Source organism: Agrobacterium sp. CG160-95, assembly GCF_053521725.1.
Window position 1 is genome coordinate 1106923 of record NZ_JBNWDU010000001.1, and the last position, 225506, is coordinate 1332428.

224 protein-coding genes, 2 tRNA genes, 1 other RNA gene and 1 pseudogene (2 of these 228 only partly in view) are annotated in these 225506 nt (G+C 58.6%); 129 read left to right on the forward strand and 99 right to left on the reverse strand.

Translation table 11 applies throughout. From position 1 onward, the window contains the following. On the forward strand, positions 1 to 249 hold the 3' portion of the coding sequence (ubiB, locus tag ACQZ63_RS05480) for a 2-polyprenylphenol 6-hydroxylase (protein WP_113555581.1). It extends 1326 nt beyond the left edge of the window; only the last 249 of its 1575 coding nucleotides appear in the window; its start codon lies beyond the left edge, outside the window; its stop codon occupies positions 247 to 249. Positions 250 to 412: 163 nt separating this feature from the next. Further along, positions 413 to 1327 (forward strand): ornithine lipid hydroxylase OlsE, encoded by a 915-nt coding sequence (gene olsE, locus ACQZ63_RS05485; RefSeq protein ID WP_112675293.1) that lies wholly within the window; start codon positions 413 to 415, stop codon positions 1325 to 1327. A gap of 23 nt (positions 1328 to 1350) precedes the next feature. Here the strand turns inward: olsE and ACQZ63_RS05490 are convergent, their stop codons facing one another. The 3 genes from ACQZ63_RS05490 to ACQZ63_RS05500 all read right to left on the reverse strand — a co-directional run bounded on the left by ACQZ63_RS05490 (position 1351) and on the right by ACQZ63_RS05500 (position 4566). Further along, the gene (locus ACQZ63_RS05490; protein WP_113555582.1) at positions 1351 to 1710 is read right to left on the reverse strand and encodes an MmcQ/YjbR family DNA-binding protein; all 360 of its coding nucleotides are present in this window, start codon (positions 1708 to 1710) and stop codon (positions 1351 to 1353) included. Continuing rightward, positions 1707 to 2912, reverse strand: a complete 1206-nt coding sequence (coaBC, locus tag ACQZ63_RS05495) for a bifunctional phosphopantothenoylcysteine decarboxylase/phosphopantothenate--cysteine ligase CoaBC (RefSeq protein WP_113555583.1) — start codon at positions 2910 to 2912, stop codon at positions 1707 to 1709. Before coaBC ends, ACQZ63_RS05490 begins: the two co-directional genes overlap by 4 nt. Positions 2913 to 2982: 70 nt before the next feature. Further along, positions 2983 to 4566: a peptide chain release factor 3 gene (locus tag ACQZ63_RS05500; protein ID WP_003514729.1), complete on the reverse strand. Its 1584-nt coding sequence runs from the start codon at positions 4564 to 4566 to the stop codon at positions 2983 to 2985. A 90-nt stretch (positions 4567 to 4656) separates the two neighbouring features. Here ACQZ63_RS05500 and dut point away from each other — a divergent pair, with 90 nt between their 5' ends. The 3 genes from dut (at position 4657) to cysK (ending at position 6946) form a co-directional block, all read left to right on the forward strand. Beyond that, positions 4657 to 5127 (forward strand): dUTP diphosphatase, encoded by a 471-nt coding sequence (dut, locus tag ACQZ63_RS05505; protein WP_025592237.1) that lies wholly within the window; start codon positions 4657 to 4659, stop codon positions 5125 to 5127. A gap of 76 nt (positions 5128 to 5203) precedes the next feature. Then, positions 5204 to 5821, forward strand: a complete 618-nt coding sequence (locus ACQZ63_RS05510) for a LysE family translocator (protein ID WP_019564444.1) — start codon at positions 5204 to 5206, stop codon at positions 5819 to 5821. A 156-nt stretch (positions 5822 to 5977) separates the two neighbouring features. After that, complete coding sequence (cysK, locus tag ACQZ63_RS05515) at positions 5978 to 6946, forward strand: cysteine synthase A (protein WP_003514725.1); 969 nt, start codon at positions 5978 to 5980, stop codon at positions 6944 to 6946. Between the two features lie 116 nt (positions 6947 to 7062). Here the strand turns inward: cysK and ACQZ63_RS05520 are convergent, their stop codons facing one another. The 10 genes from ACQZ63_RS05520 to rsmI form a co-directional block, all read right to left on the reverse strand. Continuing rightward, positions 7063 to 8595 (reverse strand): YifB family Mg chelatase-like AAA ATPase, encoded by a 1533-nt coding sequence (locus ACQZ63_RS05520; RefSeq protein ID WP_113555654.1) that lies wholly within the window; start codon positions 8593 to 8595, stop codon positions 7063 to 7065. A 185-nt stretch (positions 8596 to 8780) separates the two neighbouring features. Beyond that, the gene (gshB, locus tag ACQZ63_RS05525) at positions 8781 to 9740 is read right to left on the reverse strand and encodes a glutathione synthase (RefSeq protein WP_038489624.1); all 960 of its coding nucleotides are present in this window, start codon (positions 9738 to 9740) and stop codon (positions 8781 to 8783) included. A gap of 244 nt (positions 9741 to 9984) precedes the next feature. Beyond that, positions 9985 to 10497 (reverse strand): cupin domain-containing protein, encoded by a 513-nt coding sequence (locus tag ACQZ63_RS05530; protein WP_113555584.1) that lies wholly within the window; start codon positions 10495 to 10497, stop codon positions 9985 to 9987. A gap of 110 nt (positions 10498 to 10607) precedes the next feature. After that, positions 10608 to 11708, reverse strand: coding sequence for a sn-glycerol-3-phosphate import ATP-binding protein UgpC (locus tag ACQZ63_RS05535; RefSeq protein ID WP_112682598.1), 1101 nt, complete (start codon positions 11706 to 11708; stop codon positions 10608 to 10610). A gap of 11 nt (positions 11709 to 11719) precedes the next feature. After that, the gene (gene ugpE, locus ACQZ63_RS05540; protein ID WP_003514715.1) at positions 11720 to 12562 is read right to left on the reverse strand and encodes a sn-glycerol-3-phosphate ABC transporter permease UgpE; all 843 of its coding nucleotides are present in this window, start codon (positions 12560 to 12562) and stop codon (positions 11720 to 11722) included. An 11-nt stretch (positions 12563 to 12573) separates the two neighbouring features. Next, entirely contained in the window at positions 12574 to 13548 is a 975-nt protein-coding gene (locus tag ACQZ63_RS05545; RefSeq protein WP_013635351.1) for an ABC transporter permease subunit, read from the reverse strand. Positions 13549 to 13632: 84 nt separating this feature from the next. Next, on the reverse strand, positions 13633 to 14931 hold the full coding sequence (locus ACQZ63_RS05550; protein WP_003514712.1) for an extracellular solute-binding protein: 1299 nt from the start codon (positions 14929 to 14931) through the stop codon (positions 13633 to 13635). Positions 14932 to 15064: 133 nt separating this feature from the next. Continuing rightward, positions 15065 to 15625 carry a sugar O-acetyltransferase gene (locus ACQZ63_RS05555; protein ID WP_111782865.1) on the reverse strand — a complete coding sequence of 187 codons (561 nt, stop codon included), beginning with the start codon at positions 15623 to 15625 and terminating at the stop codon, positions 15065 to 15067. An 11-nt stretch (positions 15626 to 15636) separates the two neighbouring features. Further along, positions 15637 to 16005 carry a YraN family protein gene (locus ACQZ63_RS05560; RefSeq protein ID WP_003514708.1) on the reverse strand — a complete coding sequence of 123 codons (369 nt, stop codon included), beginning with the start codon at positions 16003 to 16005 and terminating at the stop codon, positions 15637 to 15639. Then, the gene (gene rsmI, locus ACQZ63_RS05565; RefSeq protein WP_003514706.1) at positions 15995 to 16936 is read right to left on the reverse strand and encodes a 16S rRNA (cytidine(1402)-2'-O)-methyltransferase; all 942 of its coding nucleotides are present in this window, start codon (positions 16934 to 16936) and stop codon (positions 15995 to 15997) included. The genes ACQZ63_RS05560 and rsmI overlap by 11 nt, the downstream gene beginning before the upstream one ends. A gap of 267 nt (positions 16937 to 17203) precedes the next feature. On the opposite strand from rsmI, the gene dnaN reads away from it, so the two are divergent. From dnaN to ACQZ63_RS05595, 6 genes are all read left to right on the forward strand, one after another. Further along, the gene (gene dnaN, locus ACQZ63_RS05570) at positions 17204 to 18322 is read left to right on the forward strand and encodes a DNA polymerase III subunit beta (protein WP_003514704.1); all 1119 of its coding nucleotides are present in this window, start codon (positions 17204 to 17206) and stop codon (positions 18320 to 18322) included. A 197-nt stretch (positions 18323 to 18519) separates the two neighbouring features. Continuing rightward, positions 18520 to 19113 carry a phospholipid N-methyltransferase PmtA gene (gene pmtA, locus ACQZ63_RS05575; RefSeq protein WP_003514702.1) on the forward strand — a complete coding sequence of 198 codons (594 nt, stop codon included), beginning with the start codon at positions 18520 to 18522 and terminating at the stop codon, positions 19111 to 19113. Positions 19114 to 19208: 95 nt separating this feature from the next. Continuing rightward, on the forward strand, positions 19209 to 19805 hold the full coding sequence (locus tag ACQZ63_RS05580; RefSeq protein WP_065688390.1) for a histidine phosphatase family protein: 597 nt from the start codon (positions 19209 to 19211) through the stop codon (positions 19803 to 19805). Between the two features lie 4 nt (positions 19806 to 19809). Then, the gene (pyrF, locus tag ACQZ63_RS05585; protein ID WP_113555586.1) at positions 19810 to 20517 is read left to right on the forward strand and encodes an orotidine-5'-phosphate decarboxylase; all 708 of its coding nucleotides are present in this window, start codon (positions 19810 to 19812) and stop codon (positions 20515 to 20517) included. A 20-nt stretch (positions 20518 to 20537) separates the two neighbouring features. Next, on the forward strand, positions 20538 to 20825 hold the full coding sequence (locus tag ACQZ63_RS05590; protein ID WP_003514697.1) for a DUF1330 domain-containing protein: 288 nt from the start codon (positions 20538 to 20540) through the stop codon (positions 20823 to 20825). 121 nt (positions 20826 to 20946) lie between these two features. Next, complete coding sequence (locus ACQZ63_RS05595; RefSeq protein ID WP_003514695.1) at positions 20947 to 21927, forward strand: complex I NDUFA9 subunit family protein; 981 nt, start codon at positions 20947 to 20949, stop codon at positions 21925 to 21927. 606 nt (positions 21928 to 22533) lie between these two features. On the opposite strand, the gene ACQZ63_RS05600 is transcribed toward ACQZ63_RS05595, so the two are convergent. After that, positions 22534 to 23340: an undecaprenyl-diphosphate phosphatase gene (locus ACQZ63_RS05600; RefSeq protein ID WP_019564454.1), complete on the reverse strand. Its 807-nt coding sequence runs from the start codon at positions 23338 to 23340 to the stop codon at positions 22534 to 22536. A gap of 157 nt (positions 23341 to 23497) precedes the next feature. On the opposite strand from ACQZ63_RS05600, the gene ACQZ63_RS05605 reads away from it, so the two are divergent. The 14 genes from ACQZ63_RS05605 to ACQZ63_RS05670 all read left to right on the forward strand — a co-directional run bounded on the left by ACQZ63_RS05605 (position 23498) and on the right by ACQZ63_RS05670 (position 37821). Further along, complete coding sequence (locus ACQZ63_RS05605) at positions 23498 to 24190, forward strand: glutathione S-transferase family protein (RefSeq protein ID WP_003514689.1); 693 nt, start codon at positions 23498 to 23500, stop codon at positions 24188 to 24190. Between the two features lie 79 nt (positions 24191 to 24269). Further along, positions 24270 to 25421 carry a tRNA epoxyqueuosine(34) reductase QueG gene (gene queG / locus ACQZ63_RS05610; RefSeq protein ID WP_113555587.1) on the forward strand — a complete coding sequence of 384 codons (1152 nt, stop codon included), beginning with the start codon at positions 24270 to 24272 and terminating at the stop codon, positions 25419 to 25421. Positions 25422 to 25424: 3 nt separating this feature from the next. Then, positions 25425 to 26297: an SDR family oxidoreductase gene (locus ACQZ63_RS05615; protein ID WP_111795051.1), complete on the forward strand. Its 873-nt coding sequence runs from the start codon at positions 25425 to 25427 to the stop codon at positions 26295 to 26297. A gap of 427 nt (positions 26298 to 26724) precedes the next feature. Continuing rightward, positions 26725 to 27093, forward strand: coding sequence for a septal ring lytic transglycosylase RlpA family protein (locus ACQZ63_RS05620; protein WP_013635343.1), 369 nt, complete (start codon positions 26725 to 26727; stop codon positions 27091 to 27093). Positions 27094 to 27154: 61 nt separating this feature from the next. Then, positions 27155 to 28444 carry an RsmB/NOP family class I SAM-dependent RNA methyltransferase gene (locus tag ACQZ63_RS05625; protein WP_065703710.1) on the forward strand — a complete coding sequence of 430 codons (1290 nt, stop codon included), beginning with the start codon at positions 27155 to 27157 and terminating at the stop codon, positions 28442 to 28444. 155 nt (positions 28445 to 28599) lie between these two features. Continuing rightward, positions 28600 to 29877, forward strand: coding sequence for an imelysin family protein (locus ACQZ63_RS05630; RefSeq protein WP_003514680.1), 1278 nt, complete (start codon positions 28600 to 28602; stop codon positions 29875 to 29877). A 41-nt stretch (positions 29878 to 29918) separates the two neighbouring features. Beyond that, positions 29919 to 31451 carry a di-heme oxidoreductase family protein gene (locus tag ACQZ63_RS05635; protein WP_113555588.1) on the forward strand — a complete coding sequence of 511 codons (1533 nt, stop codon included), beginning with the start codon at positions 29919 to 29921 and terminating at the stop codon, positions 31449 to 31451. Further along, entirely contained in the window at positions 31451 to 32572 is a 1122-nt protein-coding gene (locus tag ACQZ63_RS05640; RefSeq protein WP_113555589.1) for an imelysin family protein, read from the forward strand. Before ACQZ63_RS05635 ends, ACQZ63_RS05640 begins: the two co-directional genes overlap by 1 nt. 4 nt (positions 32573 to 32576) lie before the next feature. Further along, positions 32577 to 33671 (forward strand): DUF1513 domain-containing protein, encoded by a 1095-nt coding sequence (locus ACQZ63_RS05645; RefSeq protein ID WP_113555655.1) that lies wholly within the window; start codon positions 32577 to 32579, stop codon positions 33669 to 33671. Between the two features lie 51 nt (positions 33672 to 33722). Then, positions 33723 to 34175, forward strand: a complete 453-nt coding sequence (locus tag ACQZ63_RS05650; protein WP_003514671.1) for a TspO/MBR family protein — start codon at positions 33723 to 33725, stop codon at positions 34173 to 34175. 80 nt (positions 34176 to 34255) lie between these two features. Further along, positions 34256 to 34705, forward strand: a complete 450-nt coding sequence (locus ACQZ63_RS05655; RefSeq protein WP_003514669.1) for a PaaI family thioesterase — start codon at positions 34256 to 34258, stop codon at positions 34703 to 34705. Then, a complete protein-coding gene (locus ACQZ63_RS05660) occupies positions 34702 to 35340 on the forward strand; it encodes a 5'-methylthioadenosine/S-adenosylhomocysteine nucleosidase (protein WP_013635336.1) in 639 nt (212 codons plus the stop codon). The genes ACQZ63_RS05655 and ACQZ63_RS05660 overlap by 4 nt, the downstream gene beginning before the upstream one ends. Positions 35341 to 35422: 82 nt before the next feature. Then, complete coding sequence (gene guaA / locus ACQZ63_RS05665) at positions 35423 to 37000, forward strand: glutamine-hydrolyzing GMP synthase (RefSeq protein ID WP_003514664.1); 1578 nt, start codon at positions 35423 to 35425, stop codon at positions 36998 to 37000. A gap of 104 nt (positions 37001 to 37104) precedes the next feature. After that, a complete protein-coding gene (locus tag ACQZ63_RS05670) occupies positions 37105 to 37821 on the forward strand; it encodes a 2'-5' RNA ligase family protein (protein ID WP_013635335.1) in 717 nt (238 codons plus the stop codon). A 60-nt stretch (positions 37822 to 37881) separates the two neighbouring features. Here ACQZ63_RS05670 and ACQZ63_RS05675 read toward each other — a convergent pair whose 3' ends face one another. After that, positions 37882 to 38049 carry a hypothetical protein gene (locus ACQZ63_RS05675; RefSeq protein WP_003503889.1) on the reverse strand — a complete coding sequence of 56 codons (168 nt, stop codon included), beginning with the start codon at positions 38047 to 38049 and terminating at the stop codon, positions 37882 to 37884. A gap of 211 nt (positions 38050 to 38260) precedes the next feature. Between ACQZ63_RS05675 and ACQZ63_RS05680 the strand changes: the two genes are divergently transcribed. From ACQZ63_RS05680 to ACQZ63_RS05690, 3 genes are all read left to right on the forward strand, one after another. Next, positions 38261 to 38608 carry an ArsC family reductase gene (locus ACQZ63_RS05680; protein WP_025592205.1) on the forward strand — a complete coding sequence of 116 codons (348 nt, stop codon included), beginning with the start codon at positions 38261 to 38263 and terminating at the stop codon, positions 38606 to 38608. A 12-nt stretch (positions 38609 to 38620) separates the two neighbouring features. Further along, positions 38621 to 39097, forward strand: coding sequence for a Cys-tRNA(Pro) deacylase (ybaK, locus tag ACQZ63_RS05685; protein ID WP_113555590.1), 477 nt, complete (start codon positions 38621 to 38623; stop codon positions 39095 to 39097). Between the two features lie 87 nt (positions 39098 to 39184). Then, positions 39185 to 40423, forward strand: a complete 1239-nt coding sequence (locus ACQZ63_RS05690; RefSeq protein WP_113555591.1) for an aminopeptidase — start codon at positions 39185 to 39187, stop codon at positions 40421 to 40423. A gap of 1 nt (position 40424) precedes the next feature. On the opposite strand, the gene pecM is transcribed toward ACQZ63_RS05690, so the two are convergent. Continuing rightward, a complete protein-coding gene (gene pecM / locus ACQZ63_RS05695) occupies positions 40425 to 41291 on the reverse strand; it encodes a 4-hydroxybenzaldehyde efflux transporter PecM (protein WP_038489565.1) in 867 nt (288 codons plus the stop codon). An 81-nt stretch (positions 41292 to 41372) separates the two neighbouring features. On the opposite strand from pecM, the gene ACQZ63_RS05700 reads away from it, so the two are divergent. The 3 genes from ACQZ63_RS05700 to ACQZ63_RS05710 all read left to right on the forward strand — a co-directional run bounded on the left by ACQZ63_RS05700 (position 41373) and on the right by ACQZ63_RS05710 (position 43952). Beyond that, positions 41373 to 41873, forward strand: coding sequence for a MarR family winged helix-turn-helix transcriptional regulator (locus ACQZ63_RS05700; protein WP_019564468.1), 501 nt, complete (start codon positions 41373 to 41375; stop codon positions 41871 to 41873). A 114-nt stretch (positions 41874 to 41987) separates the two neighbouring features. Next, positions 41988 to 42695, forward strand: coding sequence for a FadR/GntR family transcriptional regulator (locus ACQZ63_RS05705; protein WP_019564469.1), 708 nt, complete (start codon positions 41988 to 41990; stop codon positions 42693 to 42695). Positions 42696 to 42749: 54 nt separating this feature from the next. Continuing rightward, positions 42750 to 43952, forward strand: coding sequence for a mandelate racemase/muconate lactonizing enzyme family protein (locus tag ACQZ63_RS05710; protein ID WP_448799102.1), 1203 nt, complete (start codon positions 42750 to 42752; stop codon positions 43950 to 43952). Here ACQZ63_RS05710 and xseA read toward each other — a convergent pair whose 3' ends face one another. Next, a complete protein-coding gene (gene xseA / locus ACQZ63_RS05715) occupies positions 43953 to 45557 on the reverse strand; it encodes an exodeoxyribonuclease VII large subunit (RefSeq protein WP_025592194.1) in 1605 nt (534 codons plus the stop codon). Between the two features lie 190 nt (positions 45558 to 45747). On the opposite strand from xseA, the gene ACQZ63_RS05720 reads away from it, so the two are divergent. Next, the gene (locus ACQZ63_RS05720; RefSeq protein WP_003514644.1) at positions 45748 to 45990 is read left to right on the forward strand and encodes a hypothetical protein; all 243 of its coding nucleotides are present in this window, start codon (positions 45748 to 45750) and stop codon (positions 45988 to 45990) included. 11 nt (positions 45991 to 46001) lie between these two features. Next, positions 46002 to 46373: a hypothetical protein gene (locus ACQZ63_RS05725; RefSeq protein ID WP_113555593.1), complete on the forward strand. Its 372-nt coding sequence runs from the start codon at positions 46002 to 46004 to the stop codon at positions 46371 to 46373. On the opposite strand, the gene ACQZ63_RS05730 is transcribed toward ACQZ63_RS05725, so the two are convergent. Beyond that, positions 46370 to 47353, reverse strand: coding sequence for a Gfo/Idh/MocA family protein (locus ACQZ63_RS05730; protein ID WP_003514640.1), 984 nt, complete (start codon positions 47351 to 47353; stop codon positions 46370 to 46372). The two genes, ACQZ63_RS05725 and ACQZ63_RS05730, sit on opposite strands and share 4 nt — an antisense overlap. A 180-nt stretch (positions 47354 to 47533) precedes the next feature. On the opposite strand from ACQZ63_RS05730, the gene ACQZ63_RS05735 reads away from it, so the two are divergent. From ACQZ63_RS05735 to ACQZ63_RS05750, 4 genes are all read left to right on the forward strand, one after another. Further along, a complete protein-coding gene (locus tag ACQZ63_RS05735) occupies positions 47534 to 48094 on the forward strand; it encodes an isochorismatase family protein (RefSeq protein ID WP_113555594.1) in 561 nt (186 codons plus the stop codon). Beyond that, complete coding sequence (locus tag ACQZ63_RS05740) at positions 48094 to 49077, forward strand: GlxA family transcriptional regulator (protein WP_113555595.1); 984 nt, start codon at positions 48094 to 48096, stop codon at positions 49075 to 49077. The genes ACQZ63_RS05735 and ACQZ63_RS05740 overlap by 1 nt, the downstream gene beginning before the upstream one ends. Positions 49078 to 49188: 111 nt before the next feature. Then, entirely contained in the window at positions 49189 to 50139 is a 951-nt protein-coding gene (locus ACQZ63_RS05745; RefSeq protein ID WP_038492642.1) for an aldo/keto reductase, read from the forward strand. Position 50140: 1 nt separating this feature from the next. Then, a complete protein-coding gene (locus tag ACQZ63_RS05750) occupies positions 50141 to 50584 on the forward strand; it encodes a GNAT family N-acetyltransferase (protein ID WP_003514632.1) in 444 nt (147 codons plus the stop codon). Here the strand turns inward: ACQZ63_RS05750 and ACQZ63_RS05755 are convergent, their stop codons facing one another. Then, entirely contained in the window at positions 50585 to 51475 is an 891-nt protein-coding gene (locus tag ACQZ63_RS05755; RefSeq protein WP_113555596.1) for a LysR family transcriptional regulator, read from the reverse strand. It lies immediately after the preceding gene. Between the two features lie 117 nt (positions 51476 to 51592). On the opposite strand from ACQZ63_RS05755, the gene ACQZ63_RS05760 reads away from it, so the two are divergent. Beyond that, complete coding sequence (locus tag ACQZ63_RS05760; protein WP_113555597.1) at positions 51593 to 52594, forward strand: aldo/keto reductase; 1002 nt, start codon at positions 51593 to 51595, stop codon at positions 52592 to 52594. A 55-nt stretch (positions 52595 to 52649) separates the two neighbouring features. On the opposite strand, the gene pheT is transcribed toward ACQZ63_RS05760, so the two are convergent. The 6 genes from pheT to infC form a co-directional block, all read right to left on the reverse strand. Further along, positions 52650 to 55073, reverse strand: a complete 2424-nt coding sequence (pheT, locus tag ACQZ63_RS05765; protein WP_113555598.1) for a phenylalanine--tRNA ligase subunit beta — start codon at positions 55071 to 55073, stop codon at positions 52650 to 52652. A gap of 24 nt (positions 55074 to 55097) precedes the next feature. Next, a complete protein-coding gene (gene pheS / locus ACQZ63_RS05770; protein ID WP_003514626.1) occupies positions 55098 to 56180 on the reverse strand; it encodes a phenylalanine--tRNA ligase subunit alpha in 1083 nt (360 codons plus the stop codon). After that, positions 56173 to 57051, reverse strand: a complete 879-nt coding sequence (locus ACQZ63_RS05775; protein ID WP_113555599.1) for a lipopolysaccharide kinase InaA family protein — start codon at positions 57049 to 57051, stop codon at positions 56173 to 56175. Before ACQZ63_RS05775 ends, pheS begins: the two co-directional genes overlap by 8 nt. A 165-nt stretch (positions 57052 to 57216) precedes the next feature. Further along, on the reverse strand, positions 57217 to 57621 hold the full coding sequence (rplT, locus tag ACQZ63_RS05780; protein ID WP_003514622.1) for a 50S ribosomal protein L20: 405 nt from the start codon (positions 57619 to 57621) through the stop codon (positions 57217 to 57219). Between the two features lie 40 nt (positions 57622 to 57661). After that, positions 57662 to 57865, reverse strand: coding sequence for a 50S ribosomal protein L35 (rpmI, locus tag ACQZ63_RS05785; RefSeq protein ID WP_003493355.1), 204 nt, complete (start codon positions 57863 to 57865; stop codon positions 57662 to 57664). A 194-nt stretch (positions 57866 to 58059) separates the two neighbouring features. Continuing rightward, the gene (gene infC / locus ACQZ63_RS05790; RefSeq protein WP_060641871.1) at positions 58060 to 58596 is read right to left on the reverse strand and encodes a translation initiation factor IF-3; all 537 of its coding nucleotides are present in this window, start codon (positions 58594 to 58596) and stop codon (positions 58060 to 58062) included. Between the two features lie 187 nt (positions 58597 to 58783). Between infC and ACQZ63_RS05795 the strand changes: the two genes are divergently transcribed. Together ACQZ63_RS05795 and ACQZ63_RS05800 are read left to right on the forward strand one after the other, a co-directional pair. Beyond that, positions 58784 to 59572, forward strand: coding sequence for an alpha/beta hydrolase (locus ACQZ63_RS05795; protein ID WP_111782884.1), 789 nt, complete (start codon positions 58784 to 58786; stop codon positions 59570 to 59572). 118 nt (positions 59573 to 59690) lie between these two features. Beyond that, complete coding sequence (locus tag ACQZ63_RS05800; RefSeq protein WP_003514617.1) at positions 59691 to 60305, forward strand: transglutaminase-like cysteine peptidase; 615 nt, start codon at positions 59691 to 59693, stop codon at positions 60303 to 60305. A 63-nt stretch (positions 60306 to 60368) separates the two neighbouring features. On the opposite strand, the gene mbfA is transcribed toward ACQZ63_RS05800, so the two are convergent. Next, on the reverse strand, positions 60369 to 61352 hold the full coding sequence (gene mbfA, locus ACQZ63_RS05805; RefSeq protein ID WP_003514615.1) for an iron exporter MbfA: 984 nt from the start codon (positions 61350 to 61352) through the stop codon (positions 60369 to 60371). 140 nt (positions 61353 to 61492) lie between these two features. Between mbfA and ACQZ63_RS05810 the strand changes: the two genes are divergently transcribed. Both ACQZ63_RS05810 and ACQZ63_RS05815 read left to right on the forward strand, forming a co-directional pair. Continuing rightward, on the forward strand, positions 61493 to 61966 hold the full coding sequence (locus ACQZ63_RS05810; RefSeq protein WP_111782885.1) for a group III truncated hemoglobin: 474 nt from the start codon (positions 61493 to 61495) through the stop codon (positions 61964 to 61966). A 138-nt stretch (positions 61967 to 62104) separates the two neighbouring features. Then, positions 62105 to 63208, forward strand: a complete 1104-nt coding sequence (locus tag ACQZ63_RS05815; RefSeq protein WP_003514611.1) for a TRAP transporter substrate-binding protein — start codon at positions 62105 to 62107, stop codon at positions 63206 to 63208. Positions 63209 to 63211: 3 nt separating this feature from the next. Here ACQZ63_RS05815 and ACQZ63_RS05820 read toward each other — a convergent pair whose 3' ends face one another. After that, positions 63212 to 64300, reverse strand: a complete 1089-nt coding sequence (locus ACQZ63_RS05820; RefSeq protein WP_162763596.1) for a helix-turn-helix transcriptional regulator — start codon at positions 64298 to 64300, stop codon at positions 63212 to 63214. A 143-nt stretch (positions 64301 to 64443) separates the two neighbouring features. On the opposite strand from ACQZ63_RS05820, the gene ACQZ63_RS05825 reads away from it, so the two are divergent. Next, on the forward strand, positions 64444 to 65520 hold the full coding sequence (locus tag ACQZ63_RS05825) for an alpha/beta hydrolase family protein (RefSeq protein WP_113555600.1): 1077 nt from the start codon (positions 64444 to 64446) through the stop codon (positions 65518 to 65520). A 10-nt stretch (positions 65521 to 65530) separates the two neighbouring features. On the opposite strand, the gene ACQZ63_RS05830 is transcribed toward ACQZ63_RS05825, so the two are convergent. The 3 genes from ACQZ63_RS05830 to ACQZ63_RS05840 form a co-directional block, all read right to left on the reverse strand. Then, a complete protein-coding gene (locus tag ACQZ63_RS05830) occupies positions 65531 to 66049 on the reverse strand; it encodes a GNAT family N-acetyltransferase (protein ID WP_038489521.1) in 519 nt (172 codons plus the stop codon). A 22-nt stretch (positions 66050 to 66071) separates the two neighbouring features. Continuing rightward, positions 66072 to 66653, reverse strand: coding sequence for a helix-turn-helix domain-containing protein (locus ACQZ63_RS05835; RefSeq protein ID WP_113555601.1), 582 nt, complete (start codon positions 66651 to 66653; stop codon positions 66072 to 66074). Positions 66654 to 66748: 95 nt separating this feature from the next. Then, positions 66749 to 67150 carry a ketosteroid isomerase-related protein gene (locus ACQZ63_RS05840; protein WP_035197705.1) on the reverse strand — a complete coding sequence of 134 codons (402 nt, stop codon included), beginning with the start codon at positions 67148 to 67150 and terminating at the stop codon, positions 66749 to 66751. 73 nt (positions 67151 to 67223) lie between these two features. On the opposite strand from ACQZ63_RS05840, the gene ACQZ63_RS05845 reads away from it, so the two are divergent. The 3 genes from ACQZ63_RS05845 to lepA all read left to right on the forward strand — a co-directional run bounded on the left by ACQZ63_RS05845 (position 67224) and on the right by lepA (position 70598). Further along, positions 67224 to 67832 carry a hypothetical protein gene (locus ACQZ63_RS05845; RefSeq protein WP_003514600.1) on the forward strand — a complete coding sequence of 203 codons (609 nt, stop codon included), beginning with the start codon at positions 67224 to 67226 and terminating at the stop codon, positions 67830 to 67832. Then, positions 67829 to 68698 (forward strand): carbon-nitrogen hydrolase family protein, encoded by an 870-nt coding sequence (locus ACQZ63_RS05850; RefSeq protein ID WP_003514598.1) that lies wholly within the window; start codon positions 67829 to 67831, stop codon positions 68696 to 68698. The genes ACQZ63_RS05845 and ACQZ63_RS05850 overlap by 4 nt, the downstream gene beginning before the upstream one ends. 61 nt (positions 68699 to 68759) lie before the next feature. Next, a complete protein-coding gene (gene lepA / locus ACQZ63_RS05855) occupies positions 68760 to 70598 on the forward strand; it encodes a translation elongation factor 4 (protein ID WP_025592156.1) in 1839 nt (612 codons plus the stop codon). Between the two features lie 71 nt (positions 70599 to 70669). Here the strand turns inward: lepA and ACQZ63_RS05860 are convergent, their stop codons facing one another. Next, a complete protein-coding gene (locus tag ACQZ63_RS05860; RefSeq protein WP_003514594.1) occupies positions 70670 to 71077 on the reverse strand; it encodes a DUF2000 family protein in 408 nt (135 codons plus the stop codon). A gap of 94 nt (positions 71078 to 71171) precedes the next feature. Here ACQZ63_RS05860 and ACQZ63_RS05865 point away from each other — a divergent pair, with 94 nt between their 5' ends. Further along, positions 71172 to 71954 carry an AraC family transcriptional regulator gene (locus ACQZ63_RS05865; protein WP_162686726.1) on the forward strand — a complete coding sequence of 261 codons (783 nt, stop codon included), beginning with the start codon at positions 71172 to 71174 and terminating at the stop codon, positions 71952 to 71954. Here the strand turns inward: ACQZ63_RS05865 and ACQZ63_RS05870 are convergent, their stop codons facing one another. After that, positions 71955 to 72842 carry an NAD(P)/FAD-dependent oxidoreductase gene (locus ACQZ63_RS05870; protein WP_111782888.1) on the reverse strand — a complete coding sequence of 296 codons (888 nt, stop codon included), beginning with the start codon at positions 72840 to 72842 and terminating at the stop codon, positions 71955 to 71957. Positions 72843 to 72992: 150 nt separating this feature from the next. Here ACQZ63_RS05870 and ACQZ63_RS05875 point away from each other — a divergent pair, with 150 nt between their 5' ends. Continuing rightward, a complete protein-coding gene (locus tag ACQZ63_RS05875) occupies positions 72993 to 73451 on the forward strand; it encodes an Rrf2 family transcriptional regulator (RefSeq protein WP_019564490.1) in 459 nt (152 codons plus the stop codon). A gap of 70 nt (positions 73452 to 73521) precedes the next feature. Here ACQZ63_RS05875 and ACQZ63_RS05880 read toward each other — a convergent pair whose 3' ends face one another. Both ACQZ63_RS05880 and ACQZ63_RS05885 read right to left on the reverse strand, forming a co-directional pair. After that, on the reverse strand, positions 73522 to 73839 hold the full coding sequence (locus tag ACQZ63_RS05880) for a hypothetical protein (RefSeq protein WP_003514590.1): 318 nt from the start codon (positions 73837 to 73839) through the stop codon (positions 73522 to 73524). 88 nt (positions 73840 to 73927) lie between these two features. Next, positions 73928 to 75325: an aminotransferase-like domain-containing protein gene (locus tag ACQZ63_RS05885; RefSeq protein WP_162686708.1), complete on the reverse strand. Its 1398-nt coding sequence runs from the start codon at positions 75323 to 75325 to the stop codon at positions 73928 to 73930. A gap of 116 nt (positions 75326 to 75441) precedes the next feature. Here ACQZ63_RS05885 and ACQZ63_RS05890 point away from each other — a divergent pair, with 116 nt between their 5' ends. Next, a complete protein-coding gene (locus ACQZ63_RS05890) occupies positions 75442 to 76317 on the forward strand; it encodes a DMT family transporter (RefSeq protein WP_003514586.1) in 876 nt (291 codons plus the stop codon). An 11-nt stretch (positions 76318 to 76328) separates the two neighbouring features. Here the strand turns inward: ACQZ63_RS05890 and ACQZ63_RS05895 are convergent, their stop codons facing one another. The 4 genes from ACQZ63_RS05895 to ACQZ63_RS05910 all read right to left on the reverse strand — a co-directional run bounded on the left by ACQZ63_RS05895 (position 76329) and on the right by ACQZ63_RS05910 (position 79165). Next, the gene (locus tag ACQZ63_RS05895; protein WP_013635302.1) at positions 76329 to 77426 is read right to left on the reverse strand and encodes a glycoside hydrolase family 25 protein; all 1098 of its coding nucleotides are present in this window, start codon (positions 77424 to 77426) and stop codon (positions 76329 to 76331) included. 177 nt (positions 77427 to 77603) lie between these two features. Continuing rightward, a complete protein-coding gene (locus ACQZ63_RS05900; RefSeq protein WP_003514584.1) occupies positions 77604 to 77792 on the reverse strand; it encodes a YegP family protein in 189 nt (62 codons plus the stop codon). A gap of 86 nt (positions 77793 to 77878) precedes the next feature. Beyond that, entirely contained in the window at positions 77879 to 78577 is a 699-nt protein-coding gene (locus ACQZ63_RS05905) for a type 1 glutamine amidotransferase (RefSeq protein WP_162686707.1), read from the reverse strand. Positions 78578 to 78715: 138 nt separating this feature from the next. Continuing rightward, positions 78716 to 79165: a DoxX family protein gene (locus ACQZ63_RS05910; protein ID WP_003514571.1), complete on the reverse strand. Its 450-nt coding sequence runs from the start codon at positions 79163 to 79165 to the stop codon at positions 78716 to 78718. A 145-nt stretch (positions 79166 to 79310) separates the two neighbouring features. Between ACQZ63_RS05910 and ACQZ63_RS05915 the strand changes: the two genes are divergently transcribed. Together ACQZ63_RS05915 and ACQZ63_RS05920 are read left to right on the forward strand one after the other, a co-directional pair. Then, on the forward strand, positions 79311 to 79616 hold the full coding sequence (locus ACQZ63_RS05915) for an Rdx family protein (protein WP_003514570.1): 306 nt from the start codon (positions 79311 to 79313) through the stop codon (positions 79614 to 79616). Between the two features lie 120 nt (positions 79617 to 79736). Continuing rightward, positions 79737 to 79823, forward strand: a tRNA-Leu gene (locus ACQZ63_RS05920). 240 nt (positions 79824 to 80063) lie between these two features. Here the strand turns inward: ACQZ63_RS05920 and ACQZ63_RS05925 are convergent. After that, positions 80064 to 80447 (reverse strand): pilus assembly protein N-terminal domain-containing protein, encoded by a 384-nt coding sequence (locus ACQZ63_RS05925; RefSeq protein ID WP_113157288.1) that lies wholly within the window; start codon positions 80445 to 80447, stop codon positions 80064 to 80066. A 443-nt stretch (positions 80448 to 80890) separates the two neighbouring features. Here ACQZ63_RS05925 and ACQZ63_RS05930 point away from each other — a divergent pair, with 443 nt between their 5' ends. The 9 genes from ACQZ63_RS05930 (at position 80891) to ACQZ63_RS05970 (ending at position 89940) form a co-directional block, all read left to right on the forward strand. Continuing rightward, positions 80891 to 81079 carry a Flp family type IVb pilin gene (locus ACQZ63_RS05930; protein WP_013635300.1) on the forward strand — a complete coding sequence of 63 codons (189 nt, stop codon included), beginning with the start codon at positions 80891 to 80893 and terminating at the stop codon, positions 81077 to 81079. Positions 81080 to 81211: 132 nt separating this feature from the next. After that, the gene (locus ACQZ63_RS05935; RefSeq protein ID WP_113157190.1) at positions 81212 to 81724 is read left to right on the forward strand and encodes an A24 family peptidase; all 513 of its coding nucleotides are present in this window, start codon (positions 81212 to 81214) and stop codon (positions 81722 to 81724) included. A gap of 127 nt (positions 81725 to 81851) precedes the next feature. Beyond that, complete coding sequence (gene cpaB, locus ACQZ63_RS05940; protein ID WP_003514566.1) at positions 81852 to 82658, forward strand: Flp pilus assembly protein CpaB; 807 nt, start codon at positions 81852 to 81854, stop codon at positions 82656 to 82658. Further along, on the forward strand, positions 82655 to 84238 hold the full coding sequence (locus tag ACQZ63_RS05945) for a type II and III secretion system protein family protein (RefSeq protein WP_013635298.1): 1584 nt from the start codon (positions 82655 to 82657) through the stop codon (positions 84236 to 84238). The genes cpaB and ACQZ63_RS05945 overlap by 4 nt, the downstream gene beginning before the upstream one ends. A 56-nt stretch (positions 84239 to 84294) precedes the next feature. Continuing rightward, positions 84295 to 84993: a CpaD family pilus assembly protein gene (locus ACQZ63_RS05950; RefSeq protein WP_041694292.1), complete on the forward strand. Its 699-nt coding sequence runs from the start codon at positions 84295 to 84297 to the stop codon at positions 84991 to 84993. Between the two features lie 34 nt (positions 84994 to 85027). Then, positions 85028 to 86314 carry an AAA family ATPase gene (locus tag ACQZ63_RS05955; RefSeq protein ID WP_113555602.1) on the forward strand — a complete coding sequence of 429 codons (1287 nt, stop codon included), beginning with the start codon at positions 85028 to 85030 and terminating at the stop codon, positions 86312 to 86314. Positions 86315 to 86347: 33 nt separating this feature from the next. Continuing rightward, a complete protein-coding gene (locus tag ACQZ63_RS05960; protein WP_003514561.1) occupies positions 86348 to 87820 on the forward strand; it encodes a CpaF family protein in 1473 nt (490 codons plus the stop codon). A gap of 118 nt (positions 87821 to 87938) precedes the next feature. Further along, complete coding sequence (locus ACQZ63_RS05965; RefSeq protein WP_019564500.1) at positions 87939 to 88943, forward strand: type II secretion system F family protein; 1005 nt, start codon at positions 87939 to 87941, stop codon at positions 88941 to 88943. A 10-nt stretch (positions 88944 to 88953) separates the two neighbouring features. After that, the gene (locus ACQZ63_RS05970; protein WP_013635294.1) at positions 88954 to 89940 is read left to right on the forward strand and encodes a type II secretion system F family protein; all 987 of its coding nucleotides are present in this window, start codon (positions 88954 to 88956) and stop codon (positions 89938 to 89940) included. Positions 89941 to 90038: 98 nt separating this feature from the next. Here the strand turns inward: ACQZ63_RS05970 and ACQZ63_RS05975 are convergent, their stop codons facing one another. Continuing rightward, positions 90039 to 90863: a tetratricopeptide repeat protein gene (locus ACQZ63_RS05975; protein ID WP_065659772.1), complete on the reverse strand. Its 825-nt coding sequence runs from the start codon at positions 90861 to 90863 to the stop codon at positions 90039 to 90041. Between the two features lie 142 nt (positions 90864 to 91005). On the opposite strand from ACQZ63_RS05975, the gene ACQZ63_RS05980 reads away from it, so the two are divergent. After that, entirely contained in the window at positions 91006 to 92400 is a 1395-nt protein-coding gene (locus ACQZ63_RS05980; protein WP_013635292.1) for a leucyl aminopeptidase, read from the forward strand. Between the two features lie 64 nt (positions 92401 to 92464). Here ACQZ63_RS05980 and pncB read toward each other — a convergent pair whose 3' ends face one another. The 8 genes from pncB to ACQZ63_RS06020 all read right to left on the reverse strand — a co-directional run bounded on the left by pncB (position 92465) and on the right by ACQZ63_RS06020 (position 99607). After that, positions 92465 to 93769, reverse strand: coding sequence for a nicotinate phosphoribosyltransferase (pncB, locus tag ACQZ63_RS05985; protein WP_003514549.1), 1305 nt, complete (start codon positions 93767 to 93769; stop codon positions 92465 to 92467). Positions 93770 to 93927: 158 nt separating this feature from the next. Further along, positions 93928 to 94287, reverse strand: coding sequence for a hypothetical protein (locus ACQZ63_RS05990; protein WP_035251992.1), 360 nt, complete (start codon positions 94285 to 94287; stop codon positions 93928 to 93930). A 94-nt stretch (positions 94288 to 94381) separates the two neighbouring features. Next, positions 94382 to 95233, reverse strand: coding sequence for a C40 family peptidase (locus tag ACQZ63_RS05995; protein WP_112496513.1), 852 nt, complete (start codon positions 95231 to 95233; stop codon positions 94382 to 94384). A gap of 17 nt (positions 95234 to 95250) precedes the next feature. Beyond that, positions 95251 to 95595, reverse strand: coding sequence for a MarR family winged helix-turn-helix transcriptional regulator (locus ACQZ63_RS06000; RefSeq protein WP_003514544.1), 345 nt, complete (start codon positions 95593 to 95595; stop codon positions 95251 to 95253). 368 nt (positions 95596 to 95963) lie between these two features. After that, complete coding sequence (locus ACQZ63_RS06005; protein WP_003514542.1) at positions 95964 to 97070, reverse strand: DUF475 domain-containing protein; 1107 nt, start codon at positions 97068 to 97070, stop codon at positions 95964 to 95966. 307 nt (positions 97071 to 97377) lie between these two features. After that, positions 97378 to 98298 carry a DMT family transporter gene (locus ACQZ63_RS06010; RefSeq protein WP_019564504.1) on the reverse strand — a complete coding sequence of 307 codons (921 nt, stop codon included), beginning with the start codon at positions 98296 to 98298 and terminating at the stop codon, positions 97378 to 97380. 116 nt (positions 98299 to 98414) lie between these two features. After that, positions 98415 to 99296 carry a LysR family transcriptional regulator gene (locus ACQZ63_RS06015; RefSeq protein WP_113555603.1) on the reverse strand — a complete coding sequence of 294 codons (882 nt, stop codon included), beginning with the start codon at positions 99294 to 99296 and terminating at the stop codon, positions 98415 to 98417. After that, positions 99293 to 99607: a putative quinol monooxygenase gene (locus ACQZ63_RS06020; protein WP_013635289.1), complete on the reverse strand. Its 315-nt coding sequence runs from the start codon at positions 99605 to 99607 to the stop codon at positions 99293 to 99295. Before ACQZ63_RS06020 ends, ACQZ63_RS06015 begins: the two co-directional genes overlap by 4 nt. A 175-nt stretch (positions 99608 to 99782) precedes the next feature. Between ACQZ63_RS06020 and ACQZ63_RS06025 the strand changes: the two genes are divergently transcribed. Continuing rightward, positions 99783 to 101279 carry a CoA-acylating methylmalonate-semialdehyde dehydrogenase gene (locus ACQZ63_RS06025; protein WP_003514535.1) on the forward strand — a complete coding sequence of 499 codons (1497 nt, stop codon included), beginning with the start codon at positions 99783 to 99785 and terminating at the stop codon, positions 101277 to 101279. 78 nt (positions 101280 to 101357) lie between these two features. On the opposite strand, the gene ACQZ63_RS06030 is transcribed toward ACQZ63_RS06025, so the two are convergent. Further along, positions 101358 to 102407 carry a Fe(3+) ABC transporter substrate-binding protein gene (locus ACQZ63_RS06030; protein ID WP_333717854.1) on the reverse strand — a complete coding sequence of 350 codons (1050 nt, stop codon included), beginning with the start codon at positions 102405 to 102407 and terminating at the stop codon, positions 101358 to 101360. A gap of 173 nt (positions 102408 to 102580) precedes the next feature. Here ACQZ63_RS06030 and rirA point away from each other — a divergent pair, with 173 nt between their 5' ends. From rirA to ACQZ63_RS06065, 7 genes are all read left to right on the forward strand, one after another. Next, a complete protein-coding gene (rirA, locus tag ACQZ63_RS06035) occupies positions 102581 to 103051 on the forward strand; it encodes an iron-responsive transcriptional regulator RirA (RefSeq protein ID WP_003514531.1) in 471 nt (156 codons plus the stop codon). A gap of 170 nt (positions 103052 to 103221) precedes the next feature. Next, complete coding sequence (locus tag ACQZ63_RS06040) at positions 103222 to 104268, forward strand: AbrB family transcriptional regulator (protein WP_003514529.1); 1047 nt, start codon at positions 103222 to 103224, stop codon at positions 104266 to 104268. A gap of 141 nt (positions 104269 to 104409) precedes the next feature. Next, positions 104410 to 105321: a glycine betaine ABC transporter substrate-binding protein OsmF gene (gene osmF / locus ACQZ63_RS06045; protein WP_013635286.1), complete on the forward strand. Its 912-nt coding sequence runs from the start codon at positions 104410 to 104412 to the stop codon at positions 105319 to 105321. Between the two features lie 87 nt (positions 105322 to 105408). Beyond that, on the forward strand, positions 105409 to 106575 hold the full coding sequence (locus tag ACQZ63_RS06050) for an ABC transporter permease (protein WP_162763597.1): 1167 nt from the start codon (positions 105409 to 105411) through the stop codon (positions 106573 to 106575). Next, positions 106572 to 107510, forward strand: coding sequence for an ABC transporter ATP-binding protein (locus tag ACQZ63_RS06055; RefSeq protein WP_113555604.1), 939 nt, complete (start codon positions 106572 to 106574; stop codon positions 107508 to 107510). Before ACQZ63_RS06050 ends, ACQZ63_RS06055 begins: the two co-directional genes overlap by 4 nt. Continuing rightward, positions 107507 to 108247: an ABC transporter permease gene (locus tag ACQZ63_RS06060; protein WP_019564507.1), complete on the forward strand. Its 741-nt coding sequence runs from the start codon at positions 107507 to 107509 to the stop codon at positions 108245 to 108247. Before ACQZ63_RS06055 ends, ACQZ63_RS06060 begins: the two co-directional genes overlap by 4 nt. 108 nt (positions 108248 to 108355) lie before the next feature. After that, a complete protein-coding gene (locus ACQZ63_RS06065) occupies positions 108356 to 108844 on the forward strand; it encodes a gluconokinase (protein WP_003514519.1) in 489 nt (162 codons plus the stop codon). On the opposite strand, the gene ACQZ63_RS06070 is transcribed toward ACQZ63_RS06065, so the two are convergent. From ACQZ63_RS06070 to ACQZ63_RS06100, 7 genes are all read right to left on the reverse strand, one after another. Then, positions 108841 to 110142: an NAD(P)/FAD-dependent oxidoreductase gene (locus tag ACQZ63_RS06070; RefSeq protein WP_162731080.1), complete on the reverse strand. Its 1302-nt coding sequence runs from the start codon at positions 110140 to 110142 to the stop codon at positions 108841 to 108843. The genes ACQZ63_RS06065 and ACQZ63_RS06070 overlap by 4 nt on opposite strands. Position 110143: 1 nt before the next feature. Continuing rightward, positions 110144 to 111505: a glutamine synthetase family protein gene (locus ACQZ63_RS06075; protein ID WP_003514517.1), complete on the reverse strand. Its 1362-nt coding sequence runs from the start codon at positions 111503 to 111505 to the stop codon at positions 110144 to 110146. A 235-nt stretch (positions 111506 to 111740) separates the two neighbouring features. Further along, the gene (locus tag ACQZ63_RS06080; RefSeq protein ID WP_025592115.1) at positions 111741 to 112988 is read right to left on the reverse strand and encodes an NAD(P)/FAD-dependent oxidoreductase; all 1248 of its coding nucleotides are present in this window, start codon (positions 112986 to 112988) and stop codon (positions 111741 to 111743) included. A gap of 102 nt (positions 112989 to 113090) precedes the next feature. After that, positions 113091 to 114731: an ABC transporter ATP-binding protein gene (locus ACQZ63_RS06085; protein WP_113157286.1), complete on the reverse strand. Its 1641-nt coding sequence runs from the start codon at positions 114729 to 114731 to the stop codon at positions 113091 to 113093. A gap of 5 nt (positions 114732 to 114736) precedes the next feature. Continuing rightward, positions 114737 to 115882 carry an ABC transporter permease gene (locus tag ACQZ63_RS06090; protein WP_003514514.1) on the reverse strand — a complete coding sequence of 382 codons (1146 nt, stop codon included), beginning with the start codon at positions 115880 to 115882 and terminating at the stop codon, positions 114737 to 114739. Then, complete coding sequence (locus tag ACQZ63_RS06095) at positions 115882 to 116976, reverse strand: microcin C ABC transporter permease YejB (protein ID WP_003514512.1); 1095 nt, start codon at positions 116974 to 116976, stop codon at positions 115882 to 115884. Before ACQZ63_RS06095 ends, ACQZ63_RS06090 begins: the two co-directional genes overlap by 1 nt. A 142-nt stretch (positions 116977 to 117118) precedes the next feature. Next, entirely contained in the window at positions 117119 to 118963 is a 1845-nt protein-coding gene (locus ACQZ63_RS06100) for an extracellular solute-binding protein (RefSeq protein WP_065688428.1), read from the reverse strand. Between the two features lie 206 nt (positions 118964 to 119169). Between ACQZ63_RS06100 and mepA the strand changes: the two genes are divergently transcribed. The 4 genes from mepA to dapB all read left to right on the forward strand — a co-directional run bounded on the left by mepA (position 119170) and on the right by dapB (position 122691). Continuing rightward, positions 119170 to 120219, forward strand: a complete 1050-nt coding sequence (mepA, locus tag ACQZ63_RS06105) for a penicillin-insensitive murein endopeptidase (RefSeq protein ID WP_013635279.1) — start codon at positions 119170 to 119172, stop codon at positions 120217 to 120219. 101 nt (positions 120220 to 120320) lie between these two features. Continuing rightward, positions 120321 to 120704, forward strand: a complete 384-nt coding sequence (locus tag ACQZ63_RS06110) for a methylglyoxal synthase (protein ID WP_003514504.1) — start codon at positions 120321 to 120323, stop codon at positions 120702 to 120704. A gap of 21 nt (positions 120705 to 120725) precedes the next feature. Next, positions 120726 to 121748 carry a glucokinase gene (locus ACQZ63_RS06115; protein WP_003514502.1) on the forward strand — a complete coding sequence of 341 codons (1023 nt, stop codon included), beginning with the start codon at positions 120726 to 120728 and terminating at the stop codon, positions 121746 to 121748. A 115-nt stretch (positions 121749 to 121863) separates the two neighbouring features. Further along, the gene (gene dapB / locus ACQZ63_RS06120; protein WP_003514501.1) at positions 121864 to 122691 is read left to right on the forward strand and encodes a 4-hydroxy-tetrahydrodipicolinate reductase; all 828 of its coding nucleotides are present in this window, start codon (positions 121864 to 121866) and stop codon (positions 122689 to 122691) included. Between the two features lie 22 nt (positions 122692 to 122713). On the opposite strand, the gene phnF is transcribed toward dapB, so the two are convergent. After that, on the reverse strand, positions 122714 to 123451 hold the full coding sequence (phnF, locus tag ACQZ63_RS06125) for a phosphonate metabolism transcriptional regulator PhnF (RefSeq protein ID WP_003514498.1): 738 nt from the start codon (positions 123449 to 123451) through the stop codon (positions 122714 to 122716). 82 nt (positions 123452 to 123533) lie between these two features. On the opposite strand from phnF, the gene phnG reads away from it, so the two are divergent. The 16 genes from phnG to ACQZ63_RS06205 all read left to right on the forward strand — a co-directional run bounded on the left by phnG (position 123534) and on the right by ACQZ63_RS06205 (position 137809). Next, complete coding sequence (phnG, locus tag ACQZ63_RS06130; RefSeq protein WP_003514497.1) at positions 123534 to 123995, forward strand: phosphonate C-P lyase system protein PhnG; 462 nt, start codon at positions 123534 to 123536, stop codon at positions 123993 to 123995. Next, positions 123995 to 124603 carry a phosphonate C-P lyase system protein PhnH gene (gene phnH / locus ACQZ63_RS06135; RefSeq protein ID WP_019564519.1) on the forward strand — a complete coding sequence of 203 codons (609 nt, stop codon included), beginning with the start codon at positions 123995 to 123997 and terminating at the stop codon, positions 124601 to 124603. Before phnG ends, phnH begins: the two co-directional genes overlap by 1 nt. A gap of 1 nt (position 124604) precedes the next feature. Further along, the gene (locus ACQZ63_RS06140) at positions 124605 to 125714 is read left to right on the forward strand and encodes a carbon-phosphorus lyase complex subunit PhnI (protein WP_113555605.1); all 1110 of its coding nucleotides are present in this window, start codon (positions 124605 to 124607) and stop codon (positions 125712 to 125714) included. 133 nt (positions 125715 to 125847) lie between these two features. Beyond that, complete coding sequence (locus tag ACQZ63_RS06145) at positions 125848 to 126750, forward strand: alpha-D-ribose 1-methylphosphonate 5-phosphate C-P-lyase PhnJ (protein WP_003514490.1); 903 nt, start codon at positions 125848 to 125850, stop codon at positions 126748 to 126750. Next, a complete protein-coding gene (gene phnK, locus ACQZ63_RS06150; protein ID WP_113555606.1) occupies positions 126747 to 127523 on the forward strand; it encodes a phosphonate C-P lyase system protein PhnK in 777 nt (258 codons plus the stop codon). The genes ACQZ63_RS06145 and phnK overlap by 4 nt, the downstream gene beginning before the upstream one ends. A gap of 4 nt (positions 127524 to 127527) precedes the next feature. Further along, on the forward strand, positions 127528 to 128235 hold the full coding sequence (phnL, locus tag ACQZ63_RS06155) for a phosphonate C-P lyase system protein PhnL (protein ID WP_003514486.1): 708 nt from the start codon (positions 127528 to 127530) through the stop codon (positions 128233 to 128235). Next, on the forward strand, positions 128232 to 128849 hold the full coding sequence (locus ACQZ63_RS06160) for a transferase hexapeptide repeat family protein (protein ID WP_113555607.1): 618 nt from the start codon (positions 128232 to 128234) through the stop codon (positions 128847 to 128849). The genes phnL and ACQZ63_RS06160 overlap by 4 nt, the downstream gene beginning before the upstream one ends. 237 nt (positions 128850 to 129086) lie before the next feature. Continuing rightward, positions 129087 to 129947 (forward strand): phosphonate ABC transporter ATP-binding protein, encoded by an 861-nt coding sequence (gene phnC, locus ACQZ63_RS06165; protein ID WP_003514481.1) that lies wholly within the window; start codon positions 129087 to 129089, stop codon positions 129945 to 129947. Positions 129948 to 130032: 85 nt separating this feature from the next. After that, entirely contained in the window at positions 130033 to 130938 is a 906-nt protein-coding gene (phnD, locus tag ACQZ63_RS06170; RefSeq protein WP_113555608.1) for a phosphonate ABC transporter substrate-binding protein, read from the forward strand. Between the two features lie 69 nt (positions 130939 to 131007). Then, a complete protein-coding gene (phnE, locus tag ACQZ63_RS06175) occupies positions 131008 to 131994 on the forward strand; it encodes a phosphonate ABC transporter, permease protein PhnE (RefSeq protein WP_113555609.1) in 987 nt (328 codons plus the stop codon). Further along, on the forward strand, positions 131994 to 133343 hold the full coding sequence (gene phnE / locus ACQZ63_RS06180; protein ID WP_113555610.1) for a phosphonate ABC transporter, permease protein PhnE: 1350 nt from the start codon (positions 131994 to 131996) through the stop codon (positions 133341 to 133343). Before phnE (ACQZ63_RS06175) ends, phnE (ACQZ63_RS06180) begins: the two co-directional genes overlap by 1 nt. A gap of 266 nt (positions 133344 to 133609) precedes the next feature. After that, positions 133610 to 134308 carry a DUF1045 domain-containing protein gene (locus ACQZ63_RS06185; protein WP_019564525.1) on the forward strand — a complete coding sequence of 233 codons (699 nt, stop codon included), beginning with the start codon at positions 133610 to 133612 and terminating at the stop codon, positions 134306 to 134308. Beyond that, positions 134305 to 135441: an alpha-D-ribose 1-methylphosphonate 5-triphosphate diphosphatase gene (locus ACQZ63_RS06190; protein WP_113555611.1), complete on the forward strand. Its 1137-nt coding sequence runs from the start codon at positions 134305 to 134307 to the stop codon at positions 135439 to 135441. The genes ACQZ63_RS06185 and ACQZ63_RS06190 overlap by 4 nt, the downstream gene beginning before the upstream one ends. Continuing rightward, positions 135438 to 136052, forward strand: coding sequence for a phosphonate metabolism protein/1,5-bisphosphokinase (PRPP-forming) PhnN (gene phnN / locus ACQZ63_RS06195; protein ID WP_003514473.1), 615 nt, complete (start codon positions 135438 to 135440; stop codon positions 136050 to 136052). The genes ACQZ63_RS06190 and phnN overlap by 4 nt, the downstream gene beginning before the upstream one ends. Before the next feature lie 87 nt (positions 136053 to 136139). Next, positions 136140 to 137180, forward strand: coding sequence for an AraC family transcriptional regulator (locus ACQZ63_RS06200; RefSeq protein ID WP_112291037.1), 1041 nt, complete (start codon positions 136140 to 136142; stop codon positions 137178 to 137180). Between the two features lie 383 nt (positions 137181 to 137563). Continuing rightward, entirely contained in the window at positions 137564 to 137809 is a 246-nt protein-coding gene (locus ACQZ63_RS06205; protein WP_003514469.1) for a helix-turn-helix domain-containing protein, read from the forward strand. A 223-nt stretch (positions 137810 to 138032) separates the two neighbouring features. On the opposite strand, the gene ACQZ63_RS06210 is transcribed toward ACQZ63_RS06205, so the two are convergent. From ACQZ63_RS06210 to ACQZ63_RS06245, 8 genes are all read right to left on the reverse strand, one after another. After that, complete coding sequence (locus tag ACQZ63_RS06210; protein WP_112291039.1) at positions 138033 to 139022, reverse strand: Ldh family oxidoreductase; 990 nt, start codon at positions 139020 to 139022, stop codon at positions 138033 to 138035. Between the two features lie 186 nt (positions 139023 to 139208). Beyond that, the gene (locus tag ACQZ63_RS06215; protein ID WP_038489418.1) at positions 139209 to 140135 is read right to left on the reverse strand and encodes a TonB family protein; all 927 of its coding nucleotides are present in this window, start codon (positions 140133 to 140135) and stop codon (positions 139209 to 139211) included. Then, positions 140132 to 140617, reverse strand: a complete 486-nt coding sequence (exbD, locus tag ACQZ63_RS06220) for a TonB system transport protein ExbD (RefSeq protein WP_038489415.1) — start codon at positions 140615 to 140617, stop codon at positions 140132 to 140134. Before exbD ends, ACQZ63_RS06215 begins: the two co-directional genes overlap by 4 nt. A 6-nt stretch (positions 140618 to 140623) precedes the next feature. Then, positions 140624 to 141784, reverse strand: coding sequence for a tonB-system energizer ExbB (gene exbB, locus ACQZ63_RS06225; protein ID WP_162763598.1), 1161 nt, complete (start codon positions 141782 to 141784; stop codon positions 140624 to 140626). Positions 141785 to 141977: 193 nt separating this feature from the next. After that, a complete protein-coding gene (hutC, locus tag ACQZ63_RS06230) occupies positions 141978 to 142715 on the reverse strand; it encodes a histidine utilization repressor (protein WP_019564534.1) in 738 nt (245 codons plus the stop codon). 35 nt (positions 142716 to 142750) lie between these two features. Further along, positions 142751 to 143536: an ABC transporter ATP-binding protein gene (locus ACQZ63_RS06235; protein WP_013635262.1), complete on the reverse strand. Its 786-nt coding sequence runs from the start codon at positions 143534 to 143536 to the stop codon at positions 142751 to 142753. Then, on the reverse strand, positions 143536 to 144309 hold the full coding sequence (locus ACQZ63_RS06240) for an ABC transporter permease (RefSeq protein WP_003514452.1): 774 nt from the start codon (positions 144307 to 144309) through the stop codon (positions 143536 to 143538). The genes ACQZ63_RS06235 and ACQZ63_RS06240 overlap by 1 nt, the downstream gene beginning before the upstream one ends. A 141-nt stretch (positions 144310 to 144450) precedes the next feature. Then, positions 144451 to 145392: an ABC transporter substrate-binding protein gene (locus ACQZ63_RS06245; RefSeq protein WP_003514451.1), complete on the reverse strand. Its 942-nt coding sequence runs from the start codon at positions 145390 to 145392 to the stop codon at positions 144451 to 144453. 205 nt (positions 145393 to 145597) lie between these two features. On the opposite strand from ACQZ63_RS06245, the gene ACQZ63_RS06250 reads away from it, so the two are divergent. After that, positions 145598 to 146308, forward strand: a complete 711-nt coding sequence (locus ACQZ63_RS06250; protein ID WP_113555613.1) for a YoaK family protein — start codon at positions 145598 to 145600, stop codon at positions 146306 to 146308. A gap of 12 nt (positions 146309 to 146320) precedes the next feature. On the opposite strand, the gene ACQZ63_RS06255 is transcribed toward ACQZ63_RS06250, so the two are convergent. After that, entirely contained in the window at positions 146321 to 146839 is a 519-nt protein-coding gene (locus ACQZ63_RS06255; RefSeq protein WP_025592081.1) for a hypothetical protein, read from the reverse strand. A 77-nt stretch (positions 146840 to 146916) separates the two neighbouring features. Between ACQZ63_RS06255 and ACQZ63_RS06260 the strand changes: the two genes are divergently transcribed. Then, the gene (locus ACQZ63_RS06260) at positions 146917 to 147555 is read left to right on the forward strand and encodes a trimeric intracellular cation channel family protein (protein ID WP_003514444.1); all 639 of its coding nucleotides are present in this window, start codon (positions 146917 to 146919) and stop codon (positions 147553 to 147555) included. 72 nt (positions 147556 to 147627) lie between these two features. Here ACQZ63_RS06260 and irrA read toward each other — a convergent pair whose 3' ends face one another. Then, positions 147628 to 148047 (reverse strand): iron response transcriptional regulator IrrA, encoded by a 420-nt coding sequence (gene irrA, locus ACQZ63_RS06265; RefSeq protein ID WP_003507276.1) that lies wholly within the window; start codon positions 148045 to 148047, stop codon positions 147628 to 147630. Then, positions 148037 to 148168: a hypothetical protein gene (locus ACQZ63_RS06270; protein WP_333717852.1), complete on the reverse strand. Its 132-nt coding sequence runs from the start codon at positions 148166 to 148168 to the stop codon at positions 148037 to 148039. Before ACQZ63_RS06270 ends, irrA begins: the two co-directional genes overlap by 11 nt. A gap of 195 nt (positions 148169 to 148363) precedes the next feature. On the opposite strand from ACQZ63_RS06270, the gene fabA reads away from it, so the two are divergent. The 5 genes from fabA to ACQZ63_RS06295 all read left to right on the forward strand — a co-directional run bounded on the left by fabA (position 148364) and on the right by ACQZ63_RS06295 (position 152363). Then, positions 148364 to 148879 (forward strand): 3-hydroxyacyl-[acyl-carrier-protein] dehydratase FabA, encoded by a 516-nt coding sequence (fabA, locus tag ACQZ63_RS06275; protein ID WP_003514441.1) that lies wholly within the window; start codon positions 148364 to 148366, stop codon positions 148877 to 148879. A 75-nt stretch (positions 148880 to 148954) separates the two neighbouring features. Beyond that, on the forward strand, positions 148955 to 150178 hold the full coding sequence (fabB, locus tag ACQZ63_RS06280) for a beta-ketoacyl-ACP synthase I (protein WP_113555614.1): 1224 nt from the start codon (positions 148955 to 148957) through the stop codon (positions 150176 to 150178). Positions 150179 to 150183: 5 nt separating this feature from the next. Then, entirely contained in the window at positions 150184 to 150990 is an 807-nt protein-coding gene (gene fabI / locus ACQZ63_RS06285; protein ID WP_003514436.1) for an enoyl-ACP reductase FabI, read from the forward strand. A gap of 189 nt (positions 150991 to 151179) precedes the next feature. After that, positions 151180 to 151773 (forward strand): TadE/TadG family type IV pilus assembly protein, encoded by a 594-nt coding sequence (locus ACQZ63_RS06290; protein WP_025592078.1) that lies wholly within the window; start codon positions 151180 to 151182, stop codon positions 151771 to 151773. Further along, positions 151770 to 152363 carry a TadE/TadG family type IV pilus assembly protein gene (locus ACQZ63_RS06295; RefSeq protein WP_003514432.1) on the forward strand — a complete coding sequence of 198 codons (594 nt, stop codon included), beginning with the start codon at positions 151770 to 151772 and terminating at the stop codon, positions 152361 to 152363. The genes ACQZ63_RS06290 and ACQZ63_RS06295 overlap by 4 nt, the downstream gene beginning before the upstream one ends. A 19-nt stretch (positions 152364 to 152382) precedes the next feature. On the opposite strand, the gene ACQZ63_RS06300 is transcribed toward ACQZ63_RS06295, so the two are convergent. The 3 genes from ACQZ63_RS06300 to ACQZ63_RS06310 form a co-directional block, all read right to left on the reverse strand. After that, on the reverse strand, positions 152383 to 154149 hold the full coding sequence (locus ACQZ63_RS06300; protein WP_113555615.1) for a sulfite reductase subunit alpha: 1767 nt from the start codon (positions 154147 to 154149) through the stop codon (positions 152383 to 152385). After that, positions 154146 to 159650, reverse strand: a complete 5505-nt coding sequence (locus ACQZ63_RS06305; RefSeq protein ID WP_448799103.1) for a glutamate synthase-related protein — start codon at positions 159648 to 159650, stop codon at positions 154146 to 154148. Before ACQZ63_RS06305 ends, ACQZ63_RS06300 begins: the two co-directional genes overlap by 4 nt. 407 nt (positions 159651 to 160057) lie before the next feature. Then, a complete protein-coding gene (locus tag ACQZ63_RS06310; RefSeq protein ID WP_003514422.1) occupies positions 160058 to 161386 on the reverse strand; it encodes an MFS transporter in 1329 nt (442 codons plus the stop codon). A 306-nt stretch (positions 161387 to 161692) separates the two neighbouring features. Between ACQZ63_RS06310 and cyoA the strand changes: the two genes are divergently transcribed. The 4 genes from cyoA (at position 161693) to cyoD (ending at position 165873) form a co-directional block, all read left to right on the forward strand. Further along, on the forward strand, positions 161693 to 162766 hold the full coding sequence (cyoA, locus tag ACQZ63_RS06315) for a ubiquinol oxidase subunit II (RefSeq protein WP_003514421.1): 1074 nt from the start codon (positions 161693 to 161695) through the stop codon (positions 162764 to 162766). 76 nt (positions 162767 to 162842) lie between these two features. Further along, complete coding sequence (gene cyoB / locus ACQZ63_RS06320; RefSeq protein WP_003514419.1) at positions 162843 to 164846, forward strand: cytochrome o ubiquinol oxidase subunit I; 2004 nt, start codon at positions 162843 to 162845, stop codon at positions 164844 to 164846. Positions 164847 to 164851: 5 nt separating this feature from the next. Beyond that, the gene (gene cyoC, locus ACQZ63_RS06325) at positions 164852 to 165478 is read left to right on the forward strand and encodes a cytochrome o ubiquinol oxidase subunit III (RefSeq protein WP_003514417.1); all 627 of its coding nucleotides are present in this window, start codon (positions 164852 to 164854) and stop codon (positions 165476 to 165478) included. Next, a complete protein-coding gene (gene cyoD / locus ACQZ63_RS06330; protein ID WP_003514416.1) occupies positions 165478 to 165873 on the forward strand; it encodes a cytochrome o ubiquinol oxidase subunit IV in 396 nt (131 codons plus the stop codon). The genes cyoC and cyoD overlap by 1 nt, the downstream gene beginning before the upstream one ends. On the opposite strand, the pseudogene ACQZ63_RS06335 reads toward cyoD, so the two are convergent. Then, a pseudogene (locus ACQZ63_RS06335) lies at positions 165809 to 165970 on the reverse strand (twin-arginine translocation signal domain-containing protein); the annotation flags it as partial. The gene cyoD and the pseudogene ACQZ63_RS06335 sit on opposite strands and share 65 nt — an antisense overlap. A 90-nt stretch (positions 165971 to 166060) precedes the next feature. On the opposite strand from ACQZ63_RS06335, the gene ACQZ63_RS06340 reads away from it, so the two are divergent. From ACQZ63_RS06340 to ACQZ63_RS06360, 5 genes are all read left to right on the forward strand, one after another. Further along, a complete protein-coding gene (locus tag ACQZ63_RS06340) occupies positions 166061 to 166831 on the forward strand; it encodes an SURF1 family protein (protein WP_113555617.1) in 771 nt (256 codons plus the stop codon). Positions 166832 to 166945: 114 nt separating this feature from the next. Continuing rightward, complete coding sequence (locus ACQZ63_RS06345) at positions 166946 to 168166, forward strand: phosphopentomutase (protein ID WP_113555618.1); 1221 nt, start codon at positions 166946 to 166948, stop codon at positions 168164 to 168166. Next, complete coding sequence (locus tag ACQZ63_RS06350) at positions 168163 to 169140, forward strand: adenosine deaminase (protein ID WP_111782909.1); 978 nt, start codon at positions 168163 to 168165, stop codon at positions 169138 to 169140. The genes ACQZ63_RS06345 and ACQZ63_RS06350 overlap by 4 nt, the downstream gene beginning before the upstream one ends. Positions 169141 to 169236: 96 nt before the next feature. Continuing rightward, the gene (upp, locus tag ACQZ63_RS06355; RefSeq protein WP_003493096.1) at positions 169237 to 169866 is read left to right on the forward strand and encodes a uracil phosphoribosyltransferase; all 630 of its coding nucleotides are present in this window, start codon (positions 169237 to 169239) and stop codon (positions 169864 to 169866) included. Positions 169867 to 170001: 135 nt separating this feature from the next. Continuing rightward, a complete protein-coding gene (locus tag ACQZ63_RS06360) occupies positions 170002 to 170523 on the forward strand; it encodes a TIGR02281 family clan AA aspartic protease (RefSeq protein ID WP_111804238.1) in 522 nt (173 codons plus the stop codon). Here the strand turns inward: ACQZ63_RS06360 and deoA are convergent. The 10 genes from deoA to ACQZ63_RS06410 form a co-directional block, all read right to left on the reverse strand. Next, the gene (gene deoA, locus ACQZ63_RS06365) at positions 170516 to 171832 is read right to left on the reverse strand and encodes a thymidine phosphorylase (RefSeq protein WP_448799104.1); all 1317 of its coding nucleotides are present in this window, start codon (positions 171830 to 171832) and stop codon (positions 170516 to 170518) included. The two genes, ACQZ63_RS06360 and deoA, sit on opposite strands and share 8 nt — an antisense overlap. Next, positions 171829 to 172602 (reverse strand): deoxyribose-phosphate aldolase, encoded by a 774-nt coding sequence (deoC, locus tag ACQZ63_RS06370; protein WP_113555620.1) that lies wholly within the window; start codon positions 172600 to 172602, stop codon positions 171829 to 171831. The genes deoA and deoC overlap by 4 nt, the downstream gene beginning before the upstream one ends. A 2-nt stretch (positions 172603 to 172604) precedes the next feature. Continuing rightward, positions 172605 to 173405 (reverse strand): purine-nucleoside phosphorylase, encoded by an 801-nt coding sequence (locus ACQZ63_RS06375; protein WP_003514406.1) that lies wholly within the window; start codon positions 173403 to 173405, stop codon positions 172605 to 172607. Continuing rightward, positions 173405 to 173794, reverse strand: coding sequence for a cytidine deaminase (locus ACQZ63_RS06380; protein WP_019564546.1), 390 nt, complete (start codon positions 173792 to 173794; stop codon positions 173405 to 173407). Before ACQZ63_RS06380 ends, ACQZ63_RS06375 begins: the two co-directional genes overlap by 1 nt. A 19-nt stretch (positions 173795 to 173813) precedes the next feature. Beyond that, positions 173814 to 174785 carry an ABC transporter permease gene (locus ACQZ63_RS06385; RefSeq protein WP_003514401.1) on the reverse strand — a complete coding sequence of 324 codons (972 nt, stop codon included), beginning with the start codon at positions 174783 to 174785 and terminating at the stop codon, positions 173814 to 173816. A gap of 6 nt (positions 174786 to 174791) precedes the next feature. After that, the gene (locus tag ACQZ63_RS06390) at positions 174792 to 175895 is read right to left on the reverse strand and encodes an ABC transporter permease (protein WP_003514397.1); all 1104 of its coding nucleotides are present in this window, start codon (positions 175893 to 175895) and stop codon (positions 174792 to 174794) included. 7 nt (positions 175896 to 175902) lie between these two features. Continuing rightward, positions 175903 to 177408 carry an ABC transporter ATP-binding protein gene (locus ACQZ63_RS06395; RefSeq protein ID WP_003514394.1) on the reverse strand — a complete coding sequence of 502 codons (1506 nt, stop codon included), beginning with the start codon at positions 177406 to 177408 and terminating at the stop codon, positions 175903 to 175905. Positions 177409 to 177491: 83 nt separating this feature from the next. Next, positions 177492 to 178484, reverse strand: a complete 993-nt coding sequence (locus ACQZ63_RS06400; protein WP_003514392.1) for a BMP family lipoprotein — start codon at positions 178482 to 178484, stop codon at positions 177492 to 177494. Positions 178485 to 178698: 214 nt separating this feature from the next. Then, a complete protein-coding gene (gene msrA / locus ACQZ63_RS06405; RefSeq protein ID WP_448799105.1) occupies positions 178699 to 179349 on the reverse strand; it encodes a peptide-methionine (S)-S-oxide reductase MsrA in 651 nt (216 codons plus the stop codon). Positions 179350 to 179424: 75 nt separating this feature from the next. Further along, a complete protein-coding gene (locus ACQZ63_RS06410) occupies positions 179425 to 179742 on the reverse strand; it encodes a hypothetical protein (protein ID WP_013635245.1) in 318 nt (105 codons plus the stop codon). Between the two features lie 220 nt (positions 179743 to 179962). Between ACQZ63_RS06410 and ACQZ63_RS06415 the strand changes: the two genes are divergently transcribed. The 3 genes from ACQZ63_RS06415 to dnaJ all read left to right on the forward strand — a co-directional run bounded on the left by ACQZ63_RS06415 (position 179963) and on the right by dnaJ (position 183465). Then, a tRNA-Ser gene (locus ACQZ63_RS06415) sits at positions 179963 to 180052 on the forward strand. Between the two features lie 287 nt (positions 180053 to 180339). Further along, entirely contained in the window at positions 180340 to 182241 is a 1902-nt protein-coding gene (gene dnaK / locus ACQZ63_RS06420; protein ID WP_003514373.1) for a molecular chaperone DnaK, read from the forward strand. 90 nt (positions 182242 to 182331) lie between these two features. Beyond that, complete coding sequence (gene dnaJ / locus ACQZ63_RS06425) at positions 182332 to 183465, forward strand: molecular chaperone DnaJ (protein ID WP_003514371.1); 1134 nt, start codon at positions 182332 to 182334, stop codon at positions 183463 to 183465. A gap of 67 nt (positions 183466 to 183532) precedes the next feature. On the opposite strand, the gene ACQZ63_RS06430 is transcribed toward dnaJ, so the two are convergent. The 10 genes from ACQZ63_RS06430 to polA form a co-directional block, all read right to left on the reverse strand. Further along, a complete protein-coding gene (locus tag ACQZ63_RS06430; protein WP_113555622.1) occupies positions 183533 to 184084 on the reverse strand; it encodes a DUF924 family protein in 552 nt (183 codons plus the stop codon). Between the two features lie 13 nt (positions 184085 to 184097). Then, positions 184098 to 184310: a SlyX family protein gene (locus ACQZ63_RS06435; protein ID WP_113555658.1), complete on the reverse strand. Its 213-nt coding sequence runs from the start codon at positions 184308 to 184310 to the stop codon at positions 184098 to 184100. Positions 184311 to 184463: 153 nt separating this feature from the next. Continuing rightward, complete coding sequence (locus ACQZ63_RS06440) at positions 184464 to 185969, reverse strand: tripartite tricarboxylate transporter permease (protein WP_013635241.1); 1506 nt, start codon at positions 185967 to 185969, stop codon at positions 184464 to 184466. 9 nt (positions 185970 to 185978) lie between these two features. Continuing rightward, on the reverse strand, positions 185979 to 186440 hold the full coding sequence (locus tag ACQZ63_RS06445; RefSeq protein ID WP_003514354.1) for a tripartite tricarboxylate transporter TctB family protein: 462 nt from the start codon (positions 186438 to 186440) through the stop codon (positions 185979 to 185981). Between the two features lie 100 nt (positions 186441 to 186540). After that, on the reverse strand, positions 186541 to 187524 hold the full coding sequence (locus ACQZ63_RS06450) for a tripartite tricarboxylate transporter substrate-binding protein (protein ID WP_113555623.1): 984 nt from the start codon (positions 187522 to 187524) through the stop codon (positions 186541 to 186543). Positions 187525 to 187721: 197 nt separating this feature from the next. After that, positions 187722 to 189068, reverse strand: coding sequence for a sigma-54-dependent transcriptional regulator (locus ACQZ63_RS06455; protein ID WP_003514350.1), 1347 nt, complete (start codon positions 189066 to 189068; stop codon positions 187722 to 187724). Beyond that, positions 189065 to 190918: a sensor histidine kinase gene (locus tag ACQZ63_RS06460; RefSeq protein ID WP_083211587.1), complete on the reverse strand. Its 1854-nt coding sequence runs from the start codon at positions 190916 to 190918 to the stop codon at positions 189065 to 189067. Before ACQZ63_RS06460 ends, ACQZ63_RS06455 begins: the two co-directional genes overlap by 4 nt. 134 nt (positions 190919 to 191052) lie before the next feature. Next, positions 191053 to 191238 carry a 50S ribosomal protein L32 gene (gene rpmF / locus ACQZ63_RS06465; protein WP_003514347.1) on the reverse strand — a complete coding sequence of 62 codons (186 nt, stop codon included), beginning with the start codon at positions 191236 to 191238 and terminating at the stop codon, positions 191053 to 191055. 193 nt (positions 191239 to 191431) lie between these two features. Beyond that, positions 191432 to 192151 (reverse strand): DUF1868 domain-containing protein, encoded by a 720-nt coding sequence (locus ACQZ63_RS06470; protein WP_113555624.1) that lies wholly within the window; start codon positions 192149 to 192151, stop codon positions 191432 to 191434. 85 nt (positions 192152 to 192236) lie between these two features. After that, a complete protein-coding gene (gene polA / locus ACQZ63_RS06475; RefSeq protein ID WP_065688448.1) occupies positions 192237 to 195224 on the reverse strand; it encodes a DNA polymerase I in 2988 nt (995 codons plus the stop codon). 414 nt (positions 195225 to 195638) lie between these two features. Between polA and ACQZ63_RS06480 the strand changes: the two genes are divergently transcribed. Together ACQZ63_RS06480 and ACQZ63_RS06485 are read left to right on the forward strand one after the other, a co-directional pair. Next, positions 195639 to 196073 (forward strand): MarR family winged helix-turn-helix transcriptional regulator, encoded by a 435-nt coding sequence (locus ACQZ63_RS06480; RefSeq protein WP_003514340.1) that lies wholly within the window; start codon positions 195639 to 195641, stop codon positions 196071 to 196073. Positions 196074 to 196312: 239 nt separating this feature from the next. Further along, positions 196313 to 197704 (forward strand): dipeptidase, encoded by a 1392-nt coding sequence (locus tag ACQZ63_RS06485; RefSeq protein ID WP_113555625.1) that lies wholly within the window; start codon positions 196313 to 196315, stop codon positions 197702 to 197704. 415 nt (positions 197705 to 198119) lie between these two features. Here ACQZ63_RS06485 and ACQZ63_RS06490 read toward each other — a convergent pair whose 3' ends face one another. Then, positions 198120 to 198329: a cold-shock protein gene (locus tag ACQZ63_RS06490; RefSeq protein WP_003514335.1), complete on the reverse strand. Its 210-nt coding sequence runs from the start codon at positions 198327 to 198329 to the stop codon at positions 198120 to 198122. A gap of 480 nt (positions 198330 to 198809) precedes the next feature. Between ACQZ63_RS06490 and ACQZ63_RS06495 the strand changes: the two genes are divergently transcribed. The 3 genes from ACQZ63_RS06495 to ACQZ63_RS06505 all read left to right on the forward strand — a co-directional run bounded on the left by ACQZ63_RS06495 (position 198810) and on the right by ACQZ63_RS06505 (position 202741). After that, complete coding sequence (locus ACQZ63_RS06495; RefSeq protein ID WP_113555626.1) at positions 198810 to 199268, forward strand: YbaK/EbsC family protein; 459 nt, start codon at positions 198810 to 198812, stop codon at positions 199266 to 199268. Positions 199269 to 199406: 138 nt separating this feature from the next. Next, the gene (locus ACQZ63_RS06500) at positions 199407 to 201710 is read left to right on the forward strand and encodes a transglycosylase domain-containing protein (RefSeq protein WP_113157582.1); all 2304 of its coding nucleotides are present in this window, start codon (positions 199407 to 199409) and stop codon (positions 201708 to 201710) included. Between the two features lie 302 nt (positions 201711 to 202012). Next, positions 202013 to 202741 (forward strand): sugar transferase, encoded by a 729-nt coding sequence (locus ACQZ63_RS06505; RefSeq protein WP_003514330.1) that lies wholly within the window; start codon positions 202013 to 202015, stop codon positions 202739 to 202741. 79 nt (positions 202742 to 202820) lie between these two features. Here the strand turns inward: ACQZ63_RS06505 and ACQZ63_RS06510 are convergent, their stop codons facing one another. Beyond that, complete coding sequence (locus tag ACQZ63_RS06510) at positions 202821 to 203393, reverse strand: c-type cytochrome (RefSeq protein ID WP_003514328.1); 573 nt, start codon at positions 203391 to 203393, stop codon at positions 202821 to 202823. Between the two features lie 150 nt (positions 203394 to 203543). Between ACQZ63_RS06510 and ACQZ63_RS06515 the strand changes: the two genes are divergently transcribed. Then, entirely contained in the window at positions 203544 to 204299 is a 756-nt protein-coding gene (locus ACQZ63_RS06515; protein WP_038489351.1) for a 3-deoxy-manno-octulosonate cytidylyltransferase, read from the forward strand. An 11-nt stretch (positions 204300 to 204310) separates the two neighbouring features. Next, positions 204311 to 205186, forward strand: coding sequence for a prephenate dehydratase (locus tag ACQZ63_RS06520; protein WP_113555659.1), 876 nt, complete (start codon positions 204311 to 204313; stop codon positions 205184 to 205186). A gap of 15 nt (positions 205187 to 205201) precedes the next feature. On the opposite strand, the gene nudC is transcribed toward ACQZ63_RS06520, so the two are convergent. Together nudC and ACQZ63_RS06530 are read right to left on the reverse strand one after the other, a co-directional pair. Beyond that, positions 205202 to 206164: an NAD(+) diphosphatase gene (gene nudC / locus ACQZ63_RS06525; protein WP_003514323.1), complete on the reverse strand. Its 963-nt coding sequence runs from the start codon at positions 206162 to 206164 to the stop codon at positions 205202 to 205204. Next, positions 206164 to 206592: an HIT domain-containing protein gene (locus ACQZ63_RS06530; RefSeq protein WP_161986907.1), complete on the reverse strand. Its 429-nt coding sequence runs from the start codon at positions 206590 to 206592 to the stop codon at positions 206164 to 206166. Before ACQZ63_RS06530 ends, nudC begins: the two co-directional genes overlap by 1 nt. 65 nt (positions 206593 to 206657) lie before the next feature. On the opposite strand from ACQZ63_RS06530, the gene ffs reads away from it, so the two are divergent. From ffs to ACQZ63_RS06545, 3 genes are all read left to right on the forward strand, one after another. Next, an RNA gene (ffs, locus tag ACQZ63_RS06535) (signal recognition particle sRNA small type) lies at positions 206658 to 206754 on the forward strand. 162 nt (positions 206755 to 206916) lie between these two features. Then, a complete protein-coding gene (locus ACQZ63_RS06540) occupies positions 206917 to 208794 on the forward strand; it encodes a DNA polymerase III subunit gamma/tau (protein ID WP_065661520.1) in 1878 nt (625 codons plus the stop codon). 27 nt (positions 208795 to 208821) lie between these two features. Further along, positions 208822 to 209145 carry a YbaB/EbfC family nucleoid-associated protein gene (locus ACQZ63_RS06545; protein WP_003514318.1) on the forward strand — a complete coding sequence of 108 codons (324 nt, stop codon included), beginning with the start codon at positions 208822 to 208824 and terminating at the stop codon, positions 209143 to 209145. Positions 209146 to 209158: 13 nt separating this feature from the next. On the opposite strand, the gene ACQZ63_RS06550 is transcribed toward ACQZ63_RS06545, so the two are convergent. Then, the gene (locus ACQZ63_RS06550; RefSeq protein ID WP_162763600.1) at positions 209159 to 209794 is read right to left on the reverse strand and encodes an MOSC domain-containing protein; all 636 of its coding nucleotides are present in this window, start codon (positions 209792 to 209794) and stop codon (positions 209159 to 209161) included. Positions 209795 to 209831: 37 nt separating this feature from the next. Here ACQZ63_RS06550 and recR point away from each other — a divergent pair, with 37 nt between their 5' ends. Then, positions 209832 to 210437 (forward strand): recombination mediator RecR, encoded by a 606-nt coding sequence (gene recR, locus ACQZ63_RS06555; protein ID WP_003514308.1) that lies wholly within the window; start codon positions 209832 to 209834, stop codon positions 210435 to 210437. Positions 210438 to 210560: 123 nt separating this feature from the next. After that, positions 210561 to 211799, forward strand: a complete 1239-nt coding sequence (locus ACQZ63_RS06560; RefSeq protein ID WP_419459967.1) for a lytic murein transglycosylase — start codon at positions 210561 to 210563, stop codon at positions 211797 to 211799. Positions 211800 to 211889: 90 nt separating this feature from the next. Here ACQZ63_RS06560 and ACQZ63_RS06565 read toward each other — a convergent pair whose 3' ends face one another. Further along, the gene (locus ACQZ63_RS06565) at positions 211890 to 213518 is read right to left on the reverse strand and encodes an MFS transporter (protein ID WP_076843882.1); all 1629 of its coding nucleotides are present in this window, start codon (positions 213516 to 213518) and stop codon (positions 211890 to 211892) included. Positions 213519 to 213805: 287 nt separating this feature from the next. Between ACQZ63_RS06565 and rimP the strand changes: the two genes are divergently transcribed. The 9 genes from rimP (at position 213806) to ACQZ63_RS06610 (ending at position 225017) form a co-directional block, all read left to right on the forward strand. After that, positions 213806 to 214402 (forward strand): ribosome maturation factor RimP, encoded by a 597-nt coding sequence (gene rimP, locus ACQZ63_RS06570; RefSeq protein WP_003514299.1) that lies wholly within the window; start codon positions 213806 to 213808, stop codon positions 214400 to 214402. 64 nt (positions 214403 to 214466) lie between these two features. Then, the gene (nusA, locus tag ACQZ63_RS06575) at positions 214467 to 216083 is read left to right on the forward strand and encodes a transcription termination factor NusA (protein ID WP_025592018.1); all 1617 of its coding nucleotides are present in this window, start codon (positions 214467 to 214469) and stop codon (positions 216081 to 216083) included. Continuing rightward, positions 216080 to 216781: an RNA-binding protein gene (locus ACQZ63_RS06580; RefSeq protein WP_003514297.1), complete on the forward strand. Its 702-nt coding sequence runs from the start codon at positions 216080 to 216082 to the stop codon at positions 216779 to 216781. The genes nusA and ACQZ63_RS06580 overlap by 4 nt, the downstream gene beginning before the upstream one ends. Positions 216782 to 216883: 102 nt before the next feature. Beyond that, positions 216884 to 219631 carry a translation initiation factor IF-2 gene (gene infB, locus ACQZ63_RS06585; protein ID WP_003514296.1) on the forward strand — a complete coding sequence of 916 codons (2748 nt, stop codon included), beginning with the start codon at positions 216884 to 216886 and terminating at the stop codon, positions 219629 to 219631. Between the two features lie 75 nt (positions 219632 to 219706). Next, positions 219707 to 220123: a 30S ribosome-binding factor RbfA gene (rbfA, locus tag ACQZ63_RS06590; RefSeq protein ID WP_003507167.1), complete on the forward strand. Its 417-nt coding sequence runs from the start codon at positions 219707 to 219709 to the stop codon at positions 220121 to 220123. Between the two features lie 3 nt (positions 220124 to 220126). Beyond that, on the forward strand, positions 220127 to 221074 hold the full coding sequence (gene truB, locus ACQZ63_RS06595; RefSeq protein ID WP_113555627.1) for a tRNA pseudouridine(55) synthase TruB: 948 nt from the start codon (positions 220127 to 220129) through the stop codon (positions 221072 to 221074). A gap of 163 nt (positions 221075 to 221237) precedes the next feature. Beyond that, positions 221238 to 221507, forward strand: a complete 270-nt coding sequence (gene rpsO, locus ACQZ63_RS06600; protein ID WP_003514294.1) for a 30S ribosomal protein S15 — start codon at positions 221238 to 221240, stop codon at positions 221505 to 221507. A 270-nt stretch (positions 221508 to 221777) separates the two neighbouring features. Continuing rightward, entirely contained in the window at positions 221778 to 223925 is a 2148-nt protein-coding gene (gene pnp / locus ACQZ63_RS06605) for a polyribonucleotide nucleotidyltransferase (RefSeq protein ID WP_003514278.1), read from the forward strand. A 75-nt stretch (positions 223926 to 224000) separates the two neighbouring features. Then, the gene (locus tag ACQZ63_RS06610; RefSeq protein WP_113555628.1) at positions 224001 to 225017 is read left to right on the forward strand and encodes a class I SAM-dependent methyltransferase; all 1017 of its coding nucleotides are present in this window, start codon (positions 224001 to 224003) and stop codon (positions 225015 to 225017) included. A gap of 15 nt (positions 225018 to 225032) precedes the next feature. On the opposite strand, the gene ACQZ63_RS06615 is transcribed toward ACQZ63_RS06610, so the two are convergent. Then, on the reverse strand, positions 225033 to 225506 hold the 3' portion of the coding sequence (locus ACQZ63_RS06615) for an AEC family transporter (RefSeq protein ID WP_013635221.1). It continues 471 nt past the right edge of the window; only the last 474 of its 945 coding nucleotides appear in the window; the start codon falls outside the window, past its right edge; it ends in the stop codon at positions 225033 to 225035.

Consider the following 225506-nt stretch of genomic DNA (forward strand, 5'->3'; position numbering starts at 1 on the left):
CGCATTGTCACCGATCTGAAGGACGGCGTGAAGGCGGCTCTCAAGCTTGCGGAAGCGGCTCCCGAGATCGCTGCCAAGACGGAGAAGCTGCATTCCGACCTGGTGTATATGAGCGAGAACGGCCTGCGTTTCGACGCCCAGACCGCGGAAGCGATCGGCAAGGCGGAAGCGCGCCACACCAGATGGGGCCGGGCGGCGCTCTGGGTGATTGCGCTCACGCTTCTCTATATCGCGATCAGGATCAGCTAAACGATACTCAAACTCGGCGCTCACGCCGGTGCGGCACACTTTCGAACCGAAATTCGCCGGTCTTCCAGTTCGATAGATGCGTACCATGCTGCTGCAACATATCGAGGATAATGACCTGATCTTGATTGAAAGTTAAATGATTGCCGGACGGGAATTGAGATTGATGGCAAAAAATGAAGCCGTAAAACGGGTCCTTACCTATTGCTCGTGGCCCATGGTGTTTTTTCTCGGTCTTACCGGGGCTTATTTCGCTTTTTCGAGTGAGCATCCAATCACCACATTCCTCGCCGTCTACGCGGGCGCGGTGGCCAGCCTTTTTCTTCTTGAGCGTTACATTCCCTATGAGACGGAATGGCTTCAGTCTGATGGTGAAACCGTCAACAATATCGCCCACACGCTCTTGACCAAGGGGCTTGTTCAGCTTGCTGCCACGGCAGCGGTGCTCTTTCCAATGCTGACCGCCATTTTTCTGCAACCTTTGGCGGCCATGAAATTCGATCTGTGGCCTTCTCAATTGCCGATGGTTGCTCAGGTCACGCTCGCCCTGATGATCGCTGAATTCGGTCTCTACTGGGCGCACCGTATCGCCCATGAAACGGTGTTCTTCTGGCGTTTTCACGCGCTTCATCACAGCGTTGTCCGCCTTTGGGTCGTGAATACGGGCCGTTTTCATGTGGCCGACTCGCTGTTCAAGATCGCGCTTAGCCAGATTCCGCTTTATCTCATGGGCGCGCCGTTGCAGGTGTTTTGGTGGCTCGCGGCTGTGACCGCCTTCATCGGCATTCTGACCCATTGCAATGTGGATATGAAAACCGGGCCTCTGGACTACGTGTTCAGCACGCCCCGGCTGCACCGTTGGCACCACTCCAAAGAGCTGCCTGAGGGAAATACCAATTATGGCGAGAACCTTGTCATTTTCGACCAGTTGTTCGGCAGCTATTTCAATCCCGATCGCCCTTCCTCGACCAACATCGGCATCAAGGGAGAAATTGCAAAGGGCTTTCTGCCACAGCTTTTTCAGCCTTTCACCAAGGAAGGGGTTCGCCAGATCATCGGGCGAAACACGAAAGAAAATTGAAGGGATTGGCGGTAATGCCGCCTTCAGGCCGGGAGAATTCCCAGTTCGATCCGCAGCTTCTTCGTCAGCCCTGCGGCAACGAGTTCATAGGAGCGGCGGACATAGTGTTCCAGCTCCTCTTGCTCCAGCGGTGAATGATCGGAGATCGATATCCATTTGCGCTTGGCGAAATAAGGTGCCTGATGGATGCCCTCCAGTGAGGTGAGGATTTCGAAGCTTTCCTCCGAACATTTCACCACAAGCCGCCAGTCGTCACGTTCACCCAAAACGGAAAAGACCTTGTCTCCGACCTTGGCAACGTGGGAATCCCACTGATCGACGAAACGGACGCCCGGCCATTCCCCGAGCAACCTGCCGAATGTCTTGCGATCGAAAAGGCTCATGCGAGTTTCTCCGCGATAAGGGCCGCCAGACGTTTGGCGACTTCGGCCTTGTCCATATCAGGCCAGGCCTCGATACCCTCATTCGAAATGATCTTCACGCTGTTGCGGTCTCCGCCCATGATGCCGGTTTCCGTCGAAACATCATTGGCAACGATATAATCCGCGCCCTTGCGCTCCAGTTTGGCTCGGCCGTTTTTCTCCACATCCTGCGTCTCGGCGGCGAAACCCACCACCAGCTTCGGGCGCTTTTCGTGGTGGCCGACGGTTTTGAGAATATCGGGGTTTTCCATAAGTTGCAGCGCAGGTGGGGCATTGCCCGGCTGCTTTTTGATCTTCTGCTCCGAAGAACCCGCCACCCGCCAGTCGGCGACAGCGGCAACCATGACGGCGATATCCACCGGCAGCCTTGAAATCACCGCATCGCGCATCTCCTCGGCACGCTCGACATGGACCGTTGCAACGCCCGCCGGATCGGCAATCGTGACGGGACCCGAGACCAGCGTTACCTCCGCACCCAATTCCGCAAGCGCAGCTGCGATGGCATGGCCCTGCTTGCCGGAGGAGCGGTTGGCGATGTAACGCACCGGATCGATCGGCTCATGGGTGGGGCCGGAGGTAACGATCGCCGTTCTGCCTTTTAAAGGCTTCGGCCCGCCATCCAGCAAAGCCTCAACGCCTTGGACGATCTGCAAAGGCTCCGCCATACGACCAAGACCAGCCTCGCCCTTTTCCGCCATTTCGCCTGCCATAGGGCCGATGAAAAACACGCCGTCTTTTTTCAGCGTTTCGACATTGCGCACCGTTGGCTTTGCCGACCACATTTTTGGGTTCATGGCAGGTGCGACCAGCACCTTCCGATCGGTCGCCAGAAAGATTGTGGAGGCAAGATCATCAGCCAGACCATTCGCCATCTTCGCCATCAGATCAGCGGTGGCGGGCGCGACCAGCACGAGGTCGCATTCGCGTGCGAGCCGGATATGCCCGACATCCTGCTCGTCCTGCCTCGAAAAAAGCTCGGTGAAGACGTGGGTGGCGGACAGTGCGCCAACAGCAAGCGGAGTGACGAATTCCTGTGCGCCCTTCGTCATGACTGGCGTCACCTTGGCGCCGCGCTCTTTCAGACGGCGGATGAGGTCGAGGCTCTTATAGGCCGCGATGCCGCCGGAGATGATGAGGAGAATATGTTTGCCTGAAAGCGTCATGATGCCGGACCAGTTTCCCGTTTAACCGGGAAACTAAGCCCTTGGCATTCAAAGTGCAATCCGGCTGATATCACGCCGCCTTGGCGACGTGATATTCCTTGATCGCGACCATCTTGATCGCCGGAAACCGCTCGGATTCATACCGCAGCGAGAAGGCATCCTGCGCCAGAAACACCGGATCGCCATCCAGATCGCGAGCGATATCGCCGCGCTTGACGTTGAGGAACTTGTCCATTTCCGCCGGCTGATCGGACGAGATCCAGCGGCAGACGGAAAAGCGAGACATTTCAAACGAGACCGGCAGGCCATATTCGCCCATCAGCCGTTCCTTCAACACATCGAGCTGCAGCGCGCCGACAACGCCGACGATGGCGGGCGAGCCGTCTTCTGGTGAAAAGAGCTGCACGACACCTTCTTCCGCCATCTGCTGCAAAGCTTCCTTCAGCTTCTTCGCCTTCATCGCGTCTTCCAAGCGCACGCGGCGCAGGATTTCCGGCGAGAAGTTCGGCACGCCCTGGAATACGAGGTTTTCACCCTCGGTCAGCGTATCACCGATGCGCAGCGTGCCGTGGTTGGGAATGCCGACCACATCGCCCGCAAAGGCGGTATCGGCCAGCTGGCGCTGTGACGCGAAGAAGAATTGCGGTGCGGTCAGCCCCATGAGCTTGCCGGTGCGCGACAGCCGCGCCTTCATGCCGCGCTCCAGCTTGCCGGAGCAGATGCGGGCAAAGGCGATGCGGTCGCGATGGTTGGGATCCATATTGGCCTGAATCTTGAACACGAAGGCCGTCATCTTGTCTTCCGCCGCATGCACGGTGCGGGTATCCGCCACCTGATCGCGCGGCGGCGGGGCGAAATCACCCAGCGCATTGATGAGGTCGCGCACACCGAAATTGCGCAGCGCCGAACCGAAGAATACCGGCGTCATGTGACCTTCCAGGAACGCCTGACGGTCGAAGGGGCGGCAGGCTTCCAGAGCCAGTTCCGTTTCCTCGATAAAGACCTTTCGCTCATTTTCCGGCAGACGATCGGCCACAGCCTGAGGGCCGTTGACCGAAAGGCCATCCACCTGCGTGTCGTTGCCACGAAAGGTGTTTTCAGCAAGATTGTAAGCGCCACAGAAGCTCTTCGCCCGGCCGACCGGCCAGGTGATCGGCGCGGTATCGAGCGCCAGCTTTTCCTCGACCTCATCCAGAATCTCGAAGGGATCGCGGCTTTCGCGGTCCATCTTGTTGATGAAGGTGATGATCGGAATATCGCGCATGCGGCAAACTTCGAAAAGCTTCAGCGTGCGCGGCTCGATACCCTTGGCGGCATCGATAACCATGATCGCCGCATCCACCGCCGTCAGCGTGCGGTAGGTGTCATCGGCAAAGTCTTCGTGGCCGGGCGTATCGAGGATGTTGAAGACGCGGTCGTTATATTCGAAGGTCATGACCGAAGTGACGACCGAAATGCCGCGCTCGCGCTCGATCTTCATCCAGTCCGAACGGGTCTGGATGCGATCCTTCTTCGCCTTCACCTCGCCGGCAAGCTGGATCGCTCCGCCGAACAGCAGCAGTTTTTCCGTAAGCGTGGTCTTACCCGCGTCCGGGTGCGCAATAATAGCAAAGGTGCGGCGGCGGGAGACCGCCTCGGCAAGTGTTTCGGCCATCTGACAAATCCTGTGGAATTGCGGGGTATCTAGCGTTTCAGGCCCGCATTTGCAATTGACCTTGCCGCGATCTCGGCAAACTAATGCCGCATGACCGTTCAAAATGATAATCGCCCCCTCCTCCGGCTTGTGCGTCTCGCCAATGGCGCAGACCTCGAATTGCCTTCCTATGAAACCCGTGGCGCCGCCGGAATGGACCTGCGCGCCGCAGTGCCGGCCGATGAACCGCTGACTTTGCAGCCGGGCGAACGGGCGCTGGTGCCGACCGGTTTCGTCTTCGAGGTTCCACAAGGCTATGAGGCGCAAATCCGTCCGCGCTCCGGCCTCGCCATCAAGAACGGCATCACCTGCCTCAATTCCCCCGGCACGGTGGACAGCGACTATCGCGGCGAAGTGAAGGTCATTCTCGCCAATCTGGGGCAGGCCGATTTTGTCATCGAGCGCGGCATGCGCATCGCACAGATGGTGATTGCACCAGTTACGCAGGTGGCAGTCAGCGAAGTGGCCGAAACATCCGAGACGGCACGCGGTGCCGGTGGTTTCGGCTCCACGGGGCTTTGACCAGCCCCCTTTATGGGCGATTGTTTTCACCCCTGATTTTCGCTATTGATCTGGCGGATTTTCGGGGAAAATGACCATGACGCTGACGACCCTTCTTGCCTATGCCACCGCACTCTTCATCGCCGCTGCCATCCCTGGCCCCGGCATGACGGCGATCGTGGCGCGGGCGCTTGGATCGGGGTTTCGGGAAACCTTCTTCATGGGCCTCGGGCTGGTGCTGGGCGACATGATCTACCTGACGGGCGTGATCCTCGGCCTCGCCTTCGTGGCGCAGACTTTTCAGGAGGCCTTCATGGTCCTGAAGTTTGCCGGCGCAGCCTATCTTCTCTATATCGCATGGAAGCTCTGGACCGCCGGCCTCTTGCCGCAGGACCTGAAGGCGAAAAAAAGCACCAGCATTCCCATGTCGTTTCTGTCCGGCCTGCTGATCACGCTGGGTAATCCAAAAACCATGCTGTTTTATGTGGCGCTGGTGCCGACGCTGATCGACATCCGCATGATCGGCCCATCGGAATATGCGACACTTCTGGCGCTGACCTTCGTCGTGTTGATGGCCGTTCTCCTGCCTTACATCCTGCTTGCTGCCAAGGCGCGCAACCTCCTGAAACGGCCAAGTGCGTTGACGATCCTCAACCGCACCGCGGCGGGAATTCTGGCGGGAACGGCGACCATGATCGCGATCCGCAGCACCTGAAACGATTTCGTGCATTTGCCTGATTTATCGTGAATTTTTTCCGGTAATCAGATGATATTAGGACGAACGTTCGCTGGCCTGACAAGACTATTGCTCCTATTCTGCCGCTGAAATCTTGCGGCCACACAACGTGTGGCCTTCATACAGGAGAGCATCATGCCCGAAGCCAGAAAGCCCGGACGCGGACGCGTCTATTCCTCCATCACCGAAACAATCGGCGATACGCCGATCGTGCGGCTGGACAAGCTGGCGAGGGAAAAGGGCGTGAAGGCCAATCTTCTCGCCAAGCTGGAGTTCTTCAACCCCATCGCCTCCGTGAAAGACCGCATTGGCGTTGCCATGATCGAAGCGCTGGAAGCCCAGGGCAAGATCACCCCCGGCAAAACGACGCTGGTTGAGCCGACCTCCGGCAACACGGGCATTGCGCTAGCCTTTGCCGCCGCCGCCAAGGGTTACAAGCTGATCTTGACCATGCCGGAAACGATGTCGGTCGAACGCCGGAAAATGCTCGCCTTGCTGGGCGCGGAACTGGTGTTGACTGAAGGCCCGAAGGGCATGAAGGGCGCCATCGCCAAGGCACAGGAACTGGCCGAAACCCTTCCAGACGCGATTATTCCCCAGCAGTTCGAAAACCCCGCAAACCCGGATATTCATCGCAAGACGACGGCGGAAGAAATCTGGAACGATACCGAGGGTGCTGTTGATATTTTTGTTTCGGGCATCGGCACGGGTGGCACTATCACCGGTACGGGCCAGGTGCTGAAATCCCGCAAGCCGGAGGTGAAGGTCATTGCCGTCGAGCCAGCCGACAGCCCGGTTCTTTCCGGTGGCAACCCCGGTCCGCACAAGATCCAGGGCATCGGCGCCGGTTTTGCACCCGCGATCCTCGACACTGGAATCTATGACGAAATCGTCACCGTGACCAATGACGACGCTTTTGAAATCGCCCGTCTGGTGGCGAAGCTGGAAGGCGTACCCGTCGGCATCTCCTCGGGCGCGGCACTCGCAGCGGCGATCAAGGTCGGCGCACGTGAGGAAAATGCCGGCAAGAATATCGTCGTCATCATTCCCTCCTTCGCGGAACGTTACCTTTCGACCGCCCTTTTCGAAGGGCTTGGGCTTTAAGCCGTTCCTCTTCGGTCAGGCCGCAAACGCGCGCCTGACCGCAATGACCGATTGTGCCGCCGGCCATCCGCCAGCGGCACAATTGTTTTAGCCGATAAAGGGCGAAGGAAGGCCGCTTATGCCGCCGCCGTCAGTCTTTCACCGGCAATGCGGTATGAAATGGCTTCCGCCACATGGATACGTCCGACAGTTTGTTTGCCGTCCAAATCAGCCAATGTGCGGGCGACCTTGAGAATGCGATGATAACCGCGTGCGGAGAACTTCAACCGTTCGGCAGCATCGCGCAGCAATTGCAGCCCGGACGCATCGGGCTCCGCATATTTTTCGATCAGCGTTGTCGTGCAGCGAGCGTTGGTGCGAATGCCTGAAGAGCCCGCCGCCGCATAACGCTCCTGCTGCGCAAGGCGGGCGCAAGCGACACGGGCGGCCACCACCGAACTCGGTTCGGCAGTCATGGGACGGATGAGGTCAGTGGCGGAGACGGCGGGAACGTCGATGCGGATATCGATGCGATCCATCAGCGGGCCGGAAATGCGGGCCTGATAATCTGTCATGCAACGTGGCCCTCTGGCGCAAGTGAAACCCGGCTCCCCCGCTCTGCCGCACCGGCAGGGGTTCATCGCAGCGACAAGCTGGATTTCCGCCGGATAGGTGACGCGGTGATTGGCACGGGCAACGATGCATTCGCCCGTTTCCAGCGGCTGGCGCAGCGCATCCAGCACCTGTGGCGCAAACTCCGGGAACTCATCGAGGAAAAGAACGCCGTGGTGGGCAAGTGAAGCCTCACCCGGCTTGGCACGCAGCCCTCCGCCGATCAGCGCGGCCATGGTGGCGGAATGGTGTGGCGTGCGAAACGGTCTGCGGTCCGACAGCTTGCCGCCGGACAATTGGCCGGCGATGGAATGGACCATGGACACTTCCAGCAATTCCGCAGCCTCGAGAGGCGGCAGAATTGAGGGCAAGCGCGCAGCGAGCATGGATTTACCGGAGCCGGGCGGGCCAACCATCAGCAGATTATGGCCACCGGCAGCTGCCACCTCCAACGCGCGCCGGGCCGTCTCCTGCCCCTTGATATCGGCCAGATCCGGCAAATTGACCGGATTAGCACGGATGGCGGGCATCGGGCGGGAGAGAAGCTGGGTGCCGCGAAAATGGTTGGCAAGCGCAATAAGGCTGCGTGGGGCGAGAATATCGATGCCAGCCCCGGCCCAGGCTGCTTCCGGCCCGCTATCAGCCGGGCAAATCAAACCCTTCCCGAGCGCATTGGCACCGATGGCCGCGGGCAGAGCGCCCGAAACCGTGCCGATGGTGCCATCGAGATTGAGTTCGCCGAGAACCACATATTGCCCGAGCGCTTCCGCCGGTATCGCTCCCAAAGCGGCCATGAGACCCAAAGCGATCGGAAGATCGAAATGCGATCCTTCCTTGGGCAAATCCGCAGGCGCCAGATTGACCGTGACTTTTTTTGCCGGCAGCGCCAGACCGGAGGCGTGGAGCGCGGCCTGCACACGCTCCCGGCTTTCCGCCACCGCCTTGTCCGGCAGGCCGACGATCTGGATGCCGACTTTTCCGGGTGCGACCATCACCTGCACCTCGACCGGCACACCCTCTATTCCCTGAAATGCAACCGTATTGACCCGTGCCACCATGGCCTGCCCCCGCAAACCGGCCACAACATCAAAGCATTATGCCCCGATGGCGGCCACTCTCAAGTAACCTGCCACAGAGAAAAGAATAAAACAAGAACATTAAGCGAACAATTTCGCGCGAACGGTGTATTTCAGTTGTATAGAGTTGTGCACGCGGAACAAACGCAGGTGGCGAGGAAATTGCCTCAGAAATCCTGTGCTTCGCGCTTTTTCTCGATCGCATCCCACAACAGGCTTGCCACATCGGCACCGCCGAATTTCTGCACTTCACGAATGCCTGTCGGTGAGGTGACGTTGATTTCCGTGAGGTAATCGCCGATCACATCGATGCCAACGAACAGGAAACCGCGCTCGCGCAGGGCGGGGCCGATGCGGCGGCAGATTTCCCTCTCACGCGCGGTGAGTTCCGTTGGCTCCGGGCGGCCGCCGGCATGCATGTTGGAGCGGGCATCATTTTCCGCCGGCACGCGGTTGATCGCGCCCACGGGCTCGCCATCCACCAGAAGGATACGCTTGTCGCCCTTGCGAACATCCGGCAAGTATTCCTGGGCGATATAGGGTTCGCGGAACATCTGGCCGAACATTTCCAGCAGCGATGAGAAATTGCGGTCGTCCCGCGCGGAATGGAAGACGCCTGCACCACCATTGCCATAAAGCGGCTTGAGGATGATATCGCCCATTTCATTGCGGAAGCGGGCGATTTCAGAGACATCCTTGGTGATCAGCGTCTTCGGCATCAGATCGGCGAATTCGGTGACGAAAATCTTTTCCGGCGAGTTGCGGACCCAGGCGGGATCGTTGACAACAAGCGTTTTGGGATGAATGCGCTCGAGTAAATGGGTCGATGTGATGTAGGCCATGTCGAATGGCGGATCCTGTCGCAGATGAATGACATCCATGGTCGAGAGATCGACCCGCTCCGGCTCCGAGAGCGAAAAATGGTCGCCCTTGATATCGCGCAGTTCCATCTGTTCGACGGTCGCGTAGATCTTGCCATCCCGCATGGAGAGGCGTTCGGGGGTATAGTGAAACAGCCGGTATCCACGTGCCTGCGCCTCAAGGCTCATGGCGAAGGTGGAGTCGCCGGCGATATTGATGCCGGAGACATGATCCATCTGGATCGCGACGTTCTTGATCTTCGCCATGCGCATCTTCCTCTTGCAGCATGCGGACGCTTCGCGGTTCCGCCGTGCCCATTGCCTCGTCTGTTCGCGATTCCCCGCAGGACCGGAAGAGACCCGGAAATGCTTCAGAAAACCCTGAAGATGTAGGGCAGCGACCATTCAAACGCAACTGCTGCGAGGGGTGCTTTTTGTGAGTTTTATTGAACCTCCAGAATTCCGCAGGTGGCGCTGCGCAGAGCCTCACCTGACGGAGTGTTTTACCAGTTCAGGCCGCCAGCTTGTAGGAACGACCGGCAAACAGCTTGTTCTTGACCCGGTAGGCCAGAGCCAGCGCCGTGGGGAAAGGACGGCGCATGAAGGCAACCTTGCGGACATACTCATCCACGCGCCAGGTGGCCCATGTACCCGCGCGGAAATAAGCGACGTCACCCACCCGCAGGATACTGACTGTGCCGTCTTCCGCCGTCACATGCACCTCACCCTCAAGGATATAGACCGTCTCGTCCCAACCGAAGAACCAGCGGAACTCGCCCGCCGTACAATCCCACATGGCTGTGCTGGAGGCGCGGTCTCCGCTTCTGGAATGATCCGCCGCACGCGCCTGAGGATCGCCGGAGATGATCCAGTCGGGGTTGATGGGGGCCGGCTGCAGCCGCAAATCGGTGCAGGACGCGCTAACCACGCTCTCGTCTTTTGCCCGGCGCAAAGAGGCGGGCAATATCTGCACCGTGCGGATGGCCATGGTGGCAGCCGCCGCGAACATCATCTTTAAAGGCATATTAGAAAACCCCCGTGAAATATTGGAGATCTTCTATCATCGGGATCGTAACGAAGCGGTTTTGACAATCGGCGCAATTTTAGTCATCGCGCCGATTTCTTATCGTCCACTCAGGCCGTTGCCAGGTGCACGGGCTGCGCCACAGCCTGTTCCGCCTTGCCGGCAATGCGCTTGCCGGTCTCGCTGGAGAAGAAGTGCAGCTTGTCCGGAGATATGGCGACCGACAAGGTAGCCGGAATCTCGACCTCCGGCGAAAACGCCACAGTCAGGTTCTGGTCGCCGATCATGCCGTGGATAAGACGCTGCGAGCCGAGTTCCTCGATATACTCGACGCGTAGCGAAAAACCGGGCTCACCTGCCGCCGCCAGGCGGAAATCTTCCGCCCGCATTCCCACAGTAACCGGGCCGGAGGTGGGGGCGAAACCGTTGAGCGCGATCAGCGACGGCCCGACGGCAAGGCTATCCCCATGCAACTCGCCGCTCAGCAGGTTCATGGCGGGAGAACCGATGAAGCTTGCGACAAAGGTGGAAGCGGGGGTGTGATAGACCTCAAGCGGTGCGCCGATCTGTTCGATGCGGCCGCCGTTCAGCACCACCAGACGATCTGCCAGCGTCATGGCTTCCAGCTGATCGTGCGTGACGTAGATCGAAGTGGTGCCGAGGCGCTTTTGCAGGCGCTTGATCTCGCCGCGCATGGAAACGCGCAGTTTGGCATCAAGGTTGGACAGGGGCTCATCAAACAGGAAGGCCGCCGGTTTGCGCACGATGGCGCGGCCCATGGCGACTCGCTGACGCTGGCCGCCGGAAAGGGCGCGCGGCTTGCGCTCCAGATAGGGTTCGAGCTGCAGCATGCGGGCGGCCTCGGCCACGCGCGCATCGATCTCCGCCTTCGGCGTCTTGCGGTTCTTCAACCCGTATTCCAGGTTCTGGCGCACCGACATATGCGGATAGAGCGCATAGTTCTGGAACACCATGGCGATATCCCGGTCAGCCGGATCTACCTGGTTGACCACCCGGTCACCGATCTTCACCGTGCCTTCGGAAATATCCTCAAGTCCGGCCACCATACGCAGGAGCGTGGACTTGCCGCAGCCGGAAGGACCGACGAGAACAATGAACTCGCCGTCCCTGATGTCGATATCGACGTGATGCACGGCACGCACGCCGCCGTGATAATCCTTGCAGACCTGACTGATTTCTATCGCGGCCATTTTCGGTTTCCTTATTTGTCGCTTTCCGTCAGGCCCTTGATGAACCAGCGCTGGAAGATCACGACGATCATCACAGGCGGCAGCATGGCCAGAACGGCAAGCGCGAAAGCTTCGTTGTAATCGGGGATTTGCGAACCGACCCAGACTTGCAGGATCGACTTGATGCCGCGCATCAGGGTGAAGAAACTCTCGTCCGTGGTCATCAGCATGGGCCAGAGGTACTGGTTCCAGCCGTAAACGAACATGATGATGAAGATCGCCGCCATCATGGTACGGGAAAGCGGGATGATCACATCAATGAAGAACTTGACCGGGCCCGCACCGTCTATGCGAGCGGCTTCCAGCAATTCTTCAGGAATGGATTTGAAGAACTGCCGGAAATAGAAGGTGCCCGTCGCAGACGCCAGAAGCGGCACGATCAGACCGGTGTAGGAGTTCAAGAGGCCGAGTTTGCTCATCACCTCATAGGACGGCATGATGCGTACTTCGAGCGGCAGAAGCAGGGTGGTGAAGATGATCCAGAAGGCAAGCGTTGCAAACCGGAACCGGAAATAGACGATCGCATAGGCTGCCATCATCGACAGGACGATCTTGCCGACGGCAAAACCGATGCCGAGGATCAGCGAGTTGAGCACCATGTTGAGACCGGTGATCTGCCCGGTAAAGCCGCCCTTCTGCGTCAGGACCTTTTCATAGGTTCCGACGAAATTGTCGCCCGGAACGAGTGTCAGGCCGCTGCGGTGGATTTCCGCCGCCGTATGGGTGGACGTCATGAATGCCACGACGACAGGCAATATCAGGAAGAGTGCGCCGATGATCAGCACCAGATGGTCGAGGGGTTTTGTCTTGTACATTGTCTTTTCCCTCAATTGTAATGGATGCGTTTTTCGATGAAGCGGAACTGGATGATGGTCAGAACGAAGACGACCAGCATCAGGATGACGGACTGGGCAGAGGAACCGCCGATGTCATTGCCGCGGAAACCGTCGAGAAAGACCTTGTAGACCAGCGTAATCGGATTGTTGGCGGCCTTGTCCTTCACCATCACGTCGATAATGCCGAACGTATCGAACAGCGAATAGGTGATGTTGATGATCAGCAGGAAGAAGGCAGTCGGTGCCAGAAGCGGCATGATGACCGTCCAGAACCGGCGCACGCTCGATCGGCAATCTATGGCGGCAGCCTCACGCACGGCGACGGATACACCCTGCAATCCGGACAGGAAGAAAATGAAATTATAAGGGATCTGCTTCCAGACCGCGACGGCAATCATGGCGAAGGCTGTATCGAAGTAGTTGAGGCCAACCTTCATATCCCAGCCCAAAAACGCAGCCATCTTGACGAAAGGCCCGATATGCTGGTCGAAAAACATCATGCCGATGAGACCCGCAACCGGCGGCGCGATGGCGTAAACGGAGATCAGCAACGTCTTGTAGGCGGAACTGCCGCGAATGACCGCATCGGCCTTGACCGCAAGCAAAAGACCGAGCGCCAGCGAAAAGAAAGTGACCAGCACGGTAAAGACAACCGTGAATTTGGCGATGTTTAGATATTCCGGATTGAAGATGGCATCGGAATAATTGGCGAAGCCCACGAACGTTGCACCGAACCCGAAAGGGTCTTCGATAAAGAACGACGATTGCACGGCCTGGACGGAGGGCCAGTAGAAGAAGATGAAAATCACCGCCAGTTGCGGCGCCAGAAACAGATAGGGCACGTAGGACGAGGAGAACTGCACGCGCTTCATGCTGGCTTCTGCGGCCTTCGCCGTTTTTCCGGTTTTTGCAGACCGGCCGGATAGAAACCGGGCCAGACGCGGTTGAGACGATGTATAGGCCACGCTTGCGCCTCCTTAATCCAAGAGCGAGCCTCCTTTCCGGCGGAAAGGAGGCTCGACAACTATCGTTGGTTTCAAAAAGGGAGATCAGCCGGCCGTTTTAGCGAAACGGGCGAGAAGATCGTTGCCTTCCTTTTCGATGATGTCGAAGGCGTCCTTCGGCGTTACTTCGCCGGAGAAGATGCGGTTGTATTCGCGTTCCATGATGGAGCGGATCTGCGGGTAGAAACCGAGGCGGTAGCCCTTGGACCATTCGCCTGAAGGCAGCGACAGCTGCTGGATACCGACTTCGGCGGCAGGCTTTTCCTTGTAGAAGCCTTCAGCCTTGGCCTTTTCGTAAGCGGCCGTGGTGATAGCGACGTAACCGGTTGCCTTGTGGTAGAAGACCTGGATTTCCGGCGAAGTCAGGAACTGGAAGAAGTCAGCCACGCACTTGTTTTCGGCTTCAGACTTGCCCGACATTGCAAAGAGGGCAGCGCCGCCGATGAAGGAGTTGGTGCCAGCGCCCTTGATGGAGCCCCAGTAGGGAAGGAAGGTTGCCGAGAACGGCATGGACGCCGTCTTCTGCAGGCCACCGAACGAACCCGAGGAACCGATCCAGAGGGCAACCTTGCCTTCTTCGAAGGGCTTCTGGTTGTCGTTCCAGCCGGCGCCGTAGTAGGCGAACAGACCCTTGTCTTTCCAGTCCTTCAGCTTGTCGAACATCATGACGAGGTTCGGGTCGGTGACCTTGAGCTTGGTGTCAGTGACGCTGTCGTAACCATTGTTGTTGGTTGCGAACTGGATGTTGTTGCGGGAGAAGAAGTTCTCCGTGAACTGCCAGGTGAGCTGCGACTGGACGAGCGGGATGTAACCGGCTTCCTTCAGCTTCGGTGCGACCTTTTCAAAATCTTCCCAGGTCTTCGGAGCTTCGACGCCGGCCTTCTTCAGGGCTTCGTCGTTGACATACATGATCGGCGCGGAAGTGTTGAAAGGCATGCCGACGAACTTGCCGTCAGCGGCAGCGTAGAAATAGCGGACGCCGTTGATGAAGGCTTCGCGGTCGAACTTGTAACCGGCCTTGTTGATGAGGTCTTCCGCAGGAATGACAGCGCCCTTGGCGTTGATGATGGTGGCAGCGCCAGCATCGAAAACCTGGAGAATGTTCGGCTGTTCGCCCGAACGGAAAGCAGCGATGCCGCTTGCAAGCGCTTCTTCGTATGAGCCCTTGGAAACCGGCGTCAGAGCGCATTCCTTCTGGGCTTCGTTGAACTTCTGCGAAACTTCGTTGATGACTTCGCCGTTACGGCCGCCCATGCCGTGCCACCAGGTGATGTTGGTCGCAGCCATGGAAGACGTTGCCGAAATGCTGACCGCCACTGCGGCCATGGAAATCTTCTTCAACATTACTAAATCCTCTCCACCATTTATTGGGATGAGGATGCGAATAGAGACGTTCCGTGACGCCTCTTTAACGGTTTTATGTCAGATTTATTACAGTCACTGCGATGGGGACTCCATTCTTCCAGAAACGGATGTCTCAAGCGTCCTTGCGCTTTATCGGGCGAGCCGGATTTCCGACCACCGTCGTCCCGGCCAAGACATCCCGCGTCACCACCGAACCGGCCCCAACAATCGCGCCATCGCCAATGGTGATGCCGGCCAGAAGGATCGCGCCGCCGCCGATCCAGACATCGCGACCGATCGTGACCGGCTTTGCGATTTCAATGCCTTGCGAACGCGCAACCGGGTCCAGGTGATGTTCGGCGCAATAGATCTGCACGGCCGGCCCCAACATCGCGCCATCGCCAATCCGCACGGGCGCAGAATCTAGAATGACGCAGCCGGTATTGAGATAGACGTTCGCACCCAACGTAATGTTGAAGCCGTAAGCGCAATGAAACGGTGCTTCGATAAAGGCTCCTTCCGCAACGGAGGCAAAGAGCGCCCGCAGCAAAGGCGACATGGCCTCACGCTCATCCGGCGGCGCGGTGTTGTGCTGGTGAACGGCACGGCGGGCGCGGGCACGCAGCACGTCCAGTTCGGCATCCATGCAACAATACCATTCGCCCGCAGCCATTTTTTCCCGCTCAGTGGACATTGCCTCCCCCCTCAAAAAGCGTCGATGAAATGCTGCGGCAGGCGTCGTGGCAGGACTGCGACGATATCGAAACGCAACGAAAACCGCGCGGCATCCTTGCGGCGGGAGAGCCAAATATCGGCAGCCGCCCGAATGCGCTGTTGCGAACGGAAGCCGACCGCATCGACAGCCCCGGCACCGGAAGGCCGCGCCTTGACCTCGACGATGGCGACGACATCCTTCTTGCGGGCAATGAGATCGATTTCCCCTAGTCGGGTTCGATAACGAATGGCGAGGATGCGGTATCCCCGAAACAGCAGATAGAGTGCTGCCCAGTATTCCGCAGCGTGGCCGCGTCGCTCGGCCTTTCGTCTCTTGTTCGTTTGCCCGTCAGCGGCCATCCGCATCCTTCATATCCAGCAGCCGTTGATAAAGCTCCTTGCGCGGCAGGCCCGTCAGCTTTGCCGCCTCGGCTGCGGCCCTCGCGGCAGGCATGGTTGTGACGAGATCCTTCAGGAGTCTCTCGACATCCTCGATATCGGGAATTTCGTCATAAGAGGGCGGCTCTATCAGGAGCACGATCTCGCCCTTCACCACACGGTCCTCGTCGTAATATTCCGCAAGCTCGCCCAGCGTGCCACGCCGGAACTCCTCGAAAGTCTTGGTCAGCTCACGGCACACCACAGCGCGGCGATCGCGGCCAAGGACTTCCGATGCCACCTTTACGGAGGTTCCAATGCGGCGTGGCGATTCAAAAAACATGAGGGTGGCCGGAATTTTCGCAAGCTCGGCAAAACGGTCGCGCTTGCCGCGATCCTTTACGGGCAGAAAGCCCGCGAACAGAAAGGCGTCACTCGGCATGCCAGAACCGACAAGGGCAGCAAGCGGCGCCGACGCTCCCGGCACCGGCACGACGCGATGACCGGCCTCCAGCGCGAGCTGACCAAGGCGATAACCGGGATCGGAGACGAGTGGCGTTCCGGCATCCGACACCAGCGCCACGGATTTTCCGGCCTCCAAAGCGGCGATGAGTTTTGGTCCCGCTTCCTGCGCATTATGCTCGTGATAGGAGAGCGGACGTGTGCGGATACCGTAACGCTCAAGCAAAATGCGGGTGACGCGGGTATCCTCGCAGGCTAGGACGTCGGCCGAAGCCAGCGTTTCCAGCGCCCGGATGGTGATGTCGCCGAGATTGCCGATGGGGGTGGCCACGAGATAGAGCGCCGGCTCCAACGGCCGCGCCGGAATAGTGGCCGTGCCGATCCTGAAGCTCTTGGTCGCCTGTCCGGCGTCGCTGTTCGATATTTCTTCCGTCACACGGCTTCCAATCATTCTGGCCGATCATTCCCGGCCGGTCGCTCCAGTTTTACCCCTTTATGGGCAATAGAAAACCGGCGAACAAGGTCCACGGGCGGTCACAGGCTGTGGATCATGCTGTATAGCAGCAAAATGACCGGCGGCAGATGCACTCGGCTCTTGCATTTTCTGCAATAACTCTGCCATTTTGCCCGTCCACATTATCCGGCGTTCCGGCCGGTCAAGACTCTTCTTACCGATCCGGCGGTGGCCGGGTCGCAACGGTTGAAAGCGGTAGCGTCCATGCGTATTACTCTTGAGCGGTCGAACCTTCTTAAATCGCTGAACCACGTCCACAGGGTCGTCGAGCGTCGTAACACGATCCCGATCCTGTCCAACGTTCTGCTGCGCGCATCCGGCGCCAATCTGGATATGAAGGCGACCGACCTCGACCTCGAAATCACCGAAGCGACGCCGGCCATGGTGGAGCAGGCGGGCGCGACCACCGTGCCGGCGCATCTGCTTTATGAAATCGTGCGCAAGCTGCCGGATGGTTCCGAAGTGCTTCTGGCCACCAATCCGGATGGCTCCACAATGACGGTTGCTTCCGGCCGTTCGAAATTCTCGCTGCAATGCCTTCCAGAAACCGATTTCCCGGATCTGACCGCCGGTACCTTCAGCCACACCTTCAAACTGAAGGCGACCGACCTGAAGATGCTGATCGACCGGACGCAATTTGCGATTTCGACCGAAGAGACACGCTATTATCTGAACGGCATCTTCTTCCACACCATCGAAAGCAACGGCGACCTCAAGCTGCGCGCAGTTGCGACGGACGGTCACCGTCTTGCGCGCGCCGATGTGGATGCGCCTTCCGGCTCCGAAGGCATGCCGGGCATCATCATTCCGCGCAAGACCGTCGGCGAATTGCAGAAGCTGATGGACAATCCCGAACTTGATGTCACCGTCGAGGTATCGGACGCGAAAATCCGCCTGACCATCGGCTCGGTCGTTTTGACCTCGAAGCTGATCGACGGCACCTTCCCGGATTACCAGCGCGTCATCCCCACCGGCAACGACAAGGAAATGCGCGTCGATTGCCAGACCTTCGCCCGTGCGGTCGATCGCGTGTCGACCATCTCTTCCGAGCGTGGCCGCGCCGTGAAGCTGGCGTTGACCAACGGCCAGCTGACGCTGACCGTCAACAATCCGGATTCCGGCAGTGCAACGGAAGAAGTGGCTGTCGGTTACGACAATGATTCGATGGAAATCGGCTTCAATGCCAAATATCTCCTCGACATCACCTCGCAGCTTTCCGGTGAAGACGCGATTTTCCTTCTGGCGGATGCGGGCTCGCCAACGCTCGTTCGCGACACCGCCGGCGACGATGCGCTTTATGTTCTGATGCCGATGCGCGTTTAAATTGGACTTTTTGTCTTCGAATCAATCAAAAAACGCCGGTGGATCGCTCCACCGGCGTTTTTTGATTCGGCGCAGATAGATTTCTAACGCTAAACGAATTTTTCCAATTACGACATTTTGCCTTGTTTTAGCGCCAAATGAGATAAACAGTGCGTAACATTTTTTTGACAATGACCAAAATACATCCGAGGGGAATTATGGCACTCAACCTGAAGCAACGCTTTGAAAGAAAATTTGAGGAAGAAATCCGCTTTTTCAAAGGCATGGTCAGCCAGCCGAAAAAGGTCGGAGCCATCGTCCCGACATCCTCCATCACGGCAAGAAAAATGGCGAGTGTCATCGACCCGCATTCCGACTTGCCAGTTCTCGAACTCGGCCCCGGCACCGGTGTCATCACCAAGGCCATTCTGGCACGCGGCATCAAGCCGGAGCGCCTGACGGCCATCGAATATTCGACCGATTTCTACAATCAGCTTCTCAGAAGCTATCCGGGCGTCAACTTCATCAATGGCGATGCCTTCGATCTGAATGCGACACTTGGCGAGCACCAGGGCCAGATGTTCGACAGCGTCATTTCCGCCGTACCGATGCTGAATTTTCCGATGGCCGCCCGCATCAAGCTTCTCGACGAATTGCTGAAACGCGTGCCGCACGGCCGCCCCGTCATTCAGATATCCTACGGTCCGATTTCCCCGATCGTTGCGCAGCCGCATCTCTACCACATCCGCCATTTCGATTTCATCGTGCGCAACATTCCTCCGGCGCAATTGTGGACCTATACCCGGGCCTGATCACGCGGCAGAGTGGGCAAAGGCTGTCATTTCCCGGTCGTGACAGATGGTTAGGGTCCTGATTTGCCCTTCCATCGCCATTGAGGACCGTTCCCATGCATGCCCTCTACATTACCCATCCCCAGGTCCGGATCGATCCGGCGGTTCCGGTTCCGGAATGGGGACTTTCGGACTTGGGTGCACAGCGGGCGTTTGAGGCAAGCCGCCTGCCATGGGCACGCGCATTGCGCCGGATCGTGTCGAGCGCGGAAACCAAAGCCATCGAAACCGCACGAATCCTTGCTGAAACATCCCGCGCGGATATTGAGATCATCGAGGCGATGCATGAGAACGACCGGTCGGCAACAGGCTTCCTGACGCCGCCGGAATTCGAAAAGGCTGCCGACTGGTTTTTTGCTCATCCGCGAGAGAGCTTTCACGGCTGGGAACGGGCAATCGATGCGCAGGCGCGAATTGTTAACGCCGTCACGGCCGTTCTAGGCCGGCACGACCCGCAACAGCCGATTGCCTTTGTCGGCCATGGCGGCGTCGGCACGCTTTTGAAATGCCATATCGAAGGCGTCGGCATCAGTCGCAGCAAGGACCAGCCACCCGGCGGCGGCAATCTTTTCCGGTTCCCAATCGCCGAATTTTCACTTGCAGCTCAGCGCCCCACATGCGACTGGACGGCAATGGAAACATGGCAGGGATAAGACAATGACCGCGCGCGAAAAACTGATCGTCGGGCTCGATGTTCCGACTGTGCAACAAGCTGAAGACATCGTGTCGAAGATCGGCGATGAGGTTCTGTTCTACAAGATCGGCTATCAGCTGGTATTTGCCGGCGGTCTCGAATTCGCCCGCGACCTTGCCCAGAGCGGCAAGAAAGTCTTTCTCGACATGAAACTACTCGACATCGACAACACCGTCGCCTCTGGTGTCGAAAACATCGCCCGCATGGGCATGTCGATGCTGACCCTGCATGCCTACCCGAAAGCCATGCGCGCCGCAATCAAGGCAGCCGAAGGCTCTGGCCTCTGCCTGCTTGGTGTCACCGTGCTAACCTCGATGGATGATGCCGATCTTGCGGAAGCCGGCTATGCATCGGATGCCCGTTCGCTGGTGCTGCGCCGTGCGGAACAGGCGCGCGAGGCGGGCATGGGCGGCATCGTCTGTTCGGCAGAGGAATCGACGGCGGTGCGTGAAATCCTTGGCCCCGACCTTGCCGTCGTCACCCCTGGTATTCGCCCGGCCGGTGCCGAGGCGGGAGACCAGAAGCGCGTCATGACGCCTTTTGACGCCATCAAAGCCGGTTCGAGCCATCTGGTTGTCGGCCGCCCCATCGTCAAAGCAGAGGATCCGAAAGCAGCAGCCCGCGCCATTCTTGACGACATGCTGCGCGCCAGCTTTCCGGCAAATCAATAAGGACCATCGGAGGAGACGAAATGGCAAAGGGTTACTGGATCGCGCGTGTCGATGTACGCGACAACGAACGCTACAAGGACTACGTTTCGACTGCGAAGCCCGCTTTCGAGCGGTTCGGCGCCAACTTTCTCGCCCGCGGCGGTGCGTTGACCGAACTTGAGGGCAAGGCACGCGCACGCAACGTCATCATCGAATTCCCCTCTGTGCAGCACGCGATCGATTGCTACAACTCGCCCGAATACCAGGCGGCGGCCAAAATCCGCCAGGAAGTCGCCGACGCGGAGATGATGATCGTCGAAGGAATTTGACGGTCGTCAACCGCATTTCCAAAACTAGTCCCGGGCCTTGTGACAACGTCTCTTCACGCGCGCACGGCTTTGGGCTAAGAGACTGAAAAACGATTTATCGACAGCTTCTGAGGAGCCTCCCATGACCTTGGCCAACCTTCCACCCCTCGTCACCGTTTTCGGCGGTTCGGGTTTCGTCGGGCGGCATGTCGTGCGGATGCTCGCCAAGCGCGGTTATCGCATCCGCGTTGCCGTGCGCCGTCCCGATCTTGCTGGTTTCCTGCAGCCGCTCGGCAATGTCGGCCAGATCTCGTTTGCCCAGGCGAACCTGCGGTATCGCGACTCCATCGTCAAAGCCATCGAAGACGCCGACCACGTGGTCAATTGCGTTGGCATTCTGGCCGAAAGCGGCCGCAACACCTTTGACGCCGTGCAGGAATTCGGCGCGAAAGCCATTGCCGAGGCAGCCCGCAACGCCGGTGCAACGCTGACGCACATCTCCGCCATCGGTGCCGATGCCAATTCGTCGACCGGCTACGGCCGCACAAAGGGCCGCGCCGAGGCAGCAATCCATTCCGTTCTGCCCGGCGCCGTGATCCTGCGTCCTTCGATCATCTTTGGACCGGAAGACGACTTCTTCAATAAATTCGCCAAGATGGCCCGCAGCCTGCCGTTCCTGCCGCTGATCGGCGGCGGAAAAACCAAGTTTCAGCCGGTCTATGTCGAAGATGTAGCGGAGGCCGTTGCCCGCAGCGTGGATGGCAAGCTGAAGCCCGGCGCCATCTATGAACTGGGTGGCCAGGACGTCATGACGTTCCGCGACTGTCTTGAGGCGGTTCTTGCCGCAACCTACCGTCAGCGTCCTTTCGTCAACCTGCCTTTCGGCGTCGCCTCAATGATCGGAAAAATCGCTTCGCTGGTGCCGCTGATTACGCCGCCGCTGACTGTCGATCAGGTGACCATGCTGAAAAAGGATAATGTCGTTTCCGCTGACGCGGAAAAGAACGGCCTGACCCTGGAAGGCATCGGCATTACGCCCGTTCGCGTTGCTTCCGTCCTGCCGTCCTACATGGTGCACTATCGCCCGCACGGACAGTTCTCGAACGCCGGAAAAGCAGCATAAGCCTACCGTCGCGCATTAACGATCTGAACGAAAGCGGGAACCATTCCCGCTTTTTGTTTTTGCGCAATTCAATCGCAACCAAACCGCTATTGGCGCATTTCCCCCTCAACTGCAGGGGAGGTGCACCATCGACTGAAGCTGTTTTGAACAGCCGGGTAAAAGTTAACGGCAAAGTGGCCTCCACAGCCAAGCGTGGCACAAGCGCAACTGTGGAAAAGACTTCGCATTAACCCGGTATTCAGCAAGCCGCTTTATTGATAATGGCCACATTCCTAACATATCCAGAACCCTCACTTCACACACGGCGGCGTAATCCGCGCGAACGAACGTCTGAAAGGCAATAATAAAATGGGCAGATCTATCGCACTCTTTTTTGCGTGTGCGGCTTTGGTGGTTCTGGCGGGTTCTTTCATGGCGCCGGGCACGGTTGCAGCGGGCAAGAGCGGTTGCGCTCCCGCCTACGGTGTCGACCCTTGCGCAACGGCTTCGATCAGCACGAACTGATCAGCTTTCACAAGTCTCAAATAAAAAGCGCCTCCGGATTCTCCGGGGCGCTTTTTTATTTTGTCCGTGCATTGGAAACGAACGGCTATTTTAAAGCTCGGCTCAACGGTAGAGCAGAAGTGCCGCCAGACCCAGCGAGCCGATGACGATGCGCCACCAGGCAAAAGGTGCAAAACCGCGTCGCGAGACGAAGTCCAGCAGCGAGCGCACGACGAACAGGCCGGAGACGAAAGCGGCGATGAAGCCTACGGCAATCAGCGCACTGTCATCGAAGCTCAGCGCATCGCGGTTCTTGTAGAGATCGAGCACAAACGCGCCGAGCATGGTCGGCATCGCCAGGAAAAACGAGAATTCGGCGGCGGAGCGCTTGTCAGTGCCCATCAACAGCGCGCCGACAATGGTAGCGCCGGACCGGGAGGTGCCCGGAACCATCGCAAGGCACTGGAACAGACCGATCTTGAAGGCAAGCGACGGCGGATAATCCATGATGTCGGTATATCTGGGCTTCAGCGGCATCCGGTCGACGGCCAGCAATATGACGCCGCCGATAACCAGTACGATACAGATGAGGATGGGTGTTTCGAACAGCACCGTCTTGATGAAGTCATGCGCCAGAGCGCCGATCACCGCCGCCGGCAGGAAGGCGACAGCGACAGCCAGCACGAAGCGGCGCGCCTTGGCACTTGTTGGCATCGCCATGGCGATCGACACAAGCTTCTGAAAATAAACAAGAAGGATAGCAATGATCGCGCCGAGCTGAATGAGAACGGCAAAGGTGTTGCCCGGCGATTTGAAGCCGAGAAAATGCCCGGCCAGCAGCACATGCGCCGTTGAGGAAACGGGAATGAACTCCGTAAGACCCTCGATAATGCCCAGCAAAAGCGCGCTGATGATCGATTGGTCACCCATGAGGTATCCTTTTTTCAGGGGGAAGCGGGAATGGAAAGCAATTGCGTTAAACTTGTTTTAAAGTAGCCAAGCTCTTATAGCGTCTTGATGAAGCGAAACTGAAAAAGTTTTCCGGCAATTGTCGATCATGACAACCAATCGTAAAAATTGAGTACCGATGCCAACTCTCTATCACTCTCCCATGTCGACCGCATCGCGGTTCGTTCGTCTGATCCTTTCGGAATACGGGTTCCAGACCGATCTCGTGGAGGAGCAGCCGTGGGAAAGAAGGCGGGAGTTTCTGGCGCTGAATCCGGCGGGCACCCTGCCGGTCTATCTCGATGATAATATGCGCTCTCTCAGCGGTCCCTACGTGCTCGCCGAGTTTCTCGACGAAACGCACGGGGTTTTGAAGCGTGACCGGCGATTGCTGGCGGAAGACCCGTTTCAGCGGGCGGAAATCCGCCGCTTGACCGAGTGGTTCCTGCAGAAGATGGAAAACGATGTGACCCGACCGCTGGTGCGGGAGCGGGTTTATAAATTGCAGATGACGGCGGCGCAGGGTGGTGGCCCCCCGGATTCCAAGCTTCTGCGCACCGCGCGTAACAATGTTCGTCAGCACATCAAATATCTGGAATGGCTGGCGGGTTCGCGCACTTGGCTCGCCGGCGACCGATTGAGTTATGCCGATCTGGCCGCCGCCGCCTCTGTTTCGGTGCTGGATTATCTCGGCGAAATCAACTGGCTTGAAGCGCCCATTGCCAAGGAGTGGTATCAGCGGCTGAAATCGCGCCCGTCCTTCCGGCCTTTCCTCAGCGAGCGCATTCCGCGCCTTGCCCCCTCCTCCCACTACGCCGATCTGGATTTCTAGGTTCCGGCCTCCCGGTTATTTGCTGCGGCGTGTAGCTACGCATATATATGTCGCAGAGTAACCCGCAGGAGAAACGACCATCGACGTTGCCAGCGACAAGCAGCGGATACGCGCTCGCAAACTGACGGACTTCGTTCGTCAGGAGGCGCTTTCGCTCGGCTTCGATCTCTGTCGTATCACCGCGCCGGACAGCATTCCGCTGGCACCGGGACGGTTGAGGCAGTTTCTCGATAAGGGCTATCATGGCACGATGGCGTGGATGGAGGAGACCGAAGCCCGTCGCGCCGAGCCGAAAACGCTGTGGGGCGACGTGCGCTCCATTGTCATGTTCGGGCTGAATTACGGGCCTGAGGAAGATCCTCGCGGCGTTCTTTCGAAATCCGACAAGGCAGCCATTTCGGTCTATGCCCGCAACCGCGACTATCACGACGTCATAAAAGGGCGACTGAAAGAAATCGCCACCCGTTTTGCCGCGCGCGCCGGCGAGGACGTGAAGGTCTTCGTTGACACTGCGCCGGTGATGGAAAAACCGCTTGCCGCAGCCGCGGGTCTCGGCTGGCAGGGCAAACACACCAATCTGGTCAGCCGCACCCACGGTTCCTGGCTGTTTCTCGGCAGCATGTTCACCACCGCCGAGCTTTTTCTTGATGAGGCCGAGAAGGACCATTGCGGCTCCTGTCGCGCCTGTCTCGATGCCTGTCCGACGGCCGCCTTCCCCGCCCCCTACCAGCTGGACGCCCGCCGCTGCATCTCCTACCTCACCATTGAGCACAAAGGCGTCATCCCGCACGAGTTCCGGCCGATGATAGGCAACCGCATCTATGGCTGCGACGATTGCCTTGCCGCCTGTCCCTGGAACAAATTCGCGGCCAGCGCCTCCGAGATGAAGCTGCAAGCGCGCGAGGATTTGAAGGAACCTTCCATCGCCTTCCTGCTGACGCTGGACGACGCTGCATTCCGCAGCTTCTTCAGCGGCTCACCAGTCAAGCGCATCGGGCGTAACCGCTTCATCCGCAACGTGCTGATAGCGGCTGGAAACTCGCGCGACCAGCAATTCGTGCAGCAATGCAAGTCTCTCGCCGAAAAAGACCAGGCACCAGAGGTGCGCGGCATGGCCGCATGGGCTTTGTCGCAGCTTATGGACAGCGAGGAATTCCGTGCATACTCTGCCGGCCGCGCCCCGGAGCCTGATCCGGAGGCGGAAATGGAATGGCAACTGGCAGAGGCGTGACCCATGCATGTGATGATTTTCGGCGCAGGATATTCGGGCAAGGCCATCGCAAACGCGCTGAAAACCGAAACTGCAACGATATCGGGCACCACGCGCAGCACAGACAAGTTCACAAGCCTCGCCGCAACTGGCATGACACCCTTCCTGTTCGACGGTGCCCATCTTAATGACGATCTCATCGCCACAATGGCCAATGTCACCCATCTCGTGCAGTCCATCGCGCCGGGCAAGGATGGAGATCCACTGCTTGCGCTTTTGGGCGACGACCTGAAACGGCTTCTGCCCAAGCTTGAATGGATCGCTTATCTTTCCACCGTTGGCGTCTATGGCGACCATGACGGCGCATGGGTGGATGAGGAAACCCCGTGCCGCCCGGTCTCGGCCCGGTCCGTGGAACGCGTTGCTGCCGAAACCGCCTGGGCTGCGGCTGCTGAAAAAGCGGGGGTGCCGCTTGCCATCTTGCGCCTTTCCGGAATTTACGGCCCCGGACGCAATAGTTTCATGAATTTCGAAAAGGGAACGGCGCGCAGGCTGGTAAAGAAAGACCAGGTGTTCAACCGGATCCGGGTTGAGGATATTGGTGCGGCCCACGCCTTTCTGGCGCGGAGAAATGAACGCGGCGTCTTCAACGTGACGGATGATGAACCCGCCCCGCCGCAGGATGTGGTGAGCTTCGCCGCCACGTTGATGGGCGTCGAGCCGCCTCCCGAACAGGCATTCGAGACCGCCGATCTGACGCCGATGGCACGCTCCTTCTACGGCGAGAACAAGCGTGTTTCCAACGCCAGGATACGTGGCCTCGGTTTCGATTTCAGCTTCCCGGAGTACAAAATCTCCCTGACACAATTGTGGGAAAGCGGCCTCTGGCGGGGCTAAAAATCCCCCATTTAAAAGCGATGAAAAATCCTTCCAAACCCGTTTTTGAGGATGGTTTTGGTGGTTTTTCAGTCAATTAGGCTTTTATTAACCATGCAAAAATCGCTAAAATCGTAGCCATTAGAAAAATATTTCACTCACATTTCGTGAACTGGATTCACGAAGGCGTGACTTGTAACAGCATTTCCATTGAGCATTGATTCTGCGTCATTTTTTCCACTTTTCAACAATAAGGCACAGACGACACCTTTCCGGCTAACGATCACGAATGTTACAGACTGTAACACTTCGTGATTTGAGATCAGCTTTTTTTCGCCATTTTTCCCTCGCCCTACAATCTCGCATTCAAACGCGTTCAGGCCAGACAATGGCCGTTTAGCAAGGGCACAATCAATCGGCGCGGGGCCGATTTTCAGGGAAGCACAGTTTGTTGAATATCCGTCGTATAACTTTCACCGTCGCAACTATAGCCGCCTGTTCCATCATTGCGCCTCTTCAGGCGAATGCGGCAAATGGTTGCGGAGGGGCATCGTGGTATGCGTTGAGCTCCAAGACTGCTTCGGGCGAGCGTATGAACGCCGCCAACATGACCGCCGCTCACCGCTCGCTGCGGTTCGGCACCAAGGTCAAGGTTACCAATGCCCGTAACGGCAAGGCCGTTGTGGTGCGCATCAATGACCGCGGTCCGTTCATCAAGGGTCGCGTTCTCGATCTTTCCAAGGCCGCTGCCAAAAACATCGGCATGATCAGTTCCGGCACCGCCAAAGTCTGCTACGAGGTCGTCAGCGCCGATTGAGCCTTGCCCTTGCCGCCATTCGCGTCTACCAACCGGGCTAATCAGCAAAATGAGGTAGACAATGCGTTTGGGCGGGCGTTTGGCCGGAGCAATCGAAGTATTGGCGGATATTGAGGGACGCAGGCGTCCCGTTGCCGATGCTCTGAAGGACTGGGGACTTGCCCATCGTTTCGCGGGTTCGGGTGACAGGGCCGCGATCGGCAACATCGTCTATGACGCGCTGCGCATGAAACTGTCACACGCCTGGCTGATGGATGACGACAGCGCCGCCTCGCTTGGTTATGCAGTTCTGCTGCGCCAATGGGGCAAGAGCTTTTCGGAACTTGCGGCGGAATTCGACGGCGACAAATTTGCCCCTGCCGCGCCTGATGAAGAAAAGCAGAAAGCCTTTCTCTCCCGTTCTCTCGCCGATGCACCAGCCCATATTCAGGGCGACATTCCCGAATGGGTTCAAGCATCCTTCGAGACGGCGTTCGGAGAGGGCTGGCTTGCCGAGGCGCAGGCGCTGAACCAGCGCCCGACACTTGATCTGCGGGCCAACACGCTGAAGGCCACTCGCGACAAGGTGCTGAAGGCGCTGGAAGAGAGCGGTGCGGAAGCAACGCATATAGCCCGTCAGGGTGTCCGCATCCCCGCCGGCGAAGGCCCTTCCCGCCTGCCGAATGTGACCGCCGAACTGTCCTTCCAGAAAGGCTGGTTCGAAGTTCAGGACGAGGGATCGCAGATCGTTGCCGATCTTGCCGGCGCGCATGAAGGCGAACAGATCCTCGATTATTGCGCCGGTGGCGGCGGCAAGACGCTGGCCATGGCCGCCAGCATGAACAACAAGGGTCAGGTTCACGCCTTCGACGCCGATCGCAAGCGGCTCGCGCCGATTATCGAGCGGCTGAAACGAGCCGGCACGCGCAATGTACAGGTTCATGACCGCGCAGCCGGACTTGTCCCGTTTCATGAAAAATTCGATCGCGTTCTGGTGGACGCCCCCTGCACTGGCACCGGAACATGGCGCCGGCGGCCCGACACCAAATGGCGGCTGACGACACGCAATCTGGAAGAACGGGTACAGCAGCAGGGCGAGGCCCTTTCGCAGGCCAAGGGTTTTGTGCGCCCCGGCGGCGAGCTGCTTTATGTCACCTGCTCGGTTCTGCCCGAGGAAAACGAGCAGCAGGTCAAGCGCTTCTGCGAAGAAAATCCGCAATTCTATATCGGTTCGGCACTGGAACGCTGGCAGACGACTTTTGGCGGCAATGCAAACAAACCGCATTCCTCTGACGGCAAGACAGTGACGCTGACGCCTGCAACTACAGATACGGACGGTTTCTTCTTCTGCGTAATGAAACGCAAAGCCTGAAACAGGTTTTGCACGCGCTGATTTTACTTCGAAAAATACCGAGTAGCTTGTTTCAAAGCATTCTAAACTAGAATATTTGACACAAGTTTGCGATTGGGTCAGAACTCGCTTGCCGCAGCGTGAAGTTATTTCACGCCTGCCCAAGGAGAGGGATCATGATCCGCAAAACCATTCTCAGCGCGTCTTTCGCGCTTCTGGCCGCATCCGCGACCTTCACCGCGCTTCCCGCCCGCGCTGCGACCGACGCCGCCGCTGTCGTCAAGCATTACGCCGACGTCGCGCATGCGAAATACGAGGATTCGCTGACCACGGCGAAGGCGCTGGACAAGGCAATCGACGCGCTGATCGCAACACCGAGCGAAGGAACGCTGAAAGCTGCACGTGAAGCGTGGATCAAGGCGCGCGTTCCATACCAGCAATCGGAAGTCTACCGGTTCGGCAACCCTGTGGTCGACGCCTGGGAAGGCAAGGTAAACGCCTGGCCGCTGGATGAAGGCCTGATCGACTATGTCGACGGTTCCTACGGCACCGAGAGCGACGAGAACGAGCTTTACGTCGCAAACATCATCGCCAATCCGAAAATCAAGATCAGCGGCGAAGATGTCGATACCTCGAAGATCACCCCCGAACTGATCGAAAGCCTGCACGAGGCGGGCGATGTCGAAGCCAATGTGACGACCGGTTACCACGCCATCGAATTCCTGCTCTGGGGACAGGACCTGAACGGCACCGGACCGGGTGCGGGCAACCGCCCCTATACCGACTACGACAAGAAGAATTGCACGAACGGCAATTGCGACCGCCGCGCCGATTACCTGAAGTCCGCCTCCACCCTGCTGATCAAGGATCTTCAGGAAATGGTGGACGCCTGGGCGCCGGAAGGCGAAGCCACCAAGACAGTGGAAGCCGACCCGAAAGCCGGCCTGACCGCCATTCTCACCGGCATGGGCTCTCTTTCCTATGGCGAGCTGGCAGGGGAGCGCATGAAGCTCGGCCTTCTGCTGCACGATCCGGAAGAGGAGCATGATTGCTTCTCCGACAATACCTATAATTCGCATCTTAACGACGCCATCGGCATCGCATCTGCCTATACCGGCGAATATACCCGTGTGGATGGAACGAAGATGACCGGCGCCTCGCTGTCGGAGCTGGTCGGCGCCAAGGACAAGGCGCTGAACGACGAGATGACGGCGAAGCTGAACAAGACGCTCGACGCCATGCATGCCATGGAAAAGCGTGCCCAGACGGTCGAGGCCTACGACCAGATGATCGGCGAAGGCAACAAGGAAGGCAACGCCGTGGTTCAGGCGGCCATCGACGGCCTTCTCGACCAGACGAAAACCGTCGAACGCGTGATTGCGGCACTCGATCTCGGCAAGATCGAACTTGAGGGTTCCGCCAGCCTCGATAATCCGAACGCCGTCTTCAAATAAGAGCCAATGCGGGCCGCAGATCGCTGCGGCCCGCCATTCCCATGCTTTCCATGAAGTCATCGCTGCCGCGGATCCGCAAGCCGTTATTCTTCGCCGGGGCAGCCTGCCTTGTGGCATCGATGGTGCTTGCCGCGCCGCTTCGTGACGATCTGACGGAAAAAGACCAAAGCCGCGTTCAGGCTGTCACCGCGCCGACAATGGATTTTACCATGCCGGAGCCCTTCGAGGCCATGTCCGGCGGGGCAACGACCAGCACCCATAAAGCCGATAGCGGCGCGTTTTCGCATCCATCCGCAACAATGCCGTTTGAGCGAAAACAGGATTTCAAGCTCGGCAATGCGCTGTTCCAGAAGCTCTGGGTGTCTTCCCCCTCCTCCACGCAAGCCTCAGACGGGTTGGGGCCGCTCTATAACGCCCGATCCTGCCAGGCCTGCCATGTGAAGGACGGCAGAGGCCGACCGCCACTTGCCGGCGAAGATGCCGTCTCCCTGTTTCTGCGGCTGGCCCGGCCTGCCCGCAACGAGGCGGAACGGGCAGCGATTGCGCGCCACGAGGTGTTGAATTTTCCCGACGAGACCTATGGCCGGCAGCTTCAGAACGTTGCCATTCCCGGCCTCGCTGCAGAGGGCAAACCTGTCGTCACCTATATCGAGAAACCCGTGCGGCTGGCCGACGGCGAGGTGGTGATGCTGCGCAAGCCAGACTATGCCGTGGCAGGCCTGCACTATGGCCCCCTGGGCGTCGATACGACTTTGTCGGCGCGGATTGCCATGCCAACCCTTGGGCTTGGGCTGATCGAGGCCATTGCCGATGCCGATATTCTGGCCGGCGCCGATCCGGATAACAAAAATGGCGACGGCATTTCCGGGCGCCCTGCTTTTGTACGGGATCACCGGACCGGCGAAGTGAAGCTCGGCCGATTTGGCTGGAAAGCCCAGAACGCCAGCGTCCGCGACCAGAGCGCCAGCGCCTTCTCCCACGATATCGGCATTTCCACGCCGGATGCACAAAACGCCTATGGTGATTGCACCGACGTTCAAAAAGACTGTCTTGCCATGCCGACCGGCGTGCAGCCACGGCTTGGGCCAGTGGAGGCGCCGGACCCCATTCTCGATCTCGTGACCTTTTACACCGAAAACCTTGCAGTGCCGCAGCGCCGCGATGTGGGTGATCCCACCGTGTTGCGGGGAAAGCAGCTTTTTTACGCATCTGGCTGCACATCCTGCCATACACCGAAATTCGTCACCCGCCGTGACGCTGCCGACCCCATGCAGTCTTTCCAGCTGATCTGGCCCTACTCGGATTTTCTGCTGCACGACATGGGAGAGGAGCTTGCCGATGGCCAGCAGGTGGGCGAAGCAAACGGGCAGGAATGGCGAACCCAGCCGCTCTGGGGTATCGGTCTGACGCAAAGCGTGAATGGCAACGGCTTTTACCTGCATGACGGGCGGGCGCGCAGCCTGACAGAAGCGATATTATGGCACGGCGGCGAAGCGCAAAAAGCGCGCGATGCCTTTGCCGCCTTGCAAAAATCCGACCGGCAGGCTTTGCTGGCTTTTCTGGAGTCCCTTTGATGAAAAATGCCATGCGAAAAATACCCGGTCTCATCTCCGTGCTGCTGCTTTTGGGTATGCGGCCCGCAATGGCGCAGGATGTGGAGCTGATGCCGCCGCCACCACTCGACCCCGTACAGGTGCGGGGCGTGATGGAAAAAGCGGTGAACGGTTTCATCCGTCCCGGCTATGACCACTTCCGGCAATCGGCAGAGAAGCTGGAAGGCAGCATGAAGGCTTTCTGCGCCGCCCCTTCCAAGACGACGGATGAAGCGGCCAAAGCGGCCTTTGCCGATACGGTCTCCAGTTGGTCAACCATCGAGATCGTTCGGGTCGGCCCGGTGATCGAGCACAACCGCTTCGAACGTGTGCTCTATTACCCAGACAAGAAGGGTCTTGGCCTGAAACAGGTACAGCGTTACCTTGCGGAAAAGGACGAAAGCGTCACCAGCGCCGAGAGCCTGAAGGGCAAGAGTGTCGCAGCGCAGGGCCTCGGCGCGCTGGAATTCGTGCTCTATGGCGCCGGAGCGGGTGACCTGTTCGACAAGAAGGGCGATTTCCGTTGCCGTTATGGCGCGGCGATTGCCGGCAACGTTGCCAATGTGGCGGCGGAGCTTTCCGACAGCTGGAACGCACCTGATGGAGCGCAGAAAAACTGGACGCAGCCCGGCGCGGATAATCCCGTCTTTCGCGATGAGCGTGAGGCGCTGGTTGCGCTGCTTGGCATTCTCGTACACGGCGCCGAAGCAATCCGCGACCAGCGCATAGAGACGTTCTACAAGGGGCCGGACAAGGCGAAGTTTCCCCGCACGGCGATCTACTGGCGGTCCGGCCTGACGTGGAAAAGCATTGCCGCAAACATCAAGGCCGTTCAGACACTCCTGCACACGGCCGATATGGTCGAACTCGTGCCATCCGACCAGCGCTCCATCGTCAACTCCATCGATTTCATCGCCAAATCGATGATTCGCATTGCCGGAACGATTGATACCAACGTGGAACAGGCGCTAGATGACGACCAGCAACGCGCCAAGGTGGATTACCTGCTGCTGAACGGCAAAGACCTGATCTACCGCCTCAACGACCAGTATGGCGGCGCAATCGGTCTCAGCTCCGGCTTTTCCTTCGCCGACGGAGACTGAGGCGGTGATATCATGCAAAAAGCCGACGCTGATAGACAGGCGCAGCTTCATCAAGGCGGCGGGCATTCCGTTCCTAGCGGCGCTCGCTCCCGGCTCGCTGCATGCGCTTGAACGCGCCGACGCTGTCTTCGCTTCCGCTTTTCGCACCCATGACGGTTTCTACGGCATTGCGACTGTGAGCGAACGCGGCGAGATCATCGACCGTGTTGCGCTCCCAGCCCGCGCCCATGGAATGGCAACGAGCCATGCGACCGGCATGACAGTGGCCTTTGCGCGCCGGCCCGGCACCTTCTTCATGGCCTTTGACCCCGCGCGACGCCGCGAGCCTGTCGTGATGCACACGCCGGAAAACCGCCACTTCTACGGCCACGGACAATTTTCTCCCGACGGTGCGATCCTCTACGCCAGCGAAAACGACTTCGATGGCAATCGCGGTGTTATCGGGCTTTACGATGCCCGCAACGGATTTGCCCGCATCGGTGAATACGACGCCCACGGCATTGGCACCCATGACATGACCGTGAGCGACGATGGCAGGCTGATAGTGATCGCCAATGGCGGCATCGAGACCCACCCGGATTTTGGCCGAACCAAACTCAATGTCGACAGCATGCAGCCGTCGCTTGTGCTTCTGGACGCCGCCAGCGGCCAGTTGATCCAGAAACATTCGATGCCAGACCAATTGCGACAGCTTTCCACCCGCCATGTCGATCTCGGCGATGACGGGCGTGTCTGGTTCGCCTGCCAATATGAGGGACCGCGCAACGATCTTCCGCCGCTTGTTGGCCATTTCTCGAAGGGCGAGGACCTTGCCTTCGTCGATCTACCAGAGCAAACGACGGTGCGCCTTGCCAATTATGTCGGTGCCATCGCGGTCAACCGGCGCGATGGCCTGGTGGGCCTGACCTCACCCAACGGCAACGCGGCCGTGACGCTGGATGCGAAAACCGGGCGTGTTGTATCAGAGACGACCGTGCGGGAGGCTGCGGGCGTTGCCCCCGCCATAAAGGGCATTGCGGTTTCTTCCTATGACGGATTTTTCGAGGCTATTCGCAGCGACGTGGCGTGGGACCAGCATATCGTGCGTATTTCAGGCTAGAATACTGAAAATGCACCGGAACAAAAAAGACCAAAAAGCATTTGAGGCGTCATGAAAAACCTTTCCGTGTATATCATTTTCGTGGTTGTGGTTGTTGCGCTGGGTGCGCTCATCGGCATCAACAACGTGCCGGGCGAATGGTACCAGTCGCTTCAGAAGCCGCCCTTCAACCCGCCCAACTGGATATTCGGCCCGGTTTGGACGACGCTCTACGTGATGATCGGCATTGCAGGCGCGCGAACATGGATCGTGAGACCAGCGGGCACGCGCATGCGTCTCTGGTTCACGCAGCTGGTGCTGAATTTCCTGTGGTCGCCCATCTTTTTCGGCATGCAAAGCCCGACAGGCGCGCTCGTCATCATCGTGCCTATGCTGATCTGCATTCTGGCTTTCATTGCGCTCACCTATAGTCGCGACCGCATCTCCATGTGGCTTTTCGTGCCCTACGCCCTTTGGGTCGCCTTTGCCACGCTGCTGAATGCCAGCATCGCCGTGCTGAACTAATTGCTCCTGCGGCACTTGCCTTGCCCGCCGCCACACGCCATGTCAGTTTGCGGTGAGGACAAAAGCAGGCAGGTAAGCCAATGGAGATCACGGATCCCGGCGATTTTCGTCAGCGGATAGAAAGAAGCTTTGCGCGGCAGGGTGTGGTGCAGGCAATCGGTGCGCAGATAAGCCGCATCGAACACCGTCTGGTGGAAATCGAGCTGCCGTTTCATGAAAAGCTGACACAGCAGCACGGCATATTGCATGCCGGTGTCATTGCCGCCGGCCTGGATACCGCGTGCACCTATGCCGCCTATACGATCATAGAGCCGGAAGCCTCGCTGCTGACAATCGAGTTCAAGGTCAACCTCATGTCGCCCGGGCGCGGCGAGCGGTTCCTGTTTCGTGGCGAAATCATCAAGCCGGGCAACAACCTGATCGTTGCCGATGGCCGCGCTTACGCCCTTTCCGACGGGCCGGCGAAGCTCATCGCCTCCATGACAGGCACGATGATGGTGGTAAAGGGCCGCGAGGATATTACCGGATGAGCTACCGGCTTTTGCATGTTGCAGACAAATCCATACTTTTCGTCATGGCGGCTTCCGCCGAATACGGCCCCCACCTGCAGGCGCGCATCGCGCCCTTGATGACCGGCGTCGGCCCGGTCGAGGCAGCGATTTCGGTCACGGCAATTCTTGCCGGTCTCGATGCGGCGGACCATCTGCCTGACCTTGTCGTTTCGCTCGGCTCCGCCGGCTCGCGGACGCTCGACCAGACTGGCATCTATCAGGCGATTTCTGTTGCCTATCGCGACATGGATGCCTCAGCCTTCGGTTTTGAAAAGGGTCGCACGCCGTTTCTCGATCTGCCGGCCGAGGTGGCCTTGCCCCTGCGCATACCCGATATTGCCGAGGCGCGGCTTTCCACGGGCGCCAACGTCGTCTCTGGTGCCGCCTATGGGTCGATCGATGCCGATATGGTGGAAATGGAAACCTATGCCGTGCTCCGGGCCTGCCAGCGCTTCGGCGTGCCGCTCATCGGCCTGCGCGGTATTTCCGATGGCAGGGAAGATGTGAACCATGTGGACGACTGGACGGAATACCTGCATATCATCGATGAAAAGCTCGCAGACGCCGTCGACAGGCTTTGCCGCGCTATCGAAGACGGTGCGATCACCCTTTGAACCTCGCGATTTTAGTAAATTTCCGCTGTTAGATGCCCGCTTCCGGGTTGCCTAAAGCCGCCATTTTCTTTAAAGGCTCGCCATGACCCAGATAGCCCATCCCGACAGCATTCTCATCATCGATTTCGGCAGCCAAGTGACGCAGCTGATTGCGCGCCGCATCCGCGAAGCCGGGGTCTATTGCGAAATCCACCCGTTTCAGAATGCCGCAGAGGCGTTTGAGAAGCTCCAGCCCAAGGGCGTGATCTTCTCCGGCGGCCCCGCATCTGTAACGGCGGAAGGCAGCCCGCGTGCGCCGCAGGCGGTGTTCGACAGCAAGGTTCCGATCCTCGGCATCTGCTACGGCCAGCAGACGCTCTGCACCCAGCTTGGCGGCGTTGTCGAGGGCGGTCACGCGGCGGAATTCGGGCGCGCCGATATCGACATCAAAAAGGCAAGCCCTCTGTTCGACGGTTTCTGGGAACAGGGCAAGAGCTATCCCGTCTGGATGAGCCACGGCGACCGCGTGACGAAACTGCCGGAAGGTTTCGAGGTTATCGCAACCTCCGAGAACGCACCCTTCGCCATAGCTGCCGACGAGACACGCCACTATTACACCACCATGTTCCACCCGGAAGTGGTGCATACGCCTGATGGCGGCAAGCTGCTCTCCAACTTCGTGCACAAGATCGTCGGTCTCAAATCCGATTGGACGATGGCAGCCTATCGCGCCGAGATGATCCGCAAGATCCGCGATCAGGTCGGCACCGGGCGCGTGCTCTGCGCACTCTCCGGCGGCGTCGATTCCTCGGTTGCGGCGATCCTCATCCATGAGGCGATCGGTGACCAGCTGACCTGCGTTTACGTCGACCATGGTCTGATGCGGCTTGGCGAAAGCGAGCAGGTCGTCGGCATGTTCCGCGACCATTACAATATTCCGCTGGTACATGTGGATGCCGCAGACATGTTCCTGGGCCAGCTTTCTGGCGTCTCCGACCCGGAAGTGAAGCGCAAGACTATCGGCCGTTTGTTCATCGAGGTCTTCGAGGCGGAAGCTGCCAAGATCGCAGCAGACGGCAAGGGTGCTCCGAATTTCCTCGCGCAGGGCACGCTTTACCCTGACGTCATCGAGAGCGTTTCCTTCTCCGGCGGTCCTTCCGTCACCATCAAGAGCCACCACAATGTCGGTGGCCTTCCCGAGCGCATGAACATGCAGCTGGTGGAGCCGCTGCGCGAGCTCTTCAAGGACGAGGTGCGTGCGCTTGGCCGTGAACTCGGCCTGCCGGAAAGCTTCATCGGCCGCCATCCCTTCCCCGGCCCGGGTCTGGCGATCCGTTGCCCCGGTGCGGTCACCCGCGAGAAGCTCGATATTCTGCGCAAGGCAGATGCAATCTATCTCGACGAAATCCGCAAGGCGGGTCTTTACGACACCATATGGCAGGCCTTCGCAGTGCTGCTGCCGGTGCAGACCGTGGGCGTCATGGGTGACTACCGCACCTATGACTTCGTCTGTGCGCTCCGCGCTGTGACGTCCGTGGATGGCATGACGGCGGATTTCTACCCCTACGACATGAATTTCCTCGGCCGCGCCGCGACCCGCATCATCAACGAAGTCCGCGGCATCAACCGTGTCGTCTATGACGTGACGAGCAAGCCGCCCGGCACGATCGAGTGGGAATAAAACGAAGGCGGAGCAATTCCGCCTTTTGTTCCTCTTTTGTTCTTTATTTTATCACCGCGCAATGATAGGTTTCCGGCCTTGGTATAAGGCTGTGGAGCATCGTCATGGAGTGCGAGTTGGCGGACGAAAGAGCCTTAAGGCAGCTTTGTTTTGATGGGCTGGAGCCGCAGAAAATACGGCGCATCAATCCGCGCTTTCGAAACAAGCTCCTGCTACTGCTGAAGCCACCACGGCAATTGGCGGAAAGAATTTTTGTCGATGCGTCGCATCATGCCAAGGGTCGGACAACCCGCGAGGCATATCCCGCCGAGCTTCTGCACATAACCCTGCTGTGTTTGGGATGTTTCGAGACAATCCCTCACGGACTGACAAGCAGGCTGAAGGCGGCAATGGGTGCGGTAAACGCGCGGCCTGTTCCAGTCACCCTGGACGCAAGCGCGCTTTTCGGCAATCGCAATAGTCTGGTGCTGCGAAACGGTGGTGATCTGCCGGAGATCAACGCTCTGGTGAAGCTGCTGCAACGCGCGCTTCGACAGGCAAACCTTCCCTATATCGCGGCACCATCTTACACGCCGCATATCACGATGATTTATGGCTGCGGGAAGATAGAGCCGATGCCGGCAGGAAAACCCTATAGCTGGCTTGCGGGTAATTTCGAGCTTGTTTTCAGCCATAATGGCGAAACGCGACATGAGTCCCTTGGACGCTTCGCACTCTCCGCAAAAGCAGATCGTTATGAGCCGCTCGAAAGCCAGCTGCATTTACCGGATAAACTGATCGGTCCGAGAAAACGGCCGAACCGAAAGCAGGCGGAACGCTAAGGCCCGCCAACATATACGCACGAGCGAGGCGATGTCGCCTCGCTGCAAACGATAATCAGCTTAGAGCTGAACCTTGTCGAAAGCCTTGCCGTCGATGCCAAGCGCTTCGAGGTCGGCGCGGGCCGGCTTGCGATGCGCGCGGACAGCGGCCGAAACCGAAAGTGCGGCACCAAGAACGGCGAAAGTTTCGCCAAAGAAGTTACGCGATGTCTTTGCAACCTGACGCATTTTTCTCTCCATCTTTGATGCCCAGATAATGGGCATTTTTGTCCTCTGCTACAACTCATGATGTAGCAGGGAAGCCATGCAGCTTTGCTCGCGCTCGTTTGGATGTCAGACACTGCATTTTTGCATGGCTCGAATTCCGTGCTTCAGGCTGCGGGTTGAATACGGCGCATTATTTGTTATGCCGGAAGTTCAAGACAAAGAGGCAGGCAACATGACGGTCACCATTTACGGCATCAAGAACTGCGACACGATGAAAAAGGCCAGAAGCTGGCTGGAAGCCAACGGTGTCGACTATTCTTTCCATGACTACAAGACGGCCGGCATCGACCAGGCCCATCTCGAAACATGGTGCGATGCCGCGGGCTGGGAAACGGTTCTGAACCGGGCCGGCACTACCTTCAAAAAACTGGACGATAGCCAGAAAGCCGATCTTACCCGCGAAAAGGCCATTGGCCTGATGCTGGAGCAGCCCTCCATGATCAAGCGACCGGTGCTGGAGGCAAAGGAGACGATAACCGTCGGCTTCAAGCCGGAAACCTATCAGTCCCTCTTTGCGTGAGCGCAGGCCACCATGTCCAAGACAACCCGCGCTACCCAGATGCTGAACAAGGCCGATGTGAACTTCACCACAGTTACCTATGACTACGACCCGAATGCCGACCGGATCGGCCTGCAGGCGGCCGAAGCTATCGGCGAACCGCCACATCTGGTTCTGAAAACACTGATGGCCGAGCTGGATGGCAAGCCGGTCTGCGTCGTCGTCCCGTCCGACCGGGAAGTGAGCATGAAGAAGCTCGCCGCCGCCTTCGGGGGAAAATCTGCCAGCATGATGAAGCCCGCCGATGCGGAGCGGGCAACCGGTTATCATGTGGGCGGCATCAGCCCTTTTGGACAGAAGAAACAGGTTCCGACCGCCATAGAGGCTGGGGCCATGACCCATTCCTATGTCTACATGAATGGTGGCCAGCGCGGTTTGCAGGTAAGGCTTTCCCCCGGCGACGCGCAGGCGGCGCTGAAAGCCATTGTCGCACCTTTGGTGGCCGATTGACATCTCGACACAGCTTTGAAAGCATTTGGCTTTCGAAGCGAATGGGCTATGGTCGGCGCCTCCGATTGAAATATACGAAGGCAGATCATGACTGTTTCCCCTATCGATCCCGTCAAACTCGAGAAACTGGCTGAAGTCGCCGTCAAGGTCGGCCTGCAATTGCAGAAGGATCAGGATCTGGTGATCACCGCTCCGCTGGCGGCGCTGCCGCTGGTGCGGTTTTTGACCAAACACGCCTATCTTGCCGGCGGCGGGCTGGTCACCACATTCTACTCCGACGAAGAAACCACGCTTTCCCGCTACCGCCACGCCAGTGACGCCAATTTCGACCGGGCTTCCGGCTGGCTCTATGACGGCATGGCCAAGGCCTATGCCAATGGCGCGGCACGGCTTGCTATTGCCGGCGACAACCCCATGCTGCTGGCAGAACAGGATCCCGCCAAGGTGGCGCGCGCCAACAAGGCCAATTCCACGGCCTATAAGCCGGCGCTTGAGAAGATTTCCAACTTCGATATCAACTGGAACATCATCTCCTATCCAAACCCGTCCTGGGCAAAACAGGTCTTTCCCGGCGTGACGGAAGACGAAGCGGTTCGCAAGCTCGCGGACGCCATCTTCGCCGCTTCGCGGGTAGATCTCGCCGATCCGGTCGCGGCATGGGCGGAGCATAACGCCAATCTCGCCAAGCGTTCGGCATGGCTGAACGGTGAACGTTTCTCGTCGCTGCATTTCACCGGTCCCGGCACGGACGCGAAAATCGGCCTGGCGGACGGCCACGAATGGCATGGGGGCGCCTCCACCGCCAAGAACGGCGTCACCTGCAACCCGAACATTCCGACGGAAGAAGTGTTCACCACACCGCATGCGCTGCGCGTGGATGGTTACGTGTCCAGCACCAAGCCGCTTTCACATCAGGGAACGCTGATCGACGATATCCAGGTGAAGTTCGAAGACGGCCGCATCGTGGAAGCCAAGGCTTCGAAGGGCGAAGCCGTGCTGAACAAGGTGCTCGATACCGACGAGGGTGCGCGGCGTCTGGGTGAAGTGGCACTGGTGCCGCATTCCTCGCCGATTTCGGCAAGTGGCATCCTGTTCTACAACACGCTGTTCGACGAAAACGCCTCCTGCCACATTGCGCTCGGCCAATGCTATTCGAAATGCTTCGTTGATGGTGCTTCGTTGTCGCAGGATCAGATCAAGGCGCAAGGCGGCAATTCCAGCCTGATCCACATCGACTGGATGATCGGTTCCGACAAGGTGGATATCGATGGCGTGAAGCCGGATGGCTCCACAGTTCCGGTGATGCGCAAGGGCGAATGGGCCTGAGCTATTTCGGCAGCTGGCTCCGCTGACTGAGCCAGATGCTGAAAAGCACTGCAACGAAGCCGACGATTTGCGCTGGCGTGAGGCTTTGGCCGAGCGCCAGCCAGCCGAGCAGGGTCGCAACGACGGGGCTTAGGAAACCGAGCGAGGCTGCAGCCGAGGGTTCGATGCGGGCGAGACCCCGGAACCACAGAAAATAGGTCAAGGCGGCACCAATAATGCCGAGATAGGCCATGCCGAGAATATTGGCCGCGGTAGGTGCAGGCAGGGCCGGTTCCAGGAAATATGCGACCGGCAGAAGCAGAATGCCTCCAGCCGTCAATTGCCAGGCCGTAAAGGTGAGGTTCGACACCGGCGGTCGCCATTTGCGGGTTAGCACGGTTCCAAAGGCCATGGATACGGCGCCTGCAAGACCCGCAGCCACGCCGACGGCATCCAGCGCGGCAGCACCCGGCGCCAAAACCAGAAGTGCGACGCCTAAAATACCCAGAAGACCAGCGACAATGGCCAGCGGCCGGACCGGCGCGGCGAGAAACAGCCGCGAAAGGCCGATGACGATCAGGGGTTGGATCGCACCCACAGTCGCAGCCACTCCACCCGGCAGCCGGTAAGCCGAAACGAAAAGCATCGCCCAGAAAAACGAGAAATTCAGCGCACCTAGAATGAGGCTGCGTGGCCACCAGATGCCCTCCGGTAGTTTTCTGACGAGAAGCAACAGCAATATACCGGCCGGCAAGGCGCGCAGCATCGCAACATGGAATGGATATCCATGCGGCAGGAATTCGGTGGTGACGAAGTAGGTCGTTCCCCAGATGGCGGGGGCAAGTGCAGTCACCAGCACATCGGCGGCATAGGTCGTATTTTTCTTCATTTCAAGAATCTCTATATCAAGATAAATACAACTTAACCAATTTTATCTTGACGTCAAGATATCAGTTGTTATGCCTTGGTGATGAACAAAGAACCGAATGATCACGTCGATCACATTCTGGCGCAATGGCGCAAGGAGAGGCCCGATCTCGATGTCGAGCCAATGGGGCTGCTTGGGCGCTTGAAACGGCTAACCACGCATCTCGGTCGCGAGGTGGAGGCGGTGCTGCTGAAACACGGCCTCTCCTCTTCCGCTTTTGATGTGCTGGCGACATTACGGCGCGCGGGCGCGCCCTACCGGCTTTCGCCCGGTGATCTGCTGGCCATGACAATGGTAAGCTCCGGCACGATGACCAACCGGATCGACCAGCTGGAAAAAGCGGGTCTGGTGGAGCGCATCCACAACCCGCAGGATCGTCGCAGCGTATTGATATCATTGACGGAGCGGGGATTTGCCATTGTCGAGGACGCGGTCAGCGCCCATGTCGAGAACCAGCAACGGCTGGTCGCACAGCTCAGCGAAGAAGAGCGCACGGCGCTGAACAAGCTTGTGAAGCGATTTCTACAGGGGTTTGAAGCTTAGGTTCCCTAAAAAGCGGACAGGAACCAGCAATCGCGCAGGAGATGGCGCTTGTTTCGGCGATAAAAATCCTATAAGCAATTTTCCGTTAACCTGTCCTACAGGTTGGAGGAACGATTGTATAAGCCCATTTCGCAGGAAACCGATCTCGTCAGCAGCGCGATTGGCGCAATCACGCGCCACATTCGCGAAAACGAACTTGCCCCCGGAGCGAAGCTGCCCAGCGAGCTTTCGCTCTCGCAGCAGCTCGGTGTCTCGCGCACCGTGGTTCGCGAGGCTTTCCGGTCCTTGTCGGCCATGCGGCTGATCGATGTCAGCGTCGGCAAGCGCGCCACGGTGGCGACGCTGGATCATGGCGCGATGTCGCTGATGTTCGAACATGGCATTCACACCGAGCAGATCAACATCCAGCAGATTTACGACGTGCGCCGCACCATCGAAGTCAGAACCGTGACATTGGCGGCGCTGCGGCGAACGGATGCGGAGGCACTCACCATTCTCGACCACGCCAACAATATGGAGCGGGACTTCGGGAATAGTGACAGGGTCATGGAACACGACCTTGCCTTTCACCTTGCCGTTGCCAGAGCCTCCAAGAACCCGGTTTTCGAACTCATTCTCGGCGCCTTTCAGAATGTGACGCGCCAGACATGGCCGATCGGCTGGAAGAGCCGCAAATCCGACGCGCAGCGTCATGCCGCGACTGAACTTCATATCGCCATCGGACAGGCCATTGCCGCGGGCGACCCGCAAACGGCCTCAACACTTATGGCGCGGCATTTCGATGAAAGCGTGCATGCGCTTCTGGCCGCCGGCATCGCCTAATTTTTCAAACGCAGTTCCAGACCGAAAACTGCCTGCCTCTGGAGGAGACACTTCATGAAAATTACGAAACTCGAAACCGTCCGCGTGGCGGAACGGGCAAACCTGCTCTGGGTTCTGGTCCACACGGATGAGGGCATTACCGGACTTGGTGAAACCTTCTACGGCGCCGAGACGGTTGAAACCTATGTTCACGAATATATCGCACCCCGCGTGATCGGCCGCGATCCGCTGCAGATCGACCTTCTGGCACAGAATCTCGTCGGTTATCTCGGCTTCCGTTCATCGGGTGCGGAAGTACGCGGCAATTCGGCCTTCGATATCGCGCTTTGGGATATTTTCGGCAAGGCCACCAACCAGCCCATTGCGCAATTGCTTGGCGGCTTCAGCCGCAGGGAAATCCGCACCTACAATACCTGCGCGGGCACGGAATATATCAAGAAGGCGACCGGCCAGCAGACGGCCAATTACGGCCTGTCCGGCGGCAAGGATTATGACGACCTCAACGGCTTCCTGCACCGGGCCGACGAGCTTGCCCATTCGCTGCTGGAAGACGGCATCACGGCCATGAAGATCTGGCCTTTCGATGCGGCGGCGGAAAAGACGCGCGGCCAATATATCTCGATGCCTGACCTGAAAAGCGCGCTCGAGCCGTTCGAGAAAATTCGTAAGGCAGTCGGCGACAAGATGGATATCATGGTGGAGTTTCACTCCATGTGGCAGCTTCTGCCAGCCATGCAGATCGCCAAGGCGCTCACCCCTTACCAGACCTTCTGGCACGAAGATCCGATCAAGATGGACAGCCTTTCCAGCCTGACGCGTTATGCCGCCGTTTCACCCGCGCCGATTTCCGCATCGGAGACGCTCGGCTCGCGCTGGGCTTTCCGAGATCTTCTGGAAACTGGCGCTGCCGGCGTGGTGATGCTTGACATCAGCTGGTGTGGTGGACTTTCCGAAGCGCGCAAGATCGCTCCCATGGCCGAAGCCTGGCATCTGCCCGTTGCGCCGCATGATTGCACCGGCCCGGTGGTACTCTGCGCCTCCACGCATCTGTCGCTCAACGCACCGAATGCGCTGGTTCAGGAAAGCGTGCGCGCCTTCTACAAGACCTGGTACCGCGATCTCGTTACCGCATTGCCGGAAGTTAAAAACGGCATGATCACCGTGCCGCCGGGTGCCGGCCTTGGCATGGAGCTGCATCCCGATATTGAAAAGACCTTCACCGTCAGCCGTCGTTTTTCAGATGCGGCATCGATCTGATCAGAACAGACTGCCCTGATTTCCCGGGTCGGAAGAGGCCGGTTTCACCGGCTTCTTTTTGGGAGCGGCAGGCGTGGGAACGTCAGATGATGGAGTAGCCTCGCCTGTCGTCAGGGCGGCCACGCGACCGTCGGCGAACTCCATCGACACCACAGCGCCGGACGCGATGGCAGCAGCCCGGGTCAGGGGCCGGTTCTCCTCGTCGCGGATGACAGCATAACCGCGGTTCAACACATTCTTGTAGGACAGCGACTGCAGGATGCGGTCATGGGCAGCAAGGCCCGAGCGGTTCTGCGCCATGCGGTGAAGCACGGCGGTATCGGCACGTCGCGTTGCGGTGACGACCCGTTCCTTCTGCCGCTCCAACTGGCCGAGCAAGCGGGCGGGCAGCGAACGCAGCGCGGAATCGGTCGAGGAAATTCTCGACTGCGCCTGCAAAAGGCGGCGCTCCACAAGCGCCTCGGCCCTCTGCATGCGTTCCGTAACACGCTGGCGATGCTGCCGCAGGCCATTCAGCAGGATTTCCGGCCTCAGACCCGAAGCAGAGCGTTCGAACGCGCGGCGCTTGTTCAGCGTCGTCATTTCAAGCCCGCGACCCAAACCGCTTGCGGCCTCGTCGAAACGACGGCGCGGCAGAGCCAGAAGCTGGTCAAGCGATGGCAGCGCACGCACCAGAGCACGCACGCCCTGTCGGCGATTGTCCATTTGGCGTGATACCGAGCCGGAAAGGCGCGCTGCAAGGCCGGAGAGTTGCGCCTCCAGTTCCGCACGCACCGGCACGGCCATTTCGGCGGCACCCGTCGGTGTCGGTGCGCGCACGTCGGCGGCGTAGTCGATCAGGGTCGTATCCGTCTCATGCCCCACAGCGGAAATCAGAGGGATTTCGCTCTCTGCAGCGGCGCGCACGACGATTTCGTCGTTGAAGCTCCAGAGATCTTCCAGACTGCCGCCACCACGGGCGACGATCAGCACGTCGGGGCGTGCAATCTCACCGCCGGGCTGCAGCGCATTGAAACCGCGAATGGCGTTCGCCACTTCCTCACCCGAGCCTTCCCCCTGCACCTTGACCGGCCAGACGACGACATGGACCGGAAAGCGATCCGAAATGCGGTGGAGAATATCGCGAATGACTGCGCCCGTGGGCGATGTGACAACACCGATGACACGCGGCATGAACGGCAGGCGGCGTTTGCGTTCCGCATCGAACAGCCCCTCCGCCGCCAGACGCCGGCGGCGGTCCTCCAGCAAAGCCATCAGCGCGCCCGCGCCGGCCGGTTCCAGGCTTTCTATGACGATCTGATATTTCGAGGAGCCGGGAAAGGTGGTGACCTTGCCGGTGGCGATGACCTCCATGCCCTCTTCCGGGCGGAACTTCAGCCGCGAGAAAGTACCCTTCCAGATAACCGCATCGATGCGGGCGCGATCGTCCTTCAGGGAGAAATAGGCGTGACCCGAAGAATGCGGACCCCGGTAGCCGGAAATCTCGCCGCGCACCCTCACCTGATCGAAAGCCGTCTCCACCGTTCGCTTGATGGAACCCGACAGTTCGGAAACCGAGAACTCGGCAAGATTGCTCAATGCGGCATTGGAGAAAATATCGCTCATGCCCGTTTGTAACCAAAAGCCGTCGATTCGGAAATGCCGGTACTGGCCGGGTCTATTTTAACGGCGGTGAAACCATATCCTCAACTAACGAGTTAGGAAAATGGGTGAGGGAGGAGAAAACAAGGGTTCGTTAGGGAAGAGGACGCTACGTCTTATCCCAGACCCGGCAACCAAAGAGGAGGCGGCATTCATGATTTTTCTTACCGCCACATTGCTCGGCGTAACCGCAGTTGCGTTGCGTTCGGTATTCAGCATCATTTTCATCTGCCTGATGGTTATCGGCGCCTATGGTGTCGCAATGGCGATTTCTGCAACCGCAGTGCCGCTGATGTCGCTGCTCCTGGCGCTTGCGGGTTATAATTTCGGCGTTGTGAGTGTGGTCATCGGCCTTCTCGTGCTGCAACGTCCGCGTTCCACCCAGCCGACGCTTTAAAGCACACGGCCTTGCGGCTTCGCCACTTCGCCCTGACCGAGGTTTACGGACTCGCTGTAGACCTTTCCATCTCTTTTCTGCTGATTTTTTACATCGGCATCGACCCGCTTGCCGCCCGTCTTCCGGGCGCTTTGGCAGGGCTTGCGACGAGTTGGAGGCTAAACCATTCGAATGGCGATGGCCCCAATGAGCTGAACGGCTTTCTGATGAACGCCGTCACGCTTATCTCCCGCATGGTTGGCGTCGGGCTGTTCGCCCTGCTGCAATGGCGCAATCCACTCGTGCAGCCGCTGGTCCCGCTTGCCTTTTCGGCACTCGCGGCACTGGTGCTGGCGCTTTACGGCTATAGGCGGCTTCAAAAGCAGCATGCGGATCGGGATTAAACCGTCTCCCAACCGTCCTTTTCCGCCGCACGGTAGATGGCATCGATGAAAAGCTGGTTCTTCCTCGAGCTTTCCAGGGTGACGACCTCGCCCTCACCTTTCACCGCGCGGGCAAAGGCCTCCGCCTCCAGCTTGTACTGGCGACTATCCTGAAACCGGAAGACTTGCGACTGGTTATGGCCCTGGTTGGTCAACTCGATTTCCTCCGCACCCCAGCGATTTGCATTGAAGGGAGACTTGATCTCGATGTACCCGTCCGTGCCGTGGAAAACCATCAGCTGGCGGGCGGCAAGCTGCGTCGCGAGATAAAAGCTCAGTTCGAAGCCGCCGAAATCGGCCCTGACGCTGGAATAGATATCGGTGCCGAATTCCTTATCACGCTCGACGCTCGCCTGTACGCGCTTCGGCTCGGCACCCGTGGCAAAACGGGTGACGATGGTCGGGTAGACGCCGATATCCGGCAAGGCCCCGCCGCCCAGTTCGGGAATATTGCGCATATTGCCGGGATCGCGGTTGAAGTAGCTGAAAGCGCCCTGCACATGCTTCAGCGTTCCGATTGCACCTGATGCCAGCAATTCCTTCACCTTGGCCCAAACAGGAGAATAGGTGACCATGAAAGCCTCCGACACGACAACGCCATTGTCGTCCCGCGCCGCGATGATGGCGTCGATCTCTTCAGCCTTGAGTGCGATCGGCTTTTCACACAGCACGTGTTTGCCGGCATTGGCAGCTTTTATGGTCCATTCCACATGTTGCGAGGTTGGAAGCGGAATATAGACGGCATCGATCACATCGGACGCAAGCATTTCCTCATAGGAGCCGAAGGCATGCGGGACGGAAAAACGATCTGCAACCGCGCGCGCCTTGGCATGATCGCGGCTGGCGATGGCGCTGACCACACAGTTCCGCGCATCCTGTATCGCCGGAATGACGTGATCCTGAGCGATTTTCGCCGTTGAAATTATTCCGAAGCGCAGCATCTCATTCTCCCACTCTGTAATTCCGGGAAACTTACCATTGTCGCGACGCCTGGCAAGTCGCACGAGACGTGACTGCAATCACTATGGCCGGATTCGTCCTTCCTTTGTCGGTTTCCATGCTTTTATCCAGCCTTTCAAAGGTGAATTATGCTATGCATGAACCCAATGGAGAATCATGAAATGTCCTCTTCTCACACAGCACTCCTTGTCATCGACGTTCAGGAATCCTTTCGGCACACCCCCTATTTCGAGGAAAGCGAACTTCCCGCCTATCTGGAAAAACAGCAGGCACTGATCGACGGCGCCAAGGCGTCGGGCATTCCAGTCGTGCAAATCTTTCATGTCGATGGCGACCGGGCCTTTGCAGAGGAGAGCGGCTATATTCGCGCGCTGGAAGGTGTGCGCATTACCCCTGACGTCACCTTTCGCAAGAACCGCCACTCTGCTTTCGCGGGCACCGGCCTCGATATCTGGCTGACGCAAAAGGGTATCAACCGGCTGATCGTATCCGGCATCCGCACCGAACAGTGCTGCGAAACGACCACACGGCATGCATCGGACCTCGGTTACACAGTCGATTACGTCACCGAGGCGACGCTTACCTTTCCAATGACGCACGCCTCGGGCACCGTGTTCAGCCCTGATGATATTCGCACCCGAACCGAGCTGGTGCTGGCCGGTCGCTTTGCGCGCATCGCAACCGTCCGCGACGTTCTCGAAACGGTACGAAAGGCCGCCTGATGGACAATGGCGGCACGCGGACCATTCCCTTTTATACGCTTGTGCCGCCACACACGCTGTTGCTCGATATTGCCGGCCCGCTGGAGGTGATCCGTTATGCCAACGCGGAACAGCGGGACATCCATTTCGACTGCCGTTACATCGCGGAACATGACCAGCAGCAATCCTCCATCGGCCTTGGGCTTTGCGGGCTGGAGGCCTTGCCCGAGAGCCTGCCGGACAATGCTTTCCTGCTGATTTCCGGCAGCATCTCCCGATTCGACAACGCGCCCGAGATGAGACGGGAGCGGCAGGCGCTGGTGGCATGGTTGCGCCGCGCAGTGCGCGCGGACACCACAGTCATTTCCATTTGCTCCGGCGCACTGCTGGCGGGCGAAGCAGGACTTTTCGACGGGCGGAGCTGTACGACACATGCGGATTGCATCGAAGCGCTGCGCCGCACCGCACCGCTGTCGCAGGTGGCCGAAAACCGTCTTTTCGTGGAGGATGGCAACCGCTTCTCCAGCGCCGGTATTTCCACCGGCACCGACCTCATGCTGCATGTCGTTTCCCGACTGACATCGCCTGCGGTCGCGGCGCGCATTGCCAAAAATATGGTCGTTTATCTCAGGCGCAGCGGCAATGATCCGCAAATCTCCCCCTGGCTTACCGGCCGCAACCACATTCACCCCGCCATTCACCGGGTGCAGGACCGGGTGATGACTGAGCCGGCTCAGGACTGGTCTTTAGAACGGCTGGCCGATATTGCCGCACTCAGCGAGAGGCACCTGTCCCGCCTGTTTCGCGAGCATACCGGCATCAGCGTCATCGACTACGTCAACCTGATGCGGGTCAATCTCGCCCGCGACATCCTTGCAAACAGCCGTCTGGATATGGAGACAATTGCGGAGCGGGCGGGCTTTGCCTCCGCCCGGCATTTGCGGCGCGTGTGGCAACAGCACAATCACCTCCCGCCCAGCCATTATCGCGGCTTTCAGGCCTGATCTCACCCGCTTTTGCCCGTTGCCTGATGAATGCCATCAAAGGAATTGAATGGTTATGCCGGCAAGCAGTTGATAACCTTGTCGCCAAAGACAGCAACAGGAGCATTCCCCGTGGAAAAACGAAGCCTTGGCCGCACCGGCCTCTCCATCGCCCCGATCGTCTTCGGCGGCAACGTGTTCGGCTGGACAGCGGACGAGAAGACTTCCTTTGCCCTGCTCGATGCATTTTTCGACGCCGGGTTCAACGCCATCGACACGGCAGACGTCTATTCCGCCTGGGTGGACGGGCATGAGGGCGGCGAGTCGGAAGCAATCATCGGAAAATGGCTGAAACAGTCGAGCGTCAAGCGTGAGGACGCGGTGATCGTTACCAAGGTCGGTTTCGACAATCGCGGTCAGAAGACAGGCCTCAGCGCCAAATGGATCGCAGAGGCTGTCGACGCCTCGTTGAAGCGGCTGCAAACCGACTATATCGATCTCTACCTCGCCCATAAGCCGGACGCGGATGTGCCGCTGGAGGAAACGCTTGCAGCCTTTGCAAAGCTGAAGGAACAGGGAAAGATACGCGCCATCGGGTGCTCCAACTATTCGGTGAGCCAGCTTCAGGAAGCGCTGGACACGGCCGCGAAGAACGATCTGCCCCGTTACGATGTGCTGCAGCCCGAATATAATCTCTACAACCGTGCGGATTTCGAAGGCCCGCTTGCCGATCTTTGCGTCGCCCAGGAAATTGGTGTCATCAATTATTATAGCCTCGCGGCCGGGTTCCTCACCGGGAAATATCGCGCCAAGGCGGATACCGAGGGCGTCGCCCGCAGCTACCGGGTGGGTGAATATGTCAACGCCCGCGGCCTTGCCGTTCTGGGCGCCATGGATGCGGTTGCCGTGGAAACCGGAGCCAAGCTTGCCGATATCGCGCTGGCGTGGCTATTGCGGAAGAAGGCCGTGACGGCACCGATTGCCAGCGCCACCAGCCTGTCGCAACTCGAAAGCTTCAAACGCGCCGTCAATCTCAAGCTGACGGATGAGATGATGACGCTGCTCGACAAGGCGGGCGCGTGACATGGATCTTGTAATTCGCGACGCGGAGCCGGAAGACCGGGCAGAATGGCTGCGCCTGTGGAACGACTATCTCGCCTTCTATAACGTACACCTTGCCGAGGAAGTTACGGACCATACATGGGCGCGTATCCTCGATCCGGCGTCACGCGTTTCCATGCGCGTGGCTCTTCTGGGCGACAGGATGGCCGGTTTCGCCATCCATCACTTCCATGATTCCACCTGGGTGAAAACGCCCGACTGCTATCTGGAAGACCTGTTCGTTGACGGCGCGATCCGCGGCAAGGGAACAGGCCGGGCGCTGATGGATGACCTCATTGCCATATGCAAGGAAAAGGGCTGGTCCCGGCTTTACTGGAACACGGACGAGCACAATCACCGTGCCCAGAAGCTTTACGACAGCTACGTCAAAAGCGACGGCCATATCCGCTATCGAATCAAGTTCTGATCACCCTCTGAAGCGGAAGAAATCCACGAAAGCCCTTAGCGCCGGGCGCATCTGCCGGCGCGAGGGGTAATAGATATAAAAACCATCAAAGGGCGCGCACCAGTCCTCCAGCACCCGGACCAGCCTGCCTTCCTTGATGTCGTCTTCTACGCGCTGTTCGAAAACGAAAGCCAGACCCGCGCCGTCAATCGCCGCCCGGCGAATAAGGCTCTGGTCCGACAGGATGAGCGGCCCCTGCACATCGACCACCAAAGGTCTGCCGTCCTTTTCCAGCTCCCAGCGGTAGAGCAGACCACTGGAGAAGCGACGGAGAATACAGCGATGCCGCATCAAATCCCTCGGCTCACGGGGCGGGGGATTTTCTGCGAAATAGGTGGACGCGCCGACAATCGCGCCACGCCATGGGCCGCTCGCCTTCACGGCAATCATATCCGCTTCAAGATTCTCGCCGAGCCGCAGGCCGGCATCGAAACCTTTCGCGACAATATCCTCGAAGCGGTCATCGGTCGAAATCTCCAGCGAGATATCTGGATATAGCCGCAGGAACTCGCCAAGCCGGGGCATGATCAGGTCCTCCGCCGCAAGTCTTGGCAGGGTTATCCGCAACGGTCCGGCCGGCCTTCCGCCATGCTCGGCAAGCGTATCGATGACGGCATCGATTTCAGCAAGGGCCGGCCCAAGCGTCTCGAGAAGCCGCCTGCCCTCCTCTGTCGGCGAAACGCTGCGGGTGGTACGATGCAGCAGGCGCAGGCCAAGGCTCGCTTCGAGCGACGATACTGCATGGCTGACGGCGGAAGGCGCAATTGCAAGTTCGGCGGCAGCTTTACGAAAGCTGCGGCCTTCGGCAACGGCAGCGAGGACAGCGAGTTGAGAGAGTTGCACACGGTTCATTGTTCTAAATAATAGAACAACCCGCAACGATTTGCAGCGATTATTTTTGCCGTCTTAGGGCGCTATCTTCTCACCACGCCCCTGACAACGGGCGGTTCCTCATGGAAGGACGAACAGATGAAAAAAAGAACTCTCGGAAACAACCTTTCCGTTTCGGCGCTTGGCCTCGGCTGCATGGGCATGACCCATGCCTATAGCCCGACCGGCGACGAAAATAGTGCAATAGCGACGCTGCACCGCGCCGTCGAACTCGGTGTCACTTTTTTTGACACGGCAGAGGTCTATGGGCCTTACAACAACGAAATCCTCGTCGGCAAAGGTTTGAAGCCCTATCGCGACAATGTGGTCATAGCTACCAAGTTCGGTTTCAAAATCGACGCCAGCAAACCCGCAGGCCAGATGATGGTGGGTACCGACAGCCGCCCGGAAAATGTGCGCGCCGTCGCCGAAGCCTCTCTCAAACGCCTAGGCCTCGACACCATCGACTTGTTCTATCAGCATCGCGTCGATCCGGATGTCCCAATCGAAGATACGGTCGGCGCCATGGCGGAACTGGTCCGGCAGGGCAAGGTGAAACATTTAGGCCTTTCGGAAGCAAGTGCCGAAACACTTCGCAAGGCGCATTCCACTCACCCGATCGCTGCCATACAGAGCGAATATTCGTTGTGGACCCGCGATGTGGAGGAAAACGGCGTGCTGGAAACCTGCCGGGAACTCGGTATCGGTTTCGTCCCCTTCAGCCCGCTCGGGCGTGGTGCCCTGACGGGCGCGCTGAAGTCGCTCGACGGACTTGCATCCGACGATTTCCGCCGCGGCCTGCCGCGCTTCCAAAGTGAAAACTTCGATGCCAATCTGGCGCTCATCAAGCTTCTGGAAGATATGGCTGCCGAAAAGGGTGTTACCGCCGGGCAACTGGCGCTGGCCTGGGTGCTGGCGCAGGGTGACTTTATCGTTCCGATCCCCGGTACGACGAAAATCGCCAATCTTGAGACAAACGTGGCGGCAGCGGATGTATCGCTGACGGCAGAAGAAGTCGCCAGCCTTGGCGCGTTGCTTTCTCCAGCAAAGGTTGCCGGCCAACGATATCCCGAGCGTATGTCCCAGATGGCGAACCGCTAAAAACAAAAAAGCCGAGGCGACTGCCTCGGCTTTTTCAATTCATGGAAACAGAGCTTTACGCTCTCAGCACGCCGCCCGTCGATTTCTCGACATTACCGACGATCTTTGCGGTCAGCGCCTCGAAATCCTCGTCCGTCAGCGTCTTGTCGACCGGCTGGATCTGAACTTCAATGGCGATGGACTTTCGGCTTTCGCCAAGCGATGCACCTTCGAAGACGTCAAAGACATTGACGCCGGTGATCAGCTTGCGATCAGCGCTTGTTGCAGCCTTGATGATGGCACCTGCCTCGACCGACTTATCGACCACGAAGGCGAAGTCGCGCTTGACCGCCTGGAAGGGCGAAAGCTCAAGGGCCGGCTTTGTGCGGGTCGCCTTCTTCTTCGGCTCCGGCATGGCGTCGAGATAGATCTCGAAACCGCTATAGACACCGGAAACATCCAGCTCTGACAGAGTCTTCGGGTGGAATTCACCGAAATAGCCGAGCACGACCTTCGGACCCATCTTGATGGTGCCGGAGCGGCCAGGGTGATACCAGCCGGGAGCGCCGGCCTCGATCTGCACATTGGCCATCGGCAGGCCGCAGGCTTCGAGCACCGAAAGCGCATCGGCCTTGGCGTCATAGACATCCACCGGCTTGCCGCCGCCCTTTGTGGCATTGGACCACATGCGGCCGCTGCCTGCGAGCGAGGCCGTGCCACGGCGTACACCGCCGGCAACACGGCGCTGGGTGTCCGGCGTGTCACCCTCATAGGTGCCGGAGACCTCGAAGATTGCCACATCGCCATGGCCCTTGTCGGCATTGCGCTGTGCTGCGGTCAGAAGGCCCGGCAGAAGCGAAGGACGCATATCCGACATATCGGCCGCGATGGGGTTGGCCAGTTTCAGAGCGGGCGAACCGCCACCGAAAAGCTTCGCGTGAGCTTCCGGGATGAAGGACCACGTGACGGCCTCCAGCATGCCACGGCTGGCAAGCGCACGGCGCGCGGTGCGGGTGCGCACCTGCAGCGTCGTCAAGATGCGGCGGTTGACGGCACCGAAGCTCTCCAGCGGTTCCGGCTTGATGTTGTCGACGCCATGAATGCGCATGACCTCTTCCACCAGATCGGCCTTGCCGTCGACATCCGGGCGCCAGGACGGCACGGTGACGGAAACACGCTCGCCCGTTCCCTCGATGCCGAAACCGAGACCCTTGAGAATGGCCAGGCTTTCTTCCGCCGAAACTTCTAGGCCGGTCAGACGCTTCACTTCCGAGAGCGGAAAATCAACGACCTTGGGCTGATGCCCCTTGTAACCGACGACCTTGGCTTCGCCGGCAACGCCGCCGCAGAGTTCCAGAACCAGTTCGGTGGTGCGTTCCAGACCCGGAACCATATATTCCGGATCGACGCCGCGCTCGAAGCGATAACGCGCATCGGTAATGATGCCGAGCGAGCGACCGGTCTTGGCAATGTTAATCGGATCCCAGAGAGCGGATTCGATCAGCACATCGACCGTGTTTTCGTCGCAGCCGGAATGTTCGCCACCCATGACGCCACCGATCGACTCAAGGCCTTTTTCATCGGCGATGACGACATTGTTCGGGCCGAGCTTGTATTCGCGCTGATCAAGCGCGAGGATCGTCTCACCCTCTTTCGCACGGCGGACCGTCAGGTCGCCCTTGACCTTGGCGGCATCGAAGACGTGCATCGGCCGGCCCTGATCGAAGGTCATGTAGTTGGTGATGTCCACGAGCGCATTGATGGGACGCAGGCCGATCGCCATCAGACGCTGCTGCATCCACTTCGGGCTCGGGCCGTTCTTCACACCGCGCACGATGCGCAGCGAAAAGCCGGGGCAGAGCGCCGCGTCATCCAGCTCCAGCTTCACGTCGACCGGGGTTGAGCCTTCGACCTTGAAGGACGGCGCTGGCTTGGTCTTGAGCTTGCCGAGACCGGAAGCGGCGAGATCGCGGGCGATGCCATAGATCGAGGTGCAATCCGGGCGGTTTGGCGTCAAATTGATCTCGATGACCGGATCGTCAAGTCCGGCATAGGTCGCGAAAGAAGTGCCGACCGGCGCGTCTTCCGGCAGATCGATGATGCCGTCGTGATCGTCGGAAATGTTCAGCTCTTTTTCGGAGCACATCATGCCGTGGCTTTCGACACCGCGTATCTTGCCGACGGCAAGCGTGACATCGATGCCCGGCACGTAAACACCAGGATGCGCCAGCGCACCGACAAGGCCGGCGCGCGCATTCGGTGCGCCGCAGACGATCTGCACCGGCTTGCCGTCACCGGCATCCACCATCAACACCTTGAGGCGGTCGGCCTCGGGATGTTTTTCGGCGGAGATGACCTTGGCAATGACGAAAGGCTTATAGGCCGCCTTGTCGTCGACGTCCTCGACCTCAAGCCCGATCGCCGTCAACCGTTCGCAAATCTCGTCCAGCGTCGCATCCGTTTCGAGATGCTCTTTCAGCCAGGAAAGAGTGAATTTCATGTCTTTGCTCCTTGGCTAACCGGATTAAACGCTCAAACCGCCGAACAGCGTCGGCATGTCGAGCGGGCGGAAGCCGTAGTGGTTCATCCAGCGGACATCGGCGTTGAAGAAATCACGCAGGTCCGGCATGCCGTATTTCAGCATCGCGATGCGGTCGAGGCCCATGCCCCAGGCAAAGCCCTGATATTCATCCGGGTCCAGACCGCCGGCGCGCAGCACATTAGGGTGCACCATGCCGCAGCCAAGGATTTCCATCCAGTCGTTGCCTTCGCCGAACTTGACGATCGGGCCGGAGCGGTCACACTGAATATCCACCTCGAAGCTCGGCTCCGTGAAGGGGAAGAACGACGGGCGGAAGCGCATGACAACGCTATCCACCTCAAAGAAGGTCTTGCAGAACTCTTCAAGTACCCAGCGCAGATTGCCAACATGCGCCTTCTTGTCGATCACCAGACCTTCGACCTGATGGAACATCGGCGAATGGGTGGCATCGGAATCCTGACGATAGGTCTTGCCCGGAATGACGATGCGGATCGGCGGCTTCTGGCTTTCCATGGTGCGGATCTGCACCGGCGAGGTGTGCGTGCGCAGCACCTTGCGCTCGCCGTTTTCATCCGGCTGGAAGAAGAAGGTGTCATGCATTTCGCGGGCCGGATGGCCTTCAGGGAAATTCAGCGCCGTGAAGTTGTAATAGTCCGTTTCGATATCCGGACCTTCGGCGATCGAGAAGCCCATATCCGCAAAGATCGCGGTGATTTCATCGACGATCTGGCTGATCGGATGAATGCGGCCGCGCTCGGTCGGAGACTGGCGGACCGGCAGGCTGACATCAAGCGTTTCCGCCTTCAGGCGGGCGGCAATCGCGGCATCTTTCAGGCCACTCTTGCGTTCACCGATCAGGTCGGTGATTTCAGTCTTGAGCTGGTTGATGGCAGCGCCCCGGGTCTGGCGCTCTTCCGGCGTCATCGACCCCAGCGTCTTCAGAAGCTCCGAAACCGAGCCCTTCTTGCCAAGCGCGGAGACGCGCACGGCTTCGATGGCCGGCTCATCGGCGGCGGCGGCGATCTCCGACATCAGTTGCGATTTCAAGGTATCAAGTTCAGTCATCTTTTCCTGCCTTGCCGGTATTTTTAACAGCGGCTTCGGGGTTCACAGCATTCATCAGATAGTCGGTCGCCATGATAAAGCGTCGCAGATCACTACCCATCCGCACGCGCCCGATCAACCGGGCAAGCGGTAAAAATCGCCCGAGAATGCCGATCAGACGGCACAATTCTTCAAGCGCCCGCAGCGGGGCGTTTTCACGCCAGCGGGCAAAGGCGGCGTCGCAGGTTTTAGGCGCATCGCAGGCGCGGGTCGCGACCTGCAAAAACAGCAGCCAGATATCGCGCGCCTGCGCCGTCTCCAGCGGCATGACCTCCTGAGGGCGCTCCTCGAAATCCATGAAACCGATACGGTCGTCTTTTAAAAAGAAGTCACGCACATGCGGGCGGCCGTGGCAGAGGCCCGCCGCATGCAGCTCGCCAAGCGCTTCTGCGGATTTCACAAGCAAGGCGTCATGTTGCACCGGATCGGACGCCTTTAGCGCATCCATCCGCTCCATGAGCGTCGGACCGACATCTCCCAGCACCATTGCTGTGCGCGACGAGTAGATCAGCGGCGGAACCGGGAAACCGCCTTGCTGGAACTGCTGCAACGTTTCCAGCTCTCGCTGCATGAGGCCAGCGCCGTCCAGCGGTTCAGAAGGGCGAAGAAAAGCATAAGGCAGAAGTTTTGACAGCAGCTTCTGCATTTTCATCCACCAGGTCACACGTTCCGTGCCCTGCCGTTTGATCCACACCGTCAATTGCGAGAGCTCGACCTTTTGAATGCGCCGGTCACTTTTCAGGAGGACGCGCATCAGGGTTGCGATGTCGTCATCGTCGAGATGAACGCGAAAGCCTTCTGCTTCCACAACCTCAATTTTATTGACCAGCATTTCCGTCCACCAAGGATTTCGCTTCAAACGGCGTGAATACTCCAACTCTTCTAAATTTCTAAATTAAAAAACGCCGATAGAGCTGTATCAGAAACTGAAAACGAAAAACCCGCGCCGGAGGACCGGCGCGGGTTTCAAATGAACAACAGATTGTCCGCGCCGTAATTACTTTACAGCGGTTTCAAACTCGTTGGTCGTACCAGCTTCCTTGAGGTACTCAAGAGCCTTCTTCGCGGTCTCGACGAGCACGCCGAATGCTGCCGGCTCATGGATAGCCATGTCGGACAGAACCTTGCGGTCAACTTCGATACCAGCCTTGTTCAGGCCGTCGATGAAGCGGCCGTAGGTCAGGCCGAATTCGCGAACAGCAGCGTTGATACGCTGGATCCACAGAGCGCGGAAGTTGCGCTTGTTGACCTTGCGGTCGCGGTAAGCGTACTGCTTGGAACGATCCACAGCAGCCTTTGCTGCGCGGATGGTGTTCTTGCGGCGGCCGTAGAAGCCCTTGGCTGCCTTGAGTGTCTTGGTGTGCTTGGCGCGGGAAGTAACGCCACGTTTTACGCGTGCCATGTCATGATCTCCTTAAAGTGTCCAAAAGTGCGGAAAAGTCTCAGAGACCGTTCGGCAGGTAGTTCTTGACGACTTTTTTGCCGTCAGCTTCGGCGAGAACCATGGTTCCACGCGCGTCGCGAATGAACTTGTTGGTACGCTTGATCATGCCGTGGCGCTTACCGGCGGCGGCTGCAACAACCTTGCCGGTGGCGGTGATCTTGAACCGCTTTTTTGCAGCGGACTTCGTCTTCATCTTGGGCATTTTGCTACTCCGTGTTTTTGTATCGAAACAGGCAGACGAGGCCTATTTCAAGCTATTCAGGAACGGCCTCGGCATGCCCTGCCGGACCGTTCGGACGCGCGCTTATAACCGCAGTCGGTTAAAAGCGCAACGGGGAATACGAACTTCCCCTTGCGGTGGTGCTTCATGCCGCCCGGGCGGCGTGCGCGAAAGAGTTATTTCGGCGCGAGAACCATCATCATCTGACGGCCTTCCAGCTTCGGCTCGGCTTCAACCTTGGCAATCGCCTGGGTATCTTCCTTCACCTGGAGGAGAAGCTTCATGCCGAGTTCCTGGTGGGCCATTTCGCGGCCGCGGAACTTCAGCGTCACCTTCACCTTGTCACCTTCGTCAAAGAAACGGTTCATCGCCTTCATCTTCACGTCATAGTCATGCGTGTCGATGTTGGGGCGCATCTTGATTTCCTTGACCTCGACGATCTTCTGTTTCTTGCGCGCTTCAGCGGCTTTTTTCTGGGTCGAGTATTTAAGCTTGCCGAGATCGAGGATCTTGCATACCGGCGGTTCAGCGTTCGGCGAAATCTCAACGAGATCGAGACCGGCATCCTCCGCCATTTTCAAAGCCTGGTCCGTCGGCATGCTACCGAGGTTCTGGCCCTCTTCATCAATAAGCTGAACTCTGGGAACCCGGATTTCCCGGTTGGAGCGCGGGCCCTCCTTGACGGGGGCATCGGCTTTGAAAGGTCTGCGAATGGTCGTATTCTCCTGATCTGTTTCTGGATCACATCGGCAAAAAACAGCTTGTTTGGTACAAGCGGCGGAAATGTCGTTATTGCCGTGGCGAAGTCAATAGCATATCTGCCCGAAAAGATCACCTGTTGTCACGGTTTTTGCAAATACGTCGCCTTTGTTGCGCGAAATTCAGGAGAATTGCATATACATGACTGAACAAGCCGCTGAATTCCTGCGTGTAGGCATGGGCGACGACGCCCGCGACATCGCCGTCCTTCACCGCCCGTCAACTTCACGAGAAGATGCACCCACGCTTGTCTGGCTCGGCGGTTACCGTTCCGACATGACGGGAACCAAGGCGGTGGAACTCGACCGCTTTGCGGCGGAAAACGGCATTGCGTGCCTGCGGCTCGATTATTCCGGGCACGGCGCTTCCGGCGGTGACTTCAAAAAGGGCACGATTTCAAGATGGCGGGAAGAGGCACTTGCCGTCGTGCGCGAAAAGGCGCCATCGCGCGTCGTCCTTATTGGTTCGTCGATGGGTGGATGGATTGCGCTGCGCATGGTTGAGGAACTGCGCAAGGCCGGCGGCACGCCGTCCGTCGCTGGTCTGGTCCTCATTGCGCCAGCCCCCGATTTCACGGCGGACCTGATAGAGCCGAGCCTCACGGATGCGGAAAAACGGTCGCTTGAAGAAAAAGGTTATTTCGAGGAACATTCGGAATACAGCCCCGAGCCAAACATCTTTACGCGCGCGCTGATGGAAGACGGGCAGCAGAACCGCGTCCTCACCGGCATCATTACCACGGGCTGCCCGGTTCACATCCTGCAGGGAATGCGCGATCCCGATGTTCCCTATCAGCATGCGCTGAAGCTCCTCGAACATCTTCCTGCCGACGACGTCGTCTTGACGCTGATCCGCGATGGCGACCACCGGCTGTCCCGGCCGCAGGATATCGACAGGATGCTGGCTGCCGTCAAAGCCCTTGCAACATAGGCATTTGCGCAACGATCTTAACCATATTTAACGAGTCTTGCGCGCCGCCGATGGCTAGTGATTGACTCCTGACCCCCAACCCTCTTAACTTTTCGTTAAGAATTAAGGGACGGGTTTCATGATGAACGCACCGCTGGCGCGTGCGCTGCTGTTTGCAGTTGCCGCCGGGCTATTGACTGCTGCCTCCGCCGTGGCGGAAACCAAGGGAAGCCCTTCCATGGTGACGGGTGGGATCACATCCCAGCCGATCGGCCATTATGAGTTCTGTCAGAAATACGCGAGCGAGTGCAACATTCGAAGCAAGCTGACGCCGCCGCCACGCGTCACCGAGTATGGCTGGGGTGTGGTTCGCGAGATCAACACATCCGTCAACACCTCGATCGTCGCCATGACCGACATGGAAATCTACGGCAAGGAAGAAGTCTGGGAATATCCCACGACCGCTGGCGATTGTGAGGACTTCGTGCTGCTGAAGCGCAAGAAGCTGATCGAGCGCGGGTTTTCCGTTGCTGACCTGCTAATTACTGTCGTGCGCAAGCCTGATGGCGAGGGCCACGCCGTGCTGACGCTCCGCACCACCGATGGCGATTATATTCTCGACAATCTCACCGACGACGTGAAGCTCTGGACCGACACCAACTACACTTATCTGAAGCGGCAGGCGTCCTTCAATTCGGGCCGCTGGGTTTCCATCGAGGATGGCCGCGACGTTCTGGTCGGCGCATTGCGCTGATCGGCAGATATTATAGGCTCAATGCAGAAAGCCCGCAGCAAACGCTGCGGGCTTTATTATTCACTAGGCGTTGCCGATGATGATACCGGCGGCCAGCACCAGCGAACCGCCGAGCACTACCTGAAACACTGCCCGCAGGAACGGCGTTTCCATGAAGCGGTTCTGAATAAAGGCGATGGCCCAGAGTTCCACGAAGACGACGACCGCGGCGATGGCCGTTGCTGTCCAGAAATGCGGAATGAGATAGGGCAGCGCATGGCCAAGGCCACCAACGGCCGTCATGATGCCTGAGGCGAGACCGCGCTTTACCGGAGAGCCACGACCGGAAAGCTTGCCATCATCATGGGCCGCCTCGGTGAAGCCCATGGAAATACCCGCGCCAACGGAGGCCGAAAGACCGATCAGGAAGGTTTGCCACGTATCCTGCGTGGCGAAGGCGGCTGCGAAGATCGGCGCCAGCGTCGATACGGAACCATCCATCAGTCCCGCAAGACCCGGCTGCACGAAGGTCAGAAGAAATTGCCGCTTTGCGGTTTCCGCCTCTTCTGTCTTGCCGTTTTCGTCGAGATGTTTCTCTTCCAGCATCTGCGCGATGTCTTCGTGACCACGCTCCGCCTCGGCCAGATCGCCGAGCAGCTTGCGGGTCGAGGCATCGCTGGTGCGCTTGACAGCCTCATCGTAAAAACGGATCGCCTGGGCCTCCATCAATTCCGCCTGCGCACGAATTTTGTCAAGCGACAGGTTCTTCACCAGCCAGTCCGGCGTGCGCTCGTAAAAGCCACGCACATGCTCACGGCGGATCAGGGGGATCGTTTCCCCAAATCGCCTGCGGTGCATGTCGATCAGCACGTTTCGATGCTGCTGCTCCACCTCGGCCATATCATCGAAGATTTTTGCGGATTGCGGATATTGCGCGCGCAGATGATCGGCATAGGAGCGGTAGATGCGGGAATCGTCTTCTTCGGACGAGATGGCAAGTGCGAGGATTTCCTGTTCGCCAAGCGAGGAGAACGGGCGTTTGGACAGGGAAAAAAGACTGCGGAACATGACTGGAACCTCTTTAGAATAATTCTAAATACATCCTGATCACGTCACAATCAAGCCTTTTAGAATTATTCTAATATGCCAAAGGGTCGCATTGCGGAGTGTCGAAGAGCCACGTAGGTTCTGCCGCAAAAGGAAGCACAATGCAGGACCAGATCGCGGCAAAGGCCGCCCACAACGCGGAAATTCAGAACAGGGCGGAAAAGGCCATGGCGGCTATCGGCATCGACGCCGGTTTCGTCGACCTGCTGGTCGAGACATTTTACGCCCGCGTTCTGGAACATCCCACGCTGGGCCCTGTCTTCGATGCGCGGCTTTCCGGGCGCTGGCCGGAGCATATGGCCAGGATGAAACAGTTCTGGGCCGCCGTCGCCTTCAAGAATGGCGGCTACGGCGGCAAGCCGGTGCAGGCGCATCTTGGCGTAAAAGGCATGTCGGCGGAACTGTTCCCGCAATGGCTGGCGCTTTTTTCGGCCACCCTTGACGATATCGCGCCGAGCCCACAAGCCCATAGCTGCTTCATGGAAACTGCGGAACGTATCGCAAAAAGCCTGACGCTTTCGCTGTTTTATAATCCTGCAATGGATGATCCGGCGTTAAAACGCATGCATCCGTAGCCCCATCCGGGCGATGATAGCAGGCCCGGCAAGTTCAAATATTCCCCTTGATGGCCGCGAGGATAAATGTTTAGTAGCCAGTGGGAGGCGTACCGTACGGTTCGCCTGTAATATGCAGACATATCAGGGCTTATCGACATGGATCGCAGATCATTTATTCGCAAGGCGGGCGCTGTTGGTGCCGGTGTTACCGCAACCGTGCTGGCCGCTCCGGCCATTGCGCAGGAAAACCCCAAAATCACCTGGCGCATGACGTCGTCATTCACCAAGGGCCTCGACATTCTATTCGGTGCCGGCCAGATCGTCGCCGATCATGTCAAGGAAGCATCCGGCGGCAACTTCGTCATCCAGCATTTCGCCGGTGGCGAAATCGTGCCGGCGCTGCAGGCAGCGGATGCGGTGACGGCCGGAACCGTCGAAATGGCGCATACCTGCTCATACTACTATGTTGGCAAGGACCCGACCTTCGCGCTCGGGACCTCGGTTCCCTTCGGTCTCAATGCACGCCAGACGAATGCATGGTTCAACCAGGCGGGCGGCAACGAGTTGCTCAATGAGTTTCTTGCCCAGCACAATATCTACTCGATCCTGCTCGGCAATACCGGCGCCCAGATGGGCGGCTGGTTCCGCAAGGAAATCAACACCATCGATGACCTGAAGGGCTTGAAAATGCGCATTGCGGGCCTGACCGGCCAGGTGATGCAGAAGGTTGGCGTGACACCGCAGCAGATCGCCGGCGGCGATGTTTACGCTGCACTGGAAAAGGGCACCATCGATGCAACCGAATTCGTCGGTCCCTATGACGACCAGAAGCTCGGCTTCTACAAGGTTGCGAAATATTACTACTACCCCGCATGGTGGGAAGGTGGCCCAGCCGTTCATGCTTTCGTGAACCTGCAGAAGTTCAACGAGTTGCCGGAGAACTACAAGCGTATTCTGAAAGACGCCTGCGCCGCCGGCAGCGCCAGCATGCTGGAGCGTTATGACGCGCGCAATCCGAAGGCTCTGAAGGAACTCGTGGCGCAGGGCGCCATCCTGCGGCCGTTCAGCCAGGAAATCCTCGACGTCTGCCACAAGGCGGCGCAGGACACCTATGCCGAGATTTCGGCCAAGAACGAGAGCTTCAAGAAGATCTACGAAAGCCAGCAGGCGTTCAAGAAGGACGCCTATCTCTGGGCACAGATCGCCGAATATACCTATGACACCTATATGATGATCCAGCAGCGCAACGGCACGCTCTGATCCTCATTTCAGTATCTTCAAACGGCCATCCGGCATCTGCCGGGTGGCCGTTTTTGTATTCGATACCAGCTTCCACACCTCGCGTTCACGCCAGTCCACCGGGCTCATGCCGGTGACGCGGCGAAATTCCCGGTTGAAGTTGGATTTGGTCTGAAAGCCGGAAGACAGCATGATCGCAGTGACCGACTGATCCGTCTCCTCCAGCAGCCGGCAGGCTTCGCGGATGCGCAGCTGGTTGACATATTGCGAGACGTTAACGCCGAGCGAGCGATTGATGGCGCCCGAGATTTGCCGGCTCGGCAGACCGAGACGTTTTGCGAGCCGTGACAGGTTTAGGTTCTCATCGCGGTAGAGCGTGTGGGTCTCCATCAAGCGATCAAGCCTTTCGACAACGTCCCGGTCCTGTTGTGAAGGCGCCGGTGAAGACAACTCCGCAGAAGGCTGGGCAGCCGTTTGCGGCGCTTTGCTTTTGCCGGCAAGTGCAGCCATGAGACCGATCAGCAGAAGCCCGAGAAGGTTGGCATTGCTGACAAGTGCGGCAACATTTTCTCCATGCGCCCACTCGAAATCGAAAAACACCAGAAGATCGAAGAACGCGGAAACGCAGAGAGCGACCGCGGCGACAATAAGCGCCTTGTGCGCAGATGCGACGCTGGCAAATTGTGCCTCGTCCAGCCCATCCGGCCCTTTTCTTGCCAAGAGAAGCAAGGCAATGGCGTGCCCGACAAAAATCACGATCAGCGCAAAATCGATCGCAACGGGAAGGACGAACTCCAGAAAGACGACGAAGAAAGGTGAAAGCACAAGACTGGCAAACATCGCCCTCCTGCTTTCAACTCCAACGCCCATCAGTCCGCGAAAGGCGATGTAGGCGAGAGGCGGCAGGCAGGCAGCCAGAACAGGCAAAACATAACGCGCTTCGCTCACACCATATCCCCAGCGCAAGCCGACAAGAACGGACTGCACGGCGCAAAGCGCGATGAGCGCCAGAAACGCCCGGTTGGTTCGCATATCCTCTCCGCCTCGAAAGAAGACGATGAACATGACGACCAGCAGAAGTGCGACGACAAAAGGCAATGGAATGAAAAGCACGGATAACGATCCCGAAGCGATGAATTACCACCCATTCATGGACCAGATCGCGTTTCGGCACGACCTTTAACGCGATCAAGGACGCATTTATTCACCCTAGAAGGAAAACGGGAGCATCCACCTTGTCAAACGGAGAGGCTCTCATGACACTGAAAAACACCCTTGTCGCACTTCTGATGTGCGCGGCTTTTTCCCCGCAGGCATTTGCCGCAGAGGATGTCGGGCTTACCAGCATCCCAGTTTCTTCCAAGGCTCGCGACACAAACCTTGACGTTACGATCTGGTATCCGGCCAAAGGCGGAGACGGCATACCGGCGCTTTCCTCCGAGAACCGTATCTTTCAGGGAACGGCGGTTCGGAAGGACGCGACCATCAAGGACGGCCATTTCCCCCTCGTGTTGATTTCGCACGGGTCCGGCTCGCGCGCTGAAGGCATGGCCTGGATCGCCGCGAAACTCGCCAGCGAAGGTTTCATCGTCGCCGGAACCAATCATCCCGGCACGACCAGTGGTGACTCGACGCCTGCCGATACGCCGAAAATCTGGGAACGGACGAACGATCTATCCACAATCGTCACGGCCTTGACGACGGACGGCACGTGGTCAGGTGCAATCGATGCGCAACGCATCGGTGTTCTCGGCTTTTCGCTGGGCGGTAGCGCGGCGATGGAGATTGCAGGTGCACGCGCCGATCTTGACGCCTATGTGCGCTATTGTGAAGAGAATGCAGCAATGATGGATTGCCAGTGGTTTGCCGGCGGCCGGGCCTATGTCAATAACGAGCCTGTCAGCGTGCCGAAGCTCTATCTCAGAACCATCGACAAGGCCCGTTTCGAGCAGCAGAACCGCGATCCACGCATCCGTTCCGCCGTGTTGGTCGATCCGGGTCTGGCACTGGCTTTCCAGCCGGACAGCCTGAGACAAATCGATATTCCGCTGACCTTCATCAATCTTGGCAGCGAAGGTAAAATACCGCCCGCTGTCCTTGCCGACGAGCTTGCAGCACAAGTGCCTGCCTCTACTTACCAACAGGTCGACGAGGCCAACCATTTCAGCTTCCTGCCCCTTTGCAAGCCGGATGCCGACGCGTTTCTCAAATCCGTTGGCGAGCGCGATCCGATCTGCGAACCGGCCGGGCCCCGCGACCGTAAGGATATTCATGCACAGCTGGAAACGATGATCGTCAACGCCTTCAACCGCACGCTGAAGCCGGGTCAATAACCAGAAGAACCTAGCCGATCCTTTTGTAAAACAGGGTCGTGCCGCAATAACGCCCGTCGGGAAAAAGCGCATAGTCGGGGATGACGCCGACGCGTTCCCAACCAAGACGGGGATAAATTGCCTCCGCATCGCTACCCGTGGCCGTATCCAGCACCAAGAGGGTACGGCCACGTTTTACCGCTTCCTGCTCCACCTTTTCCATGAGCTTTCGTGCAAGTCCCAGCCCGCGTGCCGACCGATGCACAAGAAGCTTCATCAGATCACCGCGATGTGGCTGGTTGGGCTTGGAGGCCAGACCGACCTGCACCGTGCCCACCACTTTATCGTTTACTTCCGCCACCACGTGAATGGTGCCGCCTGCTTCCACGGCATCGGCTACATCCTGCCAGAACGGCTCTGCATCTTTTGGGGAGAAAGGCAGCATGAAACCGACAGACGCACCGCCATTAACGCAGTCGGCGATAACGTCACAAAGTTCGGGCAAGGCATTGATCGTCTCTGCCCGGTTCAATACGCGGATGGTGGCCATTAATAACTCCTGTCGGGGAAAATCAGCGCTGTCTTTGATCCAGCACGACGGCATAACGGGCAGGTTTTTCTGAGGGATTGTGGAAGACATGTCCCTCACCCACCGGCATGAAAAGGCAATCGCCGGGTTCCAGCCGGTGCACGTCTCCACCGCTCGTCATCTCCAGCACACCGTCAAAAAGCCAGACATATTGCGTCATTCCGCGGCTTGCCGCATGCGGCGGGAAACCGACCCGTGCGCCCGCCGGGAACTCGACCTCGACAATATCGACATCGGAACCGACGCGTGGCGGGGAGATGGCACGGCGCACATAACCGGTCTCCGGGTCTTTCCAGAGCTGCTGGTCACGCTTTTTCACCAGCGGTGAAACAGCCTCTTCGTCTTCGGCGAAAAAGCCGGAGAGCGACAGGCCTAGCGCTGCGCAGATGCGGGCAAGAAGCGAGGCCGTGGGGCTCGCCTCGCCACGTTCAACGCGGGAAATCATGGCGCGGCTGACGCCGGATTCGGCGGCGAGCCGATCCAGGGTCAAACCATTTTCGGCGCGCAACGTCTTGATGCGGTCGCCGATAGAGCGTTCGAGAATATGATCTTCGTTTTCCATCATGCGAGAATACATTCTCACATGATGGAGTCAATATCTACCATAATGGAAATTGCGATCGCTTTTTTACCGCGGGTTCGGCGTGCGGCAAAGATGCATCAGGCAGCGACCTGGGCGATCCAATCGTTCAGATTATAGTAGTTCGTTACTCGACTAACTTTTCCATCCTTCAGGTCAAAGAATGCACCAGCCGGCAGGACGTATGTCTGGCCATCGGCTTCCGGCAGGCCTTCATCGGTTGCGAGATATTCGCCGTTCACGATGAATTCCGCAGAGGCGCGCTTACCGTCCTCGCTCGCCATGATGACCATGTCGGTGAGGTTTTCCTTATAGCAGCGGTTCATGTGCTGCATGAAGGACGCAAAAGCCGGCTTTCCGGTCTGACGCTCGCCCTGATTGATGTCATGTACCACCTCGTCGTGAAGAAGCGCCAGAAAGGCATCCATGTCCTGACGGTTGAAGGCATCGTAATAGGCGCGGATGGTCTCAGTGGCGGTCATTGTCTTCTCCGTTCAATGCTTGCGCGGGTTTTCCATGACGGTATAACCAGTGCAACCGAAAGTGAAAATGCCCATGACCGTCGAAATCAAGTCTCTTTCCGGCATCGAGGCCGCGCCCTATTTCGATGACCTTGCGCGCCTGCGGATCGAAGTGTTTCGCGCCTTTCCCTATCTCTATGACGGATCGCTGGATTACGAGCGCAAATATCTCGCCACCTATGCCGACACGAAAGGCGCGGTTTTCGTGCTGGCGCTGGATGGCGCACACGTGGTGGGCATGTCCACCGGCATGCCGATGGCGGCCGAGACCGACGAGGTGAAGGCGCCCTTCCTGAAGGCGGGTTACGATCCGGACCGGATATTTTACTTCGGCGAAAGCGTGCTTCTGCCCAGCTATCGCGGGCATGGCATCGGGGTGCGGTTCTTTGTGGAGCGGGAGGCGCATGCGAGCAAGCTCGGCTTCAACTGCTGCACCTTCTGCGCGGTCGAGCGCCCCGCCGACCACCCGCGCCGGCCATTGGATTACGTGCCGCTGAATACCTTCTGGGAAAAACGCGGCTATCGCCATCACCCGGAATTGCACACCAGCTTCACCTGGCGGGATCTAGACGAGAGCACCGAAAGCCCAAAGCCCCTGTCCTTCTGGATGAAGACCATTGCTGCCGGAGAGGAAAACAGATGACGAAACTCGCCGCCAGCCAATATGCCATCGAACTCATCGAGACATGGGAAGGCTATGCCGCCCATCTTTCCGCCATCGTGCGCGAGGCGAAAGAAAAAGGCGCCGAGCTGCTGCTGTTGCCGGAATATTCGGCCATGACGCTGACCGGGCAGTTGCCGCCGGATGCGCGCTCGGACCTGCACCGCTCCATCGAAGAGATACAGCCGCTCATCCCCTCATGGGTCGAGCTTTGCGAAGAGCTGGCGCGGCAACATCAAATCCTGTTTCAGCCGGGCAGCGCGCCAGTGAAAGACAAGGACGGCAAGTTCCGCAACCGCGCATGGCTGTTCGGCCCCAACGGACTGATCGGGTATCAGGACAAGCAGATCATGACGCGCTTCGAGCGGGAGCAATGGAACATCCATGCCGGCATCGAGGGCCTGAAAGCCTTCGAGACGCCGATCGGCAGGCTCGGCATCCTCATCTGTTACGACAACGAGTTCCCGATGCTTGGCCGGAAGCTGGCCGAGCTTGGCGTCGAACTGGTTCTCGCTCCCAGCTGCACCGATACGCTGGCCGGCGCCTACCGGGTGCGCATCGGCGCGCAGGCGCGGGCGCTGGAAAACCAATATGCCGTCCTTTCCTCCCCCACGGCGGGTGAGGCTCCATGGTCTCCCGCCGTCGATGAAAATCGTGGCCGCGCAGCACTTTACGTGCCATCCGACTATGGCATGCCGGCATCGGGTATCGTCGCGGAAAGCGAAAGCGATGCGGTGACACACAGCACGTTGCTGATCGCCGATATCGACCTTGCTGCCGTGGCCAAGCTTAGAACCGAAGGACAAGTGGCCACCCGCCGCGACTGGCCGGAGCAGTTTGCGATCTGAAAAGCCCATTTTAAAGGGCTTTTAACCAAATTCCCGCTTTGCGGCATGAGAAGCCCCTGCTATAGCGCGGGGCATGAGCACAAATTCGACCCGCACGCCCCTGGACCATATCCGCAACTTCTCGATCGTTGCCCACATCGATCACGGCAAATCGACGCTGGCCGACCGGTTGATCCAGTCGACAGGCGGCCTTGCCGAGCGCGATATGTCGGAACAGGTTCTCGATTCGATGGATATCGAACGCGAGCGCGGCATCACCATCAAGGCCCAGACCGTGCGCCTGCACTACAAGGCGAATAACGGCGAAACCTATGTGCTGAACCTCATCGACACGCCCGGTCACGTCGACTTTGCCTACGAAGTGTCCCGCTCGCTTTCGGCCTGCGAAGGTTCGCTGCTGGTGGTGGACGCATCTCAGGGTGTGGAAGCCCAGACGCTGGCCAACGTTTATCAGGCGATCGACAATAATCACGAGCTGGTGACGGTCTTGAACAAGATCGACCTGCCGGCCGCCGAACCCGACCGCATCAAGGAACAGATTGAGGAAGTAATCGGCATCGATGCTTCCGAAGCTGTGTTGATTTCGGCCAAGACCGGGCTTGGCATCCCCGATGTTCTCGAAGCCATCGTCAACCGCCTGCCACCGCCGAAGAGCGAAGTCGGTGAGAACGGGCCGCTCAAGGCACTGCTCGTCGACAGCTGGTACGACACCTATTTGGGCGTCATGGTTCTGGTGCGCGTCATCGACGGCGTGCTGACCAAGGGCCAGCAGATCCGCATGATGGGTTCCGGCGCGAAATACGGCGTCGAGCGCGTTGGCGTACTTACCCCGAAGATGGTCAATGTCGACAGCCTCGGCCCCGGCGAGATCGGTTTCATCACCGCCTCGATCAAGGAAGTCGCCGATACGCGTGTTGGCGATACCATTACCGACGACAAGCGCCCGACGGCGCAGGCCCTGCCCGGCTTCAAGCCGGCGCAGCCCGTGGTTTTCTGCGGCCTCTTTCCTGTTGATGCGGCCGACTTCGAAGATCTGCGCGCGGCGGTGGGCAAGCTTCGCCTCAACGACGCCTCCTTCTCCTTCGAAATGGAATCGTCTGCCGCTCTCGGCTTTGGTTTCCGTTGCGGCTTCCTCGGTCTGCTGCATCTTGAAATCATTCAGGAACGCCTCGAGCGCGAGTTCAATCTCGATCTCGTCGCCACAGCACCTTCGGTCGTCTATGAAATGACGCTGACGGATGGCACCGAGAAGGAACTGCACAACCCGGCGGATATGCCTGATGTCGTGAAGATCAAGGAAATCCGCGAACCGTGGATCAAGGCGACGATCCTGACACCCGACGAATATCTCGGTGGTATCCTGAAACTCTGTCAGGACCGGCGCGGCCTGCAGACGGAGCTGACCTATGTCGGCAACCGCGCGATGATCACCTATGAATTGCCGCTCAACGAAGTGGTGTTCGATTTCTACGACCGCCTGAAATCCATCTCGAAGGGTTACGCCTCGTTCGACTACAACATTATCGACTATCGTGAAGGCGATCTCGTCAAGATGTCGATCCTCGTGAACGGCGACCCGGTAGACGCACTCTCCATGCTGGTCCACCGCTCGGCGGCTGACCGGCGCGGACGCGGCATGTGCGAAAAGCTGAAGGAACTCATTCCGCCACACATGTTCCAGATCCCGATCCAGGCGGCCATTGGCGGCAAGGTCATCGCCCGCGAAACCGTGCGCGCGTTGCGCAAGGACGTGACGGCGAAGTGCTACGGTGGCGATGCGACGCGTAAACGCAAACTTCTGGACAAGCAGAAGGAAGGCAAAAAGCGCATGCGCCAGTTCGGCAAGGTGGAGATTCCGCAGGAAGCTTTCATCGCTGCGCTGAAGATGAACGACGAATAAGCGGCCGCTAAATCGTCGCTGATTTGACAAGGGAGGCTCACGGCCTCCCTTTTTACATTCACGGCAGCTGCTCAGGCATGCAGCTTCGCGCCCTTGGTAATCTTGTCTACGATTTTCTTGTCCGCCCTAAGCGCCATGCCGACGACCTTTGCATTGTCGGGAGAAAATTCCGAAAACACCTGGCGGTTGGCAACATCATGACCGGTTGCGAACATTTCCTCGATATAGAGCGATGTCGTGACCTCGCGTTCCAGGGATCGCTGATGGATTTTGCGCAGTGCCTCCTGATCCGTGGCCATGACGACTATCGGCTGGACGGACAGGGGATTGTAGACGTTACCCGCCCCGTCGCGGTATGGTTCCCCGATGATCTCTCTGGTCTGGGCGACGATGCCGGACATGAGAAATGCGGTGACGTTCAGTTTTTGCCACACGGCAAGGTCATCACGAAGGATGACGGCGATCTTGGTATCAAACATGCGAACTCAATCTGGCTGTGGTTACGAAAGAGAAGCGACCCTAGCCCCTCAGGGTACGAGCGATCTTGAACGTTCGTGCAAATTCGAGGGGATCGTGCAGGCCCCTTCCAGCGAAGGGATCGAGCGCATTGAAGCGCGCTTTCACGGCAACGCCTATGCACCCCATCGCCATGACACCTATGCGCTCGGTGTGACGCTTTCCGGCGTCCAGACCTTTTCCTATCGTGGCACATCGCATTTCAGCACGCCCGGAAAGGTTATCGTGCTGCATCCGGACGAAGTTCACGATGGTGGTGCCGGCACCGACGAAGGTCTGCGCTACCGTATGCTCTACCTTCCGCCGGAAAAAACCATGGAGGTGGCGACCGGATTTCACGCGCTGCCATTTGCAAAAAACCCCGTCATCGAAGACGATGAGTTCCGGCAATGCCTGATAGAGGCTCTCGGCAATCTCGAAGGCGAGCCGGACAATCTGCTCCTGACCGACTGGCAATCGAGACTGTCGGATCTGCTCTGGAAGCATTCGAACGGAAGCAAGAGAACAATCAAGCGGCTTGACCGGATCGCCGTTTTCCGTTGCCGGGATTACCTGCTGGAGAACAGCGCGCTTGCCGTCAGCTCAGAGAAGCTGGAGCAAATAAGCGGGTTAGATCGCTTCACGCTCTTTCGGCACTTCCGCTCCCTGTTTGGCACGAGCCCGCACCGTTATCTCATCATGCGACGTCTGCAAAAATGCAAGGACATGATGCGGGCGGGTGCGGGTCTTGCGGAAACGGCGTTTGCCTGCGGCTTTGCAGATCAGGCGCATTTTACCCGCCACTTCAAGAATGCCTTCGGAATGCCTCCGGGGCGCTGGCTAAGCCTTGTTTCGCACTGATCATTCCGGAAACATGATCGACCTGTGAGCCGCAGTCCCTGCCATGGCGCCATCGCCCACGGAAAGAGCGACCGAGCCAGCGGGCCTTGCCACATCACCGCATGCGAAGATTCCGCGCACTGTCGTCTGTTTCATGGCATCCGTCACGATGCTTGACCCCATCGGCCCTTCTTCCACGGTGCAGCCGAGCTTTTCGATCCAATCCGAGGCAATCCGCAATTTCGGTTGCGTGAAAAGACCGGCCAAAGCAATGCTGCGCCCATCCGCAAGAACGACATCCGCATGCCCTGCGATCTCTCTGATACGCTCTTTTTCCACCCGAACGCCCCGGGCTGACAAAAGCGCATTCTGTTCAGCATCCGGCACGAATATACCGTTGGTAAAAAAGGTCGTTTCACCCCAGTCCGGAAGCATCAGTGCATGGTGGATGGCCAGCGGTGAGGCCGCGATGACGCCGATCCTGCGCTGATCCAGTTCGTATCCGTGGCAATAGGGGCAATGGAAGACGGCGCTGCCCCAGCGTTCCTTCAGCCCGGCTATATCAGGCAGTTCATCCGTAACGCCTGTGGCAAGGATTAGTCTGGCCGCCCTTTCGCGGCGATTGCCATCGATCTCGATGACGAAGTCATCGAATGATCCTTCGGCATTCGTTACCCTGCCCTTTGCCCAGTGTATCGTCGGGTAGCGCTCGATCTGGCGGCGTGCCTCGGCGATGATGTCGCCCGGCGCCTTGCCGTCCTGTCCGAGAAAACCGTGGGAATGGCTGGCGAAGCGATTTCTCCGCTCACCCGCATCCACCACCAAGATGTTTTTTCTCGCGCGCCCGAGCTGCAGGGCGGCGGACAGGCCCGCATAGCTGCCGCCGATGATGATGACGTCGTATTTCATGATGCACCTATCGTTCACCGAGCCGGAAGCGCCCGTTCGTTTCACGATACTTATATTGTTACATGAATTTTAGAGTCAATAGTCACGCAACTTATATTGTTACGTCATATGCTAACTGGTAATGTCGCGAAAAACAGGCGGATTTCACCGATGAGACACGACACGCGCCTTTCACGGGTGCTGCATATTCTGATCCATATGGAGAAACACGAGGGTGCGGCGACCTCGGAAAGCATCGCGGCGATGTTGCAGACGAACCCGGTGGTGGTGCGCAGAACCATGGCGGGCTTGCGGGAGCACGGTTACGTGTCGTCGGAAAAAGGCCATGGCGGTGGCTGGGTTCTGGCGCGACCGCTCAGCGAAATCACGCTGCTCGATATTTACCGGGCGCTTGGCGCGCCGGAATTGTTCTCGATTGGGCTGGCAGGAGATAATCCTAACTGCGTCATAGAGCAGGCCGTCAATGCTGCCCTTTTCGACGCCATGAACGAGGCGGAGACCATTCTCCTGTCCCGCTTCGGAAACATTACGCTTTCGGCGCTGGCGGAGGAATCGATGGGCCGCTGGTCCAGATTGTCCAACCACCCCTCCGCGATGGATCAGCTCTAACGCCGCAGAGTTGGCGCAATAAAAAACCGCCTGCCGGAAGGCAGGCGGTTTTGTCAGATGATCTAACCCATTACGGCTGCGTCTGCGTGCCGCCGGTATTCGGGCTTGCCGGTGCTGCATTGTTGGCAGGCGGTGTTGCCGGGACAGTCGGAGTCACGGGCGCCGGTGCCTGTTGCGTTGCCGCAGGCGGCATGGTCGAGGATGTCGTGGCCGGATCGGTGTTCGGGCCGCTCATCTGCGACCAGGCAAAAACGCCTACCAATGCGACAACGAGAATCGCCAGCCATGGCATCCAGGACGGAGACTTGCGGGCAAGCGGTTCATTGCTGATATTCAGTTCCGGACGAAGATCACGGTCCGGGCGCGGATTGTTTGGATCGAATGTCATGGTATTTCCTCCTCTTCATTCTGAGAAGAAAACGGCGTTCACGGGATTTTGTTCCGATTCTCCTCGGCCAGCACGATATGGGCGACAATTACGCGCTCTGCCTGAGGGCATCTGCCAGCACCGCCATGACCTGAGGAGCGGCCATTTGCGACACATTGAAACGCATGAAAGCGGATGCGTTCTGCGCGGAGCTAAAAACATTGCCGGGTGCCAGCACCACCTGTTGCGCCAGTGCCCGACGTGCAACATCGGCGGCGTCGACCCCCTCCGGCAGGCGGCACCATAAGAACATGCCCGCCTGCGGTTCGATCCACGGCACACATCCAAGCGCTTTCAAACGCGCCGCCGCCTCAGGCACCGCCGCCGCGAGACGCTGTCGAAGAGCCTCGACATGCTTGCGATAACTACCGTCAGTCAAAAGCGACAGGATCAATGCAGCCGAAAAATTTGCTCCACCAAAAGCAGTGGCAATCTTGAGATCGGTCAGGGCTTCCACCCATGCCGGAGGCGCTGCGATGAAACCGCACCGCACGGAAGCAGACAGGGTTTTAGAAAAACTGCCGATCTGGACGACCCGGTTCAGACCATCGAAAGCAGCCAGCCGTGGTGCCGCCTGCGTTTCAAAATCGGCAAAAATATCATCCTCGATGATGGTGAGGCCCGCCTGTTCGGCCAGCATCAGCAGGCGATGGGCGGAAACGGCGGAAAGCCTTGCGCCTGTCGGATTATGGATCGCGGAATTGGTGATATAAAGGCGCGGCTGATGCTCTTTCACTGCCTGCTCGAAAAGCGGCAGGTCCGGTCCAGCCGGCGTATAGGGCACACCAACGATTTTCACCCGATGCGCCCGCAAGAGAGCGCGGAAGTTAAAATAGCAGGGATCATCGACAATCACCGTATCCCCTGGCTGCAACAGGAAACGACACAGGAGATCGATCGCCTGCGTGCCGGAATCGGTGAGCATGATCTGGCTGGCGCCCGCCTGGACGCCATGTTCGGCAAGTCTGCGGGACAAAAGCTGGCGTAGCGGCAAGAGCCCCATCGGGCTCGCATAATCCGTCAGCAAGGAAGCATCCGCGCGGGCAAGCCCCCTCATCGCCCGCCGTAGCGCTTGCTCCGGCATCCATGACGCTGGAAGCCAGCCGCAGCCGGGCTTGGCAAGCGCCGCCCCCTCGTCCAGCGCCTGGCGCGACACCCAGAGCGGATCCACCGCCCTGTCCAGCCGAGGCTCGATATCGGCCAGAGACAGGGGCGCTAGCGGACCCGCCACATAAAATCCCGAACCCGGTCGCGAGCTTATGGTGCCATCGGCAACCAGCCGGTCATAGGCCTCGACGACGGTTGAAGTGGAGACCTGCATGGCTTTTGCAAGCGCTCGAACGGATGGCAATCTGGCGCCGGGAACGAGGCTTCGCGAGGCGATGCGTTGCCGCATGCTGGTCATCACCTGTTCTATGCGCGTTCCAGTCGCGAGTTGTCCGTCCACATTTCTCTCCAACCGTACCGTCCAAATAACCATAACAGTTTCTTGAAATTGTATATGATTGTCGCTGTTTTCACCAGCCGTTCCGGATCAAGAAAGGGAAATTGCAGGAGACGGTCATGGACAAGACGACAAGCGGTTGGCTGAGCGGCCTTATCGGCGTGGTGATATTCAGCGGCTCGCTGCCCGCCACGCGGGTTGCGGTAACGGGTTTCGATCCGGTGTTCCTGACCCTCGCCCGCGCCAGCATAGCCGGCCTTCTGGCGCTCGCTTTGCTTTTTGTGTTCCGGCAAAAACGCCCGGCGCGCGATGATATGGCATCCCTTTTCATCGTGTCCTTCGGCGTGGTGGTTGGCTTCCCGCTGTTGACTGCCCTCGCCTTGCGGCACATCACCTCGGCCCACTCCATCGTCTTTGTTGGGCTTTTGCCGCTCGCAACCGCGGTTTTTGCCGTACTGCGTGGGGGAGAACGCCCTCGGCCCGCCTTCTGGTTCTTTTCCTGCCTGGGCAGCGTTCTCGTTGCCGGCTTTTCATTGTCGAATTCGCTGGCCTCCGGGCTCGGAGCATCACTTGCCGGCGATCTCTTGATGCTGGGCGCGATTATCGTCTGTGGGCTGGGATATGCCGAGGGTGCTGCCCTTTCCCGCAAACTGGGGGGCTGGCAGGTCATCTCATGGGCACTGGTGCTCTCCCTGCCTCTGATGCTGCCGCTTGCCTTTTTCACAGGGCCGCAAACCCTCGCAGGCATCGACCCGCAGGCCTGGGGCGGCCTCGCCTATGTCTCGCTGTTCAGCATGCTGATCGGCTTCATCTTCTGGTATCGCGGGCTGGCGCTTGGCGGCATTGCCGCGGTGGGCCAGCTGCAATTGCTGCAGCCGTTCTTCGGGCTGGTGCTTGCAGCAACCCTGCTTCACGAGGAGGTCAGCCCTGCGATGATCGCCATCACGCTCGTGGTGGTGCTCTGCGTTGCCGGCGCGCGAAAATTTTCGCGCTGACGCCCGCCCCGTCAACTCGAGCGGCGGTCTACCCAGCGATGCCAGGCATCCTCGCTGCCGTTGAAGACATTGAGATCGATGCGTCCATCGACACCATGCGACAGGCCGGAGCCGGAATATTGCCAGAACAACCACTTGCGGCCGGGATAGACCACGGACGGATGCTGGGCAACGGCGCGCAGCCAGAAGGGATAGTCCTGGAACTCGCCGGTCAGATTGTCCTTATAAAAATCGGGCGCCGTATAGATAATCGGACGCTGGCCGTAATGGCGCTCCAGCTTATCCATGAACACGCGCATCTTTTCCAGAATACGCTCACGGGAATGGCGCATCTTGCAGCTCGATTCGCCGTTATATTCCACGTCGATCACCGGCGGCAGCGCATCCGGATCGCGCGGTACGTTGCGAATGAACCAATCCGCCTGCTCGCCGGCCGACCGGCACCAGTAGAAGAAATGGTAGGCGCCACGACGGATGCCCGCTTCCTTTGCACGCTGCCAGTTGGTGCGGAACATCGGGTCAAGATGATCGCCGCCATCCGTCGCCTTGATGAAGGCGAAGTTGGCGCCGCGTGTGCGCAGCTGCGGCCAGTCTATATTGGCCTGCCAGCGCGAGACATCCACCCCGTGGACCTGAAAATGGCGCGGCTGGACCCTGCCGAAATTGATGGGTTTGGCATCGCTGAAGCTGGAGCGGAAAATGCGCGAACGGATCTGCGCACCGGCACTGGCCGCCGGGGCTGCAGCCATGGCCAATTGTACCGGACGCTCCATCGGACGCTCTGCCGGTCGTACCATTCCAGCCTGTGACGGTGACGGCAAACGGGTTTCAAGCGCGTTCTGCGGCACGGGCGCTCGTGGGGTAACGGCTGAAAAGGCCTTTGGCTCTTCGGGCACCGGCCCGCCCCATGCCAGAACTTCCTGTCGCGGCTGGGCCGTGATGGGTTGGCTGCCCACGCTTGCCTGCGGCACCGGCGCGGATGGCGTAACCGAGCTCGTGGTTTCTTTCGACGGCAGGCCGGCCATCAGGCTTTCCGGCCCGGAACTGGACGTACAGCCACCAAGCAGAAGGCAACCGAAGAGAAGTGCTGGCACAGCCGATGAACGCATGAGAACCCGTACGCAAAACAATCCAGGGGCACTCTGACGCCGCCCGGGAACCTCGAAATACAATTGCTAACGGAAGATTATCAAAAAAGACTGAATCTTATCTTTACGCCGACACCTTCCAACGCGCCCGTCATTTCTGGCAGGAGAATGCCTCGAGGTTTCGCGAAACGGAGAGCTTCAGGCGGTCATCGTGCTCAGATCGACCGTATCGGCGCCGGGGGAATTTTTCTTGATCGATTCGATGGCGTGGATGGCCGATGCCTTGGCCTTGTATCCTTCGGAGGAAAACATCGTTTCCCCGTTGGATGCTTTGAAGCGGAAACGATATTCCCCGGCCCTGTCCTGATAGATTTCGAATTTATACATGATCTTGGTGCCTCCTTGGCAAACGTCGGTGAAACACACTCAATTCTGAGCGGCCTTGGCCATATTCGCAACCGATAATTGCCAGATCAGACAAGCCGTACCCAGGCACGGGCAATTTCCAGACCGGTCGCATCGGCCACATCTGCACGCCCGCCACGGTGATCGTGGTAATTGTTCATCCAGCCGGGCGCCATTTTTTCGACGGAAGCCGGGAATGCCTCACACCATCCGTCGACCACGGCCGTGGATGCCTCAAAATGAAATTGCGTGCCATAGGCAGCGCGGCCAACGCGAAAAGCCTGATTTCGCGTTGCACCATTGGTCGCAAGTCTCGTTGCCTCGGGCGGAAGCGTGAATGTGTCGCAATGCCACTGAAAAATGGGAAATGTCTTGTCGAGCCCCGCCAAGAGCGGATCGGACACGCCCTCTTCCGTGAGGGATACGTCTTCCCAGCCGAATTCGGGCGGGCCGGCCAGAATATTCTCTCCGCCATAGGCGCGCGCCAGCAACTGGCTGCCGAGACAGACGCCCATCACGGCCTTGTCCGCATCGCCAAACGCTTTCATCAAAAGTGCGAGGTCTGGAAGATAGGGATAAAGCACGTCGTCAAGAGCGTTCTGCTCCCCGCCCAAAACGACGAGCGCATCGTGTGCAGCTGCATCGAGAGGAAGAGGCTCACCCGCATAGGCGCGGATGACATGCACGTCAGCCCCTGCCTCTTCCAGAGCGACGCCGATCTGTCCATGCGGCGTGCCCGCCATGTTTTCGATAATTGCAACGCGCATGGGGCCTCTTGCTGACAACGGGGAATTCGGTCGGCCGGTATCGCCGATCGAATTCAGCTTCACCACGAGAAAAACGGATTTTCAAGAGGCGCAATATCGTCAGCAAGGCAATAAGAGGACAAGCCGGCCTGTGGCACCTTAAAATTCCCGCGACAGCTTCGCGTCGACGGAATGCCGGTTGCCGCCGCGGACAGCGAAGAACAGGAAAATGGCTGCCCAGAGAACTGATTTTTCCGCGCCACCCAGACCTTCCGCCTTTACGATACCGTGAAAATAGACCGTTACTAAAAGCACGATCATTGCGGCAAAGGATGCCGGCCGCGTGAACAGCCCAATGGCCACGAGAATTCCACCGAAAAATTCCGTGGCGGCCAGAAGAGGTGACCAGAACACACCCGGATAAAAGCCGAGGCTCTCCACCATGCCGACAGCCCCGAACGGATTGGCGATCTTGCCGAAGCCGTGGGTGACAAGAAGAAGCCCGGCCACGACGCGCAGAACGGTCTCCACCAGATCATGTGTCGAATTATAAAGAGGTGCGACCGCCGGAACGAAAAGACGCTGACGATTATTGTCGAACTGGGCCATGGGATCTCCGCGTTTTAGCCTTCGATGGCTTATCTGTTCGCAAAGCAGCATGATAAGAACAAGCATGCCGCAGGTAAAAACATGAGTGTCATAGTTGACATTATCGTGAGCATTATTGTCATCGGGCGCTGAAGGAGACGTGATCATGGCCGAGACCAAGCCCCGCATAACCATCCGCTACTGCACACAATGCAACTGGCTGCTTCGTGCGGGATGGATGGCGCAGGAGATTTTGCAAACCTTCGCTTCTGACATCGGCGAAGTCAGCCTCATTCCCTCAACGGGTGGCCTGTTCGAGATCACCGTTGATGGTGAAACCATATGGGAGCGCAAGCGCGATGGCGGTTTCCCCGGTCCAAAAGAGCTCAAACAGAGAATCCGCGATGTCATCGACCCGGAACGGGACCTAGGTCACGTCGACAGGACGAAGCATGAAGGGCTCGACAATTGACGCGGCAACATGTTTCAACAGCGTCTAACCAAGTTTTTTCCCTTTAAAATCAATGATCGTCATAAAAGTTCAAAAAGTCTGTTGACACCGGGCGGCTGCCCTCGTACATCGCTCTCCGTCGCCCAGATGGCGGAATTGGTAGACGCGCCAGCTTCAGGTGCTGGTACTCGCAAGGGTGTGGAGGTTCGAGTCCTCTTCTGGGCACCATTCCATTTTTGATCTTAGCCAGATCAAACACTTAGACGAAAAAACAGCAACATTCAGTCCTCCTGCAAAACGCAGGGGAACATGTTGCGGTTTTTCGTTTTGCTGGCGATCAACCCCGATCTTTCCCGTAAAAATGCTACCCAGGACGAGCGCTAAGCCTTTGTCACTTTGACAAAATGCCAGCCATTCCCGCGCGCGGAATTCCGATATATTCAGACTTGGTATTGGGTTGCAGTTCGCTTAAGGCTGGGCGTCTTTCTCGCCACTGTTTTGCGAATGCTGTTCGCAATTCGGCGTACAGGAAAGCACGGTCCGTTCCGTTTGTCGAAAAACGCGAACCGTATTGCCCTCATCGATGGAGACGAGAATGCGCTCATCGACGATTGGATTGCCCTCGGCATCGAGAAGAACAAGATTCGTCGTACCGAAACTGCGCCCGGTCAACACGATCGTGGTGGCATCGGCAACCGTCGCATCGGCGACTTTCGAGTTTCCGACAATAACCTTGCTTACCGGGCGGTCGAGGCGAAGGACACGGGCGTGGTTCATCGAAACGCGCAATATATCTTCCTGAGCAAAAACAGGCTGTAACGAACCCGATAGGATGACGGACAAGCCGACCACGATTTTCGCCAGTTTTCCGGATGACACGCGTTTCGCCCCTGCTCACTACCCGCACTTACTGTGCAGCAGAATGCGTGTTTTTAGTGAATGAAGCGTTAAATGGCCGAAATCCATAATGCGAATAGTAACCATTGGCTACATTTCAAAGTTTTTTTCATTTTACTGCCCGCGCCAAAACTGAACATCCTTGTCTTATGGAGAGAACACTTGATCAAAAAAGAGAAATGGCCAACGCCGGAATATATTTGTTTATCAGAAAATATATAAGCTTATAAAATACTTTTTGTGTTTATTTACCAAACGAAACTCAACCTGCCGTTTACTTTGAGTTAATCCTATTTTTTAAGCGCTTGGAAATCGCTCAGCTGTAGTTTGAACGCAACCGAACAACGGAAAACAAGTTGTCGGCGTGCTGAACCAAACATAGAGTTAGGAGAGACCCCATGACCAAGATTTTCACTCGTTTCCTTAAAGACGAATCCGGTGCCACCGCAATCGAATATGGCCTGATCGCAGCGCTTATTTCTGTCGCTATTATCGGCGGCGCGACCGCGGTTGGCACGCGGCTTAACGCTTTCTTCACCGCGCTTTCGCAGCGTATCAATGCCAATGCGCCTGCCGCAACGAACTAAGCGTTGCTGGACCAAAAGAGGACATGCCGCCGTTAGGCGGCGTGTCTTTTTATAAAGACCTTCGGCAAAGCAACCGCAGTAAATGTAAGTAAAGCCTCCACTTTATAAACGAAAATTCCATAGGAGACGGCCGTGGTAATTGCTGCAATTTTTCTGATATTGCCTTTTTGCCTCGCTTTTGCCGCTCTGAACGATCTTTTCAGCATGACGATACCCAACAGGATAACACTTTTCCTACTGCTATCCTTTATTGTCGTTGCCCCTTTTTCCGGTATGGACTTACAGACTTTTGCGATGAGCATTGCTGCCGCTGCTGCTGTATTTTTTGCCTGCTTTATACTCTTCGCCGCCAACGCCATGGGCGGAGGCGATGCCAAGCTGCTGACCTCCGTAACGGTGTGGTACGGCTTCAACATCTCCCTCATAGAATTTCTGCTCGCAGTAACTTTCATCGGCGGAGTGTTGACGCTTGGTATCCTGCTATTGCGATCACGCTCGCAAGAAATATTGGCGATCGGTATTCCGATTCCTGATTCCCTGATGGTGGCAAAAAAAATCCCCTATGGTATTGGCATAGCCATTGCCGGTCTTTTGACTTATGGCGAAACACCTCTTGTGAAAGCTGCCATCGCCAGTCTTACCTAAGCAAACTACTTTGCGGTCAAAAATTAAAGGCTGGTTAACTACAGATTCAAGCATAATATTAACCATAATTATACCAATCACGCGCCATCCTGACGGGAGAAGAATCTGATTCCCTCAAGGATCGAGCATGAAACCGTCGCGTATCGTCATTCTGTCCGTTGCCCTGGTCGCCGCCGGTCTTGCCGGCATCGTTGCCATGCAGATTTCCGGCGCGAAGCAGGTCATCGAAAAAGCGGAAACGATCATAGAGAAGGAACCGACGGTTAACGTTCTCGTTTCCTCGGTCAACCTACCCGTTGGCAGCCGCCTGAACGATAGTTCAGTACACTGGACGCCCTGGCCCACTGGTAACGTCATCGACAGCTTCATAACGGAAGCGAAAAACCCGAACGCCATAACCGAACTATCCGGCGCTGTCGTGCGGCTGCCTTTGTTTCAGGGCGAGCCTGTAAGGCCTGAAAAAGTGGTCGATTCCAGCACCCGCATCATGTCCTCGCTTTTGCCGGCCGGCAAACGCGCCGTCGCCACGGAAATTTCCGTCTCGACAGGTGCTGGCGGTTTCGTGCTGCCGAATGACCGGGTCGATGTCATCATGGTCCGCAAGGGCGATTCAGGTCATTTTTTAACTGAAAATGTTTTGAACAATGTCCGTGTTCTGGCGATCGACCAGCAGATCAAGGAAGGCGAGGACGGCACCTCAGCCGTCGTGGGTGCAACCGCAACGCTCGAACTCACACCCGAACAGGCCAAAATCATCACCGTGGCGCAACAGATGGCGGATCGCCTTACGCTTGCTTTGCGCTCAGTCGCCGATGCGCAGGAAAACGACACGCTTTCAGCAGGTTACCTTCTCAACGGCGGCTCCGGGCAGCCGGAGATTCAGGTGATCAAATCCGGTTCGATCGTCAAAGCCGGACAGGGAGCATCGCAATGACCGGGGGTTCCATGGCAAAGCGCATTAAACAACACCTGCATTCCTCAATGGCGGGCAGCCTTGCATTTTGCCTGGCTTTTTCAGGTATTCCGGGTCAGCACTCACCCGCGTTTTTGCGTATCAGCGAAGCCGAGGCTCAAAGCGCGAGCATCGTGCGGATCACCGAAAGCGGTAGTGGCATTCGCAAGCGCCTGAAGCTCGGTCTCAACAAGGCACTGGTCATCGATCTGCCGGAGGATGCCCATGATATTCTCGTCGCCGATCCGAGCCTTGCCGATGCCGTAACCCGTACGTCCAAGCGCATCTATCTGTTCGGAAAAACGGTGGGCCAGACCAATATCTTCATTTTCGGAGATGGCGGGCGCGAAATCGTCAGTCTTGATCTTGAGGTCGAGCGCGATATCTCCGGGCTTGAGGCCAATATCCGCCGTTTCATTCCCGAATCGGACATCAAGGTAGAGATCGTTTCCGACAACATCGTTCTCACGGGATCAGTGCGCACACCTCAGGATTCGGCACGCGCTGTCCAGCTTGCCGAAGCATTTCTGAAAGGCGGCGAGGCCACCACGCGCAACATATCTCTCACGGGCGGCAACAATGGCGGTGACGCGGCGATTTTTGCCGAAAACCGGCAGACATCGCAGATTGTCAATATGCTGACGATTGAGGGCGAAGATCAGGTGACGCTGAAAGTCACCGTTGCTGAAGTTAGCCGGCAGGTGCTGAAACAGCTTGGCTTCAATGGTTCCATCAGCAGCTCGACAAGCAATAACGGTTTCGAATTTTCAAATCCGTCCAATCTCGGAAATGCAATTAGCGGTGCGTCGCGAATAGCCAGTGGCGCGATTGGCTCCGGCTCGCTCAACTTTGCTTCCTATCTCAACGCCATGGAACAGGCGGGTGTCGTGCGCACTCTGGCCGAACCGAGTCTTACCGCCATCTCCGGCGAACAGGCCAAGTTCTACGTGGGGGGCGATTTCCGTCTGCCTGCAGAGCAGGAAGTTACCATCGACAAGGATACGGGCCAGCCAACCATAACGCGTACCACCAACACGGTCGACTACGGCATCACGTTGAACTTCAGGCCCGTCGTGCTTTCACCGGGACGGATCAGCCTTAAAATCGAGACCAATGTTTCCGAGCCGACATATGAAGGCAACGTTGTAACCGGAAATGCGGGCCGCACCATCCCAGGCTCAACCTACATGTCTATCCGCAAACGTGAAACCTCGACAACAGTCGAACTTCCGTCCGGCGGCTCGATTGTGATCGCAGGTCTTGTCCAGGACAATATTCGCCAGGCCATGTCTGGACTTCCAGGCATTTCCAAAGTCCCGATCTTCGGCACGCTTTTCCGCAGCAAGGATTTCATCCGCAACGAGACGGAGCTTGTCATCATAGCAACGCCCTATCTGGTACGTCCTGTTGCGCGCAACCAGATCGCCCGGCCGGATGACAACTTCAACCCGGAAAACGATGCCGCCATGTATTTCATGAACCGTGTCAACAAGGTCTATGGCCGCAAGGACCAGGTTCAGGCGGCTCCCTATCAGGGATCAGTGGGGTTCATCTACAAATGACGACACGCGCACGAAATCCCCTTTTCACAGCAAGCCCGGTCCGGGCAGGAAACGCCATGCAGGAAAACCCTTCCTCCTTTTCCTCAAGCCTGCCGGGCAGACGGGCAGGTCTCGTCGCCATGGTGACGGTGACGCTTGCCGCCGGCCTGTTGCAGGGTTGCGCACGCGACCCGATGACGACCAACGCCATTCCTGACGACTACCGCACGCGCCATCCGATCACCCTGTCGGAAGCCGAGCATTCGCTGGATATTCCGGTATCAGCAGGCGATAGCCGGCTGACCACGGCAATGGCGGATAATGTCCGTGGTTTCGCCCAGAATTACGCCTCGATGTCGACGGGAATCGTCAATATCCAGATGCCATCGGGATCAGCCAACTCGGCAGCGGCTTCAAAAATGGCGAGACAAATCCGCTCAGCGCTTTCCGGCGCTGGTGTGCCCTCTGGCAAGATCATGGAAACACGTTACGCTGCATCCCCGAATGGCGACGCTGCCCCCATCCGCCTGAGCTATGTGGCCGTTACCGCCATGACCGGGCAATGCGGCCAATGGCCCGAAGACCTTTCCGACAATACCTTTGCCAACAAGAACTGGTACAATTTCGGATGTGCCTCCCAGAGCAATCTCGCGGCACAGGTTGCCAACCCCATGGATCTGGTTGGCCCGCGTGGCATGAGTCCGATCGACGCGGAGCGCCGAGCAGTGGTGATTGACGCCTATCGCAGCGGCAAAAACACGGCGACGCCAAATTGACGCGGTTCCAACAATTGTCAGGGCAGGAAAGATGATGAGCGCTGTAGAATACCATATCAAGTCAAGCGGCGACGCGGAAGCCGAACAGTCGGCGCCGCGTGCCTCGGATATGGATCGCCTGCGGCCCCTGCCCCGCATATCCGTCCATGCCTTCTGCGTCAGCGAAAACATGCAGCGCGTGATGGATGCCTTGTCCAGTGACAGGCGGATGAGCAAGGTCACCCTGCGGGTAACCAAGGGCGACATCAACGCGGCGGCGACGATGTTTTCCGCCTCACCAACGCCCAACCTCATCGTTCTTGAAACAGCAAGCTCACCGTCTTCTCTGCTGGATGATCTCGCTCCTCTGGCGGAGGTCTGCGACCCCACCACCCGTGTCATCATCGTTGGCCGGCACAACGACATAACGCTTTATCGCGATCTCATCCGCAACGGCATTTCCGAATATCTCGTCGCACCGATCAACATGGCCGATCTATTGGCCTCGATCGCGACGATCTTCGTTGATCCGGAAGCGGAGCCGCTCGGTCGCAACATCGCCTTTATCGGTGCCAAAGGCGGGGTGGGCTCGTCGACGATCGCGCATAATTGCGCCTTCGGCATCTCTACCCTCTTCTCCACCGAAACCATTCTGGCGGATATGGATCTTGCCTATGGCACGGCCAACATCGATTTCGATCAGGATCCCGCTCAGGGCATGGCGGAAGCGGTGTTTTCGCCGGAACGGCTGGACGAGGTGTTCCTCGACCGTCTGCTGACGAAATGTTCCGACCACCTCTCACTTTTGGCCGCACCCTCTCTCCTCGACAGGACCTATGATTTCGATCGTCAGGCGTTTCTGCCGATTCTTGAGGTCCTGCAGCGCAGTGCGCCCGTCGCCGTTCTCGACCTTCCCCATCAATGGTGTGACTGGACGCGGGCGGTGCTTGCGGAAGCCGACGAGGTGGTCATTACGGCGGTTCCGGATCTCGCAAACCTGCGCAATACGAAGAACCTGTTCGACGCGCTGATAAAACTGAGACCCAACGACAAGTTACCGCATCTCGTTCTCAATCAGGTCGGCATGCCGAAACGCCCGGAGATCGCCCCTGCGGATTTTCTCGACCCACTGGAAATCGAGCCGGTCGCCATCATTCCGTTCGACACCCAGCTGTTCGGAAATGCAGCCAACAGCGGACGCATGATCAGCGAGATGGACGAAAAATCCCAGATCGCGGAAACGTTCTCGCAAATTGCCCATACCATTACAGGCCGTACCATTCTGCGCAAAAACAAGCGCGGCGGTCTGGACAAGCTCAAGAATATTCTCAAGCGCAAATAGGCTCCCTTTCTGGGCCTTTAGACGGAAACGCCGATGTTCGGAAAACGCGGGCCAGAAGGCCCAGCCAGAACCATAAAGCCGGATTTTGTCGCGCCTGCCATACAGCAGGTGAAGGCAACACCTGAGCCGCGATCTCTGGCGATCGACACTTTGGAGCCCGGCCAATCGCCTGCAACGCGGCAGGCACAATCTCCCATGCAATCGCCGCAGAAAAAGCGTGCCCGCACGGAAGATTATTACAATACCAAGGGCCAGGTCTTTTCCGCGCTCATCGATACGATCGACCTTTCGCAGCTCGCCAAGCTCGACGCGGAGAGCGCACGCGAGGAAATTCGTGATATCGTCAACGACATCATCACGATCAAGAATTTCGCCATGTCCATCGCCGAGCAGGAAGAGCTGCTCGAAGACATTTGCAACGACGTTCTTGGTTATGGGCCACTGGAGCCGCTTCTCGCACGCGATGATATTGCCGATATCATGGTCAACGGTTCCGGCCAGACCTTCATCGAAGTCGGCGGCAAGACCATCGAATCCGACATTCGGTTCCGTGACAATGGTCAATTGCTTTCCATCTGCCAGCGCATCGTCAGCCAGGTGGGCCGACGCGTGGACGAATCTAGCCCGATATGCGACGCGCGCTTACCCGATGGATCGCGTGTCAACGTCATCGCACCACCGCTCGCCATCGATGGTCCGGCGCTTACGATCAGAAAATTCAAGAAGGACAAGCTCACGCTAGACCAGCTGGTGCGTTTCGGCGCGATCACGCCTGAAGGCGCGACCCTGCTCAAGATCATCGGCCGCGTCCGCTGCAATGTCGTCATCTCTGGTGGTACCGGCTCGGGCAAGACCACGCTTCTCAATTGCCTGACGAGCTTCATCGACAAGGATGAACGCGTCATCACCTGTGAGGACACCGCCGAACTGCAACTGCAGCAACCGCATGTGGTGAGGCTGGAAACGCGCCCGCCGAATATCGAAGGTGAAGGCGAGATCACCATGCGTGATCTGATCAAGAACTGCCTTCGTATGCGGCCTGAACGTATCATCGTCGGCGAAGTGCGTGGACCGGAGGTTTTCGACCTTCTTCAGGCGATGAACACCGGCCATGACGGATCGATGGGAACGCTCCACGCCAATACGCCGCGGGAATGCCTCAGCCGTATCGAATCGATGATCGCCATGGGCGGGTTTACCCTGCCGGCAAAGACGGTACGCGAAATCATCTCGGGCTCTATCGATATCGTCATTCAGGCCCAGCGCCTTCGCGACGGCTCACGCCGGATAACGCAGATCACCGAAGTGATCGGCATGGAAGGCGACGTCATCGTGACCCAGGATCTGATGCGATACGAAATAGACGGTGAAGACGCGCATGGCAAGCTGATCGGCAAGCACGTCTCCACGGGCATCAGCAAACCCCATTTCTGGGATCGCGCGCGCTATTATGGCGAGGAAAAACGCCTGGCCACCGCGCTCGACGAGATGGAAAAGACATCCTAGAGCAAGTCTTGTTTAAACGGAATTGTCTGACGTGCTCTAACTCTTTGTTTCTAAGCATTTTCCGGACGGAAAACCACTACGCAATTTTACCGGAAATGCTCTAAGGAAGGCGACTGCCATGGACCCCACAATCCTGTTACTGGCCGCACTTGTCGCTATTTCGGCAGGGGCGCTTGCTTATGCCTTCCTCTTCCAGCAGATCGAGGTCGAGAAAAAGACCACTAGTCGCGTCAAGCGGGTCAAGGCCGCCGAAACGGATCACGCAAACATCAAGGCCGCGCGGGACCGGGTCCAGGAACTTGGCAAACGCCGCAAGTCCATGCAGGACAGCCTGCGGGAAATGGAAAAGAAACAAAGCGAAAAGGCGAAGAAAGCAAAGAATGTCGGTTTGCGCGAAAAGCTGGTTCAGGCGGGACTGCAACTTTCTGTCCGGCAGTTCCACCTTCTGAGCGCAGGCGCGGCTGCTTTCTCCGTCGTCATTGCGCTTCTTTATGGCCTGTCGATGCTTATCGCTCTGCTCATAGGAGCCGTCGTGGCTTTGGGACTGCCGCGATGGGTATTGGGATTTATACTCAAGCGCCGGCAGAAAAAATTCCTCGAGGAATTCCCAAATGCGCTGGATGTCATGTGCCGGTCGATCAAATCCGGATTGCCGCTCAACGACGCCGTGCGACTGATCGCGTCGGACGGACAGGAACCGGTGAAGACGGAGTTCCAGCGCGTCGTCGATGCGCAGCAGGTCGGCATCGGCATTCCGCAGGGGATCGAGCGCATGATGCTGACCGTGCCGCTTTTCGAAGTGAGCTTCTTCAGCACCGTCATCAACATTCAGGCGCAGGCGGGCGGCAATCTCTCGGAGGCTCTTTCCAACCTTTCGAAAGTTCTGCGTGAACGCAGGAAAATGCGTGCCAAAGTCAACGCGTTATCGATGGAGGCGAAGGCCTCTGCAGTTATTATTGGCGCGCTCCCTTTCATCGTCATGCTGCTGGTGCACTTCACCTCGCCCGACTATCTGTCGGTACTCTTCACCGACATGCGTGGGCACATCATTCTGGGGGTGTCGGGATTATGGATGCTGATCGGGATTTTCATCATGCGCCAAATGATCAATTTCGACATATGAGGGCACGACCATGACAGGAAGCCTCTTTTCCAGCCTGACGGACCCGCAAACGATCATTGCCATTCTCGTCACCCTTGCGGTTTTCGCAACCCTCTATACGCTCATCATGCCGCTCTTCGAGCGAAAAGACTTCGCCAAGCGCATGAAAGCCGTGTCATCGGAGCGCGATCTCATTCGCAGCCGCGAGCGTGAGCGCCTGGCCGCCGCCACCAGGGACGGGAAGGCCTCCCTGCGTGGCAATAATAATAAATCGGCGCGCCGCATCGTCGAAAAATTCAACCTTCAGGAAGCGCTTGCCGACAAGAACACGATGAACAAGCTGCGTGCCGCGGGTTTTCGTTCACAGAATGCGCTCAACACATTTCTTGCCGCCCGGTTCGTGCTGCCATTCGTTTTTCTGGCCCTGGCCTTTACCTGGGTTTTCGTTCTCGGAAACCTCGCCGATAAGGCTTTCGTCGTCCGGCTGATGGCAGTGCTCATTTTCGGTTATCTGGGTTTTTACGCACCCAATATCTATGTTTCCAACGCCATGAACAAGCGGCAGGCCTCGATCAGGCGCGCTTGGCCGGATGCGCTGGATCTGATGCTGATCTGCATCGAATCCGGTGTGTCCATGGAGGCCGCCATGCGTCGTGTTGCGGAAGAAATGGGTGAGCAGTCGCCCGAACTGGCGGAGGAAATGATGCTGACGACAGCGGAGCTTTCCTTCCTTCAGGACCGGCGCATCGCACTTGAGAATTTTGGCATGCGCACGCAGCTGGACGGCGTCAAAAGCGTGGTGCAAGCGCTTATCCAGGCGGAACGATACGGCACGCCATTGGCTCAGGCGTTGCGCGTTCTGGCCCAGGAAGGCCGCGACGAGCGGATGAACGAAGCCGAAAAGAAGGCCGCCGCCCTGCCGCCAAAGCTGACCGTGCCGATGATCATATTTTTCCTGCCGGTGCTCATCGCAGTCATTCTCGGACCAGCCGGCATTCGCGTCGCCGATACGTTTTGACACGCTAAACGCGCCCGCACTATAGGCGGTAGCGCGTGATGAGGCGGAGCTGTGAAATTATCTGCGATCTGGCATTGATGGACGTGCCTGAACCCGCATCAGCCTGCTGGCTTGTTGTCCTTCTTCGCCAGTTGCTGCCAGGAATTCTGCTGCGACAGCATTGCACGCAGATAACCGAGATTTGCCTGCGCCTGCTGTGGCGAAAGTTCCTGAACCGCGATGCGCTCAGCCTCGGCAAACCGTCCCTGAAGACCCACCACGAGCGCGAGATTCTGGCGAACGCGGCTGTCGGCGCCCGGCTGGGCAATGGCCGATTGCAGATATGTCTCGGCGGTACGGGGATCGCTCGACAGGACATACGACATGCCAAGGTTCGAGAGCACACTTGGATCGTTCGGTTTGAGATCGAGTGCCTGCCTGTATTTGGTGCGGGCCTCGTTCGACCTGCCAAGCTGGTCGAGCACGGCACCTTCGGCAGAATACAGCCGCCAGTCTGGACGATCAGGCGTCTGTGCTCTCTGGATGGTTGAAAGGGCCTGTTCGAGCTGGCCTGATGCTGCCTGCGCCTTGCCATAGGCGGCAAGCACCTCACGGTCGGCCGGATTGGCGATGGCGATCTGCTGCATGACCGCGAGCGCCTGCGTGTTCTTGCCGGTCATCATCAGCACGTTGGCATAATTCATGCCGACGGACCTGTCCTTGGGGCTGCGTTCATAGGCCTTGCCGGCCGTCTCTTCCGCCTGCCGGAGCTGGTCCATGTTCATGTGGTCATAGGAGCGTGTGGCCGCAGGAATGGAGCCGGTGGACATGCGATCCGGCTTGTTGGTGCTCGCGCATCCGGAAACGGCGAAAACCAGCGCTGCGAGACATGCTCCCCGCAGTAAGCCTGTCCGACCTGTCTCGCTCAAAGAAAAAGCAGTCATGGCAGTGCTCCCGCCCAAGAATTATCGATCTTGCGCCCGACATACGACAGACTCACATGACGCAACTTTCGCTTAAGCAATAATCTGTTAACCCTAACAGAGCGTTAATCGCACCGATTCTCGACAGTTACGAAAGCAGACCATGGCGCCCTATCAGTTCATCGAACGCCCGACACCTTTCAGCTCCAAGGCTGGCAGCACCCTGCCGGTTTTCGCCGTGACGCCAGCCCATATCGAACAGGGTGCCATCGATCCTGTTGCTCTGGACTGGGCGAAAAAAGCGGGTTTCAAGGCCGAAGCAGGCGCCGTATTGCTTGTTCCCTCTTCCGATGGTTCGCTGGGTGGCGTTCTTCTCGGCCTTGGGGGCAATCCCTCAGAAATCCCGTTCATAACCGGAAAACTGGCCCGCGAGCTGCCCGAAGGCGAGTGGCATATTGAAACCGCGCCATTGACGGCCAATCGGCTGGCTCTCGGTTTCGGCCTCGGCAGCTACCGCTTCGACAAATACAAGACAACCAAAACCAGCGGGGCAAAGCTTCTCATTCCGCAGGATGCCGAAGATGGTGAGATCAAGCGCGTTCTGGCCGGCGTCTTCCTCGCTCGCGATCTCATCAATGTTCCGGCCAACGATATGGGACCGGACGAGCTTGAGATCGCCTTCCGCAGCCTTGCCGCACACTACAAGGCAAAGGTGGGCGTCATTACCGGCGACGATCTGCTGAAGGAAAACTTCCCGCTCATCCACGCCGTCGGCCGCGCCAGCGAAAGCGCACCGCGCCTTCTGGAAATGAACTGGGGCAAGAAGGGAAATCCCCGCCTGACCCTCGTTGGCAAGGGTGTCTGCTTCGATACTGGTGGTCTCGATATCAAGCCAGCCGCCTCCATGGCGCTGATGAAGAAGGACATGGGTGGTGCGGCCAATGTTCTCGGTCTCGCGCTGATGATCATGGACGCGAAGCTGCCAGTCAATCTTCGCGTCCTGGTGCCCGCCGTCGAAAACTCCATTTCCGCCAACGCCTTCCGTCCCGGTGATATCTACAGGAGCCGCAAGGGCCTGACGGTACAGATCGACAATACGGATGCGGAAGGCCGTCTCGTTCTGGCCGATGCGCTGGCCTATGCCGACGAGGATGCGCCGGACCTGATGATTGACATGGCAACGCTCACGGGTGCCGCCCGCGTTGCTCTCGGCCCGGATCTGCCGCCCTTCTATACCGATGACGACGATCTGGCCCACGATATCGCGGAAGCAAGCATCGATACCGACGATCCCCTGTGGCGCATGCCGCTCTACATGGGGTACGACAAGGATATCCGCTCACGCGCGGCCGATATCACCAACGCGCCATCAGGCGGCATGGCAGGATCGATCACCGCCGCTTTGTTCCTGAAGCGTTTCGTCACCAATACGAAAAAATGGGCACATTTCGATATTTACGGCTGGTCCTTGAGCGAAAGGCACCATTCATCGATCGGCGGCGAGGCTCAAGGGATCAGAGCACTCTTCCATTACATCACACACCAGTTTGCGAAGTAAATCGGTACCACGGTTGATCTGACTGGCCCACGGGCGCTTCGTTAAGCGGAGCGCCCGGCCTTAATCAAACCAGAACCTTCTGTTCCTTGAGATCTTCCTCACCAAAGAACTTCAGATAACGCTCCACCTCGGATCGTTCGCCTGTCGCTTTTTGCGGATTATCGGAGAGTTTCACGGCTGGCCGACCATTGGCGTCGCTGACCTTGCAGACAATGGAAATCGGCTTCAAGCTGGCGATGGTCTTCGGCGCGCAACCGGCGAAATCATTGGTCAGATTGGTGCCCCAGCCGAAGCTCATGCGCACCCGGCCTTCGAAATGCCTGTATGTATCAACGATGGCATCGACATCGAGCCCATCTGAGAAAATCAGCATCTTCTTGCGGGGGTCACGGCCCATCTTCTGCCACCACTCGATGATCTTTTCCCCGCCTTCGATCGGCGGCGCGCTGTCGGGACGGAAGCCCGTCCAGTCCGCCACCCATTCCGGCGCGTTGCGCAGAAAGGCCGCCGTACCAAAAGCATCGGGCAGCACGATCAGCAGATTGCCGCCGTAAAGCCGGTTCCAGTCCTTCAGAACCTGATAGGGCGCTGCGGCCAATTCCTCGTTGGTCTGCGCCAGCGCCGCAACCACCATCGGCAATTCATGCGCATTGGTGCCGACCGCCTCAAGGTCGGAATCCATGGCGAGAAGGACATTGCTCGTGCCGGTGAAGGCAGGGCCGATGCCTTCCTTCAGCGCCTCGACGCACCAGCGCTGCCACAGAAAACTGTGGCGGCGGCGGGTGCCGAAATCGGAAATGCGCAGGCCCGGCAGTTCCCGCAACCGTTCGACCTTTTCCCACATCTTGGCCTTTGCGCGGGCGTAGAGAACATCCAGCGTGAAATAACCAAGCGAGCGCATTGCGCTGCGCGAGCGTAGCTCATTGATGATCGCCAGCGCCGGGATTTCCCAGAGTGTCGTATCCATCCAGCGGCCGTGGAAATTCAGCTCATATTGCCCGTCTCGCTTGAAAAGCTCGTATTCCGGCAGCTGGTAGCTCGAAAGCCAGGAGAGGAATTCCGGCTCGAAGATTTGCGAGCGGCCGTAGAAGGTGTTACCCGCAAGCCAGATGTTCTCCTTCTTGGAGAGGCGCAGGGTACGCGCGTGATCGAGCTGCTCGCGCAGTTCCATCTCGTCGATCTCTTCCGCCAACCGCACCGTCTTCGTGCGGTTGATGAGCGAAAACGTCGCGTCGACTTCCGGATAGAGTTTCCAGATCATCTGCAACATCAGCAGCTTGTAGAAATCCGTATCGATCAGGCTGCGGACGATCGGATCGAGTTTCCAGGTGTGATTGTGGACACGGGTTGCTATATCGGTCTTCGTCATGCTTGCATTCCCCAGCATCGGCCCAGAACATCGGCAGGGCCGACGTCACCCCGCACCTCGGCAGGTATTATCAACCTGTCATGTCAAAGATTTATCTGAAAAAGCAACAACAAGTCCAGAGTGCGGGCGGCGCAAACGCCGCTTTAAGTCATATTACTTCAGAAGGTCGGGTCGACTGGATTGATGCCGGGATACCAGTCCTTGGAGATGGGATTTCTGCCACCGAAGCTGGAGATGCCGTTCTCATCGGTGCAGCGATAGCCCTGAACCGGCAGACCGCGGCTACCGAAAACATCGCGGTATGGGCCGCGTGCATATCCAGTTACACCAAGTTCGCTATGGCAATTGTAACGCACCTTGGGCTGTAGCGTTCGCGGGTCCTTGACACCCGGCAGGTTCGCATAGGCATCTGGAGCCGGAGCAAAACCATTCTGAAAAACGGTCTGCGCCTGCGCGGAAGCGCTCATTAACACCGCTGCCAGGATCGCTGCCAATCGTGTTGCCATTTTTGTGTTCATCGATGCCGGTCCCGTACCATCATTCAACCGATGTAGGCTTTCGGCTGTGGTCGCACAAAGGGCGAGGCAGGCACAATTTCGTGAAGCCGCCGCCTCAGCCTTCCAGACGCCGGAAAGCCGTCGGCTTTTCGTAAAGCCAGCCGATGCGCTCGATGGCCTCATTGAGATTTTCGCGTGCAACATTCATCGTGTGGCCATTGGCATGCAGCAGCGTCTCTTCGTTTTCCATGAGCCCGACATGGCCCCTCCAGAAAACCAGATCGCCGCGGCGCAATTCATCGCGTTCTATTTCCACGCCGAGCGATTTCACCTGCATGTCGGTATCGCGCAGAACCCGTCGGCCCGTCATCGCCATGGACAATTGCACGAGGCCCGAGCAATCGATGCCGAAGCCGGAGCGGCCGCCCCAGAGATAAGGCGTCTCGATAAAGCGCAAGGCCACCGCAACATAGTCCTCTTCGAGAGCGGCATCGACTGGTCGGCAATGGGCAGCGATTATGCCTTCGCCTTTTTCGGTCAGCAGATAGCGGGTGCCGCGTGTCTCGGCCTCACCAACGATCCGGACCATGCTGCCCATGGAAATGGCTGCGACCGGCGGTTTGCGCAATTCGGCGGAAGGATAGAGGAAGGTGCGTGGCGCAACCACCTGGTGGGTAACGGCAACGACATCGCCGATTGCCGTCTCCGGCACGTAACCGGCATAACCGTCAGCATCCGCCTGCACCCAGGCCCAGCCATTCGCCCGGTCGAAAATGCGCACGGTTTCACCAAACAGCAGCTCCGTATCGATGCCGGCGGCAAGGTCAGGCGTTGGCCGCAGGCCAATAACCGGCACCGCGATCTGGGCGGGCGAACCGCTGACGAAACGCTCGGCCTGAACCACGCCTTGCAGTTTCTCATCGGCCAGATCGGAGCGGAAGACATTCAGGCGGCGGTCGAGCATCATGGTTTCACATCCAGAGGTTAGATCTTGCGTGCCTGATCAATAATCAGATCGCCGAATTTTTCCAGATAGAGCGCACCTGCCACGGTGCGTTTTATCACGACATTGCGCTTGTCCCGTTCGTCCCGCACCCTGTCAACCAGCCCGAGCGCCCCCAGACTGTCGAGTGCGCGGGTGATGACCGGTTTGGTCACGCCCAGCAAGGCGGCGAGGCCCCGGACGGTATGTGGCGGCGGCACGAGGTATATCTGCAGCAGGATTGTAGTCTGGCGCAAGGTCAAATCCGGCGCATCGGCCGTGACCTGGGCAGCAGATACGCGATGCCAAAGCCCCAAGGCCTCCGTAGGCGAAAGTTCTGCAGGCAAACCGGTAACCTTCCAGTCGTTATCTCACCGTTTTCATTCAACGGAGCGGAAAACTCAAGAAGCATACCGCACAAACAGAACCGCCGCGCCTTCGCAGATCATAAAAGATCGCGCGGCGCGGCGGTGTTGTTTAAACCCGTTTGTCGGGCCTTTAATGTCCCCTCTGGACTTGCAAGATGAGATGCAGGAAGCGTGCCAGTTTTACTGCAGTGCACAAATACGAGCAAAAACAGGTGCTTGGGGTATAATTCCGATGTTATGTTCAAATTTTCCGCAAGGCGGAAACAGCAACAAAAACAGGCAATCAGCAATTCAGTGCTTAAAAACTGCCTTCCGCCGTAACAGCGGAAGGCTGGGATCGGGATGGGTCAGATTTCCGCACCGCGAGCGGCATCGGTCGCATCTGCATTGTGCCGCCGGTTATGTCGGATCGACGACCAGAGCGAAATGCCGATCAGGGTCGCGCCACCAAGGCCGGTAATGACCTCCGGAATGTGGAACATCGTCTGCACGTACATGATGACGGACAGGATGAGGATCGCGTAGAAAGCGCCGTGTTCCAGATAGCGGTATTCGGCGAGCGTTCCCTTTTCCACCAGCATGATCGTCATCGAGCGCACGTACATGGCGCCGATACCGAGGCCGATGGCGATGATGAACAGGTTCTGCGTCAGCGCAAAAGCACCGATGACGCCATCGAAGGAGAAGCTTGCATCGAGCACTTCGAGATAGAGAAACGCACCGAAGCCGCCTTTTGCAGCGCCTTCGAGCACTTCCTGGCTACGATCGAGAATACCGCCGACGACTTCCACCAGCAGGAAGGTCAAAAGACCCCAGATTGCCGCATGGAAAAAGGTGTTGGCCGCAACCGGACCAAGCTCCGGATTGTCGCTGGCGCCGATGATACGAGAGAAGGCCAGCATGACGACCAGCACGAAGGCGATCTCGATACCCTTGACGGAGGAATAGACCGCAGCCTTTTCCTCGATCCAGCGCACCCAGTGCACGTCCTTCTCATGGTCGAAGAAGAAGTTGAGACCGACCATCATCAGGAAGGTACCGCCGAAAGCAGCGATCGGCAGATGGGCGTCACGCATGATTTCTGCATAACGTTCCGGCTGCGTGGCCGCCATGACGAGCGCCGTCCAGGGGCCGACATTGGCGGCAACGACCACGATCAGCAGCGGGAAGACGATACGCATGCCGAAAACGGCAATCAGAATACCCCAGGTCAGGAAGCGATGCTGCCAGACTGGCGTCATCTCTTTCAGCTTGTTGGCGTTGACGATGGCGTTGTCGAAGGAAAGCGAAATTTCCAGCACGGCAAGCACCGCACAAATGAAGAAGATCGTCGCTGTTCCACTGACAGTTCCGGTCATTTCCCAGCCGAGATAGCCGCCAAGGATCAGACCGACGATGGTGACGATAAAAGCCCACTTGAAGTAGGAAAGTGTAGTTTTCTGGGCGGCGCTCATGTCCGGTTACCTCCGGTAACGAGAGCGATTGCGGAACGACGCAGGACGTCGGACCGCACGCAGAAAGCACGCGCGCGAAGCACATTCAGGTTTTTCATAGTTTTTAATCCGCCGGCCAATTTTTGCAGGCGGTACCGACATCACGAGAGCGCCGTAAAACTCTCGCCAGAGGGGCCCGGCACCTTTGTTTCCTCTGCCCTTGCGAGACATATGATCGCAGGACCTTCTCTTACTCCTCGAAGATCACCTCTTCGTCAAGTCCCGTGATGATTTCGGCGGCAACATCACGGGTAAACAGAGGAAATACCTAGTCCGCAGCCAGTATATCCACCTTTTCGCGACCGCGTTTGAGCGTATTTTCACGGAAGAAAATATAAAGGCCGGAAAGAACGATCAGGCCCGCACCGACGACGATACTGGTCTGCGGCACATCATCAAAGAACAGCCAGCCAAAGACCACCGCCCAGAGCAGCAATGTGTATTGCAGCGGCGCGACGGTCGCGGCGTCCGCGAGCTTCAGAGCGCGGTTGACCAGCACATGCGCCGCCATGGCGACCACGCCGAGCAGGCCGAGGAAAGCGAGATCGAAACCGGACTGGACCGGCAACCAGCCAGACGGCGTGACGAACACCGCAACGAGGCCCGCAAGCCCCGCACCGATGATCTGCCAGAAAGCGAGCACCGTATCGGGCGTGTTGCGTAGCTGGCGTCCGGACAACATCATGAAGGCGAAGGCGGCGCTGCCGAGAATGGAAAACAGTGCGGCCGAGGTGAGGCTTGCCGAGCTTGGCTGCAAGGCAATGAGAACACCGACGAAACCAATTGCGATGGCCGTCCAGCGACGCCAGCCAACCTTTTCTCCCAGGAGAAACGGCGATAGAGCCGCCACATAAATGGGGGCGGCGAGCCAATAGGTCATCACGTCGGCCAGCGGCAGGGCAGCGACTGCGAAATAGAAACAGAAAAGCTCGGCGGTGGAGAAGAATACGCGCGCCACCTGAAGAGACGGTCGCTCGATTTTCATGAGGCCGGAAAGACCGCCTTTCCACACGATCGGAACCAGGATGACAAGGGCAGCGACGCTGCGGATGAGGATCACCTGCCCCTGGCTGTAGGTCGAAACCAGCCATTTTCCCATAGCGTCGTTCAACGCGAAAAGCAGCATTCCAAGCAGCATGACGGCCACGCCGAGGCCAGTCGGCGAAAGCTTTCGTAATATATTCGGCATGTCAGGTTCCGTTCTCTCCCAATGGCTGCATTGGTCGTTCAGCCAGCCCTCGTTTGTCAAGCCCGAAGCGGGAGGAGTCGCGTATTAATAGTACTAATAAATCGGCAATTTCGATGTCACGCGAACATGCGCTTCTCTTCGGCAACGAGTTCCTGGAGAAAATCGACCACCGTGCGCACGCGGACCAACTGACGGGCGGATTCGTGATAGGCCGTCCAATAGGACCGGCTTATGCTCATATGCGGCATGATCCGCAGAAGTTCGGGATATTGTCCGGCAATGTAATTGTGCAGGATGCCGATACCGGCGCCCGAGCGCACCGCCTCGGTCTGACCGGTGGCGCTGGAGATTTCAAAGGCGGCGTCCCAGTCTCGCATGATCTCGCCGGTATAGTTCAGAGAAGGCGAGAAGATCAGATCCTCGACGTAGCCGATGCGCCGATGGCGCTTGAGTGTTTCCACATCCGCCGGCGTTCCATATTCGGAGAGATAGGACTTCGATGCGTAGAGCCCCAGCGAATAGTCGGTGAGCTTGGAAAACATCAGCCTACCCTGTTCCGGCCGCTCTATGGTGATGGCGATATCGGCCTCGCGCTGCGACAGGGAAAAGGAGCGCGGCACCGGCACGAGCTGGATTTTCAGGTCGGGATAACGCGCGGTCAGCTGGCCAAGCCGTGGTGCAAGAAAAGAAACCCCGAGACCATCGGGCGCGCCGATGCGCACCGTTCCCGCCACTGCCGTATCGACACGACCGAGATTTGCCTGCGCATTCAGCATTTCGGTTTCCATGCGCTCGGCGGCGCCCAAAAACAGCTGACCTTCTTCGGTCAGTTCGCAACCGTTCGTCCGGCGGATAAATAATTGGGTCTTCAGTGCCTGCTCCAGCGACGTCAATCGTCGCGAAAGCGTTGCGTGGTTGAGGCCGAGCCGTTTCGATGCGGCAAGGATCTGCCCGGAGCGGGCAACGGCAAGGAAGATGCGGACGTCATCCCAATTCATGGTTTGCTGCGCAGCATTATGGGTTCGACGTCAAGCAAGGTCAGCGACGTCACCATTCCTGCCACACCCTCTTTGTATTTCAGAAAATGCGGCGTTTGCAGATGCGCTTCATATGCCGCCCGGTCCGCGTAGACTTCGAGGATGCGAATCTTTTCCGGGCTGCCTTTAATTGCCACCGCATTTAACGCAAGCACACCAATTTCCAGGCTGACCGAAGCTTCGATCTCTTCTGCAAGCAGTCTGCGGTAGGCATCCAGCTGGGTTGGATCGATTTCGATTTCAGCCATCCGCACGACCGGTTCATCGCTCATCAAGCTTCTGACCTTCTGTTGACCGGCGAACGTGTGGGTGTCGGAAATCCGCCGCCACCCTCAAAATGCTCGCCTTGCTTCAATTTACGCACAACGGTTTCTTATCTGAGTTCATTGATTTGTACAAATTCAAGTGCAATGCTGCACCCATCAAAAAATCGCGGAGGAAAGCCCCATGAGGGAAATCGGTCATTTCATCAACGGCAAGCATGTGTCCGGCACCAGTGGCCGCACATCTAACGTCTACAACCCGGCAACCGGCGAAGTGCAGGCGACTGTCGCGCTTGCCAGCGACGCCGAGCTGCGCGCTGCCGTGGAAAGCGCAAAAGCGGCACAGCCGAAGTGGGCCGCCACCAACCCGCAGCGCCGCGCCCGCGTTTTCTTCAAGTTCGTCGAACTTCTGAACCGCGACATGAATGAACTGGCGGTGCTGCTCTCCAGCGAGCACGGAAAGACCGTCGAAGATTCCAAGGGCGATATCGTGCGCGGCCTCGAAGTCTGCGAATTCGTCTGCGGCATTCCGCATCTGCAGAAGGGTGAGTTCACCGAGGGCGCTGGTCCCGCCATCGACATGTATTCGATCCGCCAGCCGGTCGGCATCGGTGCGGGCATCACGCCGTTCAACTTTCCGGGGATGATCCCAATGTGGATGTTTGCGCCGGCAATCGCCTGCGGCAACGCCTTTATCCTCAAGCCTTCCGAGCGCGATCCGTCCCTGCCGATCCGCCTTGCCGAACTGATGATTGAGGCAGGTCTTCCGGCCGGCATCCTCAACGTCGTCAATGGTGACAAGGGCGCTGTCGACGCCATCCTGACCGATCCGGATATTGGCGCGGTTTCCTTCGTCGGTTCCACGCCGATTGCCCGCTACGTCTACGGTACTGCCGCCATGAACGGCAAGCGCGCACAGTGCTTCGGCGGCGCGAAGAACCACATGATCATCATGCCTGATGCCGATCTCGATCAGGCCGTGAACGCCCTGATGGGCGCCGGTTACGGTTCGGCCGGCGAACGCTGCATGGCTGTGTCGGTTGCGGTTCCGGTTGGCGAAGAAACGGCCAACCGTCTCGTTGAAAAGCTCATCCCGCAGATCGAAGCACTGAAGATCGGCCCCTACACCGACGACAAGGCCGATATGGGCCCGCTCGTTACCAAGGAAGCCCAGACGCGCGTCAAGGGTCTGATCGACAGCGGTGTCGAGCAGGGCGCGAAACTGCTGGTCGATGGCCGCGACTTCAAGCTCCAGGGTTATGAAGACGGCTATTTCGTCGGTGGCTGCCTGTTCGACCACGTCACCCCTGACATGGACATCTACAAGACGGAAATCTTCGGACCGGTTCTCTCCGTCGTTCGCGCCAAGAACTACGAAGACGCGCTGGAACTGCCGATGAAGCATGAATATGGCAACGGTGTTGCGATCTACACCCGTGACGGCGATGCTGCGCGTGACTTCGCCAGCCGCATCAATATCGGCATGATCGGCATCAACGTTCCGATCCCTGTTCCGCTCGCCTACCACTCCTTCGGCGGCTGGAAGGCCTCAAGCTTCGGCGATCTCAACCAGCATGGAACGGATTCGATCAAGTTCTGGACGAAGACCAAGACGATCACCTCGCGCTGGCCGTCCGGCATCAAATCGGGTGCCGAATTCGTCATGCCGACGATGAAGTAAGCAATGCGTCTCTAAACAATGAACCGGCGGGCGATTGACCCGCCGGTATCCTAACCGGTCACAGGCGTGTTAACGGCGTCAATTGGTCGGGCCGTCGTTGAAACCCACTTCGTCCACCAGCTCGGATGCCTGTTTGCGGTGGGCGGCAATATCCGTCAGTGGCAGCTTGTCCGGATTGATCGGGCCGAAGCCCTTCACGACATCGGAAGGCTCCGCGCCGGGCAGCACCGGGTATTCGAAGACCTGCTTGGCATAGATTTCCTGCGCCTCGCGCGATGCCAAGAATTCCATCAGCTTCAGCGCATTGTCCTTGTTGGGTGCGTATTTGGTCAGCGCCATGCCGGAAATATTCACATGCGTTCCGCGATCTCCCGCATTGGGAAAGATCACCCGCACCGATCCCGCCCAGACCTTTTCCTCCGGCTCGCGGTCGTTGGTCAGCATCAGGCCGACATAATAGGTATTGCCGAGCGCGATATCGCATTCGCCGGAAAAGATCGATTTGGCCTGGCTGCGGTCTGTTCCATCAGGCTTGCGGGCAAGATTGTTCTTAAGGCCGGTCAGCCATGTCCGGGTATAATCGACGCCATGATGGGCGATCATCGAGGCGATCAGCGCGATATTGTAGGAATGCTGGCCGTCGCGAATGCAGATCTTGCCCTTCCATTTCGGATCGGCAAGCTCTTCATAGGTGATGTCTTTCTGGGTGACCCGCTCCTTTGAGGCATATACCACGCGGCCACGCGTCGTCAGGCCGAACCATTCGCCTTGCGGATCGCGCAGATTGGCCGGGATATCCTTTTCAATGACGGGATCGTTCAGCACCGGCTGTGTGACACCGCCTTCTTTTGCCTCGACAAGCCGGGCAATATCGACCGTCAACAGCACGTCGGCCGGCGAATTGACGCCTTCTGCCTGAATGCGCTCCACCAGACCCTTGTCGAGGAAGAGAACGTTGGCCTCTATGCCCGTTTCTTTCGTGAAGGCATCGAGCAGTGGCTGGATCAACTCGGGCTGCCGGTAGGAATAGACGTTCACCTCGCCGTCCGCAAAAGCAGCGGGCGCGGCCCAGAGGGTCGTCAGACCCGAAAAAACGGCAGCGGAAAAACACGATTTCAAGCTTGCCATTAAGAATGCCTCCATTACATTCAGATTCTTGACTTGTTTGTTCATGAATCATCAAAGCGGTCAACAAGGCTGTCCGAGAAATATAGGATGGCTGCCAGTTTTTTCAGTTTCTGGAATTGTTCTAAACTGAAAAAGAGACTATATAACTCCACATTGAGAGTTAGGAGACCAGCATGCGTTTGACCAAACAGACCAACTATGCCGTTCGCATGTTGATGTATTGCGCCGCAAATGAAGGCAAGTTGAGCCGCATTCCGGAGATCGCCAGGGCTTATGGCGTATCTGAGCTGTTCCTTTTCAAAATTCTGCAGCCGCTCAACAAGGCCGGTCTGGTGGAAACCGTGCGCGGCCGTAACGGCGGCGTGCGTCTTGGTAAACCCGCTGAGAAAATCAGCCTGTTTGACGTGGTGAAGGTGACCGAAGACAGTTTTGCCATGGCGGAATGCTTCGAGGACGGTGCTGTCGAATGTCCGCTTGTGGATAGCTGCGGCCTCAACTCGGCGCTTCGCAAGGCGCTCAATGCCTTCTTCGATGTGCTGGCGGAATATTCCATCGACGATCTCGTCAAGGCGCGGCCGCAGATCAACTTCCTGCTCGGCATCGACACGGAAATGCCGAAGATCGCCGCCTTGCCGGCCGCCTGATCATCCCATTGCCCAAGCAACAATTGCGCTAGCCCGTGTCCGCAGGTCACGGGCTTTTCTTTTATAGAATACTTCGGAAATGCAATATTTTTGGTCGAGCGTGTTGACGCCAGGAGACGAAGCGGCGCATTTGGTCGCGAGCTTTTTTGAAGCAATCAGCCAGCGTCGCAATGATCATCAAGCCTGAATTCCATACATTTGCACTTACCGCGCTCGTCGGCAGCATGGGTGCGCTGCTTGCCAGTCTCCTTAACGTTCCAGCGCCGTTTCTGTCCGGTCCGGCGCTCGCCGTGACGATTACGGGACTGGCGGGCGTGAAGCTTGGGATTCCCGCCTTCATCCGCAATGCCTGTTTCGTTGTAGTCGGCATTTCGATGGGAACGAGCGTAACGCCGTCGGTGATCGATGCCGCTAAGACATGGCCACTGAGCTTCGTCATCGTGCTCGTTGCTGTCGTCATCATGCTGTATGTCGCCTATTGGATCCTGCATTACGGCTTCGGATACGACAGGACGACGGCGATGCTGGGCGCTTCGCCCGGGCACCTCAGCTATATCATCAGCCTCGGTGCCGAGACGAAAAGCGACCTTGCGACCGTCAGCATCGTGCAAAGCGTGCGGGTGCTGGCGCTGACGCTTTCCGTGCCGCTGATTGTTGAATATTTCGATCTCGTCAGCACGGAACCGCTCATCGCCAATCCACCGATGGGCCTGTTCACACTGGCCCTGACCATTGGCGCGTCGCTTGCGATGGGATGGCTGTTCCTTCGCTGGAGATTTCCCGCAGCCCTGCTGCTGGGCGGTGTCGCGGTTTCCATCGGCACCCATATTACCGGCCTCACCGAGGGCGGCGTTCCGAGCTGGCTCAGCCTGCCGGTCTATGTGCTGATCGGCTGTCTCATCGGCACGCGCTTTTCGAATGTGTCGCTGATGGATGTGCGAAAAGGCTTTCTGGCAGGTTTCGTCGTCACCATCGCCGTGATGGTGATCGCCGGAAGTATCGCCTGGATGATTTCCAACATTACAGGCGTTCCGCTCAATGCGGTGATGATCGCCTATTCGCCGGGCGGGCTTGAAACCATGGCGGCGATGGCCGTGATGATGCATGCCGATACCGCCTATGTCGGGTCACATCACGTCTTACGGCTCCTGTTCCTGTCGGTTCTCATGCCGCTGGTCATGGGCAAGGATGCACGCAAGCGGGACGGCGAAATCTAAGCCGGGCCAGCGCCCTCGCCATTCAGGTAAAAAACGCCAATGGCGTTGCAACCATTTGTTCCTCTGGCCGTTCATGTTTCTCCGCAATTGCGGCGGCGATTTTTCGCGTGTTCGACAGGCTGACCCACCGGAGGACTATTCATGAACCGCTTGATGATGTTGACAGGCGCCGGATTTGCGCTTGCCCTTTCTGTTTCCTTCGCTCAGGCGCAGGTGGTGGTGTCGTCTAAGATCGACACGGAGGGTGGCGTTCTCGGCAACATCATCCTTGCCGTGCTGAACAAGAACAATATCGAGACGACGGATCGCATCCAGCTCGGCGCTACCCCGGTCGTCAGAAAAGCGATCACTGCTGGCGAGATCGACATTTATCCGGAATACACAGGCAACGCCGCCTTCTTCTTCTCCAAGGCGGACGACCCGCTCTGGAAAGATGCCGCCAAGGCTTACCAGGAAGCCAAGACACTCGACTATGACGCCAACAAGATCGTCTGGCTGACACCATCGCCCGCAAACAACACCTGGGCGATCGCGCTGCGCAAGGATGTTGCCGACAAGAACAATCTGAAGACGCTTTCAGATTTCGGCAAATACATTGCCGGTGGCGGTGAGGTCGTTCTTGCCGCCTCCTCGGAATTCGTCAATTCCGCAGCCGCCCTGCCAGCATTTCAGACCACCTACGGCTTCACCATGAAGCCGGATCAGCTGATCACGCTTTCCGGTGGCGACACGGCTGCCACTATCGCTGCCGCCGCAAACCAGACGAACAATGCCAATGCTGCCATGGTCTATGGCACCGATGGTGGCATAGCGCCGTCCGGCCTTGTCGTGCTTGAGGACGACAAGCATGTGCAGCCCGTCTACCAGCCCGCGCCGATCATTCGCGAGGAAGTTCTGAAAAAGAACCCCAATATCGAGACATTGCTGAAACCTGTTTTCGAAAAGCTGGATCTGGCAACCTTGCAGGAGCTGAACGCCCGCGTGCAGGTGGGGGGCGAACAGGCCAAGGCAGTTGCGACCGACTTCCTGACGAAGAACGGTTTCCTCAAGTAATTGCCAGAGAACCGTTGGGGCGGGATATCGGAAACCATGTGAGGTTTTCACCATCCCGTCCGAACCTATGATCCGGGGGAGCGGAATTTGACGAAATGGCCTGACAAGGTAGGCGTGCTGATTTCGTGCCTGCTTCTCTACGCGCTTGCAGCGTCCCCCTTCATGACATTCCGAGCCAACCGGATCATTCAGGGTGAAACGCGAACGATCTTCGAAGCGCTTCCGGTTGCTGCTGCTACCCTCCTCGTCGCCATCATTGTTGTCGTCGCCTTCATCGCCTTTTTCCGGTTTCCGGCGCACCTGAAACTCGTCGCTGCGCTGGTCGGTCTCGCGGCGCTGGCGATCTTCGTCGGGCAGGCGGCGTCTGCGCTGACACCTGAGGGCAACAGTTTTGCCCGCGTTTCGCCCGCCAGCGGTTTCTGGTTGATGTTTACAGGGCTTGCATTGCTCGCCGCCGATTGCATTGCACGTCTCCAGCCGAAACCAACTCTGCGGATTTTGCTGTTGCTGGTGGCAACCGGGACGCTTGCGGCGGTCCTGACAAGCGGCCTCTGGGACGATCTCTCCATCATCAAGGAATATACCGGCCGGGCAGATATCTTCTGGACCGAAGCACTGCGGCATGTGGAACTTGCCATCGGGTCGCTGGTTGCAGCCACCCTCGCCGGTATCCCGCTCGGCATTCTCTGTTACAAGGTCGAGCGTTTGCGCTCCGGTCTACTGAACGCTCTCAATATCGTCCAGACCATTCCCTCCATCGCGCTTTTCGGCCTTTTGATCGCGCCACTCGGATGGATGGCAGCCAATGTGCCGGGTGCGGCGAAGATCGGCATCGCCGGCATCGGCATGGCGCCGGCCTTCGTGGCGCTATTTCTCTATTCGCTGCTGCCCGTTGTCTCCAATACGGTGGTCGGCCTGTCCGGCGTTTCGCAGGCAGTGCGGGAAGCCGCGCGCGGGCTTGGCATGACGCCACTGCAAAGGCTGCTGCGGGTGGAGTTTCCACTCGCCATGCCCGTCATCCTCACCGGCATCCGTATCGTGCTGGTGCAGAATATCGGTCTTGCGACCATCGCAGCTCTGATCGGCGGCGGTGGATTTGGCGTTTTCGTGTTTCAGGGCATAGGGCAGACCGCGATGGACCTCGTACTGCTCGGCACCGTGCCGACCGTTCTGCTCGGCTTCGCCGCCGCGATTACGCTCGACGCCCTTATCGACAGCAATCTCTTCAGCGCAGGCGGAAGGCAAAAGGCATGATCGAGATCGACACCATCACGAAACGATATGGCGATACGGTCGTGGTCGACCAGGTCTCCCTGACTGTGGCGCCGCGCACCGTCACCGTCATCGTCGGCACTTCCGGGTCGGGAAAAACCACGCTGCTGCGCATGATAAACCGGCTGGTGGAGCCGACCTCCGGCACTATCCGCATCGACGGAGACGATGTGAGCACCATGCCGGGCTACAAGCTGCGCCGTCAGATCGGCTATGCCATTCAGGGCCATGGGTTGTTCCCGCATCGCACCGTGGCGGAGAATATCGCGACGGTTCCGCAGCTCATCGGCTGGGACCGCAAGCGCATCGATGCGAAAATCGACGCGCTGATGCAGCTCTTCCAGCTGGATCCGGCGCTTTATGCCAACCGCTTTCCGCATGAGCTTTCAGGCGGCCAGCAACAGCGTGTCGGCGTGGCGCGTGCGCTTGCGGCCGAGCCGAACATTCTTCTGATGGACGAACCTTTCGGTGCACTGGACCCGGTTATCCGCGCAAAGGCCCAGAACGATCTTCTCGATATCCAGAAGAAGCTCGGTGTTACCATCGTTCTTGTCACGCATGATATGGATGAGGCCTTTCACCTGGCGGATCGTATTGCCGTCATGGACAAGGGCCGTATCGTTCAGGACTGCCCGCCGGCCGAGCTGGTGCTGAAACCGGCAACGAATTTCGTCCGCACCATGATCGGCGAAAACGAGCGCGCCCTGAAACTGCTATCCGTCCTGTCGGTTGCAGACGTCGTGGAGCCGGGAAGCGCTGAAGGCGAACCTTTGAATGAACATACCAGCCAGCGCGACGCCCTGTCTGCAATGTTGTGGGCGGGCTGCGATACCTTGCCGGTGCTGAAAGACGATGGCAAACCCGCAGGTATCATACGGCGCGATGTTCTCCTCCAGCGGGCTGCCGGAACCCCATGAAAAATGCCGCTTCGTTTTTCGCCCCCGGACTTCTGGTGCTGGCGCTAATAGCTTTTCTCGCGGCGCCGCAGGTTTTCGCACCGATATTCCGCCCTCTTGTGCAGACCAATGCGCCGGCGATCTACACGCAGGCCAATCTGCTTTCCCTGACACTGTCGCATCTGACCATTGTCGCAATCGCAACGGGGCTCGCCACGCTGGTGGCGGGAGCCCTTGCGGTTCTCGTCACCCGCCCTTTCGGCGCGGATTTTCTGCCGCTATCGCGCAGCATCGTCAATATCGGCCAGACCTTTCCGCCGGTGGCGGTGCTGGCGCTTGCCGTGCCGATGATCGGTTTTGGCGAGAAACCGACGCTCATTGCGCTATTTCTCTATGCGCTTTTACCGGTTTTCGAAAATACGCTGACAGGGCTGACCACGCTGCCGCCAACCGTCATGGATGCCGCAAAGGGCGCCGGCATGACCGGCTGGCAACGGCTTGTCAAAGTGGAGCTGCCCCTTGCCCTCCCGGCGATCCTCGCAGGCATCAGGCTTTCGGCGGTGATCAGCCTTTCAACAGCAACCATCGGTTCCACGGTCGCGGCCCGCACGCTCGGAGAGGTGATCATCGCCGGCCTGCAATCCAACAATCTCGCCTTCATCCTTCAGGGCGGATTGATCGTCGCTGTGCTGGCAATCCTGATCCACGCCAGCTTTTCTGCACTGGAAAAGGCAGCGGCCCGCAAAACCGGGCACTGACAAATGCAAGCTCCTCATTTTTATGTTCACGACATCCGCCGCGCATGTTAGGGGCTGACCGTCGAAACAGAAACATTCGAGGTTCGGGTGACAAAGGCAATCGTCGTGATGGGAGTGAGCGGCTCTGGCAAGTCCACGGTCGCAGAGGAACTGGCGGAAAAACTGGGCATTGCCTTTATTGAGGGCGACAAGCTTCACCCGAAATCCAATGTCGACAAAATGTCAGAAGGCATTCCGCTGACCGACGAAGATCGCTGGCCCTGGCTCGATCTGATTGGCGCAGAACTGCGCAAGGGAAACGAAAATAACGGTGTCGTCGTTTCCTGCTCGGCGCTGAAGAAAATCTATCGCGACCGCCTTCGCGAGGCTACCGGTGGCCCGCTCGCTTTCGTTTATCTGGACGGCAGCCTGGAACTTCTCAGCAGGCGTATGGGCGAACGCAAGGGGCACTTCATGCCGCTCTCGCTGCTCCAGACCCAGCTTGCCACGCTGGAAGTGCCGACGGGCGAACCCGGCGTCGTAACCGTCAGCATCGACGCCACGCCGGAGGAAATTACCGCAAACGCACTTTCGGGCCTGAAAGCGGTGATTTTTTAAAATTCGAGCCTGTCGCGCAGGCCGTACCACCATGCACCAAGCACGGTCAGCGGCACGCGGAACGTCTTACCGCCTGGGAACGGATAATTCGGCAGGGAACTCCAGACATCGAAACGCTCGGCGTGGCCTGCAACGGCCTCGCCCAATATCTTGCCGAGCAGATGCGTGGTGGTGACACCGTGGCCGCTGTCGCCATGCGAAAAATATACATTGTCCGACAGTTTGCCCATATGCGGGATGCGCGTCAGCGTCAGCGCGAAATTGCCGCTCCAGGCAAAATCGATCTTCGTTTTTTCCAGTTGCGGGAAAGTCTTCAGCATATTCGGACGGATCACCCCGGTCAGATCCGCCGGATCGCTGCCGCCATAACCGATACCACCGCCATAAAGCAGGCGGTTGTCGGAGGTGCGGCGATAATAATCGAGAATATAATTGGCATCCTCGACGCAATAATTGGCTGGCAGGAGTTGCTCGATCAGATCGGCATCAAGCGGCTCTGTCGCCATGACCTGGCTTGAGACCGGCATCATCCGGTCGCCGATTTCCGGCAGCAGCTTGCCGAGATAGGCATTGCCGCAGACGAGAACATATTTCGCCTTCACGCTGCCCGTCGCCGTGCGCACGACAGGGTTTACGCCCTGCTCCAGCGAAATGACCCTCGAATTTTCGAATATGCGCGCACCGAGACTTTCGGCCGCCGCGGCTTCCCCCTGCACCAGATTGAGCGGATGGATGTGGCCGCCGAAACGGTCGATCATGCCGCCGGCATAACGATCGGTCCGCACGTATTTTCCGACATCGGCTTTGGAGACCATCTCAAGCCCGCCATGGCCATGTTTTTCCCAATGGGCCTTGTGGGCCTCCATCTCGCGAATCTGTTTCGTCGTAAAGGCCGCAAAGAAACCGCCATCGACGAGATCGCAATCGATAGCGTATTTCGAAATGCGGCTGCGGATGATCTCCCCGCCTTCCAGCGACATTTCGCCGAGTTTCACCGCCTTGTCGTGGCCGTAACGACTGGCGATTGTTTCGAGGTCGCGGCTATAGCCATTCACGATCTGGCCGCCATTGCGCCCCGAGGCGCCGAAGCCGACCCGCACGCCTTCCAGCACGATAACGGAATAGCCGCGTTCGGAAAGTTCGAGTGCTGCGGAAATACCGGTAAACCCGCCACCGATGACGCAGACATCCGCTTCCATTGCGCCTTCAAGCGTTGGCCGCACGGATTTGACATTGGCGGAGGCCGCATACCAGGAGGATGTGTGGCCGGGATTGGGAATAGTCGTCACCTCAGCCATCTCACACCGTCCTGATATAGGCGTCATATTCGACGTCGGTTACACGCAGGGAAAATTCGGAAAGTTCCTGCTGTTTGCAGGCAGAAAACAGCGTGCGATAGCGCTGGCCAAGCGTCGCATAGGCGAAACTCGAACGCGTGAAACGCTGCAATGCATAATCCCAGTTGGTGGGCAAAGGTTCGTGATTGATGGCGTGGCTGTCGCCGGAAATCGCGCCGCCCGGCTGGCGTTTTTCCTTCATGCCGGCAAGGGCAGCACTCAGGATCATTGCCACAACAAGATAGGGATTGGTATCGGCGCCGGCGACACGATGTTCGATGCGGGTTGCGGCCTTGCTGGCAGTGATAACGCGCACCGCCGCCGAGCGGTTGTCTATGCCCCAGGAGGCATAGGTGGGCGCATGTTCGCTGGGCGTCAGGCGGCGATAGGAATTGGCATGGGGAGCGAAGATCGCCATGCTCTCCCCCATGTTTTCCAGAAGGCCGCCGACCGAATGCATCAGCGCGTCCGATGGGCCGTTTTCCCCGGCGTAGATATTCCTGCCGTCACTATCGAGAACGGAAAAATGCACATGCATGCCATTGCCGGCCTGTAACCCGTACGGCTTCGCCATGAAGGTGGCGTCGAGATCGTGCCGCCGCGCCACACCCTTGACGATACGTTTCAGGAAAACAGCGAAATCGGCGGCCCGCAACGCGTCCGGCACATGATTGAGGTTGATTTCATATTGGCCAGGGCCGTTCTCCCGCAGCGTCGTGTCGGCAAGAACACCCTGCGCCCTGCATGCGGTGGCGATATCATGGAAGACATCCTCGAAATCCTGCAATTCGGAAATCGACAGAACCTGTGTCTGGCCCGTGTGCCACCGGCCTTCGCGGCTGTGCGGCGGACGCACCGGATCGAGCGCAGAGCGAACCGGGTCGATCAGGTAAAATTCAAGTTCGGTCGCCACGACCGGCGTGAGGCCGGCCTTTTTGTAGGCTTCCAGCACCCTTGCCAGAACATTGCGCGGATCGCCATAAAACCCAGTTCCATCAGGATTTTTCATCGCGAGCAGGACTTGCGCGGTCGGCCGGCCGAGCCATGTCACCCGAGACAGCGTGCCGGGAACAGGAAAGCAGAACCCGTCCGGATCGCCCGTCCCTTCGGCGAGGCCTGCGGCATGCACATCGCGGCCCCAGATATCCAGCGCATAGACCGAGCGTGGGATCGCCATTCCCTTTTCAAGGACATCGATCGCCCTTTCGCGCGGAATCCATTTGCCGCGCGGCACGCCATTTGCATCTATGACGAAGGCTTCGAGAATTTCGATATCGGGGTTATCGTCGAAAAATTTCTTTGCTTTTTCAATATCATCCATCATGCACCAGCAGGCTGTTTCTCTTCTGTTTCGCGCGCAGAAGCGCTTCGCTAACGAAAATCGTCCTGCTGTTGATAGATGAGAAACCTCGCCGTCATGATGACGCTTGCCCCTTTTCCCTTTTTATAAGCCCATGTTACGTGGCCCGCCGCGGGAAGGCCAGCGGATTCGGCCATCAGAGCGGGATGGCGAAAAGTGTACACGGTTTTCGCCAGAGATGATTTCAGTTCATCAGGATCTAGGGATTGAACCTTTCGGGTCGATAGGCATCGATGGCGATGACCGGCGTTTCTCCCAGCATGGTTTCCGCCAGCACACGGCCAGTGATGGGCCCGAGTGTGAGGCCGTGATGGGCGTGACCGAACGAGAACCACAATGTCCTGTGGCGCGGCGCCTTGCCGATGATCGGCATCATATCCGGTGTGCAGGGACGCGCGCCCATCCAGGGTTCCGCATCCAGCCTGCCGCCCAGAGGAAAGACGGTGCGGGCGACCCGTTCCGCCCGCTCGATCTGCACGGGAGATTTCGGCGCATCGCGTTCGGCAAATTCCGCGCCGGTCGTCAGGCGGATGCCTTTGCGCATTGGCGCGAGGAAATAACCGCGCTCGGCGTCGATTAGCCAGTTGTTGAGCTTGGTTCCCTCCTGCGGCGCATAGTGCATGTGATAGCCGCGTTTCACGCCGAGCGGAAAGCGGTAACCGAGCCGTTCCGTCACCGTATCCGCCCAGGGGCCTAGTGCGACAACGGCATGTTCAGCCTCCACCGCCCCGGTCTCGGTGCGTACCGTCCAACCACTTGTCGTCTGGCTGAGCGTGGATGCATCACCCCGGACAAAGGTTCCGCCAAGGCTCTCGAACAGTTTGACATAGGCGAGCGTCAGCGCATGTGGATCGCGCACCGACCATGGATCATTCCATTTTAAACCGCCGACGAAATCGCGGCTGAGATGCGGCTCCGCCGCGGCGAGTTCCGCCCCATCGAGTTTCGTGTGGGAGATGCCGTGGTCGCGCGCCAGACGTTCGGCGAAAGCAAAGTCTGCATCCCGCCTTTCGGCGGTCCTGTAGGCCTCCATCCAACCGTTTTTCACGATTAGATCGCCGGCCTTGGCTTCATCGATCAGGATGCTGTGTTCGGAGACCGAGTGCTCGATCAGTGGCGCGTAGGCGCGGGCAATTGCTGCGTGGCGCGTGGCTGCGGAATTATACCAGTAGCGGCCAAGAAAAGGCGCGATCTTCGGCAGGGCCGAGAGATGATAACGGGCATCGATGCTGTTGTTCAGGGAATAGCGGAGAAGCCGGCTAACTTCCTGCGGGAAGGCGTAGGGAACGACACCCTCTCTCTGGATCAGTCCGGCATTGCCGAAGGAGGTTTCCTCACCCGGTCCCCGCCGGTCCACCAGCACCACCGATTTGCCCCTGCGGGCCAGTTGCAAAGCGACGGAGACCCCGATGATCCCCGCCCCCAAAACGATCACATCCGCTGCCATGGCATTCAATCCGTTTGCGTATCTCGTCCCCTCAACATGGGTCGGCATTTTGCGCAAAGCAACAGAAAAATCATCGTCTTAATAGAAACAGCAATGCGCCTGCTACTGGCTCACCGCTTTAGTTTCGACTGCCTCGATATTGAAAGCAGCAGCCAGCAGGGCCTTGGTATATTCCTGTTGCGGATCGGCGAATATCTCCGCTGCCGGGCCGCTCTCCACCACCTTGCCGTTGCGCATAACGATTACGTCGTTGGCAAGCGCTTTAACTACCTTCAGGTCGTGGCTGATGAAGAGATAGGCGAGTTCGTGGCGGGCCTGAAGATCGCGCAAGAGATCGACCACCTGTGCCTGCACGCTCATGTCGAGCGCCGATGTGGGCTCGTCCAACATGACGAAGCGGGGTTTCAACACCATGGCGCGGGCAATGGCGATACGCTGACGCTGGCCACCGGAAAATTCATGCGGATAGCGCCAGCGCGTCGCCGGGTCGAGCCCGACTTCTTCCAGCGCCTGGGCGACACGGGTATCCCGCTCATCGGCGGAAAGCTGTCGCTCGTGCACCTTCAGACCCTCGGCAACGATTTCGCCCACCGACATGCGTGGGCTGAGCGAACCATAAGGATCCTGAAACACCACCTGAAGCCGATTTCTGAGCGGCTTCATCATTTCATAGGAATAGCTGTCGATCGACTGACCGATAAAACTGATACGCCCCTCAGACGCTATAAGACGCGATAGGGCGAGACCGAGTGTCGTTTTGCCGGAGCCGGATTCGCCCACGACGCCAACCGTCTGTCCTGCGCGCAGGGTAATATCGATACCGTCAACCGCCTTCACGTGGTCGACCACCTTGCGCATCAGCCCCGCCTTGATCGGGAACCAGACTTTTATGTCGTCGCCCTGCATGACGACAGGTTTGCTGGCATCGGAAAGCGGCGGCTCGCCCTTGGGTTCGGCAGCCAGAAGATGGCGGGTATAGGCATGCTGCGGATCGGTAAACACCTGCTCCACCGTGCCGGTCTCGACGATCTTTCCCTTGGTCATCACGCAGACACGATCGGCAAACTTACGGACAATGCCGAGATCGTGGGTGATGAACAGCATGGACATGCCGTGCCGGTTTTTGAGGTCGCTCAGCAGTTCAAGGATCTGCGCCTGAACGGTTACATCGAGTGCGGTCGTGGGTTCATCTGCGATCAGCAGTTTCGGCCGGTTGGCAAGCGCCATGGCGATCATCACGCGCTGCCGCTGGCCGCCGGACAATTCATGCGGATAGGCCTTCAGGCGCTTTTCCGGCTCGCGGATGCCCACCTGCAATAACAGTTCCAGCGTGCGCGCCCGCGCTTCACCGCCGGTGATTGCCTGATGCAGCTCCAGAATCTCGCCGATCTGCCGCTCGATGGTGTGGAGCGGGTTGAGCGAGGTCATCGGCTCCTGGAAAATCATGGTGATGTCGTTGCCGCGAACAGCGCGCAACGCGCGTTCCGGCAGGGTCAGCATATCCTTGCCGTCGAACAGGATTTTGCCCGAAGGATGGCTCGCCGCCGGATAGGGCAGCAATTTGAGAATGGAGTTCGCCGTGACCGATTTTCCCGAGCCGGATTCCCCGACTAGGGCGACAACTTCGCCCGGCATCAGGTCGAAGGAGACATGATCTACGGCGACGCTGGTCGCTCCACCCTGATGAAAGGCAACGGAGAGATCACGGACGGAGAGAAGCGGCTGGGTCTTTGTTTCCATCATGGCGATCACCGGAACGTCTTGCGTGGGTCGAAGGCGTCTCGCACCGCCTCGCCGACGAAGATCAGCAGCGACAGCATGATGGACATGGTGAAGAAGGCCGTGAGGCCAAGCCAGGGCGCCTGAAGATTGTTCTTGCCCTGCGCGATCATCTCGCCCAGCGACGGCGATCCCGGCGGCATGCCGAAGCCGAGGAAATCGAGCGAGGTCAAAGTGGTGATCGAGCCGGAGAGGATGAACGGCAGGAAGGTCAGTGTTGCCACCATGGCGTTTGGCAGAAGATGCCGGAACATGATTGTCCAGTTGCCGACGCCAAGGGCGCGGGCGGCGCGGACATATTCGAAGTTTCTGGCACGCAGGAATTCCGCCCGCACGATGCCGACGAAGCCGACCCATGAAAACAGCAGCATGATGCCAAGCAGCACGAAGAAACCCGGCGGCAGAATGGCTGCGATGATCAGCAGGATGTAAAGCACTGGCATGGATGACCAGATTTCAATGAAACGCTGCAACAGCAGGTCCGTCCAGCCGCCGAAATAACCCTGGATGGCGCCGGCAGTCACCCCAACGAGGGCGGAAGCGATCGTCAGCGTCAGGCCGAAAAGCACGGAAATACGGAAGCCATAGATCATCCGCGCCGTGACGTCGCGCGCTTGATTGTCGGTTCCGAGCCAATTGAGATTGCCGAGCGTACAGCCGGGATCGGCATTGCCCTGCGGATAGGCCGAGCAGCGGTCCTTTTCATCCATCAGCCAGAAGGGTGCCGTGGGGGCGGAATGCGGAATGTTGGAATTGACCGTCTGATAGGAATAGCGGATCGGCGGCCAGATCATCCAGCCATTGGCGTTGATCTCGTCCTGAATGAAGGAGGATTTGTAGTCAGTCTGGGCAAGGAACCCGCCAAACTTTTCCTCCGGATAATCGACCATGACCGGCACCAGAAATTCGCCCTTGTAAGAAGCGAAAATGGGTTTGTCATTGGCGATGAATTCCGCAATCAGGCTCAGGAAAAACAGGATCAGGAACAGCCAGAAGGACCAATAACCGCGCCGGTTTGCCTTGAAATTCTGCCAGCGGCGCTTGGTGGTTGGTGAAAACCACGGGCGCTTCGGCTTTACCAACGTTTCCGTTGCGGCGGTATGGGCAAGCGTCATCACACGTCCCTCCGCTCGAAATCGATTCGCGGATCGATCCATGTGTAGATAAGGTCGGATAGGAGGCTGACCACGAGGCCCATCAGCGAAAAGATGAAGAGCGTGCCGAACACGATCGGGTAGTCGCGATTGACGACCGAGAGATAACCGAGGCGGCCTAGGCCATCCAGCGAGAAGATATTCTCGATCAGCAGCGAACCGGTGAAGAATGCCGAGATGAAGGCGCCCGGAAAACCGGCGATCACGATCAGCATCGCATTGCGGAAAACGTGGCCATAAAGAACCTTGCGTTCGCTGAGCCCCTTGGCGCGGGCGGTCACGACATATTGCTTCTTGATCTCGTCGATGAAGGAATTTTTCGTCAGAAGCGTCGTCGTCGCGAAAGCCGAAAGCGATAGCGCGATCAGTGGCAGGGTCAGGTGCCAGAAATAGTCGATGATCTTCTGCCACCAGTTCAGCTGGTCAAAATTGTCCGATACCAGACCGCGCAGCGGGAACCAGTCGAAGAACGATCCGCCGGCGAAAAGCACGATGAGAAGAATGCCGAACAGGAAGCTTGGAACGGCATAACCGATGATGATGATGCCTGATGTCCAAATATCAAAGGTCGAGCCGTCGGAAACGGCTTTCTTGATGCCGAGTGGAATGGAGATCATGTAAGAGATTATCAGGATCCAGAAGCCGAGCGACATCGAGACCGGCAGCTTGTCGATGATGAGATCGATGACCGAGGAATTGCGGAAGAAGCTGTCGCCGAAATCGAAGCGTATGTAATTCCACATCATTTCGAGAAAACGGGTGAGCGGCGGCTTGTCGAAACCGAACTGTTTCTCAAGCTTGGCGATCAGCTCCGGATCAAGGCCCTGCGCACCGCGATATTTCGAGCCGCTTTCATCGAAACCGCCGGACTGGCCCATAAGATCGCCGCCGCCGGAGAGGCGGTCGGAGGCGCTGTCGCCCTGCCCAGTCAGTTGCGCGACGACCTGTTCCACCGGCCCGCCCGGCGCGAACTGGATGACAAGAAACGAAATGCCCATAATGCCGATAATGGTCGGGATCATCAGCGCCAGACGTCTGAGAATATAGGCGCCCATCAGCCTTTGCTCCCGGCTGATACGTCAGCGGTTTTCGTTTCTGTCAAACCCGGTCCTTTCCTGAAAGCGCTGCCTTGCGCGATCCAAGCGATTCGTCTCGCCCTATGTGAATCAAGCCTTCGGCGCGAAAGCAAGCGCGGCGTCAGTTCGCGGCCTGGCTGGACCACCATGCTTCCGGAAAACCGATGCCATATTGCGGCAGGTTTTCCGGACGGATGAGCGTGTTCCAGTAAGCGACGAACATCTCGCCGCGATAAAATTGCGGTATGACGTAGCTGTTTGCCAGAAGCACCCGGTCAAGCGCCCGCGCGGCGGCCACCTGCTCATCCCGGTTGGGCGCAAATATGACCTTCCTGACCAAAGCGTCGACGGCAGGGTTCTTGATGCCGGCGAGATTGTTGGAGCCCTGCCGGTCGGCCGCCGCCGAACCCCAGAAATCCGCCTGTTCGTTTCCGGGATTTGCCGACGTCGCCCAGAGCTTGACCGCAACGTCGAAATCGAAGCTGCGGGTACGGTTGGTATATTGCGAGGCATCGACGGTGCGGATGGTCGCATTGACGCCGATCTTCTTCAGGTTCTGGACATAGGGCAGGATGGTTCTTTCCATGCCGGAGGAATCGATCAGAAACTCCATATCCAGCGGCTGCCCGCTCGCCGCATTGACCATGCGGTTGCCGCGAAGCTCATAACCGGCCTCCTTCATCAGCTTGACCGCCTCGCGCAGATTGTCACGCTGTTTGGCGGGTTCACCCGCGACGGGATTGCTATATTCGGTGGTGAAGACCTCCGGCGGCACCTGATCCTTCAACTCCTGAAGAATTTCGAGTTCACGACCGGTCGGCAGGCCGGAAGAGGCGAGCTCGCTGCCCATGAAAAAGCTGTTGATGCGCTGAAACTGACCGTAAGCCAGCGTCCTGTTCAGCTCTTCGAAGTCGAAAGCATAGTTAAGCGCCTTGCGCAGTTTCGGGTTCTGGAACTTCTCCCGCCGCATGTTCGGCACGAAGGCCTGCATGATGCCGACGGCGCGATAGATGTTCGGCAATTCTTCCTTTGTGACGCGGCCTTCCTTGACGGCCGGAAAATCATAACCAGTGACCCAGCGGCTGGAAGAAGCTTCCTGCCGGAAATCGACTGTGCCTGATTTGAAAGCCTGGAACTCGACGTCCTGATCGGCAAAGAAGGTATAGGTGATTGTTTTGAAATTGTGCTGGCCGACATTCACATTGATGTCCTTGCCCCAATAGTCGTCACGTCGCTCATAGGTCATCGTCGATCCGGGAGACAGCGACGCTATTTTATAGGGGCCAGAACCCATCACCGGCTCCAGCGTGCCACGCGATATGTCGCGCGGCTTGCCATCCGGACCAACGCCCTCCCACCAGTGTTTGGGAACAATCAGCAACTGCCCGACGATCTGCGGCAATTCGCGATTGTTCTTTTCATCGAAGGTAAAGGTGATGTCCCTTTCACCCGTCACCTCTGCCTTGGTGACATGGGTGTAATAGGTCGCAAGCTGCGGGCTGAGATCTTTGGCTTTTTCAAAACTGAAGACGACATCTTCCGGCGTCACCGGCTTGCCGTCGGCCCATTTCGCTTCTGCACGCAGCCGGAAGGTGGCTTTGGAGATATCGTCGGGATAGCTCACACCCTCGGCCAGGAGACCGTAGGAGGCCGAGAGTTCCTCTTCCGTCGATTTCATAAGAGTGTCGAAAACCAGCGAAAGACCTGTGGCCGCCTCACCCTTGGCGAGCAGCGGATTGAGCGTGTCGAAGGTTCCCGATGTCGACAGGCGTAGTGTGCCGCCTTTCGGCGCCTTGGTGTTCACATAGTCAAAATGATCAAAACCATCGGGATGCTTCAATTCACCGACCGTCGAGATTCCCTTTCGCCACACATCCGCAGACTGTGCGGAGGCGGCCGCCGGCATCAGCATGGCGGAGGCCGCAAGAGCGACGAGGAGCCGGGATTTCAGCGGTGCCAATTTCATTCGGGACGTTCCCTGTTTTCGTGTTTGTTGAAGAGAGCATAAAACAAACATTGGCAAAAAACAGATGCTCCGGCTCACAAGCTCTTTATTGACGCCTTTATTCGCATGCCTTGGTGCGGGCTGCTTGAAACATGGTTTCAACAAAATCCCGATCCAGTTTATCCTGAGGGGCGAGAGAATCATTTAGTCGGAACGGGCACGAATATATGACGGCGGGATCATCCAGAGTTTTCAAGGCGGCCATGCTGGCGATTTCGGTCGTTTCGGCGCTCCAGTTGCAGACGCAAATCGCATCGGCCGAGGACAGGCCCGCGAAAGAAGTATTCGGCCACATCGACCTGCCATCTGCGAATAGCTCCCAGCCGATCGGCTCCTATGCAAAGGGATGTCAGTCCGGCGCCATCGCCATGCCCGCAGATGGCCCGACGTGGCAAGCCATGCGCCTTTCCCGCAATCGCAACTGGGGCCAACCGCAGCTGATTTCCTTCCTCGAGCGGTTTTCGCAGGATGCACAGAAAATCGGCTGGCCGGGCCTGTTGCTCGGCGATATCTCACAGCCGCGCGGTGGACCGATGCTGACAGGCCATGCCTCGCACCAGATCGGCCTCGATGTCGATGTGTGGTGGCGGCCCATGCCGAACCCGAGGCTGACGGTGCAGCAGCGCGAGACGCTGCCTTTCATTTCCATGCTTGATAAGTCCAAGTTCCTGACGGTCGATGACCGCAAATGGTCGCCGCTCAATGCACGGCTGGTAATGATGGCAGCGAGCTATCCGCAGGTGGAGCGGGTCTTCGTGAACCCGGCAATCAAGCAGAAACTATGCCAGACATGGACCGGCGACCGCACCTTCATGGGCAAGATCAGGCCAATCTACGGTCACGACGAACATTTCCACATCCGGCTGGAATGCCCGCCCGGCGCGCCCAACTGCAAACCTCAGGCCGAAGTTGGCAAAGGTGACGGTTGCGACAAGTCGCTGGCCTGGTGGTTCACCAAGGAACCATGGGCGCCGCCGAAGAAAGACCCCAATGCCAAGCCGGTGAAACCCCGTCAGGTCATGGTCTCCGATCTGCCCGCAGCCTGTGCCGCCGTGGCCGCCGCCCCATCCGCCAACACGGAAGGTTTTGCTGCGCAGGCATATTCCCCGGCCCAGGCCGTGCGCCAGCAAGGCGTGGAACAGATAATCCAGAACGCTCCGGCCATTCAGCCACCTGCGGATATTCCGCTTCCGACCCAGCGCCCGACATTGAACTGAAACAGAAATGCGGCATTAAACAGCTTCCCTTTTCAAATGGGGACAAGCTGTTATAGAAGGCTTCAAATCGATTTAATTCTTTATGGGAACAGGCTGGGGACATGGCAGGACAACGCTGTATCGCACTCATCGCTCACGACGAGAAAAAAGACGATATGGCGGATTTTGCGCGTCATCACCAAAAGGTGCTTTCCGGCTTCAAGATCGTCGCCACCGGCACCACCGGCGGGCGCGTTCAGGAAGCCTGCCCCGACCTCAGCGTCATTCGCCTCAAAAGCGGCCCGCTTGGCGGTGACCAGCAGATCGGTGCGATGATCGCCACCGGTGAGGTCGATATGCTTATCTTCTTCACCGACCCGCTGACGGCGATGCCGCATGATGTGGATGTGAAGGCGCTGACGCGGCTTGCCACGGTTTACGACATTCCCATGGCGCTCAATCGCGCCACCGCAGAAAACCTGATCGACTTCAACCTCGCCGAATGACGCGCCAACATGGAACAGGTAATGCCGAAGACGTCCGATACCGAATATCTTTCCTTTCCGATCCTTCTTGGCGACATCGGCGGCACCAATGCCCGCTTTTCCATTCTGATCGATTCCTTTGCGGAACCGGTGCACCTCACCACCGTGAAAACAGCGGAATATCCGACAATTGACGACGCCATCCAGCAGGCGGTTCTGGACAAGACCTCGCTTCAGCCCGTGTCGACCATCCTTGCTATCGCCGGCCCCATCGAAGGCGACGAAATTCCGCTGACCAACTGCCATTGGGTCGTTAAGCCGAAGGATATGCTGGCCAAACTCGGCCTGAAGGACGTCATCGTCATCAACGATTTCGAGGCGCAGGCACTGGCTATTGCCGCGCTCGACGACGACAACCGCGAGTCTATCGGCTCCGGCAAAAAAGACATGCTGGCATCGCGCGTCGTTCTCGGACCAGGCACAGGCCTTGGCGTTGCCGGTCTGGTTTACGCCCGACATATGTGGTTTCCCGTACCCGGCGAAGGCGGCCACATCGATATCGGCCCCAGAAGCGCGCGTGACTATGCGGTCTTTCCGCATATCGAGACCATCGAGGGCCGTGTCGCCGGCGAACAGATCCTTTGCGGGCGCGGGCTGGTCAATCTTTACCGGGCCATCTGCACCGCCGATGGCATCGAGCCGATCTTTTCCGATCCGGCCGACATAACCTCGCAGGGGCTTTCGGGCCAGAACCCGCAGGCGAAAGAGACGCTTTCGCTTTTCAGCACCTATCTCGGCCGTGTGGCGGGTGACCTTGCCCTGATCTTCATGGCCAAGGGCGGTGTCTATCTCGCAGGTGGCATTTCGCAGAAAATCGTTCCCGCGCTGAAAAGCCCTGAATTCCGGGCGGCGTTCGAAGACAAGGCGCCGCACAGTGCCCTGATGCGCAGCATTCCCACCTTCGTCGTTACCCATCCACAGGCGGCCCTTTCCGGTCTCGCCACCTACGCGCGCACCCCTTCGGATTTCGGCCTTTCACTCGACGGGCGGCGCTGGAGAGCCTGATCTGCGCTTGGGACAGGCTTGCGAAGCTGGCGGGCGGTCATTAACGTCGGTGAGGTATGGGTCAGTCAATTGAATGGCGACCTTGAACGGCAGGACGTGAAAAGTGAGTGAAGGCATGAGCGGCAGCGATATGAAACTGGTGGTGGTTGGTGCGGCGGGCCGCATGGGACAGGCGCTGATCCGCCTTATTCACCAGACACCGGGTGTAACGCTGCATGCCGCCGTGGCGCGCGAAGGGTCTGCTTTTGTTGGCCGCGATGCCGGCGAGATTGCCGGTCTCGGACCAATCGGCGTCGAGATCACCAGCGATCCCTTGCAGGCATTCCTGCATGCGGAAGGGGTGATCGACTTCACCTCGCCTGCAACCAGCGTCACTTTCGCCGGTCTCGCCGCGCAGGCCCGCATCGTGCACGTCATCGGCACCACCGGTTGCTCACTGGGCGACGAGGAAAAATTCAAGGCAGCGTCACGCCATGCCCGCATCGTCAAATCAGGCAATATGAGCCTTGGCGTCAATCTGCTCAGCGTTTTGACGCAGCAGGCCGCCAAGGCACTGGATGCGCAGAACTGGGATATCGAAATCCTTGAAATGCACCACAAACACAAGGTGGACGCGCCCTCCGGAACAGCGCTGCTGCTCGGCGAAGCGGCGGCAGCGGGCCGCAAGGTCGATCTCGCCACCTCCTCCGTTCGCGTGCGTGACGGGCATACGGGTGCGCGCGAAGCGGGCACAATCGGTTTTGCGACCCTGCGCGGCGGCTCGGTGATCGGCGAACATTCGGTGATCTTCGCTGGCGAGGGAGAGCGCGTCGAGCTTTCCCACTACGCCGGCGACCGCTCCATCTTCGCACGCGGCGCGATTGCGGCGGCGGTCTGGGCCTTCGATAAGAAGCCGGGCTTCTATTCGATGCTGGATGTTCTCGGCCTTTCGCAGGCAGAATAACGCTTCAGTCTGTGTCTGCGCCTTAATTTTCCACGGTAAACTCAACCGTATCGGCCGAGAACCGGCTGATGGCATATTGCACGGGAATGCCGTCCATATCCGCGTTCAGCGCCTGGGTGACGAGCAGTATTGCGCCCGGCGACAATTCGAGATCGGCCAGATCCTGCGTATCAGCGTGGCTCGCGGAAATAACGGTAGAGATGCGTACATAATCCGCGACGCCCAGCATTTCGAAGGCGGCGGTGATCGACCCACTTTTTTGATAGGCTTCCCCTATCCCTGAAAAACGGTCCGCCGGAAACCACGTGGTCGAGCGCGAAACCGGCCGGCTGTCGGCCTTTCGCAGGGTTTCCAGACGCACAAGCGGTGCACCCGGCTGCAATTGCAGCCGTGCCGCCAGATCGGCATTTGCCGGCTCGGTGGTGTGGGAAAGAAGCAGCGCCTGCATATCCTTCACCTGATCGCTGATACCGGCCGTGAACCGTGTGCGCAGTGAAATCGGAAAGCTCAGTCGTTCCTTGCGCGCAATCATCGTGCCGCGCCCCTGCCTCGCCTCGAGAATGCCTTCGCTTGCCAGCGCGGCAATGGCGCTCCTGACGGTATGGCGGTTGACACCGAATTTTTCGGCCAGCGTCATTTCTGGCGGCAACATGCCGGTTTCGTCGTGATCGCCCGCTGCGATCTCGCCCCTGATCCTGTCGGCGATCTGTCGCCAGAGCGCCACGCCGTTCTTTCTTTTCATCGCTGCCGAAGGGCTCATGTCACACGCTTGTCATTCATCGACGTTAATTGTAACTTATATTGTATAGTTGTCTATATCAATAGACATTAGAGGTCAAGCGATGAATAACGAAGCTGCGAATTCACATGCGGAAAGGAAACGGGTGGCAGCACTTCTTGCCCGCGCCACCGTTCAGGAACTTGAGGCGGTCTGGAGCCGGCAGGATGCCAGCCCGCAGACGGAAAACGTGCGGGGGCCTGAAACCGGCCTCGTGATGGTCAAGGGCCGTATCGGCGGCGGCGGTGCGCCCTTTAATCTGGGCGAAACCACCGTGACCCGGGCAACCGTGAAGCTTGCATCCGGCACCGTCGGCCATGCGCATGTGCTCGGCACCGGTCGCAAGAAGGCCTGGTACGCTGCGGTTTTCGATGCGCTCTGGCAGGAAAACCCGACACGCGGCTTCATCGAGACCGAGCTTCTTTCACCGGTCGAAAAAAGACTGGCCGAGGAGAAAGACCGGAAAACGAAAGAAACAGCCGCAACTCGTGTGGATTTCTTCACCATGGTTCGAGGAGAGGATTGATGGGCGTGAAAGCCGAAGCATTGACGGGCGGTTTTTCCGACGCCGTTTTCGATTCACAGCGAATCTTCAAGAAGCTCATGGACGGCATGGCCCGGCCAGGCACAGCGCAAACGATCGAAACAACAGTTGCCCCGCCGCTGCCGCTTGGTGCGGCCAGCGGCGCCGTTCTTCTTGCACTTTGCGACCATGACACGCCGGTCTGGCTGAGCGGCGCGCTACGCAAAACCACGGTGCCGGGATGGATCGGGTTTCACACCGGGGCGGTTACAACAGAGGAAAAAAGCGCGGCGCATTTCGCCGTCATTGAGGCGGGAAGCGCAATTGCCTCCTTCGGTCTCTTTGCCCAAGGCAGTCAGGAATACCCCGACCGTTCCACGACGGTCATCATTGAATTGCCCGATCTTGACGGCGGACGGGAACTGCTGCTGTCCGGCCCCGGCATCCGCCATATCAACATCATTAGCCCATCCGGCCTGCCGGACATATTCCCGAGGCTATGGGCGGAAAACAACGCCATCTTCCCGCGCGGCATCGACATCATCCTGACGGCTGGTGACAAATTCGTCTGCCTGCCACGCACAACGCGCATTCAACCCGTGGAGGCATAAGATGTATGTTGCTGTCAAAGGCGGGGAAACCGCCATCGCCAACGCCCACCGGCTTCTGGCCGACAAGCGGCGCGGAGACCGCGACCTGCCCGCCATGACGGTGGCGCAGATCGTTTCGCAGCTTTCGCTCGCCGTTGACCGGGTCATGGCGGAGGCTTCGCTTTACGACCAGTCGCTGGCCGCCCTTGCCGTCAAGCAGTCTCGCGGCGACATGATAGAAGCGATTTTCCTGCTGCGCGCCTACCGCACGACCCTGCCCCGTTTCGGCTACTCTGTTCCCGTGGATACTGCGAAGATGACGGTCCAACGGCGCGTTTCGGCAACCTACAAGGATTTGCCGGGCGGGCAATTGCTGGGACCGACCTTCGATTACACCCACCGCCTGCTCGATCCCTCGCTGCTGGAGGACGGAGCTGTCGAGATCCCTGCCATCCGTGAAGGCGAGACAGAATACGTCATGCGCGTATCCGACATTCTCGCCGAAGAAGGCTTGATCGAAAGTGACGGCGACATGCCGGACGACCATGTTGCCGGCGATCTGACACGCGAACCAATAGAGTTTCCGATGGCGCGCGACCTGCGCCTGCAATCGCTTGCACGCGGCGACGAGGGCTTTCTTCTGGCGCTCGCCTATTCGACGCAGCGCGGTTACGGACGCACACACCCGTTCGTCGGTGAAATCCGCATCGGCGAGGTGGAGGTCGAACTGGATGTGCCGGAGCTCGGTTTTGCTGTCTCGCTCGGCGACATCAAGGTCACTGAATGCCAGATGGTCAACCAGTTCAAGGGTTCTGCCAAGGCACCTCCGCAATTCACCCGCGGTTACGGTCTGGTGTTCGGCCAGAGCGAGCGCAAGGCGATGGCCATGTCACTGGTCGACCGTGCGCTACGCGCCGCTGAATTCGGTGAGGATGTGGTTGCCCCGGCGCAGGACGAGGAATTCGTCATCTCGCACGCCGACAATGTGCAGGCGACGGGCTTTGTCGAACATCTGAAATTGCCGCACTACGTGGATTTTCAGGCCGAACTGGGCTTGGTGCGCAAAATGCGCGCCGATTTCGACGCGACCGACACCGATGCCAGGGAATGGATGAGCGATGCCGCCGAATAACTCAGCGACTGTGCTGCTCGCCGAACCAATAGGCGCAAAAGACGGTCAATGCTGCAAAAGCGGCAAAGAACACGGCTGCAAGAATTCCAATCTCCATGAGCTTGTACTCCTTTTTTCGCAAGGTTAACGCGCAATGCTTAAAGAAGTTTCATTCGACGACGGGCTGGCTGCCTACAACTTCGCCTATCTGGACGAACAGACCAAGCGGATGATCCGCCGGGCGATCCTTAAGGCAATTGCCATTCCCGGTTATCAGGTTCCCTTCGCTTCCCGTGAAATGCCCATGCCTTACGGCTGGGGCACCGGCGGCGTGCAGGTGACCGCCGCCATCCTCGGTCCAGACGATGTCCTGAAGGTTATCGACCAGGGCGCCGACGATACCACCAACGCCGTTTCCATCCGCGCCTTCTTCCAGAAAGTCGCTGATGTCGCCGTCACCACCCGCACCAAGGATGCAACCATCATCCAGACGCGGCACCGCATTCCCGAAGAAGAACTGCATTCGGGGCAGGTGCTTGTCTATCAGGTTCCCATTCCTGAACCCTTGCGGTTCCTCGAGCCGCGCGAGACCGAAACCCGCGTCATGCATGCGCTGGAGGAATACGGCCTGATGCACGTCAAGCTTTATGAGGACATCGCCCGCAACGGCCGTATCTCCACCACCTATGCCTATCCGGTGAAGGTTGCGGGGCGCTATGTGATGGACCCCTCGCCAACCCCGAAGTTCGACAATCCGAAAATGCACCTGTCGGACGCCCTGCAATTGTTCGGGGCCGGGCGCGAAAAGCGCATCTATGCCGTGCCACCCTACACGGATGTCGTCAGCCTGGATTTCGAGGACCATCCGTTTGAAATCCAGAGCTTCGACAAGCCATGCGCGCTGTGCGGCGGGGAGAATGTCTATCTGGACGAGGTGGTGCTGGACGACAAGGGCGGGCGGATGTTCGTCTGCTCCGATACCGACCATTGCGAAGACCGCCGCGCCCATGGCCACAAGGGCCATTTGCTGGCGGATGTGAAGGAGGCCGCAGAATGAGCGACGCACCGCTTCTGAAAGTCAGGGACGTTTCGAAATATTACGGCGACCGCGCCGGTTGCCGCAACGTCTCCTTCGAGCTTTATCCGGGCGAGGTTCTGGCAATCGTCGGTGAATCCGGCTCCGGCAAGACCACGCTTCTCAACTGCATTTCCACACGGCTCATGCCGACGGCTGGCAGCGTGGAATATCGCATGCGCGACGGCTCGGTGCGAGATCTCTATCATATGGGCGAGGCCGAACGGCGTTTCCTGATGCGGACAGACTGGGGTTTCGTGCACCAGAACCCAGCGGATGGACTGCGCATGGCGGTTTCGGCCGGTGCCAATGTCGGCGAGCGGCTTATGGCTGTCGGTAACCGGCATTACGGCAATATCCGGCAATCGGCCAGCGAGTGGCTGGAGCGGGTGGAAATCGGCACAGACCGCATTGACGACCAGCCACGCGCCTTTTCCGGCGGCATGCGTCAGCGTCTGCAGATTGCCCGCAACCTGGTGACCTCACCGCGCCTCGTCTTCATGGACGAACCGACCGGCGGCCTCGATGTTTCGGTGCAGGCACGCCTGCTCGATCTCGTGCGTGGTCTCGTCAACGATCTCGGCCTCGCCGTTATCGTCGTCACCCATGATCTGGCGGTCGCGCGGCTGCTTTCCCATCGCATGATGGTGATGAAGGGTGGTGACGTCATCGAACACGGTCTGACAGACCGGGTGCTGGATGATCCGCGCGAACCCTACACGCAATTGCTTGTTTCCTCCATTTTGCAGGTTTGACGCCATGCCGACACCCCTTATCGTTTCGGAAGTCTTCAAAAGCTTCACCATGCATCTTCGCGATGGCATCGAACTGCCTGTTGTCCGGGATGTCAGTTTCTCCGTGTCCGGCGGAGAATGTGTCGTGCTCGGCGGCCCATCCGGCATCGGCAAAAGCTCGATCCTGAAAATGCTCTATGGCAATTATGCCATCGACAGCGGCCAGATCCTCATCCGCCACGAGGATCAGGTCATCGACATGGGCAGCGCCTCGCCGCGCACCATCCTCGAGATTCGCCATCGCACCATCGGGTATGTCAGCCAGTTTCTGCGCACCGTGCCGCGCGTTCCGGCGATCGACGTCGTCGCCGAGCCGCTTTTTGCGCGCAAGGTTGCCGCAGAAGAGGCCCGCGAGCAGGCAGCCGTTCTGCTTTCGAAACTCAACCTGCCGCGGGAATTGTGGTCGCTGCCGCCAGCAACCTTTTCCGGCGGCGAGCAGCAGCGCGTCAACATCGCACGCGGTTTCATCACCGATCACGCGATCCTGCTTCTCGATGAACCGACCGCATCCCTGGATGCCGCCAACCGACGGGTGGTCGTGGAGATGATCGCGGAAAAGAAGCGCAAAGGGACGGCCTTGCTCGGTATTTTCCATGACGAGGAAGTGCGCGAAGCCGTGGCCGATCGCGTTCTGGATGTCTCGCAATTCTCCCCCCGGAAGGCAGCGGCATGAGTGTGAAGGTCGGTCTCGAACCTGTTGTCCACGAAAGTGCCCGCGTCACCAATTCATCGATCGGCCGCTATACCGAAATTTCGGAACGCTGCCGCATCGAGGAAGTGGAGATGGGCGACTATTCCTATGTCATGCAGGACGGTGCGATCTGGTGCGCCACCATCGGCAAATTCGTCAACATCGCCGCATCCGTCCGCATCAACGCGACCAATCATCCGATGTCGCGCGCCACACTTCACCATTTCACCTACCGTGCCCGCAATTATTGGGACGACGCCGAAGATGAAAATGACTTCTTCGCCGCCCGCCGCGCCAAGCGCGTGGTGATCGGCCACGATGTCTGGATCGGCCATGGCGCGACCATCCTGCCTGGCGTCACAATCGGAAACGGCGCGGTAATCGGGGCCGGTGCGGTCGTGTCGAAAGACGTTGCGCCCTATACCATCGTCGGCGGCGTACCCGCCCGGCTGATCAGGACCCGCTTCCCGGCGGACCTTGGCCAGCGCATGGACGATCTCAAATGGTGGGACTGGGACCACGCAACGCTGCGCGGCGCACTGGACGATTTCCGCACCCTCGCCGCCGAGGATTTCGTGGCGAAATACGCCGGGTAAAATCGCCCCACACCGAAGAAACTGCAGATTCCGGGGTCATGCTCCGGGGTCTCCCTAACCATGTCTGCGAGACACAGCGCGGGCTTCAAGCCCTTGGCACGACTACTAAAAGGTTCGCAGGCGACCACGCGCACGCCTTATCTGCGCATTCTGTAATATTTTCTTCATCAAACTGACATTCACGCTTCACGCACCGCTGTTAGGTCGAACCCCATCAGAAGAAGATTGGACGGGGAAATGAGCTTTCACCTGAAGCAAGTCACGCGCCGTTTCGGCAACCACACTGCGGTCGATTCCGTGAATGTGGAAATTCCGCAAGGCCAGATGGTTGGCGTGATTGGACGTTCTGGCGCAGGAAAGTCAACGCTGCTGCGCATGATCAACCGCCTCGTCGATCCCTCCTCGGGTTCCATTCACTTCAACGACACGGAAGTCTCTTCGCTGAAGGGTGCCGCCCTGCGCAACTGGCAGCGCGACTGCGCGATGATCTTCCAGCAGTTCAATCTGGTGCCGCGTCTCGACGTGCTCACCAATGTCATGCTCGGCCGCCTGAACCACCGTTCGACCGTGCTCAGCCTGTTCAACATCTTCACGGATGAAGAGCGCCTGATGGCGATTGCCGCCCTCGAGCGGCTCGGCATCGAGCACGTGGCCATGCAGGCGGCGGGCACGCTTTCCGGCGGCCAGCAGCAGCGCGTCGCTATCGCCCGGGCACTAATGCAGTCTCCGAAGATGGTTCTCGCCGACGAGCCGATCGCCTCTCTCGATCCCCTGAACGCCAAGATCGTCATGGACGCCCTGCGCGACATCAACGAGCGTGAAGGCATCACCGTCATCACCAATCTGCATACGCTGGATACGGCGCGCAATTATTGCGAACGCATCATCGGCATGTCGCAGGGTCGAGTCGTTTTCGACGGAACACCCGCCGAACTGACGGCTGCGGCGGTCACGGAGATTTACGGCACGGATTCACACGGCGCCGGCATCGACGAGACCATGACCTCGACCAGCATCAATATTCCCGGCGCGCAGCTTGCCGCGCGTCCGGTTCAGCAATCTGCCGGTCCCGAACCGCTGGCTCTCGCCGGGCTCTGAGGAACCGCTCAGCATCGTTTGCGCCCGCGTCAAGGGCCGATACTTCACAACAAACTCCGGCTCGCCGGGAAACAGGAGAAAGTCCATGTTGAAGAAAATCCTTCTTTCGGCAGTCGCCCTTGGCGTTCTGGCCGGTTCGGCCATGGCTCAGGACGTCAAGGTCCTGCGTATCGGTCTCGACGGTTCGGAAAATGAAGCCGACCAGATCCGCAACACGAAGTGCGTTGCCGATGGCCTCAAGGCTGCAACCGGCGTTTCCGAAGTTCAGGTTTTCCCGTCGCCGGACTATAACGGCGTTATCCAGGGCCTGCTCGGCGGCACCATCGACATCGCCTCCATGGGCGCTTCTTCCTACGCCAAGATCGCTCTTGCCGATCCGAAGGCTGTCGACCCGATCCTGACCACGGCTGGCGCTGACGGTTCGACCGGTTATTACACCATCATGGTTGCCCGCAAGGACAGCGGCATCAAGACGCTGGCTGACGCCAAGGGCAAGAAGATCGGCTTCGCCGATCCTGACTCCACCTCCGGCTTCCTCGTCCCGAATGTTGCTATTCCGAAGGAAACCGGCGTTCCGGTCAAGGAATATTTCTCTGAAACCGGCTTCGGCGGCGGTCATGAGAACCTCGTTCTCGCCGTTCTCGACAAGAAGTTCGACGTTGGCACGACCTTCGGTTCGGGCGTCGGCAAGTGGGAAGAAGGCTACACGGCCGGCAACCTCTACCAGATGGTCAAGAAGGGCAATCTCGACATGGACGATATCGTCGAAGTCTGGAAGTCCCCTCTGATCCCGAACGGTCCGCTCATGGTCGCAAACAAGATCGGCGACAGCATGAAGCAGAAGGTCGAGACCTTCTTCATGGAACTGCCGAAGAAGGACCTCGCCTGCTTCCAGGGCTTCAGCCAGGGCAAGAACACCGGCTACGTCAAGGTCGATCCGTCCTTCTACCAGACGATCATCGACGCCCGTAAGTCCGTTATCGGCGGCTGATCCTCAGATCATATCCGGAAGCGGCGGTGCCTTGCGGCACCGCCGCTTTTGCCAATAAAGGAAAGCGGCATGGCGACCACACTGCAACATGGTACCCTCACGCCCGAGGGATTGAGCGCATCGTCCCGAACGGTGATGCGTCATTATCAACAGCAGCTTAGGACACGGCGGATTTATACCGTTATGTCGCTCGTTATCTTCCTCATCGTCCTTGCCGCCTCACTGAATTTCGCCAATGAGGCCAATTCGGGCAAGTTCTTCGAGCGCCTGCCATATTTTTTCGACTTCATGAAAACATTCGTGCCGGATAGTCCGCTCGAGGTCTTCCGGGCGATGTTCGACCTGCCGTCGCCCTATGACAACGGTTCGCTGAAATACAACTATGTCGCGGATCGCGTTTACATCACCAACGGTTTCTACATACCGCATTTCATCTATCAGCTGATCATCACGCTCAACATCGCGCTGGTCTCGACGATAATAGGCACGACCTTCGCATTTGTGCTGTGCTTCTTTGCCTCCACCAACCTTATCGGTGCCGGCCTCGTGCGCTGGGTGGTACGCCGGGTAATGGAGATCCTGCGCGCCTTTCCGGAGATCGTCGTCGCGGGATTGCTGACTGCCATCTTATCGATCGGGCCGATCGCGGCGATCATCGCGATTTCCGTGCACACCATCGGGGCTCTGGGGAAGCTATTCTTCGAAGTCGTGGAAAATGCCGACATGAAGGCGGATGAAGGCCTGCGTGCCGCGGGTGCCAACTGGCTGGAGCGGGTTCGCTTTGCCATCGTGCCGCAGGTCCTGCCCAATTTCGTGTCCTATGCATTGCTGCGTGCCGAAATCAATGTACGCGCCTCGACCATCATCGGCGCCGTTGGTGGTGGCGGCATTGGCGAGGTCTTCCGGCTGTCGATCGGTAACGATCACGCCTCCAAGACCTATGCCATCATCTTCCTGCTGCTGATCACCATCATCGCCGTAGACCAGTTTTCAAGCTGGTTGCGCCGCAGGCTGATCGGCCATCAATCCTTCGAATTCGGACGGGGAGCGGCCTGATGTCGTCCAGCTTCATTCTCAATACCGCAGACCGCGAGAGGCTGACGGCCGCACATCCCGCAATTTTCAATCGCGGCTTCATGCAGCGATACGGCTTGCTGACCGGTATTGTCGCCGTCCTCGTCTATCTCACCGCCTGCTTTTTCTTCTTCAATGTCGGCCCCGCCTTCATGCAGGGTCGATGGGATCGCGCTTCGAGCTACATTCAGGACTGGTATTCCTGGCGGGCCCAGCCACGCCTTCGTTTCGAAGACGGCAAGGTGAACCCGCAGTGGTCAAGCCGGATGCAATATCCCGCCGATGCGCCGATCGACTGGCTGCAACCCTTGCCGGATGGCGGCTACAGCGTCGTTTACGCGGGCACGCAAAACCGTCTCGACGTAACGCCGACCCGGGTGGACGTCTATGTGGACGGCAAGAACTATACCGTCATCATCAATGGCGACAAAGCTCTGGCGCCTGAGGTCCTGCCGCAAGAGATCACGCAGGACGGCAACAAGGTTCTCGTGCATTACGGTTTTGCCGGACAGGCGGAAATCCGCACCAGCCAGGTTTACGTGCAGCGGCGGTTCCTCGGGTGGGCGAACTTCCTGTTCGATACCAAATCGGAATTCTGGGGCAAGAGCTACGGCGACCTTGCCGCACTGGCGCTGTGGGGGGAAAGGCTCGATCCCACGCGCTCAAACATCAGCCACATGGTCGATGATTTCCTCGACAATGGTGTCTGGCAGCACGCCGATATTCTTTCCAAGCTGATGCAGACGCTGGTGATGGCCTTTGTGGGCACGTTGTTCGGCACGCTCGTTGCCCTGCCGCTCGCTTTTCTCGCCGCACGCAATATCACCGCCAACAGGGCCGCCAACTGGGGCATGAAGCGTCTGTTCGACTTCCTGCGCTCGATCGACATGCTGATCTGGGCGCTGTTTTTCACCCGCAGCTTCGGCCCGGGACCGATCCCCGGCATTGCCGCGATCTTCTTCACCGATACCGGTGCGCTCGGCAAGGTCTATGCCGAGGCGCTGGAGAATGTTGACGACAAGCAGCGCGAGGGCGTCAAATCGGTTGGCGCTTCTCCCATTGCCGTCAATCGTTTCGGCGTGCTTCCGCAGGTCCTGCCGGTCTTCATTTCCCAGTCGCTTTATTTCTGGGAAAGCAACACCCGTTCAGCCACGATCATCGGTGCGGTTGGCGCTGGCGGCATCGGTTTGAAACTGCTGGAAGCAATGGGTACCAATGCCGACTGGGACAAGGTCGCTTATATGGTGCTGCTCATTCTCTTCGTGGTTTTCCTGTTCGACCACATCTCGAATTCCCTGCGGTCGCGCCTGATCGGGAAAACCCAGCATTAATTCATAAAGCAGGAGCGGGGTTTGGCTATCCCGCTTCCCGAGACGTGCGCAAAACCGGAACCTCTTTGCAAAGTCAGATACATCCCCTCAATGCGCCAGCATCCGTCTTGCGGACATTCGAGAGACACGCGGCGTTTCAAGCGCTTTTTTTCCTGGGGCATCATCATTCTGTCACGGAAAGCGATTACCTCGCACTCCTGACCTTGCGGGAAGCGGGCGAGTCACGCCAAATAGCTTTTCATCCAGGTTTTCCATGACACCGAAGAGTGCTTGCCGTGCGCTACGCCATCTATTTTTCTCCGGCTAAAGATCATCCACTGACTGAAGCGGCGTCGCGCTGGCTGGGACGCAATGCGTTTTCCGGCGCGCAACATGATGACCATGCCGCTTATGCGGAGATGACGGAGGAGCCGCGCCGTTACGGTTTCCACGCGACGCTGAAAGCCCCCTTCGAGCTTTCCGAAAAATACAGCGAAGCGGATCTCGTCGCCGCCCTCGAACAGTTTGCGGCCAGCCAGTCCGTCTTCGATATTCCGCGTGTTGTCATCGGCGCACTCGGGCCGTTTTTCGCGCTCGTTCCGGATCGCACCTACCAGCCGCTGCAGGATTTTGCCGCTGAGATCGTCGACCATTTCGACCGGTTTCGCGCCCCCCTGTCCGAAACCGACATTGCCCGCCGGCGCCCGCAAAACCTGACCGAAAGCCAGCGGCAAAATCTGTCGCTCTGGGGTTATCCGCATGTCATGGACGACTTCCGCTTTCATATGACGCTGACGGGCCGCATCGACGAAAGCGACGCGCCCGCTATCCAGGATGTGCTTTCGACCAAGTTTTCCGAGTTCGTCGACCGGCCTCTCACCATTTCCGGCCTCGCTTTGTTCGTTGAGGAAACGCGCGGCGCACCATTTACCGTTCATCGCTGGCACCCGCTTGGCCAGCCGCCAAAGAAAGATGCTGACCCATGACCGAGCATGCCCTTTCCAACGCCCGTATCGTTCTGGAAGACGATATTATTCTGGGATCCGTTCTGATCCGTGACGGCAAGATCGCCGATATCAGCGAAGGCGCCTCCAAGACCGGTGAGGATCTTGAAGGCGATTTCCTCATCCCGGGTCTGGTGGAACTGCACACCGACCATCTGGAACAGCACTATTCGCCGCGTCCCGGGGTTATCTGGGATAAGATCGCCGCCATTCAGGCTCACGATGCGCAGGTCGCGTCATCAGGCATTACCACTGTTTTCGACTGCCTGCGGCTCGGCTCCGACGAAGATGGCGGGTTCAAGAAGGGCGAGATGCGGGAAATGGCGGATGCCATTGAAACCGCTGCCGATCAGAACCGCCTGCGGGCAGATCACCTGCTGCACCTGCGCTGTGAAGTCGCCTCCGCCGATGTGCTCGAGCATTTCCAAGATTTTGCGACCGATCCGCGTGTGCGGCTGATTTCGATGATGGACCACTCCCCGGGGCAGCGCCAGTTCCAGTCGATGGATCAATATATCTTCTATTACCAGAAGAAGCGCGGACTGAGCGACGAGGCTTTCGCCGAGTTCGTCAGACGCCGGCAGACGGCATCGGCGGAGTTTTCTGCCAAGCACCGGGATTACCTGGCGGCCCGCTGCGCCGAGCGCGGCATAACCGTTGCAAGCCATGACGACGCTACAGAAGCGCATGTGGGCGAAGCGATCGGGCACGGCGTGAAACTCGCGGAGTTCCCCACCAGCGTCGAGGCGGCAAAGGCTTCGCACAGCGCCGGCATGAGCGTGCTGATGGGCGCACCGAACATCGTTCGCGGCAAGTCCCATTCCGGCAACATCGCCGCGCGTGATCTTGCCGAACTTGGCGTGCTGGATGTTCTCTCTTCCGACTATGTGCCGTTCAGCCTGCTTTACGCACCGTTCCTGCTCGCCGACCAGGTGGAAGCCATCACTCTGCCGGAAGCGTTGCGCATGGTTACCTCCACGCCGGCACGAACGGTGGGCCTTCGCGATCGCGGCAGCATCGCAACGGGATTGCGGGCCGATCTGGTCCGAGTTCACCGTGAGGACGGCGTTCCCGTCGCCCGCTCGGTCTGGCGTCAGGGCAAACGCGTGGCATGACCGGCAACGGACAGGATAGCCGGCTTGACGGCCAGACACTGGGTACTGTGCCCGGAACCATGATCGTAATTGTCGGCCCGAGTGGGGCCGGCAAGGACACGCTGATGGATTATGCGGCAGCGCAGCTGTCCGGGCGGCCGGGCTTTCATTTCACCCGCCGGGTCATTACCCGCAGCGGCGATGCCGGCGGCGAAAATCACGATGCCGTTTCCATGCACGAGTTCAACCGGCTGGAAGACGAAGGTGCTTTTGCCGTTTCCTGGCAGGCGCACGGGCTGAAATATGGCATTCCGGCCGCCGTCTATCGTCATCTTAATGCGGGAGACGTGGTCATCGCCAACGGCTCCCGCTCGGCCCTGCCCCAGTTCGGCACCGCCTTTGCGCGCCTCAAGGTCGTGAACATCGTTGCACGGCCGGACGTGCTGGCGAAGCGGCTGGAGCAGCGCGGGCGGGAAAGCCGGGAGGATATTCTCCGGCGGCTGGAACGCAGTTCGCTCACGGTCGTCGGAGATTTTGATGTGACGACCGTGGACAATAGCGGTTCCATGGAAGATGCGGGCAAAACCATCATGCAGGTGCTGGAGCAGAGCGCCTGCCGTCGCCACATTTAAACTCCATAGGCCGAACTGCTCGACAAATGGCTTCCCAACGCTTACCATCAGGCGACAATTTCCAAACATGGTACGCCAAGGCGAGGGATGCCTGAAAAGAGGGTCAGCGACGAGATAACAGTGGTGGCCGGTCTGGCCGCCGGCGTCGCCAATTATGCACGGTCGCGGGGCATCGATATTGCCCCCATCTGCAAGGCTCTCGATATCGATCCCGCCACTTTCGGCAGCGTGACGGAGCGCATCAGCCTCGACCGATTTTGCCGCCTGCTCGAGACATGTGCGTTGATTTCCGGCGACGACGCCTTTGGTTTGCAATGCGCGTCCACCTTTCCCGCCGGCGCATCCGGCGCATTCGGATATGGCCTGATCAGCGCGCCGACAGTGCGGGCTTTCCTGCGTTTTCTTCAGGATCACGTTTATTACGCGACCAATAACAGCAATTTCACCATGGTCACGGATGCCGCGCACGTAACCCTGTCGTGGTCCTTTGCGCCTGTCATCGCCAAACGCGATCAATATGTGGATTTGTCGCTGACAGCTCTGATCCAGCGCCTTCGCGATATTCTGGGGGAGCGCGTCAACCTGATCGAGATCGGTCTGGAACGGCCGAAACCGGTTAATATTCAGCTATTTAAAGAAAGAATGACCAAGCGCGTCAGCTTTTCGCAACCCATCCATACCATGCGTCTTCCCACATCACTTCTGGACGTGGTCAACCCAAATGCAGATGAGCGGCTGTTCGAGCTGATGAACTTGCAATGCCGGATGCTGCGGCCGGAGACATCGGCAGACGCCACGCATTTCATCGATCAGGTGAAGCGTTACATGCAGGTGCGGCTGTCGGATGCCGAGCTTTCGCTGAGCGAGATCGCCCCCTATTTCAACCTGTCGGAACGCAGTTTTCAAAGACGGCTTGCCGAGCTTGGGACTAATCTCAACGAGATAAAGGACGCCATTCGCAAGAATGCCGGCTTCAAGCTCCTCGTGGAAAGCGATCTTCCGGTTTCCGATATCAGCTACAGGCTCGGCTATTCCACGCCGGGTGCGTTTTCGCGTTCCGTTTCCCGCTGGTTCGGGGCAACGCCCACGGATATTCGCAAGACACACGCGCATCATTCCGCCGTATAGGGCGCATTCCCAGCATCAATATTCCATATATCCAAAATAAAATTAGGAAATATGTCGGCGTTCATTGGATTATGTATCGAAACATAACAATAAAAACGCAAAACTTGGCGTGAGATGTTATTCTCTTGAGATGGCAGACCGCCTAATAGAACGCCGCAATATGCCTTCGGGCATGACGGAAAATATTCCAAAGCTTTGAATTTTACATTGTTCTGGACAAGAACCGATTTCAGGTTTTTGGGAAGGACGATGCAGTCATTCTTTCATCGCCGAGGATATGCCCATGCCGGGACCGGCTGGCTGCGAGATCAGCCGCTTATTGCCTGGTTCCTGAGGCCACATCCGGCTTTGGGAAGGTCAATCTCTTTTGAGGCTGAAAGACTATGTCGTCAAAAACGCAGCATGAACGTCACCAGGCGCGTGAAATCGTCCTTTCGGATCGTGAGCGGCAATATCTGGGGCTCGTTGCGCGGGGCCGACATCCTTCTCACATTGCCTTGATAACGGGAGCGGACGAAGCGGATGTTAAAGATACTCTGGAACGGGTCCGCCTAAGGCTGGGTGCGGCCAATCTGCTGAATGCCGTCAGCATCGCCCTGCTGCGTGGACTGATCGAACAGGATATTTAGAGCTTCCCTCTCGCTCCAAAAGCTTACGCGATATCGTCCCCTTCCCGTAAGCCAAAACCGGATGTGTTGCTTTCTGCGCCAAAAACCCACCATTTCGATGGCGGGACGGCGGACCAAAAGGCGGGTCGGAAATGATTTCCGGCCTATCGGCGCAAATGCAAGGCAGCCATACACGGTTTACCCGGCGGACTTTCCGGTCCGCCGGGTTTTCATTTTCAGTTCCTCACAGCGACTGAATCTCGGCAAGAATATCGCTTTCGACGATGATACCGCTTTCCAGCGCCTGCCTTCGAATGCCCTGGCTTCGCCGACCGGGCAAACGCACGTTTTCCTGCTTCTCTATCTCTCCGGCGATAAGCGCCAGTCGCTCGGTAAAGGCCGCACCGCCCGACGATACGGGGTCTATGGCGATGATCGTATGGCCGAGAGAGGGTGGCGCACCCTTGTCGTCCAGAAGGGAAGAGGCCTCGAAGGCGAAGCTTCCACCGGTTAGCGCGGCGGCCATGATCTCCACCATCAGCGCCAGGGCAGCCCCCTTGGCCTCGCCCGCAGGCACCATCGTTCCGGCCAGGGCTTCTTCGGGATCGGTCGTGGGCCGGCCATTCATATCAAGCGCCCAGTCGCCCGGAATGGTTTCGCCCTTCTGGCGGGCCGCCATAATCTTTCCGCGCGCAACCTTGGAAAGCGCCAGATCGATCACCAGCGGATCTGCCTCGCCAACAGGGCTGGCGAACGCAATCGGATTGGTGCCATAGAGCGGTTTGGTGCCACCCCAAGGCGCCATGGATGCAGGCGCATTGGCGAACATCAGCGCCACGAGGCCCATTTCCGCGAAACGCTCGACTGTAAGTGCCATGACGCCTGCATGATGGGAGCGATGGATCGCGGCAAGCGCGATGCCCTGCTGCCGGGCCATGTCCGGCAACTCGTCTACGGCGCAGTCGATCGCGGGATAGGCGTAACCGTTGTTAGCGTCGATTGAAAGCACACCCGGTTTGACACGACTTGCCACCGGCCGCGCATTGCCATTGACCTTGCCAACCCGCGCCTGACGGACATAAACGGGGATACGCCGAAAACCGTGGCCGCCCTGGCCTGCAGCCTCGGATGCCACGAGCGCCTTCGCCACGGAGCGGGCGTTTTGCGGCAGAACGCCGTTACGCTCAAAGATAGAGGATACGAGATCCTCCGCCTCTGCGATTGAGAATTTCATTCCGGAATGCCTCTGCGTGTTAAGTCGACAAGACCTACACCATCGAAAACATTCGCGAAATGCAATTCAGGCCCAAATGGATATCTTATCGAGAATACCGGTCGGGCACGCATTCGCCCTTCGGCAGGGCGTCATGCCAGGCAAGAGCTTATTCCAGCAGAACCGCGACGTGGCCTTGGAATTGATCTAGCGGATGCTGATCGGCAAGGTGATTGTCTTATTTGCATCCGGTGGCGGCGCGGGCACGGGTGACGCGCTCTGGATCCAGGCCGCAATCTGCTGGTCGATGGAGGAATCACCAGTGGACTGCACCACACTGACACCGCTGATGGCGCCTGTATCGTTAACCCGGAACCGCACGGTCGCTGTCATCGCATCGCTGCGAAGCGAGCGGGGCTTACGCCTCTGGATATGCGAGCGAACCTTCGATCCCCATTTTGCCGGCGAGGCGGAGGATGAAGAGAAGAAACCGGCATTGTTGCGCGATGCCGCCGTCCGGTCGGATTGCTGTGTCTCGGCCTTGGCCGTTTCGCGCAGTTCCGATGCCTGTTGCGGTTTGGGGCGCTGGCGCTCGACCTTCTTCTTGTCGTCCGTTTCTTTCTTCTCCACCTTCTTTTCGACCGGCGGCGGCGGTGGCCGGATGACGGGCAAGGGAACCTCGACATTTTCGAGTTCCGCCATCATCTGTTCCTGCACGGGATCGATCGGCTCCACCGGTTCGGGAATTTCCTGCGGTTCGACGATCTCCTCGACCGGCGGTTCCGGCGGCTGCACGGGTTCCGGCGGCGGCGTTTCCACAACCGGCTCAGGCGGCGGCGGCTCCTCCGGGGTGACTTCCTCTACCGGCTGGCTGTTGTCGCTCTTTACCTCTTCGGCATCTTCAACGTCCTGCGCAGGCGTCGTTTCCTCGGTGTTGACGGCTTCCGGTATGGCCGCCATTTCGATCATGATTGCGGCAGGCGGCGGCCCGCCGGCATCCAGTTCCTCTGGTTCCTGCATCAGGTAATAGGCAAAACCCGCATGAACGCCCAGCATGAGCAGTGCTGCGGCGGACCACAACGCCGCTTCCCCTAGGCGGGAATGTCGGGACTGCGGGTAGCCGTTTTCAGTCATGGCGCGGTTCCTGGAACTGAAGGCGCGGCGGGCGGAACGGCACCGGCTGGCTGCGTTGCCGCAGCGGCATTTTCCAGCCCTACCAGAGCGATTTTCAGATATCCGGCATCGCGAAGCAGGTTCATGATTTCCATGAAGTGGCCATAGTCGACGGCTTTGTCGGCGCGCAGGAAAATTCGCGTATCTTTCTTGCCGCTCGTCTGCCGGTCGATCGCCGCTGCCAGGGCTTCGCGGGCAACCGCATCATTGCCGAGATTGAGCGACAGATCATCCTTGACGGTCAGATAAAGCGGCTCTTCCGGGCGCTCCGCCGGCTTGGCGGTGGATGCGGGCAGATCGACATTCACATCCACCGTCGCCAGCGGTGCGGCAACCATGAATATGATGAGCAGAACCAGCATCACGTCGATGAAAGGCGTGACGTTGATTTCGTGGTTTTCGGAGAGATCGTCTCCGCTATTTTCGCGAATACCGCCAGCCATGACCGATCACCGCCCAACCAACGACACTGCGGGCTTGCTGCTGCCCGGCGGAATGCGGCGGAAATCGAGGTCGCGGCTGACGAGGCGTTCCACGCCGGCTGCGGCATCCGCCAGCAAATGCCGGTATCCGGTGATCGAGCGGGCGAAGACGTTGTAGATCACCACCGCTGGAATAGCAGCAACAAGGCCGATTGCCGTGGCAAGCAGCGCCTCGGCAATGCCGGGTGCCACGACGGCAAGATTGGTGGTCTGCGATTCCGAGATGCTGATGAAGGAATTCATGATGCCCCAGACGGTACCGAACAGACCGACAAAGGGAGCGGTGGAGCCGATGGTCGCCAAGGCGCCCGTTCCGCGCGACATGCGGCGACCGGCGTGGGTTTCAATGCGTGACAGGGCCGAGGATACACGCTCCTTGATGCCGCCACCGTCGGTGTGTTCGACCACCGCGTCGGAAAGCTGCATTTCGTGAGTTGCCATGCGCAACATCAGCGCTGCCGGCCCGCCCTTCTTTTCGACGGCCTCAGTCGCCTCGTTCAGGGTTTTCGCCCTGCGAATAACCTTGAGTGTCGCACCGGCGCGCACCCGTGCACCGGCAAGCTCGATAGACTTCGCCACCCAGACCGTCCAGGTGACGAGCGATGCGAAGGCAAGACCGATCATCACGCCCTTCACGACCCAGTCTGCCGCCATGAACATGCCCCAGGGAGACAGGTTGTGCGGAATGTCCGCACGATGTCCGGCACTTGCGGGTTCGGCGACTACCGGTTCAACCGGGGTGGAGACCTCGTTCGGCGCTGCCGTACCGTTCGTCGGAGCGGGTTGCTCCGTCTGTGTCGGCTGCGGTGAAACACCTTCGGCTGCCGGCGTGGGATTACTTGCGGCGGGCGCAGGCTGGGCCGGCGCGGGCTGTGTGGGCGCGGCAGCGGAAGGCGGAACAGGCTGGACTGCCGGAGTGCTCGGCGTCTCAGCCGGCGACTGCGCGGGCTGCATCGTTTCCGTTGCCGGTGCAGGTGCTGGTTGGATCGGGGTCTCAGATGCCGACTGAGCAAAAACCGCTCCAGCACTCAAGCCGGCCAGCAAAGTGACCGTCATGGCAAGTGAGATATGCCGTGTTTTGTTTGCTCTGGTGAAGCACGCGGAAGAAGTTGAGGTCTCAGCTGACATAATTTTTATCCCGGATTTCCGTCGATGAACTCATCCGCAGATTGACCGGTTCATTAAAACCGGGGCCATGAACGGATGCCGTCGTGAAAGCTTGACGTTCCGATAATAAACCTGAGTTCTTTTGACAACTATTATATTGCCAAAAGACGACCCGTAAACTCTTCTTTACAAAAAATTGACCGACCTGCGGTCTTCAGGTGTTTTGCGAAGGCGAAAACTGCGCCACCAGCGCGTGTCGGTCGCCGGGATAGGTGACCCGAACACTGGTGACATAATCCGCTCCGTGCCAGGTGCGGCGGTGGATGACCAGACACGCCGCACCGGAAGCAATGCCGAGCGCGGTCGCGTTTTTGCGATCAGCGGAAACTGCGCTGATGCGATGTTCCGCGGCACTCCAGGGAACCATTTTCAGCAGCCAAGTGCCCGGCCCGATCTGTGAAAAATCCGCTGCCTCAGCCTCCGGAACGGCGGTGACATTGATGATGCGTTCCTCGAGGCAAAAGGGAACGCCGCCGGCAAAATGCGTGCAGGTGAGTTCCAGAACTGAGGCATCCGCGGCAAGCGCCATGGCCGCGCCGTCTTCTTCCCCCGCAGGGCGCAGTCGCCGTCTGTCGAGACGGTAACCGTAAACGAGGCCGAGGGCCTGCACCTCCCGCTCGATATCGTGGATTTCCAGCACGGCCGATTGCGCATGGGGCTGGCGAACGAAAGTGCCGAGACGCCGGCGGCGCTCGATAAGGCCGCGCTGCACCAGTTCGCCGAGCGCCTTGTTCACCGTCATGCGCGAGCAGGCATATTGCCGGGTCATCTCGTGTTCGTAGGGAATACGGTACCCCGGCGGCCACTCGCCCGACATGATGTGGCGCTCGACATCGTTGCGGATGCGCTCGTGCAGTGATTTTTCCTGAAGATCGGCGCCTGTACTCCTCATACCGATGCTTCCTTCCTCCCGGTTCTATGGATCAACTATCCATGGGCAGCGGCGGCAATCGCCTCGCTGCGAATTTCCTCCGTCAACTTGGCGCGTAGCTGCGAAAACTCCGGGCTGGCCTTGACGGTGTAGTGACGCGGATGCGGCAGGTCGACCGGCATGATCGACTTGATGCGCCCCGGCCGCGCTGACATCGTCACAACCCGCGACGCCATGAACACCGCCTCCTCGATGTCATGTGTCACAAAAATGACGGTCTTCTGCTCGCGCTCCCATATGCCGAGCAGCAATTCCTGCATCAGCCCGCGCGTCTGGTTGTCGAGTGCGCCGAAAGGCTCGTCGAGCAGCAGGATCTTCGGGCCGTTTGCCAGAGCGCGCGCGATGGCTGTTCTCTGCTGCATGCCGCCGGACAGCTGTTTCGGCCAATGGTTCTCGAAACCGCGCAGGCCAACCTTGTCGATATAGCTGTCGACGATCTCCCATTTTTCCTTCTCGGCCACACCACGCTCGCGCAGACCGAAGGCGACGTTTTCCCGGATCGTTAGCCACGGAAACAGCGTGTAGGACTGGAACACCATGCCGCGATCCGCCCCCGGCCCTGTCACTGCCCGGCCGGACAAAAGGACTTCACCCGTCGTTGGACGGTCAAGACCGGCGATGATGCGCAGCAAGGTCGACTTTCCGCATCCGGACGGGCCGAGAATGGTGACGAAATCGTTGCGGGAGATTTCCAGATCCGTGGGCTGCAAGGCCAGCGTTGGCTGGCCGCCCTGAACGCCGGGGAAAGTGCGGCTGACGCCCTTGATAACGAGTTCGCTCATCAGGCAAGCCTCCAGGCGAAAAGCTTCCGGTTCAGCGATTTGAACGCGAAGTCAGAAATAAGTCCGATGACACCGATGACGATGATGCCGAAGATGATCTGCCCGGTCGCCATCAGCGCCTGGCTGTTGATGATCATATAGCCGATGCCCGACGACGCGCCGATCAACTCGGCAACAATCACATAGGTCCAGGCCCAGCCGAGGACGAGACGGAGAATTTCCGCAATATCGGGCGCATTGGCGGGAATGAGAACGCGGCGGACCACGCCCCGGTCTTTTGCGCCAAGTGTATAGGCAGCCTCCACCAGATCGCGTCTTGTGCCGGCAACCGCCACGGCAACCATGAGAATGATCTGGAAAACTGCGCCGATGAAGATCACCAGCAGCTTCTGCATCTCGCCGATGCCGGCCCAGAGAATAAGCAGCGGCACGAAGGCAGAAGCCGGAAGATAGCGTGCGAAGGAGACGAAGGGCTCAAGCAGCGCCTCGACCGGCTTGTAAGCGCCCATGGCGATGCCGACTGGTACGGCAACGAGCGAGGCCAGCACGAAGCCGCCGACAACACGCCAGATCGTCATTCCGATATCGCTGGCAAATCCCTGATCGGTCAGCAGATAGATGCCGTCCTTCAGCATAGTGATCGGGTCAGCCAGAAAGGTCGGCGATACGAAACCGCCGAGCGTGGCAAAGCCCCAGGCGGAGAAAAAAAGCACGAAGAACAGAATGCCGAGAAAAATCCGCGTGCTGTTCTTTATGGGTTGAAGAGGTTGCATTCTGTCGCCTGTCCGGAAAACGGGCGCGGCACTCCATCGCCGCACCATCTAAGCGCCGTGCGTCGTCCATGACGCACAGGCGCTGTAAGGCTTCTCACTGGCTGCAATAGTCCCCGAAGGAAAAGCAGCAGTTTGCTTCTGTTACTTGATGAAGGACGTGTCCGCGAGTGTCGAAAGATCGGGTTTCGATTTTATCACGCCGATTTCCAGAAGCAGATCAGCCGATTTTTCGGAGAATGTCTTGAATTCACCGTCGAAGAACTTCTGGTTGGCGGCCTTGTCCTGCCATTCCAGGAATTTCGCCGAAGCTGCGAATGCCTCGCCCGTCTGTTTTACGTCCGCTCCCATGGTCTCATAGGATTTTGCAGGGTCCGTCTTGATGAGCTCGAGCGCCTGGAAATAGCTGTCCGCAAGGGCTTTTGCCGCCTGCGGATTGGCCTTCAAGAAATCCGGCGTGCAGCCGAACGTATCCATGACGGCGGGATAATCAAGCGTCGTCGCAAGGATTTTCCCCTTGTCCGGTGCGGCGCGCACTGTGGACAGATAAGGCTCATAGGTCATGGCGGCTTCATTCTGGCCGGCGACGAATGCCTGCGCGGCCGGTCCCGGCTCAAGGTTGACGACCTTCACGTCCTTCAGGGTCAGGCCGTTTTCCTTCAGTATCCAGGCAAGGAAGAAATAGGGGGATGTGCCCGGTGCAGAAGCGGCAACCGTCTTGCCTTTGAGGTCCGACACCTTTGCAACATCACTGCGCACCGCAATGCCGTCGGCTCCGTGCGACTTGTCCATCTGGAAAATCTGGGTGGACTTCACGCCGTTGGCATTCCACGCGATCCATGTTTCGACCGTGGTGGCGGCGCACTGGATGTCACCGGAAGCAAGCGCCAGATGCCGGCTTGCCTGCGGAATCTTCTTGATATCGACCTTGAGGCCATTCTTTTCGAAAATGCCGGCCTGCTTGGCAAGCGTCAGTGGCGCAAAGCCGGTCCAGCCGGACATGCCTATTGTAACAGATGTTTCGGCATAGGCGGAAGCAGATGAAACAAGCGTCGCGATTGCGGCGATAACCCATGTCTTTTTCATGATCGGAACCCCTTTTGATTTATTTTTGTGCGATATTTTTTTCGCTTTATTTGAGGCATGCTAGGCAGGGATTTTACATTTGTCTAGACAAAATAGAGGCGCTCAAACGCTTCCAGAAAGATTGCAAACAAGCCGCCCGGCATTCTAGACATAGGATAGCACAGCCCGGCGCATCGGCCCGCTGTTTTCCATATCGAGCTTTTCCATGACCAGACAGAGACGCCGTAACATCATCAGGGCAAGGCGCACCGGCACCGGCATTGCGCTCGTCGCCGCCATTTCATTCATCGCCGGAATGACAGATGCGGTGGGTCTTCATCTTTCCGGCGATTTCGTTTCCTTCATGACCGGCAACACCACCCGCGCGGCCATTTCTGTGGAAGCTGGCATTTATTCCCATGCGGCGAAACTACTCTTCGCGATCATCGCTTTCGTGGCGGGCAATGCTGGCGGTATCGTGGTCGCGCATAAATTCGACCGGAGCATCTTTGCCGTTCTCATGGCCGTCGGGTCGCTTGTGGCGATTGCCGCATTGCTGCGCGGCGATGCTTCCGCCCTGGCACAGTTTTATCTTGTCGTTTTCGCCATGGGGATGGTCAACGCTGCCGTCGAACATATTGAGGGGCTGCCTATTGGCCTCACCTACGTGACCGGCGCCCTTTCCCGTTTTGGCCGCGGCATCGGTCGCTATCTTCTGGGGGAGCGGAGCCTCGATTGGGGCATCCAGATCGTGCCCTGGCTCGGTATGATAAGCGGCGCAATCTGCGGGGCGGTGTTGGGCGCCACGCTGCAGTACGATGCCCTGTGGGTGGTTGCGGCAACCGTTTTTGCGGTCGCCATCGCCACACTCGTCATTCCGCGTTCGCTTCGCCACCGCTATAACCAAAGGGTCCGGATCAGGCGCATCGCGCCCTGACGGACTGCGTCGTCACTTGCGTGAGATGGTGACGAATTTCGTGCCGCGCACCCGCACCGTCATCAGGCAGGCTTCCTTGTCGGTTCGATCGCAATAACGCGGGTGCATCTTCAGTACGAAGACCATGTTGCCGAAACGTTTGATGAAATCGTAGCCGTAAATCCGGGCCGTCGCGATCATCAGATATCCGCCCTCTTTGACCTGGACGTAAAAATTGTAAGGGCAACCTTCGTCATCGCAGCTGCGGCCTTTTTCGCCATCGCAATCCAGCACGCCGTGATTGACGACGGCATCCATCAGGCCATCATTGTTGATATCCAGTCTGGTGATGAAATCATCGCCGAAGCCAGCCGTCTTGCACTCCTTGCGGAAATGATCCTTTTCATAGATCTCGGGATCGTTCACCAGCTGCTGCTGTGCCGCCAGCGCGACCGGAAACACCAAGAGGACCAGCGCCTGAAGAGCGGCAACGATAGCGATTCGCACGGCATTTTCCTTTGCATCCGTTTCGTTTATGGATGTTGCGATCATCCGGGCGGCCAGCCTAGAGTTCCGTGCTTGCGCGACACTGACGCAAACGCATCCAAATTTCCGGGGGGACCTTTTCCATGACACTGCTGGGTTTTCTCGATTATGCCGGCGTTGCCGTGTTTGCCGCAACCGGCGCATTGGCCGCCTCACGCAAGCAGCTCGACCTGATCGGCTTCCTGTTTTTCGCCGCCGCGACCGGGATCGGCGGCGGCACGGTGCGCGATCTCGTGCTGGGCAGGGCGCCCGTGTTCTGGGTGTTGAACCCGACCTATATTCTGGTCTGCGTATCGGTTGCGGTTCTGCTTTTCTTCACCGCCTACCTGTTCGAATCCCGGTATCGGGTGCTCATCTGGCTCGATGCCGTCGGCCTCTCAGCCTATTGCGTCATGGGAGCCGCCAAGGGTCTCGCTGCAAGCGGCTCCGCAACCGTGGCGATCGTGACAGGCGTTTTGACAGCGACGTTCGGCGGCGTATTGCGCGATGTTCTCGCGGGAGAACCCTCCGTGCTGCTGCGCCCGGAAATCTACATCACTTGCGCGCTTTTGGGGGCCTCCATCTTCACCGGCGCTTATTTCCTCGGCGCGCCGCTTTATGTCGCGTCGGGCATCGGCGTATTGACGGCTTTCGGTGTCCGGTCCGGAGCGTTGATCTTCGGATGGACCTTTCCGCCCTACAAGGGCAAGCCCGGCAGACGGCCTGAAGATATATTGAAGTGAGGCGGCGAAGGCTGCCTGAAACAAAAATGGCGCCCACAGGCGCCATGTTTTTTTGTTTATCAAGCCGAAGCTTCAACCGCGCTTGCGACGCAGGCGAATGACCACGTCCACATGGGCGATTTCCATGCCTTCGGGCGCCTCTGGCAGATTGTCGATCTGGAGATTGTTGACGGGGATGTCGAGAACCTCGTTCTCTCCTTCCACGAAGAAGTGATGGTGGTCGGACACGTTGGTGTCGAAATAGGTGCGGGCACCCTCGACAGCCAGAACGCGGATGAGACCGGCTTCGGTAAACTGATGCAGCGTGTTGTAGACCGTCGCGAGAGAAACGGGCACGCCGGCGGTCACCGCCTCGTCATGCAGCTCCTCGACCGTCAGGTGGCGATCACCCTTTGCGAAAAGAAGATCGCCCAAAGCAACGCGCTGGCGCGTGGGCCGCAGCCCCGAGCGCCGCAGCCTCGTCCCGATATCCAATGTGGCGTCAAATGCCATACAATCCCATTCCAAACACAGGGGTGAAACCCATCAATTGCAATAGCATATATCTTTTGCGGTGAATGCTTTCAATAGTTTCAGCGTCGCCGAGTGTCGCAAATGGCTGCAAACCGGCCATTCTTGCAAATTTCCTCTGGTTCCTGCCGGATGGTTCCTGTATGCGGACGGCATATTGAGGTAATGACTTCTCTAAAGAAGGTTTGAAGACAAAGAATGGGGGCATAATGGCCTCTGCCCTTGCAGCGCTTCATTTTGAACCTAACTTGCTCTAGTGAAGTCGATAAACACCAGTGATTGAGGAAGTGAAAGCGGTATGGCAACGAGGCAATCAAGTTACAATTACGAGGAGATCCTTTCCTGCGGACGCGGCGAATTGTTCGGTCCGGGAAATGCCCAGCTTCCGTTGCCTCCCATGCTCATGGTTCACCGCATCACCGAAATTTCCGAAACCGGCGGCGCGTTCGACAAGGGTTTCATCCGCGCTGAATACGATGTCAGCCCAGACGACTGGTATTTCCCCTGCCATTTCCAGGGCAACCCGATCATGCCGGGTTGCCTCGGCCTTGACGGCATGTGGCAGCTGACCGGCTTCTTCCTCGGCTGGCTGGGCGAAGAAGGCCGCGGCATGGCGCTCTCCACCGGCGAAGTCAAGTTCAAGGGCATGGTTCGCCCAGAGACGAAGCTCCTCCAGTACGGCATAGATTTCAAGCGCGTGATGCGCGGACGTCTCGTTCTGGGTACCGCAGACGGATGGCTGAAGGCAGACGGCGAAACCATTTATCAAGCGACAGACCTTCGTGTGGGGCTGTCGAAGGAAAAGACCGCCTGAAGCGGACGGAATAGTCCTGGCAAACGCCGGGCGGCTTCGGTCGTCCAGCCGAAATCTTAAGAAAAGGTCCATTTCATGAGACGAGTTGTTGTCACCGGCCTCGGCATTGTTTCTTCCATCGGTGGTGATGCCGCCGAAGTCACCGCATCCCTGCGCGACGCCAAATCCGGCATTTCATTTTCACCGGATTTTGCTGAACACGGTTTCAAGTGCCAGGTATGGGGCAAGCCGTCTCTCGATCCGACCGAGCTGGTCGACCGTCGCGCCATGCGCTTCCTTTCGCAGGGCGGCGCATGGAACCACGTTGCCATGAAGCAGGCGATTGCCGATTCCGGTCTCGAGGAAAGCGACATCAGCGGCAACGAGCGCACCGGCATCATCATGGGTTCGGGCGGTCCTTCCACCCGCACCATCGTCGAAGCCGCCGATATCACGCTGAAGAACAACAGTCCGAAGCGTATTGGCCCGTTTGCCGTGCCGAAGGCCATGTCCTCGACCGCATCGGCCACACTTGCGACCTGGTTCAAGATCCACGGCGTCAACTATTCGATCTCTTCCGCCTGCTCCACATCGGCGCATTGCATCGGCAACGCCGCCGAGATGATCCAGTGGGGCAAGCAGGACGTGATGTTTGCTGGCGGCCATGAAGACCTCGATTGGTCCATGTCCAACCTCTTCGACGCCATGGGCGCGATGTCGTCCAAATATAACGAGACGCCAAACCTCGCTTCCCGCGCCTATGACGTCAACCGCGACGGTTTCGTCATCGCCGGCGGTGCTGGCGTACTGGTTCTTGAAGAGCTGGAACATGCGAAGGCGCGCGGCGCCAAGATTTACGCCGAGATCGTCGGTTATGGCGCAACCTCGGATGGTTACGACATGGTGGCTCCTTCCGGCGAGGGCGCGATCCGCTGCATGCGTCAGGCCCTTTCCACCGTCAAGGGCGATATCGACTACATCAACACCCACGGCACCTCGACGCCGGTTGGCGACAGCAAGGAAATCGGCGCGATCCGGGAAGTCTTCGGCGACAAGATCCCGCATATCCAGTCGACCAAGTCCCTCACCGGCCACTCGCTGGGCGCAGCAGGCGTTCAGGAATCGATCTACGGCCTGTTGATGATGCAGGAACGCTTCATCGGCGAGAGCGCGCATATTTCCGAACTCGATCCGGAATTTGTGGGCGTCCCGATTGTTCGCAGCCGCATCGACAATGCCAAGATCGACACGATCCTTTCCAATTCCTTCGGCTTCGGCGGCACCAACGCCACGCTGGTCTTCCAGCGTCATAACGGATAATTGCCATGAACGGCATCATGCAGGGTAAACGCGGCCTCATCATGGGCGTCGCAAACAATCACTCTATCGCCTGGGGTATCTCCAAGGCTCTTGCGGCGCAGGGCGCAGAGCTTGCCTTCACCTATCAGGGTGAGGCGCTCGGCAAGCGGGTAAAGCCGCTCGCCGCCGAGCTCGGATCCGACTTTATCGTGCCTTGCGATGTCGAGGATATCGCCTCGGTTGACGCGCTTTTTGCGGCAATCCGAGAAAAATGGGGTACGCTGGATTTCGTCGTGCACGCGATCGGCTTTTCCGACAAGAACGAGCTGAAGGGTCTTTACGCGGATACGACCCGCGAGAATTTCAGCCGCACTATGGTCATCTCCTGTTTCTCGTTCACGGAAATCGCCAAGCGTGCCGCCGAACTGATGACGAATGGCGGATCCATGCTGACGCTGACCTATAACGGTTCGCAGCGGGTCATCCCCAACTACAACGTCATGGGCGTTGCCAAGGCAGCTCTCGAAGCGTCCGTGCGTTATCTCGCTGCCGACTATGGCCCGCGCGATATTCGCGTCAACGCCATCTCGGCCGGACCGGTCCGCACACTGGCGGGCGCCGGCATTTCCGATGCGCGCGCAATTTATGCGTGGAACCAGAAAAACGCACCGCTGCGGCGGACAGCGGATATCGACGATATCGGCGGATCGGCACTTTATCTGCTGTCCAACATGTCGCGCGGCGTTACCGGCGAGTGCCACTATGTGGATTGCGGCTACAATATCACCTCCACACCCACCCTTGAGGTTCTCTCAAAAGCGGATGCGGAATAAGCTATCGTTTTTCCAGTAAGTAAAAGCCCGGCGATATGCCGGGCTTTTTGCGTTTATTGCCTGTGCCATTTTTGCGAACTGATAAAGTATAACTCGTCGGGGTAACTGAATTTAAACACCGGCTGGTTATGGTCCGCAACAAATTCAACGGTTGCGCTTGCCGCATATTCTAAAGATCGACACCGACATATGCGACTGGCCAAATTGAAGCCATTGCTGGAAAAATTCGGGCTCTCGCGTGACGGGACAGCAGCCATCGAATTCGCGATCCTGGCGCTTCCCTATTTCCTGGTCGTCTTTGCGATCATCGAAACTTTCATCGCCTTGATGGCGGAGCAAGTGGTCGTCAATGCTACCGACACGATGGCGAGGCGTCTGCGCACCGGGCAGATCAGCAGTTCGATTTCCAAAGAGGATTTTCGCAAGAGTTTCTGCAACGAAGTTTCGGTGATTATCACCTGCGATGATGAGATCAAAAAAGAACAGAAGCTTTACATAGACCTTCGCTCCTTCACCGCCTTCAAGGATATTCCAACTACGATACCCTTGAAAGCTAACGGCGAATATTACGATCTCGACACGGCGCAATTCGGCTTCAAGCCGGGTGGACCTGACACGATCAATATGCTGCGCGTCTATTATCGCTGGCGTGTAGTCGCAGATATCATCCGACCATATCTTACCAAAATACGCCCAGCCGACGGGTCAATGCCGTCGCATTTCCTCATTGTCGCGACCGACGCTTTCATGAATGAGAAGTACACCACGAGCGGGGGCTCATGATGGCAGGGCTTGTTTCCACCATCACGAACGGCCGACTTCGTTTTATCGCGCTCGTTGCACGCTTCGCAAGGGATCGCCGTGGCGTGGGTGCGGTAGAATTTGCAATCGTCTTCCCGATATTGCTTGCGCTTTATCTGACGTCCTTCGAACTCACAATCGGCTATAATACCTACAAGCGGGCAAGCAGCGCCTCCGCAACGATCAACGACCTGATCTCCAAAACAAATTCCGTCGACAAGGCTTATCTGACAAGCATGCAGGACGTAACGGCTGCCGTCTTTGCGCCTTACAGCACCAAGGGTCTGCAGCTGAAGATCAGCGGCATCAAGATCGACAAGCAGAAACAGGCGACTATCGCCTGGTCCTGGAACGAGAAAAACGCGAGGCCCTATGTGGTGGGATCGCCAGTCTCCGTTCCCACACGTTTGCTTGTAGCGGACAGTTTCCTCATCCACGTCGAGCTTTCCGTGCCGCATGAGTTGTTGATGTTCATGCCAGATATTTCTTCGTCCGGCGTAAGATCGATCACGATCGCACGCGATTATTTCTTCAAGCAGCGCGACGCTGAGATAACCTGCTCCAATTGCTGATGCGCCTCAGCGCGTTGCTCTAATAAACATCGCGCAGATACCGTTTTTCGCGCTTCAGCCCGTTTACATAGTCGCTTGCCGCTTCCGCAGAGATGCCCGCCTCGTCAATAACGATCCGGTGCAGGGCATCGTCAACATCCTTCGCCATTCGGGTCGCGTCGCCGCAAACATAGAAATGGCCGCCCTCTTCGAGCCATTGATAGAGTGCCTTGCCGTTTTGGCGCATACGGGTCTGAACATAGATCTTTTCGGCCTGATCCCTCGAGAATGCGAGATCGAGACGAGTCAGCACGCCATCGCGACTCATCTTTCCAAGTTCGTCTTCGTAGATGAAATCCGACTGCCGGTGTTGATCGCCGAAAAACAGCCAGTTCCGGCCCTTTGCGCCCCGCGCCTGCCGTTCCTGCAAAAATGCCCGGAATGGCGCAATGCCCGTGCCGGGTCCCACCATGATAACAGGCGCGTCATTGTCCTGAGGCACGCGAAACGCCTTGTTCGGAGAGACGAAAATCCCGGCACTCTGCCCCGCTTCTACCCGGTCCGCGAGATAAGTGGAGCACACGCCGCCACGCTCGCGACCTTCGGCGCGATAACGCACGCTGGCGACTGTCAGATGCACGCTGTTGTGCGCGGCCAGAGGGCTGGAAGAGATCGAATAGGCGCGGTGCTGTAACGGCTTCAGGAACGTCACGAATTCAGCAAGGTCGAATACGGGTTTTTCACCGAGACTAAGCAGGTCGAGAATATCCTTGCTCCAGAGAAAGGCGGTAAGCTGTTCCCTGTCTCCATTCGCAAGGATGTGGCTGAGTTCATCGTGACCTGCGCGCTTGCCGATCTCCGCGACCAACTCACGCGACGGTGTCGATATCTCGAACATATTGAGAAGCGCATCGCCGACCGGACGGTCGAGTCCGGCGACTTCACCATCCGCGCTCACTCCGAAGCGTGCGAGCAGCGCGCCCACCAGTTTCGGGTCGTTTAGGGGAACGACGCCCAGAGCATCCCCCGCCTCATAATCGAGACCACTTTCGCCGAGATCAAATTCGTAGTGGCGAATTTCCTTGGACGAAGCAGGCCCGGAAAGAAGGCGATTGACGCTCACCTGCGCGGCATAGGGGTTCTTGCGGCTCCAGCCCTGTTTTGCCCGCGCGGGCGCCTCGGCGATCGCCGGCACAACCGCCGCCTTATTGCCACCATCGATGGCGAGGGCGAGTGGCAGGGTCTCGCCGATCCAGTTGGCGGCGACATCTTCGAAATCGATATCGCAATCGATACGCGTCTTCATCCGTTTGCCGCCAAGCTGCTCGAAGCGGGTATCGATGAGCTTGCCCGCCTGGCAGAAGCCATCGTAACCGGTGTCGCCAAGCGCAAGCACGGCAAAGTTCATCTCATCCAGCCGGGGTGCGGCCTCGTTGGAAAGTGCCTCCCAGAAAAGCTGGGCATTGTCAGGCATTTCACCTTCGCCGTAGGTGGAGGTGACGACAATGACGCGCTTCATGACGCCCAGACTATCCATGGAAACATCGTCCAAGGCCGTCACCACAGGCTGCATGCCCTGGGCACGGGCGGCGTCGGCTATATCCATCGCCAGCGCCTCGGCATTGCCGGTCTGGGTGCCGAAGAGAATGTTCAGCACGCTGGCCGCCGCCTTGGGAGCGGCAGCGGCAACCGATGTGTCCATACCCATTGCTGCGCGGGAATGAAGCCCGGCCAGGAAGCCGGATAGCCAGGCGCGCTGGTCGCCATTAAAAGGGGCATCTTGAGGAATGTAAGGTATCTTCATCATGCTGCCCTGTTCTGGCTGGATGCGGTGGCAAGGTCGGGAATGGCACGCGCCGCGAAAAGCTCCTCAAAGCCCGGCAGACGACCGATCTTCTCGATGTTTTTGCGGTCCTGCTGAATGATCCAGCCATAGGTGCCGGGACTATCCACCGACCAGATGTTACGGCGCGCAAGCGCCTGCTTGTAATCGTCGAGCCGCTTGGCGGCGATCATCACCGCAAGCTGCTCGTCATCATGATCGGAAAGCGCCTCGCGCGCATATTTCAGCAGCCGCTGCATCAGCGCATAGTCCTCCGTGAGGACGAGATTGCGCACGGCTTTTTCGATGGCGGGATCGGAAGGACCGGATGCCATCGGCAACCGTTGGAGAGCAATAGCCTGCGCCATACTCAAAACCGTGTAGTTGTTGATGAGCGCATACATGTCTTCCGTATCCGTCTCACCATAACCAGGGACGGTTCCGTTCAACACGGCCTTGCGGTCGCGATAGGCCAGCTTGAACTTCCGCACCTGATGGGCGGCAAGCGCGGATGCCAGTTCCTCCAGCAGCTCCTTGCGGGGCTTGGCTTTCAGAATTTCGTCGCTGTCCTGATAAAGCAGCAGGGCGCGCGGCATGCCGTAGACGAAATTGTGCTGTTCGCTTTCCCAGTTTTCCAGAATCCATGCGGCCTTGGCCGACCCTGTTTCGTCGACATGCCAAGTCAAAAGCTGGTGAACGGCCTGATTGTGGATAGATGCCTGTTCGTCCTCGCCGGTGATGGAGCCGAGCAGGATGGAATCATGGCTCACCTTCTTCGGCAGATCGCCGTAAGGGTCATATTGATAGACGAAGCCGCCGCTCATGCCGTTGCCGAAACCCTTGCCGAAACTGCCGAGGTTAAGCACAGCGCCATTGGTCATATATTCGCAGGCGAAGTCGCCCACACCTTCGACAACGGCTGTCGCACCCGAATTGCGCACCGCAAAACGGTCGCCCGCCTGCCCTTCCACGAAAGTGCGACCGCCGGTGGCGCCGAACAATGCAAAATTGCCGACCAGCACATTGCCATCAGCATCTTGCGAACCGCCACCGGGGGAGCGCACTACAATGGTGCCGCCGCAGGCGCTTTTGCCGACGCCATCATTGCAGGTACCGGTATGGACCATGACCATGCCGTCATTGCAGAAAGCGCCGAAGGACTGCCCGGCTGAACCTGATGTGTCGATGCGCACCGAACCCGCCTCCAGAAAACGGCGGCCACGGCTATCCCGCTTCACAGCCGGAAGCGCATCCGCCTCTTCGTCGGAAAGTTCGTGGTTCAGCATGCGCTCGATATCGACGGCGAGCTGGCCGCCAACGCTCTTGTTGCAATTGTTGAGGAAACGATTGCCGCCAAGCTCGATGTTTTCCCGTCTGCTGTCGATCAGAGCCGAGCGCACCAGTTCAATGAAGGCATCGTCCAGCGCGAAGTCCTTTTCCATATAGACAGGGCTGTCGATCTTCACTTCCTCCACCACCGAAAGCATCGCCCGCAGGTCAAGCTGGCCGACGCTCGCCGGGTGATCGAGGAGGTGAAGAAGATCGGAGCGGCCCCGAGCTTCGCGCAGCGAGCGCAGCCCGAGTGCGGCCAAGATCTCGCGGGTTTCATGGGCGATGTTCATGAGATATTGCGCCAGCGCGCGTGGATCGCCGTTGAAGGCTTCCTGATTGGTGGTGAGGCCGGCGGGGCACTTGATGTTGCAGTTCTTCGCCATGACGCATTTCAGCATCATCAGCGCCGTGGTGCCGAACTCGAAGCTGTCGCCGCCGAGAAGAGCCGATTTCACCACGTCGCTCGCCGTCTGGTGCGCGCCGGAGCAGCGCAGCAGCACCTTGGCACGAAGGCCTGTGGCACAAAGTGCCTGATGCACCTCGGCGATGCCGATTTCCGCCGCGCGGCCGGTATATTTGAGGCTGGTGACAGCGGCCGCACCCGTGCCACCGGTATTGCCGGCAACATTGATGACATCCGCACCCGCTTTCGCAACACCGACTGCAATCGTGCCGATGCCTTCCGACGAAACGAGCTTGACGATGACGCGCACGCGCGCCGCCTTGGCGTCGTGGATAAGCTGGGCCAGATCCTCGATCGAATAGGTATCATGGTGCGGCGGCGGCGAAACCAGCTCGACGCCTGGGGTGCCGCCACGGGCCGCGGCTATTTCCACCGTTACCTTGGGGGACGGCAATTGCCCGCCCTCGCCGGGCTTTGCACCCTGGCCGATCTTGATCTCTATTTCCTCCAGCATCGGGTCGGCAAGATAACCCGCCCAGACACCAAAACGGCCAGACGCGAACTGCTTGATGCGCGAGGCGCGGATGGTGCCGTAACGGGAAATATGCTCGCCGCCTTCCCCCGAATTCGACATGCCGCCAACCATATTGGTGCCATGCGCCACCGCCTCATGGGCGGCTGCGACCAGCGCGCCATGGCTCATCGCACCCGAAGCGAGGGTCTTGGTGATCTCGCTCGCCTTTTGCACAGCGTCGAGCGCAATGCTGTCAGGTGCGGTGTGGATCAGCGACAGATAGGTGAAAGCTTCACCCTTCGCCTGAACCAGAAGCGCGCCGCCCTCCAGCCAATGGCCGGCAATATCCTCACCGAAACGATCAAGCAGCGACTGTCCGAGTGCGGCAAGCCGGGCAAGCTCATGACCGTGCGGCCCGGTCAATTCCAGCCGGAACGCGCCTTCGCCCGCACTTTCGCAGAGCAATCCGCGCACCATGAAGCTGTTGTTGCCACGTCTGGAAAAGCGCCCCATCTCGCGGCGGAATTCTTCGGCCGAACCGGCAAAGGTCACATCAGCCGGCAATTCCAGAACATCACGCAGGGCTGCCGGGCGGCGGGCCCTTTCTTCGGCCATCATGCGTGCGAAGGCGCGGTAACCCGGCGTTACCTCGAAAGCGTCGATTGCTTCGGGCGTCAACCGGTCGAAGCTGTTGTGATAATAGGCCGCATCGTTGAGGCCGAAAGCATCCTCCAGCCGGTTGAGCGGCAGGAGACGCAGCGCCTCTTCGTTGTCGGTTCCCTTGTCGAAACCGATCTTTTCTTCCGTCATATCGACGAAACCGCGAACCGCCGTCGTGCCATAGGAATGGCCCGCACCTTCGGCGCGCTCCTTGAAGAGACCGAGCAGCGGAATGTCGTTTTCACCCTTTACCGACAGCGCCTTTCGATGCCAGTCCGACACCGCCTGCGCGATGACAGCGAAGGTAACGCCACCGACCGGCGTCTTAACATTGGGGAAATAACGCTTCAGCACAGGATCGTTGGTGTCGAGGAAGTTCGGTTCGAAGAACTCGCCGCCAATATAGCTTTCCGCCGTGCACAGCCCGACCTTGCCCATGGTCTTCATCAGCGACTTTTCAGCCGCCTTGGCAAAACGCTTGAAGGCCTTGTCAGCATCGGCACCAAATTTCTCCTCGGCACGGAACTGCACGCCGAGTGGGTAGACAGCCGAAGCCCCGAAACCAAGGCCCGCTGCGATGTGATGCGAGGAGGAAAATTGCCCACTTTCAACGATCAGGGACACGCGTAGCCGCAGACCCTCCTCGATCAGCCGCTGGTTGATGGCGGAGACGACCATGATCATAGGCAACGCCGCACGACCTGCCGAAACGTGCCGGTCAGTGACGACGGCAATACCGCCCTCCCCGGCCGCGAAAGCCACAACCTCACCGCAGAGGCCATCTATCGCCTGACCCAAGGCCGCTTCGTTGGCACTCGCAGCATCAAAGATCGGCGTATAAAGCATCTCGAAACGACGAACTGGCGTCTCCGACTGCTCGCGAATGCGCAGCATGTCGAGATGGGTCAGGATCGGGGAGTGCACGACAATCTGGCGGGCCGCTTTCGCACCGCTATTCGGCTTTGCGCCGAGCGCCACGCGCAGCGTCATGCCATCGGCCTCACGAATGCTGTCGAGCGGGGGGTTGGTGACCTGCGCAAAGCGTTGCGAGAAATATTTGGCAACCCCGCCTTCCTGATCGGAGAGCGCGTTGATGGCATTGCCATAACCCATGGCCGAGATTTTTTCAGCACCCGACGCCAGCATCGGATCCATCAGGAACTTGAAGCTTTCCTGATTGTGCGAATAGGCGACATAACGCTGATGCCGTTCCAGATCGCCATTGTATCGAAGCGGCGATCCCTGCTTTTCGGCGGGCACCTCCGGCAAATCCGCAAGCATGACGCGCGCTTCAGACAATAGCGACGGGTAGTCCCGCCGCGCCGCCAGAAGCTCCAGCGCCTCGACGGTGGAAAAGGCGCGCCGTTCGGCGTGGTCGTAATAAAGCATGCCGCCGGCCTCGATGCGGCCGCGACGAATGACGCTTTCGGCCGGAAAGGCGATCTGCCCCGCCTCCGACATGACGCAGAGATAATCGTCTGTCTCGACGGTCCGCAGCGGGCGCAGGCCGAGGCGATCAAGCCGTGCGCCGATGACGGTGCCGTCGCCGAAAATCAGCGCAGCCGGGCCGTCATTCTTCTCCTCGTAGAGCGAGAAATATTCCAGCATCGCCTTGACGCCGGGCGAGAGCGTGTCGTCGTTTTCCCAGGCGGGCGGCATCATCGAGACGACGGCGGTGACGAGGTCGAGACCGTCTTCCATCACCCGCGCCTGCAATGTCTGGTCCAGACGGCAGCTATCAGACTGGCCCTTCGGCCGGATGATGCTGGCATTTTTCGCCAGCGCCACGGCCGCTTCCGACAGCCGGTTCTTCTTGTCGGTGTTGAGTTCGCCATTATGCGCCATCAGCCTGAAGGGCTGCGCCATGGAGGGGTGCGGATCTGTATTGGTGGAAAACCGCGTGTGGAAATACATCGTATGCACTTCATGGCGCGGATCGGTCAGGTCGCAGAAATAGGGCATGACCTCATGCGAGTTCAAACGCCCTTTCAGAACCTGCGTGCGCGCGCTGAGCGACAGCGGATAAAAACCGGCAAGTTCCGGCGCGGTATAGGCAAGCGCCTCGATAGCGAGCAGCGCCTTGTGAATACGCCAGTCGAACTCGGCAAGGGTTGCGCATTCCGCTGGGGCCGAAAAGACCCATTGCCGGATCGGCAATTGATAGGAAATGGCGGCCGCGCGGATGGCCGCGTCATTCACCGGTACATTGCGGACGAGCAGGATCGAGAAGCCCTGTTCCTCCAGAGCACTGCCGATGATGCCGATCGCCTGATCATGAAAAGCCGGGTTCTGCGGCAGGAAAAAATTGCCGACGCCGAACCGGCCGGCTTGCAAGGAATTGTTGCCCGTCAGCTTCCGGAAAAATGAGAGTGAAAGATCGAGCGACACGCCAGCACCATCACCCACGCCCTCCGCCGACATGCCGCCGCGATGCGGCACGGCACAGAGCGCCTCGTGACCGCGCTTCAGCACATCATGCGTCTGCACACCGTCCTTGCGGGTGATGAAACCGACGCCACAGCTGCTTTTCTCAAAAGCCGCATCGTAAAGGCCGAATTTTTGCTCCGTCACGCTCAAGGTTCTCTCCTCTCGTTGCGCATTCCGCGCGGCATCGCCCTTTTCCCGAAACCCGGCGCGGCAGCCGGCACTCTGCGGGCGGAGCCGCAGGCGACCTGGCTGCTCCTCTTCTTTTCTGCTTATCGGCGTTTAATGGCGCGAACGGTCGTTTTGCGGCCGCCAAACGGCGTGGCGGCATTGGCCGCTTTCTCGCAAATAATGATCGTCATCGTTCGCATTGCGTTCCCTGATGGCCGGCATTTCCGGCAGTGAGACACATTGAATTACGTCAGTATTGCTTACATAATATTTCATGACGGACCGAGTCAAGATTAAAATCGGCCACACGCAATAAAAAAACAAAAACGCCGCGAAATCCGACAGGATTCCGCGGCGCGATGGCTGCAGAGATGTTTATATTGCCCTGTTCACTCCGAGGGCATGTCCAGCGTTCGGCTGAACCACAGTGCGACCAGTGTACAGACTGCACCCGACATCAGGTAAATGCCGACCGCAAACAGTCCGAATTTGGACGAAAATCCGAGCGCCACGAGCGGTGCAAAACCAGCGCCGATCAGCCAGGAAATATCCGAGGTGAGCGAAGCGCCGGTATAACGGTATTCGCGGCTGAAGCGGGAGGCGAGCGCACCGCCCGCCTGGCCGAAGGACAGGCCAAGCAATGCAAAGCCGACCAAGACAAAAAGATAACGCCCTATATCGCCCGAACTCAGCAGGAGCGGCGCCACGAGGCTGAAAAGACCGATCAGCACTGCGGCGAAAGCCAGCAGCTTCCGCCGGCCGATTTTGTCGGCGAGAATACCAGACACGACGATCATGCCGCCGGCGATGATGGCGCTGACGAATTGCACGAACAGAAAGTCCGAAACCCGCTGGGTGGTATTGAGGGAAACCCAGCTCAGCGGGAAGACCGTGACGAGATGGAAGAGCGCGAAGCTTGCCAGCGGCACGAAAGCGCCCGTCAGCACGACCGGAAACTGCGAGCGCAGCATCTTGAACACGGGGCGCGGCTCCAGCTCATGCTGTGCCAGCATGGACTGGAATTCCGGCGTGACAATCATGCGCAGGCGGGCAAAGAGCGCGAGAACATTGAGCGCGAGTGCAACGAAGAACGGGAAACGCCAGCCCCAGGCCAGGAATTCCGCGCTGGAGAGCTGCGTCACGAACACGATGAAGAATGCGCTGGCAAGACCAAAGCCCATCGCCGCACCAATTTGCGGCATCATGGCGTACCAGCCGCGCTGCTTCGGCGGTGCATTCATGGCGAGGAGCGAGACAAGACCATCCCAGGCGCCGCCGAGACCAAGTCCCTGACCGATACGGAATACCGCCAGAAGACAGGGGGCAAGCATGCCGGCTTCCGCATAGGACGGAAGAAAGCTGATCGCCATGGTGGAACCGCAAAGCGTGAACAGGGCCGCCATCAGCTTGACGGCACGGCCGAACTTTCGGTCGATCTGGAGGAAGATCAATGAACCGATCGGCCTTGCGATGAAGGCCAGCGAGAAGACCGCAAAGGAATAAAGCGTCGCCGTCAGCGGATCGACGAAGGAAAAGAAGACATGCGGAAAAACGAGCGCGGAGGCGATGGCGTAGATGAAAAAGTCGAAAAACTCCGTCATTCTCGCAAGAATGACAGCAATTGTAATGCGATCCGGATCGACCTTGACCGGATCGGTCCCATGTCCCTTCGCTTCCGGCGCCTGCCCAAAAGATGGAGCAGCATCAGTATAACTCATAATATCCCTCCTGCGTCATGGACGAACCATTTCCTGTAACGCGCCGGCTCCTCTTCCTTTGCGTTACGATGCGGCGGATTGTCACACGCACCCTACGTAACGTCAATTGAAGTTTGATAAGAAAGGCTTGCCCCGCAAGCTCCCTATGCGATAATGCAGCCGCTCCGCCTTCAAACGCGGCTCCGCTAAGCCTATGGTGCATCGCGAAGGTTTCGCTGCACCGCGACAATATACCTCATTTCAAAAATGATGTTCGGCAATTAATCGCGGCATAATCCAAACTGTACGAGTTCAAAGAACGTGCGCATGATCAAGAAAATCACATCTGCCCTTCTGGCAATCCCCGCACTGCTGCTGCTTAGCGGCTGTAACCTCGTGGTGATGAACCCTTCGGGCGACGTCGCCATCCAGCAGCGCGACCTCATCATCACGTCCACGGTTCTGATGCTGCTCATCATCGTCCCGGTTATCGCCCTGACGCTGTTCTTCGCATGGAAGTATCGCGAATCGGCGAAGGCCGAGGATTACGATCCCGAATGGCATCACTCGACGCGCCTTGAAATGGTGATCTGGTCCGCCCCGGTCGCCATCATCCTGATGCTAGGCACGGTGACCTGGATTTCCACCCACCGTCTCGACCCCTACCGCCCGCTGGAGCGTATCGACGAAAACCGTCAGGTTACCGCCGAGACCAAGCCGCTTACGGTGGAAGTGGTGGCCATGGACTGGAAGTGGCTGTTCTTCTACCCCGAGCTCGGCATTGGCAGCGTCAATGAATTTGCAGCTCCGGTCGATGTTCCGATCAACTTCAAGATCACCGGCACGACCGCGATGAATTCGTTCTTCGTTCCGGCACTCGCCGGCCAGATCTACGCCATGGGTGGCATGCAGACCAAGCTGCACGCGGTCATCAACAAGGAAGGCGTTTATGACGGCTTCTCGGCCAACTTCTCCGGCCCCGGCTTCTCGCATATGCGCTTCAAGTTCCATGGTCTCAGCCAGCAAGGCTTCGATCAGTGGGTTGCGAAGATCAAGGATGGCGGCAAAGGCTTCGGTCGCCAGGAATATCTCGACTTTGCCAAGCCTTCGGAACGTGAGCCGGTGCAATATTTCGCCTCCGTCGATCCGCAGCTTTACGATGCCATCCTCAACCGCTGTGTCGAGCCCAACAAGCTCTGCATGCGTGACATGATGCATATCGACGCCAAGGGCGGCGGCGGCAAGGAAGGCATCGATATCGCCAAGGCGCTGAACTCCGTCGTCTGTACACCGCTTTCACCTTACGGTGTCGCCAGCGGACCCCAATCCACTCCGGCTGCGATCGAAGGACAGACTTTCGAACCCGCGGCGCTGCCGGAAACGAAACAAGTCGCTGGCTGACGGATAAGTCCCGGCATTATGCGGCGCGGCCAATGGCTGCGCCGATCTTATGTCTTAGAATCGCAAGAGGCTAAAAATGATCGTCAATTCCGATCAAACGTCATTCCTGTTCGGGAAGCTGACATGGGAGTCCATCCCGCTTCACGAGCCCATTCTCGTCGCGACCTTCGCGGCAGTGGCTCTGGGCGGCATCGCCGTCGTCGGCGCCCTCACCTATTTCCGGCTGTGGGGTTATCTCTGGAATGAATGGTTCACGAGCATCGATCACAAGAAGATCGGTATCATGTACATCATTCTGGCACTCGTCATGCTGCTGCGCGGTTTCGCAGATGCCATCATGATGCGCGTCCAGCAGGCGATCGCCTCTGGTGGATCGGAAGGCTATCTTCCGCCGCACCATTACGACCAGATTTTCACGGCCCATGGCGTCATCATGATCTTCTTCATGGCCATGCCGATGATCACCGGTCTCATGAACTTCGTCGTGCCGCTGCAAATCGGCGCCCGCGACGTTTCGTTCCCCTTCCTCAACAACTTCTCGTTCTGGATGACCACGGCCGGTGCCGTCATCACCATGATCTCGCTGTTCATCGGTGAATATGCGCAGACTGGCTGGCTTGCCTATCCGCCGCTGTCCGGCATTGATGGAAGTCCGGGCGTGGGTGTGGATTATTACATCTGGGGTCTGCAGATCGCCGGTGTGGGCACGACGCTCTCGGGTATCAACCTGATCGTCACGATCATCAAGATGCGCGCACCTGGCATGACCATGATGCGCCTGCCGATCTTCGTCTGGACGTCGCTGTGTTCGAACATCCTGATCGTGGCATCCTTCCCGATCCTGACCGGCACGCTCGCCCTTCTGACCCTTGACCGTTATGTTGGTACGAATTTCTTCACCAACGATCTCGGCGGCAACCCGATGATGTATGTCAACCTCATCTGGATCTGGGGCCATCCCGAAGTTTACATCCTGGTGCTGCCGGCCTTCGGCGTCTTCTCGGAAATCGTCTCGACCTTCTCCAACAAGCGTCTTTTCGGTTATGCCTCGATGGTCTATGCGACGGGTGTCATCACCATCCTCGCCTATATCGTGTGGCTGCACCACTTCTTCACCATGGGTTCCGGTGCAAGCGTCAACGCTTTCTTCGGCATCACCACGATGATCATATCGATCCCGACCGGTGCGAAGATCTTCAACTGGCTCTTCACCATGTACAAGGGCCGCATCAAGTTCGACGTTCCGATGCTGTGGACGATCGGTTTCATGATCACTTTCGTCATCGGCGGCATGACCGGCGTTCTTCTCGCTGTTCCGCCGGCGGACTTCGTGCTCCACAACTCGCTGTTCCTCATCGCCCACTTCCACAACACCATCATCGGTGGCGTGGTGTTCGGTGTGCTTGCGGGTATCGTTTACTGGTTCCCGAAGGCCTTCGGCTACCGCCTCGATCCGTTCTGGGGCAAGCTGTCCTTCTGGTTCTGGTTCATCGGCTTCTACTTCGCCTTCATGCCGCTCTACATTCTCGGCCTGATGGGTGTGACCCGCCGTATCAGCCAGTTCGAAGACAATTCGCTCCAGATCTGGTTCCTGATCGCAGCCTTCGGCGCCTTCCTGATCGCGCTCGGCATCGCTTCCTTCGTCATCCAGCTCATCGTCAGCTTCTTGAAGCGCGATCAGCTCCGTGACGTGACCGGCGATCCCTATCATGGGCGTACGCTGGAGTGGTCGACCTCGTCGCCTCCGCCTGCCTACAACTTCGCTTTCACGCCGGTTGTGCATGACGTCGACGCCTGGGCGGATATGAAGAAGCGCGGTTACGACCGTCCCAAGGAAGGCTTCATCCCGATCCATATGCCGAAGAACACCGGTGCGGGCGTAATCATCAGTGCCATCAGCGTCGTTCTTGGCTTTGCCTTGGTGTGGCACATCTGGTGGCTGGCGGCTCTGTCCATGCTCGCCATCATCGCGGTCTCGATCGCCCATACCTTCAACTACAACCGCGAATACTACATTCCTGCCTCCGATGTTTCGACAGTCGAGGCGGAACGTACGAAGCTGCTTGCGGAACAGGCGTAACGAATATGGCTCATACACCTGCACAAAGCGCCGCGGGCGCGGAAACACCGGTCTTCTACCTCAAGGAAGACCACCATCCGGAGAACGGCACCTCGCTGGGCTTCTGGCTCTATCTGATGAGCGACTGCCTCATCTTCGCAACGCTGTTTGCCACCTATGCCGTTGTCGGCCGCAACTACGCGGCCGGCCCTTCGGGCGCAGATCTGTTCGATCTGAAGCTTGTGGCGATCAACACCGCCTTCCTGCTTTTCTCTTCCATCACCTATGGCTTCGCCATGCTGGAAATGGAGAAGCAGAAGGTGAAGACGACGCTGATCTGGCTCGGCATCACCGGTCTCTTCGGTCTCGCCTTCCTCGCCGTGGAACTTTACGAGTTCCATCACCTGATCGAAGAAGGTGCAGGTCCACAGCGTTCAGCGTTCCTTTCCGCCTTCTTCGCGCTGGTTGGTACGCACGGTCTGCACGTCACCTTCGGCGTGATCTGGCTCGTCACACTGATGTTCCAGGTCGCAAAACATGGTCTGATCGCCGCAAACAAGCGTCGCCTGATGTGCCTGTCGATGTTCTGGCACTTCCTTGACGTCATCTGGATCGGCGTCTTCTCCTTCGTTTATCTCATGGGAGTTCTTTGATGAGTTCCGAAGCACACGCACACCACGACGCGCATGGCGACGACCATCATCACCATGATGGCGCCAGCCACGGTACGTTCAAAAGCTACATGATCGGCTTCGTCCTGTCGGTCATCCTGACGGCGATCCCGTTCTGGCTGGTCATGGGCGACGTTCTTGAAAACAAGACGCTGCTGGTCATCGCGATCATGGGTCTCGGCGTCATCCAGATCTTCGTGCACATGATCTACTTCCTGCACATGGACACCAAGTCCGAAGGCGGCTGGACCTTCATGGCGCTGATCTTCACCGTCGTGGTGCTGCTGATCACGCTCTCCGGCTCACTCTGGGTCATGTACAACATGAACAAGAACATGATGCCGCTGCACATCGAGGATGTGAAAAACCTGCCCTGAGCAGCCATAGATCAACGGCCTGCCGGATTTCCGGGGGGCCGCTTTCTGCGCCAGCACACGACCCCGCAGCGCATAACCCCATGAATCGTCGGCGCGATTTATGGGGTTATTTGCTGGAAGACCCGGATGCCGACGGCCGACAGTGTTGCCGCAGCAAACCGCATGGCCTTGCAAGGACTGTGAAACCATGACCGATCCGTCGACAACCGCCCCGCACACGCGACGCATCCGCCCCGCAGCAATCGTCGTCCTGCTTCTGACTATTGTACTGACAGGCTTCCTGCTGGCGCTTGGAACATGGCAGGTTCAACGCCTCTTGTGGAAGCTCGATCTCATCGAACGCGTCGAAGCTCGCGCCCATGCCGCACCTGTGGATGCACCGGCAGCCCGCGAATGGCCGGCCCTTGCCGATCCCGCAGAGTATGAATATCGCCGCGTGAAACTGTCCGGCACCTTCCTCAACGACAAGGAGGTCCAGGTCTATACGGTCAGCGATCTCGGCCCCGGCTACTGGGTGATGACGCCGCTGAGACGCGATGACGGATCGAATATCATCGTCAATCGTGGCTTCGTGCCTTCCGACAAACGCGATCCATCCTCGCGCCGCGAAGGGGAACCAACCGGGCAGGTCGAGATCGTCGGGCTGATGCGCGCGCCAGAAACCGGCGGGCTTTTCCTTCGAACCAACGATCCGGCAAATCGGCGCTGGTACTCCCGCAATATCCCGCAGATATCGCAGGCATCCGGCCTTTCCGGCGTGGCGCCCTTTTATGTCGATGCCGATGCGACGCCCAATCCGGGTGGCCTACCGGTCGGCGGCAAGACCATGCTCACCTTCCCCAACAACCACCTGTCCTACGCCATCACATGGTACATTCTGGCGGCCATGGTAATTGCCGCTGGATGGTATGTGCTGCGCAATCTCAACGCGCCGAAATCGAAACGGGAAGAGGATTGAACAGCCGGTTTTACCGGATGGTTCATAAAATCACTTCCTTCTTCACGTTTTGCTGATCTATAACGAGAGTTCGGCCTGACATTGCCCGTCGGCGCATTTTCGTTTCGGTGAGTTATGGCAAGAGCATTTCTTCTCGTTCTGGATTCCTTCGGTGTCGGCGGTGCGCCTGACGCGGAGCATTATGGCGACCTCGGCGCCAATACGCTCGGTCATATCGCCGAATTCTGCGCGGCAGGTGCTGCCGACAGGCCGGGCCTTCGGGCGGGTCCGCTGAAGCTGCCCAACATGTCTTCGCTTGGTCTTCTGGAGATTGCACGACAATCAAGCGGCGACATTCCCGCCGGCATGGAACCGCCGGAGCGTATTTTCGGCCTGCATGGCTCTGCCAGCGAAATATCGAAGGGCAAGGATACGCCCTCAGGCCATTGGGAGATCGCGGGCACGCCCGTCACCTTCGACTGGGGCTACTTCCCGACAGAGGGCGACGCCTTTTCTCCCGAACTGGTGGAAGCCATCTGCACGCAAGCGGATATTCCAGGCATTCTCGGCAATTGCCACGCTTCCGGCACCGAGATCATCGCGAAGTTTGGCGAAGAGCATATCAGGAGCGGCAAGCCGATCTGCTACACCTCATCCGATTCCGTGTTCCAGATCGCAGCGCACGAGACCCATTTCGGATTGCAGCGGCTCGTCACGCTCTGCGAGACGGTGCGCAAGCTGCTCGATCCGCTGAATATCGGCCGTGTCATTGCCCGTCCCTTCATCGGCGAGACGGTCGCAACCTTCGAACGCACCGGCAACCGCCGCGACTTCTCCGTTCCGCCGCCCGAACCGACGTTGCTCGACCGCCTTGTGGAGGCTGGCAGGAAAGTGCACGCGATCGGCAAGATCGGCGATATCTATGCTCACAAGGGTGTGTCGCGCATCGTCAAGGCAAATGGCAACAGCGCCCTGATGGATGCAACGCTGCACGCTATTGACGAAGCCGAAAACGGCGATCTTGTCTTCACCAATTTCGTCGATTTCGACATGCTCTACGGCCATCGCCGCGATGTTGCCGGTTATGCGGCGGCGCTTGAAGCCTTCGATGCGCGCATTCCGGAAATCCATCGCAAAATGGCGCCGGGCGACATCGCCATTCTTACCGCTGACCATGGTTGCGATCCCACATGGCGGGGCACGGACCATACACGGGAAAGAGTGCCGATCATGGCATTCGGGCCTGGCATCCGCTCACGCGATGTCGGCATTCGTTCAAGCTACGCCGACATCGGCGAAAGCATCGCCCACCATCTAGGTATCGAGGCCGGTGCGCACGGCAGGAGCTTCATTTGACATCGCATTTGCTGAAAGCGGAAATTCACTGCCACCTGGAAGGTGCGGCACCCCCTGCCCTCGTCGCAAAACAGGCTGAGAAATACGGCATAGACACCAGTAGCTTTCTGCGCGACGGCCAGTACGTCTGGTCGGATTTTGCGCAATTCATCCAGTGCTACGATGCGGTGGCGCAGGTGTTCAAGACCGATGAGGACTATGCGGTTCTGACGCAAACCTATCTGACCGAACTTGCCGAGGCCAATACGATCTATAGCGAGCTCATCATCTCGCCCGATCATGGCGACCGCATCGGGCTCGGCGCTGACGCCTATCTCTCCGGTATCGCCGAGGGCATCCGGATCGCGAAAGAAAAGACCGGTATCGAAACCCGCATCATCGTGACCGGCGAGCGGCATTTCGGTCCTGAACGGGTCATTGCGGCGGCTGAATATGCAGCACGGACGAAACACCCGCTGGTGACCGGTTTCAACATGGCGGGCGAGGAGCGCATGGGCCGCGTCGCCGATTATGCACGCGCCTTCGACATTGCCCGCGATGCCGGCCTTGGGCTGACCATCCATGCGGGTGAGGTCTGCGGACCGGAAAGCGTCGTCGATGCGCTCGACCTCGTAAAGCCGTCGCGCATCGGCCATGGCGTGCGCGCCATCGAAGACGCCGCTCTCGTCGCCCGGCTGGTTGAGGCGGGAACAGTGCTTGAGGTCTGCCCCGGATCAAATATCGCGCTCAACGTTTATCCCGATTTCGGCAGCCATCCGCTGAGGGCGTTGCGCGATGCCGGGGTGCGCGTCTGCATCAGTTCCGACGATCCGCCATTCTTCTTTACCTCGCTTGCCCGGGAATATGCGCTGGCTGCGGATGCTTTCGGTTTCAGCGATGCCGAGATCAACTGCATGACCCGAACCGCACTGGAAAGCGCCTTTGTGGATGAAGTCACACGCGCCCGGCTGCTTGCGAAACTCGATAGCCACTAGGCATCGGTTGGCGGGGTAAAACCGCGAAGAAGGCTTGCGAAAAGCCTGCTTTCGGTGAATTACAGGGGCACAGGATAAAAAAGGAAGGCCAGTTTCATGGACGGCGTCACAGTCATCGAACATCCGCTGGTGCGGCACAAACTTACCATCATGCGCAAGAAGGAAACCTCGACAGCCGGCTTCCGCCGCCTGCTCAGGGAAATCTCGACGCTGCTCTGCTATGAAGTGACGCGCGACCTTGAAATGACGATGGAAACCATCGATACGCCGCTCGAAACCATCGAGGCTCCGGTGCTGGAGGGCAAGAAGCTGGTTTTCGCCTCCATCCTGCGTGCCGGCAACGGCCTTCTGGAAGGCATGCTCGAACTCGTGCCTTCGGCGCGTGTTGCGCATATCGGTGTGTATCGCGATCACGATACGCTGGAGGCGGTCGAATATTACTTCAAGGCTCCCGAAAGCCTCGATGCCCGCCTTATCATCGTCGTCGATCCAATGCTGGCGACCGGCAATTCCTCCATCGCTGCGGTTGAAAAGCTGAAAGAGCGGGGCGCGAAGAACATCCGCTTCCTGTGTCTGCTGGCTGCACCCGAAGGCATCAAGAATTTCCGTGAAGCGCATCCCGATGTGCCGATCTATACTGCCGCAATCGACAAGCAGCTGAATGAAAAGGGTTATATCGTTCCCGGCCTCGGCGATGCGGGCGACCGCATGTACGGCACGAAATAACACCGTTCATCATCGCTTAACCGTTTGAGCCATTCGCCGACCAACAAGCGGCGAATGGCTTTTTTCTTTTAAGATTTCAGCACGTTTTGCGTCTATTCTGCATAGGGATAACCCTGCCTTCTCAGGAGCGACGACTTGCTGGCGCGTACGATTTTTCTGCTTATCGGTCTTTCGGTCAGCGCCACGCAGATTCCGGCGCTGGTGGAAAAATTTCAGCCGCGCCCGGAAGCCACGGTGGAAAAAGCCGAAGTCAAATCGGAAGCCGTCAAACCGGAGCCCGTTTCGCTTGGTGGCGTCAATCTGAAAGCGGACGCACGCGGCCACTTCAACGCCGCCTTCCGTATCAACGGTAAATCTTTCGACGGGCTTGTCGATACCGGCGCCTCCATGGTTGCCATCAATGAGACGATCGCCCGGCGGCTCGGTTTCGGCGTCAACAGCCTCGATTTCAAATATCCGATCTCAACCGCCAACGGCCAGACCATGGCGGCCTATCTGAAGCTCGACCGGGTGGAAATCGGCACGATCCGCGTTCAGAATGTCGACGCCATGGTGCTGAAAGATAATGCGTTGAGCAACATGCTTGTTGGCATGAGCTTCCTGAAACAACTATCGTCATTCAAGGTATCGGGTGGCGAAATGAGGCTGGTCAGGTAATTCGCTCGAGGACCACAGTGCTGGTTTCCATCGCAGTGTCAGCAACCCCATAGCAGGCCGTAATCCTTTTGACGGCAAGTTCCGCTTCTTGCTTAGAGGCCGCATGGACGCAGGCGATTGGTTCGCCTTTTTCCACTTTTGTGCCAAGCGGCAGGATATCGGAGATCCCGACCGAGGGGTCGATCTTGTCTGACGGCATTCTTCTGCCGCCGCCAAGCTCGACAACGACCATGCCGAGATCGCGCGTCGCACAGGATGCCAGCCAGCCGCTGCGCTCAGCCGAAACCGGGAGAATGACCGGCGCCGATGGCAGGTAACGCGATGGATGATCGACAAAGTCCGCAGGCCCGCCAAGTGCTGCGACCATTTTCGCAAAGACTTCCATGGCACGCCCGGAGGAAAGGGCGGCCTCAGCCAGCGCCTCGCCTTCATCCAGAGTGGCCGCGCTGCCCGCTTGCACCAGCATTTCCGCAGCAAAGGCAAGAACCACCTTTTCGAGACGCGTTCCCGCCTTGCGGCCAGCCAGAAAGTCCAGGCAATTGACGATTTCGACCGCATTGCCTGCGGCATCGCCAAGCGGCTGGTTCATGTCGGTTATAAGAGCCGCCGTCGGCAGGCCTGCGCCATTTGCCACATCGACCAGCGCGACGGCGAGATTACGGGCATCCTCCACACTCTGCATGAAAGCGCCGTTGCCGACCTTCACATCCAGAACCAGCGTCTGAAGTCCGGCCGCAAGCTTCTTAGACAGAATGGAGGCGGTGATCAACGGGATGGAATCCACCGTCGCGGTCACGTCCCTGATAGCATAGAGGCGCTTGTCTGCGGGGGCGAGATCGCCCGTCTGGCCGATGATGGCACAGCCGACCGTCTTGACCGTCCGGCGGAACAGGGCTTCGTCCGGCATCACATCGTAACCGGGGATCGCTTCCAGCTTGTCTAGCGTGCCGCCGGTATGGCCAAGACCCCTGCCGGAAATCATCGGCACCGCAAGACCGCAGGCGGCAACGATCGGGGCGAGCATCAGGGAGACATTGTCGCCGACGCCGCCGGTCGAGTGCTTGTCCGCCACCGTCCTGCCAATATCGTTCCAGGACAGGACATCGCCGCTGTCGCGCATGGCGAGTGTCAGCGCCACCATCTCGTCGCGGTTCATACCCCGGAAAAACACCGCCATGGCAAAAGCAGCTGCCTGGCCTTCCGATATGCCGTCCTTGGACAGCGCCTCGATAAAAGCGGCAATCTCCTGCGGCGCAAGAGACAGGCCATCACGTTTGCGGCGGATGATTTCCTGCGGGATCAAGCTCAATACCCGCTGGCGGCCTTGGCCGGTTCGCCACCGGCCAGCACGTTCAGGACATCATCGAGAACGCCGGAAGCGCCGAAGCGGAACGTGGACGGCATGGCCCAGTCGGGCGCCATGATTGTTTCCGCCAGCCGCAGATAAAGCGTGGCGTCTTCCACCGTGCCGACACCGCCGGCAGGCTTGAAGCCCACCTTCTGCCTGCTGTCGCGGATCGCCTGCAACATGATATCGGCGGCTTCCAGCGTGGCGTTGATGGCGACCTTGCCTGTTGAGGTCTTGATGAAATCGGCCCCTTCGGCAATGGCGAGTTCGGAAGCACGACGAATGAGAGCCTTGTCCTTCAGCTCGCCGGTTTCGAGAATGACCTTGAGAAGAACGGGTGCGACGCAGACCTTGCGTACGGCAGCCACCATCTCGGAAACAGCCGTTTCATCGCCTGCTATGAACTTACGATAGGGGATGACCAGATCGATTTCGTCGGCACCGTCGCGGATAGCTGCCTCGGTCTCCGCCACCACGGTCGCAACATCCAGATCGCCCGAAGGAAAATTGACGACCGTGGCGATACGGATCGCATGGTCTTTTCCGAAAGCGGCACGCGCCTGCGCGACGAAACGCGGCCAGATGCAGATCGCGGCGGTATTGCCGTATTCGGTATGAGCCCTATGGCACAAAGCAGCAATCTGCTCGGGCGTGCAGTCTTCCTTGAGGTTGGTCAGGTCCAGCAAGGATAGTGTCAGGGCAGCCGCTTCGCGCGGACGCTGGAGTTCCATGGTCACGCTCCTCCTGCGATCATTTCTTTCAAGATGGCGGCAAGCCTCTTGCCGCCTACCGGAGCCATGTCCTTGGTTTCCTCATGGCTCAGTTCAGCGCCAGTCATGCCGGCACCGTAATTGGTAATAACCGATGCGGCGGCAACGCGCATCCCGAAAAAGCGGGCGAGGATGACTTCCGGCACGGTGGACATGCCGACGGCATCCGCACCCAGCAGCCGCGCCATGCGGATTTCCGCCGGCGTTTCGAAGCTCGGGCCGGAAAACCACATATAGACGCCGCCGAACAAGGGCACCGTCGCGCGGATCGCGGCATTACGCATGGCGAGCATCAGGTCCGGATCATAAGCCGTGGTCATGCCGACGAAGCGGTTGTCGCTCTCTTCGCCAATCAGCGGGTTCATGCCGGAATAATTGATATGATCGGTGATCTGCATGACCGAGCCGGGCGGTATGTCCTGCCTGACCGAGCCTGCAGAATTGGTGAGGATGAGCGACTGCACGCCAAGACCGGCGAGCGCCTCAATGACCGCGCGCATGGCGGCCGGATCGCCTTTTTCGTAATAGTGCACCCGGCCGGACAGCATCATCACCGGCTCGCCACCGAGATATCCGGCCACCAACTCGCCCGCATGGCCAGAAACGCCGCTTGCAGGGAAACCGGGAAGTTCGGCATAGGGCACGCGGATCGCATCGCTGACCTCGTCCACCAGCGACCCCAGGCCTGAGCCCAGCACGATGGCGATGCGCGGCATCAGGCCATTCAGACGCTCCACCAGAATATCGATCAGCGTATCCGGCATCAGGGCAGCTCGGTCTTGAAGCTGAAAGGCAAAAGTTCATCCATGGTCATGACCTTCTGAACACCGGTTTCGTCACAGAGATAGACCTTGGTGTCTGGCGAGGCGAATTCGGCGATCTTCTGCCGGCAGCCGCCGCAGGGCGGGCAAAGAGCAAGCTTTTCCGCGATGACGGCGATCTCGCTTATCTTCTTTGCTCCACCCATGATCATGGCGCTGATGGCCGAAGGCTCGGCGCACCAACCTTGAGGGAAGGAGAGGTTCTCGATATTGGCGCCCTTGTAGATTTTGCCGTCCTCAGCGCGGATTGCCGCACCGACAGGGAATTTCGAATAGGGCGCATGGGCAAAGGCCATGGCCTCCACCGCTGCCTCGAACAACTGATGGGACATTGGTTCACGGGACATGGATTTAACGCTCCTTCGCATAGGCAACGCCACCGGCCTTGGGGGGCTTGGCGACGCCGATGAAACCGGCAAGCAGGATGCAGGTCAGAATATAGGGCATTGCCTGGAAAATCTGCACCGGCACTTCACCGATACCCGGCACGGATTTGCCCTGCATGAAGTTGGCGAAAGCATCCAGGAAACCGAAGAGCAGGCATGCGAACATGACCGGCACCGGCTTCCATTTCGCGAAGATCAGCGCGGCGAGTGCGATATAGCCCTTACCGGCCGACATGTTGGCGATGAAGGCCGCCGATTGCGCAACGGCGAGATAGGCGCCCGAAAAACCGCAGAGGAAGCCGGCAACGATGACGGCGCGGTAACGCATCCATGTCACCGAAATGCCCGCCGTATCGACCGCGCCCGGATTTTCACCCACCGCGCGCAGGCGAAGGCCGAAACGGGTGCGGTAAAGCACCCACCAGGACAGCGGCACCGCCAGAAAGGCGAGATAGGTCAGGATATTGTTGCCGGAAATGACATTGGCGTAGAGCGGGCCGATGAAAGGCACTTCGCGCATCGCATCCGCACCAGGCAGGATGATCGGTGCGAAACGGCCTTCGCCCGGCAATTGCGGCGTGCGCCCGCCCTGCCCGAACCACGCCTGCCCCAGAACCACCGTCAGACCGGCGGCAATGAAGTTAAGCGCCACGCCCGACACGATCTGGTTGCCGCGATTTGTGATGACGGCAAAGCCGTGGATCAGCGAAAACAGGATGGAGACGGCAATGCCCGCAAGCAGGCCGGCCCAGGGATTTGCGGTGAGATAGGCGACACAAGCCGAAGCAAAGGCTGCCGCCAGCATCTTGCCTTCAAGGCCGATATCGAACACGCCCGCGCGTTCGGAAAACAGCCCGGCAAGCGCCGTGAACAGAAGCGGGATGGTGAGACGGACGGTCGAGCCGAGAATGCTGACCAGCATATCGAAGAAATCCATATCAGCTCACCCCTTTGCCAAGCGCTGGTAGATGCGGACGATCGCCGGCCGGTACATATATTCGAGCGCGCCGGCAAACAGGATAACCAGACCCTGGATGACGACGATCATCTCACGGGTAATATTCGGCATCTCGAAAGAGAGATCTGCACCACCCTGATAGAGAATGCCGAACAACAGCGCCGAAAACAGGATGCCGAGCGGGTGGCTTCGCCCCATCAGCGAGACGGCGATGCCGACGAAACCCGCACCGCCGACAAATTCCACCTGCAAGCGGGCGGACGCGCCCATGACCGGGTTCAGCGCCATCATACCTGCCAGACCGCCGGAAATGAGCATGGCGATGATGACGGTGCGCGCATAGGGAATGCCGGCATAGACGGCGGCCGAGGGGCTGACGCCGAGCGTGCGCATCTCATAACCGAGCTTAGTGCGCCAGATCAGCACCCAGACGAGAAAACACATGACCAGTGCAATGATGAAGGAGACGTTGAACGGCGCCGGCCCGAGCTTCAGGCCGAACAGCGCCATCAGCCAGTCGAGCTTCGGCAATTGCCCACCTGGCAGAAAGGTGCGCGTTTCCGGCGCCATCTTGCCCGGCACGATCAGCACGTTCACCAGCAGATAGACCATCAACGCCGCAGCGATGAAGTTGAACATGATGGTGGTTATGACGACGTGGCTACCGCGTTTTGCCTGCAGCCATGCCGGAATAAACGCCCAGGCCGCGCCGAAAACCGCAGCGCCGATGATGGCGAAGGGCATCGTCACATACCACGGCACATAACGGTCGAGCGCCAGCGCCACCAACGCCGCGCCCAATCCACCAATATAGGCCTGACCTTCAGAACCGATGTTGAACAGACCGGCATGGAAGGCGACCGCCACAGAGAGGCCGGTGAAGATGAAACTCGTCGTATAAAACAGCGTGAAGCCGATGGCATCGCCACGGCCTAGCGCCCCTTCGATGAGCAGGCGAAGCGCCGCGAGCGGATTTTCACCGATCGACCAGACGACGAGGCCGGAAATCAGAAATGCGGTAACTACATTTAAAAACGGCAGGAGGCCGTAGGTGATCCAGTTTGGCAGGGGTACGGAAGCGGTGCTCATTCATGCCTCATGCGGCGATGCCGGCCATCATCAGGCCCAGCGTCTGTTCTTCGGCTTCCGCCGTTTTTTCTCCAACGACACGCCCGGCGAACATGACCATGATCCGGTCCGAAAGGGAACGGATTTCATCGAGTTCGACCGAAACCAGCAAGATCGCCTTGCCGGCATCGCGCATTTCGATGATGCGGCGATGGATGAATTCGATGGCGCCGATATCCACACCGCGGGTCGGCTGGCCGATGATCAGCATCTTGGGGTCACGCTCGATTTCGCGGGCAACGACGATCTTCTGCTGGTTGCCGCCGGAAAAATTGGCGGTCTTCAGCTGCGGGTTCGGCGGGCGGATATCGTATTTCTCGATCTTTTCGACCGCATCCTTGCGGATGGCCTCGGGGTTGAGGAAAGGGCCTTTGCCGTATCGCTCGTCATGGTGATAGCCGAGGATGGAATTTTCATATTCCTCGAATTTCAGCACCAGCCCCATATGGTGCCGGTCTTCCGGAATATGTGCGAGACCGAGTTCGCGCAGAATGGACGGATCGGGTCGATCAACCTTCTGCCCGGCCACCCATATCTCTCCCGAGTAAGGCTTGCGGATGCCCGCGATCGCTTCGAGAAGTTCGGACTGGCCATTGCCGGCCACACCGGCGATGCCGACGATTTCGCCGGCGCGGACATCCAGCGAGACATCGTCCACCATGGTGACGCCGCGGCTGTCCTTGACGGTCAGATTACGGATGGAAAGGAGAACCTCGCCCGGCGTCGTCTCGCCTTTTTCCACCCGTAGCAGCACGCGACGGCCGACCATCAGTTCGGCCAGTTCCTCAACGCTGGTTTCGGAGGTTTTGCGGGTCGCCACCATTTCGCCGCGGCGCATGACGGAGACGGAATCCGTGATCGCCATGATCTCGCGCAGCTTGTGGGTGATGAGGATGACGGTTTTGCCCTGCTCACGCAGGACACCGAGGATCTTGAAAAGATGATCGGCTTCCGCAGGCGTGAGAACGCCGGTCGGCTCATCGAGGATCAGGATTTCGGCGCCACGATACATGGCTTTCAGGATTTCGACGCGCTGTTGCAGGCCGACCGGCAGTTCTTCGATCACAGCATCCGGATCGACTTCCAGCCCGTAGTCGTCTTCAAGGCGCTTCAACTCCTTGCGCGCAGCCGCCCTGCCCTTGGCAAGCGATGCGCCGCCTTCCGCGCCCAGCATGACGTTTTCCAGCACGGTGAAATTTTCCACCAGCATGAAATGCTGATGGACCATGCCGATGCCAGCACTGATCGCAGCCTGGCTGTCGCGGATCGATACCGGCGCGCCGTTTACCCGGATTTCACCGGCATCAGCCTGGTAAAAACCGTAGAGGATCGACATCAGGGTCGATTTTCCGGCACCGTTTTCCCCGATGATGCCGTGGATCGTACCCTTGGCAACGGTCAGGTTGATATTCTTATTGGCGTGAACGGCACCGAATTTTTTATCGATGCCCACGAGTTCGATTGCTGGGTCCATACTCAAACCGAAACCTCTCCGAAGGCTGGATATGAAAAGGGCGCAAGGTGAAAAATCACCATGCGCCCCAGACACATATCATATCATTTCGGGCAGGAATTGTCCGCCATGTAGTCATGAACCTTGATGGTGCCGGCAATGATGTCGGCCTTCGCCTTGTCCACGGCGGCGGTCATTTCCGGCGTGATCAGGGCCTTGTTGTTGTCGTCGAGAGCATAGGCCACGCCGTCTTCCTTGACGCCGAGAGCAACGATGCCGGGGGTGAACTTGTCGTCCTTGGCATCCTTGTAGGCGTTGTAGACAGCCAGATCGACGCGCTTGACCATCGAGGTCAGAACCGAGCCGGGGTGCAGGTGGTTCTGGTTGGAATCGACGCCGATCGAGAATTTCTTGTTGTCGGCAGCGGTCTGCAACACGCCGATACCGGTCGCACCGGCTGCCGCGTAGATCACGTCAGCGCCCTGGTCGATCTGGTTCTTGGTCAGTTCGCCACCGCGCACCGGATCATTCCAGGCCGCACCCGTGGTGCCGGTCATGTTCTGGAAGACTTCGATCTTGTCGTTGGCAGCCTTGGCGCCCTGCGCATAACCACAGGCGAATTTACGGATCAGCGGAATATCCATGCCGCCGATGAAGCCGACCTTACCGGTCTTGGAGGCCATGCCTGCCAGAAGACCGACGAGATAAGAGCCTTCGTGCTCCTTGTAGACGACCGAGCGGACATTCGGCAGCTCGACGACGGAATCGACGATGACGAACTTGGTGTCAGGGAATTCGGCTGCAACCTTTTCCATGGCCGACGTCCAGGCGAAGGACACGGCAACAACCGGGTTAAAGCCCTTGCTGGCGAAGTTGCGGATAGCCTGCTCGCCCTGCGTATCGCTGGTCGGTTCAAAATCGCGGAACTCGATGCCCGTTTCTGCCTTGAACTTCTCAGCGCCAGCCGCGGCGGCTTCGTTGAACGACTTGTCGAACTTGCCGCCCGTACCATAAACCAATGCCGGCTTGATATCGGCAGCAAGCGCGGAAGCCGACATGGCGGCGAGCGCAAAAAGCGTCAGAAGGGATTTTTTCATTGTGCAGCCCTGTTGTTGCAATTGATATTTTAAGGGTCCTCCCGCAAACCCGTTGACCGGGAATGTCTGCGGAACCGCCAGCCGTTATCCCGGCTGTGCTTGGCTCATATCCTTGCATGGCTCAATGAAAAATTCATCCGGTTTTTTTGACCCGGTGGAAAAACTTTATTCTGGCGTTTTTTTGGTCTTTCCACCTGGGCAACGTGCAAAAAATCTAGCCGATATTGCAGCTTACGCCGGTTCCCCTGAGGCCGCAGTAGCCGCCCGGATTCTTGGCAAGATATTGCTGGTGATAGTCTTCCGCGTAATAAAATGTTTCAAGCGGTCCAATTTCGGTGGTGATGGCGCGGCCATGCCCCGCCTCGTCCAAAGCCTGCTGAAAAGTGTCGCGCGCCTTCTGCGCCTGCTGCAACTGGCCTTCGGTATTGGCATAGATGGCGGAACGATAGGTCGTGCCGACGTCGTTGCCCTGCCGCATCCCTTGCGTCGGATCATGCTCCTCGAAGAATATCTTAAGCAGGCCTGACAGCGAGATGACGGCTGGATCGTAGACGACCTTGACCACTTCGGCGTGGCCCGTCTGGCCCGTCGTCGTCTCCTGATAGGTGGGATTGCGGGTAAAACCGCCGGCATAACCCACCGCCGTCACCCACACACCCGGCGTCTGCCAGAACAGGCGCTCCGCACCCCAGAAGCAACCCATACCCAGATAGATGATTTCCAAACCATCGGGATAAGGCCCCTTCAAGGGCCGGCCATTGACGAAATGGGTCTCGGGCACGGCAAGCGCCTCTTCCCGGCCGGGCAAAGCCGTATCTTCGGTCGGCATCGTCGTCTTTTTTGAAAGCGTATCGAACAGGAACATTCGGTCCTCCGTGCGGCCGATTATGCCGCTTCTCAGGGTTCACATCTGCGGGGCGCGCGCTGTCAGTTGATAAATTCAGACTGACGAACGCCTCATCACTTTGCGCTTCCTGTAACCGGCCATCCAGCAAAGCAGGGATAGCGCGAGGAAAAAAGCAAATGCCGGCAGTCCCGACAGGGCATTTTCAATGAAGCGCCACGCTTCAGGGTGAATATAGTGAGCCAAGGCCGTTTCCACCATGGTGCGCGAGGCAGGAAGAAGATAGTTCCAGACGGACAGGATGCCGGTGATATTGACCGAGGATGTGGAAACCGAGCGGATCGAATCGAGTACGCCAAGAAAAACAGCTGCAATGAGAAGAAGAAAGCTCAAAAACCGCAAAAAAGCTTTCATCAGGATACCTCGGTTGCGGCCCGTCGTTTCGACAGCCATGTTTTGAAAGATATATTGCATCGATAAAGGCGGGAAAACCGGTTTGCAATCGCATCGGAAGGCAGGAAATTGCCGACAATTCAAAAAACTGTCAGATTCGTGTTGATCCCAGCGAATTCATCGGTATATATCGCGCCGTTCCAGTGATTTGCATTCCTCAAAACATGCAGATTTGAAAAAAGGACAGGTGGCCGAGTGGTTTAAGGCGCACGCCTGGAACGCGTGTGTGCGTGAAAGCGTACCGTGGGTTCGAATCCCACCCTGTCCGCCATTTCACCTCACCTCAATGACTTTATAAACGCGCCTCCGCATCGCCATGACCGTGGCAGTCAAAGTCACGTTTTTGCCCTTCTGCATGCCTTGATGGCTATGCTTCTGCACAGACAGGGGTTTCATCCGCTTTTTTGCAGCGCTTCACCCTCTCTTGCGCCTTGCAGCAGGAAAAATCGCTCCTTATATACGCCGCATAACAGCAGCGAATACTGCAAATCCAAGTCAAGGAGTTGTCCATGGAATGCCTCACGGGGTTCCGACAGCTCGCTTCAAGGAGAGAAGAGCATGGCAAAAGTAATCGGTATCGACCTTGGCACAACCAATTCCTGCGTTGCAGTGATGGACGGCAAGGACACGAAAGTTATTGAAAACGCGGAAGGCGCGCGCACTACGCCATCCATGGTGGCATTTTCCGACGATGGCGAACGCCTTGTCGGCCAGCCGGCCAAGCGCCAGGCGGTCACCAACCCGACCAACACCCTGTTTGCGGTCAAGCGCCTCATTGGTCGCCGTTATGAAGACCCGACCGTCGAAAAGGACAAGGCTCTCGTTCCCTTTGAAATCGTCAAGGGCGACAATGGCGACGCATGGGTGAAGGCTCAGGACAAGAACTATTCCCCTTCGCAGATTTCCGCGATGATCCTTCAGAAGATGAAGGAAACGGCTGAATCCTATCTCGGCGAAAAGGTCGAGAAGGCCGTCATCACCGTTCCGGCATACTTTAACGACGCCCAGCGCCAGGCCACCAAGGATGCCGGCCGCATTGCCGGTCTGGACGTCCTGCGCATCATCAACGAGCCGACCGCAGCAGCCCTCGCTTACGGCCTCGACAAGAAGGACGGCAAGACCATCGCCGTTTACGACCTTGGCGGCGGCACCTTCGATATTTCCGTTCTGGAAATCGGCGACGGCGTTTTCGAAGTGAAGTCCACCAACGGCGATACCTTCCTCGGCGGTGAAGACTTCGACATGCGTCTGGTCGAATATCTGGCCGGCGAGTTCAAGAAGGATCAGGGCATCGACCTGAAGAACGACAAGCTCGCTCTGCAGCGCCTCAAGGAAGCTGCCGAAAAGGCCAAGATCGAACTTTCGTCCTCGCAGCAGACCGAAATCAACCTGCCGTTCATCACGGCTGATGCTTCCGGTCCGAAGCACCTGACGCTGAAGCTGACCCGCGCCAAGTTCGAAAGCCTGGTGGACGATCTGGTGCAGCGCACCGTCGCCCCTTGCAAGGCTGCCCTCAAGGATGCCGGCGTTACCGCTGCCGAGATCGATGAAGTCGTTCTCGTTGGTGGCATGAGCCGCATGCCGAAGGTACAGGAAGTCGTCAAGCAGCTGTTCGGCAAGGAGCCGCACAAGGGCGTGAATCCTGATGAAGTGGTTGCCATGGGCGCCGCCATTCAGGCCGGCGTTCTGCAGGGCGACGTCAAGGACGTTCTGCTTCTCGACGTGACCCCGCTGTCGCTCGGCATCGAAACGCTGGGTGGCGTCTTCACCCGTCTGATCGATCGCAACACGACGATCCCGACGAAGAAGAGCCAGACCTTCTCGACCGCCGAAGACAGCCAGTCGGCCGTGACGATCCGTGTCTCGCAGGGCGAGCGCGAAATGGCACAGGATAACAAGCTGCTCGGCCAGTTCGACCTCGTCGGCCTGCCGCCGGCACCCCGCGGCGTTCCGCAGATCGAAGTGACCTTCGATATTGACGCCAACGGCATCGTGCAGGTTTCGGCGAAAGACAAGGGCACCGGCAAGGAACAGCAGATCCGTATCCAGGCTTCCGGTGGTCTTTCCGACGCCGACATCGAGAAGATGGTCAAGGACGCTGAAGCCAATGCCGAAGCCGACAAGAAGCGTCGTGCGGGTGTCGAAGCCAAGAACCAAGCCGAAAGCCTCGTTCACTCCACCGAGAAATCGGTGAAGGAATATGGCGACAAGGTTTCCGAAACCGACCGCAAGGCCATCGAAGATGCCATTGCCAGCCTGAAGACGGCCGTTGAGGCTTCCGAACCGGATGCCGACGACATTCAGGCAAAGACCCAGACCCTCATGGAAGTTTCCATGAAGCTCGGTCAGGCCATCTACGAAGCGCAGCAGGCTGAAGCCGGCGCTAACGGAGAAGGCGGCAAGGACGACGTCGTCGACGCCGACTATGAGGAAATCAAGGACGACAAGAAGTCCGCGTAATCGCGTGGCTTCCCGTCTCCTGTCGATACATGCAAGACATCCGGCTGCCGAAGTGCAGCCGGAAATCCATTTGCGAGGCTTGTTATCTTAATGGCGAAAGCAGACTTTTACGAAACACTCGGCGTCAGCAAGACCGCGGACGAAAAAGAGCTGAAAAGCGCCTTCCGCAAACTCGCGATGAAATACCATCCGGACAAGAACCCGGATGATGCTGATTCCGAACGGAAGTTCAAGGAAATCAACGAAGCCTATGAAACGCTGAAGGACCCGCAAAAACGCGCGGCCTATGACCGCTTTGGCCACGCCGCCTTTGAAAATGGCGGCATGGGCGGCGGTGGTATGGGCGGCGGCGGTTTCGCCAATGGCGGCTTCTCGGATATCTTCGAAGACATCTTCGGCGAGATGATGGGCGGCGGACGCGCACGCCGCTCTTCCGGCGGTCGCGAGCGCGGCGCCGACCTTCGCTACAACATGGAAATCACGCTGGAAGAAGCCTTTGCCGGCAAGACGGCGCAGATCAGGGTTCCAACCTCGATAACCTGCGATGTCTGTTCCGGTTCCGGCGCAAAACCCGGCACGCAACCCAAAACCTGCGGCACCTGTCAGGGTTCCGGCCGCGTGCGCGCAGCCCAGGGCTTCTTCTCGGTAGAACGCACCTGCCCCACCTGCCACGGGCGTGGACAGACGATTTCCGATCCGTGCAGCAAGTGCCACGGCCAGGGCCGCGTGACGGAAGAGCGTTCGCTTTCGGTCAACATTCCCTCGGGTATCGAGGATGGCACCCGCATTCGCCTGCAGGGCGAAGGCGAAGCCGGCATGCGTGGTGGCCCGGCGGGCGATCTCTACATCTTCCTGTCCGTGCGTCCGCATGAGTTCTTCCAGCGGGACGGTGCCGATCTCTATTGCACCGTGCCGATCTCCATGACGACGGCCGCTCTTGGCGGCACCTTCGATGTGACGACGCTCGACGGCACGAAGTCTCGCGTCACGGTTCCGGAAGGCACCCAGCCAGGCAAGCAGTTCCGCCTGAAGGGTAAGGGCATGCCGGTGCTGCGTTCGGCGCAGACTGGCGATCTCTACATCCAGATCCAGATCGAGACACCGCAAAAGCTCAGCAAGCGCCAGCGCGAGCTGTTGCAGGAGTTCGAGCAACTCTCGTCCCAGGAGAATAATCCGGAATCGACCGGCTTCTTTGCCCGGATGAAGGAATTCTTCGACGGCTGATCTGCGGCCGTTACCTACGAAAAAAAGCGCCGCCGTCTTTCGGGACTGGCGGCGTTTTTCTTTCATATCAGCCAGTAAAACCGCCCGCATCAAGATATTGCCGTTCCTCGGGCGTCGTTTCCCGCAGCAATATGTCGTTGCGATGCGGAAAGCGACCAAAACGCGCGACGATATCGCGATGCTCTTCGGCATGGTGGAGATAAAGCCCGCCAAGCGGCCGGTTGAGCGTGCAGGCACGCTCCTGATCCTCGATGCTTTCCGAATGGGAAAAGGGCAGATAGAAAAAGACCCGCAAATCCTCGGTCACCGCCTGATCGTGGCCGCGATGGATGGCCTCGCTGGCGAACATGCGTGCCAGCGGATCGGTGGCATACATATGCGCTGTCTCGCGAAAGCAGTTACGCGGGAACTGATCCAGCAGAAGCATCAGCGCGAGGCTGCTTTCCGCACCGTCCAGCCAGCCATCCAATTCGCGCCTTGCAGCGGCAAAATGGGCATCGCGGAAACGGTCATGAAAGTGATCGTCGAAGGCGGCGTCCTTGTCGAACCATTTGTCCGGTCCTGCCTTCTTCCAGAAATCCACAATTTCGGCGGCAAGTGCGGCTGTATCGCTCGTCATGGGGTCTCCCTCATCAATAATGCGGCGGCCGGGTGATTGCGGGCGCGTCCAGCGACTGCTCCTCGAGGCTCAGGAACCTTTCCGTCAACCGGTCGAGCTTGGCGCGGGTCTGTTCCAGCACCTTCCACTGTTCCGTCAGCTGGTCGGACAGTTCCTCTATAGTCTTGGCCTGATGCGCGATCGTTTCCTCAAGCGCAATGATCCGTTTTTCGGTTTCCGACGTCATATCGACCTCTCTTTCCCGCCCTTCCTTGGCCCTAAAAAGCTTCAAGTCAACCATATGCCGCTTCGGTGAACCGGATTCCTCACAGCGATCCCATCAACGCAGAAACGCCGGCGACATTTCCATCACCGGCGTTCCGAATATTTCGAGACCTGCTCAGTCTTCTTCTACGAAAACCTCTTCGCGCTTTTTCTTCACGCTGGGCAGGAAGACAATGATCAGCACGGCCAGAGCAATAAACAGCAGGGTAGCGCTGATCGGTCGGGTGACGAAGGTCGTCGGATCGCCACGTGACAGGATCATGGCGCGTCGCAGGTTTTCCTCCAGCAGCGGCCCAAGCACGAAGCCCAGCAGCAGCGGCGCCGGCTCGCAGCGCAGCTTCACGAGCACATAACCAATGAAGCCGAAGAAGGCGACGGCGTAGAGATCGAAGACGTTGGAATTAACGCTGTAAACCCCGATGGCGCAGAAGGCCATGATGATGGGGAAAAGCACGTAATAAGGCACCGTCAGCAGCTTCACCCAAAGCCCGATCAGGGGCAGGTTGAGGATGACGAGCATCAGATTGCCAATCCACATCGAGGCGATGATGCCCCAGAAAAGCGCCGGCTGCTCGGTCGCAACGTTCGGGCCGGGCACGATGCCCTGAATGATCATCGCACCGATCATCAGCGCCATCACCGGGTTTGCAGGAATACCGAGCGTCAGAAGCGGGATGAACGATGTCTGGGCACCGGCATTATTGGCGGATTCCGGACCGGCAACACCGGCGACCGCACCGTGTCCAAACTCCTCAGGATGCTTGGAGACGCGTTTTTCGACGGTGTAGGATGCGAAGGCAGCGAGAATTGCACCGCCGCCGGGCAGGATGCCCAGTGCCGAACCGATGACCGTACCGCGCAGCACCGGGCCGACCATGGCCTTGAAGTCTTCCTTCGACGGCATCAGGCTGCTGACCTTGGCGATCAGCACCGAGCGCGTGCGCTCGTTTTCGAGATTGCGCAGGATTTCGGCGATACCGAATACACCCACGGCCACCGCAACGAAATTCAGCCCATCGGCATATTCACGGATGCCGAGAGTGAAGCGCGGCGCGCCGCTGTAGATATCCGTACCGACCAGACCAAGCAGCAGGCCAAGCACGACCATGGCCAGCGCCTTGACGATGGAACCATGGGCAAGCGCGATGGATGAGACAAGGCCGACGACCATCAGCGAGAAATATTCCGCCGCGCCGAATTCCAGCGCAATCGCCGTCAAAGGCGGTGCAAAGACTGCCACGAGAAAGGTGGAAACCGTGCCGGCGAAAAACGAGCCGATGGCGGCAATCGCAAGTGCGGCACCCGCCTTGCCCTTGCGCGCCATCTGGTAGCCGTCAATGGCGGTAACGGCGGATGAGGATTCCCCCGGCATGTTGATGAGGATCGCCGTGGTGGAGCCGCCATATTGCGCGCCGTAATAGATGCCTGCGAGCATGATGAGCGATGAGACGGGCTCAAGCTGAAAGGTGATCGGCAACAGCATGGCGATGGTTGCGGTTGCGCCGATGCCCGGCAGCACGCCAATCAGCGTGCCGAGCAGCACGCCAATCAGGCAGAAAAACAGGTTTGCCAGCGACGTGGCCGTGACGAAACCGAGAGCAAGATTATCAAGCAATTCCATTACGGCACCTCAAAATTTAAGCCAGGGGCCGAAGCGCTGGAATGGCAGGCCGAGACCATAATTGAACACAGCAACGGAAAAGACCGTGATGGCGGCGGAAATAATGACGGCCATGAGCGGGCTCATCTTGTGCGAGGCGAAGGCTGCGATAAGGGCGCTGAAAAAAAGCGCCGGTACGAAACCGAGCCCCCGGACCGTGAAACCGAAAAAGATCGGCGCGGGCAGGATGAAAAAAATCCCCCGCCAGGCGATTGCACCGAGGGCATCGCCCTGCACACGGGTGGCGCGAATGAATATCACCCCGCCAAGCAGGATCAGCACGATTGCCAGAACAAGCGGAAAATAACCCGGCCCCATGCGGAAGGCGGTTCCGATATCCAGCCCGAAAGACTGCAACGCGAAAAAAGCGCCAAAACCGATGAAAATTGCCCCACAGGCTGCCTCGGCAGGGTCAATGAAAAACGACTTCATGAAAGATGCCCCTCCACTGCGGCCGGCTACACACCGTTCCGCGCGTTAAATTGACGGCAAGAAGCCGGCGGCAGGGTGCCGCCGGCAATTGCTTCAACCATCAGTCGGCATATTGGCCGGCGCCCTCGATCACAGGCTTCCAGCGGGCGATTTCGCTTTCAAGCTTGGTCTTGAGCGCTGCGGGCGTCGCATCGGCTTCCGGGGAAGGTGTGGTGCCAAGTTCGGCAAAACGGGCCGCCACGTTCTTGTCCTTCAGCGCGACCTGCAGCGACTTGGAGAGCTTTTCGTTGATCTCAGCCGGTGTACCCTTCGGCGTGTAGATACCGTGCCAGATACCCACCTCAAGCTTCGGCAGGCCCGATTCGGCAACTGTCGGTACGTCCGGCAGCACGTCGAGCCGTTTGGCCGAGGTTACGGCATAGGCTTTAACGGTCCCGCCCTGGATTTGCTTGGTGGTGTTGGTGGTCTGGTCGCACATGATATCGACCTGTCCGCCGAGCAGGTCGGTCATGGCCGGGCCTGTGCCCTTGTAGGGAACAGTGACCAGCGGTGTCTCGATCGCGCTCATGAACAACATGCCGCACAGATGCGAAGCAGCACCGATGCCGGCATTGGCAACGGTGACCTTGTCCTTGTTCGCCTTAGCGTAGTCGATCAGACCCTTGAGATCCTTGGCCTCGAGCGTCTTGCGCGACAGAATGGTCATCGGCACTTCCGTGACCAGACCGACATATTCGAAAGCGTTCAGGGTATCATAGGCGAGCTTGCGATAAAGCGTAGCGCTCGTCGCCATGCCGATGTGATGCAGCAGAACGGTGTAACCGTCCGGATCCGACGCCGCCACGCGGCCAGCGCCCAGCGTGCCACCAGCGCCGCCGACATTTTCGACGATGATCTGCTGGCCGAGATCCTTCGACATGGATTCAGCGACAAGACGCGCGACCGTATCTGTCGGGCCACCGGCGGCAAAGGGCACGACCATGGTGATGTTGCGCTCGGGGTAGTTCTGAGCGGATGCAGAAAGCGCAAAAAGGGAAACGGCAGCGGCGGCAGCAAGGCCGGTAACTGTCTTCAGTATTTTCATCGATTCCTCCCGGATGAAAATGTTCGCCACTTCAGCCGCGCATGCTCCTCCATGGCGACCGGGGTGAGCCATTTGCGATCCGGGATTGCCGTTCAGCAACGGCGGTCTTGCGGCAAGGCGCGCTTTTATCGCCATCATGGGCAGCAATGGGTGGATTTCTACCCATACGGGCTCATCCATGGGTGGAAATCCACCCATTACACCTCGGTCATGTGCCGGTGCAGCTCATATTTCTGCATTTTTTCGTAAAGCGTTTTGCGTGAAATGCCGAGGCTCTCATAGACGGATTTCAGATTTCCGCCGTGGGCGGCGATCGCGCGCGCAATAAGGCTTTTTTCATAAGCGGCGACCCTTGCGGCAAGGGCCGCCTTGCCATCGCCCTCAAATGGCAGCGAGGTTTCGGAGACATCGCTTTCCAGACCGAGAACGAAACGGTCCGCCGCATTGCGCAATTCCCGGACATTGCCCGGCCACTCACGCAGGGAAATGACTGAGAGCAGATGCTGCGGAACGTCCATATCTTCCCGACCGTAACGGGCAGCAGCCTCCCGCACCAGATGCAGGAAAAGCAGCGGTATGTCGGCACTGCGCTGCGAGAGGGACGGCACGAGAATCGTCGCCACGTTCAGGCGGTAGAGAAGATCGGCACGGAACCGCCCTGCCGCGACTTCCTGCTCCAGATCGACCTTGCTGGTGGCGATGAAGCGGACGTCGAGCTCGACTGTTTCATTGGAGCCAAGACGGGTGATCACCCGTTCCTGCAACACGCGCAGGAACCGGCCCTGCAATTCAAAGGGCATGGAGCCGATCTCGTCCAGCAATATGGTGCCGCCGCGGGCATGCTCGAACTTGCCGTAGCGCGGGCGCAGCGCGCCGGGAAAAGCGCCAGCCTCGTGGCCGAACAGCTCGCTTTCGATCAGCGTTTGCGGAAGGGCGGCACAATTGATGGCGACAAAGGGCCGGTTGGCTCTGGCGCTGATATCGTGAAGTGCGCGCGCCACCACTTCCTTGCCCGCACCGGTATCGCCGACAATGAGCGTATCGGCATCGGTCGCACCGATGGCGCGAATGCGGTATCGCAGATCGACCATGACCTGGGTTCTGCCGGGCAGACGCGTTTCGAGATCGTCATGCTTGCCCGCCACCGCCTTCAGGCGGCGATTTTCCAGCACCAGCGCCCGCCGGTCGTTGGCTCTTTTTATGATGCCGGCGAGATATTGCGGGGTGAAGGGCTTTTCGATGAAATCATAAGCACCGTTGCGCATGGCATTGACGGCAAGCTGCACATCGCCATGGCCCGTCATCAGGATGACAGGTATTTCCGGGTCAAGTTCCCGCACCTTCTGCAGCAGTGTCATGCCATCCATGCCGGGCATCCTGATATCGCTGACCACGACGCCATCGAAGCTGTAGCCGATGAGTTCAAGCGCATGTTCGGCGCTTGCCAGCATGGTGACCGCAAAACCGGAAAGTTCCAGCGCCTGCGCGGTGGAAAAACGCAGTTCCTCCTCGTCATCAATCAACAGAACCCGCGACATGGTCATTCCGCCGCCACCTCCACACGATAGGCTGCTGCCGGTAATTCGATCTCGAATTCCGCGCCGCCGTCTTCATGGTTTCTGACACGCAGTTGGCCGCCAAAATCCTTGATGATGTTGTAGGTGATGGAAAGGCCGAGACCGAGGCCACGGCCCACGCCCTTGGTGGTGAAGAAGGGATCGAAGATGCGCTCCGAAATCGCCGGAGGAACGCCCGGACCTCGGTCACGAATGAAAATCGAAACCGTCTGACCGTGCAGCACGGCCTTCAGAGCGATGCGACGATCCTCGCGCCCTTCCACCGCATCGGCGGCATTGGAGATGATGTTGACCAGCACCTGCTGCAGCCGCACCGGCCCGGCCTTCACCGCAAGCGGCACCGGACCAAGATCAACATCCAGCACCGCATCGGCGGCCTTCAGCCGTGCTCCAACAATTTCCAGCGTATCGCGAAGGACAGCATCGAGCGCGACCGCAGCCATTTTCTCATTGGGTTTGCGGGCAAAATTTCTCAGATGCCTGCTGATAGAAGCCATGCGATCGATAAGGCCCGAAATACGCCTGAGGTTTTCCGTCACCTCTTCCAGACGTCCACGTTCCACGAGAAGAGAGGCGTTTTCCGCATAATTCTTGGCGGCTGCGAGCGGCTGGTTGAACTCGTGCGAAAGTGCTGCCGACATTTGTCCGAGCGCTGCAAGCTTGCCCGCCTGAACCAGGTCATTCTGCATCTTGCGCAATTGTTTCTCCGTCTGGCGGCGCTCGGCGATTTCGTGTTCGATCTCACGGTTCACCCGCGCGAGATCGGCTGTGCGCTCCTCCACCCGCCGCTCCAGCTCCGCCTGAGCTTCGGCCTGGTGGGTCAGGCGTTCACGCAGGCGCCGCCGTCTTTGCAGCATGGCGGCGACCACGGCAGCGGCAAGACACAGGCAGAGGATGATCGCGATCATCGCCGTCTTGACCTGCGTCCTGAGTGAGCCGGTATCCATCAGCACGCTGACCGTCCAGCCCGCGTCGGGCATCGGCTGCGACAGGACGAGATATTCCCGGTCACCGTCGTTCTGGCTGATCGTCATCAACTGATGAGAGCCGAAATTGCCGTTTTTCAGCGGCAGTTCCTTCAGGTCGGCATTGGCGTAACGCCGGGATGCCGCCGTGCGCGCAAGCCTTTCCGGTGTCAGCGGCATCAGGCCGGAATAAAGCCACTGCGGCGTTCCGGTCATGAAGATGATGCCTTCCGGGTCCGATACGAGAATGCGGTTTTCACCATCGCCGAACGACGCCTCTATGCCTTCAATATCGACCTTGAAGACGATGACGCCCTTGATCTCCTCGTTGAAGAGAATAGGCGCGGAAAAATAATAACCGCGCTTGTGGGAGGTGGTGCCTAGCGCAAAGAAACGCGACGGGAAGCCCTTGGCGGCATCCTGAAAATAGGGACGGTAGCTGAAATTCTCACCGACGAAGCTCGTGGGTCCATCATAGTTACTGGCGGCGATGGTCACTCCGTCCAGCGTGATGATGTAGATGTCGGAGGATTCCAGCAATGTATTGATGGATTTGAGATAGATATTGGCGCGCTGGCGCATCGCCTCATCCTGCGGATGCGCGACAAGCTCCTCAATGTCGTCGTGATCGGCGATCAGGGCGGGCAGCGGCTCGAAACGGCTCAAAAGCCCGCCAAGAGCCGAGACGGCCAGCCTGAGGGTGGTGCGGCCCTGATCGGAGACTTCGCCGAAATAGCTTTCCGCAATGATGCCGCTGCCCTTGGTCACGGCGCCGTAACCGAGGCCGAGGCTGAGCAGCGTCAATAAAATCCAGCGATATTTCACCGAAGCGCCCCTCCCCGTTGCAGGCATCAGACCTGCTCTCCCGAACAGAGTGTAGGAGGAGTGATCGGATTTTCCAAGTAACCGAAAAAAGCAGCTAAACGACCTGAAAACAAAAAACCGGCCACGAGGGCCGGTTTTCCGTAAAGATTATTTCAGAAAGCTTATGCGCTTTCCTTCGGCGTCAGAACCTGACGACCGCGATACATACCGGTCTTCAGATCGATATGGTGCGGACGGCGCAGTTCGCCGGAGTTCTTGTCTTCAACGTAGGTCGAAGCCTTGAGACCGTCAGCCGAGCGGCGCATGCCGCGCTTGGACGGGCTTGTTTTTCTTTTTGGTACAGCCATTTTTGTTACTCCACTTTAGCGGCGAAACAACGTAACCGGCCATAACCAAAGGCCGAATGTCGGGTGTCTCGATATCGGAAATTTGGCGCGCTTATACATGCCCAAACGGGCTTTGACCAGCCCTGACGCGCATTTTTTCCGATTAAGCCGGTTTGCTGCGACGGACGGGCGGCAGGCCTTTGCAAATCATGCTTCACTTCCTATCAAAAACCACGAGTTCCCTAAAGTGGTTCATGTCCCTGAATTCACAGAAAGCTGGCGCGCGCATCTCGATTATCGGCGCTGCCGCACGCAGTTTTTCCAGCTCTTCATCCAGCATCGCCTGCCATCGCGGCAGGCACTCCGGATCGAACCAGCGCGTGACATAAGCCAGCGTAATATGGAATTGATAGGTGTCGTGATCGGGATGCCGATAACCGAAAGCTTCGGCAAATGTATCCCGCCACAGCGCAATGATCCGGTCGTCTTCGGCGCTGGCACCCTTCAGCACCAGCCCCGTCGGCTTGAGACCAGTCACCTGCATATTGAAACCAGGCAGGCCCGGAAAATCCGCCAGACGATCGCAATAATAATCCGTCATCGTGTCGATCGGGGTATCGAGTGGCATATCTTCCGGCCAGTAGGGAAATGCACGGCGATATTCGATAATGCCCTGAAATACCGTCATATGCAGGCTGGAAACCGGCGTGAAGGCGAGCTGCGATGCCTCGGGCATATCCAGAAGACGCTGGCGTGTCCCGATGATTGCGCTTTCGGCTTTCGACCCTTCAACGAGATGGCACACCACGGTATTGCCCGGCTCGAGCAGGAATTCACCATCCGTATTATAGCGGCGACCCAGATGGCGCGGCGGCTGATAGTGGCTGGCAGCGGAAAAAGATTCCAGATCTTTTGAAACGAGCGGGGCGTGCATGGGGAACTCCTTTTGAGACGTTTCCCCTAATCTGCGCACGCAACAAACCAATGACACCAATCGGTCAATGGCCGGTCAATTCCCGTCAATGCGCCTCGTCCCAGTTGTCGGCCGCGCGGGCATCCACCTTGAGCGGAACCCTCATGGAAATAGCCGGCATGGCCGCATTTTCCATCACCGAGACGACGATGGGCAGGGTCTTTTCGATTTCCCCTTCCTCGACTTCGAAGATGAGTTCGTCATGTACCTGCAGCAGCATGCGGGCAGAAAGCTTTTCCGCCTCCAGCACCGGCTCGATACGGACCATCGCACGGCGAATGATATCGGCTGCAGACCCCTGGATAGGTGCGTTGATGGCTGCACGCTCGTTGAAGGCCTTCATGGAAGGGTTGGAGGAGCGGATTTCCGGATAATGCGCGCGGCGGCCGAAAATCGTCTCGACATAGCCGTTCTCGCGGGCGAAAGCCTTGGTCGCTTCCATGTAATCGCGAATGCCAGGAAAACGCTCGAAATATTTCTTGATATATTCGCCCGCTTCGGAGCGCGCGATGCTGAGCTGGTTGGCAAGGCCGAAAGCGGAAATACCGTAGATGATGCCGAAGTTGATGGCCTTGGCACGTCGGCGCACTTCAGACGGCATGCCTTCCACCGGCACCCCGAACATTTCCGATGCGGTCATCGCATGAATGTCGATGCCGTTTTCGAATGCGCTGCGAAGCTGCGGAATGTCGGCGACATGGGCAAGCACACGTAGCTCGATCTGGCTGTAATCGGCGGAAAGAAGCTTGTGTCCGGGGGTGGAGATGAAGGCCGTGCGGATCTTGCGGCCTTCCGCCGTGCGCACCGGAATGTTCTGAAGGTTCGGCTCCGAGGACGACAGGCGCCCCGTGGTGGTGGAGGCCAGCGCGTAGGACGTGTGAACCCGTTTCGTCTGCGGATGGACATATCCGGGAAGCGCATCCGTATAGGTCGATTTCAGCTTGGTCAGCTGCCGCCAGTCGACGATCTTTCGCGGTAATTCGGCACCTTCCGCCGCCAGATCTTCGAGAACCTGCGCCGATGTCGACCATTGGCCCGTCTTGGTCTTGGAGCCGCCAGGCAGGCCCATCCGGCCGAACAGGATATCACCGAGCTGCTTTGGCGATCCGATGTTGAAACGCTCGCCTGCCAGTTGGTAGACTTCCTCTTCGAAAGCAGCCGCCTTCTGGGCGAGTTCACCGGAGAGACGCGACAGGATCTGTCGGTCCACGGTGATGCCACGCTCCTCCATATGCGCCAGTACAGGCACCAGAGGGCGCTCCAGCCGCTCATACACACTGGTCAGCCGCTCTGCGGCAAGCCGGGGCTTCAGCACCATCCACAGCCGCAGGGTGACATCCGCGTCTTCCGCGGCGTAAGCGGTCGCCTTGTCAATATCGACGAAATCGAAGGTGATGCTCGACTTGCCCGATCCCGCCACGTCCTTGTAGGCGATCGGCGTGTGGCCGAGCCAGCGTTCGGAAAGCGTATCCATGCCATGCGTGGTTTTTCCTGCCTCAAGAACGTAGGAAATCAGCATGGTATCGTCGAAACTCTGCATGACGACGCCGTGGCGCTTCATCAGCAGGTAGTCATATTTGAGGTTCTGCGCGATTTTCAGAACGGCTTCATCCTCAAGAAGATCCTTCAAACGTGCCAGCGCCTCGGCAAACGGCACCTGTCCTTCAGCAAGCCTGATGCCATCGCTGAAAAGATCGCCACCGGAGCCGGTCTTGTGCGTCAATGGCACATAGGCAGCGCGGATATCGGTGCCTGAGGCATCCTTGCCGTTATCGGCAATCGCCAGCGAAAAACCGACGAGTTCCGCCTGCATGGGGTCGAGCGAGGTCGTTTCCGTGTCGAAGGCGACGACACCTGTTTCGCGGGCAGCGGCAACCCAACGATCCAGCTCCGCCAGATCCCTGATCGTCGTATAGGCGGTCGTGTCGATCTTGGCGGCGGAGAAAACCGTCTGCCGTGCCGTGGCGAGATCGGTGGGCGCACTGCCCTCCCCTGTCACCTTCCGTGCCGGAGCGGTGGTTGACGCCGGCACAGCGGTCTTGTCATCAGCTGCGGCAACTGCAGGCGCGGCGTCGAGGTCTGGTCCATGGGCATCAGCGCCCCATTGCACCGGCACATTGGCGGCTTCGATGGCAGAGGCGTCGCTGTCGGTGGCTTCAGCTACCCGGCGCGTCAGCGTCGTGAACTCCATTGCCTTCAGGAAAGCGATGAGTTTCGGGCCGTTCTGCGGTTCGAGCACCAGTTCTTCCAGAGACTGCTCCAGCGGCACATCGGTTCTGAGCGCCACGAGCTGTCTGGAAAGGCGGGCAAGATCGGCATTGGCGATGATGTTTTCGCGGCGTTTCTGCTGCTTGATTTCTCCTGCCCGCGCCAGCAGCGTGTCGAGATCGCCGTATTCTTCCAGCAATTGCGCGGCCGTTTTCGGCCCGATACCAGGAATACCCGGAACATTATCGGTGGAATCGCCGGTCATCGCCTGAAGGTCGATCATCTTTTCCGGGGCTACACCCCATTTTTCGACGACATCGGGAACGCCGATCTGCTTGTCCTTCATGGCGTCGTACATATGCACATTGGCCGTGACGAGCTGCATCAGGTCCTTGTCGGAAGAAATGATGGTGACATCGGCGCCAATCGCCTCCGCCTGACGGGCGTAAGTGGCGATGATGTCATCCGCCTCGAAGCCTTCCGTCTCGATGCAGGGAAGGTTGAAGGCCCGTGTCGCCTCGCGGATCAGGCCAAACTGCGGCACCAGATCTTCCGGCGGTGCGGTGCGGTTGGCCTTGTATAGATCGTACAGCTCGTTGCGGAAGGTTTTCGACGAATAGTCGAAAATCACGGCAAAATGCGTGGGCGTGACGCCGACATCGGTATTGCGCGCATCCTTCAGGAGCTTCCACAACATGTTGCAGAAGCCGGAAACGGCGTTGACCGGCAGCCCATCCGACTTGCGGTTCAGTGGGGGAATGGCATGGAACGCCCGGAAAATGAAACCGGAGCCGTCAACGAGGAAGAGATGATCGCCTTTTTTCATGGCGATATGGATAGCGCGGGGCCGTTTTGACGTCCACAGAAAGTTCAAACAACGCACCGCAAAGCGCACGGGGCTAAGCCGCTGGAGGCACCGGCAAAATTCGCGTGAACCTTACGAATTTGTAATAGATTTTCCCTTGAAAAGCCGCATTTGCACACACATTTCTTAGGGGACGGCGCCTGATCACGCCGTAGTCTGATTGTAGGCTCGTCCCCCGCCGCATCAGACCGGACAAAGGCCTTTCCCCCCTCTCCGGGCCTTTGTCCTCTTATATGACCGCCATGGCCGTCCCCTCCCGGCCATGGCGGTTTTTATTTGTGCCGGGTTTCTAACTGGCATAAACATATCATGCGATATATATCCCACTATCGAAATCGCGCGATTGCGCCGACCAGATGCCAGACGGATTGATGAATGGGTTTTTCCCGGGACGAATCGGCGATCTATCTCGCCGCAAAAATGGCGAGGGAATTCACCATGGCGCTCCAGAAGAGAGCTGCCGCGCTGGGGTTTTCTCCTGGACAATTCCCCATCCTCATCGAACTGTGGCATGAGGAGGGACTGACGCAACGGCAATTGCTGGATAGAATCGACGTGGAGCAGGCGACGCTTGCCAATACGCTGTCCCGCATGGAGCGCGACGGGCTGATCGTGCGCAAATCCCACCCAAGCGACCGCCGCGCGCAGATCATCGAACTGACCCAGCGCGGCAGGGATCTCGAGGCGAACGCCATTGCCGCTTCCGAAGCCACGGAAGATACGCTGCTGGCGGATTTCCGCCGTTTCGAAAAGCAGCTTCTGCTGGAATATATGCGCCGGGCGATCGACCGCGCAAAAAAAGCGAAATAGCATTTACAACTCGAAATGCTTTCTTTGCTCCTGGCTTCTATCGCCTGCAGCCTCCAAGGTTTTGTTTCCGCGCAGTTTAGGACGGAAAATCACTTCGCACTTTTCCTGAACTGCTCTATCGTTCCGGCGGCTGCGCGCTTGCCGATTCAACGACACGTCAGCCCCTTGTTCCCACGCGACGCGCGATACCAGGATGTTTCGTCCATCGCCGGGTTACGACAGACATGACAGGATCAGCGATGACAGACGTTTCCCCCATTCTTTCCACGGCCGACGACAACCTCACCTCCAGCCTCGAGCGATTGTTCGAACTGGTGCGCATCCCGTCCATTTCCACGGACCCCGCCTACAAGGCGGAGTGCCGCAAGGCGGCGGAATGGCTGGTCAGAACGCTTGAATCACTGGGCTTTGCGGCTTCCGTTCGCGACACGGCCGGTCATCCAATGGTGGTGGCGCATCACGACGCCGCGACAAAAGACGCGCCGCATGTGCTTTTCTACGGCCATTACGACGTGCAGCCGGTCGATCCGCTCAATCTTTGGGAAAACGATCCGTTCGAACCGGCCGTGAAAGATATCGGCGGCGGTCGGCAGGTGATCACCGGGCGTGGAACGGCTGACGACAAGGGTCAGCTGATGACCTTCGTGGAAGCCTGCCGGGCCTATAAGGCAGTCAATGGCAGTCTGCCCGTGCGCGTCACCATTCTTTTCGAGGGCGAGGAAGAATCCGGTTCGCCCTCGCTGAAGCCGTTCCTTGACGCCAATGCCGATGAGCTGAAGGCCGATTATGCACTGGTATGCGATACCAGCATGTGGGACCGCGATACGCCCGCCATCGCCGCCGCCCTTCGCGGCCTGGTCGGCGAGGAAATCACAATCACGGCGGCCGACCGCGACCTGCATTCGGGCCTTTTCGGTGGTGCGGCCGCAAATCCCATTCACATCCTGACCGATATTCTCGCCGGCTTGCATGATGAGACCGGCCGCGTGACACTTGCCGGCTTCTATGACGGCGTGGAAGAAACCCCCGCCAACATCAAGGCTTCCTGGGAAACGTTGGGCCGCACCGCCGAAGCCTTCCTCGGCGAAGTCGGCCTCTCGATTCCATCGGGCGAAAAGGGCCGCTCCGTGCTGGAGCAGACCTGGGCGCGGCCAACGGCGGAAGTCAACGGCATCATCGGCGGCTATACCGGCGACGGCTTCAAGACGGTTATCGCCGCAAAGGCCTCTGCTAAAGTGTCCTTCCGTCTCGTCGGAGAGCAAGACCCGAAAGCGGTTCGCGAGAGCTTCCGGAACTTTGTCCGCTCCAAAATTCCAGCCGATTGCTCGGTGGAATTTCACGAGCATGGTGCATCGCCGGCTATCCAGCTTTCCTATGATTCGCCAGTGCTGACGAAGGCGAAAAACGCGCTTTCGGAAGAGTGGCCCAAACCTGCCGTCGTGATCGGCATGGGGGGCTCGATCCCCATCGTTGGCGATTTCCAGAAGATGCTGGGCATGGATTCGCTGCTCGTCGGTTTCGGCCTTACCGATGACCGCATTCATTCGCCGAATGAAAAATATGACCTGCAGTCGTTCCACAAGGGCATCCGCTCCTGGATCCGCATTCTCGACGCCCTTTCCGCGAAGTAGTCAAAAAGAAAGGAGGCGCCGGTTACCCGATGCCTCCCCGTTCTCTTATATTTTGGTGGTTCAAAACAAAAAGGCCGGGCAAGCCCGACCTTTCCATCCGTTTTTCGTCAGTGCCAGTACATCCGTGGTCAAAGCGTTCAAACGGTCCGATGCTCCAGAGCGCGCCAACAAAGTCGACGCTGCTTTTCACGATCAGGATCGGCTGCTTTGGTTAATCTTTGGTTAACGCAACAACAGCGGCACTTTAAAAGCACCAGCCTGACAATTCCGTGCGGAGCACTGTTGAACCCTATATTGGTATGCACTCCAGCTTTTTCAAGAGCGGCCGGACCCGGTACACCTTCCAAAAGAAAAAGGCCGGAAAAATCCGGCCTTTCATATTCATGCGAATGACCCGTTCAGGCCAAGCCGCTTATCAGGAAGCGACGAGCTCGCCTGCAGACATCTTGCCCGAGCGGCGGTCCTGCGTCAGCTCGTAGGAGAGCTTCTGACCGTCGTTGAGGGAGGTCATACCAGCGCGCTCAACGGCGGAGATGTGAACGAATACGTCCTGCGAACCGTCGTCAGGCTGAATGAAGCCGTAGCCCTTGGTTGCGTTGAACCACTTTACTGTACCAGTCGCCATAACGATTTCCTTCCGTTGGCAAATTGTATTTGCACTGCGCGCAGTGCGGTCTTGGGTCGAATTTGAAGGAAAGATCGTCGTGTGCACCTAAAAAAGGCGCCGAAGCTCTGGTCGTCAAACAAATATCGATGCGCGAACACCTAGGTTGGAAGGGCCTGAAAGTCAAGTTTCTTTGAAAAAGCCCGGCGATTTTTGTGAAGCGTCGGCAAATGAAAGTCGCGGGAAACAAGGCCTTAAACAGCAAAAACCCGGCGCGGGAGGAGGTGCGCCGGGTTCTTGAAACTGACTGACAATTGGGAGGAGGAGTATTGTCAGTCCAATCGGGCGACGCTGGGAGGAGGAGTGCGTCGCTTCGATGATTTGAAGATACAGGATCTCCGCTCAAAAAACAGACGTTTCATCGCAGCGCAGCATTGCATAAAACGCATAGCTATTTCGCGACACCTTGAAGCCTCTTGGCATACCGCCTAATAAATACGCATGACCATCGAATCCGTCAGAGCCTTTTTTACCGAGAATTCCCCCGAAGTGACCGTTATCGAAACGGAAACGAGTTCGGCGACAGTCGCTTTGGCTGCCGAAGCGCACGGCGTCGATCCCGACCAGATTGCCAAAACGATCTGCCTGAAGGCGGGCGACACAATTCTTCTCGTCGTTGCCGCCGGCACGAAGCGGCTAGACAATCGTAAATTCCGCAATCATTTCGGCGCCAAGCCGCGCATGCTGGGGCCGGAAGAAGTCGTTACGGTGACCAGCCATCCCGTCGGCGGCGTGTGTCCTTTCGGATTGCCTTCGCCCCTTCCGGTGTTTTGCGACATATCCCTGAAAAACTATCCCGAGGTGGTTCCGGCAGCGGGTGCCACCAATGCGGCGGTAAGGATTTCGCCTGACGCGATGGCACGACTGACGGGAGCGGAATGGGTCGACGTCTGCCAATGACGCCGATTTGATCCGGCGAGGACTTAACCCCGCCTTAAATTGCCGCATTTAAACTCTTCATCCTGGATTAAGGATCGCGCAGGCATAGAAGCCTGAAGTGCGAACGGTTTCGCGAATATAAGGAGCGACTTCGGCTGGATGGCAGGCAAGGGTAAATCACGCGATCGGGTAGAGCCTTCCTTCGGGGATTTCCACGAATCCGGTGACGATCTGCGTCTTGATGCCAGCGAGCGCATTGGCGGAACCGCAAAGCAGCCCGCCAGAAAACCGAAGTCCACATCCGGCCGCGCCAAACCGCAAAAAAAGGAAAAGCGCACACGCAGTTCCGGCGGTGGCGCAACAGGCTTTATCCGGTCCCTCGTTTACTGGTGCATCGTGCTCGGCATCTGGGGCGGTATCGGCGTTGCCGGTCTTGTCCTTTATTACGGCGCGCGCATGCCGAGTGCCAGCAGTTGGACCATTCCCGAACGCCCTCCGAATGTGAAGATCGTTTCGGTGAACGGCAGCGTGCTTGCCAATCGCGGCACCACGGGTGGCGAGGCTCTCGCGCTTGAAGACATGTCGCCCTACCTTCCACAAGCGGTCATGGCGATCGAAGACCGGCGGTTCTATTCGCATTTCGGTGTGGATCCACTCGGCCTGGCCCGCGCCATCGTGACCAATGTGATGACGGGACGAACAGTGCAGGGCGGCTCGACGCTGACGCAGCAGCTGGCAAAAAACCTGTTCCTCTCACAGGACCGGACGCTGGAGCGCAAGGTGCAGGAAGTGCTGCTGGCCTTCTGGCTGGAGCATAAATACACCAAGGACCAGATCCTCGCGATGTATCTCAACCGCGTTTATTTCGGTTCCAACGCCTTTGGCGTCGAAGCCGCTTCCAGACGCTACTTCAACAAATCCGCGCGCGACGTCAATCTTGGCGAGGCGGCAACGCTTGCCGGACTTCTCAAGGCCCCCTCGCGCCTTTCACCGGCGCGCGACCCGCAGGCGGCGGAGGAGCGGGCGCAGGTCGTTCTGAGATCCATGCGCGATGTCGGGTTCATCACCGATGACGAGATCAAGACCGCGATGTCGCAGCCGCCGACCAAGGCCAAACGTTTCTGGTCCGGTGCCGAACATTACGCTGCCGATATGGTGATGGAGGAAGTTCGTGGCCTGATTGGCGACGTCAAGCAGGACATCGTCGTCGATACGACCATCGACCCCAATCTTGAACGCGACGCCGAAAAAGCACTGACCCATGTTCTGCAGGGTGATGGTAAAAAGCAGGGCGCTTCGCAAGCGGCTCTGGTTTCCATCGATGGCACAGGCGCAATCCGGGCCGTGGTCGGCGGGGCGGATTATGCCGAAAGCCAGTTCAACCGGGCCGCCAAGGCGAAACGGCAACCCGGATCGGCGTTCAAACCCTTCGTATACGTCGCCGCGCTCGAATCGGGTCTGACCCCCAGTACCATTCGCAATGACGGGCCGGTCCGCATCGGAAACTGGACACCGGAAAATTACGAGAAGAAATATCGTGGCGAAGTGACGCTTGCCACTGCGCTTGCCAATTCTCTGAACACGATCGCCGCGCAGCTGGTGATGGAAGTCGGTCCTGAGCGGGTGACGCAGGTGGCGCACCGCATGGGTATCGAATCGGAGCTTCAGAACAACGCCTCCATCGCACTCGGCACCTCGGAAGTATCGCTGATGGAGCTGACCGCCTCCTACGCTCCCTTCATGAATGGCGGCTACAAGGCGACGCCGCATATCGTCAAACGCATCTCCGATGCCGACGGCAAGGTGCTTTATGAAAACAGATACGACAACCCGCCGCGCGTGCTGAGCGAGGAGATCGCCGCGACGATGAACGGCATGTTGTCGCGCGTCATCACCGAAGGAACAGGGAAAGCCGCCCGCCTCCAGGGTTGGCAGGCAGCGGGAAAATCCGGCACGACACAGTCTTTCCGCGACGCGCTTTTTGTCGGCTACACAAGCAACCTGACAACGGGCGTCTGGTTCGGCAATGACGACGGCACATCGATGAAAAAGGTCACCGGCGGCGGCTTGCCTGCGAAGGCCTGGAAAGATTTCATGACCGCCGCCCATTCCGGGCTCTCGCCCTCGCCGCTCTTTGGTCTCGGCGCAGGCGGCGTGCCGCCGCTTGGGGAAATACAGCAACCGGCGCCCGAGAGCCCGCCTTCCTCCATCGGCGACATCATTTCCAATGCTCTCGGCGGCGGCGGAACGACAAACACTCGAGCCTATCCCGAAGCGCCCGTCTCGCCAAACGCTGGTCAGCCGGGCGTCCCCATGCCGCCTGGAAACATCCCTTCCCGCGATATCGAACCCGGCTATTCAGCCAACAATGGACCTGTGCCGCCAGCCGATATCGGCGGCCGGGCGCCGGCAACTTCCGGGCCGAAGCAGACGACCCTTCTTGATATTCTGATGGGAAATTAATTGCCTTTTGGGTAATCGGCTCGCCGGTTACCCGGCAAGCGATGGGCAGGCAACGATCCTGTCGCCTTTCCCGCAAATACTCAATTTTCCAAAGACTTGATTACACCGAATGGGCAACCAACGCAGCCAAGAGCGGAGACCGCGCTTGTGTTTGCAACATATGCGTGCATCCACGTTAACCGTAGATTGCTATTTGCGCAAAAACGATTACATTTCGGATGACTTTTTACGGTAAATGAATTATTAATCGTTCATATAAATTAATTTTCTTGTTTCAAAATAACTTTTCAGGGCTTCATATTATGCTGGGTACTAAAAGCTCATCGCATGCCGTGTTTTACGGCGCCCCTTATCCTGCGGCTGTCACTTTCGACGCGGCGGAAACACAACCTTCCATTTCAGAAACCAACACGTCGGTGTTCCTGCGCAGCCAGTTTGTGCTCAAGAGAACGATCGACATTGCAGGGGCGTCCATCGCCCTTGTCGCACTCGCGCCCGTATTGCTGACCGTCGCGGCGCTGGTCAAACTCGACAGCAAAGGGCCGGTCCTGTTCTCACAAGTCCGTTGGGGCATGAACGGGCGAAAGATAAGGGTCTATAAATTTCGCTCGATGCGGACCGAGCTGGGCGATGCCACCGGCGTGGCGCAAACGGTAAAGAACGATCCGAGGATAACCCGGATCGGCGCCGTGCTTCGCCGCACAAATGTCGACGAGCTGCCACAGCTCATCAACGTCTTGAAAGGCGACATGTCGCTGGTGGGTCCGCGCTGCCATGCCATCGGCATGCTGGCCGCCGGCCGTCTTTATGAGGAACTTGTTCCCCACTACCACCTGCGGCACCGGATGCGACCAGGCATTACCGGTCTTGCCCAGATGCGGGGTTTGCGCGGCCCGACGGATCGCAGTGACAAGGCGCGTGCCCGCATCGTGTCCGATCTTTATTACGTCGACAATTTTTCCGTCTGGCTGGATATCAAGATCATGATCGGAACGGTCATTTCCGAATTGCGCGGCGGCAAGGGTTTCTGATCTTTCAGAAATCAGACAGATAGAATCAAAAAAGCCCGGCAGCGATGCCGGGCTTTTCTTATGAAATCACCATATTCCGTCAGTTTATCGGCACGGGAGCCGCAGCCGGATCCGGCAGCGGCGCCGGGTTTGCCGACAGCGTGCGCAGATAAGCGATGAGATCGGCGCGTTCCGTCTCCTTCTTCACACCCGCAAAGCCCATGGCCGTGCCGGGAACGTGTTTCTTGGGAGCTTCGATGAAGTAGCTGAGATGATCGTAATCCCAGTGCACGGAACCGCCCTTGGAGAAATCCTTCATTGCTGCGGAGTAGCTGAAACCCGCATGGCTGGCGATCGGCCGGTTGACGATATCGAAGAGATTGGGGCCGACCTTGTTTGCACCACCACTCTCTCCGGTATGACAGCTCGTACACTTCTTGAAGACCGCCTCACCCTTGGCAGCATCCGCGCTAGCGAGCAATTTCGCGATCGGGGTTGCCGCTGCAGCGGGTTCGCCTGCAGCCTCGCCGCCGCTCGCTTCCGCGACGATGGCGTAACCTTCCTTTTCCGGGGTGGGCGCATGAAAAATGCCCTCAGACGCAATTGACACCGACATCAGAACGAAAACCGTGCCCAGCAACGCCCCAACGCCCATATTTACATAAGAATTCATCTATATGCGCTCCCTCGCATCCGCTCCATATAACCGGGCATCTTGAAATTATTCAAAAGCTATGGCTTTTGCACAGCCTGCGCAACTTGAATAATATTCCCCACTCCGTGACGTTTTGACACTTTTCGGTTGGGATTTGAAGGGTGTCGGATGAAGAATCGGGAATTCGAGAAAGCTGTCGTCCTTATACCGGCGCGGATGGCATCGACACGGCTTCCGGGCAAGCCTCTCGCGGATATTGGCGGCAAACCGATGATTGTGCAGGTTGCACTCAGGGCGCGTGAAGCTGGCGCGACGCGCATCGTCGTTGCAGTCGATGACGAACAGGTATTTTCAGCCGTAAAAAATGCCGGTTTCGACGTAATGATGACGCGAGATGATCACCAATCCGGTTCGGACCGCATTTTCGAGGCACTGCAGAAGGCCGACCCCTATGGCAACGCCGAATATATCATCAATGTTCAGGGCGACCTTCCGACCATCGAAGCGGAAACGATCCGCGCCTCGTTGCGCCCGTTGGAAAATGCCGCCGTCGACATTGCCACGCTGACGGTGGAGATCACCGACGAGGAAGAAAAGACCAATCCGAACGTGGTGAAAGTGGTTGGCAGCCCGCTTTCCGAGACGCGATTGCGCGCGCTTTATTTTACCCGCGCGACTGCGCCCTATGGCGACGGACCGCTTTATCATCACATCGGCCTTTATACCTATCGCCGCGCCGCCCTCGAAACGTTCGTGAGGCTTCAGCCTTCGCCACTCGAGAAGCGCGAAAGGCTGGAACAATTGCGCGCGCTGGAAGCGGGCATGCGTATTGATGCCGAAATCGTTCACTCCGTGCCGCTTGGCGTTGATACGCCGCACGATCTCGAAAAAGCCCGCACTATTCTCGCAAACCGAACCCTCTGATGGATAATTCCATGACCTTGAGCACAAACCGCATTGCCTTTCAGGGCGAATTTGGCGCGAATTCCGACATGGCATGCCGCGACATGTTCCCGGATATGGAGCCTTTGCCGTGCCCGACATTCGAGGATGCTTTCAATGCCGTCGAAAACGGCGAAGCCGATCTCGGCATGATCCCGATCGAGAACACGCTGGCCGGTCGCGTTGCCGATATCCATCATCTGCTGCCGGAATCACGCCTTCACATCATCGGTGAATATTTCATGCCGATCCGCTTCCAGCTGATGGTTATACCGGGCGTGAAAAAAGACGAAATCCGCACCGTTCACAGCCACATCCACGCGCTTGGCCAGTGCCGCAAGATCATCCGTTCCAACGGCTGGAAGCCCGTCGTTGCCGGCGATACGGCCGGAGCGGCGAGACTGGTTTCTGAAAAGGGTGATCGCAGCATGGCAGCGCTTGCACCGCGTCTTGCCGCCGGTCTCTACGGCCTTGATATCATGGCTGAAAATGTCGAGGATTCAGAAAACAACATCACCCGTTTCGTAATTCTTTCGCGTGATGAGAACTGGGCCAAACGCCAGTCCCAAGGCGAAGCACCAGATGAAACCATCGTCACGACCTTCGTGTTCAATGTCCGCAACATTCCGGCGGCGCTTTATAAGGCAATGGGCGGTTTCGCGACGAATGGCATCAACATGACGAAGCTGGAAAGCTACCAGCTCGGCGGAAGGTTCGTGGCAACGCAGTTCTATGCCGATATCGAAGGCCATCCGGATGACGAGCCGGTGCGGCACGCGCTGGACGAGCTGCGCTTCTTTTCCGAGAAGGTCCGAATTCTCGGCGTCTACAGGGGTCATGCGATGCGCGGCAAGCTCAACCAGAGCTGAGCCTGCCGCAAATCTTCATTTCGTCCATTCCACCCAGTCGCGCATCAGCCGGTGCGCGATGGCACCGCCCGGAGGCGCGGAAAAGCCCTCGCCCGCAGCAGCCTCCAGCATCGTGGCAACCTCCGCCCGCGTGAACCAGCGGCAATCCTCCAGCTCGATCTCATCGCGGGAAATATCGAACGAGAGAGCCTCGGCATAACAGCCGATCATCAGCGTGTGCGGCATCGGCCAGGGCTGGGAAGCGTGATAGCGCACGCGGCCGATTTCGACACCGGATTCTTCATGTGTCTCGCGGCGCACGGCCTGCTCGATCGTTTCGCCCGGCTCCACGAAACCGGCGAGGCAGGAATACATGCCCGGCGCAAAATGCGCGCCGCGTCCGAGCAGGCAAAGATCGCGCTCGATATCGATCGTCATCATGATGACAACGGGATCGGTTCGGGGAAAAATAGTGTGATTGCAGGCGGCGCATATGCGCTTGTAGCCGCCGATACGCAATTCCATCGTGCCGCCGCACCGTCCGCAGAAGCGGTTGTCGGCATTCCAGTGCGTAAGGCTGACGGCCTGGGCAACCTCGCTCAGCAATTCCTCATCGAGAAGATGGTCGCGATAAAGGGTGCGGGCATCGGCCAGCTTGTAGTGGCTCGCGAGCGTGTCTTCCGTGACGGCCACCGGCACCGCAATTCTCGGTTCGCCGGTTTCGCGGTATCCAAGCAGAACGGCATTGTCGAAATCCGGCTGCAATTCCGCCAGCTCATAGGCGGAAAACAGGGGATCTATGACCTGTTCGTCATGTTTCAGGACAAGCCGGTTGCCGGAGAACGCAAAAATATGGGTGCCATCGACTTTCAGCGCATCGGCAACGCAGTCTTCCGTCCGCTTTTCGGCGAATCGGTTGAGGGCGTTCTTGGAAAAGGCTGTCAGCAGGCTTGCTTCGGGATGGGGAGCAGTGGTTTCGAAAATAGTCATTGATATCATCAGAGCGCGCCGGATATTTTTTTCATCAAGGATTCCTTTTCGCCCGGGCCATAGGGCACTGGCGTCCCGTGACCCCAGATTGGGCCGGGCCAGCAGGTGTCGCCTTCGTTGCGGGCGATAATATGGACGTGAAGTTGCCGGACGATATTGCCCAGCGCGCCGACATTGATCTTGGTGGCCCCGGTAACGTCCTTCAGCGCGGAGGCGACGAGATTGGTCTCGAACGTCAGCACGGCCTGATCGAGCGGAGTAAGATCGAACAGCTCGCTGGCGCCGCCTCTCTGTGGCACCAGCACCAGCCAGGGCCAGCGGCTGTCGTTCTGCAAACGCAGCTCGCATAGTCCCAAACGCATTACAAGCGCACTGTCGCGCGCCAGCCTGTCGTCCAGCCGGAATGTCTCCAAGGCGTCCTCCATGTTTGTTTTCATTGTGATAGCAGTTTTTTGAAGGCTTGGCTTGCATTTGCTTTCGATATTGCCGATATGTGGCCCCGGGAGGTTGGTGGTGGACGAGCCACTCGCCAACCGGGTCAGGTCCGGAAGGAAGCAGCCCTAACGAGCCAGGCACGGGTCGCCGTGCCAGCCTCCCACCCTTTTTAAATTCCGCTCAGCTTTCGCCGGGCCGGTTCAGCCTGAAAGCGGCCCCTGCGTATCGGCATGATGTGCAGACTTTAGAGGAATAGAGCGTGCCTGATGCGTCCAATGGGACGCACGGCGCTCTAGGACAAACTGGCAAAATAAACTGGCGAGGCGATGAGCGACACCTTACCCACCACATCAAGCGAATCCCAGGGCGGGACCGGCTACCGGGTACTGGCACGCAAATATCGTCCGAAGGATTTTTCCGATCTGATGGTCGGCCAGGAGCCGATGGTCCGCACGCTGACGAATGCGTTCGAGACCGGCCGCATCGCGCAGGCCTATATGCTGACCGGTGTTCGCGGTGTGGGCAAGACGACCACCGCGCGTATTCTTGCCCGTGCGCTGAACTACAAGACCGACACCATCGACAAACCGACCATCGACCTGCGTATCCCCGGCGAACATTGTCAGGCGATCATGGAAGGCCGTCATGTCGACGTGATCGAGATGGACGCCGCCTCCCATACCGGTATTGACGACATTCGCGAGATCATCGAGCAGGTGCGTTACCGCCCGGTTTCGGCGCGCTATAAAGTCTATATCATCGACGAAGTGCACATGCTCTCGACGCAGGCCTTCAACGGTCTTCTGAAGACGTTGGAAGAGCCGCCGGAGCATGTGAAATTCATCTTCGCAACTACTGAAATCCGCAAGGTTCCGATCACCGTGCTGTCGCGGTGCCAGCGCTTCGACCTGCGCCGCATCAGCGCCGCCGATCTCGTCGGCCTGTTCACTGCCATTGCCGGCAAGGAAGGTTTCGAGGCCGAACCGCAGGCGCTCTCAATGATTGCCCGCGCGGCTGAGGGTTCCGCCCGTGACGGTCTTTCCCTGCTCGATCAGGCGATCGCCCATGGCGGCGGACGGGTGGAAGCCGAGGCGGTGCGCGGCATGCTGGGTCTTGCCGACCGGGCGCGCATCGTCGATCTTTTCCAGCACATCATCAAAGGCGATGTCGCGGCGGCACTTTCGGAATTCAACGGCCAATACGAGGCAGGCGCCAACCCCGTCGTCGTGCTGAACGACCTTGCCGATTTCACTCACCTCGTCACCCGCATGAAATATGTGCCGGATGCGGCGGAAGATCCCTCGCTGTCCGAGATCGAACGCGTGCGTGGCGCGGAATTTGCCGAGACAATCGCCGTGACCGCGCTGTCGCGTATCTGGCAGATGCTGCTCAAGGGTATTCCGGAAACTGAAAATGCCTCACGTCCTGCGGGCGCGGCCGAAATGGTGTTGATCCGCCTTTCGCACGCCGCCAATCTTCCGGCACCGGAAGACGCGGCGCGACGCCTGCTCGAACTTTCCAACAGCGATGGCGGCTATTCCAATGGCGCGCCTTCGGGTGGCGGCAATGGCGGCGGCACTCGCGCCTATTCCTCAGGACAGACAGTGGCCGCAGGAAGACCTGTGGAGCTTTCCGCCCAGAGGCCGGCAAGCTCGCAGCCTTCGACCATGCTGCGCGCCGTGCCTGACAGCCGCCCGCAGGAAATGCACGTCGCGGCACCAAAAACCGAAGAACGGCCGGAGCCGAAGGTTCCCGTCAACTCTCTTCAGGACATTGCCGACCTGTGCCAGAAAAATCGCGATCCCGTCATGCGGGCGAAGGTTCGCAACTTCGTACGGCTGGTGCGGCTGGAGCCGGGCCGGCTCGACATGCGCCTCGGCGATGGCGCACCCGGATCGCTCCCCGGCGAGCTTGGTGTGAAGCTGAAAGAGTGGACCGGTATCCACTGGATCGTCAGCCTTAGCAAGGAACAGGGTCAGCCGACGCTGGTTGAAGCCGAGGGGAGTGCGCGCGACGCCCGCCTCGTGGATGCGAGGCAGGACCCTGACGTGGCAGCCATTCTTCAACAGTTTCCAGGTGCAAAAATCACCGACGTGCGCATTCGCGTCACCCAGCAGGACGAGCCGGACGAGATCGCCCCGCCGCCTTCGGTTGCCGAATCGAGCGAGGGCGACATCCTTCCCGGCGACGATATCGAATTTTAATACATAACAAAAACAGGAGTTTGGCACATGCGCGACATCATGGGCATGATGGGCAAGGTCAAGGAAATGCAGGCCAAGATGGAAAAGATGCAGGCGGATATCGCCGCGCTTGAAGTCGAAGGCAAGTCCGGTGGCGGTCTCGTCACCGTGAAGCTGAATGGCAAGGGCAGCCTGCTGGGCCTGAAGATCGATCCGTCTCTCTTCAAGGAAGACGACGTCGAAATTCTCGAAGACCTGATCGTCGCCGCCCACAATGACGCCAAGGAGCGCGCCGAGGCCATCACCGCTGAAAAGACCAAGGAAATCACGGCTGGCCTGCCGATCCCGCCCGGCATGAAGCTGCCGTTCTGATATTCTTACGAATTCAGACTTCCAGCATGGCGCGGAACCGGCTCGCAAGCGGGGTGCCGAGATATGCGGCACGTTCGTCCCTGGTGAGCTGCATGGGGCGGAAGCGCTGGAGAATGACCGGTATGGGCAGTTTCGTTCCCTGATAGGGTTGGAAAGCGATGCCTTCACCGGCGCTGAGCATTCCACCTTTCAGAACCCGGCAATAAAAGCCCGGCTGACCCGCCTGCCGAAAACGCGGCGCGAAGCCGGGATCGCCGAGTCGGGCTGACAGGGTGGCGCAGGGAATGCGGGCGGCGGTCACTTCCAGCACCACTTCCTCGGCTGAAAACCTGTCGCCGACATGCAGTTTTGCACTATCGACACCTTCCAGAACCAGATTTTCCCCAAAAAATCCGGGCTCAACCACAAAACCCAGCGTACGCGACCAGAAATCGAGATCGGCGGAGCCCATGGCGTAGATCGCCTGATCCGGCCCGCCGTGATGTTTACGATTGCAGACAGCGTCGCTGACGATGCCTTGCGCATCGACCATCACCGCGCCCTGCACGGCATGTTTGAAAATACCCGTCTTCGCCGTCTTTCCCGGCAAGGCCTTCGCCTCGCCCCGGCACACTGCCCGTATTTTCATGGACTGCCCTTCGCGCTTCATGATTCCCGTTTCCCGATTTATGCAGTAGAAAGCGCTCATGGCAAAACGAGTCACCGGTCCCGAAATCGAAAAACTGATCCAGCTGCTTGCAAAAGTGCCGGGGCTTGGGCCCCGCTCGGCGCGGCGGGCGGCGCTGCATCTCATCAAGAAGAAGGAACAGCTTCTTGGACCGCTGGGCCACGCGATGGGTGAAGCCTATGACAAGGTGAAGATCTGCTCGTGCTGCGGCAATGTCGATACCATCGATCCCTGCACGGTCTGCGCCGATGATAGACGTGACCAGTCGGTCATCATCGTAGTGGAAGACGTGTCGGATCTGTGGGCGCTGGAGCGAGCAGGCGCCATGAATACCGCCTATCATGTGCTTGGTGGCACGCTGTCGCCGCTCGATGGCGTCGGGCCGGAAGATCTGAACATCAAGGGACTGATCGATCGCGTCAGCGCCGGCGGTATTCGCGAGCTCATCATCGCCGTCAATGCGACGGTGGAGGGACAGGCAACAGCCCATTACATCACCGACCGCCTGGCCGATCTCGGCATCAAGATCACCCGGCTTGCGCATGGCGTGCCTGTTGGCGGCGAGCTGGACTATCTCGATGAGGGCACATTGACGGCGGCGCTGCGCGCTCGCACAACGATCTGACGCCTTCTTTCCCCGTCCGTCACTCGAAGAGGAGACCGAATGCGAAACCGATTTGATTCTTTGTTTTGGCGCATTTCCAGACGGAAAACCGGCCTCCACTTTTCCTGTAAAAGCCTCAAGGCATTGGCCGCCATTCTTTCCGTTTTTTCAGCAACGGACGCTCTGGCGCAATCCGCGCCGACAGGTGCCGCTGCTGCCCGGTACGATGCCGATTTCAATGCATGGCTGAAAAAGGAAATCTGGCCGGAAGCGCGCAAGGCGGGAATTTCGCAAAAGACGCTGGAGGCTGCGCTGAGCGGCCTTTCCATCAACTGGAGTCTGCCTGATCTCGTCATCCCCGGCCAGAAGCCGCCGAAGGAACAGAGCCAGAGCCAGGCCGAATTTTCATCGCCCGGCGCTTATTTCTCCGAAAAACGATTGCAGGGGCTTGCCGCCACCGGCCGCTCTCTGGCCGCGACGCATGCCGCCACCCTTCGCCGGATCGAAGCCAAATACGGCGTGCCCGGCGATGTCGTCGTGGCGATCTGGGGCCGCGAATCCGGTTTCGGCCGTGCGAAACTGCCGCATTCGGTTGTCGATGTGCTGGCGACGAAAGCCTATATGTCTACCCGCAAGGAGATGTTCCGCACCGAGCTGATCGATGCGCTGAAGATCGTCGAAAGCGGCGATATTGCGGCCTCGCGCATGATGGGGTCCTGGGCAGGCGCGCTCGGTCAGCCGCAATTCATGCCGTCGAGCTATCTCAAATATGCCGTTGATTTCGATGGCGACGGCCACCGCGATATCTGGAACTCCGTGCCGGACGCATTGGCATCCATAGCGAACTATCTTTCGCAGCGCGGCTGGCAGAGGGATCGCGACTGGGGCTTCGAAGTGTCTATACCCGGCAACGTCTCCTGCGCCCAGGAAGGCCCGGATCTTGCCCGGCCGGTGAGTGCGTGGGCGAAGATGGGGATCACCCGCATTTCCGGAAAGGCCTTTCCATCCAATGACCTCTCCGCCGACGGCATGATGCTTGTGCCGGCCGGGCGGCACGGGCCGGAATTCGTGGTGACGCCGAATTTCTACGTCATCAAGGAATACAATAATTCCGATCTCTACGCGCTGTTCATTGGCAATCTCGCCGACCGCATCTCCCATGGGGCGGGGCCGTTCAAGGGCGAATGGGGCAATGTCGGATCGATGTTGCGCTCCGACGTTCTTGCCATGCAGAAGGCACTCGTCGCCAAGGGCTATGATGTCGGCAAAGCGGACGGGCTGGCCGGCTTCAAGACACGCCGGTCACTGGGCGACTGGCAGGCGAAAAACGGAATGTCACCGACCTGCTTTCCCGATGCTACGCTGAAAGCGAAGCTGAAATAGCAACTTACTGGCGACGTGTGAAAACCTCTCCTCCGTCATGCGCGGGCTTGTCCCGAGCATGACATCGCCACTGCTTAGCCCTATCGTCTCTCAATGCTGGTCCGTATGCGGCTTGTGGAAGATGTCATCTGTCGGCGGAATGGTTTGCCGCTCGATCATCCGGTGCACGCGGGGCCGTGTCTTGCCGCGATGAAGGGCCAGCAGCCGGTCCCAGGCTTCCGCATCCGCCTGGGTGCGGCGGTGGTTGTGGCGGACATATTCCACCCATGTCAGTACGTGGTAGCTTTCCGTCCAGATATCTGGATTTTCCAGATCACGCATCAGGTTCCAGTTGCGCGCGCCATCGCGCAGACGGATGCGGCGACGCTCGGCCATCAACGGCAGGAATTCGCCGAGATCCTCGTCATGAATTTCATAGTCTATGAGAATGGCAATCGGCCCGCTGCGCGGCTTGATATCGAGCCTTAGCGGCGGTTCGACGAAACGGTTGAGCGGATCGAGATTGAGTGAAGCAAAAGCGGGCATGGCGAGTTTGAGGCCGACGACGACGCCCAGCAGCATCAGCACGCACGAACCGAGAAGCGAATAGGAAATACCGTAATCTTCCGCCAGCTCGCCCCACAGCCAACTGCCGACGGCGATGCCGCCGAAGGTCAGCGTCTGGTAAAGCGACAGCGCCCGGCCCACCACCCAGCGCGGGGCAGAAAGCTGGACGATGGTATTGAACAGGGAAAGCGCCAGAACCCAGCAGGCACCGGCAATAGTCAAAACAAGCGAGGTTACGATCGCGTTCGTGCTGACCGCCGTCACGCCGGAACTGAAGGCGAAGCCCAAAAAGGCGACACGCACGATCCATTCGCTGGATAGAACCTCGCGAAGTCTGGCGCTGACGAGCGCGCCGCCGATAGCGCCGACACCGAACGCACCCAGCATGACGCCGTAGGTCAGCGGGCCACCCTCGACCAGATCGCGGGCAACGATCGGCATCAGCGCCAGGATGGCGCTGGCGGAAAGGCCGAAGAGAAAGCCACGCACCAGAACCTTGCCGATATTCGGCGACATCGCCACATAACGCATCCCGGCCGATATGGCGGCAAGAAGCTGCTCGCGCGGCAAGGTCGAGGCATATTTGGGCGGCTGCCAGCGAACCAGCGCGTAGATCAGGGCGAAATAGCTGAGCGCGTTCACGAAAAACGCGGCCGCGGCGCCGGCGGCAGCGACGATGATGCCGCCGATGGCAGGACCGACGCTGCGGGTGATGTTGAAGCCCACGCTGTTCAGCGTCACGGCGGCGGGCAAATCCTCACGCGGCACCATTTCGCCGACGGACGCCTGCCAGGACGGATTGTTGAGCGCCGTGCCACAGCCGATCATGAAGGTGAAGAAGAGCAGCAACCACGGAGTGAGCCAGCCGGACCAGGCAAAAACCGTCAGCAGCACGGAAGCCGTCAGCATCAGGATCTGAGCGGAAATCATGATGCGGCGGCGGTCGAAACTATCGGCCAATGCGCCTGAAATCAGCGAAAACATCATGATCGGCAGCGAGGTGGAGGCCTGTACCAGCGCGATCATGTTTTCGGAACTCGACAGCGAGGTCATCATCCACGCGGCGCCAACCGCCTGGATCAGACCGCCGAAATTCGAGGCAAGGCTCGCGATCCAGATTCGTCTGTAAGTCAAATGCCTTAAAGGCGCGAGTGGCGATTTACGGTCAGGCACGATCAGTCCACTTGATGCAACTGCGATTTGTCAAACGGCAACTATAGACAGTGCCGGAAATCATGCCACCCTTTCCGACACGGTGAAGGTGAAAATGTGGCCGCAGCCGTGACTGAAGCGCCCTGCCCGCGAAAACCTTGCAATCCTGCCCTGATGGGTCTATATGACCTTTGAAATTCTTGATCGCTTGATGAAGAGTGGGGCCGCAAGGCTCCGCTCTTTTTCGTTAGGCGAACCGGAAACCACGGGCTGAGCGCCCGGTGAAAATCTAAAGACCGGAAGGCCAGATGGCAGACACCGTACATGAACCGCGACTGATAACCGAAACGGGAATCGACCAGCGCATCGCCGAAATCATCGAGCCTGTTTTGACGGGCATGGGATATCTTCTGGTGCGCGTGCGCCTCTCCAACCAGAACGGCATGACCCTGCAGGTGATGGCCGAGCGGGAAGACGGCACCATGACCGTCGAGGGCTGCGAAGCCGTGTCAATGGCGATTTCACCGGTTCTTGATGTGGAAGATCCGGTCGATAAGGCGTATCATCTCGAAGTTTCCTCGCCCGGCATCGACCGGCCGATGGTTCGCAAGTCGGATTTCACCCGTTGGCAGGGCCATCTGGTGAAGGCCGAAACCTCCATTCTGGTCGAAAACCGCAAGCGGTTTCGCGGCAAGATCGTCGAGGTGGATGCGGACGGCTTCAAGCTGGAACGCGACCAGATCGCCTATGGCGACGAACCGACAGTCACCATTCCGTTCAGCGCGCTTTCCGATGCGAAGCTCATTCTGACGGACGACCTTATTCGTGATGCGCTGCGGGCAGACAAGGCGGCAAAGGCCGCCGCCGCAAACCAGAACGACGAAAACGAAGCAGACGAAGACTAATTCCAACGTAAAAGCCCGGAAAACGGGTGATCCCCGCAATTATGCGACTTACGGAGACAAAAAAATGGCAGTGAGTGCTAACCGGCTTGAGCTTCTGCAGATCGCCGACGCTGTGGCGCGCGAAAAGGTCATCGACCGCGAAATCGTGCTTGCCGCAATGGCCGACGCTATCCAGAAAGCCGCCCGCTCGCGCTATGGTTCGGAAACCAACATTCGCGCCGACATCAACTCCAAGACCGGCGAAATCCGCCTGCAGCGTCTTCTGGAAGTGGTAGAGACGGCCGAAGACTATTCGACCCAGATTCCGCTCGAACTTGCCCGCGACCGCAACCCGGACGCAAAGCTCGGCGATTTCATCGCCGATCCGCTGCCGCCGATGGATTTCGGCCGTATCGCCGCACAGTCCGCCAAGCAGGTCATCGTTCAGAAGGTGCGCGAAGCAGAACGCGACCGTCAGTATGACGAGTTCAAGGATCGCATCGGCGAAATCGTCAACGGCACCGTCAAGCGCGTCGAATACGGCAATGTGATCGTCGATCTGGGCCGTGGCGAAGGCATCATCCGTCGCGACGAGATGATTCCGCGGGAAAACATGCGTTATGGCGACCGTGTCCGCGCTTACGTCTACGACGTTCGCCGCGAGCAGCGTGGCCCGCAGATTTTCCTGTCGCGTACCCATCCGCAGTTCATGGTGAAGCTGTTCACCATGGAAGTTCCTGAAATCTACGACGGCATCATCCAGATCAAGTCGGTTGCCCGTGACCCCGGTTCGCGCGCCAAGATCGCCGTCATTTCGAACGACTCGTCGATCGATCCGGTCGGCGCCTGCGTCGGTATGCGCGGTTCGCGCGTTCAGGCCGTTGTCGGCGAATTGCAGGGCGAAAAGATCGACATCATTCCGTGGAGCCAGGAGCCGGCATCCTTCATCGTCAACGCTCTGCAGCCCGCTGAAGTGGCCAAGGTCGTTCTGGATGAAGAATCCGAGCGCATCGAAGTTGTGGTTCCCGACGAGCAGCTTTCGCTCGCCATCGGCCGCCGCGGCCAGAACGTACGTCTGGCATCGCAGCTGACCGGCTGGGATATCGACATCATGACCGAGCAGGAAGAATCCGAGCGTCGCCAGAAGGAATTCAACGAGCGCACGGCACTCTTCATGGACGCCCTCGACGTTGACGAGATGGTTGGTCAGGTTCTGGCTTCCGAAGGCTTCGCGCAGGTTGAAGAACTTGCCTATGTCGATCTTGGCGAAATTTCCTCGATCGACGGCTTCGACGATGACACCGCCGATGAAATCCAGACCCGCGCCCGCGAATATCTGGAACGCCTGGAAGCCGAAATGGACGCCAAGCGCAAGGAACTCGGCGTTGCCGACGAGCTGCGACAGATCGAAGGCCTGACCTCGCAGATGATGGTCGCCCTTGGTGAAGACGGTATCAAGACCATCGAGGACTTTGCCGGTTGCGCCGCAGACGATCTGGTCGGCTGGAGCGAACGCAAGGACGGCGAGACGAAGAAGTTCGAAGGCATCTTCTCCAAGCTCGACGTATCGCGCGTCGAAGCTGAGAACATGGTTGTGCAGGCCCGTCTTCTGGCAGGCTGGATCACGGCCGAGGATCTGGCTTCCGAAGAGGAAGTCGATGCGGAAGCTACTGAGGAGGCGGATACCGCCGGACAGGAATGACATCGCAGGTGCATGAGCCGGACGAGCTGCCCGAAACCGATGAGGACGGGCGGCTGGAAGGCAACGTCAATGGACGTATGTGCATTGTGACAAGGCAGAGCGGATCTCCAGACGAGTTGATCCGCTTCGTCGCAGGGCCGGACGGCAACGTCGTTCCGGACCTGAAACGCCAATTGCCGGGGCGCGGATGCTGGGTAAAGCCGGAGCGCGCCCTGATAGAGAAAGCCATCGCGAAGAAGATCTTCGCACGGGCACTCAAACGCGACGTCAAGGCCGGGCCGGAGCTTCTCGCTCTTCTCGACCGCCTGATGTCGCAGCAGCTTGCCGGAATGATGAACATGGCGCGCAAGGCGGGTCAGTTCATCAGCGGCGCGACGAAAGTCGATGCCGCCGTCCGTTCGGGGAATGCGATTGCCGTGTTCCACGCAACCGATGCCGCGGCAGACGGCGTGCGAAAACTGGACCAGGCCCGCAAGGCCTGGGAGCTCGGCAGCGATGCCGGCAATGAAATTCCGTCCTTCCGGCTCTTTAGCGAAGCCGAAATGGACGAGTTGATGGGCCAGAATGCTTTTATCCATGCTTGCGCGCTTGCGGGGCAGGCGGGTGAGGGTGTAGTGAAGCGCGCAAAGATGCTTAAGCAGTACCGCCTTGGCGGTCAGCCTGAGGCGGAACGCGACGCTGCCCGGACAGTACAATGACGCGGTTGCCAAACATGAACGGCCGCCGCGTTCCGATGCAGCACTTGAACGACGAGACCTGATGGATGTCATCCGGTTCTCGTCCGTAGGAACGGGAACGGAATGACCGACAACAACGACGACAAGACACTCAATGCGCCGGCCAAGAAGACTCTTACCCTGAAACCGGGCGGGATGAATCAGGGCACCGTGCGGCAGGACATGGGTCGAGGTCGCACCAACGCGGTTGTCGTGGAAACACGCAAGCGCCGCCCCCTGCGTCCCGAAGACGAGAAGCCGGTTCAGCCTGTCGTGGCGGCAGCTCCGGCGCCGAAGCCGGCAGCGCCTGCCCCTTCGGCACCGCGTCCGCAGGCCCCACAGCAACGCATTCAACAGCCGAGCAACCAACAGCAGCGTCCGGGTTCTTCCCATTCGCAGCAGCGCCCCGGCTCGTCCGCACCGCAGCAGCGTCAGCCTGACCGTCCGCGCGGCAACGTTCTGCACGACCTGTCCGCAGGCGAGATGGAAGCCCGCCGCCGTGCGCTGATAGAAGCGCAGGCTCGCGATGTTATCGAAGCCAAGCAGCGCGCCGAAGACGAAGCCCGCCGCAAGGTGGAAGAAGAACAACGCATCGCCGCTGAAAAGATCGAAGCCGAAAACCGCGCTGCCGAAGAGGCTGCTGCGGCAAAGATCGCTGCGAGCCAGCCTGTTACGGAAGCGAAATCCGATCTGTCCGGCGAAAAGCCGGCTGCGGCCGCTGCGCCGGCGCCACGCGCTGACGCCCGTCCCCAGCCTGTTGCTCCCCGTTCCGCTCCCGCCACGCCCGATGCCGCCGCTCCCCGCGGACGCCGCACCGGTGGCGACGACGAGGACGATCGCGGCGCAGTCCGTCGTGGCAGCAGCCTTCCGGCTCGTGGCAAGGTCGTGGCTCCGGTTCCGGCCAAGCCTGCAGCCCGCCTGAAGACCGAAGAAGAGCGCCGTCGTGGCAAGCTGACCGTGACCGCCGCCAATCTGGAAGAAGATGGTACGCCGCGTGGCCGCTCCATGGCATCCATGCGCCGCCGCCAGGAGAAATTCCGTCGCAGCCAGATGCAGGAAACCCGCGAAAAGGTTCTGCGCGAAGTCATCCTGCCGGAAACCATCACCATTCAGGAACTGTCGCAGCGTATGTCCGAGCGCGCCGTTGACGTCATCAAGTTCCTGATGAAGGAAGGCCAGATGCTGAAGCCGGGCGACGTGATCGACGCCGATCTGGCGGAACTGATCGCGGTCGAATTCGGCCATACGGTCAAGCGCGTTTCCGAATCCGACGTTGAAGAGGGTCTCTTCAACAAGGCTGACGATGAAGGCGAGATGGTTTCCCGTCCGCCGGTCGTGACCATCATGGGCCACGTCGACCACGGCAAGACCTCGCTGCTCGACGCTATCCGTCAGGCGAATGTCGTTGCTGGCGAGGCCGGTGGCATCACCCAGCATATCGGCGCCTATCAGGTCGAAAAGAACGGTCAGAAGATCACCTTCATCGACACCCCCGGCCACGCCGCCTTTACGGCAATGCGTGCCCGTGGTGCGCAGGCAACCGACATCGCCGTGCTGGTTGTTGCAGCCGACGACAGCGTGATGCCGCAGACGATCGAGTCGATCAACCATGCGAAGGCGGCCGGTGTTCCGATCGTCGTTGCGATCAACAAGATCGACAAGCACGAGGCAAACCCTGAAAAGGTTCGCCAGCAGTTGCTTCAGCACGAAGTATTCGTGGAATCGATGGGTGGTGAAGTTCTTGATGTCGAAGTGTCGGCCAAGAACAAGCTCAACCTCGACAAGCTGCTCGAAGCGATCCTGCTTCAGGCGGAAATCCTCGATCTCAAGGCGGATCCAAGCCGCACTGCGGAAGGCACGGTCATCGAAGCCGAGCTGGACCGTGGACGTGGTGCCGTCGCGACCGTTCTCGTGCAGAAGGGTACACTGAAGCCCGGCCAGATCATCGTTGCCGGCGATCAGTGGGGCCGTGTGCGCGCGCTCGTCAACGACAAGGGCGACCACGTGAAGGAAGCCGGTCCGGCCATGCCGGTCGAAATCCTCGGCCTTTCCGGTACGCCGTCAGCCGGTGACCGTTTTGCGGTTGTCGAAAACGAAGGTCGTGCTCGCGAGATCTCCGAATACCGCCAGCGTCTGGCTCGCGACAAGGCTGTTGCCCGCCAGACCGGTCAGCGCGGCTCGCTGGAACAGATGATGAGCCAGTTGCAGACTTCGGGATTGAAGGAATTCCCGCTGGTCATCAAGGCGGACGTGCAAGGTTCGGTCGAAGCCATTATCGCTTCGCTCGACAAGCTCGGCACAGACGAAGTCCGCGCTCGTGTCGTTCACTCTGGTGCTGGTGCCATCACGGAATCGGATATCTCGCTTGCCGAGGCATCGAACGCCGCGATCATCGGCTTCAACGTTCGCGCCAACGCACAGGCACGTACGGCGTCCGAACGCGCCGGTATCGAAATCCGCTACTACAACATCATCTACGATCTGGTGGATGACGTGAAGGCGGCGATGTCGGGTCTGCTTTCGCCGGAACGTCGCGAGACCTTCCTCGGCAATGCCGAAATTCTCGAGGTGTTCAACATCACCAAGGTCGGTAAGGTCGCGGGTTGCCGCGTCGTCGAGGGCAAGGTGGAACGTGGTGCGGGTGTGCGTCTGGTGCGCGACAACGTCGTTATCCACGAAGGCAAGCTCAAGACCCTCAAGCGCTTCAAGGACGAAGTCAACGAAGTGCCTGTTGGTCAGGAGTGCGGTATGGCCTTCGAGAATTACGAAGACATTCGCGCCGGCGACACCATCGAGTGCTTCCGCGTCGAACACATCACGAGAACGCTCTAAGCGTCTCGCCGCAAAACAGGACTTTTCTGTCGGGCGCCGGCTTCACCGGCGCTCGCTCCGTTTGAGGCATTACCCATGGCAAAAGCTACATCATCGGCCCCTTCGCAACGCATGCTGCGTGTTGGCGAACAGGTGCGCGCCGCACTGACCCAGATTCTCCAGCGCGGCGAAGTCCGCGACGATCTGATCGAAGGCACCGTCATTTCCATCTCGGAAGTGCGCATGTCACCCGATCTCAAGATCGCGACCGCTTACGTGACGCCGCTTGGCGTTGCCGATCACACCGACATCATCACGGCGCTCAACCGCCATGCCAAGTTCATGCGCGGCCGCCTCGGCCCGCAGCTGCGGCAGATGAAGTACATGCCGGAACTGCGTTTCCGCGACGATACGAGTTTCGACAACTACCAGAAGATCGACGCACTCCTGCGGTCACCGGAGGTGCAGCGCGATCTGGGACCTTCGAACGAAAAAGACGACGAACAGAACTGAAGCATGTCCAAACCACGCAAACAGCAGAACCGCAAACCCAAGGGCCGCCCGATTTCGGGCTGGCTCATTCTCGACAAGCCGCTCGATTTCGGCTCAACCGAAGCCGTTTCCAAGATCAAATGGCTGTTCAACGCCCAGAAGGCAGGTCACGCCGGAACACTCGACCCCTTGGCGTCCGGCATGTTGCCGATTGCCCTCGGTGACGCCACAAAGACCGTTCCTTACGTCATGGACGGCCGGAAAATCTACGAGTTTACCGTCACCTGGGGTGAAGAACGCGCAACCGACGATCTGGAAGGCGAGGTAGTCAACTCCTCCGACCAGCGCCCGGACGAACAGGCGATCCGCGATATTCTACCCAATTATACCGGCGTGATCATGCAGACGCCGCCGCAGTTTTCCGCCATCAAGATCGCCGGTGAGCGGGCCTATGATCTGGCTCGTGAAGGCGAAACGGTGGAGATTCCCGCGCGCGAGGTGGAAATTCACCGTCTGACGCTGCTCGCCTGCCCCGACGCTGACACCGCTCATTTCGAAGTGGAATGCGGTAAGGGTACCTATGTGCGGGCGCTTGCGCGCGATATGGGCCGGGATCTCGGTTGTTTCGGTCATATTTCGCAATTGCGCCGTACCATGGTCGCGCCATTCGGCGAGGACATGATGGTACCGCTCGAAAGCTTGACGGCGCTCGAAGCCATCGAAGACCGCGACGAGCGGCTTGAAGCGCTCGATGCTTTTCTGATCGACACGGCGGAAGCGCTTTCATCCCTTCCCCACCTCATCATCAATGATGATCAGGCACACCGGCTGAAGATGGGCAACCCGATCCTGCTGCGCGGGCGTGATGCGCCGGCCAATCACCCGGAGGCCTATGCCACTGCGCATGGCAAGCTCATTGCCATCGGCGAGATCGGCGAGGGCGAATTCCGGCCGAAGCGCGTTTTCGGTTGAGACGAGCCTTGAGGGGCGGCGTCAATCGCCTCTTTCAATTGTACCCGGAATAGTTTATAGGCAGCGCCAGCTTGGGCTTTGCCTATGCTGCCGAATGGCCAGAGCTGGACGACATCCCGGCTCTAGGCGTCCCATTTTTCCTTAAAATAGAAAGGATCGTCCGATGTCGATTACTGCAGAGCGCAAAGCCGCCCTCATCAAGGAATATGCAACGAACGAAGGCGACACCGGTTCTCCGGAAGTTCAGGTCGCTATTCTGACCGAGCGGATCAACAACCTGACCGGTCACTTCAAGGACCACAAGAAGGACAACCACTCCCGTCGTGGCCTTCTGACGCTGGTTTCGAGCCGCCGTTCGCTTCTCGACTATCTGAAGAAGAAGGACGAAGCCCGTTACAGCAAGCTGATCGGTGCTCTCGGCATTCGCCGCTAAAACCTTATCCGGCGGGTTTCGCAACGATACCCGCCGGTTTTTATATCTGGCCTTTTGAAGGTCATCTTCAATTTCCGGGCGTTCGCCATAGATGTGGCCCCCGGACGATAAGGCAGCCCCGGATGGGCCGGTGCAGCCTTTTCAACCGCAGACCTGTCATGGGGCAGGATTGCCGGATGCTTGCACCTTGAAAGCCTCCGGCTGTCTTGCCCGTGATTGCGTCGTTCTTTGCCCCCTCGCAAGGCGGGCATACACAAACAAGGACAAGATATGTTCAATAAACACTCCGTGGAAATCGAATGGGCTGGCCGCCCGCTGAAGCTCGAGACAGGCAAGGTTGCCCGTCAGGCTGACGGCGCCGTCATCGCAACCTACGGCGAGACGATGGTTCTTGCGACGGTGGTTTCCGCAAAGTCTCCGAAGCCTGGACAGGACTTCTTCCCGCTCACCGTGAACTACCAGGAAAAGACCTACGCAGCCGGCAAGATCCCTGGCGGCTATTTCAAGCGCGAAGGCCGTCCGTCGGAAAAGGAAACGCTGGTTTCCCGCCTGATCGACCGTCCGATCCGCCCGCTGTTTCCTGAAGGCTACAAGAACGACACGCAGGTTGTCGTAACGGTCATTCAGCACGACCTCGAAAATGACCCGGACGTTCTGTCGATGGTTGCCGCATCCGCTGCGCTCACACTGTCTGGCATTCCTTTCATGGGCCCGGTCGGCGGCGCGCGCGTTGGTTACATCAACGGCGAATATGTTCTGAACCCGCATCTTGATGAGATGGATGAATCGGTTCTGGATCTGGTTGTTGCCGGCACGCAGGACGCAGTCCTGATGGTGGAGTCGGAAGCCAAGGAACTCAACGAAGACGTCATGCTCGGCGCCGTCATGTTCGGCCATCGCGGCTTCCAGCCGGTTATCGACGCGATCATCAAGCTCGCTGAAGTTGCCGCCAAGGAACCGCGCGAATTCGAACCGGAAGATTTCTCCGCGCTCGAAAACGAAATGCTCGGCCTTGCCGAAACCGAACTGCGCACCGCCTACAAGATCACCGAAAAGGCTGCCCGTTACGCCGCCGTCGACGCCGTAAAGGCGAAGGTCAAGGCTCACTTCCTGCCGGAAGAAGGCGAAGCGAAGTATAGCCCTGAAGAAATCGGCGCTGTCTTCAAGCACCTTCAGGCGAAGATCGTTCGCTGGAACGTTCTCGACACCAAGAGCCGCATCGATGGCCGCGACCTGTCGACCGTTCGTCCGATCGTTTCGGAAGTTGGCATCCTGCCGCGTACGCACGGCTCGGCGCTGTTCACCCGTGGTGAAACCCAGGCGATCGTTGTTGCGACGCTCGGCACCGGCGAAGACGAACAGTATGTCGACAGCCTGACCGGCATGTACAAGGAACGTTTCCTTCTGCATTACAACTTCCCGCCCTACTCGGTCGGTGAAACGGGCCGTATGGGTTCCCCGGGCCGTCGCGAAATCGGTCACGGCAAGCTCGCATGGCGCGCTATCCGTCCGATGCTGCCGACTGCGGAACAGTTCCCCTACACGCTGCGCGTCGTTTCCGAAATCACCGAGTCCAACGGCTCTTCGTCGATGGCAACGGTTTGCGGCACCTCGCTTGCACTGATGGACGCTGGCGTACCGCTGGCCAAGCCAGTTGCCGGTATCGCCATGGGCCTTATCCTCGAAGGCGAGCGCTTTGCGGTTCTCTCCGACATCCTGGGTGACGAAGATCACCTCGGCGACATGGACTTCAAGGTTGCAGGTACTGCCGACGGCATCACCTCGCTGCAGATGGACATCAAGATCGCCGGTATCACCGAAGAGATCATGAAGATCGCTCTGGAGCAGGCACAGGGTGGCCGCAAGCACATCCTCGGCGAAATGGCGAATGCCATCACCGAGAGCCGCGGCCAGCTTGGCGAATTCGCACCGCGCATCGAAGTGATGAACATTCCGGTCGACAAGATCCGTGAAGTCATCGGTTCGGGCGGCAAGGTCATCCGCGAAATCGTCGAAAAGACCGGCGCCAAGATCAACATCGAAGACGATGGCACCGTCAAGATCGCTTCTGCTTCCGGCAAGGAAATCGAAGCGGCCCGCAAGTGGATCCATTCGATCGTTGCAGAACCGGAAGTCGGCCAGATCTACGAAGGTACGGTCGTCAAGACCGCTGACTTCGGCGCTTTCGTCAACTTCTTCGGCGCCCGCGACGGCCTCGTTCACATCTCGCAGCTCGCTTCCGAGCGTGTCGCCAAGACCTCCGACGTCGTCAAGGAAGGCGACAAGGTCTGGGTCAAGCTGATGGGCTTCGACGAGCGTGGCAAGGTTCGCCTGTCCATGAAGGTTGTCGACCAGGCAACCGGCAAGGAAGTTGCCGCAGACAAGAAGAAGGAAGATGGCGAAGCCGCTGCCGAGTAAGGCAGCCTCGCCAGACCCTATCGAGGCGCGGGTTTTGCCCGCGCCTTTTTTCTATTCCATCTTGAGGACGCTCCAATGAGCCGTGATGCTGTTAAAACCCTTTTCCATCCCTTTGCCGCAGAGATGCTCGACTTGCCGAAAGAGGGCGAGCGCGTTCTGTTTCTGGGAGCGGAAGCCGGCCCGCGGCTAGACGGTTTTAACGCTGACATCGTCTCGGTTCAGAATTTTCGACCGCTTTACCGGGCTCTTCAGGCCCAGAACGCAGAGGTCACGCCGGATATTTCCGGCGAGGACTACGATGCGGCGTTGCTGCTTTGCGGCAAACATCGCGGCGAGAACGAAAACCGCGTCGCTGAAGCGCTCTTGCGCGTCAAGGCGGGTGGGTTGATCGTGGCGGCGGGATCGAAGGAAGACGGCATTCTGACGCTGCGCAAGACGCTGGCAAAGCTTGGCATCGAGGCGGAATCGACGCCGAAGTACCACGGCGTCGCCCTCTGGTTCAAACGGCCGGAAGACGTTGCATCTGCCGTGTCGAAACTCGCGCAACATTCCGTTACGGTTGCTGGCCGTTTCACCGCCATGCCCGGCATGTTCTCGCATGACCGCGTGGACGATGGCTCGGAGCTGCTCGCGTCGCGCCTGCCGACCGACTTCGACGGCAACGCCGCCGATTTCGGCGCAGGCTGGGGTTATCTCTCGGTCATGCTGGCGGAAAAATCGCCGCGCACGGCGCGTATCGATCTTTTCGAAGCGGACTGGAACGCGCTCGAATTCGCCAAGACCAATCTTCTTGAAAACAATCCGCGACTGACGGCGCGCTTCTTCTGGCAGGACCTTGCAAACGAGCCGCCGAAAGAAAAATACGACCTCATCATCATGAACCCGCCTTTCCACGCGGCAGGACAGGCGGCAGAACCCGCTCTCGGTCAGGCCTTTATCAAGACGGCTGCCGGCGCGCTTCGCAACGGTGGAAAGCTGCTGATGGTCGCCAATCGCGGCATGCCCTATGAGCCGGTTCTGGCGGCGGAATTCCGCACCAGCGCCGAGGTATGCCGCAACGCGCGCTTCAAGATCCTGAGCGCCCAGAAGTAAGCAATTCGAGCATCATCAGCTCAACAGCCATGCCCACAGCGACACGGAAAGAACACCGGTCGCCGTGGAAATGCTGATAGTGGAGGCCGCAACGCTGTGGCCGATGCCGAAGCGGTTGGCGATCAGCCATGCATTCACCCCTGTCGGCACCGACGAGGTGAGCACGAGGGCAGCTGTCCATTCCCGGCTGAGGCCGAGAGCATGGCCCATGGCCCACACGCAGGCGGGCAGAAGCAGCAGTTTGAAAACCGTCATGGTGACGGCAATCCCCAGATTACCGCGAATGGTGTATTTCGTCAGCGCCATACCGAGCGAGATGAGCGCTGCCGGTCCCGCCATGGACGCGATCTGATCAACCACGGTCTTGAGGATGGGCGTGAGCGTCACGCCTGAAACATTGGTCGAAAGCCCGATGAAAAGTCCGATCACCAGCGGATTTGTAATGAGGTTGCGGCCGACCTGCCTGAAGACAGAAGCCATGCTGCGCTT

Excerpts from the sequence above, each read along its gene's own strand:
- olsE (WP_112675293.1), top strand. The coding sequence starts at position 413 with ATGGCAAAAAATGAAGCCGTAAAACGGGTCCTTACCTATTGCTCGTGG.
- ACQZ63_RS05490 (WP_113555582.1), bottom strand. The coding sequence starts at position 1,710 with ATGAGCCTTTTCGATCGCAAGACATTCGGCAGGTTGCTCGGGGAATGG.
- coaBC (WP_113555583.1), bottom strand. The coding sequence starts at position 2,912 with ATGACGCTTTCAGGCAAACATATTCTCCTCATCATCTCCGGCGGCATC.
- ACQZ63_RS05500 (WP_003514729.1), bottom strand. The coding sequence starts at position 4,566 with ATGGCCGAAACACTTGCCGAGGCGGTCTCCCGCCGCCGCACCTTTGCT.
- dut (WP_025592237.1), top strand. The coding sequence starts at position 4,657 with ATGACCGTTCAAAATGATAATCGCCCCCTCCTCCGGCTTGTGCGTCTC.
- ACQZ63_RS05510 (WP_019564444.1), top strand. The coding sequence starts at position 5,204 with ATGACGCTGACGACCCTTCTTGCCTATGCCACCGCACTCTTCATCGCC.
- cysK (WP_003514725.1), top strand. The coding sequence starts at position 5,978 with ATGCCCGAAGCCAGAAAGCCCGGACGCGGACGCGTCTATTCCTCCATC.
- ACQZ63_RS05520 (WP_113555654.1), bottom strand. The coding sequence starts at position 8,595 with ATGGTGGCACGGGTCAATACGGTTGCATTTCAGGGAATAGAGGGTGTG.
- gshB (WP_038489624.1), bottom strand. The coding sequence starts at position 9,740 with ATGGCGAAGATCAAGAACGTCGCGATCCAGATGGATCATGTCTCCGGC.
- ACQZ63_RS05530 (WP_113555584.1), bottom strand. The coding sequence starts at position 10,497 with ATGCCTTTAAAGATGATGTTCGCGGCGGCTGCCACCATGGCCATCCGC.
- ACQZ63_RS05535 (WP_112682598.1), bottom strand. The coding sequence starts at position 11,708 with ATGGCCGCGATAGAAATCAGTCAGGTCTGCAAGGATTATCACGGCGGC.
- ugpE (WP_003514715.1), bottom strand. The coding sequence starts at position 12,562 with ATGTACAAGACAAAACCCCTCGACCATCTGGTGCTGATCATCGGCGCA.
- ACQZ63_RS05550 (WP_003514712.1), bottom strand. The coding sequence starts at position 14,931 with ATGTTGAAGAAGATTTCCATGGCCGCAGTGGCGGTCAGCATTTCGGCA.
- ACQZ63_RS05555 (WP_111782865.1), bottom strand. The coding sequence starts at position 15,625 with ATGTCCACTGAGCGGGAAAAAATGGCTGCGGGCGAATGGTATTGTTGC.
- ACQZ63_RS05560 (WP_003514708.1), bottom strand. The coding sequence starts at position 16,005 with ATGGCCGCTGACGGGCAAACGAACAAGAGACGAAAGGCCGAGCGACGC.
- rsmI (WP_003514706.1), bottom strand. The coding sequence starts at position 16,936 with ATGATTGGAAGCCGTGTGACGGAAGAAATATCGAACAGCGACGCCGGA.
- dnaN (WP_003514704.1), top strand. The coding sequence starts at position 17,204 with ATGCGTATTACTCTTGAGCGGTCGAACCTTCTTAAATCGCTGAACCAC.
- pmtA (WP_003514702.1), top strand. The coding sequence starts at position 18,520 with ATGGCACTCAACCTGAAGCAACGCTTTGAAAGAAAATTTGAGGAAGAA.
- ACQZ63_RS05580 (WP_065688390.1), top strand. The coding sequence starts at position 19,209 with ATGCATGCCCTCTACATTACCCATCCCCAGGTCCGGATCGATCCGGCG.
- pyrF (WP_113555586.1), top strand. The coding sequence starts at position 19,810 with ATGACCGCGCGCGAAAAACTGATCGTCGGGCTCGATGTTCCGACTGTG.
- ACQZ63_RS05590 (WP_003514697.1), top strand. The coding sequence starts at position 20,538 with ATGGCAAAGGGTTACTGGATCGCGCGTGTCGATGTACGCGACAACGAA.
- ACQZ63_RS05595 (WP_003514695.1), top strand. The coding sequence starts at position 20,947 with ATGACCTTGGCCAACCTTCCACCCCTCGTCACCGTTTTCGGCGGTTCG.
- ACQZ63_RS05600 (WP_019564454.1), bottom strand. The coding sequence starts at position 23,340 with ATGGGTGACCAATCGATCATCAGCGCGCTTTTGCTGGGCATTATCGAG.
- ACQZ63_RS05605 (WP_003514689.1), top strand. The coding sequence starts at position 23,498 with ATGCCAACTCTCTATCACTCTCCCATGTCGACCGCATCGCGGTTCGTT.
- ACQZ63_RS05615 (WP_111795051.1), top strand. The coding sequence starts at position 25,425 with ATGCATGTGATGATTTTCGGCGCAGGATATTCGGGCAAGGCCATCGCA.
- ACQZ63_RS05625 (WP_065703710.1), top strand. The coding sequence starts at position 27,155 with ATGCGTTTGGGCGGGCGTTTGGCCGGAGCAATCGAAGTATTGGCGGAT.
- ACQZ63_RS05630 (WP_003514680.1), top strand. The coding sequence starts at position 28,600 with ATGATCCGCAAAACCATTCTCAGCGCGTCTTTCGCGCTTCTGGCCGCA.
- ACQZ63_RS05635 (WP_113555588.1), top strand. The coding sequence starts at position 29,919 with ATGCTTTCCATGAAGTCATCGCTGCCGCGGATCCGCAAGCCGTTATTC.
- ACQZ63_RS05640 (WP_113555589.1), top strand. The coding sequence starts at position 31,451 with ATGAAAAATGCCATGCGAAAAATACCCGGTCTCATCTCCGTGCTGCTG.
- ACQZ63_RS05650 (WP_003514671.1), top strand. The coding sequence starts at position 33,723 with ATGAAAAACCTTTCCGTGTATATCATTTTCGTGGTTGTGGTTGTTGCG.
- ACQZ63_RS05655 (WP_003514669.1), top strand. The coding sequence starts at position 34,256 with ATGGAGATCACGGATCCCGGCGATTTTCGTCAGCGGATAGAAAGAAGC.
- ACQZ63_RS05660 (WP_013635336.1), top strand. The coding sequence starts at position 34,702 with ATGAGCTACCGGCTTTTGCATGTTGCAGACAAATCCATACTTTTCGTC.
- guaA (WP_003514664.1), top strand. The coding sequence starts at position 35,423 with ATGACCCAGATAGCCCATCCCGACAGCATTCTCATCATCGATTTCGGC.
- ACQZ63_RS05670 (WP_013635335.1), top strand. The coding sequence starts at position 37,105 with ATGGAGTGCGAGTTGGCGGACGAAAGAGCCTTAAGGCAGCTTTGTTTT.
- ACQZ63_RS05675 (WP_003503889.1), bottom strand. The coding sequence starts at position 38,049 with ATGCGTCAGGTTGCAAAGACATCGCGTAACTTCTTTGGCGAAACTTTC.
- ACQZ63_RS05680 (WP_025592205.1), top strand. The coding sequence starts at position 38,261 with ATGACGGTCACCATTTACGGCATCAAGAACTGCGACACGATGAAAAAG.
- ybaK (WP_113555590.1), top strand. The coding sequence starts at position 38,621 with ATGTCCAAGACAACCCGCGCTACCCAGATGCTGAACAAGGCCGATGTG.
- ACQZ63_RS05690 (WP_113555591.1), top strand. The coding sequence starts at position 39,185 with ATGACTGTTTCCCCTATCGATCCCGTCAAACTCGAGAAACTGGCTGAA.
- pecM (WP_038489565.1), bottom strand. The coding sequence starts at position 41,291 with ATGAAGAAAAATACGACCTATGCCGCCGATGTGCTGGTGACTGCACTT.
- ACQZ63_RS05700 (WP_019564468.1), top strand. The coding sequence starts at position 41,373 with ATGAACAAAGAACCGAATGATCACGTCGATCACATTCTGGCGCAATGG.
- ACQZ63_RS05710 (WP_448799102.1), top strand. The coding sequence starts at position 42,750 with ATGAAAATTACGAAACTCGAAACCGTCCGCGTGGCGGAACGGGCAAAC.
- xseA (WP_025592194.1), bottom strand. The coding sequence starts at position 45,557 with ATGAGCGATATTTTCTCCAATGCCGCATTGAGCAATCTTGCCGAGTTC.
- ACQZ63_RS05720 (WP_003514644.1), top strand. The coding sequence starts at position 45,748 with ATGATTTTTCTTACCGCCACATTGCTCGGCGTAACCGCAGTTGCGTTG.
- ACQZ63_RS05730 (WP_003514640.1), bottom strand. The coding sequence starts at position 47,353 with ATGCTGCGCTTCGGAATAATTTCAACGGCGAAAATCGCTCAGGATCAC.
- ACQZ63_RS05735 (WP_113555594.1), top strand. The coding sequence starts at position 47,534 with ATGTCCTCTTCTCACACAGCACTCCTTGTCATCGACGTTCAGGAATCC.
- ACQZ63_RS05740 (WP_113555595.1), top strand. The coding sequence starts at position 48,094 with ATGGACAATGGCGGCACGCGGACCATTCCCTTTTATACGCTTGTGCCG.
- ACQZ63_RS05750 (WP_003514632.1), top strand. The coding sequence starts at position 50,141 with ATGGATCTTGTAATTCGCGACGCGGAGCCGGAAGACCGGGCAGAATGG.
- ACQZ63_RS05755 (WP_113555596.1), bottom strand. The coding sequence starts at position 51,475 with ATGAACCGTGTGCAACTCTCTCAACTCGCTGTCCTCGCTGCCGTTGCC.
- ACQZ63_RS05760 (WP_113555597.1), top strand. The coding sequence starts at position 51,593 with ATGAAAAAAAGAACTCTCGGAAACAACCTTTCCGTTTCGGCGCTTGGC.
- pheT (WP_113555598.1), bottom strand. The coding sequence starts at position 55,073 with ATGAAATTCACTCTTTCCTGGCTGAAAGAGCATCTCGAAACGGATGCG.
- pheS (WP_003514626.1), bottom strand. The coding sequence starts at position 56,180 with ATGACTGAACTTGATACCTTGAAATCGCAACTGATGTCGGAGATCGCC.
- ACQZ63_RS05775 (WP_113555599.1), bottom strand. The coding sequence starts at position 57,051 with ATGCTGGTCAATAAAATTGAGGTTGTGGAAGCAGAAGGCTTTCGCGTT.
- rplT (WP_003514622.1), bottom strand. The coding sequence starts at position 57,621 with ATGGCACGCGTAAAACGTGGCGTTACTTCCCGCGCCAAGCACACCAAG.
- rpmI (WP_003493355.1), bottom strand. The coding sequence starts at position 57,865 with ATGCCCAAGATGAAGACGAAGTCCGCTGCAAAAAAGCGGTTCAAGATC.
- ACQZ63_RS05795 (WP_111782884.1), top strand. The coding sequence starts at position 58,784 with ATGACTGAACAAGCCGCTGAATTCCTGCGTGTAGGCATGGGCGACGAC.
- ACQZ63_RS05800 (WP_003514617.1), top strand. The coding sequence starts at position 59,691 with ATGATGAACGCACCGCTGGCGCGTGCGCTGCTGTTTGCAGTTGCCGCC.
- mbfA (WP_003514615.1), bottom strand. The coding sequence starts at position 61,352 with ATGTTCCGCAGTCTTTTTTCCCTGTCCAAACGCCCGTTCTCCTCGCTT.
- ACQZ63_RS05810 (WP_111782885.1), top strand. The coding sequence starts at position 61,493 with ATGCAGGACCAGATCGCGGCAAAGGCCGCCCACAACGCGGAAATTCAG.
- ACQZ63_RS05815 (WP_003514611.1), top strand. The coding sequence starts at position 62,105 with ATGGATCGCAGATCATTTATTCGCAAGGCGGGCGCTGTTGGTGCCGGT.
- ACQZ63_RS05825 (WP_113555600.1), top strand. The coding sequence starts at position 64,444 with ATGACACTGAAAAACACCCTTGTCGCACTTCTGATGTGCGCGGCTTTT.
- ACQZ63_RS05830 (WP_038489521.1), bottom strand. The coding sequence starts at position 66,049 with ATGGCCACCATCCGCGTATTGAACCGGGCAGAGACGATCAATGCCTTG.
- ACQZ63_RS05835 (WP_113555601.1), bottom strand. The coding sequence starts at position 66,653 with ATGATGGAAAACGAAGATCATATTCTCGAACGCTCTATCGGCGACCGC.
- ACQZ63_RS05840 (WP_035197705.1), bottom strand. The coding sequence starts at position 67,150 with ATGACCGCCACTGAGACCATCCGCGCCTATTACGATGCCTTCAACCGT.
- ACQZ63_RS05845 (WP_003514600.1), top strand. The coding sequence starts at position 67,224 with ATGACCGTCGAAATCAAGTCTCTTTCCGGCATCGAGGCCGCGCCCTAT.
- ACQZ63_RS05850 (WP_003514598.1), top strand. The coding sequence starts at position 67,829 with ATGACGAAACTCGCCGCCAGCCAATATGCCATCGAACTCATCGAGACA.
- ACQZ63_RS05860 (WP_003514594.1), bottom strand. The coding sequence starts at position 71,077 with ATGTTTGATACCAAGATCGCCGTCATCCTTCGTGATGACCTTGCCGTG.
- ACQZ63_RS05870 (WP_111782888.1), bottom strand. The coding sequence starts at position 72,842 with ATGAAATACGACGTCATCATCATCGGCGGCAGCTATGCGGGCCTGTCC.
- ACQZ63_RS05875 (WP_019564490.1), top strand. The coding sequence starts at position 72,993 with ATGAGACACGACACGCGCCTTTCACGGGTGCTGCATATTCTGATCCAT.
- ACQZ63_RS05880 (WP_003514590.1), bottom strand. The coding sequence starts at position 73,839 with ATGACATTCGATCCAAACAATCCGCGCCCGGACCGTGATCTTCGTCCG.
- ACQZ63_RS05890 (WP_003514586.1), top strand. The coding sequence starts at position 75,442 with ATGGACAAGACGACAAGCGGTTGGCTGAGCGGCCTTATCGGCGTGGTG.
- ACQZ63_RS05895 (WP_013635302.1), bottom strand. The coding sequence starts at position 77,426 with ATGCGTTCATCGGCTGTGCCAGCACTTCTCTTCGGTTGCCTTCTGCTT.
- ACQZ63_RS05900 (WP_003514584.1), bottom strand. The coding sequence starts at position 77,792 with ATGTATAAATTCGAAATCTATCAGGACAGGGCCGGGGAATATCGTTTC.
- ACQZ63_RS05905 (WP_162686707.1), bottom strand. The coding sequence starts at position 78,577 with ATGCGCGTTGCAATTATCGAAAACATGGCGGGCACGCCGCATGGACAG.
- ACQZ63_RS05910 (WP_003514571.1), bottom strand. The coding sequence starts at position 79,165 with ATGGCCCAGTTCGACAATAATCGTCAGCGTCTTTTCGTTCCGGCGGTC.
- ACQZ63_RS05915 (WP_003514570.1), top strand. The coding sequence starts at position 79,311 with ATGGCCGAGACCAAGCCCCGCATAACCATCCGCTACTGCACACAATGC.
- ACQZ63_RS05930 (WP_013635300.1), top strand. The coding sequence starts at position 80,891 with ATGACCAAGATTTTCACTCGTTTCCTTAAAGACGAATCCGGTGCCACC.
- cpaB (WP_003514566.1), top strand. The coding sequence starts at position 81,852 with ATGAAACCGTCGCGTATCGTCATTCTGTCCGTTGCCCTGGTCGCCGCC.
- ACQZ63_RS05945 (WP_013635298.1), top strand. The coding sequence starts at position 82,655 with ATGACCGGGGGTTCCATGGCAAAGCGCATTAAACAACACCTGCATTCC.
- ACQZ63_RS05950 (WP_041694292.1), top strand. The coding sequence starts at position 84,295 with ATGCAGGAAAACCCTTCCTCCTTTTCCTCAAGCCTGCCGGGCAGACGG.
- ACQZ63_RS05955 (WP_113555602.1), top strand. The coding sequence starts at position 85,028 with ATGAGCGCTGTAGAATACCATATCAAGTCAAGCGGCGACGCGGAAGCC.
- ACQZ63_RS05960 (WP_003514561.1), top strand. The coding sequence starts at position 86,348 with ATGTTCGGAAAACGCGGGCCAGAAGGCCCAGCCAGAACCATAAAGCCG.
- ACQZ63_RS05965 (WP_019564500.1), top strand. The coding sequence starts at position 87,939 with ATGGACCCCACAATCCTGTTACTGGCCGCACTTGTCGCTATTTCGGCA.
- ACQZ63_RS05970 (WP_013635294.1), top strand. The coding sequence starts at position 88,954 with ATGACAGGAAGCCTCTTTTCCAGCCTGACGGACCCGCAAACGATCATT.
- ACQZ63_RS05975 (WP_065659772.1), bottom strand. The coding sequence starts at position 90,863 with ATGACTGCTTTTTCTTTGAGCGAGACAGGTCGGACAGGCTTACTGCGG.
- ACQZ63_RS05980 (WP_013635292.1), top strand. The coding sequence starts at position 91,006 with ATGGCGCCCTATCAGTTCATCGAACGCCCGACACCTTTCAGCTCCAAG.
- pncB (WP_003514549.1), bottom strand. The coding sequence starts at position 93,769 with ATGACGAAGACCGATATAGCAACCCGTGTCCACAATCACACCTGGAAA.
- ACQZ63_RS05990 (WP_035251992.1), bottom strand. The coding sequence starts at position 94,287 with ATGAACACAAAAATGGCAACACGATTGGCAGCGATCCTGGCAGCGGTG.
- ACQZ63_RS05995 (WP_112496513.1), bottom strand. The coding sequence starts at position 95,233 with ATGATGCTCGACCGCCGCCTGAATGTCTTCCGCTCCGATCTGGCCGAT.
- ACQZ63_RS06005 (WP_003514542.1), bottom strand. The coding sequence starts at position 97,070 with ATGAGCGCCGCCCAGAAAACTACACTTTCCTACTTCAAGTGGGCTTTT.
- ACQZ63_RS06010 (WP_019564504.1), bottom strand. The coding sequence starts at position 98,298 with ATGCCGAATATATTACGAAAGCTTTCGCCGACTGGCCTCGGCGTGGCC.
- ACQZ63_RS06015 (WP_113555603.1), bottom strand. The coding sequence starts at position 99,296 with ATGAATTGGGATGACGTCCGCATCTTCCTTGCCGTTGCCCGCTCCGGG.
- ACQZ63_RS06020 (WP_013635289.1), bottom strand. The coding sequence starts at position 99,607 with ATGAGCGATGAACCGGTCGTGCGGATGGCTGAAATCGAAATCGATCCA.
- ACQZ63_RS06025 (WP_003514535.1), top strand. The coding sequence starts at position 99,783 with ATGAGGGAAATCGGTCATTTCATCAACGGCAAGCATGTGTCCGGCACC.
- ACQZ63_RS06030 (WP_333717854.1), bottom strand. The coding sequence starts at position 102,407 with ATGGCAAGCTTGAAATCGTGTTTTTCCGCTGCCGTTTTTTCGGGTCTG.
- rirA (WP_003514531.1), top strand. The coding sequence starts at position 102,581 with ATGCGTTTGACCAAACAGACCAACTATGCCGTTCGCATGTTGATGTAT.
- ACQZ63_RS06040 (WP_003514529.1), top strand. The coding sequence starts at position 103,222 with ATGATCATCAAGCCTGAATTCCATACATTTGCACTTACCGCGCTCGTC.
- osmF (WP_013635286.1), top strand. The coding sequence starts at position 104,410 with ATGAACCGCTTGATGATGTTGACAGGCGCCGGATTTGCGCTTGCCCTT.
- ACQZ63_RS06055 (WP_113555604.1), top strand. The coding sequence starts at position 106,572 with ATGATCGAGATCGACACCATCACGAAACGATATGGCGATACGGTCGTG.
- ACQZ63_RS06060 (WP_019564507.1), top strand. The coding sequence starts at position 107,507 with ATGAAAAATGCCGCTTCGTTTTTCGCCCCCGGACTTCTGGTGCTGGCG.
- ACQZ63_RS06065 (WP_003514519.1), top strand. The coding sequence starts at position 108,356 with ATGGGAGTGAGCGGCTCTGGCAAGTCCACGGTCGCAGAGGAACTGGCG.
- ACQZ63_RS06070 (WP_162731080.1), bottom strand. The coding sequence starts at position 110,142 with ATGGCTGAGGTGACGACTATTCCCAATCCCGGCCACACATCCTCCTGG.
- ACQZ63_RS06075 (WP_003514517.1), bottom strand. The coding sequence starts at position 111,505 with ATGATGGATGATATTGAAAAAGCAAAGAAATTTTTCGACGATAACCCC.
- ACQZ63_RS06080 (WP_025592115.1), bottom strand. The coding sequence starts at position 112,988 with ATGGCAGCGGATGTGATCGTTTTGGGGGCGGGGATCATCGGGGTCTCC.
- ACQZ63_RS06085 (WP_113157286.1), bottom strand. The coding sequence starts at position 114,731 with ATGATGGAAACAAAGACCCAGCCGCTTCTCTCCGTCCGTGATCTCTCC.
- ACQZ63_RS06090 (WP_003514514.1), bottom strand. The coding sequence starts at position 115,882 with ATGACGCTTGCCCATACCGCCGCAACGGAAACGTTGGTAAAGCCGAAG.
- ACQZ63_RS06095 (WP_003514512.1), bottom strand. The coding sequence starts at position 116,976 with ATGGGCGCCTATATTCTCAGACGTCTGGCGCTGATGATCCCGACCATT.
- ACQZ63_RS06100 (WP_065688428.1), bottom strand. The coding sequence starts at position 118,963 with ATGAAATTGGCACCGCTGAAATCCCGGCTCCTCGTCGCTCTTGCGGCC.
- mepA (WP_013635279.1), top strand. The coding sequence starts at position 119,170 with ATGACGGCGGGATCATCCAGAGTTTTCAAGGCGGCCATGCTGGCGATT.
- ACQZ63_RS06110 (WP_003514504.1), top strand. The coding sequence starts at position 120,321 with ATGGCAGGACAACGCTGTATCGCACTCATCGCTCACGACGAGAAAAAA.
- ACQZ63_RS06115 (WP_003514502.1), top strand. The coding sequence starts at position 120,726 with ATGCCGAAGACGTCCGATACCGAATATCTTTCCTTTCCGATCCTTCTT.
- dapB (WP_003514501.1), top strand. The coding sequence starts at position 121,864 with ATGAGCGGCAGCGATATGAAACTGGTGGTGGTTGGTGCGGCGGGCCGC.
- phnF (WP_003514498.1), bottom strand. The coding sequence starts at position 123,451 with ATGAGCCCTTCGGCAGCGATGAAAAGAAAGAACGGCGTGGCGCTCTGG.
- phnG (WP_003514497.1), top strand. The coding sequence starts at position 123,534 with ATGAATAACGAAGCTGCGAATTCACATGCGGAAAGGAAACGGGTGGCA.
- phnH (WP_019564519.1), top strand. The coding sequence starts at position 123,995 with ATGGGCGTGAAAGCCGAAGCATTGACGGGCGGTTTTTCCGACGCCGTT.
- ACQZ63_RS06140 (WP_113555605.1), top strand. The coding sequence starts at position 124,605 with ATGTATGTTGCTGTCAAAGGCGGGGAAACCGCCATCGCCAACGCCCAC.
- ACQZ63_RS06145 (WP_003514490.1), top strand. The coding sequence starts at position 125,848 with ATGCTTAAAGAAGTTTCATTCGACGACGGGCTGGCTGCCTACAACTTC.
- phnK (WP_113555606.1), top strand. The coding sequence starts at position 126,747 with ATGAGCGACGCACCGCTTCTGAAAGTCAGGGACGTTTCGAAATATTAC.
- phnL (WP_003514486.1), top strand. The coding sequence starts at position 127,528 with ATGCCGACACCCCTTATCGTTTCGGAAGTCTTCAAAAGCTTCACCATG.
- ACQZ63_RS06160 (WP_113555607.1), top strand. The coding sequence starts at position 128,232 with ATGAGTGTGAAGGTCGGTCTCGAACCTGTTGTCCACGAAAGTGCCCGC.
- phnC (WP_003514481.1), top strand. The coding sequence starts at position 129,087 with ATGAGCTTTCACCTGAAGCAAGTCACGCGCCGTTTCGGCAACCACACT.
- phnD (WP_113555608.1), top strand. The coding sequence starts at position 130,033 with ATGTTGAAGAAAATCCTTCTTTCGGCAGTCGCCCTTGGCGTTCTGGCC.
- phnE (WP_113555609.1), top strand. The coding sequence starts at position 131,008 with ATGGCGACCACACTGCAACATGGTACCCTCACGCCCGAGGGATTGAGC.
- phnE (WP_113555610.1), top strand. The coding sequence starts at position 131,994 with ATGTCGTCCAGCTTCATTCTCAATACCGCAGACCGCGAGAGGCTGACG.
- ACQZ63_RS06190 (WP_113555611.1), top strand. The coding sequence starts at position 134,305 with ATGACCGAGCATGCCCTTTCCAACGCCCGTATCGTTCTGGAAGACGAT.
- phnN (WP_003514473.1), top strand. The coding sequence starts at position 135,438 with ATGACCGGCAACGGACAGGATAGCCGGCTTGACGGCCAGACACTGGGT.
- ACQZ63_RS06200 (WP_112291037.1), top strand. The coding sequence starts at position 136,140 with ATGCCTGAAAAGAGGGTCAGCGACGAGATAACAGTGGTGGCCGGTCTG.
- ACQZ63_RS06205 (WP_003514469.1), top strand. The coding sequence starts at position 137,564 with ATGTCGTCAAAAACGCAGCATGAACGTCACCAGGCGCGTGAAATCGTC.
- ACQZ63_RS06210 (WP_112291039.1), bottom strand. The coding sequence starts at position 139,022 with ATGAAATTCTCAATCGCAGAGGCGGAGGATCTCGTATCCTCTATCTTT.
- ACQZ63_RS06215 (WP_038489418.1), bottom strand. The coding sequence starts at position 140,135 with ATGACTGAAAACGGCTACCCGCAGTCCCGACATTCCCGCCTAGGGGAA.
- exbD (WP_038489415.1), bottom strand. The coding sequence starts at position 140,617 with ATGGCTGGCGGTATTCGCGAAAATAGCGGAGACGATCTCTCCGAAAAC.
- exbB (WP_162763598.1), bottom strand. The coding sequence starts at position 141,784 with ATGTCAGCTGAGACCTCAACTTCTTCCGCGTGCTTCACCAGAGCAAAC.
- hutC (WP_019564534.1), bottom strand. The coding sequence starts at position 142,715 with ATGAGGAGTACAGGCGCCGATCTTCAGGAAAAATCACTGCACGAGCGC.
- ACQZ63_RS06235 (WP_013635262.1), bottom strand. The coding sequence starts at position 143,536 with ATGAGCGAACTCGTTATCAAGGGCGTCAGCCGCACTTTCCCCGGCGTT.
- ACQZ63_RS06240 (WP_003514452.1), bottom strand. The coding sequence starts at position 144,309 with ATGCAACCTCTTCAACCCATAAAGAACAGCACGCGGATTTTTCTCGGC.
- ACQZ63_RS06245 (WP_003514451.1), bottom strand. The coding sequence starts at position 145,392 with ATGAAAAAGACATGGGTTATCGCCGCAATCGCGACGCTTGTTTCATCT.
- ACQZ63_RS06250 (WP_113555613.1), top strand. The coding sequence starts at position 145,598 with ATGACCAGACAGAGACGCCGTAACATCATCAGGGCAAGGCGCACCGGC.
- ACQZ63_RS06255 (WP_025592081.1), bottom strand. The coding sequence starts at position 146,839 with ATGATCGCAACATCCATAAACGAAACGGATGCAAAGGAAAATGCCGTG.
- ACQZ63_RS06260 (WP_003514444.1), top strand. The coding sequence starts at position 146,917 with ATGACACTGCTGGGTTTTCTCGATTATGCCGGCGTTGCCGTGTTTGCC.
- irrA (WP_003507276.1), bottom strand. The coding sequence starts at position 148,047 with ATGGCATTTGACGCCACATTGGATATCGGGACGAGGCTGCGGCGCTCG.
- ACQZ63_RS06270 (WP_333717852.1), bottom strand. The coding sequence starts at position 148,168 with ATGGCCGGTTTGCAGCCATTTGCGACACTCGGCGACGCTGAAACTATT.
- fabA (WP_003514441.1), top strand. The coding sequence starts at position 148,364 with ATGGCAACGAGGCAATCAAGTTACAATTACGAGGAGATCCTTTCCTGC.
- fabB (WP_113555614.1), top strand. The coding sequence starts at position 148,955 with ATGAGACGAGTTGTTGTCACCGGCCTCGGCATTGTTTCTTCCATCGGT.
- fabI (WP_003514436.1), top strand. The coding sequence starts at position 150,184 with ATGAACGGCATCATGCAGGGTAAACGCGGCCTCATCATGGGCGTCGCA.
- ACQZ63_RS06290 (WP_025592078.1), top strand. The coding sequence starts at position 151,180 with ATGCGACTGGCCAAATTGAAGCCATTGCTGGAAAAATTCGGGCTCTCG.
- ACQZ63_RS06295 (WP_003514432.1), top strand. The coding sequence starts at position 151,770 with ATGATGGCAGGGCTTGTTTCCACCATCACGAACGGCCGACTTCGTTTT.
- ACQZ63_RS06300 (WP_113555615.1), bottom strand. The coding sequence starts at position 154,149 with ATGATGAAGATACCTTACATTCCTCAAGATGCCCCTTTTAATGGCGAC.
- ACQZ63_RS06310 (WP_003514422.1), bottom strand. The coding sequence starts at position 161,386 with ATGAGTTATACTGATGCTGCTCCATCTTTTGGGCAGGCGCCGGAAGCG.
- cyoA (WP_003514421.1), top strand. The coding sequence starts at position 161,693 with ATGATCAAGAAAATCACATCTGCCCTTCTGGCAATCCCCGCACTGCTG.
- cyoB (WP_003514419.1), top strand. The coding sequence starts at position 162,843 with ATGATCGTCAATTCCGATCAAACGTCATTCCTGTTCGGGAAGCTGACA.
- cyoC (WP_003514417.1), top strand. The coding sequence starts at position 164,852 with ATGGCTCATACACCTGCACAAAGCGCCGCGGGCGCGGAAACACCGGTC.
- cyoD (WP_003514416.1), top strand. The coding sequence starts at position 165,478 with ATGAGTTCCGAAGCACACGCACACCACGACGCGCATGGCGACGACCAT.
- ACQZ63_RS06340 (WP_113555617.1), top strand. The coding sequence starts at position 166,061 with ATGACCGATCCGTCGACAACCGCCCCGCACACGCGACGCATCCGCCCC.
- ACQZ63_RS06345 (WP_113555618.1), top strand. The coding sequence starts at position 166,946 with ATGGCAAGAGCATTTCTTCTCGTTCTGGATTCCTTCGGTGTCGGCGGT.
- upp (WP_003493096.1), top strand. The coding sequence starts at position 169,237 with ATGGACGGCGTCACAGTCATCGAACATCCGCTGGTGCGGCACAAACTT.
- deoC (WP_113555620.1), bottom strand. The coding sequence starts at position 172,602 with ATGGAACTCCAGCGTCCGCGCGAAGCGGCTGCCCTGACACTATCCTTG.
- ACQZ63_RS06375 (WP_003514406.1), bottom strand. The coding sequence starts at position 173,405 with ATGCCGGATACGCTGATCGATATTCTGGTGGAGCGTCTGAATGGCCTG.
- ACQZ63_RS06380 (WP_019564546.1), bottom strand. The coding sequence starts at position 173,794 with ATGTCCCATCAGTTGTTCGAGGCAGCGGTGGAGGCCATGGCCTTTGCC.
- ACQZ63_RS06385 (WP_003514401.1), bottom strand. The coding sequence starts at position 174,785 with ATGGATTTCTTCGATATGCTGGTCAGCATTCTCGGCTCGACCGTCCGT.
- ACQZ63_RS06390 (WP_003514397.1), bottom strand. The coding sequence starts at position 175,895 with ATGAGCACCGCTTCCGTACCCCTGCCAAACTGGATCACCTACGGCCTC.
- ACQZ63_RS06395 (WP_003514394.1), bottom strand. The coding sequence starts at position 177,408 with ATGGACCCAGCAATCGAACTCGTGGGCATCGATAAAAAATTCGGTGCC.
- ACQZ63_RS06400 (WP_003514392.1), bottom strand. The coding sequence starts at position 178,484 with ATGAAAAAATCCCTTCTGACGCTTTTTGCGCTCGCCGCCATGTCGGCT.
- msrA (WP_448799105.1), bottom strand. The coding sequence starts at position 179,349 with ATGTTCCTGTTCGATACGCTTTCAAAAAAGACGACGATGCCGACCGAA.
- ACQZ63_RS06410 (WP_013635245.1), bottom strand. The coding sequence starts at position 179,742 with ATGAAAGCTTTTTTGCGGTTTTTGAGCTTTCTTCTTCTCATTGCAGCT.
- dnaK (WP_003514373.1), top strand. The coding sequence starts at position 180,340 with ATGGCAAAAGTAATCGGTATCGACCTTGGCACAACCAATTCCTGCGTT.
- dnaJ (WP_003514371.1), top strand. The coding sequence starts at position 182,332 with ATGGCGAAAGCAGACTTTTACGAAACACTCGGCGTCAGCAAGACCGCG.
- ACQZ63_RS06430 (WP_113555622.1), bottom strand. The coding sequence starts at position 184,084 with ATGACGAGCGATACAGCCGCACTTGCCGCCGAAATTGTGGATTTCTGG.
- ACQZ63_RS06435 (WP_113555658.1), bottom strand. The coding sequence starts at position 184,310 with ATGACGTCGGAAACCGAAAAACGGATCATTGCGCTTGAGGAAACGATC.
- ACQZ63_RS06440 (WP_013635241.1), bottom strand. The coding sequence starts at position 185,969 with ATGGAATTGCTTGATAATCTTGCTCTCGGTTTCGTCACGGCCACGTCG.
- ACQZ63_RS06445 (WP_003514354.1), bottom strand. The coding sequence starts at position 186,440 with ATGAAGTCGTTTTTCATTGACCCTGCCGAGGCAGCCTGTGGGGCAATT.
- ACQZ63_RS06450 (WP_113555623.1), bottom strand. The coding sequence starts at position 187,524 with ATGAAAATACTGAAGACAGTTACCGGCCTTGCTGCCGCCGCTGCCGTT.
- ACQZ63_RS06455 (WP_003514350.1), bottom strand. The coding sequence starts at position 189,068 with ATGACCATGTCGCGGGTTCTGTTGATTGATGACGAGGAGGAACTGCGT.
- ACQZ63_RS06460 (WP_083211587.1), bottom strand. The coding sequence starts at position 190,918 with ATGCCTGCAACGGGGAGGGGCGCTTCGGTGAAATATCGCTGGATTTTA.
- rpmF (WP_003514347.1), bottom strand. The coding sequence starts at position 191,238 with ATGGCTGTACCAAAAAGAAAAACAAGCCCGTCCAAGCGCGGCATGCGC.
- ACQZ63_RS06470 (WP_113555624.1), bottom strand. The coding sequence starts at position 192,151 with ATGCACGCCCCGCTCGTTTCAAAAGATCTGGAATCTTTTTCCGCTGCC.
- polA (WP_065688448.1), bottom strand. The coding sequence starts at position 195,224 with ATGAAAAAAGGCGATCATCTCTTCCTCGTTGACGGCTCCGGTTTCATT.
- ACQZ63_RS06480 (WP_003514340.1), top strand. The coding sequence starts at position 195,639 with ATGGGTTTTTCCCGGGACGAATCGGCGATCTATCTCGCCGCAAAAATG.
- ACQZ63_RS06485 (WP_113555625.1), top strand. The coding sequence starts at position 196,313 with ATGACAGACGTTTCCCCCATTCTTTCCACGGCCGACGACAACCTCACC.
- ACQZ63_RS06490 (WP_003514335.1), bottom strand. The coding sequence starts at position 198,329 with ATGGCGACTGGTACAGTAAAGTGGTTCAACGCAACCAAGGGCTACGGC.
- ACQZ63_RS06495 (WP_113555626.1), top strand. The coding sequence starts at position 198,810 with ATGACCATCGAATCCGTCAGAGCCTTTTTTACCGAGAATTCCCCCGAA.
- ACQZ63_RS06500 (WP_113157582.1), top strand. The coding sequence starts at position 199,407 with ATGGCAGGCAAGGGTAAATCACGCGATCGGGTAGAGCCTTCCTTCGGG.
- ACQZ63_RS06505 (WP_003514330.1), top strand. The coding sequence starts at position 202,013 with ATGCTGGGTACTAAAAGCTCATCGCATGCCGTGTTTTACGGCGCCCCT.
- ACQZ63_RS06510 (WP_003514328.1), bottom strand. The coding sequence starts at position 203,393 with ATGAATTCTTATGTAAATATGGGCGTTGGGGCGTTGCTGGGCACGGTT.
- ACQZ63_RS06515 (WP_038489351.1), top strand. The coding sequence starts at position 203,544 with ATGAAGAATCGGGAATTCGAGAAAGCTGTCGTCCTTATACCGGCGCGG.
- ACQZ63_RS06520 (WP_113555659.1), top strand. The coding sequence starts at position 204,311 with ATGACCTTGAGCACAAACCGCATTGCCTTTCAGGGCGAATTTGGCGCG.
- nudC (WP_003514323.1), bottom strand. The coding sequence starts at position 206,164 with ATGATATCAATGACTATTTTCGAAACCACTGCTCCCCATCCCGAAGCA.
- ACQZ63_RS06530 (WP_161986907.1), bottom strand. The coding sequence starts at position 206,592 with ATGAAAACAAACATGGAGGACGCCTTGGAGACATTCCGGCTGGACGAC.
- ACQZ63_RS06540 (WP_065661520.1), top strand. The coding sequence starts at position 206,917 with ATGAGCGACACCTTACCCACCACATCAAGCGAATCCCAGGGCGGGACC.
- ACQZ63_RS06545 (WP_003514318.1), top strand. The coding sequence starts at position 208,822 with ATGCGCGACATCATGGGCATGATGGGCAAGGTCAAGGAAATGCAGGCC.
- ACQZ63_RS06550 (WP_162763600.1), bottom strand. The coding sequence starts at position 209,794 with ATGAAGCGCGAAGGGCAGTCCATGAAAATACGGGCAGTGTGCCGGGGC.
- recR (WP_003514308.1), top strand. The coding sequence starts at position 209,832 with ATGGCAAAACGAGTCACCGGTCCCGAAATCGAAAAACTGATCCAGCTG.
- rimP (WP_003514299.1), top strand. The coding sequence starts at position 213,806 with ATGGCAGACACCGTACATGAACCGCGACTGATAACCGAAACGGGAATC.
- nusA (WP_025592018.1), top strand. The coding sequence starts at position 214,467 with ATGGCAGTGAGTGCTAACCGGCTTGAGCTTCTGCAGATCGCCGACGCT.
- ACQZ63_RS06580 (WP_003514297.1), top strand. The coding sequence starts at position 216,080 with ATGACATCGCAGGTGCATGAGCCGGACGAGCTGCCCGAAACCGATGAG.
- infB (WP_003514296.1), top strand. The coding sequence starts at position 216,884 with ATGACCGACAACAACGACGACAAGACACTCAATGCGCCGGCCAAGAAG.
- rbfA (WP_003507167.1), top strand. The coding sequence starts at position 219,707 with ATGGCAAAAGCTACATCATCGGCCCCTTCGCAACGCATGCTGCGTGTT.
- truB (WP_113555627.1), top strand. The coding sequence starts at position 220,127 with ATGTCCAAACCACGCAAACAGCAGAACCGCAAACCCAAGGGCCGCCCG.
- rpsO (WP_003514294.1), top strand. The coding sequence starts at position 221,238 with ATGTCGATTACTGCAGAGCGCAAAGCCGCCCTCATCAAGGAATATGCA.
- pnp (WP_003514278.1), top strand. The coding sequence starts at position 221,778 with ATGTTCAATAAACACTCCGTGGAAATCGAATGGGCTGGCCGCCCGCTG.
- ACQZ63_RS06610 (WP_113555628.1), top strand. The coding sequence starts at position 224,001 with ATGAGCCGTGATGCTGTTAAAACCCTTTTCCATCCCTTTGCCGCAGAG.